The sequence below is a fragment of the Falsiroseomonas algicola genome (assembly GCF_011040385.1).
Lineage (GTDB): Bacteria > Pseudomonadota > Alphaproteobacteria > Acetobacterales > Acetobacteraceae > Falsiroseomonas > Falsiroseomonas algicola.
Genome location: NZ_JAAIKB010000012.1, coordinates 1 through 177,454, shown reverse-complemented (window position 1 = coordinate 177,454; position 177,454 = coordinate 1). Strand labels below are relative to the sequence as shown.

The window sequence follows — 177,454 nt, the reverse complement described above, 5'->3', positions numbered from 1 at the left end:
CCGGGCGTGGTCGCGCAGCCGCCGGCGCAGGTGCCGCCGGGCGCGACGGTGAATGCCGTGCCCATCGCCGTGCCGCCGCGGCCACAGCGGCCGGGCGTGGTCGCGCAGCCGCCGGGGCAGGTACCGCCGGGCGCGACGGTGAATGCCGTGCCCATTGCCGTGCCGCCGCAACCGCAGCGGCCGGGCGTGGTCGCGCAGCCGCCGGGGCAGGTACCGCCGGGCGCGACGGTGAATGCCGTGCCCATTGCCGTGCCGCCGCAGCCGCAGCGGCCGGGCGTGGTCGCGCAGCCGCCGGCGCAGGTGCCGCCGGGCGCGACGGTGAATGCCGTGCCCATCGCCGTGCCGCCGCAGCCGCAGCGGCCGGGCGTGGTCGCGCAGCCGCCCGGGCAGGTGCCGCCGGGCGCGACCGCCATGGCGGTGCCGATCGCCGTTCCGCCGCTCCAAGGTCCCCAGCAGGTGCTGGTGATGCAGGGACCGATGGTGGCGCGGCCGCGGCCGGGCTCCGGGGTCGGTGCGCCGGGCACGACGCCGACCGTGACCATCCAGCCCGCCGCGGGAACGGGGGCTGGGCTGCCCGCCGGCCCCGGCATGATCACCCGGGCACCGGGGCGGCAGGCGCTGCATGACGCGCCGCATTTCGATGGCGGCGCGGCCGGGGGAAGCTGGAACTGCTACGCCAGCGGCCACAGCCCGAGGCGGCATGTCGATGAGGAAGGCCGCCAGGTGCTGCGCGGCATCTACCCCAACATGCTCTCCGCCGGCGGGCTGCTGCGGGACGTGCCGGCGCTGCATGAGGGCCATGCGGAATGCCTGATCGCCGTCCATCGGCGGCCCGAACCGACGGCGCCCCGCTGATGGGTTCGGATGGAACCATCCGAAGGCATGGTGCCCCGGGGCGCCGGGCCCCTCACGGCGCGCGGCACTCGAAGCTCTCGGCGCGCTCCGGGTCTCCCCCGGTGTAGTGCGCCTGCTGCGGGTAGGGGCAGTGCGGCCGGGTGCGGCCGGGGAAGGACGCGCCGCGGGCGACGATGCGCGCCGGCGCCTCGCCCCGTTCGACCCAGGCTTCCAGCGCGGCCAGGGGGTCGAAATCCTCCATGGCCGGGCCGCCGCCGCAATGGGCCATGCCGGGCACCATGAACAGGCGCGCGAAGGCACCGAGCGACTCCGCCCCGCCATTGTCCCGCGCCAGGCGGTCCCAATAGGCGGTGATGTCGAGGGCCGAGAAGACCGGGTCGCTGTTGCCGTGGAAGACCAGCAGGCGCGATCCGCGATGCGCGAAGCTCGACAGCATCGTCCCCGTGGCGTCGTTGATCGCGGCGGTCTCCGCGGTCAGCGGCGTGTCGCGGTCGAAGTCGAAGGCGAGCAGGTCGAGGTCGGGCCGCGGCGGCGTCAGGAAGAAATAGCCGAGGGAGGAGGCGGCGAGCGTCGCGTTCAGCGCGTTGGGGCGCCCGGTCTGCGACGTGCCGAGCTTCCAGGCGCGCCAGCCCGGGGCGGCGATGCCGGCATCCCAGGGCCAGCTGGCATAGATGGCCTCGCCCCGGCTGTTGCGGGCGCCGCCGAAGACGGTCTGCAGCGCCTCCACCTGCGCGGGCGCCAGGCAGGTGGCGGTCTTCTCCGCCGTCGGGCAGCGGAGCGATGCCGGGTCGAAGCGGCAGGAAGCGGGGGCCTGGATCAGCCCGTCGCGGAGGCCATCGGCGCCGTCGCAGGATTCCAGCACGGCATTGGCGACCAGCGTCATGTCGGCGGGGGTGAGGGAGGCCGCCAGCACGGGCTGGCCTTCCGCGTCCCGGGGTGCCGCGCGCAGCAGCGCCTGCACGTCCCAGGCCTGGGCGACGGCGGCGCGGCTGAGACGAAAACCGGGATTGCCGGCGACGATGCCGTCGAACAGCAGCGGGTCCCGCTGCGCCGCCAGCATCCCCTGCCGGCCACCATTGGAGCAGCCCATGAAGTAGCGGCGTTCCGGCGCGCGGCCGTAGCGGCTGGCGAGGATCGAGGTCGCCTCCCGCGTCACCGCCGGGACGGCGCCCTGGGCGTAGTCGTAGCGGGCCTGCTGGTCGAGGCCGAAGGTCGCGTCCCGCGTGTCCCGCCCCTGGTGGCCGGCATCGGTGGAGACGGTGGCGTAGCCCCGCATCAGGGCGGGGGCGGCGGTGGCGCCGGCAATGGGGATGACGCCCGTCGCCTCCACCACCACGCCATCCATCCCGCCGCCGCCCTGGAAGAGCAGCCTGCCGTTCCAGTCATCGGGCAGGCGGAGCTGGAAGCCGGTGCCGAAGCTCACGCCGCCGACGCCGGTACGGGGCGCGATCATGCCTTCCACCACGCAATGCGCGGGCATGGGCGCGCGGTCGGGACCGGCGAGCGCGGCACGGCCGCGATTCTCGGTGGGCAGGGTGCCGGCGGGGATGGCCTCGGCGCGCGTGATGCGGAGGTCGGGGCGGGCGAGGCCGGTGAGGTCGGCGCAGGCGCGGGTCTGCGCGAGCGCGGCGCTGCCGAAGGCGCCGGTCAGCGCGAGCGCCGATCCCAGCAGCCTGGCGTGGCGGGACATCATGGTGGCGGGCCCTCCCCTCACGCGGCGCTTGGCGCGCCGGTCACTTGATGATTATGGTCTATAACAATCAAGCGGGCCGGCGCCAGGATTTCCTGATGCGACCGGCGAAGGGAGGGTGACGATGGACGGCAAGGTCACGCGGCGCGGGGCGCTCGGCGCGGTCGGGATGCTGGCAGCCGGGACGGCGCTGGCGCAAGGGTCGGGCCCCCTGGAACCCAACGTGCCGCTGGTGCTGCCCCGCAGCGAGTTCGTCTGGGAGGCGCTGGTGGAGCTGGCGCCGACGCTGGCCATGGGGGAGGGCCCGCTCGGCGAGCGGCGGATGGTGCCGATCACCGGCGGCGTCTTCGCCGGCCCGCGCATCCGCGGCCGCGTGCTGCCCGGCGGGGCGGACCGGCAGCTGGTGCGGCGCGACGGCGTGCGGCGGCTGGAGGCGCTCTATGAGATGCAGGCGGAGGACGGCGCCATCATCACGGTGCTGAACAAGGTGGTGGTGGCCCCGGTCCAGGGCGGGGAGGATTATCGCTTCTCGACCATCGAGGTGACGGCGCCCGACGGCCCGCATGCCTGGCTGAACCGCCTGGCCTTCGTCGGCACGCTGCACAGCCTGCGGCCGAGGATGGCGGTGCTGGTGCGGGTCTATAGCCTGGCATGAGCATTTCGTGCTGTTTCGGCATGGTTGACCGGGGCCGGTACGCGCCCCCATCCTTCCCGCATCATGCACCGCCGCATCGCCCTGCTGCCCGCCCTGCTCCTCGGACTGATCGCCGGGGGGGATGCGATGGGGCAGGGCAAGCCGCCGCCGGCCGGGGGTGGCGGGCCGCAGACGCAGTTCCCGCCATTGCCGACGACCAAGCCGCCGCCGCTGCCGCCCGGCCCGCAGGCCGGCGTTCCGGGCAAGCCGGGGGCGCCGCAGCCCGGGACGGGGCCGGGACGCATGGTGTCCTCCGGCACCGGCTTCGTCGTGGCGTCCGGGCGCGCGCTGACCAATCACCACGTCATCGAGGGATGCCGCAGCGTGCAGGTGCGGGTGCCCGGCGGCGCCGACCGTCCGGCCCGTGTCATCACCAGCGATCGCGACCGCGACCTGGCGCTGGTCGAGGTGCCGGCGGATGCGGGACCTCCCCTGCCCTTTCGCCGCGACGTGAATGTCCGCCGGGGCGAGGGCGTTGTGACCTACGGCTTCCCGCTGGCGGGGCTGCTCTCCTCCGGGCCGACGCTGACGACCGGGGAGATCTCGGCGCTGGCGGGGCTCGCGGACAACCAGCGGCAGTACCAGATCAGCGCGCCGGTGCAGCCCGGCAATTCGGGCGGGCCGCTGCTCGACATGTCGGGCCAGGTGGTGGGCGTCATCGTCTCCAAGCTCAATGCGCAGCGGATCGCGCAGCGCACGGGCGACATCCCGCAGAACGTGAACTTCGCGGTGAAGGGGACGGAGGCGCTGGCCTTCCTCCGCGCCAATGGCGTGAACCCGACGCTGGCGGAACAGCCCGTGCGCACGGCGGCGGAGGTGGGGGAGATTGCCCATCCCTCCACCCTGTTCGTGCGCTGCATGGGGTAGGCTACCCCCCGGTCGCGGCCTTGTAGCGGGCCTTGGTGGCGGCATCGGGGGGGTAGGTGCCCTCCAGCGGCGCGCCCCGCGCGATCTCCTCCAGGATCCAGGCCTCCAGCTTCTCCTTCTCCACCGCCTCGGCCGCGATCTCGGCGGCGATGGCGCGGGGGATGCAGATCACGCCGGAGGCATCGCCCACCATGATGTCGTCGGGGAAGATGGCGACGGGGCCGATCGAGACCGGCAGGTCCCGGTCCACCACCATGACCGCGGCGCCGGAGGGCACGGGGGCGGAGCCGCCGCCATGGAAGACCGGAAACTCCATGGCCGCGACGGTCGGCAGGTCGCTGACGCCGGTATCGACCACCATGCCCGCCACGCCCTTGCGGTGCATCGCCATGGCGATGATGTCGCCGAGCACGGAGGTATGGGCGGCGCCGCCGGTGGCGAAGACCACCGCCGCGCCGGGCGGCACCTCCGACAGGAAGCGGCGATGGAGGTTTGGCGCCTCGCCCTTCAGCACGGCATCGCGCAGATCCTCCCGCACCGGGATGGCGCGGATGGTGACGGCGGGGGCGATGAGGCGGGCGGCGGCCGGGTTCGCCGGCACGATGCCGTGCAGGAAGCGGGTGCGGAGGCCCCGCGCATAGAGCATGGCGGAGAGCGTCGGCACCGCGACGGCGGAAAGCTGCGCGACCAGCGCGGGATCGATCGGCGTCATCAGGGCGAAGCCATGACGATGTCGCGGCCGACCTCATCGGCCTCCCGCTCCGCCCGGGCGCGCCATTCGCGCATCAGGGGGCTTTCCATGGCGCTGGCGATGAAGTCCATGCTGTCGGGGGCCAGTTCGACCCCATAGGTGATGTAGCGGCTGCACATGGGCGCGAAGGCGGCGTCGGCGAAGCAGAACTCGTCGCCCACGATGTAGGGGCCGCCATAGCGGGCGCGGGCGTCGCGCCACATCGCCTCCATCCGGTCGGTGCCGGCGCGGACGCCGGGGCGGGCCATCAGCTTCACGTTGGAAGGCAGGCCATCGCGGATCGGCCAGCGCTTGATGAGGTTCATCGGCAGGCCGTTGCGGACATCGTCGAAATGGCTGTGGACCTCGGCGGCGACGCAGCGGGCATAGGCGCGCTTCACGGGGTCCTTCGGCCAGATGGCGCAAGTCGGATCGCGTTCCCACAGCCATTCCGCGATGGCCAGGCTGTCCCACAGCACCATGGTTCCCCCTGGCCCGTCCACATGCAGGGCGGGGACTCGGCCGGAAGGCGAGATCGCCTTCAGCTTCGGCGGCGAATCGGGGCGGGAGAGGAAGATGCGGTTCTCCGCGACCTCGAGTCCGCCGAGCCGGCAGGCCATCCATCCCACGATCGACCAGGAGGACGACCAGGCACTTCCAAGATGGAGGGTCGGCTGCATGCGTTTCTTCCGGATTGGTCCGGACATGTTGCGGGCTTCATGCTGCATCGCGCAACATGCCTTCCGGACAGAGGGAGTCTGCTGGGATGACGACGCGACGCATGCTGCTGGCGGCCGGCGCGGGGGTGCTGGCGGCGCCAGCCCTGGCGCAGGACAATTGGCCGACGCGGCCCATCCGCTTCGTCATCCCCTGGCCGCCGGGCGGCGCCACGGCCAACATCGCGCGGATCGTGGGCGATGCGATGGTGCCGCATCTCGGCCAGGCGCTGGTCTATGACCACCGCGCCGGGGCGGGTGGCGCGATCGGGACGGAGAACGTCACCAAATCGCCGCCCGATGGCTATTCCATCCTGATCGCCGGCGCGGGGTCCTTCTATCGCCCGCTGATCGAGCGCGACACGCCCTGGAACCCCGACCGCGACTTCAGCTTCATCGGCCCGATCGGCGACGGGCCCTTCGCGCTGGTCACGCGGACCGGGCTGCCGACGACGCTGCGCGGCTTCATCGACCATGCGAAGGCCAATCCCGGGAAGCTGAACTACGCCTCCTCCGGCCAGGGATCGACCAGCCACCTGACGGCGGAGGCCTTCAACAGCGCCGCCGGCATCCAGGCGACGCATGTGCCCTATCGCGGTTCGGCGCAGGCGACGGCGGATCTGGTCGGCGGGCGGCTCGACTACTACTTCGACGCCTTCTCCACGGTGCAGGAGAATGTGCGGGCCGGCCGCATCCAGGCGCTGGCGGTGACGACGGGCGTGCGCGCGGCGCAGGCGCCCGACGTGCCGACGATCGGGGAGGCCGCGCTGCCCGGCTTCACCGCCGCCCCCTGGTGGGGGATCGTCGGGCCGGCGGGGATGCCGGCGCCGGTGGTGGCCAGGCTCTCGGCCGCGCTGAAGCGGGCGACGGAGACGCCGCAGGTGGTCCAGCAGCTCAGCGACAATGGGTGCCGCGCCTTCCAGCTGGAGCCCGGGCCCTTCGGCGACTTCGTCCGCGCCGAGAATGCGAAATGGTCACGGGTGATCGAGGCGGCGGGACTGAAGGTGAGCTGAGCGCCCTTTGTTGTGGACATGGGTGCGCCATGCGCCCATGTCCCGGGCATGGATTGGCATTCGACCTTCGCCCTGCTGGGCTTCTTCGCGGTCTGCTTCGCGGCGGCCTGCACCGGCGCGATCTTCAAGCCGGGGGAGTGGTATGACCGGCTGGACCGGCCATCCTGGCTACCGCCGGACTGGGCCTTCCCGGTCGCCTGGTCGCTTCTCTACATCATGATCGCGGTGGCGGCCTGGCTGGTCTGGCGGGTGGAGGGCTTCCAGCTCGCCCTCGGCATCTGGGCGGTGCAGCTGGTGCTGAACGCGCTGTGGTCCGTGCTGTTCTTCGGCGTGCGGCGGCTGGGGCTCGCACTCGCGGAGGCGGTCGCGCTCTGGGCCTCCATCCTCGCTTGCGTCGTGACCTTCGCGCCCGTGAGCGCGACGGCGGCCTGGCTGATGGTGCCCTACCTCGCCTGGGTGACCTTCGCCTGCGTGCTGAACTGGTCGATGTGGCGGCGGAACCCGGGGCCGCATCCCGTGATCACCATGGCGGAGATGAAGGCGCCGCCGCGGCGGTATCAGCGGGGGTAGGTCGCCCCTCCCCCGCCGGGGCGCCTACCGCGCCCAGTAGAGGCGGTCGGGGTTGTCCACCGTCACGCGCTTGATCAGGCCAGCGTCGTCGGTCATGGCGCCGAGCAGGTCGACCAGGTCGCCGTCGTTGGGCATGTCGCCGGCGATGTTCGGATGCGGCCAGTCCGTGCCCCAGAGGCAGCGATCCGGCGCGGCGGCCAGCAGCGCCTGGGCGAAGGGCACGGCATCGGTGAAGGGGGCGCCGGCGGAGGACACACGCTCCGACCCGCAGATCTTCACCCAGGCCAGCGGGTTCTTCATGAGGTCCAGCAACTGGCGGAAGGCGGGCTGATCGACGCCGTCCTTCGCCTTCACGCGGCCCATATGGTCGATGACGAACGGCACGCGGATGGCGGAGATGACCGGCGCCAGCGGCACGATGTCCTGCGCATCGAGGTGCAGCACGACATGCCAGCCGAGCGGCTCCACCTGCGCCAGCACGCGCTGGAAGAAGGCCATGTCCGGCATGCCGCCGAGATGCTTCACGAAGTTGAAGCGCACGCCGCGGATGCCGCCGGCGTCCAGCCTCGCGAGTTCCGCATCCGTCACGCCGGGATCGACGACGGCCACGCCCTTCATGGCGCCGTTGGACCGCGCGATGCCGTCCAGCGTCACCGTCATGTCGCTGCCGTGGCAGGAGGCGTGGACGATGACGGCGCGGGAAACGCCGAGCTTCCGGTGCAGCGCGACCAGCCCCTCATAGGGCGCATCGGGCGGCGTATAGGCGCGGTCCGCGGCATAGGGGAAGACGTCGCCGGGGCCGAAGACGTGGCAATGGGCATCGACGGCGCCGGGCGGCAGCACCAGGCGCGGCGTGCGCGTATCGGGGTCCGGGCCCTTGCAGGTCGGGATTTGGCGCGTGCTCACTGGCGTTCGATTCCTGCCTTCTCGATCACTTCGGCCCAGCGCGCGGTGTCGGCCGCCAGCAGCTGGCCCATGGCCTGGACGGTGCCGCCGCGCGGCTCCACGCCGACCTGCGTCAGCGCCTGGCGAAGGTCGCCGCTCGACAGCGCCTCGTTCACCGCGGCGTTGATGGCGGCGATGGCCTCGGCCGGCGTGCCGGTGCGGGCGACGATGGCGTTCCAGCTGGCGACGTCATAGTCGGGCACGCCGGCCTCCGTCAGCGTCGGCACATCGGGCAGAGTCGGCGCGCGGGTCGCGGCCGTCGTCGCCAGCACGCGGATGGCGCCGGAGGCGACCTGGCCGGCGATGGGCCCCGTGATCTCGAAGGCCGCATCGACATCGCCGCGCAGCAGCGCCGTCATCAGCTGGGGCGTGGCGGGGAAGGCGATGGTCTCGAAGCGCGTATTGGTGCGGATCTTGAACAGCTCCGCCGAGAGGTTCTGCGTGCTGCCCGCGCTGATCGTGCCGATGTTGAGCCGGCCGGGATTGGCGCGGAGCCGCGCCAGCAGGGCGCCGATGCTGGCGTCCGGCGAGTTGGGCGCATTCACCACGGCGATGGGGAAGGCGCCCATGGTGACCACCGGCGCAAAGTCCCGCAGCGGATCGAAGGGCAGCTGCCGGAACAGCGCGCGGCTGATGGCGGTGCCGTTGGAGGCGACGAGCAGCGTGTGGCCATCGGCGGGCGCGCTCATCACCTGCTGGCCGGCAACGATGCCGCCGGCGCCCGGACGGTTGTCGATGACGACGGGCTGGCCGAGACGCTCCGCGATGCGGCTCGCGACCGCCCGCGCCGTGAGGTCCGCGACGCCGCCGGCGGCGAAGGGGACCACCATGCGGATGGGGCGGTCGGGCCGCCAGGCGGCCTGGGCACGCGAGGTGCCGATGGCGGGCAGCGCGAGGGCGGCGCCGAGCAGGCTGCGGCGGAGGATAGGATGCGTCATGGTGGTGGTCCCTCCCCTCAATCCGCACGCATGTTGGTGGCGCGGATCAGCTCACCCCAGCGGGTGCGCTCGCGGGCGATGAGGTCGCGATATTCCTCGGGGGTGCCAGGGGCGGCGTCGGCGCCTTCCGCTTCCAGGCGGGGGCGGAGCCGGGGCCCGTTCAGGATGCGGTTATGCGCTTCGTTGATCCGGTCGATGATCGCGCGGGGCGTGCCGGCGGGGGCGACGAGGCCGTACCATTGCGTGGCGTCGAAGCCCGCGACGCCCTGCTCCGCGATGGTCGGGATCTCGGGCGCGGAGGAGAGGCGCCGCAGCGAGGAGACGCCGAGCGCCTTCACCAGGTTGTTGCGCGCGGCAGGCAGCGCGGCGGGGCCGCCGGTCAGCGTCATGTCGATGGTGCCGGCGATGAGGTCGTTCATCATCGGGCCGGTGCCACGATAGGGGATGTGCTCCATCTCCGTCCCCGTCGCCTGGCAGAAGGCGACCATGGCGGTATGGGCGGCGGAGCCGTTGCCGCCGGAGCCGTAGGTGAAGGCGTTGGGACGCGCCTTCAGCAGCGCGATGAGTTCCTGGATGTTGTTGGCCGCGACCTTGCGCGGGTTCACGATCAGGACATTCGGCACGATGGCCATCAGGCCGATCGGTGCGAAGGCCGTGGCGGGATCGAAGCTGAGGCCGCGATAGAGCGAGGGGTTCACGGCCAGCGTGCCGATATGGCCCATCATGATGGTGTAGCCATCGGGGGCGGAGCGGGCGACGACTTCCGACCCCACGGTGCCGCCGGCGCCGCCGCGATTCTCGATCACGAAGGGCTGGCCGAAGACTTCCTGGAGTTCCGCCGCGATGGCGCGGGCCAGGATGTCCGTGCTGCCGCCCGGCGTGAAGGGCACGATGACGCGGACGGGGCGGTCCGGCCAATTGCCCTGAGCGACAGCCAGGCGCGGCGCGGCGAGCAGCGCGGTGGCGGCGGTGAGGAGCGTGCGGCGGTTCATGGTGTTTCTCCCGTTGTTGTTTTCAGCGCACCGTGCTGCGCGAGTTCCGTGATCTCATCAGCCGAGAAGCCCGCGGCTTCGAGGATGGCGGGGCCATCGGCGCCGAGGCGGGGCGCGGCCGGCAAGGGTGGCGCCATGCCGCCGGAGAGCTTGTTGGGCGCGCCGATGGCGAAGGTGGGGCCCTCGGTCGGATGCTCCTCCTCCCGCACCATGCCCGTCGCGCGCAGATGCGGATCGGTCAGCAGGCTCTCGATGGTGTTGTAGGGCATGGCCGGCACGTCGTAGCGCGTGAAGAGGTCCAGCCATTCGGCGGTGGGCCTGCCCGTTAGCGCGGTGGCGCGCAGCGCGAAGTAGTCCTTGGTGTTCGCGGTGCGCGCCGTGACGGTGGCGAAGCGCGGATCGGTCTTCAGTTCCGGCCGGCCGATGGCATCGAAGAAGCCATGCGCCTGCGCATCCGTGTTGGCGGAGACGCAGATATAGCCATCCTGCGTCTTCAGCGGCCGCGCCTCCGGGCTCAGCACGCGGAGATCGCCGGGCACGCCGAGCGCCGGGCGGAAGGACATGGCGCCCAGGTGTTCCTGCAGCACGAAGCCGGCCATGTTCTCGAACATCGGGATCTCGAGGCTTTCGCCGCGGCCCGTCTTCTCCCGCCGATACAGCGCGAAGCCGATCTGCTGCGCGGCGATCAGCCCGCAGACATGGTCGGCGACCAGCATGGGGACGTAGCGCGGTTCGCCCGTGCTGGCCTCGAAGCAGCCGGCGACGCCGGAGACGCCCTGGATGACCGTGTCGTAGGCGGGCTTGCCGGCATAGGGGCCATCCGTGCCGAAGCCCACGATGGAGCAGTGGATCAGGCGCGGCGCGGCCTCCGCCATGGTCGCCGCATCGACGCCGAGGCGCTTCTGCGCGTCGGGGCGGATGTTGGTGACCAGAATGTCGCAGCGCAGCGCGATGCGGCGCAGCACGTCCTTCGCGCGCGGGTGCTTGAGGTCGAGGCAGATCGACCGCTTGCCGCGGTTGAAGTTCAGGAACTTGCCGGCCATGCCGGGATTGCGCCCCTTGCCGCCGAGCTTGCGCAGCAGGTCGCCTTCCGGGCTTTCGAGCTTGATGATTTCCGCCCCCTGCTCCGCCAGCACGCCGGTGCAGACGGGGCCGACGACGACGGAGGAGAGGTCGAGGACGCGGAGTCCGTCGAGGGGGCCTGCCACGTTACGAAATCCTCGCCTGGATGCGCAGCGCCATGGCGCCGGTCTCGTCCTCCACCCAGAGGGTGCGGCTGCCCTGTTCGTCGGGCGCGGTGCCTGCCAGCGTCGCGGGGCGGTTGCAGGTCAAAGGCCGCATGGTGCGGACATCGGCGCTGTGGAGCGTGGCGCCGGGCGCCTGCTTCATCGCGGCATCGAGCAGCATGGTGGTGCTGAGCCCGCCATTCACGACCAGGCCGGGATAGCCTTCCGCATCGCGGGCATAGTCCACGTCGTAGTGGATGCGATGGCCGTTGTAGCAGAGCGCGGAGTAGCGGAAGAGCAGCACGGGATCAGGGTTGAACGGCACGCGCCAGGCGGCATCGGGCTTCGGCGCAGGCGCCTCCGGCTTCGTGGCCCCGCCACCGGTCGAGGCTTCGCGATAGGCGATATCCTGCTCCTCCGTCGCCACCACGCCATCGGGGCCGGTGACGGTGTGCAGGACGGTGACGAAGCAGAGTTTCCCGCTGCGGCCTTCCTTCGGCGTGATGGCGGTGATTTCGGACTTCCGTGTCAGGGGCTGGCCGATGCGGAGCGGCGAGAGGTAGCGCAGCCGCCGCCCGGCCAGCATGCGGCGCGGCAGCGGCACCGGCGGCAGGAACTCGCCCTTCTCGGGATGGCCATCGGCGCCGAGGCGCGATTGCGGCTGCGCATCGTCGAAGAGGATCGCAAGCCAGAAGGGCGGCACGGCGGCACCGGGCGAAAGATCCGGCGCCGCCTGGTCCAGCATCGCGGCCATGCGCCGCGCGGCAGGGGCGGACATCTCGTCCGCCACCTCCCGCGCGCGGCCCACCCAGCCTTGCAGTTCCTCCACGATGATTACGCCAGCTCGTCCAGGATGGAGGGGAAGAGGCGCTGATAGGCCTCCCCATAGGTCATCGCCTTGCCGGAGTTGCGGCCGCCCTGCATGCCGCGGTTCAGCGCGACGCGCTCGTAATAGGCCCAGAGATGCTTCTGCGCGGGCAGGCATTCGAAGGCCTTCCGCTTGGTGTCCCAGGCCTCGTCGATGTTGAGGATGACGTTGGGCTGGAAGCCGCATTGCTCGGGCTGGTGCGGCTCGAACAGGAAGACCGGCGGCGCGGCATAGCTGTAGCCGGGGCCGGGCTTGTGGCCCATGGCCTGCGCCACGATGCGCGCGGCCTGGGCGAAGCGCGTCGCCTCCGGGTGGTCGAGGTTGTAGGGGTCGTTGAGGGAGTGCGTCAGCACCCAGGCGGGGTTGAGTTCGCGGAACAGGTCGATGGCGCGGTCCATCATCGCCGGCGTGGTCACCAGCGGATAATCGCCGGCATCCATGAACTCGATCTCCGCGCCCAGCACGGCGGCAGCGGCCTCGGCTTCCTTCTTGCGGGCCTCCTTCACGGATTCCAGCGTCGCCGCGGGATCCTTCCAGGCGAACTGGCTCTCGCCCCGCTCCCCGAAGGAGAGGCAGAGGATCTTCACCCGCCAGCCGCGCTTCGCATGCAGGGCGATGGCGCCGCCGGCACGCCAGACGAAATCGCCGGGATGGGCGGTGACGACGAATCCGGTCTTGGGCATGCGTTTCCCCTGGGTGAGCCGATTGGCGCGCATATGAGCCAGCCGGCGTCATGCGACAAATGGAAAGAACGGTGGGATTATGCGGGGATGTGCATGAATGGGGTCAGCCGGCCCTGCGTGCCCGCGCCGGGGGCGCCGGCCTGAAGCGCTGCCTCAACAAAGCGAGCAGGGCCTCCGCGGCCGGGGAGAGCGGCACGCCGCGGCGGGAGACGACGCCGAGGCGCCGCACCACCGCGGGGTCGCGCAAGGGCACGGCGACCACACCCGCGGTGCCGGCGGCATCGACAGCCAGGCGCGGCACCACCGCCAGCGCGATGCCGGCCTCCACCATGCTGATGGCGGTGGCGAGGTGCTGGACCTCATAGCGCCAGTCCATCGCCTCCCGCCGCGCGCCCAGCGCCTCATCCAGCAAAGCACGGTTGCCGGTATGGGGCGCGACGCGGACGAGCGGCTGGCCCTCGAGGTCCGCCCAGGCGAGGTGCGGGCGCTGCGCGAAGGCATGCGCGACGGGACAGGCGAGGACGAAGGCCTCCGCCATCAGCGGCACGATATCCAGGTCCCAGCGATTGGCGGAGACGATGGTGATGCCGAACTCGGCCTCGCCCCGCGCGACACGCTCCGCGATCTCGCTCGCGGAATTGTCGAAGACCTTCACCGTGACGGCGGGATGGGCCGCGCTGAAATCAGCCAGCAGCCGCGGCACGTGATGCACCGCGATCGTCGGCAGGCAGCCGATCGTGACGGATTGCTGCGCCGCCCCGGCCCCCGCGCGCAACTCCGCCACCGCCGTGTTCAACGCCTCCACCGGCGCCCGCGCCCGCGCCACCAGGTCCAACCCCGCCGGCGTCAAGGTCACCTGCCGCGTCGTGCGCGCCAACAGACGCAGGCCCAGCCCCTCCTCGAACTTGCGGATGCGATGGGACAAGGCCGTCTGCGACAGGTTCAGATGCGCCGCCGCCTTGCGGAACGACCCCCGCTCCGCAATCGACAGGAACGCCTCCAGCCCGAGGAAATCGATCGCCATGACCGGAAGCGTGTAGCACGGCTGTGCGGGGGTGGGGCGAGGGGCGCTCCGGGGCACGTGCTGGTGGCCCGGGGAAGGGACGCTGTCCCTTCCCCGATACCCCTTCCCTGCCAAGGGCCAGCGGGCCCTTGGGAACCCATGAGATCAGTGGAGTGAGGGAGGGGCACGACGCGCGTTTCGGGCCAGCGGTCGTGCGGCGCCCCTCCCTCACTCCACTGATAGCCTCGCGGTCCAGGGGCGCGACGCCCCTGGCGGGGGAGAGGTCTGGAGAGGGGCGAGCAGCCCCTCTCCAGGAATCACAAGCGCCGCCCCGGAAAGCCCATCACCCCGCCCCGCACAGCCGCGCCACCGCTTCGATCATCGCGGTCGGGTTCGCCTGGCCGCGGCCGGCGATGTCGTGGCCGGAGCCGTGGGCGACGGAGGAGAAGAGGACGGGGGCGCCGATGGTGAGGCCGGCGGTACGGTGGGCCGCGACCATCTTGGCGGCGATGTGGCCCTGGTCGTGCAGCATGACCGTGAAGGCGTCGTAGCCGGGCTTGTGGAACATGGTGTCGGCGCCGAAGGGGCCGTCGACATCGGCCCCGGCTTCGCGGGCGGCGGCGATGGCGGGGGTGGTGATGGTGTCGTCTTCCGTGCCGAAGAGGCCGCCTTCGCCGGCGTGCGGGTTGAGGCCGCCGACGGCGATCCTCGGGCGGGGGATGCCGAGGCGCTTGAGCGCGTTGTCGGCGGCGAGGATGGCGGCGGTGATGCGATCCCGGGTCAGGAGTTGCAGGGCGCGGGCGACGGGGACGTGCAGCGTGATGTGGACGATGCGCGTGGTGTCGAAGCAGAGCATGAGGAAGACGTCCTCCTCCGCCATCCCGCATTCGCGGGCGACGAAGGTGGGGTAGCCGTCGAAGGCGATGCCGGCGGCGGCGATGGCGGTCTGGTTCATCGGCGCCGCGAGCACGGCGTGAACCTGGCCGGCGCGGGCGGCGGCGATGGCGGCACTCGCGCTGTCCAGCGCCGCGCGGCCATTCTGGGCCGTGACGCTGGACAGCGCGAATTCGCCGGGGGCGAAGTGCTGGCGGGGCAGGACATCGACCGTGCCCGGGGCGGCGGCAGCGTGCTCGGCGCTGGCGTGTTCGACCAGCCGCGCGTCGATGCCGGCGCCGGCGGCGTGGATGGCGATGACGCCGGGGTCGCCGACCAGGATCGGGCGGCAGAGGCCGCGCGTGCGCGGATGCAGCGCGGCCTTCAGCGCGAGTTCCGGGCCGATGCCGGCGGGGTCGCCCAGCGCGATCGCGAGAACAGGTAGTGTCATACGGCGTAGTGCCCGGCCTTGGGGTCGATGCAGATGTGGCCGTCCTGGATCACGACATCCCAGACTCGGACGGGATCGATGCAGGGGGCGGCGGTGGCGGCGCCGGTGCGGATGGAGAAGCGGCCCTGGTGGAAGTCGCATTCCACCTCCTCGTTCTCGACGTAGCCGTCGCCGAGGTTGCCGGGGCCATGGGTGCAGGTGTTGTCGAGGACGAAGAACTCGCCGCCGAGGTTGAAGACGGCGAAGGCGCCTTCGGGGGAATCGACGCGCTTGCCCTCGCCATCGGCGATGTCGGTGGTGGGGCAGAGGGGCAGCAGGGGCATGGGCAGGGCTTTCCTATTCGGCGCGGACGCCGGCGGCGCGGGCGATGGGGGCCCAGCGCGCGGTCTCGGTTTCGATGAAGCGGGTGTATTCGGCGGAGGTCATGGATACGGCCTCCGTCGCATCCGCTTCCAGCCTTTCGCGAATGCGGGGCAGCGCCATGGCGCGGACCGTCTCCCGGTTCAAGCGCTCCACGATCGGCGCGGGGATGCCGGCGGGGCCGGAGAGGCCGAACCAAGTCATGGCGGAGAGTTCGGGGAAACCCTGTTCGCTGAAGGTCGGCAGGTCCGGGAAGCTGCGGGGGCGGGTCGGCGTGGTCAGCGCCAGGGCGCGCACCTGGCCGCCACGGATGGCGCCGGCGGCGGAGGAGAGGGTGATGGAGCCCGCGGGCACGCTGCCGCCGATGATGTCGCCCATGGCGGCGCCGGCGCCGCGATAGGGAATGTGGTCCATCTCGATCCGCGCGGTGTTCATGAAGGCGATGCCGAAGAGGTGGCCATGGGTGCCGGCGCCGGGCGAGCCGAAGGCGAAGCGCTGCCCGCCGCGGGCGAGCGCCACGAACTCCGCGAGGGTCCGTGCGGGCACGCTGTTGTTGACGATGAAGACCGTGGGCGGGCCGCCGAGAAAGGCGATGTGGGAGAAGTCCCGCACCGGGTCGAAGCCGGCCGAGCTGTTGATGGCGGGGGCCACGACATGGCTCGCGATGCCGGAGATGACGAAGGTGTAGCCATCCGGCGCGCTGCGAGCGACGGCGAGCGAGCCGAGCACGCCGCCGGCGCCGGGGCGGTTCTCCACCACGACGGGCTGGCCGAGCGAGGTCTGCAGTTCCTGCGCGACCAGGCGGCCGAGCGTGTCCGCGCTGCCGCCGGGCGCGAAGGGCGCGATGATCCGGAGTGGGCGGCTGGGCCAAGCATCCTGCGCGCGGGCTGGGATGGCGGCGGTGGCGAGCGCGGTGGCGAGCAGCGCGCGACGGCTGGGCATGGAACGTTTCTCCTCGGGGCCGCCGCGCCCTGCATGGGGCGTGGTCTGGCCGTTGTCAGCGTAGCAGGGCGCGAAGGTCGGTGGCGGGGTCGGCGAGGCGCGCGGGATCGGGCCGCGCGCCGGCGGCGATGAGGCGGCGCGCGACGGCCATGGCCTTGCTGTCGCCGATCGTCGCGGCGCCGACCAGGCGGCCATCGGGGGCGATGTGCCAGCTGGATTCGATGGCGCTGGCGCGTAGGATCTCCCGGCCCTCGCTGGGCAGGCCTTCCACCAGCAGGCGCGTGCCATGCTGGTCGGACCAGAAGCCGGGGACCTCGTCGTAATCGGGCAGCGCGGGGTCGAGCAGCGCGGCGGCGGCGTGGCGCGCCTGGGCTTCCGCATGGCGCCAGCTTTCCTGGCGCAGCGTCACGCCGAAGCGCGGCAGGGGATGGCGGGCGACATCGCCGATGGCGAGCACGTCCGGATCATCCAGGCTGCGCGCATGGCCATCGACCAGGATGCCGTCCTGGGTGCGGAGCCCGGCGGCGGCGGCCAGGCCATCATCGGGTGCGGCGCCGATGCCGAGCACGATGCCATCGGCCTCGATGCGTTCGCCGTTGCCGAGCGTCGCCAGGATGCCCGCGCCCGCCCAGTCCACGGCGATGACGCCGGTGCCGAGATGGACTTCGACGCCGCGGTCACGGTGCAGGGCCAGCAGACGGTCCGCCATGGCAGGCGGGCAGCCGCGGGGCATCAGGCGGGGCGCCATCTCCACCACGATGGGATGCGCGCCGAGCGCGGCGGCCGTCGCCGCGACTTCCAGCCCGATGACGCCGCCGCCGACCAGCAGGATGCGGCGGCCGGGGGTGAGGATGGCGCGCAGCGCCGCGGCATCGGCCAGGCTGCGCAGCGCGAAGACCGGCAGGTCCGGGTCCGTCAGCGCGGCCAGGCGGCGCGGGCGGGCGCCCGTTGCCAGCACGAGTGTGTCGTAGGGGATGGGCGCGGCGCCACCGGCGGGCTGCACGCGCTTCGCGCTGCGGTCGATGGCTTCGGCGCGCACGCCTTCGAGGATGTCGATGCCGAGCGCCGCCCAATCGACGGGGATGCGCGTGGTGTCGGGCGCGGCCTTGCCCGCCAGCACATCCTTCGACAGCGGCGGGCGTTCATAGGGGGCGTGGGGTTCCTCCGCGAGCAGGGTGATACGCGCGTCAGAACCGCCGCGGCGCAGCGCCTCCGCGAAGCGGCCGCCGGCCTGGCCACCGCCGATGATGACGATGCGGCGGCTCACGCGCGCAGCGCCTCCAGCATCGCGCTCACATAGTCCGTGCCATCGGCCAGCACGAGCATCCCGGCATGGGGGCGGAGCGCGGCGAGGCTGCGTTCCAGCGCGGCGGGATCGGCATCGCCGCTGTCCAGCACCACGGCGGCGATCATGCGGCCCCGTGCCTGCGCGGCCTCCGCCACCACCGCCGCCGCGCGCGCATCGGCGCCGGCGGTGGCGACCAGCAGGACGAGGCTTGCGGCCTCGATCGCCTCGACCAGCGCACGGGTGCGGGCGGGCAGTTCCGCGATCCAGTCGCCGCCCTGGTCGAGCGCCACGAAGATGGCGCGCTGCCAGGGGCCGTCGCGCAATTCGGTCAGCGTCGCCGCGGCGGCGGGATCGAGCGGGACGATCGCCGTCGTGCGCGGCAGGGAGTTGGGGTTGGCGATCCGGAAGCGGGATTCCGCCGCCGTCGTCGCGCGGGCCGATTGCGATTCCATCAGACGGAGGACTGCTTCACGCCTTCGCGGACCTTCAGATCCTCCGCCGCGGCGTCCTTGAAGGCCTGGTCCGGCGGCAGGATGACGGCGGCGGAGCGGACGCGCTGATGCGCCACGTCGCGGCCGGGCGGCAACACGCCCTTCTCCGCCAACGCACGCGCGGCGCGCATCAGGCGGTGGCGGGCCATGATGATGCCGTTGTCGGTGGAGACCAGGTTCTCCTTCGTCCGGTCCACGATGGGGCCCATGCTTTCCTGGAGCGAGGCGTCCTGCATGGCGATGCCGGCAACACCCGAATAGGTATCGCCCCGCTTCTGCGCGGCGCGGTCCATCAGGTAGTCATTGTCCTTGTTGGCGGCGGGGCGATAGGTGCCGGGGACGTAGGTGACGTGGATGCCGTGGCCGTCCAGCATCGCCTGGCGTTCATGCTCCGTCAGCGCGCGGGTCGGGTGGTAGTCGAAGGACCAGGCCCAGCAATTCTCGTCGTCGATGGGAATCCAGAAATGGCCATGCACGGGGTGGTCACCGCGCGGCGGCACCATGGTGAAGCTCGGCATCACCCAGGGCGTGATGCGCCAGTAGTACTTTCCATCCTCCGCGTTGCGGCGGGCGCCGATGTAGAGGCCGCCGGGCGCTTCCACCACCTCGAAGACCGGCTTGGCGTCCTTGAGGTTGTACTGGTTGCCTTTCGCGCCCTTGAAGAGCGGGTCGGAATTCAGCGCGCCGCGGTGCAGCCAGGAGACGTGGGAGGAATCGATGCCGCCTTCCATGGCCTGCAGCCAATTGCATTCCTGCAGCCGCTTGCTGGTGAAGGTCTGCGCGGCGGGGACCTTGGCGAATTCCCATTCGGGCAGCGGCGGCTCGCTCTCCGCCGGGCCCATATAGGCCCAGAGGATGTCGCCGATCTTCACCAGCTTGTAGCCGGTGAGCTTGATCTTCTGGCAGAAGCCGTTCTCCGCCGGCTCGCTGGGCACTTCGACGCATTGCCCGGTCACGTCGTATTTCCAGCCGTGATAGGGGCAGCGGATGCCGCCTTCCTCGTTCCGGCCGAACCAGAGCGAGACGCCGCGATGGGCGCAGAATTCGTCGATCAGCCCGTAGCGGCCCTCGCTGTCCCGCACCGCCAGCAGCCGTTCGGACAGCAGCTTGATGCGCACGGGCGGGCAGCCGTCTTCCGGCAACTCCTCCGCCAGCAGCGCGGGAATCCAGTAGGAGCGGAAGAGCTTCCCCATGGGCGTGCCGGGGCCGGTGCGGGTGACGAGCTCGTTCTGCTCCTGGCGCAGCATGATGCTTATTCCTTCGAGGACTAAGCACTATCAGGGGAAGCCGCCCTGCCCTGTCAACCCGTGGCTATTCGGCGGCCAGGCGACGGCCCGGCAGCGCCAGGCCCGTGAGGTCGGCGCTGCGGGTGAAACCGCGGCGGGTACAGAAATCACGCAGGCCCTCGATCACCTGCATCATCGCCGTCGGGCTGACGAAGCTGGCGGTGCCGATCTGCACGGCAGTGGCGCCGGCCATCATGAACTCCACCGCATCCTCCGCCGTCGCGATGCCGCCCACGCCGATCAAGGGGATGCGCACGGCCTGGGCGCATTGCCAGGTGAGGCGCAGCGCGATGGGCTTGAAGGCGGGGCCGGAGAAGCCGCCCATGCCGGCGCCGAGCCTGGGGCGCGCCGTCTCGATATCGATGGCGAGGCCGAGGATGGTGTTGGCGACGACGATCGCGTCCGCGCCGGCTTCCTCCACCGCCCGCGCCACCGCGGCGATATCGCCGGTATTGGGGGAGAGCTTGGCCCAGATCGGCAGGGCGCAGCGCGCGCGCATGGCGGCGATGGCGGCGGCCGCACTTTCCGGGAACATCGCGAAGGCGCGGCCATCCTCCTCCAGATTGGGGCAGGAGATGTTGGCCTCGATCGCCGCGATGCCGGGGGTTTCGGCCAGGCGCGCGGCGGCCTCCGCGAAGGCGGCGTTGGTGCCGGCGGAGAGGGAGACGATGAGCGGCGGGCGGAAGCGGCGCCATTCGGGGATGGCGTGCGCGATGAAATGGTCCAGCCCCTTGCCCGGGATGCCGATGGAATTGAGGATTCCGGCCTCCGTCTCGCAGAGCCGCGGCAGGGGATTGCCGGCGCGGGGCTCCGGCGTGACGGATTTCGTGACCAGCGCGCCCAGTGCATCCAGGTCGAAGACCTGCGCGAGTTCCGGGCCGAAGGTGCCCGAGGCCGGCATGACGGGGTTGGCCAGCGTGATCGCGCCGATGCGGGTGGCGAGGTCTACCATCCCAGCGCCGCCTGCAGGTCGAAGACCGGGCCTTCCGCGCAGACGCGGAGGTTGACGGTGCCGCCATCCGGCGCGCGGATCGGGCGCACGCAGCAGAAGCACATGCCGAGCCCGCAGCCCATCTGCTGTTCCAGCGCCACCTGGCCGGGGATGGCGTATTCCGCCGAAAGCCGTTGCAGCAGCAGCAGCAGGCGGTTCGATCCGCAGGTGAAGACGGCGTCCGGCCGCGCGGCCTCGAACCGCGCGCGCAGCAGCGCCTCCACGGCCAGGGGATCGCTGCTGCCATCGGCATCGAGCACGGGGAAGACATGCGCGCCGGAATGGCCCGCGAATTCCTCCGCCATCAGGTCGGCGGGATCGCGCGCCGACAGCACCGCCTCCACCGCGATGCCCATCCGCGCGGCGGCCTCCGTCAGCGGCGCCAGCGTGGCGAGGCCGACGCCGCGCGCCAGGATCAGGATGCGCCGCCAGGAGGGGTGGAGCGTGAAACCCTGGCCGAGCGGGCCGACGACGGACAGCCGGTCCCCCGCCCGCAGCGCCGCCAGCGCCGCGGTGCCCCTGCCCTTCACATGGAAGAGGAAGCCGAGCGGTTCATCGGCGCCGCAGCGCCAGATGCTCATGGGCCGGCGCAGATAGGGCCCGCTGCCGGCGCCGTCGCGGCAGAGCAGGTGGAAGAACTGCCCGGGTCGGCTGAGAGCCGAGAGGTCGGGCGCATCAAGGCGCAGGCGATGGTAGCGGCGCCCCACCGGGGCACTCTCGATCACCACCGCATTGCGTTCGGCCACGGGAAAGGCGGCCGGGGCGAGGTCCATGCTGGGCCCTGCTGGTTCAAGGCCCGGATGTTCTAGCGCGGCCCGGCGAAGTCAACCCTCAGCGCAGCAGGGCACGGTTCCGGCGCGGCGTGGGGCCGCGGAGATGCGGGTTGGGCGCGGCGCCAAGGCCCACCCGGATGCCAAGCCGGCGCAGCCGCGCCTTGCGCCAGGCGAGCACCGCCAGCGCCAGGTCGCCGATCGCCATCCCCTGGATGATGGCCAGCACCTTGTCGTCGTCCTTCACACGGCCCGGCTTCATGCCGCCGACGATCTCTCCCACATCGGCATCGAGCCGCGCGGTCACCGCCTCCGCCGTCAGGGCCTTGCTGCCGATCCAGGCGCCGACATTGCCGATGGTCAGCGCGAAGACGAGGTCGTCCACCACGAAGCGGTCGGCCCAGCCCAGCAGATCCGCGTTCAACTCCACATCGCCGAGGCCGATCACCGTGGCGCCCGGCTTCACCATGGAGGCGTCGAGGAAGGCCTCGGTGGCGGAGGTGATGGTGATGACGATGTCGGCATCGCGCACCGCCTCCGCGATGGAGGGCGCGGCGTGGAGCGTGAGGGAGAGGTCCTTCGGCGCCCTGGCGACGAACTCCTCCACCGCCTCCGCGCGCCGTGCCGCGACATGGAGGTCCGTGAGGGCGGGCAGCGCGGCGGCGAGGCAGGCGGGGACATGCGCGGCGATGCGCCCGGCGCCGATCAGCGCGGCGCGCGTCGCGCCGGGGCGGGCGAGCATCCTGGCCGCCAGCGCGCCGGTGGCCGCGGTGCGCAGGCAGTGCAGCCCGTATTCGTCCATCATCGCCAGCGGCCGGCCGCTGGTGGCATCGGCCAGCCAGAACCAGTCCTGCGCGCCGGCCTGCGCATCCGCGATCATGCGGAAGCCCGCGAGCCCCGCGCCGGGCAGCACCGCGCCCTTCACCTTGAAGCGCGCATCCTGTCCCTGAAGACCGAGCGCGGGCGGGTTGGACAGCACCTGGCGATGGGTGGCGTAGTCCCGCCAGGCATCCTCGATGGCGTCCAGCGCTTCCGCCGGCGTCACCAGGCCCGTGGCTTCGCCGCTGCGGAGGATGAGGAACTCGTCGTTGTCCATGGAGCGCCCGGTTCGGTGTGACTGTGATGGTGGGCCGCCCCGGCGCCACCGCCAAGGGGTCCCCCGTTCTTGCCCAGATCGGCGTGGCGCGCCAGCATCCCGCGATGGACACCGCCCTGCCCGCCATCGCGCCCGACCTTGCCGCCCTGGCGCGCGGGCTGTTCGACGCGCTGCGGGAGGCGCATTTCGACGGCACCGGCATCACGCGGGAGACCTATGGCGCCGGCGAGACGGCGGCGATGCGGCGCATCGAGGCGATCGCGCGGGACGCCGGGCTGCGCTGCGAGTGGGATCCGGCGGCGAACCTGGTCATCACGCTGGAAGGGACGGACCCGTCCCTGCCCGCGGCGGCCTGCGGATCGCACCTCGACAGCGTGCCGCAGGGCGGCAATTTCGATGGCGCGGCGGGGGTGATCGCGGGGCTGCTGGCGCTGCTCGGGGCGCAGCGCGCGGGGCCACGGGCGCGCAGCCTGGTGCTGTTCGTGATGCGGGGCGAGGAGAGCGCCTGGTATGGCCGGCCCTATCTCGGCTCCTCCGCCCTGTTCGGGCTGTTCGAGCCCGGCTGGATGGAGCTGGCCTGCCTGCAGGACCCGTCGCTCACCTTGCGTGCGGCCATGGCGCGGGAGGGGGCGGATGTGGCGTCCGTCGCGGCCGGCAGGCGGCTGGTCGATCCCGCCTCCCTCTCCCACTTCGTGGAGCTGCATATCGAGCAGGGGCCGGTGATGGTGGCGCGCGGCGTGCCCGTGGGCCTCGTCTCCGGCATCCGCGGCAACCACCGCCACCCGCATGCGACCGCGACCGGGGAGGCCGCGCATTCCGGCGCGGTGCCGCGCTGGCTGCGGCGGGACGCGGTGCTGGCGACGGCGGATTTCGCCATGCGCCTCGACGCCACCTGGCGGAACGCGCTGGAACGCGGCGAGGATCTGGTGATGACCTTCGGCATCCTGACCACGGATCCGAGGCAGCATGCGATGACGCGCGTGCCCGGGGAGGCGCGCTTCACGCTGGAATACCGGTCCGAGAGCGAGCGGACGCTGAAGGATTTCCAGGCCCTGGCGGAAGCCGAAGCGCTGGAGATCGCGCGGGAGCGGCGCGTGCGGATCGACCTCGGCCTGCCGGTGCGGACCCCGCCCGCGGTGATGGATGCGCGGCTTCTGGCGCTGGCGAAACGCTTGTGCGATTCGGGCGGCATGGCGCATGAGGTGCTGGCGAGCGGCGCGGGGCATGATGCCGCGATCTTCGCCAATGCGGGCGTGCCTTCCGCCATGGTCTTCGTGCGCAACGAGCATGGCAGCCACAATCCGCGGGAAGCGATGGGCTTCGAGGATTTCCTGAAGGGGGCCGCGGTGCTGCAGGCCATCCTGCTGAACGGCGCGGAAGCGGTGGGGCGATAGGCATGGACCAGGACGCGATCGCCCGCCGCACGGCGCAGGCGCTGCTGGACACAAGGGCGATCCTGCTGCGGCCGGACCGGCCCTTCATGCTCTCCTCCGGCTGGGCGGCGCCGGTCTATCTCGACATCCCCCGCGCACTCTCCTTCCCGCTGGCGCGGCGCGCGCTGCTGGAGGGGGCGGAGGCGCGCATCCTAGCGGAGGTCGGCCATGCCGGCTTCGATGCGGTGGCGGCGACGGAACAGGGCGGCATCGCGCTCGGCGCCATGCTGGCGGAACGCTTTCACCAGCCCTTCGCCGTGGTGCGGCGCCGGGCGCAGGGCTTCGGCGCGGATGCGCATATCGAGGGCGCGCTGCGCCCGGGGTCGCGCGTGCTGCTCGTCAGCGACGTGACCACCGATGGGCGCAGCAAGGGTGCCTATTGCCGCGCGCTGGAACGGGCGGGGATGGAGGTGGCGCGCATCTTCGTGCTGTTCAAATGGGGCATCTTCGATCGCGTGGCCGCCGACGGCACGGGGGCGGGGCTGTTCGGGCTGGCGAATTGGGATGACGTCGTCGAGGCGGCGGAGGCGCGCGGCGCGCTGCCGGCGGATGACCTGGCGGAGCTGCGCCGCTACCTCGCCGATCCCGTGGCCTGGTCGGCGGCGCATGGCGGCATTGCCGGGCTGGACGCCACGCCGTGACGGTGCTGCTGCGTCACTACGACATGGAAGGCCCGGGCGATGCGCGGGGGCTGGCGGCGGCGCTGGCCGGGCTGCCGCCGGGGCGCATCCGGCGCATCGCAGTGCTGGGGAAGACGGAGGGGACGGCGACGCTGAACGACTTCTCCCGCGACCTCGCCATCGCGGCGACGCAGGCGGCGCTGGGCGGGCGGGAGGCCACGCTGATCTTCTCCACGGGCTGCGAGGGCGTGATCACGCCGCATGGCACGCTGATGGTGGAGATGGAGACGCCGCGCGATCCCGCGGGGCCGGCACGGCTGGCGCTGGGCGTCGCGGCGACGGCGCCGATCCCGGTGGAGGAGTATGGCGGGCGCGGCCATGCGGCTTCGGTGGCGGAGGCCGTGCGGCGCGCCATGGCGGATGCGGGGGCAAGCGCCGACCAGGTGGCGCTGGTGCTGGTGAAGAGCCCGGTGCTGCCGCGCCGGCATCTCGCGACCCTGCCGGCGGAACGCGCGGCGCGGGCGGGATCGACGCCGACATCGCGCGCCGTCGCGGCCCTCGGCGCGGGGATCGCGCTGGGGGAGGTGGCGGAGGACCGCGTGACGGATGCGGCGATCCTGCGCGATGGGTCGCTGCACAGCCGGCGCGTGATGGCCTTCTCCGGCACGGAACTCACCCATTGCGAGGTGATCCTGCTGGCGAATGTGCCGGGGGCGGGCGGCGATCTGGTGATGGCGACGGAGCCGCTTTCCGACATCATCGACGCGCCGGCGCTGATGCGGCTCGCGCGGCGCGTCGGGCTGGCGCCGGATGCGGCGGGGCTGTTCACGACGAGCGCGCCGGAGGCGCTGCTGGTGAAGGTGGGCGTCAGGCCGGGCGGCGCGGTGCGGGGCCGACGGACGACGGTGTTCGAGAGCGAGCTGGACCCCGACAAGCATATGCGTCCCGTGGCGTCCGGGATGGTCGGCGCGATCTTCGGCACGACGCGGGTCTTCATCAGCGGCGGCGCGGAACAGCAGGCGCCGCCGGGCGGCGGGCTTGCCGCGATGATCGTCAGAGCGGCGGGCTAGGCGCGGGCGGCAGCACGGCCTCAACGCGCGCGGCGAGCGCCAGCAGCGCGGCGTCCTCGCCCGGCGCGGCCAGCAGGTGCAGGCCGAAGGGCACGCGTTCCCGCTTGTAGAGCCCGGCCGGGAGCGTAATGGCCGGGGCGCCGGCGGCATTGGCGGTGCGCACGAAGATCGAGCGCGCGGGGTCGAGGGGGACGGGCGTTCCGTCGAAGTCGACCGTGTCGGCCTCGATCGGCGGCGCCGCGAAGGGCCAGGTGGGGGTGGCGATGGCGGAGGCGTCGCGCAGCGCCGCCCGCAGCGCCTGCGTGAAGGCGGCACAGGTGGCGCGGGCGTCGCGAACCACGGCGGGATCCAGCGCCCGATACGCTGCGCGGCGGGCGAGGAGGCGCGGGCCGAGGGGTGCGTCATCCGGCAGGCGGTCCAGCCAGGCGCCGCCCTCGGCGAGGGAGATCATGCCGCAGGCGGCGTCCGCCTCCCGCCAGAGCGGGATCTCGGCCTCGACGGTCTCGATCCCCGCTTCGCGGCAGCGATCCAGCGCGGCGGCGAAGAGGGCGCGCGTGGCGGCATCGGCGCTTTCTGCGACCAGGATGGACGGCACCAGCAGGCGGGGCCTCGCGCGGCCCATCGGCGTGCCCAGCACGGCGGCGCCGCGCGCCAGCGTCGCGACATCCCGCGCGATGAGGCCGAGCGTGTCGAGGCTCGGCGCGGGCTGAGTCGCGCCGCTGTAGTCCCAGGTGCCGAGGCTCGGCTTGAAGCCGACGACGCCGCAGTGAAGCGCGGGGTTGCGGACGGAGCCGCCGCTGTCGGTGCCGAGGCCGAGCATCGCCTGGCCGAGCGCGACGGCGACGCCGCTGCCGGTGGAGGAGCCGCCCGCGGTGCGGGTCACGTCGAAGGGGTTGAGGCCCATCGGCTCCGCCGCATTGTCCGGGGCGTACATCGCCATCTCCGACAGCGTCGTCATGCCGACCACGACGGCACCGGCGGCCTTCAGGCGCGCCACGCAGGCGGCGTCCTCCGTCGCGATGCGATGGGCGAAGACGGCGCTGCCCTCCGTCCAGGGCAGGCCGGCGACGGGGATGTTGCCCTTCACCGCCAGCGTGACGCCGGAAAGCGGGCCCGGGGCGGGCGCGGCGGGGTGCTCGACACGGTGGGAGAAGGCGCGGAAGCGGGCGAGGTCCATCGGGACAGCATGGGGGCGATGCCGGGATGCGGGAAGATGGACGCTGGCATGGGGATCGCTAGGCTCTGTGCCAGAACAGGCGGGAGAGTGATCATGCTGTTGCGCAGGACGCTTCTGGGGGCAGCGATGGCGCTGCCGTCCATCACGGCGCGGGCGCAAGCGCCCTGGCCATCGCGCGCTATCCGCCTGGTGGTGCCCTTCGGCGTCGGCGGCACGGCGGATATCTTCACGCGCCTGGTTGGGCAGCGGCTGCAGGAGAATCTCGGCCAGGCGGTGGTGGTGGAGAATCGCACCGGCGCGGCGGGCACCATCGGCACGGACCATGTCGCGAAGTCGCCGCCCGATGGCTATAGCTGGATCGTCTGCACCAACACCCAGACGGCGAACGAGACACTGATGCCTGGCCGGTCCTACGATCTGCTGCGGGATTTCGCGCCTTCGGCCTCGCTGAACATCATGCATCACGCGGTGGTGGTGCATCCCTCCCTGCCCGTGAATTCCATCGCGGAACTGATCGCCCATGCGAAGGCGAATCCCGGGCGGCTGGATGTGGGCTCGCCCGGCATCGGGTCCGGCCACCATCTGGCGTCGGAGGTCTTCAAGGCGCAGGCGGGCATCACCATGCAGCACGTGCCCTTCCGCAGCAGCGACCAGGTGCGGACGGCGGTGGTGGCGGGGCAGGTGCCGCTCTGCTTCGATCCGATCCCGTCGATGCTGGAGACGATCCGCACCGGCCGCGTGCGCTGCATCGGCACCACGGGCCCACGGCGCAACGCCGTGCTGCCCGATGTGGGCACGGTGGCGGAGGTGCTGCCGGGTTTCGAGCAATCCGTCTGGGTCGGGCTGCTGGCCCCGGCGCGCACGCCGCCCGCGATCCTGGAGCGGATGCAGGCGGAGGTCGGGAAGATCCTCGCCGACCCGGCGATCCAGGACCAGCAGGCGCGGACCGGCGCGCAGGTGATGCCGATGGGCGTGGCGGAGTTCACGGCCTTCGTGCGTCGCGACGTGGAGCAGCACCGGGAGTGGATCCGCGCCGCGCGGATCGAGCCCGTCTAGCCCTTGCCCCCCGCGCGGTCTGCCGTGACACTCGCGGCCAAGACATGGGGGAAACGGGATGGAGCTGGGCCTGAAGGGGCGGCGCGCCCTGGTGACGGGCGCGAGCCAGGGCATCGGCCGGGCGGTGGCCCGCGCCCTGGCGCGGGAGGGCGTGACCGTCGCGGCCGCCGCACGGCGCAGCGGCCTGGTGCGGGCGATGGCGTCGGAGGTCGCGGCCGAGGGCGGCGCGCCCATCATCCCCATCGCCATCGACCTGACGGAGAAGGACGCCGCCGCGCGTCTTGCCGACGCGGCCATGCAGGCGCTGGGCGGCATCGACATCCTGATGAACGCGGCGGGCGGCAGCCGCCCCCTGCCCTTCGATGCGCCTCGCGCCGATTGGGACGAGGGCATGGAGATCAACTTCCATCGGTTGCGGGAGCTGACCCATGCCGTGATGCCGGGGATGCGCGCGCAAGGCTGGGGGCGCGTGGTGAACTTCACGGGCACCTCGGAGCCGAAGATCATCAACGCCGCCTTCGCCGCCAAGGCCGCGGTGCATGTCTGGGCCAAGGGCCTGTCGCGCGACGTCGCGGCGGATGGCGTCACCATCAACTGCCTCCAGCCCGGCCGCATCCGCAGCGAGCAGATGGCCAGGCGCTACCCGACACCGGAGAGCGAGCGGGAGTTCGCGGAGGCCGAGATTCCCATGAAGCGCTTCGGGGAGGCGGAGGAGATGGCGGATGTCGCGATCTTCCTCGCCTCCGACCGCGCTGCCTACGTCACCGGCACCGTCATCCCCGTGGATGGCGGCATGTCGCGCTTCGCCTTCTGAGGGAGGGTTTCAGCCATGACGACGACGCGGCGATCCTTGCTGGCGGGCAGCGCGACCTTGCTGGCCGCGCCCGCCTTCGCGCAGGCCAGTTGGCCCGACAAGCCGATCCGTTTCATCGTGCCCTTCGCGCCCGGCGGCACCACGGACATCCTGGCCCGCGTGCTGGCGCCGCGCCTCACGCAGGGGCTCGGCGGTTCCGTCGTGGTGGAGAACCGGGGCGGCGCCGGCGGCACGGTGGGGCATGAGGTCGTGGTGCGATCGCCGCCCGATGGATACACCATCATGCTCGGCCATATCGGCACGCTGGGGGTGAACCCGAGCCTCTATCCGCGCCTCAGCTTCGACCCGATCGGCGGCGTCGCGCCCGTCTCCATGGTGGCGCTGGTGCCGAACATCCTGGCGGTGCATCCCTCCGTGCCGGCGCGCAACCTGCAGGAGTTGATCGCGCTGGCGCGGCGGCGGCCCGGGGAGCTGACCTATGGCAGCGCAGGCAATGGCAGTGCGGCGCATATCGCCGCCGCGGCGCTCGGCCATGCGGCGGGGGTGGAGTTCACCCATGTGCCCTATCGCGGCAGCGGGCCGATGGCGAATGACCTGATCGCGGGCCAGATCAGCTTCACCATGACGGGCGGTACCGTCGTGATGCCGCTGGTGCGGGATGGGCGGCTGCGCGCGCTCGGCGTTTCGTCGCGCACGCGGATGCAGGCCGATCCCTCCATCCCGACCATCGCGGAGCAGGGGCTGCCGGGCTTCGAGACGACGCAATGGTACTGCGTCGTCACCACCGCCGGCGTGCCCGCACCCATCATCGCGCGGCTGAACGCGGAGGTGCACAAGGCGATGAACGATCCGGAGGTGCGGAGCCGCCTGGCGACCGAGGGCGCGGAGAGCGCGCCCGGCACGCCGGAGGAACTCGGCACCTTCATGCGGGCGGAGGTCGCACGCTGGGCGGAGGTGATCCGCATCACCGGCATGAGGGCGGATTGAACGGCATGGATGAGATCGAGAAGCCCGTCGCCTCGCCCCCCGGCAGCGTCTGGGGCAGCGATGTCGTGGCGCGGCTGGTGCAGGCCATGGGCTACAGGCACATCACGCTCAATCCCGGCGCCAGCTTCCGCGGGCTGCATGACAGCCTGGTGAACGATACGGGCAACCGCGACCCGCAGATGATCCTCTGCCTGCATGAAGGCAATGCGGTCGCCATCGCGCATGGCTGGGCGAAGGTGACGGGCACGCCGATGGCCGTTGTGCTGCACAGCAATGTCGGGCTGATGCATGGCACGATGGGGCTGTTCAACGCCTGGTGCGACCGCGTGCCGATGCTGGTGCTGGGCGCGACGGGGCCGGTGGATGCGGCGGCGCGTCGGCCCTGGATCGACTGGCTCCATACCATGAGCGACCAGGCCGCGCTGGTCCGGCCCTTTCTCAAGTGGGACAACCAGCCGGCTTCGGTGCCGGCCGCGATGGAGGCGCTGCTGCGCGCCAACCTCATCACGCGCAGCGCGCCCTGCGGGCCGGTCTATGTGAACCTCGATGCCGCGTTGCAGGAGATGCGGCTGGAGGCGCTGCCGGCGCTGCCCGACGTTTACCGCTATGCGCCGCCGGCGGCATCGGTGCCGGCGCCGGCCACGATCGAGGCGGCGGTCGCGATGATCCGCGCGGCAAAGCGGCCGATGATCCTGCCGGGGCGCGGCGCGCGCAGCACGACGGATTGGGCGCGCCGCGTCGCGCTGGCGGAGGCGCTGGACGCGGTGGTGCTGACGGACTTCAAGGTCGGCGCCGCCTTCCCGACCGATCATCCGCTGCACGCCGCCGCGCCGACCACTTTCCTGACGGAGAAGGCGCAGGCGGCGCTGCGGGAGGCCGATCTGGTGCTGGCCTTCGACTGGGTGGACCTGGCGGGCACGCTGAAGCAGGCGGGCGGGTTCACGGGCCGCGTCATCCACGCGACGGTCGACCAGCAGCTGCACAACGGCTTCGGCATGGAGCATTTCGGCCTGCCGCCCGTCGATCTGCATCTCGCCTGCGAGCCCGCCATCGCGCTGCATGCCATCGCGGATGCGATGGGCGTCGGCCCCGGCACGCCGCCGGGCGAGTTGCCGGCCTGCCCGGCCCTGCCGCCGGCGGCGCCGGACGCGATGCTGGATGTGGGCACGCTGTCGGCGGCGCTGGGCGAGGGGCTGCACGGCGTGCCCGCCTGCCTGGTGCGGCTGCCGCTGGGATGGCGGGGCGAGACCTGGCATTTCCGCCATCCGCTGGACTACCTCGGCGGCGATGGCGGCGCCGGCATCGGCGCGGGGCCTGGCATGCTGATCGGCGCGGCGATGGGCCTGCAGGGCACGGGGCGGCTGCCGGTCGCGGTGCTCGGCGATGGCGACACGCTGATGAGCGCGACCGCCTTCTGGACCGCGGCGCATTACCGCGTGCCGATGCTGGCCGTCATCTGCAACAACCGCAGCTTCTACAATGACGAGGTTCACCAGGAACGCGTCGCCAAGCAGCGCAACCGGCCCGTCGAGAACAAGTGGATCGGCCAGCGCATCGCCGACCCCGACATCGACATCGCCGCGCTGGCGCGTTCGCAGGGCGCGACGGGGATCGGGCCGGTGCACACCGCGGGTGAACTGGCGGCAGCGGTGCGCGACGCGGTGGCGCGGGTGCGCGCGGGGGAGACGGTGGTGATCGATGCGCGCGTGGCGCCCGGCTACTCGGCGGCGATGACGGCAGGACTCACGAGGCACAGCTGACGGCCGGAAAGGCTGCGGCATCAGGGAGGAGAAGGACGATGCAGCGACGTTCGTTCCTGGGCGCGGCCATGGCGATGGCGGCCGCGCCCGCATGGGCGCAGGACTTCCCCGCGCCGACGCTGAAGATGGTGGTTCCCTTCACGCCCGGCGGCAGCAACGATTTGATGGGGCGGCTGATCGCGGAGAAGCTCGGCGCGCGCTGGGGCCGGCCCTTCGTGGTGGAGAACCGGCCGGGGGCCGCGGGCAATATCGGCACGGAACTCGTCGCCCGCAGCGCGCCGGATGGCGCCACCTGGCTCTTCGCGCCGAACCAGGTGCTGACGACGAATCCGCTGACCATGCGCACCAGCTTCGACCCGCTGCGCGACCTGGCGCTCGCCGCCCGCGTGGCGCGGGTGCAGACGCTGCTGGTGGTGAACCCCGCGACCAACATCCGCGACGTGCGTGGCCTGGTGGCGGCGGCGCGGGAGAGGCCGGGGCAGCTTTCCTACCCCTCTTCCGGCGTCGGCAGCTTCCAGCACATGGGCGTCGGCCGGCTGGTCGGCGACGACATGCTGCACGTGCCCTATGGCGGCGCGGCGCAGCTGATGCCGGATCTGCTGGCGGGGCGGACCCATGCCTTCTGCGGCGCGCTGAACAGCCTGCTGCCGCATGTCCGCGCCGGCGCGCTGCGGCCGCTCGCCGCCATGACGCCATCGCGCGCGACCTTGCTGCCCGATGTGCCGACCATCGCGGAAGCCGGCTTCCCGGGCGAGGAGACGGAGATCTGGGCGGGCGTGGTGCTGGCGGGCGGCACGCCGCGATCCATCGTCAACGCCGTGCATGCGGCGCTGGCAACGCTGTTCGCGGAGCCCGATGTGGTGGCGAAGCTGGCAGAACAGGGGATCGAGCCCGCGATGCAGGGCCCCGAGGAATTCGCGGGCACGGTACGCGCGGAACTCGCCGCGAATGGCGCGCTGGTGCGCCGCATGGGATTGAGACAGGGATAGAGTGATGTCGAATACGCTGCCGACGGCGCGGCTGGCCTATTTCTCCCACTGGATGGATCCGGTCGCGCTGCGCGTGCTGGGCGCGGAGCCCAGCATCGCGCTCGACCACCTGCAATTCGACATGGACCGGCCGACGCTGGACGCGGCCTTCGCGCAGGCCCACGGCTACCACGCGCTGCCGCGGGTGGAGATCAAGGAGCCCTGGTTCTGCGACGCCGCGCTGCTGGCGCGGGCGCCGAACCTGCTGGCGGCGTGTTCGTCGGGCGCGGGCTTCGACGTGATCGATGTGGAGGCCTGCACCAAAGCGGGCGTCATCGTCTGCCACCAATCCGGCACCAACAAGGAAGCGGTGGCGGAGCATGTGCTCGGCCTCATGCTGGCGCTGTCGAAGAAGATCGGCGTGGCGGACAAGATGTTGCGCCGCCAGGCGGGGCTGGACCGCTTCGCCGTCACGGGGCGCGACATCCGCGGCAAGACGATCGGCCTGGTCGGCATCGGGCAGATCGGCACGCGCGTGGCGGAGTTGTGCCGCGGGCTGTTCGGGATGGAGGTGCTGGCCTGCGATCCCTATCTCGACGCCGCAACGATCGCGGCGCGGGGTGGCGTGAAGGCCTCGATGGAGGAGGTGTTCGCGCGCGCAGACTTCGTCTCCGTCCATGTGCCGCGCAACAAGGAGACCTTCGGCATGATCGGCGCGGCGCAATACGCGCTGATGAAGCCGACGGCCTATTTCATCCAGACCTCCCGCGGCGGCATCCATGACGAGGCCGCGCTGGCGCAGGCGCTGGCGGCGGGGCAGCTGGCGGGGGCGGGGCTCGACGTCTTCCTGAAGGAACCGCCGCCGCCCGACCATCCGCTGCTGGGCTTCGACAACGTCCTCGTCACGCCGCACAACGCCGGAATCACGGAGGAAGCGCTGCACGACATGGCGGAGGGTGCGGCGCTGCAATGGATCCAGATCTTCAAGGGCGAGGTGCCGCCGCGACTGGAGAATCCGGAGGTGTGGCCGCTGTATTCGAAGCGCTTCGAGGCGGCGTTCGGGTTTGCGCCGCAGGCGTTGGGGTGAGGAGTTCCCCCCCTTACCCAACCCTCTCCCCCTGTCAGGGGGAGAGGGCTTTTCGAGTCAGCGGATCACCGGGCGGTTGCCGTGGCTTTCGGTGGGCACGCCGCGTTCAAGGGAAAGGTGGCTGTGGACGGCGATCCACGCATCGCCCTGCCGCATCAACACCAGCGTGGCGCGGCCGGGACGCGGGAAGGGCGTGCCATCGGCATGGAAGCCGGTGCTGGTGAAGGGCGCGATCGCCACCGCCATGCCGGCATCGGCGCTGGCCAGCACACGGGCCGCCGCCTCCACGAAGGCGAAATCCGCGGTGCGAGGCCAGACGCTGTCCCACTGGCGGTCACGGAAATTGACGAATCCCTCGAGCACAGCCTGGTGGGTGCCGAAGGCCAGGACCTTCGCGTGCCACATCGGCGTCGCCGTGCGGTAGTCCACGGCCCGCACCGCGGCGGCGAAGCGCGCCATCCAGGCCAGGACGCCGGCGCGGGTTGCCTCATCGGCCTCGGGCAGGTCGTGCATGGTCGTCATCCCCCGGTTTGCGCGGTCCCGGCGGGAAGGGTAACGCTGGCGGCCTGATCAGGGCCAGGAGCGGTGCATGGCGGCGAAGCGCGTTGTTCTCGTGACCGGCGCAGGGAGCGGCATCGGCGCGGCCTGCGTGCGCCGCCTAGCCGCCCCTGGCACCGCTGTCCTGCTGCACACGCGGAGGAACGCGGAGGGGCTGGAGCGCGTGGCGGAGGCCGCGCGCGCCGCCGGGGCGGAGGCCGCGACCATGCTGGGCGATATCGGCGATGCGGCGGTGCCGGCCGGGCTGGTGGCGCGGGCGGTGGAGGAATTCGGCGGGCTCGACGTGGTGGTCACGGCGGCGGGCTTCGCGGACAAGACGCCCTTCGCCCAGGCCGATGACGCCATCTTCCAGAAATCGATCGATGGCGTGCTGTGGGGGTTCCTCCGCACCGCGCGGGCCGCGCTGCCGCATCTCGCCGGCCGGCCCGCCCCGCGGATCATCGCCATCTCCTCCTTCGTCGCGCATGTCTTCCGCACGGATGTCAGCACCTTCCCCGCGAGTGCCGCCGCCAAGGGCGCGGTGGAGGCGCTGGTGCGGGCGCTGGCGGTGGAGGCGGCGAAGGGCGGCATCACCGTGAATGCCGTGGCGCCCGGCTACACGCGCAAGGACCCTGGCGCGCATGCGGCACTCAGCCAGGCGCAATGGGATGCCGTGACGGCAAAGATCCCGATGGGAAGACTCGGGACGCCGGACGACGTGGCGGAGGCGGTGGCCTATTTTGCCTCCCCTGCCGCGGGCTACGTCACCGGGCAGGTGCTGCATGTGAATGGGGGGCTGATCTAGCCCCCCATCCCGTGGTGGATCAGCGACGCATGCGGACGTGGCGGAGTTCCAGATCCTCCTGCACCCGCAGCGGCAGTTCGGCGACCGTCTCCCGCACGCCGAAGATCTGCGGTTCCTGGTGCAGCGGGATCATCGGCAGCAATTCCTTGAACCGCGCCCAGTACTGGGACGCCAGCTGCTGGCGCTTCGGCTGGTCCGTCTCCACCGCGATCTGGCGCAGCAGCTCCGCCATCCGGTCATCCTGGAAGCGGCCCCAGTTGAAGCTGCCCTCGCCCAGCAGTTCGCGCCCCGGATTGGTCATGTCGAAGTTCCCGGGCGTCCAGCCCAGCAGGTAGAACTGGTATTCGCCATTGGCGCCGCCCTGCAGGAAGCGGCCGAAGGGCACGGCATTCAGGCGGGCCTGGATGCCGACGCGCTGCAGCATGCTGACGGCGGCCTGGCAGATGGCCTCGTCATTGACGTAGCGGTTGTTCGGGCAGTTCAGCGTGGTGCGGAAGCCCTGCGGGAAGCCGGCTTCGGCCAGAAGGCGGCGCGACGCCTCCGGGTCGAAGGGCAGGCGCTCATTCGCCGCGGCGTCGAAGCCGCCGATCGCCTGGGCGATGGGAATGCCGGCCGCGACGGTGGAGTTGCGCAGGATGACGCGGGTGATCGTGTTCATGTCGATCGCCTGGTACATCGCGCGCCGCACGCGGGGATCCCGCATCGGGTTGGGCGTGCCGGGCGCGTCCATGTTCTCCGGCCGGGCCGTGTCCATGGCGAAGTAGATGCTGCGCGCCGTCGGGCCCTGGATCAGGCGGATGCCCTGCGCCTGGGAGACGCGCTGCACGTCCTGCAGCGGCACGTGGTACATCACGTCAAGCTCGCGCGACAGCAGCGCGGCCACGCGGGTCGGCGCGCTGGCGACGGGGCGGAAGACGGCGCGCGTGATGCCATGCTGCATCGCGGCCGCGTCCCAGTACTCGGCATTGGGCACCAGCACGGTGCGCTCATCCGCCAGGCGCTCCACGACGCGGAAGGGGCCGGTGCCGTTGGTGTTGAGCTGGACGAAGGTGTTGGTCGCACCCGGCTGGCCGGCGCGGGCCACGGCCATGGCGTTGTTCGTGCGGACCCAGTTCGCGTTCATGATGAAGAACAGCGAGAGGTCCTGCAGCAGGATCGGGTTCGGGCCGCGCGTTTCCATCTCCACCGTGAAGTCATCGACGGCGCGGACGGCGGTCACGCTCTGCAGCACATAGGCCATGTCGTTCTGGCGCACGCGCTCGGCCGACATCACGACGTCGGCGGCGGTGAAGGGCTCGCCGCCATGGAAGCGGACGTTGCGGCGCAGGTGGAAGCGCCAGGTGGTGGGGTTCACCTGCTCCCAGCGCTCCGCCAGCGCGGGGCGGACGCTGCCATCGGGCTGCCGCTTCACCAGCGGCTCATAGACATTCTCCTTCATCGTGTTCGTCACGCCGTGGTTGTTGGCGTGCGGATCGAGGCCGAGGATGTCGTTCGCCGTGGCCCAGGTGAAGGTGCTGGCAGCGGCCGGCGCGGCGGGGGCGGTAGCGGCGAAGACGGCACCCAGCGCCAGCGCGGAAACGGCGCCGCGCAGCAGGGTGCGGAGGGGTGAAGCCTGCATGTTCTTGTGTCTCTTCCCGGTTCGGAGGGGGCCGGAAGATGCTTGAGGCCCCAACCCCTGTCCAGGGTGGAAAAGCCTGCTAGCGCCTGGGATGCAGGTGGTGCGCCAGGGTGCTTTCCTCGACCATCGCGGCATAGCTGAGGGTGGCCCGATGGGCCCAGATGTTCTGCGGCACGTGCAGCGGCAGCACCGCCATGTCCCCCGCCATCGCCACGCGCTGGGCCTGGCGGATCAGCCCATCCCGCGCCGCGGGATCCGCCGTCCCGCGCGCCTGCTCCATCAGCCCGTCGAAGGCCGGGCTGGCATAGCGGCCGCGGTTGAGCCCGCCCAGGCCGCGCGCGGCATCGAAGCTGTGCAGCACCTGCGACAGGCCAAGCCAGGCATCGCCGGTGGAATGGCCGAAGCCGATCAGGAAGGTGCTGAATTCCCGCCGCCCGGCGCGGGTGAAGAAGACGTTGGAGGGCATGACCTCCACCCGCGCATCGAGCCCGATCCGCGCCCAGAACTGCGCGACCGCCTGGGCAGTCTTGTCATCCTCGACATAGCGGTTGTTGGGGGAATGCAGGGTGATGCGGAACCCCTCGGCATAGCCGGCCTCGGCCAGCAGGCGACGCGCCTCGGCGGGGTCGAAGGCGGGGGAGGCGAGGTCGGGATCGAAGCCGAGTTGCCCCTCGATCGCCAGTTGCCCGGAAGCCCTTGCAGCGCCCGAAAGCACGCGGTCCACGATCGCGGCGCGGTTGATCGCGAGCGAGAGGGCATGGCGCACCCGCGCATCCTTCAGCGGATTGGCGGAAAGCGGCCGCCCATCCCGCGACGTGACGAAGGGGGACGGGTCGTTCGCCTGGTCGAGCCCGATATAGATCATGCGGTTCGATGACGCGGCGGAGACCGTCACCTCCGGCCGCGCCCGCAGCCGAGCCACCTCTCCGGGCGGGACGGCATCGACCAGGTCGGCATCGCCCGCCAGCAGCGCCGCGAGCCGCGCCGCATCATTCGCCACCGGCCGCAAGGTGGCGCGGGCGAAGGCGGGCGCCTCCCCCCAATAGCCATCGTTGCGGGCCAGGCGCAGCGCGGAACCCGGCTGCCACTCCACGAAGCGCCAGGGGCCGGAACCCACCACCGCGCGCCCCGCATTGAAATCCGCCGTCGTCGCCGTCGCCGCGATGCGCGCCGGGATGATCCAGGCCGTCATGGCATTCAGCGGCACGGCGGGATCGACGCCGCGGGAGCGGATGCGGATGGTGCGGCTGTCCACCACCTCCAGCGCCGCGATACTGCCGGCCAGGCGGATATAGGGCGCGGGGCTGTTGGGCACGCGCGGCATGCGCTCGATCGAGGCGCGCACATCCTCCGCCGTCACCGGCGTGCCGTCATGGAAGCGCGCATCGGGACGGAGACGGAACTCCCAGAGATCGGGCTCGGGGTTCGAGAACTCCGCGAGGCCCGCGACAGGGCGCAGGTTGCGGTCCGACCCCACCAGCGGATCGAAGAGATGCCGCATCACGGCCTGGTTGGCGCCGACCAGCGCGAAATGCGGATCGAGCGACGAGGTCTCCGTCTGGATCGCGACCCGCGCCTCCTGCGCCGCCGCCACCACCGGCATCAGCACCGCCGCCGCCATCATCCAACCACGCATCGCCGGTCGCCCCCCAGGGTGGTGCGGGAGACAGCCTAGACCGGGGGGATTGCGTTGGGCGAGGGCGACGCATCCCGGGGAAAAGGGCTCCGCCCTCTTCCCCGGACCCCTTCACCCGCCAGGGTCCAGCGGGACCCTGGACCGCGAGGTTATTGGTCGATGGAGGGAGGGGCACGAAGCGACCGCCGGCTCCGAGCGCGCTCCATGCCCCTCCCTCCATCGACCAATCTCATGGGTTCCGAGGGCCCGCTGGCCCTCGGCGGGGGAGAGGTCCGGAGAGGGGCGAGAAGCCCCTCTCCGGGACAGCGCCGCCCTCACGCCTTACGGCGCCCCCGGGCTGAGGTTGTGGTCCCGCATCACCTGCTGGAGTGCCGGCAGGTCGCGGGTGCGGATCAGGCGGATGATGGCGAAGTGGTGGTCGGCGCCGCGGCGGAGCAGGTCCATCGTGTTGCGGCGGCGGATGACGGCGGCGGGAACGCGGGCGCGAAGGTCGAAGAGCAGGTCGACCAGTTCGCGGTTCGGGCATGGCGCCAGCATGGCGGTGTGGAAGGCGATGTTGGCGGCTTCCTGGTCCTCCACCGTGCCGGATTCGAGGGCGGTGGCGAAGGCTTCGGCGTGCTGCTGCATCGTGGCGAGGGCGGTGTCGTCGAGCCTGTCGATGACCAGCGCGGCGGCGGCAACCTCCAGCACGGCGCGGACTTCCATGACCTGGGCGACGCGGGCGGGGTCGAAATCCTCCACCTGGTAGCCGCGGCGCGCGATGTGGCGGACCAGGCGCTTTTCCACCAGCCGGTCCAGCGCCTGGCGGATATCGAGGCGCGTGGCGTTGTAGGCGGCCTCCAGGTCGATCTGGCGCAACCAGGCGCCTGGGCCGAGGCGGCCGAGATGGATGTCGGTCTCCAGCAGGCGAACGAGGTCGCGGTTGCGGGTGGGCGCGGCTTTGCCGGTTTCGCTGCCGTCCATGCCCGCCCTTCCCTGCTGCGTTTGTGCGTTGACCATCCGGCGCCGATCATGGCATCAAAATTGGCGCCAATCCAGAAGGACCTTCGCCGGCATGGCTGTCCGCCCGGTTTTCCCCTCGGCATGAGTGTGATCGCGCTGCCTGGCGGGCTTCGGATCGGCGTCGATTCCGGCGGCACCTTCACGGATGTCTGCCTGTGGGATGGCGCGGCGGGGCGGCTTTCGGTGTGGAAGGTCAGCAGCACGCCGGGCGACCCGAGCGAGGCCATCGCGACCGGCATCGGCCAGGCGCTGGCGGAAGCGGGGCGCGCGGGGACGGAGGTGGCCTATTTCGGCCATGGCACCACGGTGGCGACCAATGCACTGATCGAGGGCCGCGGCGCGCGGACCGGCATGGTGACGACGCGCGGTTTCCGCGACGTGATCGAGATCCGCCGCCAGATGCGGCCGGCCCTCTATGACCTGCAGGCCCGCAAGCCGGAGCCGCCGGCGCCGCGCGACCTGCGGCTGGAGGTGGCGGAGCGGCTGCGCTTCGATGGCAGCGTCGAGACGGCGCTGGACGAGGATGAGGCGCGTGCGGCGGTGCGGCGGCTGCGGGATGCGGGGGTGGAGGCGGTCTCCATCTGTTTCCTGTTCGGCTATCTGGCGCCGGCACATGAGGCGATGGTGGCGCGGCTGGTGGCGGAGGAGATGCCGGGCGCCTTCGTGAGCACGTCGCATGAGGTCGCGCCGGAGTTCCGGGAATATGAGCGCTTCTCCACCACCACGGTGAATGCCGCGCTGGGGCCGGTGATGCGCGGCTATCTCGGGCGCCTCGCGCCGCGGCTGGCGGCGATGGGCGTGAGCGCGACGCCGCATCTGACGCAGAGCAATGGCGGCGTGATTTCGGCCGAGGCGGCGTCGAGGTTTCCGGTGCGCACGGTGCTGTCCGGGCCGGCGGCGGGGGTGACGGGCGCGCTCGCGATCGGGCGCGCGGCGGGGGTGCCGGGGGTCATCACCTTCGACATGGGCGGCACCTCGTCGGACGTCGCGCTGATCGATGGCGGGCGGCCGCGCATGGCGGTGGATGTGGCGGTTCATGGCAATCCGCTGCGCGTGCCGATGCTGGATATCCACACGGTCGGCGCGGGCGGCGGCTCCATTGCGTTTGTCGATAGCGGCGGGCTGCTGAAGGTGGGACCGCGCAGCGCCGGCGCCTTCCCCGGGCCGGTCTGCTACGGGCTGGGGAACGAGGAGCCGACGGTCACGGACGCCAACCTCGTCCTCGGCGTGCTGAACCCGACCCATCTGCTGGGCGGACGCATGGCGATCGACCGTGCGCGGGCGGAGGCGGCGATCGCAAGGCTCGGCGCGCCGATCGGGCTGGATGCGATGCGGACGGCGCAGGGCATCATCAGCGTCGTCACCGCGAACATGGCGAAGGCGATCCGCGTCATCTCCGTCGAGCGCGGCTATGACCCTCGCGACTACGTGCTGATGGCCTTCGGCGGCGCGGGGCCGCTGCATGCGGCGCGGCTGGCGCGCGAACTCGGCATGGCGCGCGTGCTGGTGCCGCGCAATCCGGGCATCCTCTGCGCCATGGGGCTGCTGCTGAGCGATTTGCGCACGCATCTCTCGGCCGGGCGGATGCTGCCGCTGTCGCCGGACGGGCTGGCCGGCCTGCGGGAGGGCTTCGCAGGGCTGGAGGCGCAGGCGGCGTCCTGGTTCGCGCAGGAAGGGATCGCGGAGGCGGATCGCGCCACGGCGCGCGCCATCGACCTGCGCTATGAGGGCCAGGGGCATGAGCTGATGGTGGATTGCCCCGGTGGCCCGCTGGACGAGGCCGCGCTGGCCGAGGTGACGAGGCGCTTCGAGGCCGCGCACAAGCAGGTCTATGGCTATGCCTCGCCGGAGGAGCCCATCCGCGTGGTGACGCTGCGGCTGGAGGCGACCGGCCGCGTGCCGAAGGCCGACATCGCCGCGCATCCGCCGGCGGCGACGGATGTGTCGGACACCATCATCGGCACGCGCCGGGTCTGGCTGCCGGAAGCGGGCGCGGTGGTGGATTGCCCGCTGCATGACCGCCCGCGTCTCGGACCCGGGCATCGCGTGGCGGGGCCTGCGGTGATCGAACAGATGGACAGCACCACGCTGCTGCTGCCGGGCCAGGTCGCGACCGTCGATCCCTGGCTCAACCTGATGATCGAGGAGGCGGCGTGAGCACTGCCATCGATCCCATCACCGTCGAGGTGATCGGCAGCGCCCTTTCCACCATCGTGGAGGAGATGGGCAAGGCCATCATCCGCGCGGCCTATTCCGCCAACATCAAGGAACGCCGCGACTGCTCTGCCGCGCTGTTCGACACGGAAGGCCGCATCATCGCGCAGGCGGAGCAGATTCCGCTGCATCTGGGATCGCTGCTCGGCATCGCCGCACGCGTGCTGGGCAGCACCGATGTCGCGGCGATCCAGCCGGGCGACGTCTTCATCGGGAATGACGCGCATACCGGTGGCGGCACGCATCTCAACGACATCGTCTTCCTCGAGCCGGTCTTCGTGGAGGGTGCGCTGGTCGCCTGGGTGGCGAACCTGGCACACCATTCCGACTTCGTGGATCGCGGGCACGCGCATATCTTCCAGGAAGGGCTGCGCATACCGCCGATCCGGCTCTACCGCGCCGGCGTGCTGCAGCAGGATGTGATGGAGCTGGTGCTGCTGAACTGCCAGGTGCCGCGCGAGAGGGTGAACGACTTCCGCGCGCAGATGGCGGCGAACCGGCTGGGCGTGCAGCGCTACCAGGCGCTGGCCGCGCGCTACGGCGTGGCGGTGCTGCACCAGGCGACGCGCGAGCTGCTGGACTATGCCGAGCGCAAGACCCGCGCCGGCATCGCCGCCATCCCCAATGGCCGCTACGAATTCCGCGCCCCCTTCGACACCAGCCTGTGGCCCGAGCTGCTGCATCTGGCGGTCGCGATCGAGGTCGCGGGCGACGAGATCCGCTTCGATTTCGCCGGCAATCCGGCGCAGACGCGGTCCGGCCTCAACATGGTGTTCACCGCGCTGCAGGCGACGGTCTATTACGTCGTGAAGACGCTGCTGGACCAGGACACGCCGGCGAATGCGGGGTTCCACCGGCCGATCCGGATCGATGCGCCGGCGGGTTCCATCGTCAACGCGCTGCCGCCCGCTGCCGTCTACAGCCGCCACGACGTGGCGCAGCGGCTGGTGGATATGTGCTTCGCGGCGCTGGCGGAGGCGATCCCGGATCGCGTGCCTGCGGCCTCCACCGGCGTGACGGTGCTGACCATGAGCGGCACGCACCCCCGCACCGGCCGCTACTACGTCTACAACGAAAGCATGGGCGGCGGCTTCGGCGCGCGGGCGGGGCAGGACGGCATGGATGGCGTCCACGTCCACACCACCAACTCCGCCAATATCCCGGTGGAGGCGCTGGAATCCGAACAGCCAGTGATGGTCGAGGCCTACGAACTGGTGCGGGACAGCGGCGGGCCGGGTCGCTTCCGCGGCGGCATGGGCATCAGGCGCCGCGTGCGGGCGGTGGGGCATGAGGCGACGGTGAATCTCGGCGGGCCCTGCAACATCGTGCCGGCCTGGGGGCTGGAAGGCGGGCTGCCCGGCGGGCTGGCGCGCGTCGAGCTCTCTGCGGGCGTCGCCGCGCTGAAGCGGCGGGACGGGCTGATCCCGGATGGCGGATCGGGCGCGGCCGTGACCTCCGGCGGTGGCGGCCGCGGTGATCCTCGCCTGCGCGACCGCGACGCGGTGCGGCGGGACCTGCGGGAGGATCGCATCAGCGCGGAGGCCGCGCGCGACATCTACGGGCTGGAGGATTGATGGGGCGCTTCCTCCTCTCTCGTCTGGTCGACGGCATCGTGGCGATCTGGGGCGTGGTGACGATCGTCTTCGTCGTCTCCCGCCTGCTGGGCGACCCCGCGATCCTGCTGCTGCCGGTGGGGGCGACGGAGGAGCAGCTTCAGCAGTTGCGCGCCGGCTTGGGGTTGGACCAACCGATCTGGGAGCAGTACCTGACCTTCCTCGGCGGCGTGGTCCGGGGCGACTTCGGAAACTCCTTCCAGTTCATGCGCCCTGCCCTCTCCGTGGTGCTGGAACGCATGCCGGCCACGATGGCGCTGGCGGAATCGGCGCTGCTGGTCGGCGTGGTGCTGGGCGCCGTCGCGGGATCCATGGCGGCGCTGTTCCGTGGCACCATCGTGGAAGGCGTGGTGATGCTGCTGGCGCTGCTCGGCCAGGCGACACCGGTCTTCTGGCTCGGCCTGCTGCTGATCCTCCTGTTCGCCGTCGATCTCGGGCTATTGCCGACCGGCGGCTATGAGGGCCCCGCGAGCCTGATCCTTCCGGCGCTGACGCTTGGCACCTTCACCACCGCCAGCATCGCGCGGCTGCTGCGGTCCGGCATGCTGGACGTGATGAAGGACGACCATGTGCGCACGGCGCGCGCCAAGGGGCTGCTGCCGGGCACGGTCTTCCTGTGGCATGTCGCACGCAATTCGCTGATCCCCGTCGTCACCATGGTTGGCATCCTCGCGGGCGAGCTGCTCGGCGGCTCGGTGGTGACGGAGACGGTCTTCTCCTGGCCCGGCGTCGGGCGCCTGATCGTGCAGGCGATGGAGGCGAAGGACTTTCCCGTGGTGCAGGCGGGGGTGATGGTGATCGCGACCATCTTCGTCGTCATCAACCTCTTCGTCGATCTGCTCTACGGGCTGCTTGACCCGCGCATCCGGGCCCGGCGATGAGGGAGGTATGGCGGGCGCTGACGCGCCGTTCCGGATGGCTGGGCCTGCTGGGCGCCACGCTGCTGGTGGTGCTGGTGCTGCTGGCGATCTTCGGACCCTGGCTCGATTTGCCCGATCCCACGCGGACGAATCTCCGCGCGCGGATGGTGGCGCCCACATTGTCCTGGTTCAGCCTGGGTGCGCATCCGCTGGGGACGGACCAGCTGGGGCGCGACATCCTGTCCCGCATCATCGCGGGCAGCCGCGTGACCCTGATGGTGGCAGGCGCGGCGGTGCTGCTGGGGGGCGTGCTGGGTACGCTGCTGGGACTCATCTCCGGCTATTTCGGCGGCTGGGTGGATCGCATCCTCATGCGGCTGGTCGATATCCAGCTCGCGCTGCCGCTGATGCTGCTGGCGCTGATGGTGGTGGCCGCACTCGGGCCGAGCCTGCGCAACCTGGTCGGCGTGCTCGCCCTGGTCTCCTGGGTCCGCTACGCGCGCATCGTGCGCGGCCAGGTGCTGGCGGTGCGGGAACGGGAATTCGTGCAGAGCGCGCGGGCCATCGGCGCCTCCCATCCGCGGATCATCCTGCGCCACATATTGCCGAATGTGCTGACGCCGGCGCTGGTGGTGGCGACGCTGGAACTGGCGCGGGTGATCGTGCTGGAGGCGGGGCTTTCGTTCCTGGGCCTCGGCATCCAGCCGCCCGATCCTTCCTGGGGGCGGATGCTGGCGGATGGGCGGACCTACATCTCCTCCGCCTGGTGGATCATCACCTTCCCGGGCCTCGCGCTGATGCTGACGGTGCTGGCGGTGAACCTGCTGGGCGACTGGCTGCGGGACTTCTTCGACCCGCGACTGGCGGTGCGGTGATGGCGCTGCTGGCAATCGAGGACCTGTCCGTCGGCTTCGCGCGGGAAGGCCGCTTCGCCCGCGTCATCCCGGGCCTGACCTACGGCGTGGAGGCCGGCGAGACGCTCGGCATCGTCGGCGAGAGCGGCAGCGGCAAGAGCGTGCATGCGCTGGCGCTGCTGGGCCTGCTGCCGCAGCCGCCAGGGCGCATCCTGGGCGGGCGCGCGGTCTTCGACGGGCATGACCTGCTGGCGATGTCGGAGGCACGGCTGCGGGACCTCCGCGGTGGGCGCATCGGCATGATCTTCCAGGACCCGATGACGGCGCTGAACCCCGTGCTGACCATCGGGCGGCAGATCGCGGAGCCGCTGATGCGCCACAAGGCGATGTCGATGCGCCAGGCGCTCGATCGGGCCGCGGATCTGCTGGCCCTGGTCGGCATCCGGGACGGCGCGCGGCGACTTTCCCAATACCCGCATGAATTCAGCGGCGGCATGCGCCAGCGCGTGATGATCGCCATCGCCATTTCCTGTGAGCCCGCTTTGCTGATCGCGGATGAGCCGACGACCGCGCTGGACGTGACCGTGCAGGGGCAGATCCTCGATCTGATGGCGGAGCTGCGCGACCGGCTGCGCATGACCATGGTCTGGATCACGCACGACATGGGCGTGGTGGCCGGCATCGCCGACACGATTCAGGTGATGTATGCCGGCCGCATCATGGAACGCGGCCCCGTCGATGCCGTCTTCGCCAACCCGCGCAGCGCCTATACCTACGGTCTGCTGCAATCCCTGCCGCATGGCTCGCGGCCGCCCGGCGGCAGGCTGATGCAGATTCCCGGCTGCCCGCCTGACATGTTTGCGCCGCCGCCCGGAGACCCCTTCGCGCCGCGCAACCCCTTCGCCACGCCGCGCTGCCATGTTGAGGCACCGCCGCTGCGCCCCGTGCCGGACAGCGTGCCGGGCCACATGGTCGCCGCCTGGTACGACCTGCCGAGGCTGCTGGCATGACGGCGCCCCTGCTCCGCGTCGAAGGCCTGAGGCGGCACTACGCCAGCGGCGGCGGGCTGTTCGGCCGCGCGCGCTACGTGACCCGCGCGGTCGATGACGTAAGCTTCGACGTCATGCCCGGGGAGACGCTGGGCCTGGTCGGGGAGAGCGGCAGCGGCAAGAGCACCACGGGCCGCCTGGTGATGGGGCTGGAGGAGCCCGATGCCGGCCGCGTCGTCTTCGACGGCACCGATCTGACATCGCTGTCGTCGTCGCAGCGCAAGCCGTTCCGCCGGCGCATGCAGATCGTCTTCCAGGACCCCTATGCCGCGCTGAACCCGCGCATGCGCGTCGGTGACTTCGTGCAGGAACCGCTGCTGGTGCATGGGGCGGAAGCGGGGCCGGATCGGGTCGCGGCGCTGTTCCGCACCGTGGGGCTCGATCCCGCCTTCATGCAGCGCTACCCGCATGAATTCAGCGGCGGCCAGCGCCAGCGCATTGGCATCGCCCGCGCCATCGCGCTGCGGCCGCAATTCCTGGTGGCGGATGAGCCGATCACGGCGCTGGATGTCTCCATCCAGGCGCAGATCGTGAACCTGTTCCAGGATCTGCAGGAAAGCATGGGGCTGGCGCTGTTGTTCATCGCGCATGACCTGTCGATGGTGCGCTACCTCTGTTCGCGCGTCGCGGTCATGCTGCGCGGCCGCATCGTGGAGATGGGGCCGACCGAGGCGGTGTTCGGGGATGCGCGGCATCCCTACACCCAGGCGCTGCTCTCCGCCGTGCCGATCCCCGATCCCGCGCATGAACGCGGGCGGAAAAGGCTCGCCTTCGATGCGGGCGGCTATGCCTTCCCGCCGGCGGCGGCGCTGCGCGACCTTGGCGGGGGCCATTTTGTCTTGATGGGAGAAGCGGCATGACGCCGGCCGACCTGGTACGCGCGACGATCGCGGGGCAAGCCACGCCGCGCCCCGCCTTCTCCTTCTGGACGCATTTCCCCGGCATCGACCTCGACCCCGACGCCATCGCGCGGGAGACGGTGGCCTTCACCCGCGCGACCGGCGCGGATTTCGTGAAATCCATGCCGAACGGCCTCTATGTCGTGGAGGATTGGGGCGTCCGCGCGGACTATTCGGAGATCGCGGCGGGCGGCGTCGCGAAGGTGACGGCGAGCCCGATCCAGGCGCCGGAGGATTGGACGCGCGTCAAGCGCCTGGACCCCACGGCCGGCGTGCTGGGGCGGGAATTGCGGCATCTGGGGCTGCTGGTGGCGGCGCTGGGGCCGGCGGTGCCGGTGCTCGCCACCGTCTTCTCCCCCGTCACCATCGCCAAGAAGCTGATCGGCGGCAACGGCTTCGCGACCCATCTGCGCGATCATCCCGCGCTGGTGCAGGCGGCCATGGCGGAAATGGCGGAAACCACCGCCGCCTTCAGCCGTACCGCCATCGCGCTGGGCTGCGCGGGTGTCTTCTTCGCGGTGCAGGACGCGACCAGCGCGGTCGGCGAGGCGGCCTATCGCCGCAACTTCCTGGCGCATGACCTGGCGGCGCTGGAAGGCGCGAAGGCGGGCTGGTTCAACGCCGTGCACATGCATGGCGACGACATTCTCTTCGACCTGCTCAGCGAACTTCCCGTGCCCGTGCTGAACTGGCATATCGGGGAGACCGCGCCCTCCATCGCGCAATACCGCGCGGCCGGTGGCCGCAAGCCGATCCTGGGCGGGCTGCGCCGCACGCCGATCACCCAGGGCGACATGAACGCCATCGAGGACGACCTGGCCGCGATCCGCGCCAGCGGGAATGGCGTGCTGATCTCCCCGGGCTGCGTCATCCGCCACCCCGTCGATACCGCGCTGCTGGCGCGGGTCGGCGCGCGCATAAGGGGGGAAGCATGAAGCGGGTTGCGATCGCCGGCGCGGAACTTCTTGTCGAGGATATCGGCGAGGCGAAGCGCGGCACCATCATCCTGGTGCATGGCGGCCGCGGCATCGGCGACCATGCGGGGGAGATGGCGGCCTATCGCCCGCTCAGCGACGAATACCGCGTCATCGCCTATGACCAGCGCGGCTGCGGGCAATCCTCCCTCACGCCGCCCTTCACTTTCGACCGCCTGGCGGATGACCTGGAGGAACTGCGCAAGACGCTGGTCGGCGCGCCCTGCATCATCCAGGGCGGCAGCTTCGGCGGCATGATCGCGCTGACGCACACGCTGCGCCATCCCGGCAGCGCCACGCATCTGATCCTGCGCGGCACCGCGCCGAGCCACCATCACGAGGCCGAGGCGGTCGAGAACATCAAGGCGCGGCTGCATAAGGCGACCAGTGCCTCCGTCCGCATGGTGGAGAAGATGTTCTCCGACGCGGTGGTGGACGATACGGAGCTGCGGCTGATCTGGGCGGCGCTGCAGCCGCTCTACTACGAGCGATTCGATCCCGATGCCTCGATGGAGCGCACGCGGACCATGTCCTTCCACGCAAAGACGCATAACGACCTCTTCGCGGAGAAGGATTACGACCTGCGCCCCCGGCTGCCGGAGATCGCCGTTCCCACGCTGGTGGTGTGTGGCGCGGCGGACTGGATATGTCCGCCATCCCAGTCCAGGCTGATCGCGGAAGCGGTGCCGAAGGCCGAGCTGTTCATGGTCGAGGGTGCCAATCATTCGGTGCATGTCGAGGCGCGGGACGCGGTGCTGGCGCGCATCCGGCGCTTCCTGGCGGAACACGGGGCATAGGAGAGGTCATGAGAAGCATTCCCTTCGCGCGTCGTGCGGCGCTGGCAGCGCTGCTGGCCACGGGTCTCACGGGCCAGGCGCTGGCGCAGCCGCGCAACCTGACCATCGCGCTGTCCACCAACGTGAACACGCTCGATCCGCACAACACGACGACGATCGGCACCGACCTGTCGGTCATCAGCCACATCCACCTCGCGCTGCTGGTGCGTGGGCCGGACATGAAGCTGCAGCCGCAGCTCGCCACGGCCTGGCGCGCGGTGGATGACACCACCTGGCGCTTCACGCTGCGCTCTGGCGTCACCTTCTCCAACGGGGAAGCGCTGGATGCAGAAGCGGTGAAGTGGAACTTCGAGCGGGTGATGAACCCCGCCAACAATGCGCGGGTGCGGCCCTGGTTCGCGCTGGTGTCGGAGGTTTCCGTGATCTCGCCGACCGAGATCGAGGTGAAGACGCGCAGCCCCTACCCCGCGCTGGCCGACCAGCTCTCCACCTTCTTCCTGCTGCCGCCGCGCTGGACGCAGTCGAACAATCCCGCCAATGCCGCGGTCGGCGCCGGCCCCTATGAGCTGCGGCAATTCACCAGCGGTGACCGCGCGGTGCTGCAGGCGCGGGCGGGCTGGACGGGCGACCGCCCGGCCTTCGACAACGTCACCTTCCGCGTGATTCCCGAGGCCGGCGCCCGCATCGCCGCGCTGATGGCGGGCGAAGTGGACCTCATCACCGGCGTGCCGCCCAGCGAGATGCGGCGCATCGACCAGTCCGGCCGTGCGCGATCCGGCCATGTCGATTCCATCCGCAGCGTCTTCGTGAAGTACAACCTGCTGACGCCGCCCTTCCGGGACAGCCGCCCGCTGCGCCAGGCGCTGAACGCGGCGGTGGATCGGGAGGCGATCCGCGACGCGATCTGGAACGGCATCGGCAGCGTCTCAACCTGCCAGGTCCTGACCCCCGCCTATTTCGGCTACAATGAGTCGCTGCGCGCACCGGGCTACGATCCGGCCCGTGCGCGGCGCCTGCTGCAGGAAGCGGGCGTGCGGCCCGGCCAGCTGACTATCGAGTTCGAGGTGCCCGTCGGCCCCTATCTGCTGGCGCAGGAGATCACCCAGGCGGTGGCCGCGCAGCTGGAAGAAGTCGGCGTGCGCACGCGGATCGTCGAGATGGAGTTCGGCGCCTGGATGAACAAGTATCTCCGCGCGCCGACCATGGGGCAGATGGCGTACCTCTCGCAGGCCTGGCCGACGCTGGATGCGGATGGGCTGCTGGCGCTGTTCGAAAGCGGCAGCCCCTATGCCTATTGGAACGACGAGCCCTTCACCGCCCTGCTGCGCCAGGCGCGGCAGACGACGGATGCGGCCCGCCGCCGCACGCTCTATGCGCAGGCGACGCAGCGCATGTGCGAGGAGGCGCCGGTGCTCTTCCTCTTCACCCAGCCCGTGACCTACGCGACCTCCAACCGCGTCACCTGGCAGGCGCGGGGCGATGACTGGGTGCGGGCGGGCGACATCGCGCCGCGCTGATCCTCCCAGGCGCCGAGCGCGCGCTGCGCGGCCCGATCGCCGAGCAGCGCGGCGCCCAGCGCCTTCTGCCCGGCGCGCAGCGCGGCCTCGATCAGCATGCGCTCGAAAAGGTCGCGCTGCGCCTCGCTGCCACCCACTGCGCGTAGGCGATGGCGGAGCGGCAGCAGCAGCGCCACCGCCTCGGCCGGATCATCCCGCAGCAGGGCGATGGCGCGGGCGGCGGGCAGCCCGACCAGCGCCAGCACGCGCGCCTGGCTATCCACCTCCGCTGCCGCGCGACGCTGCATCGCCTCAAGCTTCATGGTCAGCGCGCCACGACGCCCGGCGGCGGCCAGCGCCAGCACATGGTGCAGGTCGATGAAGGCAAGGCCGGGTTCATCGGCGCGGCGCGCGGCGAGATCGGCCAGCGCATCCCAGCGAGCGGCACCCACCGCCACGCCCTGCGCTTCCAGGCGCCAGAGCAGCGACGCCGCATTGGCGAAGTCGCGCACATCCTCGCAGGGCAGGGCCGCGATGTCGCGGTCGAACAGCGCCAGCGCCGCATCCGCCTGGCCGAGATGCAGGTGGAACAGCGCCGCGTGCCAATGCAGGTGGCGGCCGAAGGACCCGCTTTCCGGCAGGCCGGGATGCAGCCCCGCGATCCAGGCCAGGCCCTGCCGCGCGCGGCCCTCTCGCTCCATCACATGCGCCACGGCATGCGCGCCCCAGAGGTCGTCCGGCGCCACGGCGACGGCGGCGCGGCCGGCGAGTTCCGCCGCCGCGGCGGCGCCCGTCTCCTCCAGCGCGAAGGCGTGGCAGCCCAGCACGAAACCGTAGCCGGGAATCGATCGGTCCCAGGCCGGCAGCGCGGATTCGACGGCAAGGCGCATGGCGGTGGCATCGCCCAGCATGAAGCGGATGGCATGCGCCAGCTTCAGCGCCATGGCATCCAGCGCCGCGCCGCGCAGCACGCCTTCCAGCAGCGTGGCGGCGGCCGCCATGTCCCCCGCCTCCGCCGAGGCCGACAGAGCCTGGACCAGGGCATGTTCCCGCGCCGTGCCGCCACGTGCCCGCAGCGCCGCGCGCGCGGCAAAGAGGTGATGGAGCGCATCGGGCCGGAGCTCAGCCCGTGCGGCGACCAGCGCGCCGAAGCCGGCCAGGACATGGGCCGACACCAGGCCGGGATCGAGGGCCAATGTCTGCTTCAGGCGGGCGGAGAGGTCCGCGCGATGCGCCAGTAGCGACAGCACCGCACCATCCAGCGCGGCCACCGCCTCCGGCGCCGCGCTCGTCAGTTCCAAGCCTCGGGCATCCCGCATCATCGCCGCCAGCCTCCGTTGTTGACGGGGGCTTCGCGGCGATGGATCGGAAGGTTACTCGGGCTGGTAGTTCACGCTCCGCAGCAGCTCCGTCGCGCGGCTGATCTCGTTGCGGATGAATGTCTTGGTCTGGTCGATGCTCTCCGTCACCGGCTCCAGCACCTGCGCGGTGAGGCGCGAGACGATGGCGGGGTCGCGCATGGTTTCCTGCATCAGCGCGTTCACGCGGCCGCAGATCTCCTGCGACGTGCCCTTCGGCGCCCAGGAGGCATACCAGGACTGGAATTCGTAGCCAGGCAGCCCGGCCTCCGCCATCGTCGGTACGGTGGGCGCCAACGGGGAACGCTCGCCAGCGGCGATGCCGAGGGCACGGACGCGGCCATCGCCCGTCGCCGGCAGCAGCGCGAAGGACGGGTCGATGAGGAGCTGCGCGCTGCCGCCCATCAGATCCGTCAGCGCAGGCTGCGTGCCGCGATAGGCGACCATGTCGAGATTGGCGCCGGTGCGGCGGTTGAACTCGATGGTCGCCAGGTGGCCGGCGGAGCCGAGGGAGGAGATGGCGATGTTCCAGTCCCGCGGATTGGCCTTCGCCGCGGCGACGACATCGGCGACGGTGCGCTGCGGACGGCTGCCGCTGATCACCATCACCAGCGGCGCGCGGGCGACGCGGGCCATCACCTCCAGGTCGCGCTCCGGATCGAAATTCGCGCCGCGCAGCACCAGCGGCATGACGGCGGTATTGAAGGCGGAGGCGAGCAGCGTGTAGCCGTCCGGCGCCGCGTTCAGCACTTCCCGCGTACCGACCAGGCCGGCGCCGCCGGTGCGATTTTCCGCGATGGCGGTCGCGCCCAGCTTCTCCTGCAGCTTCTGCGCCAGCAGGCGGGCGAGCGCGTCATTCGCGGCGCCGGGCGGCCAGGGGCAGACCACGCGGATGGTGCGGCCATGCGGCCAGGCGGCCTGGGCATGCACGACGGGCGCGGCCAGCAGGCCGAGGCCGCCGACGGCGGACTGGATCAGGGTGCGGCGAAGCATTTCTTTGTTCCTCCTTCTCGGGTTTCGTTCAGCCACGCACCCAGTCGAGGGGCACATGGACGTATTTGATGGCCTGGCGCCAATAGGTGTAGGCGATGTGCAGCGACCCGTCGGCGGCCTGGCGCAGCGAGGGATAGCTGAACTCGCGGTTCAGCCTCTCCTTCGAATTGTTGGTCATGCAGAAGCCGTCCCCGGTTTCGAGGTTGCGGCGATGCGGCCAGGTGAGGCCGCCATCATAGCTCACTGCCAGCGTCATCGGCGCGCGCGGCGCACCCCAGAAGGCGCTGCGCCCCTCGGCGGGCGGGGCAACCGGGGCTTCCATGTCGCTGATGTCGTCATAGAGCGAGACGCGGCGATCCGTCGCATCCTTCGCGCTGCTGTCGTTGAACAGGATGGCGATGCCGCCATCGGCCAGGCGGATCGCCTGGATGGAGGAGTTGTTGTTGGGCAGCGTGGTCGGCACCGGCGCGGTCCATGTGCGGCCGCCATCCTGCGACGTGCTGCGATAGACCCAATCGGCCCAGCGGCTGCGGTAGAAGGCGACCAGCGTGCCGTCCTGCATGTCGAGGATGCACATGTGGCAGGTGCCGGTGCTGTCGGGCACCGCGCGTTCGGTCCAGGTCTTCCCCTGGTCCGCGGAGAGCATGACGGAGGAGGTGTCGAGGTCGCCGGTCCAGGCGCCGACGGGCGGCTTGGTGCAGCGCCAGATCGGAAGCAGCCAGTTGCCTTCCGATGTCACGATGATGGGCTGGCGGATGAAGGTGCCGAAGCCCGGCTGCTCCCCGATCGTGGTCTCGATCGGGCCCCAGCTGTCGCCGCCATCGCGGCTGATGCGGCGGCGGATGAGGGCGGTGTCCTGGTTGCCGCTGATCTGCGCGGTCCAGAGCAGCCAGAGAGACCCATCCGGTGCCGGGAAGAGCAGCGGGTTCTGTTCCGACCGCGTCGGGTCATCCGACAGCGTCTGCGTCGGCGACCAGCGCGTGGCGCCAGGCTTGAGGCGGGAGAAGCGCACGGAGATGTCGGGCACCCCTTCCTGCGTGCCGCCGAACCAGACGCAGCCGAGATCGCCGCCCGGCAACTCCATCAGGAAGGCGGCATGGTTCTGCACGCAGGGCGTCGGGATGAAGCATTCCGTCCGCGCGGGATCGCCGGGCGCGGCGGCCAGCGTCTCGGGCTTCTCGATGATGCCGGTGTCCATCGCGCTTTTCCTCAGAAGGCGCGGCGGTAGATCGCGAGGATCTCCGCCGCGCTGATGTCGCGGGGGTTGTTATCCAGCAGGCGGCGGATGGCGTGGGCCTCCTGCGCCATCGATTCCAGCGAGGCTTCCGGCACGCCGAGGGCGGAGAGGCGCATCTCGATGCCGAGCTTCGCGCAGAAGGCGTGGGTCGCCTCGCGCACCACGCTCTCCTCGCTGCTGGCGGGAAGGCCGAGCGCCTGCAGCACCAGCGCGGTCTTCTCTGCCATCACCGGCGCGTTGAAGGCGAGTGTATGCGGGAAGACCAGCGCGCAGGCATGGCCATGGGCGATGTGCTGGCGCGTGCCGAGCGGATAGGCCACGGCATGGCCCGCCGTGGTGTTCACCGGGCCGAGACAGTAGCCGCCATAGAGCGAGGCGAGCATGAGGCCCGCCCGCGCTTCCGTATCGCTGCCATCGGCGACGGCGCGGGCGAGGTACCGGCCGACGAGGCGGATGCCCTCCAGCGCATAGAGGTCGATCAGCGGATGCGCGCGCTTGCTGGTGAAGGCCTCCACGCAATGCGCCATGGCATCCACGCCGGTGGCGGCGGTGACGGCGGGCGGGACGCTCATGGTGAGTTCCGCGTCCACCACGGCGAGGTCGGCCAGCATGTGGCGGCTCTGCACCGCCAGCTTCTGCTCCGTCGCGGGATCGGTGACGAGGGAGCGCGTGCCGGCCTCGCTGCCCGTGCCCGCCGTGGTCGGGACCTGGGCGAGCTTGACGCTGCGGCCCTTCACCTTCTCCGGCCCCACCACCTCATGCAGCGTCTGGCCGCTGCCGGGTAGCACGGCGACGAGCTTGGCGAGGTCGAGCGCGCTGCCGCCGCCGAAGCCGACGACGAGTTGCGGCTTGAATGCCTCCGCCATGGCCAGCGCGGCATGCAGGTTCGGCAGGTCGGGTTCCGGCTTCACCTGGCCGAAGATGGCGACTTCCCCCGGCAGGCCCAGCACATCGACGCGCTTCGCGTTGAAGCCGCCGCTGACGACGAGCGTGCGGGTGATCCCGTGCTCCCGCGCCCATTGGCCGACGATGCCGACGGTGCCGGCGCCGAATTCCAGGCGCGTCGGGCGCAGGATCTCGATGGGGCGGAGAAGGTCGGTCATCAGGCGGCTCCGGCGGCGAGTTGCTCGGCATATTCGATGGCTTCGATCAGGCTGGTCTCGCTGGCGATGCCCTTGCCGGCGATGTCGAAGGCGGTGCCGTGATCGACGGAAGTGCGGATGACGGGAAGGCCGAGCGTCACGTTCACGCCCGACAGCGCCTCCCACTTCCCGGTCTTCGGATCGACGTTGAAGCCGAGCAGCTTGACCGGGATGTGGCCCTGGTCGTGGTACATCGCGACGACGGCGTCATACTGGCCGGCGCGCAGCTTCACGAAGACGGTGTCGCCCGGGATGGGGCCCAGCACGTCCATGCCATCGGCGACGGCCTGGGCAATCGTCGGCTCCGTCACATCGATGTCCTGGCGGCCGAAGAGCCCGCCCTCCCCCGCATGCGGGTTCAGCGCGGCGACGGCGATGCGCGGCTTGGCGATGCCAAGGCGCTTCAGCGCCCCATGGGTCAGGTCCAGCACGCGGCGGATGCGCTCGGGCGTGGCGCGCTTCGGCACCTCCTCCAGCGCGCAATGCGTGGTCACATGGCTGACGCGCATGTTGCCATGCGCCAGCAGCATGACGCTGCCCTTCACGCCGGTCAGCTCCGCCAGCATCTCCGTATGCCCGGCATAGTGGTAGCCGGCATTGTTCAGCGCTTCCTTGTTGAGCGGCGCGGTGACGATGGCGCCGACGCGGCCTTCCATGGCCAGCTTCACGCCCTGCTCGATGGCGAGATAGGCGAAGCGCCCGGCCTCCGCCGCCACCTGGCCCTGGATGATGGGCGCGCGCTCCTCGCCAGCCTGCAGGAAGGCCAGCGCGGGCCAATCGTCATCGACCGGCACATGCGGGATGGGCGGCGCGCCGAGCGCGGCGCGGGCCTGTTCCAGCGCGGTGCCATGGCCGATGACGAGCAGCTTGAGGTCACCGGCGGCGAGACGTGGCGCCAACGCCGTGCAGGCCTTGACGATGATCTCCGGCCCGATGCCGGCGGGGTCGCCCATGGTGATGGCGAGGTGGCGGCTCATGCGACTTCGATTCCCGTCAGAAGACCGTTCGCCGCCAGCAGGTCGCGCCACAGCGCGTCGCCGCCGAAGGCACCGGATTTGGAGATGACCTCGACCCCGTCCCAGCGCCCGCCGAGCAGGCGGGACCGCGGCACGCCGGGGGCGAGCAGGCTGGTGGCTTCCAACGCCTTGGCACCCAGCGCCTGGCAGAGCGCGCGCAGCGTCTCCCCGCCCGCCACGATCAGCGTGCCGGGGCGCGGCAGCGCGACGACCAGCGCGCGCAGCGCCGTGGCGATGGCGAGCGCGGCGGCCGGGCGGGCCGTGCCCTCCGGCAGGGAGAAGCCGGCCAGGGCGGCGCCCTCGGCCTGCATCAGGGCGCGCAACCGCGCCGCACTCTCGGCGCCGCCATCGGGCAGGCGCAGCGCCAGCTTGCCGCAGGCGGCCAGTTGCCGCGCCGTGACGCCCTGGTCGGAGCCGAAGAGGCCGAGCACCGGGCCGCGCAGCCCCGTGTCGCGCAAGGCGGGTCGGGCGCTGGCCAGCGCGCCGGCCAGGCCGCCGCTGCCGCACCACAGCACCGGGCCATCGGCAGCGCGGAAGCGCGCGACGATGCGGGCCAGGTCGCCGTCATCTTCCGCATCGCAGAGCACGATGCCCTGCGGCAGCGGGCCGCTGGCGGGCAGCGGGCGGGGCTGCAGCCCTTCCTGCGCCAGCAGCGCGGGCAGCGCCGCGCGGGCAGTCCAGCCGGCGCCGTCGCGCGCATATTGCGTCCCGTGGCGCGTCACGCGGCCCATGGCGGGGAAGGCAGGCGCCAGCACGACATGACGGAAGCCGTCGCGGCACGCCGCGAGTTCCGCGATGGGGTGGCCGCGCAGCAGGCTGTCGACCTTCTTGAAGGCGATGGCGGCACCGCCGAGCATCGGCGCCGCCGCGCGCGTCGCGACCAGCGCGGCACCCCGCGCGGCCTCCCGCGTCCCGGTATCGATCGCGAGGTTGCCGGGCGGGCTGCCGTCCCACGCCACGCGCACGGGGCCGAAGAGGCCGGTGAATTCCGCGGCGCTGTCCAGCGCGCCGGTCAGGTCATCGGCCAGCAGGCGCAGCATCAGCCCCCGCCCCGCGTCACGGCGATGGCGCCGAGGGAAAGCCGCACACCCTCCCCCAGCTCGGCCGCGATGCGCAGCGCCTGCGGCGCGGCGTCGGCGACGAAATCCTCGATGGAGGCCCGGCCCGCCGCGATGGTCATGCTGATGCCGGCGATGGGCCGGCCACGCCCATCCAGCACCGGCGCGGCGACGGTGCGCAGGCCGTAGGCGTTCTCGCCATCCGAGACCGCGTAGCCCTGCGCCCGTACCTGCGCGAGGCGCTCCATCAAGGCATCGAGGTCGGTGATGGTGCGTTCCGACAGCATGAGGCGCGGCACGGCGGCGAGCTGCGCGTGCTGTTCCGCCAACGGCAGCCAGGCCAGCATCGCCTGGCCCAGCGCCGTCGCATAGGCGCCGATGCGCGTGCCGGCGCGACGCACCAGGCCGTGGCGTTCCAGCCCCGCCTCCACGCGCGCGAGATAGACGACCTCCCCCTGCTCCAGCATGCCAAGCGAGGCGGCATCGGCGTGCGCCGGCACGACTTCCTTCAGCAGCGGCGTGGCGTGGCCGGGAAGATCATCGGCGGAGAGCGCGGCGAAGCCGAGTTCCAGGCATTTCAGCGTCAGCCTGAAGCGTCGCGTGCCGGGCACCGCGCGGAGATGTCCGAGATCGGCCAGCGTATGGACCAGGCGATAGGCGGTGCCGCGATCGAGGCCGCTGCGCGCCGCAACCCCCGCCAGAGTCTGCTCCGGATGGTCCGCGGTGAAGCTGCGCAGCACGGCGAAGACCTTGGCGACGGACTGCACCTGGTTCTTCGGATTGTCCAGGGCACGCGTGGTGGCGCCGCGCGGCGTGGCTCCGGTGCTGTCCTGCGCGAGGCTCATCGGCCGCGGCGTCCCTTCCCCATCCATCGGAATCCGAACTTTTGTTCGGAACCGATGCCTAGCGTTACGCCCGCGGCGCAGTCCGCGTCAAGCCGGGTGATTCAGAGGGAGGCGCCGCCGCAGATCATGATCTGCTGGCCGGTGATGGCGGCTGCCTCCGGCCCCAGCAGGAAGCCGACGAGCGCCGCCACTTCCTCCGGCCGGATGAAGCGGCCGATGGGTGGCGCCTTGGGCTGCATGGAGGCGCGGGCGGGGTCGCGCAGCATGGGCGTATCGGTGACGCCGGGTGCGACGACGTTCACCGTGATGCCGCGCGGCGCGAGCTCGGCGGCGAAGGAGCGCGCGAGGCCGACCAGCGCCGCCTTGGTCGCGGCGTAATAGGCGCGGCCCGGCGCGCCGCCGGAGGTGCGCGATCCCACGAAGACGACGCGGCCGCCCGTTTCCATGCGCGGGATCAGCGCATCGGCCAGCCGCGCGGCGACATCGACATGCAGGCGCCAGAGCTGGTCGCCCGTCTCCGGCTTCATCGCGCCCAGCGCCTCCGCCCGCATCAGCCCGGCGGCATGCACCAGGGCGTGGGGCGCCAAGCCGTCGAGCGCTGGCGCCAGCGCCTCGGGATCGAGGAGATCAACGGCGCGATGCGTGTAGCCGTCGCCCGCCCAATCCGGCGCCTTGCGGCTGAGGCCGGTGACCTGCCAGCCATCGGTGATGAGGCGCTGCGCGATGGCGGCGCCGATGCCGGAGGAGGCGCCGGTGACGAGGGCGTGCCGAGTGGACATGGAGATCATCGCGCCTTGTTCAGGAATTCGCCCATGACGCGCTGCGGCTCCCCGGCATCGAAGGCCTGGCGATGCAGCAGCCGCGCGGCTTCCATCGTCTCGTCGAAGCTCGCCTGCGTCGCGGCACAGAAGCGCTGCTTGTTCAGCTTGAAGGCCAGTGGCGGCTTGGCGGCCAGTTCGGCGGCAATGGAGAGTGCCGTCGGCAGCACCGCTTCCGGCTCGACCAGATGGTGGAGGATGCCGATGCGGTAGCATTCCTCCGCGGAGGCGAGGCGGCCGGTCAGCACCATCTCGATCGCGCGGGACAGGCCCAGCATCTCCCGCATGATCCAGAAGCCGGTGGCGCTGACCATGCCGGAATTGATCTCCGGCTGGCCCATGCGCGATCCGGCATGACCCACGCGAATATCGCCGAGCAGCGCGGTCTGGAAGGCGGAGCCAGCGGCGAGGCCGTTCAGCGCGATGACCATCGGCTTCTCGAAGCGCCGCATGGCGCCGTAGAGGCGACGCCATTCCTCGATCCATTCCTCGGCGCGGGCGCCGTCGAAGGTCTTGCCTTCGTTCAGATCCTGCCCGGCGCAGAAGGCGCGCGGGCCGGTGCCGGTGAGGACGAAGGCGCGGATGGCGGGATCGCTGTTGGCGCCGTTGATGAGCGAGACGAGCCGCGCGCGCATCGGCGCGTTCCAGGCATTCAGCCGTTCCGGCCGGTTGAGCGTGACGAGCAGCGTGCCGTCCCGGTTCTCCGCCACCACCTGGCGTTCAACCTCGGCGTCGATGGTCATGCAGCGTCTCCCCGCGTCGCGGCGGATGCTTCCACCGGCGCGGCGACAGCGTCAAGCGCGGGGCCGGTCGATTGACGCGGCGCGGGGCCCGCGGGAGCATCGCGGCAGGAGGGCCATGCATGCAGCAGGGCGTGCCGCCGCCGGGCGGGTTTCTCGAGCTGTTCCGCGCAATCGCCGCGGCGGAGCCGGCGCGGATCTTCGCGCTGGTGGATGGGGCGCCGCTCGATTTCGGGACGCTGGATGCGCGCAGCGATGCCATGGCGGCGGCGCTGCGGGGCCTGGGCGCGGCGCGCGGCGATCGCGTGGCGGTGATGCTGCCGAATGGCGCAGGGGCGCTGGCACTGGTCTTCGCGCTGGCCAAGGCGGGGCTGGTCTGGGTGCCGCTGAACACGGCGCTGGTCGGGGACGGGCTGCGCTACATACTGGGCCATGCGCGGCCGCGCCTGGTGGTGGCAGATACGGCGCTGCTGGACGTGCTGGCCGGCATCGAGGGCGTGGTGACGCTGGCGGCGCTGGAAGCCGCGCCGCCCGCGCGGTTCGAGGCCGTGCTGCCCGACCCCGCCGATGACTTCGCCATCGGCTACACCAGCGGCACCACCGGCCCGCCCAAAGGCGTGCGCGTCTCCCACCGCATGCTGCGCCTGGCGGGAGAGGGCGTGCTGCTGGTGTCCGAGGCGCGGGACGGCGACGTGATGTTCATGTGGGAGCCCCTGTATCACATCGGCGGCGCGCAGATGGTGGTGGTGCCGCTGCTGCGGCGCGCCATGCTGCACCTGGTGCCGCGCTTCTCCGCGAGCCGCTTCTGGGAGGAGGTGATCGCGGCCGGCGCCACGCATATCCACTACCTCGGCGGCATATTGCAGATCCTGCTGAAGCAGGAGCCGCATCCGAAGGAACGCGCGCATCGCGTGCGCGTGGCCTGGGGTGGCGGCGCGCCGCCCGAGATCTGGGACGCGGTGCGGGCCCGCTTCGGCGTGGAGCTGCGCGAATGCTACGGGATGACGGAGGCCAGCAGCTTCAGCACGGCGAACCGCAACGGCGCGCAGGGCTCCGTCGGCACCGCGATGCCGTGGTTCACCGTCTCGCTGCTCGGCCCGCCGGGGGAGCGCGGCGAGATCGTGGTGCGCGCGCATGATCCGCTGGCGCTGACGCGGGGCTACCTCGACAATCCCGAGGCCACCGCGAAGGCGCTGCGCGACGGCGCGCTGCATACGGGCGACCAGGGGTCCTTCGATGCGGCGGGCAACCTGTTCTTCCACGGCCGCCTCTCCGACAGCGCACGGGTGCGGGGCGAGAATGTCGGGGCGTGGGAGGTGGAAAGCGTCGCGGCCCAGCATCCCGCCATCGCGGATTGCGCGATGATCGGCGTGGCGGCCGAGGTGGGGGAGCAGGAGATCAAGCTCTTCGTCCAGCCGAAGCCCGGCGTGGTGCTGGACCCGGCGGCGCTTTCCGCCTGGCTGGAGACGCGCCTCGCCCGCCACCAGCGGCCGCGCTATATCGCGGTGGTGGCGGCATTCGAGCGCACGCCGAGCCAGCGCATCATGAAGCACCGGCTTTCGCGCGCGACCGACGATGCCTGGGACCGGATGGCCTAGCCGCCCCAGACACGCTCCAGCAGCTTGAGCCAGTTGCGGCCCAGAAGCTTCAGGATCAGGTCCTCGCTCCATCCGCGCTTCACCATCGCCGCCGTGATGTGCGGCATCTCATGGATGCGCTGGATGCCGCGGGGCTTGCTGATCTTGGCGGTCGCGAATTCCGTCAGGTTGCGCGCCGTGCCTTTGTCCCGGCTGGCGTAGTTCTGGTAGGGGCCAGGGCGCGGATGGTCCAGGCTGAAATCGGCGCCGAGGCCGACATGATCCTCGCCGACCAGCGCCAGCACATGCTCCATCGCGTCGATGTAGTCCTCCACCGTCGCGTCATTGCCGCGGCGCAGCCCGGGGGCGAAGAGGCTGATGCCGATGATGCCGTCGGCCTCCGCGCAGGCTTTCAGCAGCGCATCGGTCTTGTTGCGCGGCACGTCATGCAGCGCGCGGGGCAGGACATGGCTGATGGCGCAGGGCTGCCTGGACCAGGCGATGGCATCGAAGCTCGTTTTCTCTCCGACATGGGAGAGGTCGCAGAGCACGCCGACGCGGTTCATCTCATGCACCACTTCCCGGCCGAAGCCGGTCAGGCCGGAATCGGTCAGCTCCAGGTAGCCGGCGCCGGAATAGTTCTGCGTGTTGTAGGTCAGCTGCATGATGCCGACGCCGAGATCCTTGAAGATCCCGATGTCCTGCAGCCGGTCCTCGATGGGCGATGTGTTCTGCCAGCCGATGCTGATGCCCGTCCGCCCTTCCCGCTTGGCGGCGTGGATATCGGCCACCGTCTTCACCGGCCGGAGCAAATCGGCATTCTCTGCCAGCATGCGCCGCCAGTCGCTGATGTTGTCGAGCCCGCCGCGCAGATCCTCCCACAGCACGGAGGCCGCGTTCACGGCGGTAACGCCGCCGGCCTTCATCTCCTCGAAGATGGTGCGGGACCAGTTGCAGGTGGAGAGGCCATCGAAGACGACCGCGCGCGCATGCAGCGCGCTAGCGCGTTCCATGATGGCGGGATCCTCATGCGCCAGCATCACGCGGCCTTCGCCAAAGCGCGATCGACGAAATCCAGGCGATCCTGGCCCCAGAACAGCTCGTCATTCACGACATAGGTGGGCGTGCCGAAGATGCCGCGCCGCTCGGCCTCCGCCAGATTGCCGTGCCAGGTCTCGATGTGGCGGGGCAGCGCGGGGTCGCGGACCAGCGCGGCGCCTTCCTCCCCGACCGTGCCGCGCGCCAGTTCCCGCAGCGTTTCCACATCCGCGATGTCGCGATCCTCGGCCCAGAGGGCGCGCTGCACGGCGAAGCTGAAGGCAGGCGCATCCAGCCCCGCTTCCTGCACCGCGATCACGGCCTGGGCCGCGGTCTCGATGGTGCGGCAGGGGTAGAAGCGCGGCGTCAGGTTCAGCTTCATGCCGAGATGCTCGCGCCAGCGCGAGAGTTCCAGCGCGTGGTAGTCCTGCCGCGGCTGGGCGCGGGTGCGCAGCGGGATGCCGCCATTCGCCTCGATCACGCGGATGGGGCGCAGCACGATGCGCGCGCCGTGCTTGCGCGCGATGGACCAGAGCTGCGGCGTGCCGAGATAGGCCCAGGGGGAGGAGATGCCGTAGAAGACCAGGATCTCAGGCTGCGGCATCGTCCTCACTCTCCAGGGGGCCGGTCCAGGGCGTCCATTCGTCGCCTTGCAACTCGGCGGTATCGTAGCGGTCGAACTGGTCGCGGATCAGGGCGCGATCCTCGACGAAGAGGCTGCGGGCCATCGCCTCCGCCAGGCGGCGCGCACCCTCGCTGACCGAGGGGATGCCGCTGGTGAGCTTGCCGTGCGACAGCACCGCGGGGAAGGTGAAGCAGGCGATGCGCGACAGGCCGGGACAGGCGCCGGGCAGGCGTTCCTGGAACTCGAAGCCCGGGCCGAGGTCGGGGTGCTGCGCCAGCGCCTCGTCACGTTCCTCCGGCGGGGGCGTGTAGCTGTCCGCCCAGCGGCGGATATGCGGCGCGATGGCCTGCAATTCCGGCCGCGTCTCCGGCGCGATGGCGAAGCCGGTGGCGAGGATGAGGAAATCCAGCCGCAGCACGCCGCGCGGCGTCTCCACGCGGATCGCGCCGCGATCCTCCCGCGCCGCCAGGATCGGGCAGCCGAAGAGGAAGCGCGCATTGGGGAAGGCGGAGACGCGGAGGACGGATTGGCGCGGCGCGGGCAGCTGCGCGTCATTGGCCAGGCGGAAGAAGCGCCACTTGTCCGCCATGGGCAGACCCATGAAGCCATGCGCCATGCCCTTGCTGCCGATACCCGTGAACTTGTCGATGCGCGGCATCTGCGGGCGGCGGATCAGCATGTCCACGGAAGCGGCACCGGCTTCCAGTGCCACCGCCGCATTGTCCATGGCGGAGGCGCCGGCGCCGACCACGCCGACGCGCTTGCCGGCGAGCGAGGCGATCTCGATCGCCTCCGCCGAATGGGCCCAGAAGCGGCGCGGCAGGTCGCGCAGCGCGGCGGGCACGGCGGGACCGCCGAGGCCATCGATGCCGGTGGCCAGCACCACGCGCCGCGCGTGCAGCACACCCGTCTTCGTCACGATGCGGACGGGGCCATCAGGAAGCGGCTCGATCGCCAGAACCTCGACGCCGTTGCGGACCGGCAGCGCCAAGACGCGGCGGTACCAGACCATGTAGTCCATCCACATCGGGCGCGGGATGCGGAACATAGCCGCCCAGGCCTCCGGCCCCCACTGCGCCTCGAACCAGGCGCGGAAGGTGAGCGACGGGACGCCGAGCGCCGGCCCCGCGACCTCCTTCGCCGTGCGCAGGGTGCGCATGCGCGCCGTCGTCACCCAGGGGCCTTCCGTGCCGGCCTCCGCCCGGTCCAGCACCGCGAGCCGCGTGATGCCGAGGAAGCGGAGCGCGGCGGCGGCGCAGAGGCCCGAGAGTCCCCCGCCGATGACGGCGACATCCAGCAACTCGCCCGCCGCCCAGGGCGTCTCCGGCACCCAGGCCTTGGGCGGCAGGTTGAGCAGCGCGAGGTCGCGCGCGAGGCGCGCCTCCAGCGCGGGCAGGCCTTCGGGGGTGGAAGCGGTTTGCTGCATCGCGGCAAGGGTAGGACCGGCGGGCGCGCAGCCACAACCCTGTGGCGGCGCCGCGCGGGATGTCGGATGCTTCATCTTCAGGATTGCGCCGCCGCCCGAAGCCCCGCAGATTGTGCGTCTGGCGCATCGCTGTTCGCAGTGCGAACGCGCGGGAAACCGCGACGCGAACGCCGAGGGAGGCTTGGTGCGGCGGCTGGGCGTCATTGTGAACCCCATCGCGGGCATGGGCGGCAGGGTCGGGCTGAAGGGCACCGATGGGCCGGAGGTGCTGGCGCGTGCACGGGCGCTGGGGGCGGAACCCGTCTCCGGCCTGCGCGCGGCGCGGGCGCTGGCGGAGCTGCGCGGCGTGGCGGTGCTGGCGGCGCCCGGCGCGATGGGCGCGGAGCCCTGCGCCGCGGCGGGCCTGGCCTGCGCGGTGCTGGACGGCGTGACGCCGGATGCGCAGGGCACGCGCGAGGCGGCACGGGCGATGGAGGCGGCGGGTGTCGCGCTGATCCTCTTCGCCGGCGGCGACGGCACGGCGCGGGACGTGGCGGGCGTGGTCGGCACGCGCATCCCCGTGCTCGGCATCCCGACCGGCGTGAAGATGCAATCCGCGGTCTTCGCGACCAGCCCCGCGGCTGCGGGACGACTCGCCGCGCGCGTCATGGCGGGCGAGGCGCGGTTCCGGGAGGCGGAGGTCATGGACCTCGATGAGGAGGCGCTGCGCGCCGGCCGCGTCAGTCCGCGCCTGCATGGCGTGGCGCTGGTGCCGGAGGAACGCGCGCTGATGCAGGCGGGCAAGGCCGGCGCCGCCGTGCCGGATGAGGCGGCGCTGGACGCGCTGGCCCGGCGCATCGCCGGGGAGATGCAGCGCGGCCGGCTCTATGTGCTGGGCTGCGGCACGACGATGCGGCGCATCAAGCGCGCCATCGGCTTCGAGGGCACGCTGATGGGCGTGGATGTCGCGCTGGATGGCAGGCTGCTGGCGGCGGATGTGAGCGAGGCGCAGCTGCTGCGGCTGACGGAGCAGGCGCCGGCGACGGCCATCCTCGGCGTGACGGGCGGCCAGGGCTTCCTGCTCGGCCGCGGCAACCAGCAGCTCAGCGCCGCGGTGCTGCGGCGGATCGGGCGGGAGAACCTGGTGGTGGTGGCGGGGGCGATGAAGCTCGCGGCGCTCGATCCCGCCTGCCTGCATGTGGATACCGGCGACGCGACCATGGATGCGGAACTCTCGGGCTACATCGCGGTGCGCACCGCGCCCGACCGCAGCGCCATGATCAAGGTCGCCGCCTGAAGGAGATGAGGGACGTGACAGGAGAGAGCATGACGGCGCATCCCTGGATGGCCAATTCCGTGCCCGCGATCAAGGAGGCGATGCTGAAGGAGATCGGCGCGCCTTCGATCGAGGCGCTGTTCGAGCAGATCCCCGATAGCCACCGCACGAAGCACGATTTCGCCCTGCCGCCCGCGCTGCGGTCGGAGGTGGAGCTGCGGCGCCACATGCTGCAGCTGCTGGCGAAGAACCGGTCCTGCGAGGAGAACCTGTCGTTCCTCGGCGCCGGCATCTGGCAGCATCACGTCCCGGCCATCGTGGATGAAGTGGCGGGGCGGAGCGAGTTCCTGACCTCGGTCTGGGGCACGGCCATGTCGGACCATGGCCGCAACCAGGCCTGGTTCGAATTCTGCTCCCAGCTCGGCGAGCTGGTGGCGTGTGATTTCGTGGGCCTGCCCGTCTATTCCTGGGGCTGCGCGGCGGGCAATGCCATCCGCCTGGCGTCGCGGCTGAACGGGCGGCGGCGCGTGCTGGTGCCGGCCTGGATGGACCCGGAAAGGCTGGCGGTGATCCGGCAGTATTGCGAGCCGGAGGGGATGGCGAGCCACATCGCCGTGGTGACCGTGGCGCAGGATGCGGCGACGGGCCTGCTGGACCTCGCCGACCTCCGCGCGAAGATGAGCGACGGCGTCACCGCCGTCTATTTCGAGAATCCCTCCTTCCTCGGCCTGATCGAGACGCAGGGCGAGGCGATCGCGCAGATCGCGCACCAGGCGGGCGCGCAGGTGATCGTGGGCGTCGATCCCATCAGCCTCGGCGTGCTGGCGCCCCCGCCGGACTACGGCGCGGACATCGTCGTCGGCACCACGCAGACGCTGGGCGCGCATATGAGCGCGGGCGGCGGCGCGGGCGGCTTCATCGCATCGCGCGACGAGGAACGCTACGCGCGCGAATACCCGACGCTGAACATCTCCATCACCACCACGCGCAATCCCGGCGAGCACGGCTTCGCGCTGAGCCTGGCGCATCAATCGAGCTACGGGATGCGGGAACAGGGCAAGGACTGGACGGGCAATTCCGTCTATCTCACCGCCATCGCCAATGCCGTGTACATGTCGCTGATGGGACCGGAAGGTTTTCGCGAATTGGGCGAGCTGGTGCTGGCGCGGTCGCATGCGGCGGCGAAGCGGATCGCTTCGGTGCCGGGGATTTCGGTCCGCTGGGGCGGCGGGTTCTTCCGGGAATTCGTCGTGGACTTCAACGCCACCGGCAAGACGGTGGCGGTGGTGAACAAGGCGCTGTTGGCGAAAGGCATCTTCGGCGGCAAGGACCTGTCCGCCGATATCCCGGCGCTGGGGCAGAGCGCGCTCTACGCCGTGACGGAAATCCATTCGGCCGAGGACATCGAACGGCTGGCACTGGCACTCGAGGAAATCGTGCGATGAGCGGGACGCCGAAGCTGATCCACCAGGCGCGGTGGAACGAGCCCGTCGTGATGGAGATGGGCGTGAAGGGACGGCGCGGGATCGTCTTCCCGAAGGCCGAGGGCGATGCCGCGGCCCTCGTGCCCGCCGGCATGCGCCGCCGCAGCGCCCCTGCCCTGCCGGAAATGACGGAACACGACGTGCTGCGCCACTACCTGCACCTCTCGCAGCAGGTGCTGGGCATGATGGGCGTGAGCCTCTTCGGCACCTGCACCATGAAATACAACCCGCGCGTCAGCGAGGCCCTGGGCCTGCGGCCGCAGATGGCGGAGCTTCACCCGCTGCAGGATGACAGCACCCTGCAGGGGCTGCTGGAGATCGTGCACCGCTTCGACCTGATCCTGCGCGAACTGTCCGGCATGGACCAGTTCGTCTTCCAGGCCGCGGGCGGCGCGGATGCCGCCTATACCCATACCTGCGTCACGCGCGGCTATTTCGCGGCGAAGGGGGAGCTGGAGCAGCGGAACGAGATCATCACCTCCATCCAGGCGCATCCCTGCAACCCCGCCACCGCCGCGACCGCGGGGTTCAAGGTGGTGACCCTGATGCTGGAGGAGAACGGCTATCCGTCCATCGAGGCGCTGAAGGCCGCGCTGTCCAACCGCACCGCGGCGCTGATGATCAACAACCCCGACGACATGGGCGTCTACAACCCGCAGATCGCCGAATGGGTGAAGCTGGTGAAGCAGGCGGGTGGGTTGGCGTTCTACGACCACGCCAACTTCAACGGCGTGATGGGCCGCATCCGCGCGCGCGAACTCGGCTTCGATGCCTGCATGTTCATGCTGCACAAGACCTTCGGCGGCCCGAAGGGCGGCGGCGGGCCTGCCGTCGGCGCCTATGGCTGCTCCGCCGAACTGGCACCGTTCCTGCCCAAGCCGATCGTCGTGAAGGACGAGGCGACGGGCCTCTACCGCATGGATCACGACCGGCCGGATTCCGTCGGCAAGGTGAGGGAGTTCCTGGGCAACCTCCACATCGTCATGCGCGCCTATGCCTGGGCGCGGGCGATGGGCGCGGATGGCATCAAGGAAGCCGCCGATATCGCCGTGCTGGCCAACAACTACATGGAGAAGCGGCTGCTCGCGATCCCCGGCGTCGCGCGATCCAACCCGGAGGCCAAGACTTGGCGGATGGAGATGACGCGCTACGGGCTGGGGCCGCTGAAGGAGGAAACCGGGCTCGGCGTCATCGAAGTCGGCAACCGCATGACCGACTACGGGATCGACGCGCCCTGGCTCTCCCACGAGCCCTGGGTGGTGGCGGAGCCCTTCACGCCGGAAGCGGGAGAGCTGTGGTCGAAGGAGGATATCGACCTCTGGTGCGATGTCCTCGCCAAGGTGTGTGACGAAGCGCGCAGCGATCCGGAGATGGTACGCACGGCGCCCCACAACGCGCCGATCGGCCGCGTGGATAGCGAGGCGCCGGAGGATCCCGCGCGCTGGGCCACCACCTGGCGCGCCTGGCTGCGCAAGCGGGCAGCGCTGGCGCAGCAGGCGGCGGAGTGATCCAGCAGGCCGATGTCGCCATCATCGGTGGCGGCATCGTCGGCCTCTGCCTGGCGCGCAACCTGGCGATCGCCGGGCAGGACGTGCTGCTGCTGGATGAAGGCCGGCATGGCGGCGCCAACGCCAATGCCGGCAGCCTGCACGTCCAGATGCAGAGCCGCTTCCTGCGGATGTATCCGGACCTCGTGCCGAATCTCGAAGCGTCCTTGCCGCTCTATCCCGCGGCGGCGCGGCGCTGGGGAACACTGGCGGAGGAACTCGGCGCGGATGTGGAGCTGCGGCAGTCCGGCGGGCTGATGGTCTGCGAGGATGCGACGAGCTACGACTTCCTCGCCCGGAAATGCGCGCGGGAGGAGGAGCTGGGCCTGCGCGTGGAGATGCTGGACCGCGCGGCGGTGCGGCGCATCGCCCCCTATCTCGGCGACGCCGTGGTGGGCGCGGAGCTCTGCCATGACGAGGGCAAGCTGAACCCGCTGCTGGCGAACCAGGCGCTGTCGCGGGATTTGCGCGCGCGCGGCGTGCCGCATCGGCTGAAGACCTGGGTGGAGCGGATCGAGCGCGATGGCGCCGCGCTGCGCCTGACGCTTTCCGATGGCGGCGTGGTGCGCGCGGGGCGCGTGGTGCTGGCGGCGGGCGCGGGCACGGGCAGGCTGGCGGCGCAGATCGGCGGCCATGTGCCGACGGTCGCGGAGCCGCTGCACATGAACATCACCGAATCCGCGGCGCCACTCGTGAAACACCTGGTGCAGCATGCGGAGCGGATGATCACGCTGAAGCAGCTGGCGAGCGGCCAGGTGGTGATCGGCGGCGGCTGGCCGGCGCGATTCGCGGGCCCGGACCAGGCGCCGACCGTTCGCATGGACTCGCTCGTGCAGAACCTGACATTGGCGCAGCACATCGTGCCCAGCGTGCGCGAGCTGCGGCTGCTGCGCACATGGGCCGGCGTGAACACGACGACGGATGGGCAATGCGTGCTCGGGCCACTGGCCGCGGAGCCGCGCGTGCACATCGCCGTACCGGGCGATGCTGGCTACACGCTCGGCCCGCTGGTCGCCGACATGGCGGCGGCGATCCTGCTCGGCCGCGATCCCGGCTTTCCCGTGGCGCGCTTCACGCCGGATCGCTTCAGTCGCGGAGCGAGCGGTTGATGCGGTCCGCGGCCTCCAGCAATTCCGGCAGGAAGCGGCTGTGCAGCACCTCCGCCGTGACGCGCGACGACGGGCCGCAAACGTTCAACGCCGCCAGCACCGCGCCGCCCGGCGCGCGCAGCGGCACGGAGACGGAGCGCAGGCCGACTTCCAGTTCCTCATCCACGATGGAGAAGCCGTTGCGGCGCACCTCCTCGATGATCGCGCGGAGCTTCGCCTTCGACGTCACGGTGTTCGGCGTCAGCGCCGAGGGCTTCATCGTGGCCAGCGCCTGGGCCAGCGCCTGGTCGCCGAGGCCCGCGAGCAGCACGCGGCCGACGGAGGTCGCGTATGCCGGCAGGCGACGGCCGACCGCAATGCCGACGGCCACGACGCGACCCGGGGAGGGCGCATGCGCGACATAGAGCGCATCCTCCCCATCCAGCACGGCGGCGAAGGCCGCCTCGCCGAGCCGCATGGAGAGATCCGCCATGATGGGTCGCGCGATGTCCCAGAGGCCGAGCGAGGCGACCGCGGAATGGCCGAGTTCGAGCAGCTTCGCGGTCGGGCGGAATCGCCCGCCCTCCTGCTCCATGTAGCCGGCATGGGTGAAGGTCAGCAGGAAGCGGCGCGCAGTGGCGCGACTCAGGCCCGTGCGTTCCGCCACCTGCGACAGGGTCTGCCGCGGCGTCTGCCGGTCGAAGCTCCGCAGCACGTCGAGCGCGCGAAGAACGGACTGCACGATCTCCCGGTCCTCGCGAGGCTCGGGCGCATGCAGGTCGCGCGGGATCGCATCATCCATGGTGGTCTTGCCCATCGGGTCAGGCTGTTCGCAGCGCGAACATAGGTCGCGGGATTCCGGGCGGTCAACGCGGGAAATCCTCGGAAAGCCCCTTGCGGTGTCGTCACGGCCTGTTTCACACTGCGGTCAAGCGTTCGCTGTGCGGTCGCCGCCGGCGGGTGACGGAAGCAGGGAAGGAAGGGAAGAGACATGACCGAGACCACCCGCAGCGGCCTCTCTCGCCGCAGCCTGGGCACCGCGCTGGGCGCCGGCGCCATGGCGCTGGCCGCGCCAGGCGGCGCCCGCGCGCAGACGCCGACGACGCTTCGCTGGTGGTCGCCGCAGACGGCGCCGGCGCAGCGCGAGGCCTACAACTTCCAGATCCGCACCTTCGAGGAAGCGAATCCGGGCGTGCGCGTGGTGTTCGAGGCCACGTCGGATGAGGGCTATCCCGCGCAGATGGCGGCGGCCTTCGCCTCCGGCCAGGTGCCTTCCGTGGTCACGCACCTGCCCCACTTCGCGGTGGCGACCTACTGGCAGAACGGGTTGCTGGAGCCCTTCAACGACGTGATCGACATGATCGGGACGTCGAACTTCTACGATGGCGCGAACCGCATCTACGAGATCACTCAGGGCCAGTATGCCGGCACCGGCATCGGCAACTCCGCCGCCAACATGATGTGGCTGCGCAAGGATCTCATGCAGCGCGCCAACATCGCGGAGGCGCCGCGCACCTGGGACCAGCTTCGCGATGCCTGCCGGCGCATGCAGGGCGGCGGCGTCTTCGGCGCGCCCCTCCCCTATGCGCGCAACTCCATGACGAGCCTGATCTTCATCTGCTTCGTGCATGGCGCCGGCGGCAACATCTTCTCGCCCGACCTGCAGGTGACGGTGGACAGCGACGCCTTCCGCAACGCGCTGGAATTCTACAAGTCGATGCGGGAACTCTGCCCGCCGGGTGCAACCAACTATTCCTGGGGCGAGAGCCTGACGGCCTTCGTCGCCGGCGCGACGGCGACCGGCATCTACACGGGCCGCGTGCTGGCGAATGTCGCCGCGCAGAATCCGCGGATCGCGGACCATGTCACCTGCGCGCGCTATCCGACGATCTCCACGAATGTCGCGCCCTGGACCTTCAACGACTTCCCGAGCGTGATGATCCCGAAGGTCGCGCCGAACATCGCGCTGGCCAAGCGCTTCGCGGCGCATCTGTTCCGCGCCGATGGCTATATCCGCCAGCTGCATGCGGCGCCGGGCCATGTGCTGCCGGTGCTGAAGACGATCAGCGCCATGCCGCAATACCAGGAGAATGCGCTGATCCAGAAGTACCGTGCCGAAGTGGACCTGATGAGCGAAAGCGCCGCTGCGGGCCACAATCTCGGCTGGGAATCGCCGCGGCACCGGCCGAACACCGCGGCGGGACGCATCATCGCGAGCCACGTGCTGGCGGAGGCGGTGCAGCGCTACGTCATCAACAACGAGCCGATGGCGGCCGTGGTCTCCACCACCGCGCAGCGCCTCGAAGCGCTGATGCGCGGCTGATCCAGGCGCATGACGTCCAAGGCTGGCGGGCCGGCGAGGGGCAATCCCCTCGACCGGCGGGATGCGATGCTGGGGGTGATGCTGATCGCCCCCTGCGTGCTGATCTTCTGCGCCGTCATCGTCTATCCGCTGGTCTCGGCCGTCTATCTGAGCCTGTTCAACATCTTCACCCCGACGCTGCAGGGCAACTTCGTCGGGCTGCAGAACTATGCGGAGCTGTTTGCCGGTGAGGAGTTCTGGCGCTCGCTGCTCAACACGCTGATCTGGACCGTCTGCACGCTGTTCCTGCAGGTGGTGCTGGGCGTCGCGGCCGCGCTGATGCTGCACCAGGCGATCGTCTTCCGGGCGCTCGCGCGAAGCCTGATCCTGTTTCCATACTTCGTCTCGACCGTCGTGGCGGTGCTGGTCTGGCGCTGGCTGTTCAACGACCTCTACGGCATCCTGAACCACCTGATGATGTGGTCCGGCCTGCTGCAGATGCCGCTGGACTGGCTGGGCTCCATGCCGAATGCGATGGTCAGCATCGTGCTCGTCGGCGCATGGAAGTACTTCCCCTTCGTCGTCATCGCGATCCTCGCGCGGCTGCAGACCATCCCCGACCAGCTCTATGAGGCCGCGACCATCGACGGCGCCGGCGCCTGGTCGCGCTTCACGGATGTGACGCTGCCGCAGCTGAAGGACGTGCTGATGGTGGTGGTGCTGCTGCGCGCCATCTGGGACTTCAAGGAATTCGACCTGATCTACCTGATGACCGGCGGCGGGCCGCTGATCGCGACGCAGACGCTGCCGCTGATGGTCTACAAGGAAGCCTTCGGGCTGGATGCGATGGGCCGCGCAACCGCCGTCGCGGTCGCGATGATGGCGGTGATGCTGGTCTTCATGGTGCTGTATCTCCGCCGCATGGGGAAGGAGGAAGCGCGATGAAGCGCGTCGCCTTCAACCTCATGGCCTGGACCATCGTGCTGGTCACGGCGTTTCCGCTCATCTGGATGGTCATCACCTCGGTCAAGCCGCAATTCGAACTGTTCCGCATCCCCCCGACCTTCTGGCCGGAGGAGATCACCTTCGAGCACTACCGGCGCCTGCTGTGGGAGACGCCGTTCCTCACCTTCATGCGGAACTCGCTGATCCTGTCCTTCTCGACCACGGTGCTGGTGGTGGCCGTCGCGACGCTCGGCGCGCATAGCCTGGTGCGCTTCCGCTATCCGGGGCGGGAGAGGCTGGCGCAGCTGGTGCTCTTCACCTACCTGCTGCCCTCCGTCGTGCTGATCCTGCCGCTCTACCTCATGATGGTGTGGCTCGGCGTGGCGAATTCGCTGCTGAGCCTGGTCATCGCCTATACGAGCTTCGCCCTGCCCTATGCGCTGTGGCTGTTGCGGAGCTTCATGCAGGGCATCCCGGATGACCTGGAATCGGCGGCGCTGGTGGATGGCGCGACGCGGATGGAGGCCTTCTTCGACGTGATCCTGCCGCAGGCGCTGCCGGGCATCATCTCGACCTCCTTGTTCACCTTCATCCTGTCCTGGAACGAGTATCTCTACGCGCTGGTCCTGGTGAACACGGATAGCGCGCGGCCGCTGACGACGGGTGTCATGAGCATGCTCGTCTCCTCCTTCAACATCGAATGGTCGCTGCTGATGGCGGCCTCCGTCATGATGAGTGTGCCCTTGATCATCATCTTCGCCGTCCTGCAGAAATACCTGACGCGCGGCTTCGGCGCCGGGGGCGTGAAGGGATGAGCGCCGCCGGAGTCACCTTCACCCGCGTCCGCAAGGCCTTCGGGGAGGCCGTCGCGGTCAAGGGGCTGGACCTCGCGATCAGGCCCGGCGAGTTCGTGTCGCTCCTCGGCCCCTCGGGCTGCGGGAAGACGACGACGCTGCGCATGCTGGCGGGGCTGGAATTCCCGACGAGCGGGGAGATCATGATCGGCGACCGCGTCGTGAACGACGTCGCGCCGGGCAAGCGGGACATCGCCATGGTGTTCCAGTCCTATGCGCTCTACCCGCACATGACGGTCGGCGAGAACATCGCCTATCCCCTGAAGAAGCAGGGCATGGCGAAGGCGGAGCGGGCCACGCAGGTGGCCCGCATCGCCGCCATGCTGAAGCTGGAGGCGTTGCTGGACCGCAAGCCGCGGCAGCTCTCCGGCGGGCAGCAGCAGCGCGTGGCGCTGGGCCGTGCGCTGGTGCGCAGCCCCAAGGTCTTCCTGCTGGATGAGCCGCTGTCGAACCTCGACGCCAAGCTGCGCGCGCATATGCGGGCGGAACTGATCGAGTTGCATCGCACGCTGGGCCGCACCTTCGTCTACGTCACGCATGACCAGCTGGAAGCGATGACGATGTCGGATCGGATCGCGGTGATGGAGGGCGGGGAGCTGCGGCAATTCGCGCCGCCGCGGGAGGTCTATGACCGGCCCGCCAACCTCTTCGTTGCGGGCTTCATCGGCACGCCGCCCATGAACACCCTGCCCGGCGGTTTCACCGATGGCACCTTCAGCCATCCCGCCATCACGGCGCGCTTCACGGTGACGGGCGCACCCGCCAGGGTCGTGCTCGGCGTGCGGCCGGAGGATGTGCTGATCGGCCAGGGGCCGCATCGCGCGACCGTGCGCGTCGTGGAGCCGACCGGGCATGAGACGATCGTCATGCTCGATGCCGGCGGGTCGCCGCTGACCGCCCGCGCCCCGGCCGAGGCCAGCCTGAACCCTGGCGATGCCGTCTCCTTCGCGCTACGGGCTGAGAAGCTGCACCTGTTCGATGCCGAAAGCCAGGCGCGCCTGGATGCGCGTGCCGTGACCCTTGGGGAGAGTGAGTGATGAACCGCGACGACGTCGACTGGACCGGCCCGATGCCGGCGCTGACGACGCCCTTCGATGCGGCGGGGCGGGTGGACAATGCGGGCTTCCGCGCGAATGTCACGCGCATGCTGGATGCCGGCGCCACGGGCATCGTCGCCTGCGGCTGCACCGGCGAGTTCTGGGCGCTGGCCATGGACGAACGCAAGGCGCTCTATGCCGAAGCCGTCGCCGCCACGGCCGGGCGCGGCACCGTCATCGTCGGCACGGGCTGCGTCGGTGAAGCCGATACGATCGAGCTGGCGAAGCACGCGAAGCAGGTCGGCGCCGATGCGGTGCTGGTGCTGCCGCCCTATTTCGTGAAGCTGACCGATGACGAGATCTTCGCCCACTACAAGGCGGTGTCGGATGCGGTCGAACTGCCGATCGTCGTCTACAACATCCCGGGCAATGCGGTGAACGCCATCTCGCCTGCCCTGGCCGATCGCCTGGCGGATCTCGAGAAGGTCGTCGCCATCAAGGAATCCTCCGGCGACTGGAACAACTTCTACGCCACGATGCTGGCGGTGAAGGACCGGCTGCGCGTCTTCTGCGGCCCCTCCTCCGTCTTCGGCGTGCCGGCCGTGGCGCTCGGCGCGGATGGGACGGTGGACTGCTTCCCGAATGTCTGGACCGGCTGCCTCGACCTCTACTACGCCGCGCGCGATGGCCGCAGCGATGCCGCCGCCCTGCAGGAGACGGGGCGCAGGCTGACGGACCTGTTCACCAGTGGCGGCCGCACACTCTATCCCGCCACCAAGGCGGCGATGGACATGATGGGCTTTGCTGGCGGCGGCACGCCGCGCCCGCCGCTGCGCGCGCTGACGGGCGCGCCGCTGGAGGGGCTGCGCAAGGGTCTCACGGATATGGGGCTGCTCTGAGATGGATCTCGGCATCAGGGGGCGCCACGCCATCGTCTGCGGCGGCAGCCGCGGCCTCGGCGAGGCCTGCGCGCGATCGCTGGCGCAGGAGGGCGTGAATCTCACCATCGTTGCGCGCGGCCAGGAAGCGCTGGAGGAGGCCGCGGAAAGCCTGCGGCGCGATACCGGCGTCACCGTGCAGACCGTGGCCGCGGATGTGAACACGCCGGAGGGGCGCGACGCCATCCTGGCCGCCTGCCCGGCGCCGGACATCCTGGTCTGCAATCCCGGCGTCCGCCAGGTGCCCGGCGATTTCCGCGGCTGGGAACGCGACGAATGGCTGCGCTGGTGGGACGTGCATTTCTACTCCTCGATGGAGCTGATCCGCCGCGTCACGCCGGGCATGTGCGATCGGAAGTTCGGTCGCGTGGTCAGCATCTCCGTCAGCTTCATCAAGTTCCCGCAGGTGGGCTTTGCGCATTCGCACGCCGCGCGCGTCGCGCTGTCGGGCGCCATCGCCTCCATCGCGCGCGAATTGCTGCCGCACAACGTGACGGTGAACACGGTCTGCCCGGGCCTTTTCGACACGGATGCGCTGCGCACCAACCTGCACGGCCACGCCGCGCGGCGCGGGACGACCTATGAGGCGATGGTCGAGGACCGCATCAACGGCTGCCCCGCGGGCCGCTTCGCGCATCCCTCCGAATGCGGCGATCTGGTCGCCTATCTCTGCAGCGCGCAGGCCGGCTTCATGTCGGCGCAGAACATCGTCAATGATGGCGGCGTCTATCAGGGCCTGTTCTGAGCATGCGTGACGCGGAGCTGATTCCCACCGCGGGCCGCGTCATCGCCATCTCCGGCGGCGGGCGCGGGCTCGGCGCCGCCATCGCGCGCAGGCTGCATGGGGAAGGCTACACGCTGGCGCTCGGCGTGCGGGATCCCGGCGCGGCGCGGGCGCGGCTCGGCTTCGCGGAACGCGCCAGCTTCCATGGCTATGACGCGACGAAGCCCGCGACGGCGGAGGCGTGGATCGAGGGTGCGGTCGCCACCCATGGCCGCCTCGACGGCCTCATCAACAATGCCGGCATCCTGCGCCGCGTGACCTGGGACGAGGGCGGCGAGGAGGAGCTGGACGAGCTCTGGACCGTCAACGTCAAGTCGCCCTTCCGCGCCACCAAGGCGGCGCTGCCGCATCTGCGGGCGGCGGGGCATGGGCGCGTGGTGAACATCGCCTCCACCGACGGCAAGCGCATCCGCGATGCCTCCGTCTCCATCGGCTATGCCATGAGCAAGCATGCGCTCGTGGCCCTCAGCCAGGCGACGAAGCTGGCGGGGTGGGAGGAAGGCGTGCGCGTCACCGCGCTCTGCCCCGGCGCCATCGATACCGAACTGCTGGCAGGCCTGCCCGGCATTTCCGCCAACCGCCTCTCGCCGGCCACGATCGCGGAGATCGTCTCGCTGCTGCTGCGGCTGCCCGATACCGCGACCATCGCCGAACTCGTCGTGAACACGCGATCCGAACACAGCTATTGAGGAGACAAGCCATGGCCGATCTGCGCGTTGCCGCCTCCACCTTCCCCTTCCTCTACTCGCATGACGGTCTCGGCGCGCTGAAGCACCTGCATGCGCAGGGCTATCGCGCCTTCGAGATGATGATCTTCCCGCCGCATTGCTGGCCCTCCGAACTCACCCCCGCGAAGCGGCGGGAGTACAAGTCCTGGCTCGGCGACAGCGGTTCGGCCATCACCTCCTTCTGCTATCCGCTGCTCGACAACAACCCGAACAGCGTCTGCGCGAAGATGCGGCGCTACACGCTGGACCGGTACAAGGAAGCCATCGATCTCGCCGCCGATTGGGGCTGCCCCTATGTCTGCGCCATCCCCGGCCCGGTGAATTCCCTGATCGATCCGCCCGTTCCCTGGATGCGCGCCTGGTTCATCGAAGGCATGCGCGAACTCGTCGATTTTTCGAAGGGCTCCGGCGTCGAGATCATCCTGGAGAACGTGCCCTTCACCTTCCTGCCCAAGGCCGCCGACATGCTGGCGGTGGCGGAGGAGATCGGACCCGAAGTCGGGATCAACTTCGACGTCTGCAACAGCGCCTACATCAAGGAGGATGTGCCCGCCGCGATCCGCCTGCTTGGCAAGCGGATCAAGAATGTCCACATCTCCGACAGCGGCTATGCGGTCTTCAAGCATGAACGGCTCGGCACCGGCATCGTGGAACCGGGCCCGGCGGCCGCGGCGCTGAAGGAGATCGGATACAGCGGCATGACGGTGCTTGAGATCATCACCGACGCCCTGACGCCGGGCGCCGATCCGGATGGCGACATCAAGGCCAGCCACGACATCCTGGCGGCCTCCGGCTGGGCAGCCCGCTGAGGGCGGCGGCGCTTCGGCGCCGCCTTTCCGGCGCCACTTGCATACATCTTGTGTGGCTGCAACCGATCCTCTAGCTTCGGGCGAGAGGAACAACCGGATACAGTCGCATGAAGCCCTGGGATGGAATCATCTCCGAGGAAGAGCAACGCGCCTATGGCGCCGCCGGGTTCGGGCGGCGCTCGGGGCTGGGCCGCCGGCCCGCGCTGCTGATCATCGATGTGCAGTACCGTACCGTCGGCACCAGGCCCATGCCGTTCTGGGAGGCGATCAAGGAATATCCGACCAGCTGCGGCGAGGTCGGCTGGGCCGCCGTGGCGCGCATCCAGGAACTGCTCGCGCTGTTCCGGGAGAAGGGCTGGCCGGTGCTCTACCCCCATGTGTCGCCCAAGGAGAGCTTCGATACGGGGCGCCTGGCCGCGAAGGTGCCGGCCCTGATGACGGTGCCGCGGGACAGCTACGGCTTCGTGGCGGAGGTCGCGCCGCGGGATGGCGACATCCTGCTGCCGAAGAAGCACCCCAGCGCCTTCTTCGGCACGCCGCTGGCGAGCTACCTGGTCGATCTCGGCGTCGATACGCTGGTGGTGACGGGCTGCACGACCAGCGGCTGCGTGCGCGGATCGGTCGTCGATGCCTTCGCCTATAACTGGCGCGTCGTCGTGCCGCAGGACGCGGTCTATGACCGCAGCGCCACCAGCCACGCCGTGAACCTCTTCGACATGGCCTCGAAATATGCCGATGTGATGACGACCGGGGAGGCCATGGCGGCGCTCGGCCAACTGGCGCCGCGGGACGCCGCCTGATGCGCTACGACCTGCTGCTGCGCGGTGGCAGCGCCGTGCTGCCGGGCCTCGGCCCCACTACCTGCGAGATCGCGGTGAAGGATGGCCGCATCGCCGCCATCCTGGCGCGCGGCGCGGCGGCGGAAGCGGAGGAGGTCTGGAACGTCTCGGGCCTCGTCACCATGCCGGGCGCGGTGGACGTGCACCTCCATCTCGGCCACGGCAAGGATATCTCGCGGCCGCGCGTACCGGGCGATGCGGCGCAGGAAAGCGCGGCGGCGGCCGCGGGCGGCATCACCTGCTTCATCCCCTACCTCATGGCGACCGATCCTTTCGAGGATTTCTGGGACGAGGTCATCGCCGTCACGGAAGCGGGATCGCGCATCGACTTCGGCTACCACCCCATCATCTCGACCGAGGCGCAGCTCGCGGGCATCAGGCGCTATGTCGAGGAGTTCGGCGCGCCCAGCTTCAAGATCTTCATGAACAACCGCGGCGGCGAGGGCAAGCGCCTCGGCCTGCCGGATATCGATGACGGCTTCCTGCTGCGGCTCTGCGAGACGGTTGCCGCGCATGGCGGCATGGTCTGCCCGCATCCCGAGACGATCGAACTCGCCTGGGTACGCCGCAAGCAGATCATGGCGCAGGATCCCGAGGGCCACGGCGGACTCGCCAGCTGGAACGCGTCCCGCCCCCCCTTCGTGGAAGCCGATGCCGTGCAGCGCGCGGCGCTGGTGGCGAAGGAGGCGCGGGCACCGCTCTACATCGTCCACACCTCCTCCGCCGAGGCGCTGGAGGCGGCGAAGCGCGGTCGCCAGGCCGGCGGCAAGGTCTGGGTGGAGACCTGCCCGCACTACCTGACGCATGACGTCACCTGGGAAGGAGGCGTCACCGGCAAGATCAACCCGCCGCTTCGCGAAGCCGCGGACCGGGAGGCACTGTGGCGCGGGCTGTTCGATGGCAGCATCGACACCGTCGCGACGGACCATGTGCACCGTGATCTGAGTGGCAAGGAGGGCGGCATCTGGGCCGCCTCCCCGGGCTGCCCGGGGATGGAGACGATGCTGCCCGTGCTGCTGAGCGAGGGGCATATGAAGCGCGGGCTGAGCCTGGCGCGGATCGTGGAGTTGGTCTCGACCAATCCGGCGAAGGCGATGGGCCTGCATCGCAAGGGGGCGATTGCGCCCGGCATGGATGCCGATTTCGCCATCGTCGATCCCGGCCGCCGCTGGACCGTGACGCGCGATGGCGTGCTCTCCTCCGCCGGCTACTCGATCTACGAAGGCTGGACGCTGACGGGCCAGGTCGTCCACACCATCGTGCGGGGCCGCGCCGTCATGCGCGATGGCGCGCTGGACGACACGGCCGTGGGCAGCGGGCGCTACGTACCGCGCTCACTCCTCTGAAAGCGGCAGCTTCAGCCCATACAGCCTGATCGCGTTGTCGCGGAGCACCTTGCGCTTCGCGACCTCGCGCAGGCCCAGCGCCTCGAACTCCACGCGCGCGCGTTCGAGGTCGATGACGGGATAGTCGGTGCCGAAGATCACCTTGTCCTGCCCGAAGCTGTTCATGTAGCGGACGAACTTCTCGTCCCAGTGCTTCGGCGCATAGGCGTCCGTTCCGATATAGACATTCGGATGCTTGTAGGCGACGGCGATCATCTCCTCCGTCCAGGGCCAGCCGATATGGATGCCGACGAGCTTCAGCTCCGGGAAATCGCAGGCGATCGTGTCCAGCGTGATGGGGCGGCCGACGCTCTTCAGCGGGCGCTCCTCGCTGTAGCGCAGGCAGTGGCCGATCTGCATCTGGATCGGGATGTCGAGCTCGCAGCACTTCGCATAGATCGGGTAGTAGCGCGCATGGTCGGGCGCCATCTCGAACCAGTGGGGATAGAGGTGCGCGCCAATGAAGCCGAGTTCCTTCACCGCGTATTCGAGTTCCCTCAGGCCGCGCATGCCCTCCGTGGGATCGACGCCGGCCAGCGCGCTGAAGCGCGTGGGGTAGCGGCGCACCATCTCCGCCACCTTCTCATAGGGGACCCGGCGATTGATGGTGTTGAGCGCGCTGCCGGCCTTGATGGCCAGCAGGAAGCAGTGTTCGACGCCGGCGCGGTCCATCTTCTCGATGAAGGCCTCGGGTGTCAGTCCCTTGATGCGGGATTCCTCGGCGCCGATCTTTCCGCGAATGAAGGTTTCCTGCCAGCCCTTCCGCTCCAGTTCAGGATCGGCGAATTCGTAGTTGGTGACGGCATCGATGGCGGCGATGGGATAGGCCATGCGTCAGTTCCTCCGTGGCGCGGTGCCTGGGATGGTATTGGGATACAAGTGCGACCGGCAAGGCCAGGCGCCCCATGCTCCCTCATTTGCGGCCGATCCTTATCTGGCATACAGATTGACTCATGGGATCGGCCATGGATGACGGACGGGCGATGACACGGGGCAAGGGCACCGGCGGGGAAGCACCGCGGAGCCTGCGGGAGCAGGCCTATGACGCGATCAAGCAGGGCATCCTGGACAGCCGCTATGCGCCCGGCGCGCTGCTGAGCGAGAACCAGCTGGCCGATGAACTCGCGATCAGCCGCACGCCGATCCGGGAGGCGCTGCGAGAACTGGCGAGCGGCGGCCTGGTGCGCATCCTGCCCCAGCGCGGCATCATCGTCTCCGAGCTGTCGGTCCAGGACATCGTCGAGGTCTACCAGCTACGCGAACAGCTGGAGGGCTTCGCGGTCCGCGTCGCGGCCGAACGCATGGGCCCCGCGGATGCGGAGGCGCTGCGCGCGGATCATCGGGAGGCCGTGTCCCACATGCAGGCGGGGCGTCTCCGTGCCGCCTACGACTTCTCCGTGCTGATGCACAGCCGGATCATCGGGCTGGCCAGCAATTCGCGGCTTTCGCAATTCATGGGGCAGCTCGGCGACCAGGTGCACCGCTTCGGCCTGCTGACGCTGCGCCACGGCCGTGTCGAACGCGCGCTGCTGGAACACGGGCACATCATCGATGCGCTGGTCGCGGGCAAGGCGGAGGAGGCGGAGCAGCTGATGCGCCTGCATCTGCGGGCGGATCGCGACGTGGCGCTGCGGGTGGTGCTGCCCGCCGGCGTGATGCAGCCAGAACCGGCTTCCTGATTAGCCGCGGTCGTAGAAGGCCTGGAAGGCGCCGATCGTCTCCGCGAAGGCCTTCGGGTTGCCGGTGCCGTTGGTGACCAGCGGCTCCGCCTGCGGCATCAGCGCGCGGACGCGGTCGAAGTATTCGAACAGCATGTCGCTGCGCGCGCAGGCCAGCAGGGTCGGCACCGTGACCAGCTTGAGCCGCGGTTCCTTGTCGTAGCCGATGGCGGCGTTGTAGCTGAGGTGATAGGTCCGCGCGGATTTCAGCACCTCCACCACCTTGTCGTGCAGCTCCTCCGCGGAGGGCAGGCCGAGCGGCCTTCGATGCGCGGCATCCCGCTTGTACCAGGGCCAGAACAGGTAGGCGTCGCGCACGAAGTTCCAGATCCAGGACAGCTGCGATCCGTTCTGGTCCAGCGTCACGCCCGGCGCGTAATGCACCAGCATGTCGGCCCGCTCCGCCGGCGCATAGAGCGAGACACCGTCCAGCACCAGGCGGCGAACGCGATGCGGCGCGGCGATCGCGATCTCGACCGCGATGTTGGCGCCGGTGTGGCTGCCGTAGAGGTCGAAGCGATCGAGGCCCAGCGCATCCAGCGCCCGCAGATGGGCATCGGCAAAATAGGCGATGGTGGTGTCCTTCGTGCCGGGCACGCAGGAATCGCCATTGCCGAGCGTGTCGCAGGCGATGGTGCGGCGGCGCTGCCCGAAGGCGCCGATCAGCGGTTCCAGCAGCTTCGCCGACCCCGGCGAGGCATGCATCATCACCAGCGGCACGCCGCCCTGCCCGGCCGTGCGGTAATGCACCTGGCCTTCCGCGATCTCCGTGAAGCCGCGGCGGATCATTCGGCGCGCAGCCCCGTGGCGCGCTGCAGTTCCTGCATGCGGAGCAGGTCCGCGGCGATCTTCTGCGCGAATTGCGCGGGGCTCGTGCCCTCGATCTCCAGCCCGGCCTCGACCAGGCGCGCGCTGACATCGGGGGCGCGCAAAGCGGCCACGAATTCCGTGTGCAGGCGGTCGATGATGGGCTGTGGCGTGCCGGCCGGCATGTGGACGCCGTACCAGGAATTCATCTCGAAGCCCGGATAGGTCTCCGCCATCGCCGGCACATCCGGCAGGCGGCTGCTGCGGCCGAGCGTGGTCACCGCCAGCGGCCGGAGCTGGCCCGACTGGATGAAGCCCATGACGGCGCCGATGTTCCAGAAGCCCATGTCGATGCGGCCCGCGAGCATGTCCGTGATGGGCTGGGTGGAGCCGGTATAGGGCACGTGCAGCAGGTTGATGTTCGCGGCGCGCATGAACATCTCCCCTGCCAGATGCGTGGTGCTGGCAGGCCCGATGGAGCCGAAGTTCAGGCCGGGGTTCGAGGACCGCGCGACGTTCACCAGCTCCGCCACGTTGGTCGCCGCGATGCCGGGCCGGATGACGAAGACGAGGCCGGAGGAAACCAGCTGCGTGACCGGGATGAAGTCCTTGATGGGATCGTAGGGCACGCTGCGGAAGGCCGGCGTGATGGCATTGGGGCCGGCCTGGGAGAAGAGCACCGTGTAGCCATCCGGCGCCGCGCGCGCGACGGAGGCGACGGCCAGCGTGCCGCCCGCGCCGGGCCGCGTTTCCAGCACCACGGGTTGGCCAAGCGCCTGGCTCACCTTCTCGATGATCGGGCGCGCGATCAGGTCCGCGGGGCCACCGGGCGGCCAGGGGCTGATGAAGCGGATGGGGCGCGCCGGCCAGGCGCCCTGCGCCAGCGCAGGCGTCGCGAGGGAAGCGAGCGAGGCGCCGAGCAGCAGGCGGCGCGGGATGGCCTGGGTCATGATCGGGCTCCTGGGTTCAGCAGCGTCAGCAGTTCCGCCTTCACCACCTTGCCGCCGGCGTTGCGCGGCAACTCGGCCAGGCGATGGATGATGCTCGGCACCTTGTAGGGCGCCAGCGCGGCGCGGCAGTGGGCGCGCAGATCCTCGTCGCTGACACCGGAGTCGGCGACGATGAAGGCGGCGACCTCCTCCCCCATCTCGCGGGACGGTGCGCCAGTGACGGCGGCGTCGCGGATGCCGGGATGCTCGCGCAGCACACGCTCGATGTCCTGCGGATAGATGTTCACGCCGCCGCGGATGATCATGTCCTTGGCGCGGCCATGGAGATAGAGGAACCCCTCCTCGTCGAGCCGCGCCAGGTCGCCGGGGTAGAACCACCCGTCGCGGAAGGCGTCGCCATCCTCCGCGCGCCAGTAGCCGCGGGCGGAGGCGGGGCTGCGGTAGCGCAGGCGGCCGATGGTGCCGGGGGGCTGCGGGGCGTGATGCTCATCCACGATCTCGACCTCGACGCGGAAGCCGGGGCGGCCGACGCTGTCGGGATGGCGTTCGCAATCAGCGGGGGTGAGGATGGAGACGCCGCCGCCTTCGGTCGAGGAATAGAACTCGAAGAGGTTGGGCGTGAGCTGCGTGCGGATGGCGATCCGTTCCTCCGGATGCAGGGCGGAGCCGGAGGAGATGAGGACGCGCAGCGTCGGGAAGGCGAGCGATGCCGGCTTCTCGTCCAGCAGGCGCCGGATCATGGTCGGCACCAGGAACAGCACCGTGCCGCCGATCGCGGCGAGATGCGCGGAAAGCGCGCTGACCTTCGTGCGCGGCGAGAGGACGGAGATGGTGGCGCCGGCGAAGAGCGTGGCGAGGTTGAAGGCGCGGCCGCCGCCGAAATAGAGCGGCGTGACGGAAACATACACGTCCTGCGCGTTCAGGCCCATGTTCAGCCAGTAGACCATGAAGCGCGCCTCGAACTGCCGATGCGTCGCGCGCGGGCCCTTGGGGAGACCCGTGGTACCGGAGGAAAGCGAGAGCACCAGCGGGCTGTCATCGGTGATGGCAGCGTCGTGGTAGGGCGTGTCGGATGGCGCGATCCAGCCGGGTTGCATGCCGTGCCAACCCGCCATGGGCAGCGCAGCGTCCTCGGCTTCCAGCAGTACGATGTCGGGCTGGAAGGCCTCCGCGAAGCGGTGCTTCTCCTCCGTCTGCCAGCGGCAATCCATCGGCAGGATCACGGCGCCAAGCCGCGCCAGCGCGATCATCGCGACCACATGCTCCGCATGGTCGCCAAGGCCGAGGCCGACCAGCATCTCCCGCCGCACGCCGCGCGCGTGGAGCGCGTGGCAGGCGCCATCGATCATCCGGTCGAGCGTCGCATAGTCGATGCGCCGGTCGCCATCGATGATGGCGGTCTTGTCCGGCCGCGTGCGGCGATGCAGGCGGAAGATCGCGTCGAAGGGCATCTAGCGGGACAGGGCCGAGCGGATCGCCGCGGCGCGTTCCGCCACCGTCTCGCCGTAGCGGTGGACCGCTGCCTCCGGACGCACCGCGGCGGCATCGGCCAGGCACTGCACGAAGAGATCCGATTCCGCCGCCAGCAGCGCGATGCGATGCGGCAGCGCGGCCAGGCGTTCCGGCAGCGGCCAGGCGATGGCGGCGCGCCAGGCGGGGGCGAAGCTGCGCGGGTTCTTGGCCTGCTCGCGGATCTCCATCTGCAGGCGCTCTGGCTCGATGCGCGGCTCCACGGCACGCGCGTTCGCCAGGCGCCGATCCCACCAGGGGAACCAGAGCCCCATGTCGCGACGCATGTGCCACATCTTCAGCAGATGCGATCCGTCCCAGCTCGGCGTGACATCCGGCGCCCAGCGATCGGCCCATGCGGCGCGCAGCCTGGCGGGCAGCGCGATGGGCGCATCGAGCAGCACGGACAGCGCGCGATCCGGTCTTGCGCCGGCGGCCGCGACCACGGTGGCGGCGCCGCTGTTGTGGCCGAGCAGATGCACCTGCGCGACGCCGAGCGCATCGCAGACCTGCCACAGCGTCGCGGCCCAGGCTTCGGGCGACTGCACCGCGCCGTCGTCGCTCTCGCCATGGCCCGGCGGATCGAAGCTGATGGCGGGGATATCGAGGGCCCGCAGCAGATCCTCATACAGCGCAGAGGATCCCGGCACATGCGGCGCGATGACCAGCGGCGGCGCCGCGTGAATGTCCCCCATCACGCGCACCAGCACCTGGGCATCGCCGATGGTCAGGTAGTTGGTAGTGCTTCGGCCCGCGATGGGCGTCGCCATCGGCGGTGGCGGCGGCTCGCCCCGCGCGGGATGACGCAACAGGATCTGGCGCTCCACGGCCGCGGCGGCCAGCGGGTCGCGCGGCATTTCCTCCTGCCACGCCGTCGCAGGATACTGCGCCATGGTGCGGTGCTGGCTGTCACCGGGGCGGTTGCCGAAGCAGACGGGCACGCGGAGTTCCGGCAGCACCTCCAGCCCCCGATGCCGGAAGGCGGCGCTGTAGCCGATGCGGTAGCCATCGCCGGCTTCCAGCAATTCCAGCACGCCGCGATGGTTGAACTCCGTGTCGGGCGCATCGGTATCCGCGCGGAAGGCGAGAGTCTGGTTATGCCAGGGCCAGAAGACGTGCTGGTCGCGGTAGCGGTACCAGAGCCAGACGAGGTGGCTGCCATCCCAGGACGGCACGATGGGCAGGAGATACTTCGACAGCCGCTCCTGCGCCGCCTTCACGGAGAACACCGGAAAGCCATCGGTCAGCGCCATCGAACAGCGATCGGGATGGCGGAGCGCGTATTCGACGGCGATGGAAGCGCCGGTGTGGCGGCCATAGGTCGCGGCCTGCTCCACGCCCATCACGGTCAGCGCCTCCGCGAGGCCATCGGCGAAGTCCTCGATCTCCGGCTGTTCCAGCGGCAGCAGGTCGGAAAGGCCGAAGCCGGGCGTGTCGAAGGCAAAGGCGGTGAAGGAACCCGCGAAGACGGATTGCGGATCGCGCAGCACCTTGGCCGAGCAGGGCGAGGCATGCAGCAGGCAGACGGCCGGGCCCGCGCCGGCGCGGGTGTAATGGACGCGGCGCTGGCCCACGGTCAGGAAGTGCTTCGTGATCCTCATGGCGTGTCCCCCCGCAGCAGCGCGCCCGGATTCATTCGGCGATCCGGGTCCAGCATGGCCTTCACCTGGCGCAGCAGCGCCGCGCCCTCCGGCGTCATGCGCTCCGCCAGCGCGTAGTGGCGGCCGATCTGCGCGTGCACCGCGCCATGCGCATCCATCACCGCGGCGAGCGCCTTGCGCGCATCGCGCACCACGGCGCGGGCCGCCGGATTGGCGGGGAAGGCGCCGAAGCGGGCGCGGTTCTTCTCGCTGAGGTGCTGAAGGTGCAGCGGGTCCAGCGCATCGCGCCAGTAGAACATCGGCTCGATCGTCACATAGGCGCCGAGCGAGGAGATGATGTGGCTGACGCTGATACCGTGCTCCGCGAGGTGCAGCGATGGCAGGCGCGCCTCCAGCGCTGCGAGGCAGGCCTGCGCGGTGCCGAGCGGCAGCATGCCATGCACGGGCACCCAGCGCTCTCCATCGGGGCCCACGAAGCCGCGGATGGAATAGGGGCGGGCGCGCAGCGCGCGGGGGATGGCGGCGTCTGTCTCGCGACCGCCAGCGGCCAGCGCGATGGAACGCGCGGCCGTGATGCCCGCTTCCGCCGCGGTGGTGGTCACGCCCTCCGCGGTCAGGTGCAGCGTCCAGGCGGGATCGGCCAGCTTCGCGCGCGCCAGGCCCGCGACGTCGCGCATGGCCTGCATGACGGAGCCCGCGCGGGCGGCTACGGCGGCGGCGGTGCGCAGCGCCTCGCCCGCTTCGACCTTCGTCGCGGATCGGCCGCGCACCGGGTCCATGGCCAGCGCCCGCGCGACCAGGCCCTTCTGCGCGATGCTGACAAGCGCGCCCATCATTGCGGCGCCATCCTCGAAGGCGAAGGAAGCGAAGGCGGCCTCACGTTCCGGCGCCAGGCGCAGGGCAATCTCCGTCTTCACGCCGAAGGCGCCGCAATCCCCGAGGAACAGGCCGGTGAGGTCCGGCCCCATGTTCCGCCAGAAGCGCGGCTCCTCCCGCATCGCCAGCGCGCCGGTGCGCGCGACGCTGCCATCGGCGAGCACGACCGCAAGCCCGACGATGCCGTCCATGCTGCCCGGCAGGTTCTGCGCGGCGACGCCGCCGATGGTGCTGGCGGCGCCCGAAATGGGCGAGGCCTGGGCGGAGCGCAGGCCATGCGGCGCCAGCGCCTCTGCCAGCTTCTGCCAGGTGGTGCCGGCGCCGACGATGGCGGTGAGGTTGGCGGCATCGATGCGGATGGCATCGAGCCGTGCCGTATCCACCACCACCGCGGGCGCGGCCGGCACGACGCCCGCGGTGTAGGAGAGCCCCGCGCCGCGCGGCACGACGGGCGCGCCATGCTGCGCCACGATCCGCAGCGCGGCGGCGCATTCCTCCGTGCTGCCAGGGCGGATCACCAGCAGCGCCGGCACGGCATCGGGCCATTCGAAGAGGTCGGAGGCGGCGAGCGCGCAGGCGGCCTCGTCGGTCGCGACATGCGCCTCCCCGAGTAGGTCGCGCAGCGCCGCCGCCAGGTCGCTCATGCCGGCTTGTCGGCCAGCTTGAAGATGTTGATGGCGTTGTTGCGCAGGATCTTCTTCAGCGGCTCCGGCCGGAAGTTCAACTCATGCATCTCCTTCATCGCGCGTTCCGGGTCGATCACCGCCCAGTCCGTGCCGAAGAGGAATTTGTCCTGCCCATAGGTGTTGGCGTAGTGCACGGCCTGCGGCGGCCAGTGCTTCGGCGCATAGGCATCGCCCGCCATGTAGACGTTGGGATGCTTGGTGCAGCAGGAGATCATCTCATCCGTCCAGGGATAGCCGAGATGGATGCCGATGATGGTCAGCTCCGGGAAATGGATCGCGACCTTGTCGAGCGTCATCGGGCGGCCGACGGAAGGCAGGCGGCGATCCTGCTGGTAGACCAGGCAGTGGCCGACCTGCATCATGATCGGCACCTCCAGCTCCGCGCAGCGGGCGTAGTAGGGGTAGTAGATCGCGCTGTCCGGCGCCTCCCCGAACCAGTGCGGATAGAGGTGACCGCCGACGAAGCCGTATTCCTTGATGGCGACGTCGAGTTCCTTCAGGCCCTTGATGCCGCGCGTGGGATCGATGCCCGCGAGCCCACTGAAGCGGTCCGGATACTTCGCGCAGATGTCGCGCACCCATTCATAGGGGATCTCGACGGAGCCTTTCACGCGGAGGTCGCCGCAGCGCACGGCGATGAGGAAGGAACGCTCGATGCCCGCCGCATCCATCTTGCGGAGGTAATCCTCGATCGAGACGCCGCGGCGATCCTCCGCCTTGGTGCGAACCTGTTCGCGGAAGCGGCCATCGGTGGGGATGCGGCCCTCGGCGAAGGCTTCGGGGGTGAAGACGTTCACCACGATGTCGATGGCGCCGTAGCCCGTTTTCGTGGCGGCGGGGTTGAAGACGGTCATGCGCGTTCCTCGACAGGATCGATGATGTTGGTGCCATCGGCGATGCGGAGGCAGGCGGCGCTATGGCCGGCCTCCAGCGCGATGGCGGGTGGCGGCGCGGCCGTGCAGGCAGGCAACGCCACGGGGCAGCGTCCGGCGAAGAAGCAGCCGGGCGGCAGGTTGATGGGGGACGGAATCTCGCCCGTCACCTCATGCCGCCGCAGCCGCATGGCGGGATCGGGCGGCAGATGCGCGGAGAGCAGGACCTGCGTGTAGGGATGCGCGGGGTTGTCGAACAGCGTCGCGGCGGGTGCCTGTTCCACGATGCGGCCGAGATAGAGCACGATGACGCGGTGGGAGACGAGGCGCACCGTCTCCAGGTCGTGGCTGATGAACAGCATCGCGATCCCCGTCTCCCGCTGCAGCTCATCCAGCAATTGCAGGATGCCCGCGCGGACGGAGAGGTCGAGCGAGGAGGTCGGCTCATCCAGCACGACCAGCTTCGGGCGATTGGCGATCGCGCGGGCGATGGAGACGCGCTGCAGCTGGCCGCCCGAGAGTTCATGCGGATAGCGCGAGAGCGACGCCGCCGGCAGGCGCACGCGATCCGCCAGGCGTCGCGCCTCCGCGATGCGTGCCGCGCTGTCCAGCGTGGTGTGCAGCGCCAGCGGTTCCTCCAGCAGGCGGCCGATGGTCATGCGCGGATTGAGCGATCCCCAAGGGTCCTGGAAGACGATCTGCAACCGCGCGCGCAGCTTCCGCAGCGCGGCGGGCGGCAGGCGCGTGATGTCCTCGCCTTCGAACAGGATGGTGCCGCCCGTCGGCGCCAGCAGCCGGGTGACGAGCAGCCCGATGGTGGATTTGCCGGAGCCGGATTCGCCGACAAGGCCCAGCGTCTCCCCGGCCGCGATGGAGAAGGAGACGTCGTTCACCGCGTTCACGCCGCCGGGGAAGCGATGCACGAGGTTCTGGACATCGAGCATCATGCGGCCTCCCACGCATAGTGGCAGGCGGCACCATGCGTCGCGTCCAGCGCGATCCGTGGCGGTGGCGCGAGGCAGGCCGTGGTCGCGCGCGGGCAGCGGTCGCGATAGAGGCAGCCGCTCGGCAGGTCATAGAGGTCGGGCGGCGTGCCTCCCGTGACGGTGTAGCCGAGTTGCGCGATGCGGCCCGGCGTGCTGGCGATCAGCGCCTGGGTGTAGGGATGGGCTGGGCGCGCGAAGACCTCCGCGACCGGGCCATCCTCCACGATGCGGCCGGCGAACATCACCGCGACGCGCTGGCAGTAATGCGCGACCACGCCGAGGTCATGCGTGATGACCAGCGCGCCCAGGTTGCGCGCCCGCACCAGGTCCCGCAGCGTATCCAGCACCTGCGCCTGCACCGTGACGTCGAGGCCCGTGGTGGGTTCGTCCGCGATGACCAGCGCCGGTTCATTCACCAGCGCCATCGCGATCAGCACGCGCTGCGCCATGCCGCCGGAAAGTTCATGCGGCCAGGCCTGCATGCGGCGCGCGGGGTCGGGGATGCGCACGGCGGCGAGCATCGCTTCCGCCCGCGCGCGCGCCTCGGCCCCGCGCGCCGTGCCGTGGACGCGCTGCATGCGCACCAGCTGGTCACCGATGCGCTTCAGCGGATCGAGCGAGGTGAGCGGCGACTGCACCACCATCGCCATCCGCCGTCCCCGGATCTTCTCCAGTTCGCGATCGGACATGGCCAGGATGTCCTGGCCCTCGAAGCGGATGGAGCCCTGCGGGATGCGGGCGGGGGCGCGCAGCAGGCCCATGGCGGCGAGGGCGGTCAGCGACTTGCCCGCGCCGGTCTCACCGACCAGGCCCACCACCTCACCGGCATCGACGGTGAAGGAGACGCCGTTGAGCGCGCGGGCGACGCGGACGCGGTTGTCGAGGCCTCGGGCCGCGAATTCCACATGCAGGTCCTCGACCTCCAGCAGCCTCACTTGCCCGTCGCCCGGCGCTTGGGGTCGAGGAGGTCGGAGAGCCCATCGCCGGCCAGGTTGAGCCCGAGCACCATCGCGATGAGTGCCAGGCCCGGGAAGAGCGCGACCCACCATTCGCCGGAGATCACGTATTCCGCGCCCTGGCGGATCATGGCGCCCCATTCCGGCGCCGGCGCCTGCACGCCGATGCCGATGAAGGCGAGGGTGGCGGAGATGCGCACCGCCCAGGCCATGCGCAGCGGCAGCTGCGCCGTGGCGCCGAGGATGGCGTTGGGCAGGATATGCACCAGCAGCACGCGCCATTCCGGATTGCCGGCCGCGACCGCGGCACGAACGAAGGTGGCGTTGCGCAAGGCAAGCACCTCCGCCCGCACAATGCGGGCGAAGATCGGGCTGTCGAGAAACCCCACGACCAGGATGACATTGAGAAAACCCTGGCCGGTGGCGGCGACGATGGCGAGTGCGAGGATGATGGTCGGGAAGGCGCGCAGCACGTCCAGCACGCGCAGCAGCACCTCATCCACCCATCCCCCGCGCCAGCCCGCGATAAGGCCAAGCGGGATGCCGACCACCGCCATGATGGCACCCGCGGGCAGCGCGATGCCGAAAGCGTAGCGCGCGCCATGGATGACGCGGGACAGCACATCCATCCCGTTGCCATCGGTGCCGAGAAGGAAGGGCCCGGAGCCGGGCGGCTTCAGCGTCTCATAGGGATGAGACAGCGTCGGTGGCATCGGCGCGAGGATGTCGGCGAAGGCGGCCAGCAGCGCGAAAACCAGGATGATGCCGAAGCCCACCGCGAAGGTGGGGCTGCGGCGCGCGGTGCCGACGACGCGGTCCAGCGTGGTGGCACTCATGCCCGCGCCCGCGGCTCGAGCAGCAGGACAATGAGATCGACCAGCGCGAAGATGATGACGGAGGCGATGGCGAGGGTCAGCACATAGCCCTGCACCGCCGCGAAATCGCCCAGCAGGATGGCGTTCAGCCCCCAATGGCCAAGCCCGCCCCAGGCAAAGACGAATTCGATCAGGCTTGCCGCCGCGAGTAGCGAGGTGAACTCCGACCCCACGAAGGTGATGACGGGGACGAGGGCCGCGCGCAGCGCGATGCGGCGGATGACGCGGCGGGGGAAGCCGCAGGCGCGGGCGTAGCGGATGTAGTCGCTGCCCATCACCTCGATCGCGATGGCGCGGGTGTGCTTGATGATGGGCGCGGTCGCGACGATGGCGAAGCAGCCGACGGGCAGGACGAGTTGCGAGGCTGCGGACCACGCAGCCTCCCCGTTGCCGGCCAGGATGCTGTCGATCAGCACCGATCCCGTGACGACGGGCGGTGGCGTCACCATCATGGAAACGCGACCCATCGGCGCCGGCGCCCAGCCCAGCAGGAAGAAGAAGACGAAGATCGCCATCAGGCCGAGCCAGTAGGTCGGCAGCGAGAAGCCGAAGAGCGAGCCGAAGCGCGACAGCTGGTCGAACCACCCATTCGGGCGTTCCGCCGCATGCAGGCCGAGCGGCACGCCGACCAGCGCGCCGATGCCGACGGCGAGTGTCACCAGTTCCAGCGTGGCGGGCAGGTGCGTCGCGATCTCCTTCGTCACCGCCGCATTGCCCTGCCAGGACATGCCGAGGTCGCCCTGCACAAGCCTTGTGAGGTAGCCCCAGAACTGCGTCAGCAGCGGCTGGTCCAGCATCAGCTCCGCCCGGATGCGCGCCAGCATCGGCGCATCCGCCATCGGCCCCGCCAGCATCGCCACCGGGTCCTGGTCCCCGATGCGGACCAGCATGAAGGTCAGGAAGAGGATGCCGAGCAGGACCGGCACCGCCACCAGCAGGCGGCGCAGCAGGAAGCGGGTGATGCTCACCGGCGGCAGGCCAAATCCTTCCAGACCAGGCGGTTATGGGGCCGCCACATGAAGCCCTCCATGCAGGCGGCAAAGACCTCATGCGTGCCGGGCAGGAAGGTCTCGACGAAGGTGGCGCTTTCCGCCTGGCTGCGCTGCGCGCGGGCGACAATGTCGAGCCAGCGCGCATCGTCACGTTCGCTGACGGAGGCGTCGATGAGGCCGTCGAGTTCCGCGTTGTTGTTGCCGTTCACGTTGGAGCCGCCGCGCGAATGCGCCGTGAGGAACATGTTGTAGGAGGGATCAGGCACGAAGGAGGAGGTGAGGTGCGTCATGAAGGGCAGCGACCAGACATTCACGGCGCGGCGCGCGGTGATCTCGGTGGCCGGGATGCGGCGCGGCGTCACGCGGATGCCGGCGCGCGCCAGGCTCGCCTGCATCTGCAGCGCCAGCGGCTCCTCCCACCACCAGTTCGTGCTGTATTCCAGCGTGACGTCGAGGCCGTTGGGGTGCCCGGCCTCCGCCAGCAGCGTCTTGGCGCGATCATAGTCGGTCTCGTAGGTATAGGCGTCGATCGCGCCGGGGATCGGCGGGTTCAGCATGGAGCGGCTGCGCGTGCCGAGGCCGAGGAACACGGCCTCCCCGATCGCGCGATAGTCGGTGGCATAGGCGACGGCCTGGCGGACGCGCACATCGGTGAAGGGCGCAATGCGCGGGTTCATCCGCACGGTGGCGCTGCCCGGTGCCGCGACGCTCTCCACGCGCACGTTGCGGTCACGCCGCAGGTCGGCGATCTGCTGCAGCGGGATCTGCTCCGCGTATTGCACCTGGCCGGTACGCACCAGCGCGACGCGCGTCGCCGGGGACGGCACCTCCCGCCACACGATCCGGCTGTAGAAGGGGCGGTCGAACTGGTAGCCGCGGTTGAGGACGAAGATCGCCTGCTGTCCCGCCGTCACGCTCTCCACGTGATAGGGGCCGAAGCCCGCGGTGTTGGAACCGAGCCAGCGCGCGGCGAAGGGATCCTCCGGCGTCGCGTGCTTCTTCGCCTCCGTGCTGTCGAACAGCGCGGGGATGTGCAGCGTCAGCACGCTGAGGAAGATGCGGTTCGCCTCCTTCAGCCGGAAGCGGACCTCGAAGCGGGAGACTTCCTCCACGCTCTCGATCAGCGCGACGTTGCGGATGAAGAGGCCGGTGCGGCGCTGCGCGTTCGATTTCTCGAAGGTCCAGACGACATCGGCGGCGGTCAGCTCATTGCCGAAATGGCTGCGCATGCCGGGGCGGATGCGGAAGACGTATTCCTTCCCGTCCTCCGACACCGTCCAGGATTCCGCGAGATGCGGCTCCACGCGGCCGGGATCGACTTCCGTGCGGCCATTGGCGCCGGGGCGCGTGGCGAAGCGTGTCAGCCCCTCATAGACGTTGACCGAGGCCTCGATCTGGCCGGGCACCCAGATATCGGGATCGAAGCCGCGCGGCGTGGAGACCATGGCCATGACCATGGTGCGATCCTGCGCCGTTGCAGGCGGCGCGAGGCCGATCAGCGCGGCAAGCGCGGCGGTGGCGACCAGCAGGCGGCGGGGGCTCGGCATGACGTGGTCTCGCCCATCTCGGTTGTACGGACGACGCTAACGTCCAGCTTGCATCCCAGTCAACGCTTGAATGCCGCGCAACGCGCGGCGGGGCCTCAATAGCGACTGGGCCGCGGCCAGGGCTTCGCCATCAGCGGCGCGAGGTCGGGCGGCAGCACCGGCTTGTGTTCGGGCTTCCAGGTGAAGGGCTGGTCTGGGTCTTCCCAATCCGTGGTCTGCGGGCCGCCGATGCTGCGGAACAGCAGCAGCGTGCCGGTCGGCGATCCGTAGGGCGCGTGCTTGAAGAAGGGCGGGCGCCAGCAATAGGCGCCGGCCTGCATGGTGCCGAGATCGCCGGCGAGTTCGCCGGCGATCAGGAAGAACTCCTGCACCACCGGATGGCGTTCGCTGCGCTCGCCCTGGCGGAAGGCGATGGTCGCGGTGAGGTAGGTGATCTCGCCCGTGTCGGGATCCGTGCGCAGGCGGCGCATGCGCGCGGTGCTGGCCATGGATTGCAGGCCCATCGACGCGAAATCGCCATCCCAGATGTTGTCGGCGGCGGCGAGGCGCCGCACCAGGCGGCGTTCGTCGAAGGCACGTCCCTCCCCGCCCGCTGTCGCGACCGGCGTGGCGGAGAAGAAGGTCAGCACGGCGGCGCCATGCTCCGACGAAAGACCGCTGCGCGGCATGTCCTTCGGAAGGTGCGCATAGGTGTGTTCGCCGTATTCGACACCATCGATCACGATGCTGCCGTCCAGCACCCAGAACTCCTCATCCGCCGCCAGCCATTCCGGCCCGCGCGCATAGCCGGCGGGGTAGCGGATGATGCAGGAGAGCGCGCCGGTCTCGTCATCACGCGAGAGAATCTTCGCATCGGCGCCTTCGCGCGCTGCGATCGCATCGCGCTGCCACGGCAGGGCCTGCGCCTGGATCCATTCGATATGCGGACGTGCCATGCGTGGCATCGCGCACTGCTGCGCCCAGACTGTCAAGCTGCGACGGATTGACAGCGCCCGCGCGCGGCCACGATCCTCCGCGCCATGCCCGATTTCACGCGACGCGGCGCCGCGCGCCACATGCTCATCTCCGACGGCATCCGTGCCTCCGCGGGGCGCACGCCGGACAAGGTGGCCATGCGGGAGAGCGGGCGTTCGCTGACCTATGCGCGGCTGGTCGATCGCATCGCGCGCGTGGCCAACCTGGTGCATGCGGGGCTCGGCCTGCGGCATGGGGAACGCGCGGCGGTGTTCTCGGCGAACTGCCTCGAATACATGGAGATCGTCTGCGGCATGGCGGAAGCGGGCGTCGCCGCCGCCACCATCGGCCCCGCCGCCGCACCGCCCGAGATCCGCTTCATCGTGGAGGATAGCGGTGCCCGCGTGATGTTCGTCTCGGCGGCGCTGGAGGAGGTGGCGCGCGCCGCCGCGCCCTCCGTCGAGCGCTTCATCGTCATCGGCCCGGCCTATGAGGCGCTGCTGGCAGAGGCCTCGGCGGGCCCCTGCCCCGTGGAGGTCACGGAGCACGACATCTTCTCCGTCCCCTATACCTCCGGCGCCACGGGCCGGCCGAAGGGCGTGCAGCTGTCGCATCGCGGGCGCGTGCTGTCGGGCTATGCGATGGCGGCCGAGCATCGCTGCTACACGCCGGAGGATCGCGCCGTCGCGACGACGCCGATGTTCCACGGCGCGGGTTTCCTGATGGCGCTGACGCCGATCTGGTTCGGCGGCCAGGTGGAGATCCTGCCGCGCTTCGACATCGACAGCCTGATGGGCACCATCACCAGCTTCCAGGCGACCAGCGCCTATATCGTGCCGGCGCATTTCGCCGCGCTCTTCGCGCTGCCGGAGGCGAAGCGGGCGCAGTGGGACATGCGGTCGATGAAGGCCGCCATCAGCGGCACGGCGCCACTGCCCCAGGCCACCAAGGAACGCATCGTCGCCTATTTCGGCGAGGGCAAGCTGTTCGAGCGCTACGGCACGACGGAGACCTCCATCGCCACCTCGCTCGGGCCGAAGGACCAGCTGCGCAAGCAGGCCTGCGTCGGCCTTCCCTATCCCGCGACGCAGATCCGCATCTGCGACGGTGATGGCCAGGAAGTGCCGCAGGGCGAGGTCGGCGAACTCTGGGTCTGCTCGCCCTACATGTTCTCGGGCTACCTCAACATGCCGGAGGCGACGGCGGCCGGCACGCGGGGCGACTGGTTCGTCACCGGCGATCTGGCGCGACAGGATGAGGAAGGCTTCGTCTACCTGGTCGACCGCAAGAACGACATGGTCATCAGCGGCGGCGAGAACATCTATCCGCGGGAGGTGGAGGAGGTGATCCTGGCGCATCCCGCCGCGGCCGAATGCGGCGTCACCGGCGCCCCGCACCCCTATTTCGGGGAAGCCGTGACCGCCTTCGTCGTGCTGCGCCCCGGCATGCATGTCGATGCCGCGACCCTGACGGCGCTGTGCCGGGAGAAGCTGTCCCGCTACAAGGTGCCGAAGGAGATTCGCTTCGTGGAGAACCTGCCGCGCAACAGCATGGGCAAGGTGCTGCGGCGCGAATTGCGCGCACGTCTGATCGCGGAGTCTAAGGCCTGACCGCGGGAGTCTCGATGGCCATCCCCGCGGCGCGGTCATTGAGGAAAATCTCCAGCGCGACATATTCGGCCGCGCCATAGGCGAAGGGCTCCGACCGCACGCCCGTCATGCAGCCGCGCAGCCGCCGCTGCAGCGACCCCAGCCCCTGCCATTCCAGGCGATAGAGCGGATAGCCCGTGGGATGCGCCTGCGGGATCACGCTGCCCGCCAGCCGCCGCCCCGCATTGTCGTCATGGCACTGGACGCAGGAGAGGTCGAGCTGGCCGCGACGCTCCCCATACAACGCGCGCCCCTGCGCCAGCGCCGGCGCCAGGCGCGGATCGGTCGGGCGGCTGATCGGCAATCCGCGCGACTGGTGCGCGACATAGGCTGTCAGCGCCAGCAGCGCCTGGCTCTCCCGCGCCGGCGGCGTCGCGCGCTGGTGGCGCTCCACGCAGGCGCTGATGCGGCCGGCGAGGTCGATCGGCGCGCCCGTCGCCTCGTCCCAGGCGGGGTAGCGCGCGGCGACGCCGCGCATCGAGGCCTCGGTGTGGCAGGACGTGCAGTCGCGGTTGAAGCGCTCCTCGCCTTCCGCCACCCAGAGCATGCCGGGGTTCTGCATGTCGTCGCGCTGCATGGCCTGCGTCTCCCGCGCCATGTCCTCGAAGCCCGATCGGCGATCCTGCGCGGAAGCGGGCAGCGCCAGCAGCAGCAGCGCCAGGGTGCGCCTCATGTCACCTCGATCGGGCGCGTCTCCGTCTGCGCGAAGCCGTTGTCGCCTTCCCAGGTCATCGTCACCGTGCCGGAGCGCGTGGCGACGGTGGTGAAGGACAGGAACGGATTGGCGGCGATCGCTGGCGACAGTTCGGCGCTGAAGATGACCGCGCCGTCATAGCTGCAGGTGAAGCGGCGGATGATGTCGCGGGGCACGACCTCCCCCTGCGCATTGGGGCGGTAGCCCGTTTCCATCGTGTGCTGGATCAGGGTGCGGATGGTGATGATGTCGCCGCGCTTCGCGCTGCGCGGCACGTTGATCAGGACGCGGGCCATGGGCTCAACCCTCGATGCAGGCGGCGAGGGTCACGACGACCTGCGCGCGGTCCGACCAGAAGCTGCCATCGGACAGCGCGGCCACCGCCAGCAGCGTCTGCGACGTCGCCAGCCGGATATGGGTGGAGAGCAGCGCGCGACCGGCGCGCGGGCCGAGCTGCGCGGTGATGACATGCGGCTGCGGGTTGCGTTCGTTGAAGACGGCGATGGCGCGGACGTGGTCCTCCTCCGTCATCGGGCTTTCGACGATGACGGAGAGCGGCACGGTGTTGCCGTTCTCCACCAGCGGCGAGATGTCGAGCGCGACGCGGCCCGGCGTGACGGGCGCGCCGCCGGTGAAGCCGCGCACGGCCTCCGCCATGGCTTCGGGCGTGGCATCGGCCTGGCGGGGCAGCAGCAGCAGGGCGGGGGCCGCGAGCAGCAGGCGGCGTGTCGGCACGATCATCGTGGCGGCTCCTCACGCAGGGTCAGCAGATAGGCGATCACGTCCTCGATCTCCTGCGCCGCCAGGATGGGGCGGCCGCGCTGGGCGGGGGCGACGCGGTGCAGGCCCTCGGTCCGGTAGTAGGAAGGCATGATGCTGTCCGGGTTCAAGCGCTTGCCATCCACCAGGCGCAGCCGGAGTTCGGCAGCGGTCCAGCGAAGGCCCGCGCCATCGAGGGGCGGCGCCAGGTTGCCCTGGAAGCGCTCCTCCGGGATCGGGCCGGAGTGGCAGAGCAGACAGAGGCCACGTGTGCGGTCGGCGACGATGGCGCGGCCGCGGGTGGCGTCGCCGGGCGTGGCGGTCAGGGGTGCTTCATCCGCACGCGCGGAGGGGATGAGGAGGAGGAGGGCCAGGATGGCCATGACAAGCCCTCTCGCCCCACAGAGGGGAGAGGGTTGCAGTTCGCTTGCCCTAGCCGAAAACATCAGCCGTGATCGTCGCGAACCAATCCTCCGCGTAGCGCGCCTCCGCCGCCCGCACGCCGGCAGGCGCCTCCAGCGGGCTGGTGCCGCCCGCGCCCGACACATCCGTCAGCAGGCCGTTCGCGGGCTGGTACACGCCCGCGACGGAGATGCCGTATTCCGGCGCCACCAGGCTGTAGCAGGTGTTCAGCAGCTTGGGCGCCTGCACCGCGCGCCCGGCCAGCAGCGCCACCATCGCCGCGGCGGCGACCCGGGCCTGCGCATTCGCGGCGAAGGCGGATTTCGGCATGGCGCCGGCGATGATGGCGTCGCCGATCACATGCACGCCCGGCACCAGCCGGCTCTCGAAGCTGGCGGGATCGACGGGGCACCAGCCGGAGCGGTCAGCGACGCCGGCAAGCTGCGCGATGGCGCCCGCGCGCTGGGGCGGAATGACGTTCACCACCGCGCCGTCCTGCGTGCCGAAATCGGTGGTGACGCGGCGCGACTTCGGATCGACCTCCGTCACGCGGCCGCCCATGGCGAGGGGCACGTATTCGAGGGTGTCCGGATAGAGGCTGGCCCAGGCGGCTTCGAACAACCGCTGCTTGCTGAAGACGTCCTTCGCATCCAGCACCAGCAGCTTCGACCGCGGTTTTCTCGATTTCAGGAAATGCGCGATGAGGGAGGCCCGCTCGTAGGGCCCGGGCGGACAGCGATAGGGGTTGGGGGGCACGACCATGACGACGGTGCCGCCATCCGGCATGTCCCGCAGTTGCGCGGCCAGCAGTTCCGTCTGCGGGCCGGCCTGCCAGGCATGGGGCATGACCTCGGCGGCCGCTTCGTCATAGCCGGGCAACCCATCGAAGCGGATCTCGATGCCGGGCGAGAGCAAGGCGCGGTCGAAGGGCAGCGTGGTGCCATCGACCAGGGTCACGCGCCGGGCCGTGGCATCCACGCCCGTGGCGCGCTGGTGCACGACAGTGATCCCCTCTGCCCGCAGCGCATCATAGCCGAAGCGCTGCGCCGCCATCCCGCGCAGCCCGGCGATGACGGCGTTGCTGAAGGGGCAGGCGGTGTAGGTGGCGCTGGCCTCGACCAGCGTCGTCGCGATGCCGGCGCGGTGGAGCGACCGCGCGGCGGTGGCGCCGCCGAAGCCGCCACCGACCACCACGACGCGCGGGCGAGCCTGCGCGAAGACCGGCGCCGGCAGCAGCAGCGCGGCCAGGGCGCGTCGCGTGGCCTTCATCGCACGATCCAGGCGGCGATGGCCTGGCTCTCTTCCTCGGTGAAGCCGCGCGCCAGGCGGTCCATCAGCGTTGCGGGGCGCGTCCCTTCCCGGAACTCCCGCATCGCCGCCGCGACCGCCGCCGCATCCCGCCCGCGCAGCGGGGGGATGGCGGCATCGGCGCGCACCGGCGAATGGCAGCCGAGGCAGGTGGAGGCGCCGGGTGGCGCCTCCTCTGCCGCGAAGGCTGGCGCCGCCATCAGCAGCGCCAGCGCGAAGGCCCTCACGTCCGGCGCAGATCCGCCTGCTGCAGCGGAAGCTGGCGGATGCGCTTGCCGGTGGCGGCGAAGATCGCGTTCAGCACGGCAGGCGCGGCGACGGCGATGGTCGGCTCCCCGACGCCGCCCCAGAAGCCGCCCGTCGGCAGTACGATCGTCTCCACCTTCGGCATGTCGATCATGCGCATGACCGGGTAGCTGTCGAAGTTGGTCTGCTCGATCCTGCCGTCCTTGACCGTGCATTCGCCATAGAGCGCGGCCGACAGCCCATAGACGAAGCTGCCTTCCACCTGGGCGGCGATCTGCTGCGGGTTCACGGCATGGCCCGGGTCCGTCGCGGCGATGATGCGATGCACCTTCACCTCCCCGGCATCACTGACGGAAACCTCCGCACAGGCCGCGACATAGGCGCCGAAGCCATGGGTGACGCAGAGGCCGCGATGCACGGCCTGGCCGTTGACGGCGGCAGCCGGCGTGCCCCAGCCCGCGCGTTCCGCGACGGCGTTCAGCACGGCCAGGTGCTTCGGGTGGTTGGCCATCAGGGACCGGCGGAATTCCAGCGGATCCTTCCCCGCCGCATGCGCCACCTCATCCAGGAAGCATTCGAGGTAGATCGCGTTCTGGTTCAGGTTCACGCCGCGCCAGAAGCCCGGCGGCACATGCGGGTTGCGCATGGCGTGGTCGATCAGCAGGTTCGGGAAGCTGTAGCCGATATCGGCCTCGCCGCCGCCCGCATTCAGCCCCTGGAAGACTACGGGGTCGCGGCCATCCCGGATGTTCTGCGGGAAGATGCCGGCGACGATGGACTGGCCGCTGATGCGCATCTGAAGGCCGGTCAGGTTGCCCTGCGCGTCCAGCCCCGCGGTCAGCTTGCACATGGTCACGGGGTGGAAGCGGCCCTGGAGCATGTCCTCCTCCCGCGTCCAGATCAGCTTGATCGGCGTGCCGGGCATCTCCTTCGCGATGGCGACGACCTGGCGCACCCAGTCATGCACCGCGCCGCGACGTCCGAAACCGCCGCCGAGGTGGATCTTGTGCACCTCGCAGCGCGCGGGCGGCAGGCCGGAGGCCTCGGCGGTGGCGGCGTGCGCCGCTTCGCCATTCTGGGTCGGGGTCCAGACCTCGCAGCGCTCCGGCGTCCAGACGGCGGTGGCGTTCATCACCTCCATGCAGGCGTGGTTCTGGTGGGGATAGCCGTAGATGGCCTCCACCTTGCGCGCGGCGCCCGCGATGGCGGCGGCCGCATCGCCGTTGCGGTTGCCGACCGCTGCCTGGGGCGCGTCGAAGGCCTGCATCATCACGTCGCGGAAGGCGGCGGAGGAAGCGTTGGCGTGCTCCCCGTTGTTCCAGGTGATCTTCACCGCCTCCAGCGCCTTATGGGCGCGCCACCACGTATCGGCGACGACGGCGACGGCATTGTCGCCCACGCGCAGCACGCGCTTCACGCCGGGCATGCGCTCGGCCTCCGCGCTGTCCACCGCGGCGACGGTGCCGCCGAAGACCGGGCAGGCGTGGATGGCGGCGTTCAGCATCCCCGGCAGCTTCAGGTCCATGCCATAGACCTGGCTGCCATTCAGCTTGGCGCGGGTGTCGAGCCGCGCGACGGGCTGGCCGATGAGCTTCCAGTCGCGCGGGTCCTTCAGCGGCACATCGGCGGCGGCCGGCGCCGTGAGGCGCATGGCGGCCTCGGCGACGGCGCCGAAGGTGGTGGTGCGGCCGGTGGGCGTATGGGTGATGACGCTGTTGGCCGCACGGCATTCGCCGGGCGCGACGCCCCAGCCATTGGCGGCGGCCTGGACCAGCATCATGCGCGCCGCGGCGCCGCCCTTGCGGACGTATTCGTGGCTGTCACGGATACCGCGGCTGCCGCCCGTGGACATGTTCCCCCAGATCCGGCCGCGCGCCAGGTTCTGGCCCGGTGTCGGGTATTCCGTCGTGACCTTGGCCCAGTCGCATTCCAGCTCCTCGGCCACCATCTGGGCGAGGCCGGTCAGCGTGCCCTGCCCCATCTCCGACCGCGCGATGCGGATGATGACGGTGTCGTCGGGCTTCACGACGACCCAGGCATTGATCTCCGGCGAGGCCGGTGCGGCCGCCCCTTGCGCCAGCGCCTTGGAGGGCGCGGGGAAGCGGAAGCCGAAGGTGAAGGCGCCGGCCGCGGCGACGGCGGTGCCGAGGACACCCCGGCGCGAGGGCTTGGTGATCGCGTTCATGATGCGCACCCCCCTCAGCCGGCCGCGCCGGCGGTGCCGGCGGCGCGCTGGATGCCGGCCAGCACGCGGTTGTAGGTGCCGCAGCGGCAGATGTTGGTGACTTCCTCCCGGATCTGCTGCTCCGTCGGGCGGGGGGTATTCGCCAGCAGGGCGGCAGCGGCCATGATCATGCCGGACTGGCAGAAGCCGCATTGCGGCACGTCCAGCGCCAGCCAGGCCTGCTGGATGGGGTGGCTGCTGTCCGGCGACAGGCCCTCGATCGTCACGATCTTCTGGTTCTCGTCGAAGGCGGAGACGGGCATGGCGCAGGACCGCGTGGCCACGCCATCCACATGCACGGTGCAGGCGCCGCATTGCGCGATGCCGCAGCCATATTTTGTCCCGGTGAGTTCGAGCTGTTCGCGGAGCACCCAGAGCAGGGGGGTGTCGTCCTCCACCTGCACCTCGATCACGCGCCCGTTCACGTTGAGCTTGGCCATCCCGTCTCTCCCGCCTTGCCGGGAACATGTCCCGGCTGCCGGGAGGTATCCCGGCGTGTTGGAAGAATCCGTATCAGCGGGCGGGACGCGCGACAACAACTTCCGGCTGTGGGAGGGGTGTCAAGAAAGCTTGTTCCGAGGGATCAGAACGGCACCGCCAGCGCCGCCTCCGCATAGCCGATGCGCCGGGCGGGCGAGAGGGCGTAGCGGCCGGCCGCGCGTTCCAGGGCAAGCCGCGTATCCTCCGCGCTGCCCGCCTTCATGGCAGCGTCGAGGAAGAGCTGTTCCAGCACGTCCTGCTGCGCGTGGCTGCCACCGAGGCGATGCAGCGCGCCCAGCGCCGGGCGCAGCACCGCCACGGCCTCGGCGAAGCGGCCCTCCCCATGCAGCATCACCGCCTGGCAGGCGGGCAGCGCGGCCTCCCGCAGGATGGCGGCGTGGTGGGTATTCGCGCGGCCCGCTTCCCCCAGCGCTTCCAGCAGGCGCGTCGCGGCGGCGCGGCGGCCGGTCGCCACCAGCGCCATCATCCAGTGCGGCTGGGTGAAGGCGGAGAGCGTGTCGCCGATCCGCGCCTCGGCCTTCTCCGCCAGCTCCGTCCAGCGGTCGCCGGGATCGAGGCCGCGGAGTTGCAGCCGGAACAGCATGGAGGCCGCGTTCTGCATGTCGATGTAGAGGTCGGGCTGCGCCTGGGTGACCGGGGAGGAAAGGTTGCGGAAGCGCGTGTCGTAGAGGTCGAGCACCGCGCCGTATTCGCGACGTTCCATGTGAAACATGGCCTGGTGCCACCAGAGATGGTGCATCAGATTGTTGCCGCCGTCCCAGTTCGGCTCGAGCGCCCGGATCCAGTCCAGGCCCTCCGTGCGCCTCCCTTGCATCTCCAGCACATGCGCCACGCCATGGGCGGCCCAGAGGTCGCCGCGGTCCATCGCCACGGCCTGGCGGCCGGCCTGTTCGGCGATCAGGTAGTCGCCGCATTCCTCATGCGCGAAGCAGCGGCAGGCGAGGACGCTGCCATAGCCCGGGATCGCCTCCGACCAGCGGTGCATCACCCGCTCCACCGCCGCGCGCATGCGGCCGGGCTCGCCCATCCAGAAGGCGGAGAAATGGTGCAGGCGGAAGGCGAGGAGGTCGTGGGGGTGGTCGGCGATGATCCGCTCCCAGGCCGAGAGCGCGCCTTCGGGCCGGCCTTCCGCCCATTCGCGCAGCGCGGCCATGTGGGCGCGTTCGCGGGGGTTGGCGGGCATCGCCTCCGCGGCCGCGACGGCGGCCAGTGCGCGGGGCGCCATGCCGCGGTCATAGGCCATGAGGGCGAAGTAGCCGGAGAGAAGCTGGCCCAGCGGCGCCGTGGGGTCGAGCGTGCGGAAGGCCTTGAGGCGCAGGCCGGTGTCGAAGCGGTAGTTGAGAAAGCCGGCGATGACGTGGTCGAAGGCGCGGGCGGCTTCCTCCGACTCGACGGTCAGCGCATTGCCCTGGGCGTCCTGCATGGGTGGCGTCCTTGCTGGTGCCGGAAAGGCTAGCGAAGTTGTCAGAAGGTCTCCACCCACGGGCGAAGCTCGATCTCGGCGGACCAGGCGCTGCGGGGCTGGCGGATGGCGTGCAGCGCGGCCTCCGCGATCGCGTCGGGGTCGATCAGCGTATCGGCGCCGGGGTCGGGGCGACGTTCGCTGCGGATGCCGCCATCGACGACGATGTGGACGACATGGATGCCCTGCGGGTGCAGTTCCCGCGCCAGCGCCTGGCCCAGCCCGCGCAGCGCGAACTTCCCCATCGCGAAGGGGGCCGACCGCGCGAAGCCCTTCACCCCGGCGGAGGCACCGGTCAGCAGGATGGTGCCCCGGCCGCGCGGCAGCATGTGACGCGCGGCCTGCTGCGCGACGAGGAAGGCGCCGAAGGCGCAGACCTCCATCGTGCGGCGGACATCCTCGGGATCGAGATCGATGGTCGGGCCGCGGACGCGGAAGCTGGCGTTGTAGAGCACCACCTCCGCCTCGGCGGCCTCCGGCTTCCCGAACAGCGCGGCGACCGCCGCGGGGTCGCTGGCGTCGCAGGCATGGAGGGTCGCGCCGGTCTCGGCGGCCAGCGCCGCAAGCTTGTCCGTGTTCCGGGCGGCAAGGGCGACGCTGTATCCCTCCCCCGCCAGCTTGCGGGCGAGGCTGGCGGAGAAGCCGGGGCCGGTGCCGACGATCAGGGCGCGGGGGGTTGGCATGGCGGTATTCCTCAGCCGGTGGGGCGTGGCGCGGGCAGGATGATGCCGGCGCCGGCCAGGCAGAAGGCAAGGCCGATCAGGTCCCAGCGATCCGGCCGCGCCCCCTCCACCACCCACATCCAGCCGAGCGAGGCCGCGATGTAGATGCCGCCATAGGCGGCGAAGGCGCGGCCGGCGAAGGCGGCGTCGATGCGCGTCAGCAGCCAGGCGAAGAGCGCGAGGGACAGCAGCCCCGGCAGCAGCCACCAGGCGCTGCGCCCTTCCCGCAGCACCGCCCAGGCGGCGAAGCAGCCGGCGATCTCCGCCAGCGCCGCCAGGGCGTAGAGCGCGATCGCGCTCAGTCGATCGTCTCCAGCAGGCCACACAAGGTCGCGCAGCGCGGCGCCAGGTCGCGCCAGAGGATGTGCTCATGCGGCGCATGGGCGCCGGCGCCGGTGCAGCCGAGGCCATCCAGCGTCGGGATGCCGAGTGCCGCGGTGAAGTTGCCATCCGAGCCGCCGCCGCGATGCTGCGTCGGCAGCGCATAGCCATGCTGCTGCGCGAAGGCGGCCGCGCGGTTGTAGAGCTCGACGATCGCGTCCGTCTCCGCGAAGGGCGGGCGGTTCATGCCGCCGGTGACGGTGATGGCGATGCCGTCGCTCTCCCCGGCCAGGCCCAGGATCATCGCCTCCATCCGCCCGCCCTCCGCGATGGTCGGCACGCGCAGGTCGATCTCGCAGCCCGCCTCGGGCGGGATCACGTTCGGGCGCGTGCCGCCGAAGATCGGCGCGACATTCGTCGTGATGCCGGCATCGAGGTCCGTCATCCCATGCACCTTGAGGATCAGCCGCGCCAGCGCGACGACGGCGCTGCGCCCCTCCGCCCAGTTGCCGCCGGCATGGGCGGAGACGCCGCGGATATCGACCACGAAGCGGCCCACGCCCTTGCGGGCCGTGACGCAGGCGCCGCCGGCACCGGCGGGTTCCGGGATCAGCACGGCGCGGGCGCCGCGGCTGGCTTCCTCGATGGGCTCGCGGCTGGTCGGGCTGCCGACTTCCTCATCGGGCGTCAGCAGCAGGGTGATGGGGCGCTTCGTCGCGACCTTCTGGCGCAGGATCTCCCGCACCGAATGGAAGGCCATGAAGGAGCCTGCCTTCATGTCGTAGATCCCCGGCCCATAGGCACGCTCGCCATCGATCCGGAAGGGCATCGGCCCGGCCAGCGTCCCATGGTCCCAGACCGTGTCCAGGTGGCCGGCCACGACGACCGGCGCGCCGGTGCCGGGGGTGCGGCAGATCAGCGTGTCGCCGAAGCCGTCGCGGCCGGGCAGCCGGGTGATGGCGCCGCCCACGGCACGGAGCTCGGCCTCGCAGCGGTCCATCAGGCCGTTGACGGCGGCGGCGTCGGTGGTCGGCGTCTCATGCTCCACCCAGCCCCGGAGTTCGGCGAGAAGCTGCTCCGCGGTGCCAAGCTGGGTCTGGGGCATCTGGTCCTGTCCGTCTGCTGGTGGGGGCAGGTTTCTCGCAAGCGGGCGGGGGGTTGTCCATGCTTGCCCACCCCTGTCCCCGGGGCTAACGGGAGCGCGCTGCAACCAGGGACGGCGCGGATGGAGGAAGGCTGCTTCTTCGAGGATCTGGCCGTCGGCCAGAAGGCCTCCTTCGGCAAGACGATCACGGAAGCCGACATCGTGCTCTTCGCCGCGGTGACGGGCGACACGAACCCGATGCACCTGAACGCCGAATACGCGAAGGATTCGATCTTCGGCGAACGGATCGCCCATGGGATGCTGGCGGCGGGGCTGATCACCAAGGTCATGGGCACGCAATTGCCGGGGCCGGGGACGATCTACATGTCCCAGTCATTGCGCTTCCGCGCCCCCGTGCGGATCGGCGATACCGTCACCGCCATCGTGGAGATCACCGCCCTGAACACCGAGAAGCATCGCGCCACCCTGCGCACCGTCTGCCTGGTGAAGGGCAACCCGGTGCTGGAGGGGGAGGCGCTGGTCGCCGTGCCGTCCCGCGCCGCCATCGCCGCGAGGAAGGAGCGGCAGGCATGAGCGGATCCTTCAAGCGCGTCTGTGTCTTCTGCGGCTCCATGCCCGGCGTGCGGCCGGCCTATGCGGAAGCCGCGCGTGAACTCGGGCGTGTCGTGGCGAAGCGCGGCCTAGGCCTGGTCTATGGCGGCGGCGCGGTCGGGCTGATGGGCATCGCCGCCGATGCCGCGCTGCAGGCGGGGGCGGAGGTGATCGGCGTGATCCCGCACGGCCTGCTGAAGCGGGAGGTCGGCCATGGCGGCGGGGTCGAGATGCATGTCGTCGACACCATGCATGAACGCAAGGCGATGATGGCCGACCTCTCGGACGGCTTCATCGTGCTGCCCGGCGGCTTCGGCACGCTGGAGGAGGCGGTGGAGGCGCTGACCTGGGCGCAGCTCGGCATCCAGGCCAAGGGCGTGGTGTTCCTGGACACCGAGGGCTTCTGGCAGCCCTTCCTCAAGACGCTCGACTTCATGCAGCAGGAGGGCTTCGTCCGCCCCGGCCAGCGGCCGCTCGCCATGCAGGCGGCGACGGTGGAGGAGGCGCTCGACAAGCTCGCCGCCTTCCGCCCGCCGCCGGAGGTGCTGCCCTGGCTGCGGCCGCACCAGGCATGACCATCATCCAGGACTGGCACGGCGTGCCGGAGGCGGCGCGCGGCGCCACCGTCGCGCTTGGCAATTTCGATGGCGTGCATCTCGGCCATGCGGCGGTGCTGCGGGCGGCGCATGGGGCGCGGCCCGACCTGCCGCTGGCGGCGCTGACCTTCGAGCCGCATCCGCGGGAGCATTTCCGCCCCGACGACCCGCCCTTCCGCCTGACCGTGTTGGCGGCCAAGGCGGAGGCGCTCGGCGCACTCGGCGCGCGGACCGTCTTCGCCATCCCGTTCGGCGAAAAACTGGCCGCCATGTCCGCGGAATCCTTCGTGGAGGAGGTGCTGCACCAGGGCATCGGCGCGAAGCACCTGGCCTGCGGCGCCGACTTCGCCTTCGGCCATCGCCGCGGCGGCGATGTCGCCTTCCTGGCGCGGGAAGCGGAGAAGCGCGGCATCGGCCTGACCGTGGTGCCGGCCGTGACGGACGCCGCCGGCCCCGTCTCCTCCACCCGCATCCGCCGCGTGCTGCAGGACGGCTATCCGGACCTCGCGGCCGCCATGCTGGGCCGGGACTGGGAATTGCGCGGCGAGGTCTTCCACGGCGACAAGCTCGGCCGCGAGCTCGGCTGGCCGACGGCCAACATCCTGCTCGGCCGGCAGCTGGAACCGGCGCGCGGCGTCTATGCCGTGACGGTGCGGCTCGCGGATGGCAGGCTGGTGCCCGGGGTCGCCAATGTCGGCCGCCGGCCGACGCTGGGCGGCGATCCGGTGACGCGGCTGGAGGTTCACCTCTTCGACTTCTCGGGCGACCTCTACGGCCAGGAGATCGGCGTGCGGATCCGCGCCTTCCTGCGGGCGGATGCGAAGTTCGATGGCCTGCAGGCGCTGCAGGACGCGATCGCGGCCGATGCGCGGAATGCCCGCCGCGTGCTCGGGATCAGCTGAGGCCGAGGGCCTGGTAGAGCCTGGCGGAGGCCGGCCAGGCCTCCATGATCTCCCCCCGGAAGGCGAAGCCGGCATAGGTGCCGAGCGCCACCACCACCAGCGTCATGATCCAGCCCGCCAGCGCCAGCCGGTCCGGCGGGCTGGCCGGCGCATCGCTGAGGCGCGGCAGGGGCGGATCGATCGGCATGGACTGCGTCGGGCCGCGGGAGGGCGGCGGCCGGTCCGCGGATGGGGCCGGCGGGGGTGGGGCTGCCTCGGGTGGTGCGGGATCAGGCGCCGGGGCGGGTGACGGCGCCATGGCCGGCTCGGGCGCCGCGGCTTCGGGCAGCGCGGCCTGGAACTGGTGACCGCAGCGGGCGCATTTCAGCAGCCGGGGGCCGGCGGCCAGGGCGGCGTCGGGGACCTCGTATTCGGCGGCGCAGCTCGGGCAGGCGATTCGCATCGGTGCGGCAGAGTGACGTTACCTGAGGGCTCTCGTCCAGCAGGCTTGTCGCGCCGCGTGATACACCCCCGCGTGAGCAATAGGCGCGTGATCAAGCCCGCGATGATCATTTGGCGTCACCGCGCGCCCATGGCAGACATCGCCCATGGTTCGCTTCGAAGCCGTCGGCCTTCGCTACCCCGGCGGCGGCCCGCATACCGGATCCTGGGGGCCGGAGGCGCTGGTCGACGTCACCTTCGCCCTGCCGCCCGGGTCCTTCACCTGGCTGCTCGGCCCCTCCGGGGCGGGCAAATCCTCCGTGCTGCGCCTGATGCACCTCGCCCTGCGACCCACGCGGGGGGAGGTGGAGGTGCTGGGGCTCCGATCCTCCCGCGCCGCGCGCGCCGCACTGGCGCCGGTGCGGCGGCGGATCGGCGTGGTGTTCCAGGATTTCCGGCTGCTGCCCTACCTCTCCGCCTTCGACAACGTGGCCCTGCCGCTGCGGCTCGCGGGACGGCCGGAGGCATCGCTGCGCGCCGATGTGAACGAGATCCTGAAATGGGTCGGCCTGGACGGGAAGGCGGGGAGCCTGCCGCCGGAACTTTCGGGCGGCGAACAGCAGCGCGTCGCCATCGCCCGCGCCGTGGTCCACCGCCCGGCGCTGCTGGTGGCGGATGAACCGACGGGCAACCTCGACAACCGGCAGGCCCGCCGCCTGCTGGCCCTGCTGCGGGAGATGAACCGCCTGGGCGCCACGGTGGTGGTGGCGACGCATGACGAGGACCTGGTGGCGCGCTTCCCCGCCCCCGCGCTGGTGCTGCGGGATGGCAGGCTGCATGACCCCGATGGCGCGCGCGGCATCGATGCGGACCTGACCGTGGATCGCTTTGCGGCGCCGGAGGAGGAGGACGCGGTGCCGGAGGCGCCCTCCCCGCCCCCACCACCCCGGCGGGATCCCGACCTTGGCTAGGCGCCGGCGCTATTCGCGCGATCCGCTCGGCCTGCGCCGGGCGCTGTCGGGGCTGCTGCTGCCGGGGCTGGTGGCGGCGATGGCGCTGCTGGCCGCGCTGGCCCTGGCCGGCGCGCAAGGGGCGGCGGCGCTGGCGGATCGCTGGCAGCGCGGCGCCGCGGCGGCCGTCACGGTGCAGATCCCCGATGCCGACCAGGCCCGCGTGCAGCGGGCGCTGGCCACGCTCCGGGCCATGCCGGAGGTCGATGACGCCCAGGCGATGGACCCGGAACGGCTGGCGGGGCTGCTCCGCCCCTGGCTCGGCGCCGCTCCCTCCATCCCCGTCCCCGGCGTGCTGGAACTGCGGCTGCGAGACACGCGCGTCGATCCGGTCCTGATCGGGGACCGGCTGGCGGAGGCCGTGCCCGGCGCGCTGGTGGAGGCGCATGGCCTCTGGGTCCAGCGGCTGGCGGCGCTGGCGCGCAGCCTGCAGGCGCTGGCGCTGGTGGTGCTGGTGCTGGTCGGGCTGGTGGCGGCGGCCGTCGTGGCCGTCGGCACCCGGGCCGGCCTGGCGGCGCGGCGGGACGCGATCGAGGTGCTGCACGGGCTTGGCGCGCGGGATGGCGACATCGCCGGCCGCTTCGCCCGGCGGCTGGGGCTGCTGGCCGCCGGCGGCGCGCTGGTCGGCACCGCGGCCGCCGTGCCGGCGCTGGCATTGCTGATCGACCTGGCGGGGCCCTGGCTCGGCAGCGCCGGCGCCATGGACAGCCTGGCCGGGCTGCCCTGGCCGGGGCTGGTGGCGCTGCCGCCCGTGGCCTTCCTGGTGGGATGGGCGACGGCCCAGGCGACGGTGCGCCGCTGGCTGCACCGGCTGCCCTGATGCGCCGCCGGCTGCTCCGCCTGGGCGTGGCGGGGCTGGTGGCCCTGCTGGCGCTGGGCCTCGGCTTCCAGGCCTTCCTCGGTGCCGTGCGCGCCCTGCCCGACCCCGCCGCCGCACCCGCCGACGCCATCGTCGTGCTGACCGGTGGCGCCGAACGGGTGGAGACCGCGCTGCGACTGCTGGATGCCGGCGCGGCGCCGCTGCTGCTGGTCTCCGGCGCGCATGCCACGCTGACGCTGCCCGAGTTGGCGCGCGTGCATGGCAGGGCACCCGGCAGCCTGGCCGGGCGGGTCATGCTGGGGCATGCGGCGGCCACCACCATCGGCAATGCGGCGGAGGCAGCGGCCTTCGCGCAGGCGCGGGGCATCCGGTCCATCCGCCTGGTCACGGCGGCCTACCACATGCCGCGCGCGATGCTGGAGTTCCGCCGCGCCCTGCCCGGTGTGGACCTCCAGCCGCATCCCGTCCGCCCGGCTTCCTTCGCGGCGCTGCCGCGCGGACGCCGATGGGCCCTGATGCTCGGCGAATTTGTGAAGTATGGGACGGCCGCCGCCGGCCTCACTCGCTACCTGCCGGCCAGGGAGTCCGCCCGTCGATGAGATCCTACCCCGTGGTCTGGCTGCGATCGCTGCTGTTCAACATCCTGTTCTTCGGCATCACCATCGTCATGGTGCTGGTGGCGATCCCGACGCTGTTCATGTCGCGCGAAGCCGCCATGCGCACGGCCAACCTCTGGTCCTGGCTGGTGATCCAGGCGCTGCGATACGTGGTCGGGGTGAAGATCGACATCAGGGGTTGGGAGAACATCCCGCCCGGCGGCGTGGTGATCGCGGCCAAGCACCAATCGGCCTTCGACACCATCGTCTGGCTCGGCCTGCTCAAGCAGCCGGCCTATGTGATGAAGAAGGAACTGCTGAGCATCCCGCTCTACGGCCATTACGCCAGGCGGGCGGGCATGATCCCGGTGGACCGCGAAGGCGGCGGACCCGCGCTGCGGGCCATGCTGCGCGCCGCGACCGCGTCGGTGGAGGAAGGCCGGCAGGTCGTGATCTTCCCCGAGGGAACGCGGACCGCGGTGGGGGAGCGCGTGCCCTATCAGCCCGGCGTCGTCGCCATCGCCGCGGCCACGGGCGCGGGGGTCGTGCCGGTCGCCACCGATAGCGGTCGTGTCTGGGGCCGTCGGGCCTTCCTGAAGCATCCCGGCACCATCCGCATCTCCGTCCTGCCGCCGCTGCCGCCGGGCCTCAACCGCGCGAAGCTGCTGGCGGCGCTGGAGGAGCAAATCGAGACGGAGACGGATCGATTGATGGCGGAGCCGCAGGGATAAGCCTGTGGATAAGTCTGTGGGTCTTCCATTCGCGCCCAGCGCCAGCCTCGGGCTCCAAGCGCCTGCGGCAGCCCGCTATTCTGCAATGCACTGTTACCGCGGGGTCGATGACCCTGCATCAGCCAGGGTGTAACCCGTTGAATTCAAAAAGCAAATCACCGCGACCTGCAACCATCGCTGATCCGGCCGTTCATCTTTGCTCCACCAACCCGAGGTTGTAACGACCACACCTCGGCGCGGTGGATGAATGCTAGTCGCTCAGGCTTCGGGCAGTAGCGCCGCAATCCGCGCCAACCCTGCATCCCGCACGCCCATGGCCTGCAGATGGGCCAGGGTATTGAGCAGGTAGTCCCGGTTCGGCCCCATCCGCCCGACCCCGCGTGCGATGGTCGCGGCTGCCTGTTCCGGCGCCAGGTGGCGGACATAGAGGCGGCAGGCGCGGTTCGCGACATAGGTCACGGCCGGCACGGTGCTGCCCTGCCCCACCAGGCGCACCGGCACCACGCGACGGTGATAGACCACCTCCGCCCCATCCGGCAGTTCCCGGTCATCGAGGTAGCGCAGCACCGCCGCCGCCGCCGCGCCCGGCACGCGGAAGGCGACGCCCCGGCAGGCGCCGCCGCGATCAAGCCCCAGCACCAGGCCCGGCGCCTCCGGCGTGCCGCGGTAGTGATGGGACCAGAGGCAGAAGCGCCGATGGAAGCCCTGCAGCAGCGCCGCCTGGCTGCCCGCATGATCGAAACCAGGCCGCCAGATCAGCGAACCATAGGCGAAGACCCACATGTGCCCGCATGGGGCGATGGGCGGCGCTTCGGCGGCGGGAGGGGCGGATGAGGTCTGCACGGTGGGGCGGGGGCGGGCTATACCGCCTGCCACGATGGAAATGAAGCCACCCGGCCGCCGGCGGCCCCTCGCCCCCCGAATCGCCCTCGGCGCCCTGGTGGCGCTGGTCGCGCTCGGGGCCGGGCATGCGCTGCTGTGGCGCGCGATGGCGACGGAGATCGAGCAGGGCTTCGCCACCTGGGTGCAGATCCGCCGCGCCCAGGGCTGGCGCGTGGAGCATGCGGCGCCCATGCGCGCGGGCTATCCGCTCTCCGCCGCGCTGATCCTGCCGAACCTGCGGATCGAGGGCGGGGATGCCACCCTGCCCGGCGGCTTCGTCCTGCAGGCGGAGCGCGCGGTGCTGCGCGTGGTGCTGCCGCGGGTGGACCGGCTGCGGGTGGAGATGCCGGGCGCGCAGCGGCTGCGCCTCGGCGATGACGAGTTCCGTTTCGCCGCCGACACGCTGGTGGCGCTGCTGCCGCTGGAGGTCGGCACCCCGCCCCGCGGCGGAGAGGTGCTGGCGGAGCGGCTCCGGCTATCGACCCCGGCGGGGCCGATGGAGGTCGGCGCCGCGCGGGTGACGCTCGACACCTCCTCCACCGCGACGGAGGGCGAGGCGGCGCTTGAGGTGAATGCCTCGGCCGAGGAGATCGACCTGCCCGCCGCACCTGGCGGCCGCGCGGCCGCCTTCGGGCGCCGCATCAACGCGCTGGCGGCGGAGATGGCCCTGAGCGGGCCGGTGCCGCCCGGCCGCTTCCCGGTGGTGCGCGCCGAAAGCTGGCGGGATGCGGGCGGCACGCTGGAGGTGAAGAGCCTGACCCTGCGCTGGGGGCCGGTGGAGGCCGCGGCCTCCGCCACCCTGGCGCTGGATGAGGGGTTGCAGCCGATGGGCGCCGGGTCGCTCCGCGTCATGGGGGCCGGCCCGGCGCTGGACGCGCTGGCGGAGGCGGGGCTGGTGGGCCGCCGCGCCGCCGCCACGGCGCGGGCGATCCTGCCGCTGATGAGCCGTCCCAACGCCGCGGGGCAGCCGGAGGTGGAACTGCCGCTGACGATCCAGGACCGGACGCTGGCGGTGGCTCGCATCCCTGTGATGCGCTTCGACGCCCTCGCCTGGCCCGCGCCGGACCGGGAGCGCTGAGCGGCGCTTGCGCCGCCCCCCGGCCGCTGCGGTATCCTCCGCCCGCCACGAACGGAGGAAGCCCATGCGTCGCCGTGACCTGCTGGCCTTCGGGGGTGCCGCCATCGGCGCCGCCACCCTGCCCCGCCCCGCCGCCGCCAATACCCCTCCCGGTTTCCGCGTGACCTATTTCGACGCGGCGACCCCGGGCTCGGGTCGCGTCGGGTCGCGCGACATCACCGCCGCCGGGGACGGCACCTTCTGGTTCTGCGGCCAGCGCAACGGCACGCTGAACCGGCTGGACCCGAAGACCGGCGCCATCCGCGTGGTCCGCCTGGCGCAGGGCGAGGCGCGGGCCGCGCCGCATGGCGTCATCCGCGGGCCGGACGGGGCGGCCTGGGTGACGGAGGGCGGGCAGAACGCCATCGCCCGCGTCGATCCCGCCGACCATCGCGTGCAGCTCTGGAAGCTGCCGGAGCGCTTCGCCAATGGGAACCTCAACACCGGCGTCTTCGACCCCGCCGGCACGCTGTGGTTCACCGGGCAGAACGGGATCTATGGCCGCTTCACCCCCGCCAGCGAACGGATGGAGGTGTGGGAGGCGCCGCGCGGCCGCGGGCCCTATGGCATCACGCGCACGCCGCAGGGCGGCATCTGGTACGTCTCCCTGGCCGGCAACCACCTGGCGCAGATCGACGACCTCGCCACCGGCCATGTGCGGATCGTGGAGCCGCCGACGCCGAACCAGGGCGCGCGGCGCGTCTGGTCCGACAGCCAGGGCCGCCTCTGGATCAGCGAATGGAACAGCGGCAACGTCTCCGTCCATGACCCGCGCGACGGGTCCTGGCGGCAATGGCGCCTGCCGGGCGATCGGCCGCGGGCCTATTCGGTCTGGGTCGATCCGACGGACAAGGTCTGGCTGACCGACTTCCCGGCCAACGCCATCGTCCGCTTCGACCCCGCCAATGAGACCTTCCTGTCCTTTCCCTCGGACAAGGCCAACGCCAATGTCCGGCAGATGGATGGCGTGGCCGGGGAGGCCTGGGGCGGCGAATCCGGCACGGACCGGATCGTGCGGATCGAATACGGGCTGTGAGGCTTGCCCTGGCGCTGCTGCTGGCCGCGCTGCCGGCGGCGGCGCAGGAGGGGCGGCGCGCCTTCGAGGATCACTGCGCCAGTTGCCACGCCGTCGATCGCGGGGCGCCGCCCGGGCCGGGGCCGAACCTGGCGGGCGTCATCGGGCGGGTGGTCGGCGGCGCGGAGGGCTTCGACTACTCCCCGGTGCTGGAAGCCGCCCGCGCCGCCGGGGACCGCTGGGATGCCGCGCGCCTCGGCCGCTTCCTGGAAGACCCGGAGGAGATGTATCCGGGCCTCTGGATGGGCGGGAACGGCGCGCGGGACGCGGCGGACCGCGCCGCGATCGTCGCCTTCCTTCAATCCACGAGGTAGCGGGCCGAGAGATGCGCGGTGAAGTCGGCGGGGTCCAGCGACTTGCCGGTGGCGTGCCGCAGCAGGTCCTGGAAGCCGAGCCGCGCGCCCTGCGCATGCACCGCCTGGTTCAGCCAGCGCATCATCGGCGCCATGTCGCCGGCGGCGAGTTGCGCGTCGAGATCGGGCTCCGCCCGCCGCAGCGCCGCCATCAGCTGCGCGGCCGCCATGGCGCCCAGCGTGTAGCTCGGGAAGTAGCCGAAGGCGCCGTCATGCCAGTGGATGTCCTGCAGGCAGCCCAGCGCATCGTCCGGGGGCGTGATGCCGAGCAGCCCCTGCAGGCCCTCGTTCCAGGCGGCGGGGAGGTCCGCGACCTCCAGCCCGCCCTCGATCAGCGCGCGTTCGAGCCGGAAGCGCAGGATGACATGGGCAGGGTAGGTCATCTCATCCGCGTCGACGCGGATGAAGCCTCGCTCCACCTTGCGCCATAGCCTGGCCAGGTTGGCAGCCTGATAGGGAGTGGGATCGCCGCCGAAGGCCGCGTGCAGCTTCCGGCCGAGGAATTCGAGAAAGGCGTTTGAGCGGCAGGCCTGCATCTCGACGATGAGCGACTGCGATTCATGCGCCGCCATCCCCGCGGCCTCCCCCACCGGCTGGCGGGCGAAGCCGGCGGGCAGGCCGCGCTCATACATCGCGTGGCCCGTCTCATGCAGCACGCCGAGCAGTGCCTTGGCGACGTTCTGCTCGTCATAGAAGGTCGTGATGCGAACGTCGCTCGGGTTGCCGCCGCAGAAGGGGTGGAGGCTTTCATCGAGGCGGGCATGGGCGAAGTCGAGCCCGACCGTCGCCGCCATCGCCGCGCAGAGATCCCTCTGCTTCGCCACCGGGAAGGGCCCGGTGAGCGGCATGGCGGGGCCGCGCGCGGCCTGGATCGCCTCCGCCTTCGGCAGCGCCTCCGCCAGCCAGGATTCATAGGCCGCGAAGACGGGATCGACATCGGCGGCGGTGACGCCGGGCTGGTAGCCATCCATCAGCGCGTCATAGGGCGAGAGGCCGAGGGCCGCGCCATAGGCCTGCGCCTCCTCCCGCGCCAGGCGGACGACCTCCTCCAGCAGGGGCCTCACCTTGGCGAAGTCGGCGTCGCGCTTGGCGATGCGCCAGACCTTCTCGCAGTTCGAATTGGCCCGCGCGATGGCCTCGACCAGGCTGGTCGGGAGGGCGGTGGCGCGGCGATGGGCGTGGCGCATGAGGCGGAGGTTCGCGGCCTCCCACGCCCCCTCGGCGCTGGCGGCGGCCAGGTCCTCCGCCACCTCCGGCGCCACCAGCAAATCGTGCCGGATGCCGGCCAGCGCGGCCAGCTGCTCGCCCCGTGCGGCGCCGCCACCCGGCGGCATCATGGCGGAGGCGTCCCAGGAGAGGATGCCGGCGGCTTCCCCGATGGCGCCGATGCGGCCGAAGCGGGCCACCAGGCGGTCATAGGCGGCGTTGGTGCTGCTCGGGGGGGTGCTCATGCGGGCTCCTTCAGGCGGCGGCGCAGCCAGGCGGCGAAGACGCCGAGCAGGGACAAGGCCAGCCCGTACCAGGTGACGGCATAGCCGAGATGGCTGTTGGTGGGGCGCGGCAGAGTCCGCGCGGGGTCCGGCAGGCCAGGGCCGGTGCCGAGCGCGACCAGCCCGAAGGGCTCCGGCGCCGGCAGGCCGAGGCTGCGGGCGATCAGCGGCGGATCGAAGGTGTAGAAGCGCCGGCCGGCCGGGTCGTCGGTGGCGGAGAACATCCCCGCCGTCTCCCCGGGCCGCGCATAGGCTTCCAGCGTCACCGGCCCCGCCGGCCGCGCGATGACCCCGGATTTGTCCGCCGGCACCCAGCCGCGATCGACCAGCACGGGCGGCGCGCCGTCCCGGATCAACGGCGTGACCAGCCGGGCACCCAGCACGGGGCCGCGGACCTCGAGCCCGAGCAGCACCTCCCGTTCATGATCGAATCGGCCGGTCACGGCGACCTTGGTCCAGGCGGCGGGCGGCGTGGCGCCGAGCGGCCGGGCGGGCGCGGCCTCCCCGGCCGCGATCTCCGCCAGCAGGGCGTTCTTGGCGCCGAGGCGCTGGACCTGCCAGGTGCCGAGGCCGAGCAGCACGGCCAGCACGGGCAGCATGACGAGGACGGGGATCAGGACTCGGCGCAGGGACATGCGCAGGCTTCTACACGCCCTCGCCGCGCCTGTGGCGCCATTGCAGCCAGATCAGCGCGGCCTTGGCGCCCCGCATCATCACGATGGCGGCGGGGATCAGCAGCACTGGCCAGATCACCGCATGGACCCAGAGCGGCGGCGCCAGGCGGAACTCCACGAGGAAGGCGCCGACCATGGCGATGGCGCCGAGCACGAAGATGCCGAGCACCGCCGGGCCATCGCCCGAATCCTGACCGGAGAGGTCGAGCCCGCAGGCGGTGCAGGCGGGCGCCACATCCAGCAGGCCGCGGAACAGCCGCCCCTCTCCGCAGCGCGGGCATCGGCACAGGATGGCGGCCTTCCAGAACGGAGCGACCCCGCCCGTGGTGACGGGCGGGGTCGTGTCGTGGCTCATCGGGGATCCCGGGATCAGTGGTGGGCGATCTCGCCCGCGCCCCACCAGTAGATCACGACGAAGAGGAACAGCCACACCACGTCCACGAAGTGCCAGTACCAGGCCGCGGCCTCGAAGCCGAAATGCTTCTCCGGCGTGAAGTGGCCGCGGATGGCGCGCACCAGGCACACCGCCAGGAAGATGGTGCCGACCAGGACGTGGAAGCCGTGGAAGCCGGTGGCGAGGAAGAAGGTGGAGGGATAGACGCCGCCGGTGAAGGCGAAGGGGGCCACCGCGTATTCCCACACCTGGAAGAAGGTGAAGAACATGCCGAGGAACACCGTCAGCGCCAGGCCGGTCACCAGGCCCTTGCGGTCACCCTCGAGCAGGGAGTGGTGCGCCCAGGTGACCGTGCAGCCGGACAGCAGCAGGATCATCGTGTTGAGCAGCGGCAGGTGGAACGGGTCGAAGGTCAGGATGCCAGCCGGCGGCCAGGACGGCGTGGCGGCGCCGGAGACGTGGTCCGGGTAGATGGCGAAGTGGAAGAAGGCCCAGAAGAAGGCGACGAAGAACATCACCTCGGAGGCGATGAACAGCACCATGCCGTAGCGCAGGCCAAGGCGGACGACGGGCGAATGCAGCCCGGCCGTGCGGCTTTCCTTGAGCACGTCGCGCCACCAGCCGAACATCGTCGCCAGCACGCCGAGCAGGCCGATCGCGGCCAGCCAGTAGGTGCCGAAATGGGCGATGAAGACGATGCCGGTGACCAGCGCACCGCCGGCGAAGGCGCCCAGCAGGGGCCAGGGCGACGGATCGACCAGGTGGTAGGGGTGCTTGTAGGGGCTGTGGCCCGTCTCGCTGGTGCTCGCCATCGCTCGTCCTGGTGGTCATTGGGGCGCCGGGGCGCCCGATCAAGCCTTCCGGGGTGCCCGCGCACCCCGGATTTCGCGCTGCATCAATCCCCAAAAGCCCCGCCGGATCAAGGGTGGCGGTGGGCTTTCGGGCCCTGTCTCAGCGTCAATTCATGCGCCCGTTCAGGGTCTGGTGGTTCAAGGTGTCGCCTGCTGGGGCGCGTCCCGCCGGCCGACATGCGGGCCGGCATTGGCCAGCGCGCCCGACCGTTCCGCATCCGCCAGCGTACGGAAGAAGGTGTAGCTGATGGTGATGGTGCGGATGTTCCGGGTGTTCGGGTCATCCGCGATCCTGGGGTCGATCCAGAAGGCGAGCGGCATGTCCACCTCCTGCCCCGGGGTCAGGGTCTGCTCCTCGAAGCAGAAGCAGGCGGTCTTGTGGAAGTAGCGGCCGACCGTCTCGGGCGTGACGTTGTAGGTGGAGACGCCGGTGGCGGGGCCGCTGCCGGTGTTGCGCGCGCGGTAGAAGGCGATGCCTTCCTCGCCGACATGCAGCGTCTGGCTGGCCTGCACCGCCTCGAACCGCCAGGGCAGGTTGGGCTGGGTATTGGCGTTGAAGCGGACCGTGATGGTCTGCTGCCCGGCGCCGGGCGCGGGGGCGCCACCGATCATCGGCGTGCCGCCGAAGCCCGTGACGCGGCAGAAGAGCTGGTAGAGCGGCACGGCCGCGAAGCTGACGCCGACCATGGTCGCGACCACCCCGAAGGCGGCGAGGGCCGTGCGGCGGTTGCGGCGGGCGAGGGTCTGTTGCCGATCTGGTTCCATGGCCATCAGGTGGGCGCCCGGGCGCGGTCTCTCAACCGCGCAGCAGGCGTGCTGTGGAGATGAAATAGAACAGGATGACGAGCGCGATCAGCACCGAGAGCAGCGCCCAGTTCCGGGCGCGGCGCCGACGCTCGAACTCCGCCTTCTCCTCGGGGGTCATCAGCCGAACACCAGCTTGTCGACGGCGAGCGCGCCGAAGAGCAGGAAGAGGTAGAGCAGGGAGAAGCTGAAGGTCCGCCGTGCCGCGGCATCATTCGCCAGGCTCCGCCCCTGCTCGTCCTGCGGCTCCCGCAGCGTGCGCACGGCGTGCATCAGGAACATCCCGCCCAAGCCTGCGGCCACCAGCGCATAGGCGGGGCTGGAGAAGCCGACGAACCACGGCGACAGGCCGAGGGGCGCCAGGATGATGGTGTAGTAGAGGATCTGGCGCCGCGTCTCCTTCGCCCCCGCCACCACCGGCAGCATGGGCACGCCCGCGCGGGCGTAGTCGCCATGGGCCCAGAGGCTGAGCGCCCAGAAATGCGGCGGCGTCCAGGCGAAGATGATGGCGAAGAGCAGCCAGGGCACCAGCGTGACGTCGCCCGTCGCGGCCGCCCAGCCGATGATCGGTGGGAAGGCGCCGGCGGCGCCGCCGATGACGATGTTCTGGCTCGTCCGGCGCTTCAGCCACATGGTGTAGATGAAGACGTAGAACAGGATCGACACCGCGAGCCAGCCCGCCGCCACCCAGTTGGTGGCGAGGCCCATCAGCATGGTGGAGGCGACGGCCAGCGTGATGCCGAAGCCGAGCGCGGCACCCGGCTCGATCCGCCCGGCCGGGATGGGCCGGCGCGCCGTGCGGCGCATCAGCGCGTCGATGTCCCGGTCGTACCACATGTTGATGGCGCCGGCCGCGCCGGCCGCCACCGCGATGCAGAGGATGGCGGCGAAGCCCAGCGCCGGCGGGATGGAGACCGGCGCCACGAGCAGCCCGACCAGGCCGCTGAAGACGACCAGCGACATCACCCGCGGCTTGAGCAGGGCGATCCAGTCGCGGACCTCGGACAGGTCCGCCCCGGATGTGGAGAAGGGGGCTTGCGCCCCCTTCGGCTCGATCGTGGCTCCGCTCATCACCGTTACCGGATGCGGGGGAGTTCGTCGAAGGTATGGAAGGGCGGCGGCGAGGAGACCTGCCATTCCAGCGTCGTCGCACCCTCGCCCCACGGATTGGCGGCGGCTTTCGCGCCCTTCGTCAGCGTGTGGTAGATCACGTAGAAGAAGAACAGGAAGGCGGCGACGGAGATGTAGGAGCCGACCGACGCGACCAGGTTCCAGCCCCAGAAGGCATCGGGGTAGTCCGGGTAGCGGCGCGGCATGCCCTGGTTGCCCAGGAAGTGCATCGGGAAGAAGGTCAGGTTCACGCCGACGAAGGTCAGCCAGAAGTGGATCTTGCCGAGCTTCTCGTCGTACTGGCGGCCCGACATCTTCCCCATCCAGTAGTAGATGCCGCAGTAGATGCCGAAGACGGCGCCCAGCGACAGCACGTAGTGGAAGTGGCCGACCACGTAGTAGGTGTTGTGCAGGATCTGGGTGATGCCGGCATTGGCCAGCACGACGCCCGTCACGCCGCCCACGGTGAACAGGAAGATGAAGCCGATGGCGAAGAGCATCGGCGTGTTCAGCGTCAGGCTGCCGCCCCACATCGTGGCGATCCAGGAGAAGATCTTGATGCCCGTCGGCACGGCGATGACCATCGTCGCGGCCATGAAGTAGGCGCGCGTATCGACGTCCATGCCCGAGGTGTACATGTGGTGGGCCCAGACGATGAAGCCCACGACGCCGATCGCCACCATGGCGTAGGCCATGCCGAGGTAGCCGAAGACCGGCTTGCGGCTGAAGGTGGAGATGACGTGGCTGATGATGCCGAAGGCCGGCAGGATCATGATGTAGACTTCGGGGTGGCCGAAGAACCAGAACAGGTGCTGGAACAGCACGGGGTCGCCGCCGCCGGCCGGGTCGAAGAAGGCCGTGCCGAAGTTGCGGTCCGTGATCAGCATGGTGATGGCGCCGGCCAGCACGGGCACGGACAGCAGCAGCAGGAAGGCGGTGACCAGCATCGACCACACGAAGAGCGGCATCTTGTGCAGCGTCATGCCGGGGGCGCGCATGTTGAAGATGGTGGTGATGAAGTTCGCCGCGCCGAGGATGGAGCTGGCGCCCGCCAGGTGCAGGCCGAACAGCGCCATGTCCATGGCCGGGCCGGTCTGGTAGGTGTCATCCGACAGCGGCGGGTAGATCGTCCAGCCCGCGCCGGCGCCGCCACCGATGAAGAGGCTGCTGCCCAGCATCAGGAAGGCCGGCACCAGCAGCCAGAAGCTGATGTTGTTCATGCGCGGGAAGGCCATGTCCGGCGCGCCGATCATGATCGGCACGAACCAGTTGCCGAAGCCGCCGATCAGCGCCGGCATGATCACGAAGAACACCATGATCAGGCCGTGGGCGGAGACATAGGCATTCCACATCTGGCCATCGGCGAAGATCTGCATGCCGGGCTGCTGCAGCTCCATGCGCATCAGCAGCGACAGGCCGATGCCGACGATCGCGGCGATCAGCGAGAAGCCGATGTAGAGCGTGCCGATGTCCTTGTGGTTGGTGGAGAACAGCCACCGGTTCACGAAGGAGGGCGTGTGGTCGTGGTGGTCATGGTGAGCGTCGTGCGCCGCGGTCGCCATCGGGGGTTTGTCCGCTTCTCGTGTTGGCTCTGGAGCCCCGCCTTACCGGCGGGCCTCCGCGACATTCATGGTGGGGGTGGCCGGGGCCGCGGCAAGGGCGGGCACCGGGCCGGGCGGCAGGCCTTCGGCGAAGCGGGTCTTCGCCTGCTCGGCCCAGGCCTGGAACTCGGCCGGCGGCACGGCGCGCACCACGATCGGCATGAACCAGTGGTTGACGCCGCAGATCTGGTTGCACTGGCCGTAGAAGGTGCCGGCGCGGTCGGCGCGCAGCCAGGTTTCCATCGTGCGACCCGGGATCGTGTACTTCTGCACGCCGAGCGAGGGCACGAAGAAGCTGTGGATCACGTCCTGGCCGGTGGTCAGGATGCGGACCGTGGCGCCGACCGGAATGACCAGCGGGTTGTCGACGTCGAGGTTGCGGATCTGGCCGGGCTGCAGGTCGGCGGTCTGTACCGGGTAGCTGTCGAAGGTGAAGTTGCCGTGGTCGGGGTAGCCGTAATGCCAGTACCACTGGCGGCCCTGCACGTTGATCGTCAGGTCGGCGTCGACCGCGCGGTCCTGGTAGTAGATCAGGCGGAAGGATGGGATGGCGATCACCACCAGGATCAGCACCGGGATGACCGTCCATGCCACTTCCAGCAGCGTGTTGTGGCTGGTGCGGGAGGGGTTCGGGTTCACCTCCGCCCGGAACTTCCACACGACGTAGCACAGCAGCAGGAAGACGAAGATCGTGATGACCACGATGATCCAGAAGACCAGCGAATTGAAGGACGAGATCGCGTCCTTGATCGGCCCGCCGGAGGCCTGAAGCCCCATGCCCCAGGGCTGCGGCGCGCCGACCATGCCTTGGGCCGCCCCTTGGGCAAGGGCCTCGCCGCCGGCGACCATCATCGCCAGCAAAGCCCAGGCGAAAGCGGCCAGGCGGCCGCCCGCGAATCCTCGAAACGCACTGATCACGTGCCGCATCCTGTCGTCCCGTAGGCGCGCATGGCGCGCCCGAATTCCGCTCCCCAACCGCCGGGCGACCCGCCCCCCGGCAGCCGTGCTGGCAGCCCTTCGCCCGCATAAGCGGGCAAGGCCTGCCGCGGGGCGACCATAGTTGTCGCTGCCGCACCGCACAAGTGAGCGCCCTGCCCGTCATCGCAAGATGACGGCATCCAGTGTCATGCCGGAAAGGTTAAGGAAACAGCCGCTTTGCGGCTGGACGGCGCAGGGAGGCTAGCCGCCTGGCGCCTGTTCCGCCTCGACCTCGCCTTCCGCCACGTGGTCCAGCATGTCGGTCAGCATGGAGCGGATGTGGCTGTCCCCCACCACGTAGAAGACCTGCCGCCCCCGCCGTTCCGCCATCAGCAGCCGCGCGGCGCGCAGCAGGCGCAGGTGGTGCGAGACGAGCGAGGCGGAGATGCCGAGCCCATCCGCCATGTCGCCGACCGAGACCGGCGCATCCAGGCAAGCGAGGATGATCCGCAGCCGCGTCGGGTCGCTCATCATCTGGAACATCTCGGCCAGTTCGACGACCTGGTCTTCGGGAATGCGCGCGCCGCGTACCGCCATGCCTGCCTGGACCCCCGTTGGGCGGTGAACCCGCCACGCAGCCTCGCGCCACCTTGCCGAAAGGTAAAGCGGCGCTTGACGGCAGCATCGCGTCATTCCATGTGGATGACAACGCCAAGCTATTGAAAAAGCTTGGATATGTGAAGAGTTGAAGAGCCCAAGACATCAACAGGAGTACACGTGAATACACGTTCATACGTCCGGGCTTCCTCCGGCACCCCGATCGGCCCCGCCCGCCGCTCCCTGTTGGCGGCCGCGCTTGGCGCCGCCATGCCCCTTCCTGCCCTCGCCCAGGCCACCCCGCGCGCCCCGCGCAACGTGCTGGCCACCGTCGCCATGGTGGGCGACGTGGTGCGGGAGGTCTCGGGCGGGCGCATCCGGGCGGAAACACTGATCGGCGAGGGCGTCGATCCCCATCTCTTCCGCCCGACGCGGTCCGACATCGCGCGCCTGCTCTCCGCCGATGCCGTCTTCGCCAATGGCCATCGGCTGGAAGGGCGGATGGGGGATGTGCTGGACCGCGTCCGCGCAGCCGGCAAGCCGGTGGTGCTGATCGGGGAAAGCGTGCCGCGGGACCGGCTGCGCGCCAATCCGGACTATCCGGACGCGGCCGACCCGCATCTCTGGATGGACCCCTCGCTGTGGTCCCTCGCCGCCGTCGCGGCCGGGGAGGCGCTGGGACGCCTGGCCCCCGATTCGCGGGAGGCCTTCGCCGACAACCTCGCCCGCTTCCAGGCCCGCCTCGCCCGGCTCGACGCCTATGCGAAGGAGGCGATCGCGACGATCCCCGCCAATGCCCGGGTCCTGGTCACCGCCCATGACGCCTTCGCCTATTTCGGCGCCCGCTACGGGCTGGAGGTGGAGAGCATCCAGGGCCTCTCCACCGAGGCGGAGGCCAACCTCGCCGCCATCGAGGGCCTGGTGCGCAAGCTGGTGGAGCGCCGGGTTCCCGCCGTTTTCGCCGAGACCTCCGTGCCCGATCGCGCGGTCCGCGCGTTGATCGAGGGCGCAGGCGCGCGCGGGCAGCGTGTGGCGCTGGGGGGGAACCTCTTCTCCGACGCCATGGGCCGGCCCGGCACCTATGAAGGGACCTATGAGGGCATGATCGACCACAACGTGACGATCATCGTGCGGGCACTCGGCGGCCAGGCGCCGGCCCGCGGCCTGAATGGGCGGCTGGCGGCATGAGCGTGGCGCCCCCGCTCTCCGTCCGGCACCTGACGGTCGCCTATGGGGAGCGGCCGGCCGTCTGGGACGTGACCTGGGATGCGCCCACGGGCCTGACGGCCATCGTCGGCCCCAACGGCGCGGGCAAGTCCACCCTGCTGAAGGCGACGCTCGGCCTGGTGCCGGCGCTCTCCGGGGAGGTCCGCTTCTTCGGCCGGCCGCTGGAGGAAGTGCGCGACCGCGTCGGCTACCTGCCGCAGCGCGCCAGCGTCGATTGGGATTTCCCGGCCACCGCCCTCGATGTCGTCTGCATGGCCCGCTACCCGCGCATGCGCTGGTGGGGCCCGGTCCCGAAGCGGCACCGGGAAGCCGCGCGCGCGGCCCTCGCCCAGGTCGGCATGGAAGGCTTCGCGGAGCGGCAGATCGGCAAGCTCTCCGGCGGCCAGCAGCAGCGCGTCTTCCTGGCGCGGGCGCTCGCGCAGGATGCCGACCTGGTGCTGATGGACGAGCCTTTCGCCGCGGTGGATGCGGCGACGGAACAGGCCATCGTCACCGTGCTGCGGGACCTCGTGGCGAAGGGGCGCCACGTGGTCGCGGTGCACCACGACCTCGGCACCGTGCCCGACTATTTCTCGAATGTCCTGCTGATCAACGCGCGGGTCTTCGCGGCCGGGAAGGTGGCGGAGGCGTTCACCCCCGCCACCATCGGCGCGACCTATGGCGCGCGCCTCGCCCTGCTCGACCAGGCGAATGTGCGGGCGGCGGAGGCCCGCGCCTTATGATCGCCTACAACACCGCGGTCGTCCTGCTGGGCTGCGCGCTGCTGGGGCTCGCCGCGGGCACGGTCGGCACCTTCTCCCTGCTGCGCGGCCGGGCGCTGGTCGCGGATGCGGTGGGGCATGCGGCGCTGCCCGGTGTCGCCATCGCGGCGCTGATCGTGGCGACGCTGGGCGGCGATCCGCGCGCCCTGCCGCCGCTGCTGGCGGGCGCCGCCACGGCCGGGGTGCTCGGCGTGCTGGCGGTGCAGGCCCTGGCGCGCACGGGCCGGATCCGGGAGGACGCGGCCATCGCCATCGTCCTCTCCTCCTTCTACGCGCTCGGCGTCGCCATCCTCTCCTGGCTGCAGACCCAGCCCGGGGCGGCGCAGGCGGGGCTGTCGAAATTCATCCTGGGCCAGGCGGCGGCGATGCGGGCGGAGGATGCGCTGGTCGCGGCCTCCGTCGCCGGCATCTGCCTGCTGGTGTGCCTGGTGGCCTTCCAGCGGCTGCGCGCCGTCTGCTTCGATCCGGATTTCTGCCGGATGCAGGGGCTGCGCGTGCAGGCGGTGGACCTGCTGCTGCTCGGCCTGCTGGTGCTGGTCTGCGTGGCGGGGCTGCAGGCCGTCGGGCTGATCCTGGTGGTGGCGCTGCTGGTGCTGCCGGCGGCGACGGCGCGCCTCATGACCTTCCGGCTGCCTCGGATGCTGGCGATCTCCGCCCTGATCGGCGCGGTCTGCGGCGCGGCCGGCGCCTGGGTCTCCGCCCTGCGGCCGGAGGTGCCGACGGGCGCGGCGGTGGTGCTGGCGCTGGCCGCGGTCTTCACCGTGGCGCTGCTGCTGGCGCCGGAACGCGGGCTGCTCGCCCAGCTCTACACCCATCTCCGCCGGCGCCTCGCCGCCGATACCGAGCATTTCCTGCGCGCGACGTGGGAGGCGCAGGAGGCCGCGGGCGCCGGCCCCGGCACCGCCGGGGATCGCTGGGCACCGATCGCCGCCGTCGCCGATGCGCGGGGCTGGCGTATCGGGCGCGCGCGTTGGCTGGCCTTCTGGCTGGCGCAGCGCGGACTCGTGGCCCGCGCGGAAGACCATGTGCACCTGACGCCGCGCGGCGCCGCCGCGGCGCGCCGTGCCGTCCGGGCGCACCGCGCGGTGGAGCATCATCTGCTGGCCGCCGGGGCGACGGACATCGCCTCCGCCGACCGGCTGGCGGACCTGGTCGAGCACGGCCTGCCGCCGGAGGTGGCGGCGCGGCTGCTGCCCGAACCCTCCGCCCTGCCGGCCAGCCCGCATGTCCTGGGGGGGAAGCGCCCGTGACGATCCGCGATTTCCTGATGCTGGACCTGCCGCCGCTGCTGGCGGCGCTGATGGCGGGGGCGACCTGCGGGCTGCTCGGCAGCTTCCTGGTGCTGCGGCGCGAATCGCTGGTGGGGGATGCGCTGTCCCATGCCGTGCTGCCGGGCATCGTGCTGGGCTTCGCCATCACCGGGGCGCGCAGCGGGCTGCCGATGCTGGCGGGCGCCATGGTGGCGGGGCTGCTGGCGGTGGTGCTGATCTCCGTCGTGCAGCGCGCCGCGCGACTCGACCCCGGTGCCGCCATCGGCGCGATCTTCACCACCTTCTTCGCCGTCGGCCTGGTGCTGATGGAGACGACGGGCGCGCGCAGCGTCGATCTCGACCTCGACTGCGTGCTGTTCGGCCAGCTGGAGACGCTGGTCTGGGCCCAGGCCGAGGGGCTGCATTCCCTGGTCGATCCCGCGGCGCTGGAGGGGCTGCCCCGGCAGCTCGGCCTGCTGGCCGGCGTCGGTATCGTGGTGGCGGTGGTCGTTGCGGTGCTGTGGCGGCCGCTGAAGCTGATCTGCTTCGATCCCGGCTATGCCGCGGCGCTCGGCATGCCGTCCCGCGCGCTGGAATTCGGGCTGGCGCTGCTGGTCGCGGCGGCGGCGGTGGCGGCCTTCGAATCCGTGGGCTCGATCCTGGTCGTCGCCATGCTGGTCTGCCCGGCGGCGGCGCTGCGGCTGATGACGGACCGCTACGGCGCGCAGGTCCTGGGCGGCGCGGCGCTGGGCGCGGCGCTGGGCGGCGTGGGCTATGCCCTGGCCGGCCCGGTGCCGGCCGCGCTCGGCCTGGAATTGTCCCTGAACGCGGCAGGGGTCATCGGCACGCTGGGCGGCCTGATGGTGGCGGCCGCCGCCCTGGTGCGGGCCGGCGTCACGCGCGGCCGGCAGGGCCGCGCGGCGGTGGCCTGACCCGCGCCGGAGGCGGGGCGCTCAGGCCGCGACGGCCAGCGCCTCGCCCGGCGCGTTCCGCACGCTGACCAGCGTGAACAGACCGGCCGGCTGGCAGGGCTCCATCAGTTCGACCTGGACCGTGGCCGGGTCCAGCAGGTCCCGCAGCGCGAAGTCGGGGTGCCAGCCCAGCAGGCGCGACAGCGGCGCCATGGCGCGCTCCACCCACCAGCGGGGCCCGTCCTCGGCCGCGAAGTGGTTCACGAAAAGAAGGTGCCCACCCGGCCGGACCACGCGCGACATCTCCGCGAACAGATCCTTGGCGTTCGGCACGACGCTCGCGGTGAACATCGCGACCGCGATGTCGAAGGAGCCATCGGCGAAGGCCATGTGCTCCGCATCCATCTCCGCCAGGCCGACGACATGGCCGAGGCGTTCGTCCCGCACCCGCTCGGCGGCCTTCTCCAGCATCTCCCGCGACAGGTCGATGCCGACCACGCGCTTGTCGCCGCGATAGCGCGGCAGCGCGAGGCCGGTGCCCACGCCGACCTCCAGCACCCTGGTGCCGGGCAGGCGGTTCACCTCCGCCACCGCGCGACGGCGGCCATAGGCGGAAACCCCGCCGAAGACCGCGTCATAGACGCCCGCCCAGCGCCTGTAGGCGTCGCGGACGCCATCGGCATCCAGCGCGGCACGGGGGTGGTCTCGGTCGGGAGCGTCGGTGCGGATGGTCATGCCTGGCCAGTCTGCGAATTGCACCCCGGGCTAGTCCCTTCTGGCAGGGTCGCGCAAGCCCGAAGATGCCACGGTGTTGTCATCAGGGCCTTCAAGACGATGAGCGCGGCTGTTTTGTGGCAGGCCCCGGGGGCGCGGAGGGCATGGCGACGAGGATTCCGCCCGCCGCGATGATGCCAGCACCCAGCAGCGTCCAGCCATCCGGCCAATCCCCGAAGACCAGCACCCCGGCCAGCCCCGCCCAGACCAGCTGGGTATAGGACATGGGCGCCAGCACGCTGGCCGGCGCGCGGGCGAAGGCCAGCACCAGCAGGCAATGGCCGAGTCCCCCCAGCAGGCCGAGCGCCGCGAACAAGGGCCAGTCCCAGGCCGCCGGCTCCACCCAGACGAAGGGCTGCGCGAGGGCGGAGACGCAGGCGGCCGCGATGCCCGTATGCAGGAAGGTGGTGTGCGGGTCATCGAGCCCCGCCAGCTTGCGCGTCAGGAGCTGGTAGGCGGTGTTCGCCGCGGCCGTCACCAGGGGCAGCAGCATGGCCCAGTGCAGCGGCTCCCCGGTCAGGAAGGGGGGGCGCAGCGCCACCAGCACGCCGGCCATGCCGAGCGCGACGCCCACCCACTTCACCCGTCCCACCTGTTCCCCCAGCAGCAGCGCCGCCAGCGCCACGGTGAAGACCGGCGCGGCGAAGGACACCGCCGTGGCATCCGCCAGCGAGATGTGGATCAGCGAGAGGGAGAAGAAGAAATTCGCCACCGCGAGCGTGATGCTTCGCGCCACCTGCAGCAGCGGCGCCCGGCTGCGGAAGGGCAGCCGCCCGGTCAGCAGCCGGACCGCGGCGAAGACCAGGATGGTGTGGAAGACGAAACGGACGAACATCAGCTGCGGCACGGCGTAGCGCGCGACCAGCAGCTTCAGCAGCGCATCCATGGTGACGAAGAGGGCGAGCGCCGCGATCTGGATCAGCACGCCTTGGAGCGGGCGGGACATGCGGCCTCGGGTTTGTCGTTCCGTCATCCTGCCAGGGCACGGCCGGCCGACCAACCGGTGTGCAAGCGGGGCGGCCCTGCGCGGAGGGCGGGCGCGAAACACCCGAAACAGGGCGCCCGTCGCCCTGCCCCGCCACCGGGAATAGCCTGCGCGTCCCGACGCGGAAGGTGCCGCCATGAAATGGAATGCGCTGCAGAACGCGGCCAAGGCCAAGGGCACGCTGGTCTTCGCCATGAACCAGGCGCAGACGCCGGCCATGACGGAGCCCGGGCCCTGGGGCACCTCCACCGATGGCTACTGCATCGGGCTCGCGGCCACCTGGATCTCCTGGCAGTACCAGGGGAAGAACTTCCCCTTCGACGGGACCAAGGCCTGCGACAACCCGCCCTGGCAATCCACCATGGCACAGACGCTGTCGGACACGACGAATGCCGCGAAATGGCTGGACTACTGGACCGCGGCCTGCGGCCCCTTCCAGATGACGCTGTCGGATGGGCTGCGCGCGACGCGCGCGACGATGCTGACCGGCGCCTTCATCCGCTCCATCGCCGCCAAGGCCTACGGCTGCTACGGCATCACCGTGACAGGCACGGGCGGCACCCATGCGGTGGCGGTGCGCCACGCGAAGGACAACCGCTTCCACTTCTTCGATGCCAATAACGGGCATTTCGTGGTGCGGGACCACACGCTGATCGCCGGCTTCCTGGACAAGTACTGGCAGGACAGCGGCTATGCGGCCAATTTCCTGGAGTCCACCGCCGCCATCGTCGGCATCCGCCCGCCGATCAGCGCCTGACGCCCGGCCATGAAAAAGGCCGGGCCCTCTCGGACCCGGCCTTTGGACGGCGATCCCGCCAGGGTCAGGCGGCGTCCTCGCGCCGGTCGCGCGCCTTCACATAGGCCACGGCCGCATGCTGGGTGCAGTAGGGCTTGCCGGGCATCGCCTCGGCCGAGCAGAAGCGGAAATCCGCCTTGCCGGGCTCCCCGATCGGCCAGCAGCAGGACCGGGCGGAGCCGAGACGCGGGAAGGCACGGACCACGGCCGTGGCGGCGGCCGGGGCGGTCATGGCTGCCGCGGCGACGGGGGTGGGCGCCGGCACAGGCGAGGCCGCCGCGGGCATCGGACCCGGCGCCAGCGTGCTGCGCGGTGCGGGGGCCGCGGGGCGCGTGCTTCGCACCGGCGCCGCGGCGGCCTTCTCGGCCACCGCTTCACGGCGGATCGGGCTCGGGCGGGCCGGCAGGTTCAGGCGATGCGCCTTCCCCACGACGGCGTTCTTGGACACGCCCATGCGGCGCCCGATCTCGGCCGTCGAATGGCCTTCAGCCCAGAGCGCCCGAAGCCGCTCGATCGCTTCCGCAGACCAATCCATCGAAGTCTCCCGCTGCGCCCCAGACACAAGATAGGGTAGTGCAACGCGGGGGTGGACCACAAGTTGTGGCGTGGTCAACGCGCCATGAATCCTGTGGACAGAGCGGGACGAATCTCCCGCCCTGCCCTCGGACTGAGCAGAATCTCAGAACAGAAGACCCTTCCTTAGCAACCCATGAACACCCTTCTCCCCGTTCACGGTTTGCGTCACCCGGAAATCCACGGCCAGGCTGCAAAGCTGGTAGGCGTCGGCGGCGGAGACGTTCATCCGCGCCACGATGAAGGCGATCATCTCCCTGAGCGCCTGCTTCATGGCGAGGTCGAGGTCCTCATGCAGCCCCATCGAGACGTAGTGCGTCTTCGTCTCCGCCTTGGGGAACTTCAGCACCGGGTCCTTGGCCCCGCCGCCCTTCTCCAGCGTCAGGCGGAAATGGCCGGTCAGGCACATCTCCAGCGCGTTGATGCAGACCTCGCCATCGCCCTGCACGCCATGGCCGTCACCGGCCGAGAAATTGGCGCCGGCGACATGGACGGGCAGCCACAGCGTGGTGCCGGCCGTCAGTTCCTTGTTGTCGAGGTTGCCGCCATGGGCGCGCGGCTCCTTCGTGCTGATCGTCCCCCATTCCGGCGGGGGTGCGACGCCCATGACGCCGAAGAAGGGGCTGAGCGGCAGGGTCACGCCGGGGCCGACCGGCACCTTGCCGGTCATGCTCGCCTTATCCACCGGGATGTGCAGCATGCGGTGATAGGGGAAGTCCTCGGGCAGCGTCCCCCCCAGCGGGCGGAAGCCGCAGAAGCCCCAGTCGCAGCCGAGGTCGATCTTCTCGATATCGATGCGGAGCGCGTCGCCGGGCTCGGCACCCGCCACGGCCACCGGGCCGGTCAGGATGTGCGGGCCGAGGCGCGGCGGCTTGCTGGCATGGATGGCGGCCAGCGCCGCGGGCGGCACCAGGCCGGAGGAGGCGGGCGGCATCACCTCGGGCGCGCCGGAGACGCATTCCAGGACAACGAGGTCGCCCGACTGCACCGTCGCCACCGGGGCGAAGCTGGCATCGAAGGCGCCCCAGCGGATGGTTTCCGGCTTGGCGGGAATGCAATGCGTAGCAGGTGGGGGGGTTTCGGGCATGGACGGACCTCTGGCGGTGTCGGCCCCCGCACTTCCCACCGCGCGGCCCCGCCGGTCAATCCGGGGGCGGGCGGGGTTTCACCAAGGCTGGGTCGTTCCTGCCCAAGTCGCAGGCAACAGGCCCCTCAATGCGCCCCGAAGGTGAAGCGCATGCGCCGCTGGTCGCCGGGGCAGACGCGGCCCAGGCGGCGGTATTCTTCCGGCGTGTCGATCTGCGCGTGCTGCGCGGCGCGGGACTGGCGGAGCCTCTCCAGCACCGGCTCCACCGCCGCGGCCAGCTGGTCCTGCAGCATCAGGGCGGCGGCGCCGACATCCGGCGCCCGTGCCTCCGCCCGCGCGGCCCAGGCGCGCGCCACGCTGCGCAGCCCCTCCGCCGCCTCCCGCAGCGTGCGGCGGTTCACCTCGGCATGGCGGCGCTCATGCGCCAGCACCTCCCCCGCCAGGCAGCCGCCGCGGGGGATCTCCCGCGCCAGGCGGATGATGTGCTCGGCATGGACCAGGGTCAGACGGATTTCGGAAGGCACCGCGCATACGCCGGCCGCGGAGGCGCCGCCGCTGCGGGCCGTGATCTCGCTCCGCCATTCCACCCGCGACAGCGTCAGGCCGAGGTGGTGCAGCGGCGGCCCCACCTCCGTCTCCTCCCCTTCCGCCATCTGGCGGAGTTGCCAGGCCGGCAGCGGCGGCAGCACCCGCGGCTCGGGGTCGGAGAGGCTGACATTCAGCGCGGGCGTGCCTCGTGGCGGGCAGGCCGGCTGCGCCATGGCGGCCCCGGCCGACAGCAGCAGGATCGCCGCGAAAAGGGCCAGCAGAAGGTTCAGAGCCAGCCCTTCCGCTTGAAATAGAGGATGGGCAGGGCCGCGGAGAACACCATCAGCAGCAGCGCGGCGGGATAGCCGAAGGTCCATTCCAGTTCCGGCATGCGCTGGAAGTTCATGCCGTAGATGCTGGCGATCAGGGTCGGCGGCATCAGCGCGACGGAGGCCACGGTGAAGGTCTTGATGATCGCGTTCTGCTCGACATTCAGGATGCCGAGCACCGCGTCCAGCAGGAAGTTCGCCTTGCTGTTGAGGAAGCCGGCGTGGTCCACCAGGCTGCGGACGTCCCGCACCAGGGTCTTGAGCAGGCTCTGATTCTCCTTCCGCACCGCCGTCGCCTTCTCGGCGCCCACGAAGGACAGGATGCGCGTCAGGCCGAGCAGCGTCTCGTTCGCGCGTGTCGTCACCTCTCCGACCTGTCCGAGGGTGATCAGCGCTTCCCGCAAATCATGGTCGCGCGTCGTCGCCTTCACCTTGCTGCGCGCGGAACGGAAGGAGGCGGAGGAGGCGCGATCCATGTCGCTGCCAACCCGTTCCAGGATGTCGGCGAGCCGGTCCACGATCTGCTCGAACAGGTGCAGCATCACCGCATCGGGGGAGGCCAGCAGGCCCGGCGTGCGCTGGCAGCGCAGCGCGAAGACGCTGAAGGCCTTGGGGGTGGCGTAGCGCACCGTCACCAGCGCGTTGTTCGACAGCACGAAGGTGATCGGCGTCGAGCCGTATTCGCCGCCCTCCACGCCGTAGAGGAAATTGGCGGTGAGGAAGAGGGCGTCATCCTCCCGGTAGAGGCGGGAGGAGCTTTCGATCTCCTGCATCTCCTCGCGCGTCGGGATCTCGAGCCTGAGCGCGTCCTTGACGGCGCGGCCTTCCTCCGGCGTCGGGTTGAGCAGGTCGATCCAGATGGCGCCAGCGACGTCAGGCAGGGGCAGGATGCCGTCCCGGAGCGTCAGGCGGCCTTCCGCGACGGTGTAGGTCGTCATCATGTCGCGCACTCCCGCCCGGGGCTCGCGGCATCTAGCGCGCCCGGGCGGGGAATGTCACCCGGGCGGATGCTGCGTTGCGATAAAGGGTGTCAGGGCGTGGCCGGAAGGCCGCACAGCCGGCTGACCGCGGGAAAATCAGGGGCTTCCCGGTGCCGGCCGGCGGGGGCGGTGCCATCGGCCGGGCGCACCAGCTGACAGGTGGCGAGGCCGCTCGCCGCCGCCGCATCCAGCTCCTCCACCACGTCGGAGAGGAACAGGATCTCCCCGGGCGGGGTGCCGAGCGCCTGCGCGATGGCGGCGTAGGAGGTCGCTTCCCGCTTGTGGCCGACCCGCGTGTCGAAGAAGCCGCTGAACAGCGGCAGCAGGTCGCCCGCCTCGCTATGGCCGAAGAGCAGCTTCTGCGCCGCGACGGAGCCCGAGGAATAGACGGCCAGCCGCAGCCCGGCCGCATGCCAGGCGCGCAGGCAGGGCGCGACATCGGGCCAGAGATGGCCACGCAGCCGTCCGTCCCGGAAGCCGGCCTCCCAGATCATGCCCTGCAGCGTCTTGAGCGGCGTCGCCTTCACGTCCTCCGCCATCCAGCCGCGGAGCGTCGCGACGGGATCGGGTCCCGGCACCTCCGCCAGGATGGCGGCAACCTCCGGGTCATCGCGCCGGGCTTCGAGGAAACCGGCCAGCGCCTGCTCCGCGAAGGGGAACAGCGTCTCCTTCACGAAGGCGATGGCGCTGGTGGTGCCCTCGATGTCCGTCAGGACCGTCGAGATCATGGCAGGCGGCCCGCGTCGCGTGCCGAGGCCGCGAATGCGGCCCGCGCACAACCCGGCAGCGCATCCAGGCGCACCAGTCGCCTGCGCGAAAGCCAAGTGCTCGGAGCGCACGCCGGCGTCTGAGGCATCAGATGGTCTTCGCCGGGAAACGCTCTGCCATGTCGGTGCCGGTGTAGTGCGGCGTCCAGCCGGTGGTGTCGGTGAAGACGCGGACGACGGCGAAATTGGGCTCCGTCCCGGCATCGAACCAGTGCTTGCTGTTCGCGGGCACGCTGATCAGGTCGCCCGGGCCGCAATGCGCGTCGAAGACCCTTGGCCCCTCTGGGCCCTCCATATGCAGCACGAAATTGCCCGTGCCGGCATGGAAGAAGCGCACCTCGTCTTCCGTGTGCGTGTGCTCCGACAGGAACTTGGCCCGCATCGCATCCTTCATCGGGTGGTCCGGCGTCAGCTTGATGACATCGGCCGTGCCCGCGCCCGTGGAGGCCAGGAAGGCGTCGAGATGGGGGCGATAGGCCGCCAGGATGGCATCCGCATCCGCATCCGCCGGCAGGTCGGCGCGCGGCCACTGCTCGAACCGCACGCCGATCGCCTTGAGCTTCGTGGCGATCTCGGCGGGGTCCTCGGTGACCAGCAGCTGGTCGTTGGACGAGGCGTCCCAGATGGTCAGGCGGCTCATCGCATCCTCCTTTCCTGCATCTCGCAGGCGAGCATGAATTCCAGGGCTTCGAGGCGCGCCAGCGCCCCCGGCATGTCGGCGGCCCAGACATAGGACCCGTGGCCGCGGATCAAGTAGCCGGGCGGGGGCTCTGCCATGCCATCCCACAGCAGGTCCAGGCCCCGCTGCATGCGGGGAATATCCTGGTCGTTCTCCACCACCGGGACGGCGATTTCCGCCTCATGCGTCGGCAATCCGGGAAAGGCCTTCAGCAGCTCATAGCCCGAGAGCGTGATGGACTCGCCCTCCGCCGCCCGGGACATGACGGTGTTGGCGATGGAATGGCCGTGCAGCACGGCGCCGGCCTCGGGGAATTTCCGGTAGATGCCGCAATGCAGCAGCGTCTCGGCGGAGCTCCGCTTGCCCGCCGTCAGCGGCCTGCCATCGATGTCCACCACCATGACGTCGCCCGGCCGCAGCATGCCCTTGTGGCGGCCGGAGACGGTGACGGCCAGCGTCCGGGCATCGAGGCGGATCGAGAAGTTGCCGGCCGTCGCCGGCACCAGCCCCTGGCGGTCCAGGCGGCGGCCGACCTCGATGATGGCGACCTCGACATGGTCCGGGATCATGCAAGCCTTTCCGTCGGGAAGCTGCGGCGTTGCCAGAAGACGAGCCCCGCGGCAACCGCCAGGCCGAAGAGGTCCGTCGCCAGTTCCGGCACCATCAGCGCCAGCCCCGCGGCGCCGGACAGCAGGCGGAGCGGCAGGGCCAGGCGCCCGTTCAGCATCCAGCCCTCGGTCGAGCAGGCCAGCAGCCAGACGCCGAGGGAGGCGGTGGCGAAGACCTGGAGGATGGCAATCAGCTCCCCCTGCGCCAGCAGCGCCGGGGAGAGCCAGAACATGTAGGGCACGATGAAGGTGGCCAGCCCCAGCTTCACCGCGATGACGCTGGTCCGCCACATGTCGCCCCCGGCCATGGAGGCCGCGGCGAAGCTCGCCAGCGCCACCGGCGGCGTGATGGCCGAAAGGATGGCGAAGTAGAAGATGAACATGTGCGCCACCAGCGGATCGACGCCGATGCGGATCAGCCCCGGCGCCACCACCGCGGCGGCGATCGCATAGGCGGCCGTGGTCGGCACGCCCATGCCGAGGATGATCGCCACCACCATCGCGAAGACCATGGCGAGGAAGGAGGAGGCGCCGGCGATGTCGAGCAGCATGGTGGCGAAGCGGCCGCCGACGCCGGTCAGGCCGATGACGCCGGCGACGATCCCGGCCGCGGCGCAGACGGCGATGATCTGCATCGCCTCCTTCGCCGAACTGCCGAGCGCCTGGTAGATGGCGCCGACGGTCTCCATGGCCGCACCCGGCAGCGCCGCCCCGACCCCCTGCCCCCGCAGCGCCATGCGATGCGCCAGCGCCGTGCCCAGCATGATCACGAGGGTGGCGGCGATGCCGATGGCCGCCGCGCGGAAGGGCGAATAGCCCATCAGCAGGATCGCGATCAGCAGCACGAGCGGGGAGGCCATGTAGGCGCGGCGGGCCAGGTCGACCCAGCGCGGCAACTCCTCCCGCGGCAGGCCGCGGATGCCGGCCTTGCGGGCGTTCAGGTCGCAATGGATGTAGTTGGCGATGTAGAAGAGCAGCGCGGGAATCAGGCCCGCCAGCGCGATGTCGGTGTAGGGGCGGCCCAGCACCTCCGCCATGATGAAGGCGCCCGCCCCCATGACGGGCGGCGTGATCTGCCCGCCGGTCGAGCTCGTCGCCTCCACCGCCGCCGCCGTCTCCCGGTCATAGCCGACGCGCCGCATCATCGGGATGGTGAAGGCGCCGGAAGCGACGACATTGGCGACCGCGCTGCCGGAGATGGTGCCGAAGAGGATGCCGGAGACGACGGTGACCTTGGCCGGCCCGCCCCGCGCGCGGCCGACCAGGGCGAGGGCGAAGTCGTTGAAGTACTCGCCGGCGCGCGACGCCTGCAGGAAGGCCGCGAAGGTGATGAAGACGATGATGAAGGTGGCGGAGACCTGCACGATGGTGCCGAGCACGCCGTTGTTGCCGAACAGCTCCACCAGCACCTGGTCCCAGGCGACGCCGCGGTGGAACAGGATGCCCGGCATCCAGGGCCCGACGAAGCAATAGGCGATGAAGACGATGGCGATCAGCGGCATCACCGCCCCCGCCGTGCGTCGCGCGAATTCGAGCACCAGCAGCATGCCGAGCCCGGCCACCGCCAGGTCCTGCCAGTTGGGGCCCATGAAGGACCGCATCTCGATCCCGTCCGCGTCCAGGATGTAGTGGGCCGGGATCAGGAAGCAGGGGATGATCAGCGCCAAGTCATACCAGGGGATGCGCGTCTCCGCCGCGCCGGCGGCCAGGCTGCGGGGCGCGAAGGCGGCGAAGCCGAGGGCCGCGCCAAGGAACACATGCACGGCGCGGGCGATGGTGGGGTCGAGCGGCGCGACCAGCAGCACCCAGAGGTGCCAGGCCACGAAAGCCGCCGCCGCTGCCCGCCAGGCCTGCCCCTGCCAGCCCGCGAGTTCGCGGCGCGGGGAGGCGAACTCCATGTCGTCGATCTCGGCCACGCCCTCGGGCGCGTCGGGCATGCGCTGCCCGCTGCCGTTCATTGCCGGCGGATTGACCATGGAAGCCCCCCAAATGCGACGCGCCGGCCCCGGCGACGGGGTCGGCGCGCGGCCCCGCCATGGGGCGGGGCTCGTCCTTCTGGCGGCACCCTAGGGCCGCCGGCGGATCGCATCAACCGGCCCCGGAACCTGCCGCAAGGCTGGCCGGGGCGGGCAGCGTCAGGCGGCGGGGCGGGACGGGTTGGCGGCCTGCGCCGTGCCGGTGGTCTGGGCGCCATGGGGGGCGCCCGGGGCGGCGATCGTGCCGGCAGGCTGCGCCGGGGTCTGCGCCGCGGGATCGGCCGCCATGGAGGCGTCCTTCACCTCATCCTCCTTCATGTTCTGCTTGAAGGACTTGATGCCCTTGGCCAGGTCGCCCATCAGGCCGCTGATCTTGCCGCTGCCGAACAGCAGCAGGATGACCAGCAGCACCACGAGCCAGTGCCAGATGCTGAAGGAACCCATCGTGACGCCTCGATCCCATAGGGGCCCACCCCCCAAGGTGAACCCCTGAGGCGGACCGGACAATTTCCAGGCAGCAGACTAATGCGCGTCCCCGCCCGGCGCAAACCGACACATGGCGTGTCCGTCATCTTGAGACAACGGGGGGTGCGGCATTTTGCCGCCCTCCCCCGCGCCATCCCGGTTACAGGTTGAGGAAATCGCTGGACGAGAGGCTGGTGACCCCGGTCATCGCGATCGACATGTCCGGCGCGCTGCCGAAATCGAGGTTCAGGTGCAGCACGCCACCGCTGAAGCGGGCCTGGCCGATGGCGAAGAAATTGGACCCGCCGATGAAGGTGAAGGCCTGGTCGCCCAACAGGAAGGGGTTGGCATCGATCCCGGCCAGGGAGATCAGGTCCTGCCCCCGCACGAAATCCAGGATCGTATCCGCGCGCGTGCCCGCGCCGGCATCGCCGTCGCCGAAGACGAAGACGTCGCGCCCGGCGCCGCCGGACAGGGTATCCGCCCCCGCCCCGCCGAGGATGGTGTCGCCGCCGCCGCCGCCAGCAAGGACGTTGGCGGCGCCATTGCCGGTGATGCGGTTGTCACCCTCATTGCCCGTGCCGCTGATGGCACGGGTGCCGGTCAGGACCAGGTTCTCGACATTGGCGCCAAGGACATAGGCGACGGCTGACTGCACCAGATCGGCGCCGCCACCCGCCTCCTCCACCACCAGGTCGAGGGCGTTGTCCACGACATAGGTGTCGTTGCCCGCGCCGCCGACCAGCGTATCCGCGCCCGTCCCGCCATCCAGCAGGTTGTTGCCGGCATTGCCGCGGATCAGGTTGCCCTCCGCGTTGCCGATGCCGGCGATGTTGCCGCTGCCGGCCAGGATCAGTTCGTTGATGGAGGCGGACATGGTCGAGCTGGCGGCGCTGGAGATGACGGTATCCGACCCGCCACCGGCCAGTTCCACCACCACATCGCCATTGTTGTCGACGTAGAACAGGTCCCCGCTGGTGCCGCCCAGCATGGTGTCGGCGCCGGCCCCGCCATCGATGGTATCGGCCCCCGCCCAGCCCTGGATCAGGTTGTTGCCGGCATTGCCGAGGATGACATTGGCGAGGTCGTTGCCCTCGGCACTCGTATTGCCGGTGCCGGTCAGCACCAGCGTCTCCACCCCGTCCCACAGGATGAAGCTGCCGGAGGAGGAGACGGTGTCGGCCCCCTGCCCCGGCAGTTCGATCACCACATCCGTGATGCCCTGGACCAGGTAGAGGTCGCTGCCCCGCCCGCCGATCAGCGTATCAGCGCCGGCCAGGCCATCGAGCGTATTGGCGCCCGCATTGCCGGTGATGGTGTTGGCCAGCGCGTTGCCCGTGCCGGTCAGGTCCGCGCTGCCGGTCAGCAGCAGCGCCTCCAGCCCCGCGCCCAGGGTGTAGCTGACGGAGGCGCTGACGGTATCCGCCCCGCCCGGCGCCACGCCTTCGGAGACGCGGTCCATCAGGTCATCCACCACATAGAGGGTGTTGCCCGCGCCGCCCGTCATGGTGTCGGCGCCCAGCCCGCCATCCAGCGTATCGGCGCCCGCGCCACCGGTGACGACGTCGTTCCCCGCCATGCCGCGCAGCCAGTTGCCGGCCACCAGCCCGCCGGAATTGCCGATCAGCGTATCGGCGAAGCCGGAGCCGATCGCGCCCTCCACGTCGATATAGGTGTCGGGGGCATTGCCGCCGGGTGGCGGGGCCGGCACGGCATCCAGGTTCAGGTCCACGAGGACGCGATAGACCGCCTTCTCATAGGACACGATGTCGAAGCCGAGGCCGCCATCGATGACGTTGTTGAAGCCGATGTCGCCGGGCAGCAGCAGGTCGTCGCCATCCAGGCCGTTCAGGTCGTCCGGCCCGGCGCCGCCGACAAGCGTGTCGTTGCCGGCATCGCCGTCCAGCCCATCCGCGCCGATCCCGCCATCCAGGTAGTCGTTGCCGTCGCCACCCGTCATCACGTCGTCATTGCCGTCGCCGAACAGGCGGTCATTCCCCGCCTCCCCGTTCAGGTCGTCGATGCCGCTGCCGCCGCGCACCGTGTCGTTGCCATCACCGGCAAAGGCAACGTCATCGCCGAGGCCAAGCGAGATGCTGTCATTGCCAGCGCCGCCACGGGCGAAGTCATCGCCATCCTGGTCCACGATGGTGTCGTTGCCCTCCCCGCCATCGAGGAAGTCGTTGCCCGCGCTGCCATCGATGCGGTCATCGCCGCCGAGGCCCGAGACGTCGTCATTGCCGCCATTGGCCACGATGGTGTCGTTGCCGGCGCGGCCGATGATCACCTCGCTCATCGCGCCGGCGCGGAAGATGCCGCGGCCATCGAAGCGCGCGCCGGGGCTGGCGGAGAAGCCGGAGGGATCGTCCAGGCTCAGCACCGCATCGGGCGCCGAGAAGATGTCGGCATAGAGGGTGGTGAGGCCGGTGTTGCGCTCGATGATGTCGCTGAAGCGCTGACCCTCGATCTGCACCAGCAGGTTGGTGCCGGCCAGGCGGTCCAGGTAGTAGAAGCGGTCGCCATTCTGCAGGTCCACCATCTGCTGGGCGAAGATGAAGTCGAAGGTGGCGCCGAGCCGGCCGGTGATGCCGCCGGTGACGACCTTCTTCTCCGCCAGGCCACCCAGCCACAGGTCGATGTCGTTGAAGGCATTGGCGGCGGCGGCCAGCGGATCCCCCGCCGCCAGCGTATTCTCCCGGAACGCCTGGCTGGCCAACGCATCCCGCGCCGCCTGGCGCGGATCGGCGGCGTTGCGGAAGGCATAGGCAGCGACGAAGTTCACCAGGCTTTCGGGATGCAGCAGGTTGTCGCCGAAATCGGCCCAGCTCTCATAGGGCTTGAGGGAGGCGAGACCGGTCTGGGCATGGAGTTCGGCCCGCACCTGGTTGAGGCTGCCGATCCCCATCTCCCGGCCCCGGGTGATGTTGATGGCAGGCAGGTCGAGCGGCAGGCCGAGCAGGGAGTTGCGCAGCGCATTGGTGGTGAATTCGTCGATCATGTTGCCGACCTGGCGCGACATGCCGAGGATGATGGCCGCCGCCGCGGCATCGCCATTGCCGCCCGCGGCCGCGATCTTCGCGGCATAGGCGGTCGGGTTGAGGAAGGCGGAGATCAGGCTGACCTCCGACTTCGCGCCCGTCGCCGGGTCGATCAGGTCCAGCGTCTCGCCCATCATCGAATGGCCGAAGCGGTAGACCGCATGGGCGAATTCGATGGAGATGTTCGGGTTCAGCTCGATGTCATAGGTCGCGAATTCATCGACATTCGGGCTGACGCGGCGGGCGAACTCGTCGAAGACGAGATGCTGGTACTGCATCTCCGTCACGATCTTGGCCGCCTGGAACAGCATCTCCCCGCTCCAGGGGGCAAAGGTGGGGTCGGCGGCGGTGCGGGCGGCGACAAGGGCCTTGATCTCCTCCACCACCCGGTTGTGCTCGCCATGGAAGACGTGGTGGATGGCGGTCAGGCCGAAATTCTCGTTCACCCGCCCGTCGCCGGCGATGTAGTGCTTGTCCAGCAACGCGGCGTCATAGGTGCCGGCCGCATTCGGCGTGGCGCCACGGGCGATGTCGTCCAGGAAGGCCTGCCCGGTGCGCAGCACGGCGCCCGTCGCGGGGTTGGTGACCACGGTCGCCACCATGCGCCCGCCCGGCCCCGGCGTCAGCGCCACCGTGCCATCCAGGTTGAGCGCGAGCTGGGGGATGTCCAGCACATCCATGTCGGTCAGCGTGATGCCGATTCGCGCGGCATTGGCCTTCACATCGGCCCAGGTGGCCATGCCGCCGCCCGCGCCGCTCACCAGGCGGCCGGTCGCCACGCCATTGGCATCGTATTCCCGCAGCAGCGCGGTGGTGACGGGGTGCGACCCGTAGGTCTGGTTCTGGTCGATGAAGGGGGAGACAGTGTTGACGTAGACCCGCTCCCCGGTCGCGGGATCGATCGTGAAGTTGGCGCGGGAGACGACCATGAAGTTGGCGTTGCCGCCGGGGACGTAGAGGGGGTCGTTCGGCGCAAGGGGCACGAAGACCACGCCGTTGGCGCCCTTATGGACCAGGTCGAGCCCATGGTCGAAGAACTGGCCGAAGAAGCCGAAGACCGCGCTGTCCGGCAGCGGGTTGATGGCGCGGTCATAGACCGGCGCCAGGTTCGCCTTGAAGCCCAGCGGGTCGGACGGGTCGGTGCTGAGCTGCGCCTGGTCCGCCACCAGGTTGCTGATCTGCCGCGGCGCGGCATCGACGATCACGGCGTTCGGCGCATTGCTGGAATAGGTCGTGGTCGCGGGCATGCCCGGGCCGAGCTGCCCGGCCGCCAGGCTCTGCACCTCGACATAGGTGGGCGTCGTCAGCCGGTCGAAGGGCTGGCCGGACGCACCGAACAGGCCCTGGCCCGGGATCAGGTTGTTGTTGGCGCCGGAGGGGTCCCGCACCCCCGCATTGTCCAAGGGCGAATCGGGGAAGCGGGGGGCGCGCAGCTGGGCGAGCAGGAAGTCGATATCGGTCTGGTCGAGTTGCATCCGGGGCGGCCTTCATTCTGAGGGCGGCCGCGGCAGGGGCAGTGGCCAGCCCGGCAGCATGTCTGCATGAAAAAATCGTGAGCACCAGACACGTTGGTTTATTTTCTGGAACGAACTCTCGTTCCTGGACGGCTCTTTTTTAACGTTTCGCTGCCATCATCGATGAAGGGTGCGTGTCAGGCAGCCGGATGCCAGCGATCGGCTCCGAAATTTTGTGGATGGGGGATTGCATATACGTAACGCATTCCCTAGATCGGCCGCTGATCCGGGCCCCTCTGGCGTCTGGGCGTGCCGTGCCGCGAGGCAGGGCCGCGCCCGCCGCGATGTCGGATCGTCAGAGAGACCACACACGACCCGGCCCGGATCGTGTCCGTGCCGGGACACCCCAACCATGCCCTGCGTCCGCCCCTGGCGGGCCCGGGTGGCCCGGAGCAACCTTGTATGGAATTCCTCTTCGCCGAATGGATCGGAAAACCGGTCTGGATGTGGGCCGGCTTCTTCTCGATCGTCTTCCTGCTGCTCGCCTTCGACCTCGGCGTGCTGCACAAGGAGGACAAGGAGATGGGGATCTCGGAAAGCCTCTGGCTTTCCGCCTTCTACATCGGCTTCGCCATGCTCTACGGCGCCGCCATCTGGTGGGCCTATGACAACGGCACCATCACGACCGAGGATGGCAGCCACGCCGGCATCACCTACTTCACCGGCTTCTTCATCGAGAAGGCGCTGTCCATCGACAACGTCTTCGTCATCAGCCTGATCTTCGGCTTCTTCGCCATCCCGCGGAAGTACCAGTACCGCGCCCTGGTCTGGGGCATCATCGCGGTCATCGTGCTGCGCGGTGTCATGATCGGCGTCGGCGCGGCGCTGGTGCAGGAATACAGCTGGATCCTCTACGTCTTCGGCCTCTTCCTGATCGGAACCGGCATCAAGATGCTGGTGGTGCCGGAAGGCGACACGGACGTGTCCAAGAACCCGGTGGTGCGCTTCTTCAAGAAGCACATGCGGGTGACGGACGAGCTGCATGGCGAGAAGTTCTTCGTCCGCAAGCCGGACGCCACGAAGGGCGGCAAGGTGGTGGTGTGGGCGACGCCGCTGTTCCTGGCGCTGGTCGTCATCAACATTGCCGACCTGATCTTCGCGGTGGACAGCGTGCCGGCGATCTTCGCCATCACCACCGACACCTTCGTGGTCTATACCGCGAACATCATGGCGATCCTCGGCCTCCGCGCGCTATACTTCGCGCTGGCCGCCATGGTGCACCGCTTCCACTACCTGAAGTATGCGCTGGCACTGGTCCTGGTCTTCATCGGCGGGAAGATCTTCTGGAACCAGCTCGTGGGCAAGCTCGACCCGGCCATCTCGCTCGGCGTCACCATGGCGCTGATCGCGGGCGGCATCTTTTACAGCCTGTGGAAGACCCGGGGCGAACCGCCGGCCACCGCCGCCTGACCGCGGCCCGCCCGGGACACGTCCCGGTGGCTTGAGGGGGGCTGGCCGGCAGTGATGCCGGCCAGCCCTTCGGCGTTCCAGGCGCCCCCGCGCTTAAGCGAATGGTCACCCGTCCCGCCGTATCCCCGCCGGGCCAGGAAGGCGCGGTGGACGAGGACGGAGGGACCATGAGCGATGCGATCGACACGACGGCCGGGGCCGCCCCGACGGACGCGTCGCCCACCGCCTTCGACCCCGACCTGTTCGACTGGCTGGAAACGGCCGCCCCGGCGGCCATCGATGCCCTGCCCTTCGGCGTCATCACCCTCTCCGCCGACGGGCGGGTGGTGCATTACGGCGCGACCGAATCGCGCCTCAGCGGGCTGAGCCAGGACCGCGTGCTCGGCCGGGACTTCTTCGACACCGTCGCGCCCTGCATGAACAACTTCATGGTCGCCCACCGCTACGCGACGGAGCCCGACCTCGACGCCGTCGTGGACTATGTCCTCACGCTGCGCATGGCGCCGCGCAAGGTGAAGCTCCGCCTGCTCCGCCGGGCAGACCGGCCCCGCATGTACCTGGCCATCGAGAGGCGCGTCTGAGCATGCAGGCGCCCCTCGAGCCGGCAGACGCCAGCTATGAGACCCTGATCGAGTTCCTCTATCTGGTGCCGATCGGCATCGTGAAGTTCGGCCCGGACGGCACGATCGAGATGGCGAACCCCGCCGCCGCGACGCTGCTGATGCCGCTGTCGCGCGATGGCGGGATGACCAATCTCTTCGCGCTGCTGGGCAGCGCGGCGCCCGATCTGCGCGACCATGTGCGGCGCTTTGGCGAACCCGCGGGCCGCATCCTGGACCAGGTGACGATCAGCGTGGACGCGGCACGCGCGACCCTGATGCTCGACGTCAGCAAGATCAACGCCGCCACCTTCATGGCAGTGCTGCAGAATGTCAGCGAACTGACCGAGGCGCGGCGCGAGGTGATGCGCAGGACGGAAGCGCAGCGCATGCTCGCCTCCGTCTTCATGCATCTCAGCCTGCCCGTCGTGGTGGTGCGGCAGGACGGCTTCATCCTGCTGGCCAACGCCGCCTTCCAGAAAGCGCTGGGCTACGGCGCCGCCAACCTCCAGGGCCTGCACATCGACGCCCTGCTGCCGCCCGACCCCGCCGGCGCGGTGAAGGCGGCCCGCGCGCAGCAGATGCTGGATGGCAAGCCCTTCCAGATGGAAATCACCGCCATCGCGAAGGACGGCACGCGCTTCACCGCCATCAAGCACGCGGCGATCCTGAACGGCGCCAGCGACCGCCAGGTGCGGGTCCTGACGCTGACGCCGGTCAGCGGCGCCCGCCGCAGCACGGCGGAAGCGACGGCGGCGCAGGTGCGCACCATCAGCCTGCATCGCTACCGCGACGCCCTGCCGGATGACTGGCCCCGCATCGCCCAGCGCGCGACCACGCTGGTGGAGGATGCGCTGCGGCCGCTGCTCGGACCTGCCGACATCCTGAAGCGCGGCCGCGACGACAGCTTCATCGTCTGGTTCGCCGATGACGACGAGACGCGGCACAATACCGTCCTGGTGCGCGCCGCGCAGGCCATCCGCCGCGTCTTCGTCACCGAATTCGGCCGTCGCGTGGCGGAGACCATCGCAACGGCCATGGCGGCCTGAGCCCCCTAACATGGATGTTATTTCATTTAATCGCGCGAAACGATTAAGCGCACGTCATGCCACCGGCACCGATCCTGCTCGTCACCCAGAACTTCCCCCCGGATACCGGCGGCATCCAGAACCTGATGGGATCCTTCGCCCAGGCGCTGGTCGCGGCCGGGCACCGGATCGAGGTGTTTGCCGATCGCATCCGCGGTGACGGCCCGGAGGTCGCCGATGGCGACTTCGCGCTCCATCGCTTCGGCGGCCCTCGGCCGCTCCGCCGCATCGTCAAGCGCCTGGCCATCGCACGCGCCATGCGGCGCCAGCCACCGCTCGCCATCCTCTGCGACAGCTGGAAGAGCATCGAAACATTACCGGACAGCAAGGCGCCGGTCCTGGCGCTGGCGCATGGCATGGAGTTTCCGGCCGCACCCACGGCCCGCAAGGCCAGCCGCATCCGCGCGGCGCTGGCCCGCGCCACCGCGGTTGCCCCCAATTCCCGCTACACCGCGGACCGGGTCCGGCCCTTCCTGGCGCAGCCCGATGCCTGCGTGCCCGTCGGCCTGCCGATCCCGCCGCAACCCATGCCCGGGCACGCCGATCTCGCCCGCGTGCAGGGCGCGATCGAGGGCACTGGCCCCGTCCTGCTGACGATCGGGCGCCTGGAACCACGCAAGGGCGTCGATGCGGTGCTGCGCTCCCTGCCCGGCCTCGCGGCCCGGCATCCCGGCCTCCGCTACCTCATCGCCGGCGACGGCTCGGACCTCCCGCGCCTGCAGACGCTGGCCGGCGAACTTGGCGTGGCCGAGCGGGTCCAGTGGCTCGGCCGGATCGATGAGGCGATGAAGGCCGCGTTGTTCCACGCCGCCGACCTCTTCGTCATGCCGACGCGGCGAGAGGGCAACTCGGTGGAGGGCTTCGGCCTCGTCTATCTCGAAGCCGCCTGGCACGGCCTGCCATCCCTGGCGGGAATCGAGGGCGGCGCCGCGGATGCCATCGAGGATGGCGTGACCGGGTCACTCTGCGATGGTGCCGACCCCGCCGCGGTGGAAGCCGCGATCGCCGCCCTGCTGGCGGCACCGGACAGGCTGAAGGCGATGGGCGCGGCCGCCGCGGTGCGGGTGCGGTCCGACTTCACCTGGGACCGCGCCCTGCCGCGCTACCTGCACCTGATGGGGCTGTAGTGGCGCCATAGGCGTGCAGGCGAACGCAGCCTGGAAGGCGTCATACCGATTTGCAGAAATGCTGACGCATTTCCGCCCTCAAGCGCCGGCGCGGCCCTCCGGCCGCTTGGCTTCGCCGCATAAGCGGCGGGCCGCATTCGCGGCCTCGGCCGACAGTGTCGGCCGCAGGTCACGACATGTGCGCGGCGGTATCAGCTCTCCGGCCGCACGCCGAGCCGGCGGATCAGCCCGCCCCAGCGCTCGATTTCCGCCTTCTGCAGCGCGGCGAAATCGGCCGGGCTGCTGCCCACGGGCTCGAACCCCGCCGCTTCCAGGATGCGGCGCTGCTCGGGGTTCTGCAGCGCGACGCGGGCTTCGGTCGCGAGGCGCGCGATGCGGTCGGCGGGCATGCCGGCCGGGCCGAACAGGCCGATCCAGGCCACCACCGGCTCCCCGGGCGCGCCGGCCTCGCGCAGCGTCGGCACCTCCGGCAGCTGGGGGATGCGGGCGGGGCCGGTGACCGCGAGCGCCCGCAGCGTTCCCTCCCGCACCTGGCCCGCCACGCCGGCGAGCGGCGCCATGAAGACCTGGATGCGGCCCGCCACCAGGTCCAGCACCGCCTGCGCCACGCCGCGGTAGGAGACATGCACCGCCTGGAACCGCTCCGCCGCCGCCAGGTCCTCCGTCGCGAGGTGGGAGAGCGTGCCGGGGCCGGTGGAGCCGTAGTTCAGCACGCCCGGATTGGCGCGGGCATGGTCGAACAGCTCCTTCACCGTGCGCGCCGGGACGGAGGGATGCACCACCAGCACGAAGGGCAGCCGCGCGAGCAGCGAGATGGGGGCGAGGTCGGTCGCGGGGTCGTAGCCCAGCGCGGGGTTGAGCACCTTGGCCGTGCTGCCCGGCCCGCCGATGGTGACGCCGATGGTGTGGCCATCCGTCGCGCGGGCCACCGCCTCCGTCCCGATCGCGCCGCCGCCGCCGGCGCGGTTGTCCACCACGAAGGGCTGGCCGAAGGCGGTCGCGAAATGGCCGGTGACGGCGCGCGCCGCCATGTCCGGCGTGGAGCCCCCGGGGAAGGAGACGATGACGCGCACCGGCCGGTCCGGCCAGGCGGCCTGGGCGGCCGACCATCGCGGCGCGGCGGCCAGGGCGGCAGTGGTGGCGACGAGGCCGCGGCGGGTCAGGCGCATGAGGAATCCTCCCTGGACATTGCGGCGGAGAATGCCTTGCCGCGCGCGCGCTGTCAGCGCCCCGCCGCGGAGCGGCCTCAGCGACCCGCCGCGGAGCGGCCTCATCGACCCGCCATCGCCATCCGCGAATGCACGAAGCCGCGCGCCGGGAAGGCGGTGGTGCCAAGGTCGTTGATCCGGGGATACCAGACGCGGACCAGCGACCAGTCATTGCGCGGCGAGACATCGACCACGCGCTGGTCGGTCGCGATGCGCCCGCGCGCGGCACCCGACGCCCAGTTGGCATGGTCCACCAGCACCTCCCGGCTGTTCAGCACGCGGGAGACGACGGCGACATGGCCCGATGGCATGCGGGCGGTGCGGTTGATGACGAGCACGCTGCCCGGCTGGGGCGCCCGTCCGCGCTCATACCGCCCGGCCGCCGCGTCCCACCACTGCCAGGCATCGCCAGCCAGGCTGATGCCGGACCGGGCGCGGGCATAGGGCACGCAGGAGATGGGCTCCCCGAGGTCGGCGCGATGCGGCGCCAGCGGCGGCTGGCCGGCCTGGCGGGTGGACCCGCAGGCGGCCAGGCCGAGCAGCAGCAGCATGGCAAGGACGGCGCGCATGCGCTTGTTCTAGCGCCGCAATCACGGCGGCGCCACGGCGATGTCAGGTCGGCCAGGCGGCGGCAAGCACCTCGGCCGCCGGAACGTCCACCAGCGCCCGCGCATCCGCCGCGGGGGTGGCCGCCAGCCACTCCGCCACGATGGCGTAGCCCATCGTGTAGCCCAGCCAGCGCGGCCGCTGACCGCCGCGGCCGAAGAACCAGCTGGCGTGGTCATAGCCGGGATCGGCGAGCATGGCGTCGTCGGGGCGATGGGCGCGCAGCACCTCGGGCGGCACCGCGCATTCCCAGGGTTCCGGCGGGTTGCGGCAGAGGCGGGCGGTGAAATGGCCGGCCAGGCCCTCGCTCACCAGCGCCTCCCCCAATGTCCGGCCATAGCCAGGGCCGCCCATGCGCAGGCAGTGGTTCACCTCATGCACCACGGTCCGGCACAGGGCCCCCGTAGCCAGCGCATCGCTGAAAGCCGCATTCTCCGGATCCAGCGTCACCGAGCAGAGGTCCTTGCGGTAGGCCTGCCCGACCATGCCGATCTCCGGGATCACCGCGCCTTTTACGCGCTGCACCAGGATGTCGAGGGGCCGGAGGGGCAGCACGCCGGCCACGGCTGCCTTCGCCGCCTCCACCTCCCGCTCAATGGCCAGGCGCCAATCGCCGAGATCCCCGGCAGCGGTCAGCCAGTGCAGCGTCCAGGCCATGGCCAGGGCGCCATTACGCCGCGCGCGCCGCCGGCACCGCCCGCATCCGCCCGCCCGGCAGCGCGCCCGGGATGGCGGCGGCATAGTCCGCGGCCTGCAGCAGCTTCGCCCAGTCGATCCCCGTGGCGACACCCATGCGCCGCATCAGCCAGGCCACGTCCTCCGTCGCCACATTGCCCGTCGCCCCCGGCGCGAAGGGGCAGCCGCCCAGGCCCCCCGCCGCGCTGTCGATCACCCGGCACCCCGCCTCCCACGCCGCCGCGCAGTTCGCCACCCCCATGCCGTAGGTGTCGTGGCCATGAAAGGCCATGCGCGGCTTGCCGTCTGCGCCGGGCCAGGACCGGATCGCATGGTCGAAGACGCGCCCCACTTGGTCCGGCGCCGCATTGCCGGTGGTGTCGCAGATCGCGATCTCGATGGTGGGGTCGAGCGCCACCACGCGCTCCACCCAGTCCAGCGCATCGCGCTCCGGCACCACGCCCTCGAAGGGGCAATGGAAGGCGCAGGAGAGGTTGAACCGCACCTTCATGCCGGACGCGACCGCATCCCGCACGATGCCGGAGAGGTCGGCGAAACTCTCCTCCCGCGTCCGGTTCACATTCGCCTTGTTGTGGCTTTCCGTGACGGACATGAAGACGCCGACGCGATGCGCCCCCGCGTCCCGCGCCATCTCGAAGCCCTTGCGGTTCGGCGCCAGCACCGTGCTCTCCAGCCCCGGCAGTTCGAGTGCCGCCTTCAGCACGGCCGCGGTATCCGCCATCTGCGGCACGGCCTTCGGGTTGACGAAGCTGCCGACCTCCATCCGCCGAAGCCCGGCGGCGTGGAGCTTCCGCACCAGCTCGATCTTGGTCTCGGTCGCCACGAAGGGGCCGATGGATTGCAGCCCGTCGCGCGGCGCGACCTCGGAAATCACGGCGTCCATGGCGTCATCCCTCTCCCAGCAATTCGCGGAATACATGGTCGTTGTGCGCGCCCACTTCCGGCCCCGTCCAGCGCACCATCTCGCGCGGCGCGATGCCATCGAAGCGGAAGGGCGCGGCGGGGTGCAGCAGCGTCTCCCCCACCACCGGGTCCGCCACCTCCATCACCGTCTGCCGGGCGCGGAAATGCGGGTCCTCCGCGCAGTCGCGCATGTCGTAGAGGCGGGAGCACGGTACATCCACCGCCTCCAGCCTCTCCTGCGCCTCCGCCGCCGGCAGGGTCCGGGTCCAGGCGCCGATGGCGGCATCGAGTTCCTTCGCATTCGCGCAGCGGCCGCGATTGTCGGCCATGCGCGGATCGTCGCGCAGATCCTCCCGCCCGATCAGCGTCATCAGCCGGTGGTAGATCAGGTCCGAATTGCCCGCCACGCAGAGCCATTTCCCGTCCGCGCAGAGATAGGTGTTGGTCGGCGCCGCGGTCAGGATCGCCGATCCCGCGGGCTGCCTTATCGCCCCCGTCAGCCCGTATTCCGGCAGCATCCCCTCCATCAGCGAGAAGACGGAGGAGACGAGATCGACATCGATCACCCGCCCCTTCGCCGCCGGATCGCCCTTCACGCCCCAGCAGGCCGAGGCCACCGCCAGCGCCGCATACATCCCGGCGAGGTCGTCGCTGATCGAAACCCCGCAGCGCGGCGGCGCATGCTCCGTGACACCCGGCGTCGCCGTCAGGTGCCGCAGGCCGCCCATCGCCTCCCCGATCGCGCCGAAGGCGGGCTTGTCGCGATAGGGACCGTCCTGCCCGTAGCCGGAGACGCGGGCGATGATCAGCCGCGGATTCGCCTGGTGCAGCACCTCCGGCCCCAGCCCGATGCGCTCCAGGTAGCCGGGCCGGAAATTCTCCACCAGCGCATCGGCGCGCGCACACAGCTTCCGCAGGCGCTCCCGCCCCTCCGGCTTCTTCAGGTCGAGCGTGACGGAGAGCTTGTTGCGGCCGTGGATGCTGAACCAGACGGGATGGCCATTGTGCCGGCTGCCCCAGCCGCGGATCGGGTCGCCCTCCGGCGGCTCCACCTTGATGACCTCCGCACCGAGGTCGGCCAGCAGCCGGGTCGCGAAGGGCCCGGCAATGTAGTGGCCGAGTTCCACCACCTTGAGCCCCTCGAGCGGCAGGTTCCGCGGCGTCGTCATGCTGTGTCCCGTCCCGGCGTGGTCCGATCCTCCCTTACCCCAAAGCCGGCGTTCCGCCAGCTTCCCCCTCCTCACGCGGATTCGATGGCCGGAAGCGAAAAGTTGGGCGCCCGGAAAGGATCGGGAAACCTCGTCGCGCGATAACACCCTCGGGTTGCCGATCTTGCAGCCCGTCTCTCCCTCCCGGGTGCCGGCCGCTTCCCCCCGATCTTGCCGGCGCCCATCAACTGGCCGGAGCTTCCCCTGGAAGCTCCGGCTTCTTTTTGTCAGCCTGCCCGGCCATGCCAGGCCACGACCAGCGCGGCCGCCGACAGGGCGAGGCCCGCGGCGAAGACGGCGGCATGGCTGTCGCCCGTGGCCGCGAAGACCGCCGCCAGCGCGAAGGCCGTGCCGGCCTGGGCGATCGCATAGCCCGCCGTCGCCCGCACCCACACCACGGAAGCCTGCACGCCCGCCACCTCCCGCGCCGCCACCAGCGTCACCGCCGTGGCGCCGACGCCGGCGAAGCCGCCGAGCGGCGCGGCCAGCAGCAGCGCCGGCCACCACGGCACCAGCGCGGCCGACAGCGCCGCCACCTGCACCACCATCCAGGCCGGCAGCGCGCGGCGCCCGCCGATACGCCCCGCGATCCGGCCGCCCAGCAGGGTGCCGGCCATGGCCCCCGCGCCGAACAGCACCCAGACCAGGCTGCCCGCCGTGACGGCCAGCCCCCGCCCCCGCACGGCGAGGTCCGCCAGATAGACCATCGGCGCCACCATCCCGGCGCCGGAGAGGCCATAGGCCAGCAGCAGGCGCAGCGCCCGCGGCACCGCCTCCCCCTCCGCCGGCGCGGGCACGGCGGCGGGATCGGGCCACCAGGGCCGGACCACCAGCCAGATCGCCAGCACCGCGAGCGACAGGCCAAGCCACGCCAGCGCCAGCCCGCCGCCCAGCAGCAGTGGCACCAGCAGCCCCGCCAGCATCACCCCCGTGCCGGCCCCGGCCATCACCACGCCGCCCGCCAGGCCCCTCGCCTCCGGCGGCACGCTGGCCTGGACCGAGGGACCGGACAGGGCCATCAGGAAGCCCCCCGCCACTCCCGCCAGCGCCCGCCAGAGGCAGAACCAGGCGAGCCCGCCCTGGAAGGCACAGGCGGCGAAGGACAGGGCCGCCAGCGCCATGCCGGCATCCAGCGGCCGCGGCACGCCGAGGCGCCGTGCCAGCCCCCGCCCCGCCATGACGCCGCCGAGATAGCCCGCGAGATTGGCCGCGCCGAGCAGCCCGCCGCCGCCGCCATCCACCCAGCCGGCCGCGACCATGGCCGGGAACAGCGGCACATAGGCGAAGCGCGCGAGCCCGATGCTGGCGCAGATCGCCCCCCAGCCCGCGACCGCGGGGCGCCACCACATCATGCGGTGAGCCCCGCCCTATCCCCCCGGGGGATGGGCAGCGCGGATCGCGCGCCGCAGCTTGGCGATGCCGGTGCGGAAATGGCCGCTGTCGCAAAGCCGCAGCCCCTCCGCCGCCAGCGCCATGGCCTGGGCATCCGCCGCCGGCTGCGCCGTGAGCCGGGCGGCGAGAAGCCCGCAATATTCGGGGCTGTCGGTGGTGACGCGCAGCGGCTGGTCGGCGATGGCCGGGGCGGCAAGGGCGACACCAAAGAGAAGCGACGGCAGGCGCATGGCCGCATGATGCCAAACCCCACCCGCCCCACGCCGTGGCCTGCCCGTGAAAGCGGCGTCATGCGGTAGACCATGGATGCTGGAGGTCGGATGGCCTCACGCCGGCAGGCGTAGCCGCACGGTCAGCCCCGGCGGGTCGCGCCCCGGCGCCGTATCCTCCAGCAGCACATCGCCCCCATGCAACGCCACCACCGCCCGCACCAGCGACAGGCCGAGCCCCGAACCCGGCGTGTTGCGGGAGGTGTCGGCCCGGAAGAATCGCTCCCCGGCCCGCGCGCGATCCTCCGGCGCCAGGCCGGGCCCGTCATCCGCCACGGCGATCTCCACCATCCCCTCCATGACGCGGGCGGAGAGCGCGACGCGGCCGCCATCCGGCGTGAACTTCAAGGCATTGTCGAGCAGGTTGGCCACGGCCTGCAGCAGCAGGTCGCGGTCGCCCACCAGGTTCAGCGCCTCCGGCAACTCGACCGCCAGCACCTGCTCCCGCGCCTCCGCCGCCGCGCCGTAGAGATCGGCGGCATCGGCCAGGCTCGGCGCCATGTCCACCGGCGCGAAGGCGGCGCGCCGGGCGCCGGCCTCGACCTCCGCGATGCGCAGCACCGCCTTGAAGACGCGCGCGATGCCATCGAGGTCCGCGATCCCCTGCTCCACCGCGGCGCGCAGCGCCTCCTCATCCGTCGCGTCGCCCAGCGCCTCCTCCAGCTTCGCCCGTGCCCGGGCGATGGGGGTGCGGAGGTCATGCGCGATGGCGTCGGAGACGCCCCGGACGCCCTCCATCAGCGTCGCGATGCGGTCCAGCATGGCATTCATCGTCATGCCCAGCCGGTCGAACTCGTCCTGCCGGTCGGAAAGCGGCACGCGGCGGGACAGGTCGCCGGCCGCGATCGCCGCCGCCGTGCCATAGACCGGCATCAAGCGCCGCTCGAGCGACCGCCGCAGCAGCCAGGCGCCCAGCAGCGCGATGGCGGCGGAGGAGGAAGCCGCCCAGGCGATGCCCTCGCTCAGCAGGCCCCGCAGCCGCAGCTTCTCCGCCACATCGCGGCCGACCAGCAGCCGGTGCTGGTCCGGCAGGTCCACGCGCAGCATGCGCGCCTCGCTCTCCGTCCCGTCGCGCAGCAGCGGCATGCGGATCCAGGGGGGATCGGCATTCGCCTCCGCCGGCCAGACCGCAAGGTTGCCGGCCAGCACGCGCCGATCGGGCGAAAGCAGGAGGTAGAGGCTTTCATTCTGCACATCGAGGGCGAGGCGATCCTCGATGGCGCCGACCAGCCCCGGCAGGCCGGCATCCCGCTGGCGTTCCACCAGCGCGGTCGAATCGGCGCGGATCGCGGCATCGGTCTGCCGGTCCAGCGCGCCGGCGGTGTTCCACCACAGCACCACGGCCGCCGCCGTGGCGGCCGCGGCGAACATGGCGGTGAAGAGCAGCGCGAAGCGGCCCGATGCGCTGCGCAGCAGCCCGATCAGCGGCAGGTTGGCGGGGCTGCCTGGCGTCACCTCACCGGCCCTCGCGCGGTGCCGGTCAGCCCTCGGCCCGGATCATGTAGCCGGCGTTGCGCACGGTGTGGATCAGCGGCTTGTCGAAGCCCTTGTCCAGCTTGTGGCGCAGGCGGCTGACATGCACGTCGATCACGTTGGTCTGCGGGTCGAAATGGTAGTCCCAGACCTTCTCCAGCAGCATGGTGCGCGTCACCACCTGGCCGGCATGGCGCATCAGGTGCTCCAGCAGGCGGAATTCCCGCGGCTGCACATCCACCTTGCGGCCCCCGCGTGTGACGGTGCGGGACAGCAGGTCGAGCTCGAGGTCCGCGACCTTCAGCCGCGTGGTCGGCACCTCCGCCGCCGGGCGGCGGCCCAGCGCCTCCACCCGCGCCAGCAGCTCGGCAAAGGCGAAGGGCTTCGTGAGATAGTCGTCGCCGCCGGCCTTGAGGCCCTTCACCCGCTCATCGACCGCGTTGAGGGCGGAGAGGAACAGCACGGGGGTGCGGTTGCCCTGGCCGCGCAGCGTCTCCACCAGGCGCACGCCATCGACGCCGCCGGGCAGCATCCGGTCCAGGACGAGCACGTCGAAGCTCTCGGAGGCCGCCATGAACAGCCCGTCCCGGCCATTCGGCGCATGTTCCACCGTATGCCCCGCCTCCTGCAGCCCCTTCTTCACGAAGCGGGCCACCTCGGCGTCGTCCTCCACCAGAAGGATTCTCATGGCAATCGCACCAATCCACAGAGAATCGGGACACTAGTCCCGGGCCGGACAGGCGGCAACGCCCCCGAAAGCAGGGGGTTAACAGCCCTGTCACCCCGTCTTGGAACGTCGCGGCGCCGGGGGCGCGGGGCTGGACGCGCCCGGCATCGGCGGCAGCGCCAGCGCCCTCATCGCGGCGCCGAGATGGGCGGCGGGCTCTGACGGGGGCGAGACGCGGCGCCGCGTCTCCTCTGCGCTGACGCAGGCCCGCGTGCGCTCCCGGATGCCCAGCATGGGCCCGCCCTGCTCCAGCGATTGCAACAGGCAGTCATCGAACACCGTCAGCTCGAACCCCGCCCCGCAGCCGAAGGAGGACCGGTCCGGCCGCGCGGCCGTCAGCACCACGCGGTTGTCCCGCGCCATGTTCCCCGTGGCGAAGTCGCCGGTGAAGCAGCCGGAGGCGACGACCAGCGTCGGCGCGGCCCCGCAGCCGAGTTGCAGCACCTTGTCGAGCAGGTTCGGCGTCAGCACCTGGTTGCCCGGCACGAAGACCAGCCCCGCATTCTGCGCGCCATGCATGGTGAGGAAGACGAGGCATCCCTCGCCGGCCGCCGGGCGCATGCCCTGGATGGCCTCGATCGCGGCCTGAAGCCCGCCCGGCCGGGCGCCGGTCCCCGCTTCCTGCGGGCGGGCGGATAGCCGCGTCACCTGGCCCGGGACCACGATGTTCGCCGCCGTCAGCCGCTCCGCCATGGCCCGCGTCGCATTGTCCCAGACGGGCAGGCTGGGATCGCCCGCGACCAGGACCGCCCGCCAGCGGATCGCGGTCTGCGCGGCAGCGGGCAGGCTGAGGGTGACCAGCGCGGCCAGGGCAACAAGCAGGCGGGGGATTCTCATGCGGCACCTCTCATCCCGGCGATGGTAGCCTGCCAGGGACGCGGGCCGCGTTCAAATCATCCCGTCGACTCACCCCTGGGGCTGGGCCGGACGCCTTCCGACCTGCACGGGCAGTTCGCTCGGCCGCCCCTCCCGCAGGATGGACAGCCGCACGGTCTGCCCCGGCGCGATGGCGGCGATGCCGCGCACCAGGGCGCGGGACGTCTCCACCTTGTCGCCGTTGATCGCCAGCACCTGGTCGCCCGGCCGCAGCCCCGCCCGGGCCGCCGGGCTGCCGCGCTCCACGCCGGCCACCAGCACGCCGCGCGATGCGGCGGGGGCGGCGCCGGGCCCGCGCCGCGGCCCTTCCTCCGGCCCGCCCATGTCCTGGACGGAGACGCCGAGCCAGCCGCGTTCCACCCGGCCGCTGCTCCGCAGCTGGTCGATCACGCCCCGGGCCAGGTCGGAGGGCACCGCGAAGCCGATGCCGGCGGAGGCGCCGGAGGGCGAGTAGATGGCCGTGTTGATGCCGATCACCTCGCCTGCCGTGTTGAACAGCGGGCCGCCGGAATTACCGGGGTTGATCGGCGCATCGGTCTGGATGAAGTCGTCGAACGGCCCCGCCCCGATCTCCCGACCCCGGGCCGAGACGATGCCGGAGGTGATGGAGCCGCCGAGCCCGAAGGGATTGCCGGCCGCCAGCACCCAGTTGCCGACCCGCAGCGACGCCGAACTGCCCCAGGGCACGGCGGGCAGCGCGCCACGGGCCTCGACGCGCAGCAAGGCGAGATCCGTCAGGTCGTCCACTCCCACCAGCCGCGCCTGGTATTCCTGCCCGTTCTGCAGCGCGACGACGACGCGCGTCGCGTTGCCGATGACGTGGTTGTTGGTGACCACCAGCCCGCTCGGGTCGATGATGAAGCCCGATCCGGCGCCGGACACCGGCTGGCCACGGCCCCGGAAGCGGTCGCGGAAATAGCGCTCGAAGGGCGTGCCGCGCAGCTCCGGCGGGATCTCGCCCCGCTGCTCCGACGTGACCGCGATGTTCACCACCGCCGGCAGCACGCGCTCCGCGAGGTCCGCGAAATCCGGCAGCGCGGCCAGTGCGCCGCGCTGCGCCTGCGCCGGCGGGCTGGCGCAGCCGACGACGGGAACCAGGGCAAGGCCGGCCAGGGCACGACGGCTGAGCATCGGGGACATGCGGGCTCCGGGATCAGGGAAGGAGGGCGGCAATTGTCACGGATATAGTCCCTCCGCCCCGCCGCGCCACGTCCTCAGCGCGGCTCCCGCGGTGGCGGGGGCGCCGCCGCCCAGGGCTCCTCCGGCCAGGGATGCTTCGGATAGCGGCCGCGCATGTCCTTGCGCACATCCGCCCAGCCGCCCCGCCAGAACCCCGCCAGATCCGCCGTCACCGCCACCGGCCGCCCGGCCGGCGACAGCAGCGCGACGTTGAGCTTCACCCGCCCCTCCGCCAGCGGCCGCAGCGACGCCACCCCGAACAGATGCTGCGCCCGCGCCTCCAGCGTGGGCGTTTCCCGGTCATAGTCGATGGCCGCGCTGCGGCCGGCGGGCAGGTCGAGCCGCGCGGGCAGCGCCGCCTCCAGCCGCCTGGCCTGCGCATGCGGGACCATGCCCCGCAGGATGGAGACCAGGTCCAGCGCCTTGGCCTCGCTGAGCCTGGTGCGGCCATGCAGATGCGGCGCCAGCCACTCCGCCGCCGTCGCCGCCAGCGCGGCGTCCGAGAGATCCGGCCATTCGGCCGGCTCCACCCGCGCCATCCAGCCGATCCGGGCGCGCCACTGCTTCGCGGCCTCGGTCCAGTCGAGGTCCCGGAAGCCGCGCTCGGCAATGGCGGCGGCCAGCGCCTTCGCCACGGCTTCCGCGTCCGGGCTCGCAAGGATGTGTTCCTCCAGCACCAGCGGGCCGAAGGTCAGGCGACGCCGGGCCAGCACGGCGCCGGCGCGGGCGTCGAAGGCCGCCTCCTCCCGCCAGCGCAGCCGGTCGGGGAAGCGCGCTTCCAGTGCCGCGCGATCGAGCGGCGCCGCCATGCGGATGCGCGCCTCCGTGCCCTGCAATTCCAGGTCGGCCACCGCGAGCAGGGGCGCGCGGCCGAGCCGATCCGTCGCCGGCAGCCGCGCGCCCTGGCCGGAGGCCAGCCGGAACGCGCCCTCCATCGTGCCGCGCCTGGCCGCGATGCGGTCCGGGAAGCCGGCGGCCAGCAACGGCCCGGCCTCGCCGCCGGGCAGGGCATTGCCATGCAGGCGAAGGCGGCGCCGGTGCAGCGCGGCGGCGCGGGCGATGCGGTGGATGGTGGCGCGGTCGGCATCCCGGTGGTCGCCGCCATGCAGCAATTCGAGGCGCAGGTTGATGTCGGCCGGCGCCTCCCGCCCCCGGATCGGGTCGCGTTCCTCCAGCAGCGCGGCGAGGTCCGCGGCCAGCGCCTTCTCCCCCTCATCCGCCGCGGCCAGCAGCATGCGCGCGAGGCGCGGATGCGTGCCCATGCGCGCCATGGCGCGGCCCATGGCGGTGATGCGGCCTTCCTCGTCCAGCGCGTCGAGGTCCCGCAGCAGCGCCCGCCCCGCCGCCAGCGCGCCCGCCGGCGGCGGGTCCGGGAAGGAAAGCTGCGCCGGCTCCGCCCCCCAGGCCGCGCAATCCAGCGCCAGGCCGGACAGCTCCGCCTCCAGGATCTCCGGCCGGTCCTGCAGGGGAAGGCCGCGATGCAGCGCCTCCGTCCACAGCCGGATCGCCACCCCCGGCGCCGTGCGCCCCGCGCGGCCGGCGCGCTGGTCCGCCGCCGCACGGCTGATCCGCGTGGTGACGAGCCGCGCCAGGCCCGAGGCCGGGTCGAGCCGCGGCGTGCGCCGGAACCCCCCATCCACCACGATCCGCACCCCCGGCACGGTCAGCGAGGTTTCCGCGATCGAGGTCGCCAGCACCACCTTGCGGCGGTCGGAGGGGTTCAGCGCCCGGTCCTGCTCGGCCGGCGGCATCTCCCCATGCAGGGGCAGCACCTCCGCCGCGATGCCGGAAAGCCGCTCCGCCGTGCGGCGGATCTCTCCCCAGCCCGGCAGGAAGGCCAGCACGTCGCCCGGATGGTCCGCCAGCGCGGCCCGGATGGCGCTCGCCATGGCCTCCGGCAGATCGCGCGGGTCCTGGAAGTCCCGAATCCGGTGCTCGACCGTCACGGGGAAGGCGCGGCCGAGGCTCTCCACCACGGGGCACTCGCCCAGCAGCGCCGCGAATCGCCCGACATCGAGCGTCGCCGACATCGCCAGCAGCCGCAGTTCCGGCCTTAATTCCCGTTGCAGGTCGAGGCAGAAGGCCAGTGCCAGGTCGGTATCCAGGTTCCGCTCATGCGCCTCGTCGAACAGCACCGCGGCCACGCCATCGAGGCCCGGGTCGGATTGCAGGCGCCGCACCAGCAGCCCTTCAGTCACCACCTCCACCCGCGTGCGGTCCGAGACCAGCCGGTCGAGCCGGGTCGCGAGCCCGATGGTGCCGCCGGGCTGGCCTTCCCCCATCAGGTCCGCCATGCGGCGCGCGGCGGCGCGGGCGGCGACGCGGCGGGGTTCCAGCACCAGGATCTTCCCGCCCTCGGCCCAGGGCTCCGCCATCAGCGCGATCGGCACCAGCGTCGTCTTGCCCGCGCCCGGCGGCGCGACGAGGACGGCGTTGCTGCCGGCGCGCAGCGCCTCGGCCAGGCGGGGCAGGGCCTCGGTGACGGGGAGGTCAGGAAGGGTCATGGCGGCGTGGCGTAACGCCCCGCGAAACAGAAGTCACATTCACCGCGCCACGCGAAACGAAACGGCGATGCGCGAAGCAGGGGCGCAACCCTGAAGCACGCGATGAAGTCCTGCTGGCGCGGCGATGGGGCACAAGGGCGCCCGACAAGGCGGCCCCGCCGCGCCCCAAGGACCAGCCCCGATGCGTATCGCCTCTCTCGCCGCCGCCCTCTGCCTGATGGCCCTGCCCGCCCTGGCTTCCCAGCAATCCAGCCGGACGCCGGGACCGCATCGCGACACCGCCGCGCTCTGCCGCGCCGAATGCCTGGCGACCGCCGCGTCCCGCCCCGGTGGCGCGGCGGCGAATGCGCCGCAGGCCTGTGCGGTGCGGTGCGATGCGGCGGTCTCCTACCTCCGCAGCCAGCAGGCCCCGGGTACGGCGGAGGCGACAGGTCGCGGGGCCGTCATGCAGCCTGTGGCGATCGCTCGGCCGGCCCGCCCCGCCGCGACCCATGGGGTGATCTACGGTGCCCGCACGCCTTCCGCGGCCTTCGGGATGGTGGTGGGGGAGGCGGACCGCCTGGCCGCGCATCGCAGCGCGGAGCGGGCCTGCACCACCGCCGGCCCGGGCTGCCGCGTGCTGGCCGAGTTCACGGAGGCCTGCGGCGCGGTGGCGCAGGGCTACAAACGCAGCCAATGGGCGCTCTTCATCAGCAGCGACCCCAATTCCTATGTCATCACCAGCCTCTCCGCCGGCGCCGGCCCGCGGCAGGACCAGGCGGAGCGCCAGGCGCTGGCGGAATGCCGCTCCCGCGACCCCCAGGCCAACTGCCGCGTGGTCGCCGCCGCCTGCGCCGGCCAGCGCGGCTGACTGCCGACGGTCCAGGGGCGTCTCGCCCCTGGCGGGGGGTTTCGGGGGGCAGCGCCCCCCGATCTCCCAACACGGTTACATCCCGCAATCCGCGGATGCGCTGCACGTCGCCCCGTCCGTGCTACATCTCCCGCATGTCGCGCCTCCCGGCCCTCCTCCTCGGCCTGACCCTTGCTGCCCTGCCCTTGGCCGCGCAGGCGGTGGAAAGCGCGCCCGTGCGTTCCCCCCGCGCCACCGTCAGCCTCGCCGCCGATGTCGCCGCCGTGGCGCCGGGCGAGTCCTTCCGGCTCGGCCTGCGGCTTCGCCTGGCGGAGGGCTGGCACAGCTACTGGCGCAATGCCGGCGATGCGGGCGCGCCGCCCGAGGTGACGCTGACGCTGCCGGAGGGCGTTGCCGCGGGGCCCATCCAGTGGCCGGTGCCGGACCGCATCCCCTACGGCCCGCTCGTGAATTACGGCTACAAGAACGAGGTCCTGCTGCCGCTGCCCGTCAGCGTCCCCGCGGGCTTCACGGGCGACTCGCTGGCGATCCGCGCGGAGGCGACCTGGCTGGTCTGCGCCGATGTCTGCATCCCGGAGGACGGGGTCTTCACCCTCACCCTGCCGGTCGCGCCCCGCGCCGTGCCCTCCCCCATCGCGGCGCCGTGGTTCGAGGCGACGGAGGCCCGCCTTTCCCGCCCCTCTCCCTGGCAGGCGCGGGCCGGGGCCGGCGCCGGCCGGGCGAGCCTGACACTCACCGGCGCCGGCATCGGCCCCGCCGCCGTGAAGGACGCCTTCTTCTTCCCGGCGGAACCCGGCGTGCTGGACAACACCGCCCCCCAGCCCGTGACGGTGCGGGACGGGTCGCTGACCATCGGCCTCACCCTGGCCCAGGGGGTCGCGACTCCGGCGGCGCTGGAGGGCACGGTGGTGCTGCGCGATGGCGGCGGGCAGCGCGCGGGCTTCGATGTCGGGGCGGGCGTGGGCGGGCCGGCGGAGGCCGCGGGCGGTCTCGCGCTGTGGCACGCCATGCTGCTGGCGCTGGCCGGCGGGCTGATCCTCAACCTGATGCCCTGCGTCTTCCCCGTGCTGGCCATGAAGGCCATCGGCCTGGCGCGGCTGTCCGGCGGCGCGGCGCGGGAGGTGCGGCTGCATGCCGCCAGCTACACCGCCGGCGTCCTGACCTGCTTTGCCCTGGTCGGGGGCGCGCTGATCGCGCTCCGGGCCGGCGGCAGCGCCGCGGGCTGGGGCTTCCAGTTCACCGAACCCGCCTTCGTCGCCGCCATGGCCTGGCTGATGCTGGCGGTCGGGCTGAACCTGTCGGGCGTCTTCGCCATGGGTGGCGCGGTCGGCGCGGGGCAGGCGGTGGCCGGGCGCGGCGGGCATCTCGGGGCCTTCGCGACCGGCGGTCTGGCGGTGCTGCTCGCCACGCCCTGCACCGCGCCCTTCATGGCCGCGGCGCTGGGGGCCGCGCTGGTGATGCCGCCCGAGCAGACCATGGCGGTCTTCCTGGCGCTCGGCCTTGGCCTGGCGCTGCCCTATGCGCTGCTCGGGGTCTTCCCGGGGCTGGCGCGGCTGCTGCCCCGGCCCGGCGCCTGGATGGAGCGGCTGCGCCAGGGCCTGGCCTTCCCGATGTATGGCGCGGCGGCCTGGCTGGTCTGGGTGCTGGCGCAGCAGGCGGGGCCGGATGGCGTGCTGTTCGGCCTGGGCGGCGCCGTGGTGCTGGCCGCCGGCCTCTGGGGCCTCGGCATTGCGCAGCGCGCCGGCGCCGGGCGCGGGCGGATCGCGGGCGCCATCGGCATGGGGCTCGCCGTCGTGGTCGCCATCGCCCTGCTGCCGCGCCTGTCCGCCGCCCCCGCCGCGGCCGCCGCCGCCGATCCGGGCGCCGAATCCTGGTCCGCCGCCCGGGTCGAGCAACTCCGCGCCGAGGGCCGCCCCGTCTTCGTCAACGCCACCGCCGCCTGGTGCATCACCTGCCAGGTGAATGAACGCGTGGCGCTGCGCGGCCCCGCGGTGCGGGAGGCCTTCGCCGCGCGGAACGTCGCCTACCTCAAGGCCGACTGGACCCGCGGCGACCCCGCCATCACCGCCCTGCTGCGCGACCAGGGGCGGGACGGCGTGCCGCTCTATCTGTTCTGGGCGCCCGGCGCCGCCGCGCCGGCGGTGCTGCCGCAGATCCTGACCGAGGGCCTAGTCATCGACGCGCTGCGCGGGCCGTAAACACTCCGGTCACGCCTGCGGCCCAGATTCGGTCCATGATCCGGTCCCTGCCCGTCCTGCTGGTCCTCCTCGCCATGTCCCTGCCAGCGGCGGCGCAGCAGCCGCCCGCCTGCACGGCACAGCGGGCCGGCACCGTCGCCTGCATGTCCGGCAAGCTCTGCGAATGCCGCTATGAGCGCGGCGGCACCATCACCGGCGTGCCCACCGGCCATCGCTGGGATTGCGGGATCCTCCGGCCTTCCTGCGGCGAGGCGCTGGCCGCGCCGACAATCCCGAACCAGGGCATGTCCCCCATGCCCTTCCAGCCGCAGATCCTGATCGACCCGCGCCAGCCGCGGGGCGGCTACCCGTACCGCTGAATTGCACGCCGCGCCGGGGTGCCCGTAGCATCCCCGCCGATGCATCCCCCCGCCCCGCGCGACCGGCCGACGAACCACGCGTGGATCATGCTGGGGGGCGCCTTCCTGGCCTTCAGCATCGGCGCCAGCCTGATGCATGCCTACACCGTCTTCCTGCTGGCCTTCATAGCGGAATTCGGCTGGACGCGGGCGGAGGCCTCCCTCGCCTATTCCGTCGCACAGCTGGTCGCCGGGCTGAGTTCGCCGCTGGTCGGCTACCTCGTGGACCGGATCGGGCCGTCCCGCATGGTGCTGCTGGGATCGGGCCTGCTGCTGACCGGGCTCATAGGCACCTCCCAGGCCGGCGCGCTGTGGCAGGTGGTGCTGCTGTATGGCGTGGTGATGACGGTGGGCGCCAATTGCCTCGGCCTGCTGGTCTTCGTGCCGCTGGTGGCGGGGCTCTTCCCGGGGCGGCGGGGCATGTCGATCTCCGTCCTGCAATCCGCCAATGCCTTCGGCCGCGCCGTCTCCGCCCCGGTCGCGCAGATGCTGATCAGCGGCGTCGGCTGGCGGATGGCCACCCTGGTGGAGGCCGCGGCGCTGGCCGCCGTCACCCTGCCGCTGGCCGCCCTGTTCCGCCGCAAGCCGCCCGCTGCTTCGGGCGCCACGCCAGCGCCGGTGGCCGCGACCGGCCCGCACTGGACGCTGGCGGCGGCGGTGCGCACAAGCCGCTTCTGGGTGCTGTTCCTGGTCTACATGCTGACCAGCGTCGGCAGCTTCCTCGTCTCCCTCCACCAGATCGCCTTCGCGGTCGATGCGGGGTTCGACCCGCTCTACGCCGCGGGGGTGCTGGGGGCGGGGAGCTTCCTGGCCCTGCCAGGCGTGATCCTGACCGGCACGCTGTCCGACCATATCGGGCGGGAGAGGTCTGCGATCCTGGCCTATGGCATCTCGATCATCGGATGCGCCTGCGCGCTGGCCATCACCGGGCCGGGCGACCATGTGCTGCTCTGGCTGCACGGCATCCTGTTCGGCCTGACCTGGGGGGCGCGCGGCCCCGCTATCACGGCCAAGACGGCCGACCTGTTCCCCGGGCCGAGGCTCGGCACCATCCTCGGCGTGATCACCGTGGGGTCGGGGCTGGGGGCGGCGCTGGGGTCCTGGGGCGCCGGCCTGGTCTTCGACCTGTCCGGCAGCTACCGCCTGGCCTTCCTGCTCTCCATCGCCGCCTATGCGACGGGTGCGGCCTGCTTCTGGTCGCTGCGGCGGTGGCCGGAACGCGCCACCGCCTGAACCCCCTACTTCCGCCCGCGCGGCGCGGGCGCGGCGGCGGGGGCCGGGGGAAGGTCCTCTTCCAGCACGCTGAGCGTGACGGCGTAGGAAACCTCGCCCTCCTCATCGTCGCGATGGACGGTGCCGATCACCTCGCCCTCCACCGCGACCTCCACCGTCAGGCCCGGCCGGGGCGGCGCGATCAGCGTGATCCGGTCGGAGCCCAGGATGCGGCGCAGATAGGCCTGCACGCGTGCGATCTCGGTCGGCTTCATCCCGGCTACTCTCCCATGACAGCGGTGGGGCGCCCCTATGCACCGCCACCGCCCGCCGGTCGAGGCGGGAAGGCCCCGGCAAAGATTAAGCAGCGTTTAGAATCAGGGCTTGCCGGTCAATCTGGAGAAAACCTGCCGGTCCCGATTCTCCTGCATCAGCATGGTGAAGCCGGTGATGGTATCGAGGCCGAGGCCCCGCGGCAGGCCCGTATCGGGGTCCGGCTGGACGTCGCCATAGGCGGCGCCCGTCATCTTCTCCCACTTCCCCGCGGGCTTCTTCACCTCGACATGGACGACGGTCGCCTTCAGCACCAGGCGCACGATCGCCTCCTTCGGCGCGCGGGGCTTGGTCAGGCTCGGCATGCCGCCGATCATGGTCCAGCCATGGGAAAGCGCCCAGGCCGTGAGTTCTTCCTTGGTCATGCCGCGCCGCCCCCGAGATGAGCCGCCGCTATGGGCCGGGCCGCAGCGCGGCGCAACCGCGGGGCCTCACTCCGCCCGGATGTTCCCCTGCCGGACCACGTCCCGCCAGCGGGTGCGCTCCGCGCTGACCAGCGCGGCATAGTCGGCCGGCGGGCCACCCCGGGCCTGGGTGCCGCGCTCCGCCAGCTGGCGGACGAAGCCCGGATCGGCCAGCGCGGCGCGGGCGGCATCGGCCATGCGATCGACCACCGCATCCGGCGCGCTGCGATGCGCATGCAGGCCGAACCAGGCCTCGGCCTCGAAACCCGCCAGGCCGAATTCGGCGCCGAGTTCCGACAGCGCCGGCACATCCGGAAGGTCCGGCAGCCTGGCCTTGGACGTGACCGCCAGCGGCACCACCGTGCCGGCGCGGATCTGCGGGATCGCGGTCGGCAGGTTGTCGATGAAGGTATCGACCTCGCCCCCCATCACCGCCGCCATGCCGGGCCCAGCACCGCGATAGGGCACGTGCTGCATCGGCGCGCGGGCGAGCTGCGCGATCAGCTCCCCCGTCAGATGCGTGGAGGTGCCGTTGCCGGCGGAGGCGAAGGTGCGGATCATCGGCCGCGCGCGCGCATCGCGCAGGAAGGCGCGGACATCGCCGCCCGGCACGTTGCGCGCATGCGCCACCCAGACATTCGGCACCGTCACCACCAGCGTCACCGCGCGGAAATCACGCTCCGGGTCATAGGGCAGGTTGGGATAGAGCGCGGGGCCGATGGCGTGGGATGCGATCTGCGACAGGAACAGCGCATGGTCATCGGCTTCCCGCGCGAAGCGGCCCGCCGCCGTGGTGCTGCCCGCGCCGGGCTGGTTCTCCACCACCACGGCGCGGCCGATGCGGTCGCGCATCGCGGCGGCCAGCATCCGTGCCACGACATCCGTGGTGCCGCCGGGCGGAAAGGGCACGACCAGGCGCAAATCCCTTTGCGGCCAGGACTGGGCAAGGGCCGGCAGGGCGAGCAAAGCGGGGGCGGCGAGCAGCGCGCGGCGAAGCATGGTTCGTTCTCCCGTTATCGTTGCGCGGATCGTCGCTTGCGCGGCACGCGCTGTCGAGACTTCCGATGATGCGACAGCGTCGATAGCCTGCCGCCAAACCCGAGGAGCGTCCGCATGCACGACCTGCCCCCCACGCACCCGCCCCATGATGCCGGCGGCCGCTACGACGGCCCCCTCATCCGGGAGGAGCATGAGGCCGCGCATTGGGAGCGCGAGGCGGATGCCATCCGCATGCTGCTGGCCGATGGCAAGCGGCGGCTCTTCACCACCGATGAGAGCCGGCGCGTGCAGGAACAGCTGGACGACGCGACCTACTGGGCGATGCCCTATTACGAGCGCTGGATCCTCGCCTTCTCATCGCTGCTGCTGGAGAAGGGCACGCTGACGATCGGCGAGCTGGAGGCGGAGGAGGCGCGGCTGCGCGCGGAGGGCCTCGACCGCGTGGAGGGCGAGGCCGCGGGCCATCACCACCACGACCACGACGCCCATGATCACGACCACGACCATGATCATGACGACGACCATCCCTACCAGGAGGATCACGATGCCGGGGAGACGGTGCTCTCGCCGCTCCGCCTCCGCGGCCTGGCCGTGCGCAACCTGCTGCTTGCGAAAGGCGTGCTGACACCAGAGGAAATCCGGGCGGAGATCGAGCGGATGGATGCGCGCAGCCCGCATCACGGGGCCGCGGTCGTGGCGCGCGCCTGGGTCGATCCGGCCTTCGCCGCCCGGCTCGCGGCGGATGCGCCGGCGGCGGTGAAGGAACTCGGCCTGGATGCGGCGGGGACGAAGCTGGCGGCGCTGTTCAACACGGAATCGCGCCATCACCTCGTCGTCTGCACGCTCTGCTCCTGTTACCCGCGCACGATCATCGGCAGGCCCCCCGCCTGGTACAAGAGCCGCGCCTATCGCGCCCGCGCCGTGCGCGACCCCCGCGGGATCCTGCGGGAATTCGGCACGGAGCTGCCGTCAGGCGTGGAGTTGCGCGTGCACGACAGCAATGCGGAGCTCCGCTACCTCGTCATCCCCGCCCGGCCGACAGGCACGGAGGGTTGGGACGAGTCGCGGCTCGCCACGCTGGTGACGCGGGATTCGATGATCGGCGTGACGACGGCGCGCAGCCCCTGACGATCAGGGGAAGGGCCGGAGATTCGCCTCCATGGCGGCGGAGATGACCTGCGCCTGATGCGCGATGCTGCCGCGGCCGAGCCGTTCCATCAGCCGGTGCTCCACCGCGGCGCCGGCCAGGATCCCCGGCGCCAATTCCCCGGAAAAGGCCATGGACCAGCCGGCGAACCGGCGGCAGGCGATGGGCACGAATTCCAGCAGCCGCACGTCGCGGTGGCGCGGATCGGCCAGGATGCGATCGAAGGTATCGAGCACCGCGGCACCCGGCCCCTCCAGCACCTGCGCGAAGCAGCCATCGCCCAGGCAGAGCGCGCCGGTGATGGAGGCAACGGCGTTGCGCCAGGTGGCGTTGGTCGCCACATCCCGCGCCACCCGGTGCAGGCTTTCGGCATCGTTTTCCACCGCGCGGCTGACATAGGACAGCGCGAAAAGCCCGCACCGCCCGCCGCCACCCCCGTCGGGCGCCATCAGCGCCGCCGTGGCCCGATCAGGCGCAACGCCGTCACTCCGCCGCGCGGGGCAGCGCGAAGCGCGCCGTCAGCTCCCGCTCCACATAGTCCAGGCTCTCCACATCCGCGAACTTCATGTCGAGGTCGAAGAGGTTGGCGCGATGCGCGCTGGGGCTGCGGTCCCCGCAGGCATCCTCCACCAGCACGGTGCGGAAATTGTGGGAGAAGGCGTCCATGGCGCCGGCGCGGACACAGCCGGAGGTGCTGATGCCGCAGATGATGACGGTATCGACCTCGTCGTAGCGGAGGAAGGCCTCGAGCGGCGTCGCGAAGAAGCAGGAGGGCTTGTTCTTCATCACCACGCGGTCCTGTTCCCGCGGCGCATAGGCCTCCGGCCATTCATCGGCACGGGGATCGCGGCTGTACTGGTAGTCCCCGGCGGTGCCGAGCTTCAGGTTCCAGATGCCGCGATAGCTCGGATGGGTGCGGTCGTCGCGCCGGGAGTAGTAGATCGGCAGGTCGAGCCGGCGGAACAGCGCGGTCAGCCGCGTCAGCGCCGCCAGCAGTTGCGGCATCTCCCGCCCGCATTGCGAATAGGCGGGATCGACGAACATGTAGGTGGTGTCGATGTTCAGCAGCGCCGGGCGCCGCCCGATGCCGATGCGCCGCGCGAAGCCGCCCTTGCGGTAGGTCTCCAGCTCCTCATCCGGCACGAAGCCCCGCCATTTCGCGAGCTTCTGCAGGTCATCTGCCATGGCACGTCCCTCTTGTTCATTGTGATGAAGCATAACAAATCACCACCGCCGATGGGAATGGCGCGATGGGACCACCGCCCGCGCGGTTCAGAAGGCGCGCCGGAGCCCCACCATGCGCTCGATCGCCACCACGCCGATGACGGCGAACAGGACCGACAGCGTCGCGGCCGCGGCCGCGGTGGGATCGAAATCGTAGGTCAGGAAATCGAACAGCGCGAGCGGCAGGGTATTGCCCCCGACCGGCTTGAGCAGAAGTGAAATCGTGAACATGTCGAAGCTGACGATGAAGGCGAAGAGCCCGCCCGTCAGCATCCCCGGCCTTGCCAGCGGCAGCAGCACGCGCCGGAAGGTCTCGAAGCCCCCCGCGCCGAGGCTGGCGGAGGCCTCCTCCATCGCCGGGTCCACCTGCTCCAGCGCCGCCACGATGGCCAGGAAGGCGAAGGGGAAGGCGATGACGACATGCGCGACCTGCAACCCCGTCAGCGTCTTGCCGAGGCCGATGGAGTTCAGGAAGAACAGCAGCCCGATCGCCGTCAGCAGTTCCGGCAGCAGCAGCGGCAGGGTCATAGCCAGGCGGAAGCTGGCGGCGAGCCGGCGCGACAGCGCGCGGTGGCAGAGCGCCGCCAGCGTCGCCAGCACCACCGTCACCACCACCGTGGTCAGCGCGACCTGGAGGGAGAGCAGCAGCGCTTCCCGGAAGGTCTCGCTGGCCAGGAAGCGCTGGAACCACTTGAGCGAGAGGCCCTCCGGCGGCACGCGCATCAATTCGCCAGCCGTCAGCGAGGCCGCCACCACCGCCACCAGCGGCAGCAGCAGGAAGGCATAGATCACGCCGAGCACGGCGGCGGAAAGCGCCCGGCTCATGCGCGCGTGCGCTCCGCCAGGCGGTGCGTCGCCAGGGTGAAGACCGTGACGACCGCCAGCGTGGAGGCCGCCATGATGACGGCCAGCGCCGCGCCGAAGGGCCAGGCGAAGGACCCGATCAATTCCCGCACCACCACGGCCGGCATGTAGGCGATGCCCTGCCCGCCCAGCAGCGCCGGCGTGACATAGGCGGCGACCGACAGCACGAAGACCAACGTGACCCCCGCCTGCACCCCGGGGAAGGACAGCGGCAGCGTCACCCGCCGGAAGGTCTCGAAGGCGCCGGCGCCGAGCGAGGCGGAAGCTTCGCGCAACTCCGGCCGCACATTGCGCAGCGCGGTTGCGATGGGCAGCACCATGAAGGGCGTGAAGACATGCACCAGCGCCATCACCACGATGCCCTGGGTGAACAGCACGCGCACCGGCCGCTCGATCAGCCCCGCCGCCATCGCCCAGCGGTTGAAGGGGCCATCCACCGCCACCAGCACCATCCAGCCGAAATTCCGCACCAGCACGCCGATCAGCAGGGGGGAGACGATGCAGGCATAGAACACCACATGCCAGCGCCCCTGCAGGCGGGACAGGTGCAGCGCCAGCGGGAAGGACACCAGCAGGCAGAGCGCCGTGATCAGCGCCCCCGTCAGCAGGCTGCGCACCAGCGCGCCGGTATAGAGCGGATCGCCGAGCGCGCGCCCGTAATGCATCAGCGTGTGGCCGCTGCCGAAGGGCTGGCCGAAGGCCGGCGCCCGGAAGCTCATCGCCACCATCTCGACATAGGGCAGCACGAAGAACAGCGTGAGCAGCGCCACCGCCGGCAGGCCCAGGAGAAGTCGCGGCAGGAGCCGCTTCACTGGGGGATATCCGGCATCAGCCAGGCATGGGCGGTATCCACCGCCAGCCCCACCGTCATGCCGGGCTGCACCGTGCCATGGGGGCTCGCCTGCAAGCGCAGCCGCATGCCATCGGCCAGCGAGACCTCGCAGGCCAGCGCGGCGCCGAGGAAGGCGGCCCCCAGCACCAGGGCGGGAATGGCGTCGGGCGCGCCGGGATCGGTGATGGACAGCGCCTCCGGCCGCAGCATCAGCATGGCGGCGTCGCCGGGGCGGATGCCCTCCACCCCCGACACCGGCAGCACCACGCCGCCGAAGGGCACGTGGAAGCCGCCCCCCGCCGTGCGGTCGCGCGGCCGGACGGGGATGATGTTGGCCTCCCCGGTGAAGCGCGCCACATAGGCCTCCGCCGGGCGCTGGTAGATCTCCCGTGGCGTCGCGAATTGCGCCACGCGCCCGGCCTTCATGACGGCGATGCGGTCGGACAGCGCCATCGCCTCCGCCTGGTCATGCGTGACGTAGAAGGCGGTGATGCGGGCGCGCTGCTGCACGTCCCGGATCAGCCAACGCACCTCCTCCCGCAGCCTTGCATCGAGGTTGGCCAGTGGCTCATCCAGCAGCAGCAGCCGCGGGCGGATCACCAGCGCGCGGGCCAGCGCGACCCGCTGCTGCTGCCCGCCCGACAGGGCGCGGGGCAGCCGATCCTCCAGCCCCTGGAGGCGGACCATCGCCAGCGCCTCCGCCACGCGGGTCCGCTGTTCCGCCTTCGGCACCCGCCGCACGCCGAGGCCATAGGCCACGTTCTCGAACACCGTCAGGTGCGGGAACAGCGCGTAGTTCTGGAACACCACGCCGAAGTCGCGCCTCTGCGGCGGCAGGTCGGTGACGCTGGCGCCATCGGCCAGGATGTCCCCGCCATCCGGATCCATGAAGCCCGCGATGCAGCGCAGCGTCGTCGTCTTGCCGCAGCCCGACGGGCCGAGCAGGGAGACCAGCTCTCCCTCCCGCGCCTGCAGGGTCACGCCATCCAGCGCCAGCGTCGTGCCGTAGCGCTTGGTCAGGCCGATGATGTCGATCTGGGTCACGCCGGCGCCCCCCGCGCCGCGCCGCCTTCAGATCGCCCGTGCCCAGCGCTCATTCATCTGCGTCGCCATCCGCGCGGCCAGCGCCCAGTCGAAGGTCAGGGTCTTCCGCAACGCCTCCTGCGTGATGGGCAGGGCATCGGCCAGATCCTGCGGGATGGCGACGGTGGTGTTGACGGGTGCGACGAAGAACTCCCGTGCCAGCTGCAGCTGCAGATCGGGCGACAGCATCAGGTCGATGTACTTCGCCATCGCCTCCTGGTCCGCGGCATTGGCGCTGGCGGCGATGGCGAAGGTCTGGTCGAACATCATCAGCCCGTCCTCGGGCTGCACGATCTCGATCGGCACGCCGCGGCGCTTCAGGGGAATGACCTCCCCATAGTCCAGCGGCGCGATCGCCACCTGGCCCTGCGCCAGCAGCGGCGCGATCTGGCCGGAGAAGGCGACCTGCGGGAAGGGCTTCAGTTCCGCCATCTTGGCGATGCCCGTGTCCAGGTCGTCCGGGCCGCGCCCGAACATCGTGCCCGCCTGCATCAGCAGCATGATCGCCGCCGAATTGGTGATGGAATAGAGGCCGAGCTGCCCGCGATAGCGGGGATCCCACAGCTCCCGCCAGCTCTTCGGCGGCACGCGCACCATGTCGGTGCGGTAGGCGATCCCGATCGGCGAGATCATGCCGATCACGCCCTTGTCGCCGGCGCTGCGCGCCACCGGCAGCAAATTCGCGAGGTTCGGGATGCGCGCTTCCGGCAGGGGGGCGAAGAAATCCTCCTGCCGCAGCAGCACGGAGAAGCGTTCATTGGTCATCAGCCCCGGGAAGGGGGAAGCGCCCCGGCCGGCTGCGCGGAAATTCGTCACCCAGCCGCTGCCGACGCCGATGTCGAGCCGCACGGGCCGCCCGATGGCCTGGCTCAGCTTCGGCACGATGGCGCTGCGCCAGAACTGCTCCCACCGCCCGCCATAGGTGTTGATGACGAAGGGCGCGCCGGACTGCGCCTCGGCGCGCGTCGCGGCGGCAAGGGCGGCGGCACCGGCCAAGGCGGCGCGGCGGGTCATCATCATGGCAGGCAATCCTTCGGCGGCGTGGCGGGGCAGGTCGGCATGGTCAGGCGGCTGGCTGGCGATAGGCGTAGTTCTTGTTCAGCCTCTCCAGCAGGTAGTCGCCATAGAGCACGGGCGGGAAGCGCGGCGGGTTGGCGGCATCGGTGCAGGTGGGCAGGCATTCCACCCGCGCATCCATGTCCATGTCGAAGAAATAGGGGCAGGAATAGCGGTCCCCGCCTGAGAGGTTCTTCACGCGGTGCGGCGTCGATTGCCAGCGGCCATTGGTCCAGCGCGCCAGCATGTCCGCCACGTTCACCACATAGGTGCCGCGGATCGGCGTCGCCTTCAGCCAGGCACCATCCTTCCGCCGCACCTCCAGCCCGCCCGACATGTCCTGCAGCAGGATGGTCAGGAAGCCGTAGTCGGTGTGGGGCGCCGATCCGAATTCGTCATCCGCGCTGTCCGGCGGCTGCGGCGGGTAGTGCAGCATCCGCAGGAAAGTCGTCGGCTTCTCGAAGAAGGGCAGCAGCGTGTCGGGGGCGAGGCCGAGCGCGATGGCGACCGGGCGCAGCAGCAGGCGGCAGAAATCCTCCATCGCGGCCTGGTAGGCCAGGACCTCCGTGCGAAAGGAAGGCAGTTCCGCCGGCCACTGGTTCGGCCCCTGCAGCGGCAGGCCGAATCGCGGGTCATCCGCCGGCACCTCATGCATGAACATGAAGCTCTCGGAGTAGTTGGGCTTCGTCACCTTCGCCACGGACGACGTCTGGATGACGGAGGTCTTGGGCGCCATGTAGCCGCGGTGGAACTCGTTCATGTCGATGGCGCGCTTGGCGGCATCGGGCAGGGCGTGGAAGGCGCGGGACGCCGCGAAGATGGCGTCCTGCTGCGCCAGGCTGATCGGGGTGTTGGCGAAATAGGCGAAGCCGATGCCGCCGAAGGCCGCATCCAGTTCCTTCGCGATGGCGGCGTCGCCCTCCGGCGTGCCGAGGCCCGCCAGGTCCACCAGGGGGAGTCTGTCCGGAAGCAGGGCAGCCTCTGCCGTCGTCATGTGCAACCCCTTCCGTCGACTGAACCGCGAAACACGGTGCGCAGCATGCATCCCAGGGGATCACGCCTCAAGACGGCCCGGCGGCAGCAATTGCCGTGCCGTCAAGCAATGGTTGACCAAAAGGGAAGGTGTGGCAGCCGATGGGCATTGAACCCCGCTTCGCCAGCCCGGTCGCCGCTCATCCCTGGCGCAACCAGGGGCCGCCTTCCGCAACCCCAGGGGACAGTGATAGACAGCAGCGGCAACGGCCTGGGCGAGCCCTGATGCGACCTCTCCGCGATCACGCCGGTGACCTCCATGAGCTTGAGCGACGGCAAGGAAGCGGCACCGCCCCGCCCGATCCGGCATCGCCTGGCCCTGCCACGGATCGCGGCCAGCCGACAGACCTCGATACCGGCGCCCCCGCACGGCACGGCACGGCACCGGGTCCGGGCCGGTTCCGCGACGTGTCCCTGGCGGAGCTGGACGGGCACGCGGCGCAGCCACCCGAAGGGAGCTTCGATTCCCTCCTCCTCGCCCATGCCGGCGCACGTGCCCTGGCCGACATCGAGCAGGCCTCGGCGCCGGCCCTGGCCCGGCTCGCGGGCGCGGGAGACCAGGCCGCCATGCTCGACGCCATGCGCCAGGTGATCGAGGTGCAGAACCGGAAGATCGCCACCCTCACGGGCCTCGTCTATCTCCTCGACCGGCAGCTCAACGCCCATCACCGCCCCCTGCACGAGGTCCTGCGCATCGATCCCCTGCCGACCGCACACCTGCCGGCGGAGGAGAAGGCGGCGCGGCCGGAGCCTCTCGTCGTGCTCTTCGCATCCGACCGGCAGTTCATCGGTCGCAACTGGCACCCGCGGGAGCAGCAGGGCGCGGTGACGCTGCGCTGGTCCGGGCCCGGGCCGGTCTCCACCGTGCTGGTGCCGAATCTCCGCGGCGGACGGCTGCGGTTCACCTTCCAGATGTGGTCGCCGCCCTGGATAGATATCCGCTTCCATCTCGCCATCCGCATGGGCCGCGTCGCGCTCGACCTGGCACGGGGGCAGGAGGACGGGCTGTGGGAAGCGGTGGTCGACCTGCCGGAGACCGCCGACGAGGAATACGATGTCCTGTCCTTCGCCCTGAAGATGATGGAATCCCCGTCCTCCATGGGCACGGGCGCCGATACGCGGAAGCTCGGCATCGCGATGTCCAGGATCGAGATCGCGAGGGCCTGACCGCCGTGGATGTGGTCTTCGTCACGGATGTCGCCTTCTGGGAACGCTCGCTGGGCAGCGAGGAGCGGATCCACCAGCTCGTCACCGCCCTCGCCCCTTCGGCCAGGGTCGGGGTCTTCTTCATCAACAGGACGCAGCGCGAGGTGCCCAAGGCCACGCCCGTTCCTGTCTATTCCTCCACCGCGATCGAGGTCCCGCCCGGCCAGAAGCCGGAACAGCCCAAGGGGATCGAATTCGGCTTCGATGCGGCCACCGCGGCCGCCTTCGCGGCGTTCTGCCAGCAGCACCGCCCGCAGCTCGGCATCTACGAATACGTCACGACCGCCTATCTCGCGCTCTGCGCCGGCGCGCCGCCCTTCAAGGTGCTGGACACGCATGACGTGATGTCCCAGCGCGCCAGGACCTTCGCGCGCTTCGGCAGGAAGCACCATATCGACATCACCGCCCAGGACGAGCTCCGCATCCTGCACCGCTTCGACTGCATCCTGGCCATCCAGGGCGAGGATCTGGAGCATCTCGGCCGGGCGCTGGGGCGGGCGCGCGTCCTCTACCTGCCCCTCATGGTGGCGCCGCCACCGCCGCGCCGCTATCGCAGCCGCCCGGTCTCCGTCCTGTTCGTCGGCGGCAACAGCCCGATGAATGCGGATGGCATGCGGTGGTTCTGCCGCGAGGTCTGGCCCCTCGTCCGGCAGGGCGACCTGCGGCTCGACGTCGTCGGCGCCGTCGGCGCCTCCATCCCCGCGGAGGTCCAGGGCGTGGTGCGGCACGGCCGGCTGCAGCGGGAAGCGCTGGAAGCCGCCTATCTCGATGCCGACATCGCCATCAACCCCGTCTATTACGGCGGCGGGCTCAAGGTGAAGACGATCGAATACGCCGGCTTCGGCATCCCTTCCGTCGTCACCGGCGAAGCCCTGCGCGGTGTGCCCCACGATCCCGCCACGGCGCCCTTCCTGCTGGCCCGGACGCGAGAGGAGTTCGTGCTGCACCTGCGGCACCTCCTGCACGACCCCGCCGCGCGGCTGGAACTGGCGGAACGCGCGCCCGCCTTCATCGAGGCGCGCTACAGCACCCGCCACGCCGCGACCATCCAGCGCCTCGCCGCCTGCGTCACCGGCATCGCGGCATGAGGATCGCGATTTCCGGCGACGTGCTCCGCCCCTATGACCATGGCGGGAACGCCGCCAAGCAGAACGGCAACATCCGCTGGCTGCACACCATCCTGGGCTGGGCGATCGCGGAGGCCGTGGGCGCGCCGGTCGAGCCCATCCTCGGCCAGCCCGAGCATTTCTCCCTGTGGGACGCCTATTCCCGCTTCGACCGCGAATGCAGCGTGCGAAGCTGGGCCGCGCTCTACCACGCGGAACCGACGCCCGCCTTTCTCGACTACGTGCAGGCGATCTACGGCGATGCGGATTGCGTCGTGCTGTTCGAGGGCAACCAGCTGCTGCTGCGCAGCCTCGAGATCCTCGGCATCCGCTTCATCGACGTGGTGCTGCATCCCGTGCGCTTCCTCGATGACGTGGTGCTCGGCTTCCGCAGTTCCGATCCGGATGTGCAGCATCGCCTGACGGAGTTCGGTATCGCGGAGGAGGTGTTCTTCCGCGAGGCGGCGCTGCTGCGTGGCGGCTTGATGAAGGACACGATCGGCATCCCGAAGGATGTGCGGGTGGTCTTCTTCGGGCAGACAGCCGACGACAAGGTGCTGATCCATGACGGAGAGCTGGTCGATTTCGCGACCGCGCCCCTGCCCTACGACACCAGGCGCTTCCAGACCGTCGAGCGTGCGGGCTTCAAGCCCCACCCCTTCAACCGCGACGATTTCGGCATCTTCGCCAGGGTGCCCTTCCATCGCGTCGTGCCGGTCGAGGAGAATTTCTACCGGGTGGCGTCGAGCGAACAGATCGCCGAGATCGTCTCCATCACCTCCAGCGTCTCCGTCGAGGCGCGCTATTTCGGCAAGCGCGGCACCCATCTCGGGCGCTTTCCCTACGCCTTCTGGCCGGAGTCGCAGGGGACCGGCGCCTATGTGCCCCTCGCGCACGAATACCTGCATGTCGCCTTCTGGCAGCGGCTGTTCGCCGGCCACCTGCCCGCCGCGCCCATCCACCGCGGCTTCCTGGGCCCCAGCAAGATCCGGCTGTCGCTGCGCAGCTTCTGGGGGTTCAACGAGGTCACCCAGCGGATCGCCGCCGGCATCGCCTGAAGGTCGGCGACCGGGCGACGCGATGGCAGGAAGGGGGGGGTGGAGCGGGCGATGGGAATCGAACCCACGACATTCAGCTTGGGAAGCTGACGTTCTACCTCTGAACTACGCCCGCAGCACGAGGTGCGTCTTTGTATCCGGCCCGGCCGTCGC

The 177,454-nt window shown here is 71.0% G+C and carries 175 protein-coding genes, 1 tRNA gene and 1 pseudogene; 68 read left to right on the top strand and 109 right to left on the bottom strand.

What is annotated here, in order from left to right; all coding sequences use genetic code 11:
- Positions 1-855: pseudogene (locus G3576_RS24035) on the top strand (hypothetical protein); the annotation flags it as partial.
- A 52-nt stretch (positions 856-907) separates the two neighbouring features.
- Here G3576_RS24035 and G3576_RS24030 read toward each other — a convergent pair.
- On the bottom strand, positions 908-2,548 hold the full coding sequence (locus G3576_RS24030; protein ID WP_164697010.1) for a tannase/feruloyl esterase family alpha/beta hydrolase: 1,641 nt from the start codon (positions 2,546-2,548) through the stop codon (positions 908-910).
- A gap of 121 nt (positions 2,549-2,669) precedes the next feature.
- Here G3576_RS24030 and G3576_RS24025 point away from each other — a divergent pair, with 121 nt between their 5' ends.
- Together G3576_RS24025 and G3576_RS24020 are read left to right on the top strand one after the other, a co-directional pair.
- The gene (locus G3576_RS24025) at positions 2,670-3,200 is read left to right on the top strand and encodes a DUF3237 domain-containing protein (RefSeq protein WP_164697009.1); all 531 of its coding nucleotides are present in this window, start codon (positions 2,670-2,672) and stop codon (positions 3,198-3,200) included.
- A 63-nt stretch (positions 3,201-3,263) separates the two neighbouring features.
- Entirely contained in the window at positions 3,264-4,106 is an 843-nt protein-coding gene (locus tag G3576_RS24020; protein ID WP_164697008.1) for a S1C family serine protease, read from the top strand.
- A gap of 1 nt (position 4,107) precedes the next feature.
- Here the strand turns inward: G3576_RS24020 and G3576_RS24015 are convergent, their stop codons facing one another.
- Both G3576_RS24015 and G3576_RS24010 read right to left on the bottom strand, forming a co-directional pair.
- The gene (locus tag G3576_RS24015) at positions 4,108-4,818 is read right to left on the bottom strand and encodes an RraA family protein (RefSeq protein WP_164697007.1); all 711 of its coding nucleotides are present in this window, start codon (positions 4,816-4,818) and stop codon (positions 4,108-4,110) included.
- Entirely contained in the window at positions 4,818-5,516 is a 699-nt protein-coding gene (locus G3576_RS24010; RefSeq protein ID WP_164697006.1) for a glutathione S-transferase family protein, read from the bottom strand. The genes G3576_RS24015 and G3576_RS24010 overlap by 1 nt, the downstream gene beginning before the upstream one ends.
- A gap of 86 nt (positions 5,517-5,602) precedes the next feature.
- On the opposite strand from G3576_RS24010, the gene G3576_RS24005 reads away from it, so the two are divergent.
- Together G3576_RS24005 and G3576_RS24000 are read left to right on the top strand one after the other, a co-directional pair.
- Positions 5,603-6,565, top strand: a complete 963-nt coding sequence (locus tag G3576_RS24005; protein ID WP_164697005.1) for a Bug family tripartite tricarboxylate transporter substrate binding protein — start codon at positions 5,603-5,605, stop codon at positions 6,563-6,565.
- Positions 6,566-6,613: 48 nt separating this feature from the next.
- The gene (locus tag G3576_RS24000) at positions 6,614-7,135 is read left to right on the top strand and encodes a TspO/MBR family protein (RefSeq protein WP_164697004.1); all 522 of its coding nucleotides are present in this window, start codon (positions 6,614-6,616) and stop codon (positions 7,133-7,135) included.
- Positions 7,136-7,159: 24 nt separating this feature from the next.
- Here the strand turns inward: G3576_RS24000 and G3576_RS23995 are convergent, their stop codons facing one another.
- The 16 genes from G3576_RS23995 to G3576_RS23920 all read right to left on the bottom strand — a co-directional run bounded on the left by G3576_RS23995 (position 7,160) and on the right by G3576_RS23920 (position 22,338).
- Entirely contained in the window at positions 7,160-8,041 is an 882-nt protein-coding gene (locus G3576_RS23995; RefSeq protein ID WP_328729706.1) for an amidohydrolase family protein, read from the bottom strand.
- Positions 8,038-9,018, bottom strand: a complete 981-nt coding sequence (locus G3576_RS23990) for a Bug family tripartite tricarboxylate transporter substrate binding protein (RefSeq protein ID WP_164697003.1) — start codon at positions 9,016-9,018, stop codon at positions 8,038-8,040. Before G3576_RS23990 ends, G3576_RS23995 begins: the two co-directional genes overlap by 4 nt.
- A gap of 17 nt (positions 9,019-9,035) precedes the next feature.
- Positions 9,036-10,010 (bottom strand): Bug family tripartite tricarboxylate transporter substrate binding protein, encoded by a 975-nt coding sequence (locus tag G3576_RS23985; RefSeq protein ID WP_164697002.1) that lies wholly within the window; start codon positions 10,008-10,010, stop codon positions 9,036-9,038.
- The gene (locus G3576_RS23980) at positions 10,007-11,218 is read right to left on the bottom strand and encodes a CaiB/BaiF CoA transferase family protein (protein WP_164697001.1); all 1,212 of its coding nucleotides are present in this window, start codon (positions 11,216-11,218) and stop codon (positions 10,007-10,009) included. Before G3576_RS23980 ends, G3576_RS23985 begins: the two co-directional genes overlap by 4 nt.
- A 1-nt stretch (position 11,219) precedes the next feature.
- A complete protein-coding gene (locus G3576_RS23975; protein ID WP_164697000.1) occupies positions 11,220-12,065 on the bottom strand; it encodes an FAS1-like dehydratase domain-containing protein in 846 nt (281 codons plus the stop codon).
- Positions 12,066-12,070: 5 nt separating this feature from the next.
- Positions 12,071-12,787, bottom strand: coding sequence for a PIG-L deacetylase family protein (locus G3576_RS23970; RefSeq protein WP_164696999.1), 717 nt, complete (start codon positions 12,785-12,787; stop codon positions 12,071-12,073).
- Positions 12,788-12,890: 103 nt separating this feature from the next.
- Positions 12,891-13,811, bottom strand: coding sequence for a LysR family transcriptional regulator (locus tag G3576_RS23965; RefSeq protein WP_164696998.1), 921 nt, complete (start codon positions 13,809-13,811; stop codon positions 12,891-12,893).
- A 322-nt stretch (positions 13,812-14,133) separates the two neighbouring features.
- Positions 14,134-15,114 (bottom strand): PdxA family dehydrogenase, encoded by a 981-nt coding sequence (locus tag G3576_RS23960; RefSeq protein ID WP_164696997.1) that lies wholly within the window; start codon positions 15,112-15,114, stop codon positions 14,134-14,136.
- Positions 15,111-15,437 (bottom strand): non-heme iron oxygenase ferredoxin subunit, encoded by a 327-nt coding sequence (locus G3576_RS23955; protein ID WP_164696996.1) that lies wholly within the window; start codon positions 15,435-15,437, stop codon positions 15,111-15,113. Before G3576_RS23955 ends, G3576_RS23960 begins: the two co-directional genes overlap by 4 nt.
- 13 nt (positions 15,438-15,450) lie before the next feature.
- Positions 15,451-16,416, bottom strand: a complete 966-nt coding sequence (locus tag G3576_RS23950; RefSeq protein ID WP_164696995.1) for a Bug family tripartite tricarboxylate transporter substrate binding protein — start codon at positions 16,414-16,416, stop codon at positions 15,451-15,453.
- Between the two features lie 55 nt (positions 16,417-16,471).
- The gene (locus G3576_RS23945) at positions 16,472-17,683 is read right to left on the bottom strand and encodes an NAD(P)/FAD-dependent oxidoreductase (RefSeq protein WP_164696994.1); all 1,212 of its coding nucleotides are present in this window, start codon (positions 17,681-17,683) and stop codon (positions 16,472-16,474) included.
- Complete coding sequence (locus tag G3576_RS23940) at positions 17,680-18,156, bottom strand: hypothetical protein (protein WP_164696993.1); 477 nt, start codon at positions 18,154-18,156, stop codon at positions 17,680-17,682. The genes G3576_RS23945 and G3576_RS23940 overlap by 4 nt, the downstream gene beginning before the upstream one ends.
- Positions 18,156-19,442 (bottom strand): aromatic ring-hydroxylating dioxygenase subunit alpha, encoded by a 1,287-nt coding sequence (locus tag G3576_RS23935; RefSeq protein ID WP_164696992.1) that lies wholly within the window; start codon positions 19,440-19,442, stop codon positions 18,156-18,158. The genes G3576_RS23940 and G3576_RS23935 overlap by 1 nt, the downstream gene beginning before the upstream one ends.
- A 64-nt stretch (positions 19,443-19,506) precedes the next feature.
- On the bottom strand, positions 19,507-20,433 hold the full coding sequence (locus G3576_RS23930) for a dihydroorotate dehydrogenase (RefSeq protein WP_164696991.1): 927 nt from the start codon (positions 20,431-20,433) through the stop codon (positions 19,507-19,509).
- Positions 20,427-21,245, bottom strand: coding sequence for a dihydroorotate dehydrogenase electron transfer subunit (locus tag G3576_RS23925; RefSeq protein WP_164696990.1), 819 nt, complete (start codon positions 21,243-21,245; stop codon positions 20,427-20,429). The genes G3576_RS23930 and G3576_RS23925 overlap by 7 nt, the downstream gene beginning before the upstream one ends.
- A gap of 58 nt (positions 21,246-21,303) precedes the next feature.
- Positions 21,304-22,338, bottom strand: coding sequence for an ornithine cyclodeaminase family protein (locus tag G3576_RS23920; RefSeq protein WP_164696989.1), 1,035 nt, complete (start codon positions 22,336-22,338; stop codon positions 21,304-21,306).
- Between the two features lie 26 nt (positions 22,339-22,364).
- Here G3576_RS23920 and G3576_RS23915 point away from each other — a divergent pair, with 26 nt between their 5' ends.
- Genes G3576_RS23915 through G3576_RS23905 form a run of 3 tightly spaced genes read left to right on the top strand, consistent with a single transcriptional unit; the run spans position 22,365 to position 25,461 of the window.
- Positions 22,365-23,732, top strand: a complete 1,368-nt coding sequence (locus G3576_RS23915; protein ID WP_235952394.1) for a Zn-dependent hydrolase — start codon at positions 22,365-22,367, stop codon at positions 23,730-23,732.
- A gap of 2 nt (positions 23,733-23,734) precedes the next feature.
- Positions 23,735-24,412, top strand: coding sequence for an orotate phosphoribosyltransferase (locus G3576_RS23910; RefSeq protein WP_164696988.1), 678 nt, complete (start codon positions 23,735-23,737; stop codon positions 24,410-24,412).
- Positions 24,409-25,461, top strand: a complete 1,053-nt coding sequence (locus G3576_RS23905; protein ID WP_164696987.1) for a ring-opening amidohydrolase — start codon at positions 24,409-24,411, stop codon at positions 25,459-25,461. Before G3576_RS23910 ends, G3576_RS23905 begins: the two co-directional genes overlap by 4 nt.
- Here G3576_RS23905 and G3576_RS23900 read toward each other — a convergent pair.
- Positions 25,445-26,638: an amidase gene (locus tag G3576_RS23900; protein WP_164696986.1), complete on the bottom strand. Its 1,194-nt coding sequence runs from the start codon at positions 26,636-26,638 to the stop codon at positions 25,445-25,447. The genes G3576_RS23905 and G3576_RS23900 overlap by 17 nt on opposite strands.
- A 93-nt stretch (positions 26,639-26,731) precedes the next feature.
- Here G3576_RS23900 and G3576_RS23895 point away from each other — a divergent pair, with 93 nt between their 5' ends.
- From G3576_RS23895 to G3576_RS23870, 6 genes are read left to right on the top strand one after another with little or no spacing between them, the layout of a single operon-like run.
- On the top strand, positions 26,732-27,694 hold the full coding sequence (locus tag G3576_RS23895) for a Bug family tripartite tricarboxylate transporter substrate binding protein (RefSeq protein ID WP_164696985.1): 963 nt from the start codon (positions 26,732-26,734) through the stop codon (positions 27,692-27,694).
- Between the two features lie 58 nt (positions 27,695-27,752).
- Positions 27,753-28,508 carry an SDR family NAD(P)-dependent oxidoreductase gene (locus G3576_RS23890; RefSeq protein WP_164696984.1) on the top strand — a complete coding sequence of 252 codons (756 nt, stop codon included), beginning with the start codon at positions 27,753-27,755 and terminating at the stop codon, positions 28,506-28,508.
- A gap of 15 nt (positions 28,509-28,523) precedes the next feature.
- On the top strand, positions 28,524-29,495 hold the full coding sequence (locus G3576_RS23885; RefSeq protein ID WP_164696983.1) for a Bug family tripartite tricarboxylate transporter substrate binding protein: 972 nt from the start codon (positions 28,524-28,526) through the stop codon (positions 29,493-29,495).
- A 5-nt stretch (positions 29,496-29,500) separates the two neighbouring features.
- Complete coding sequence (locus G3576_RS23880; RefSeq protein WP_164696982.1) at positions 29,501-31,255, top strand: thiamine pyrophosphate-binding protein; 1,755 nt, start codon at positions 29,501-29,503, stop codon at positions 31,253-31,255.
- Between the two features lie 38 nt (positions 31,256-31,293).
- Positions 31,294-32,244 (top strand): Bug family tripartite tricarboxylate transporter substrate binding protein, encoded by a 951-nt coding sequence (locus G3576_RS23875; protein WP_164696981.1) that lies wholly within the window; start codon positions 31,294-31,296, stop codon positions 32,242-32,244.
- Between the two features lie 4 nt (positions 32,245-32,248).
- Positions 32,249-33,310 carry an NAD(P)-dependent oxidoreductase gene (locus G3576_RS23870; protein ID WP_164696980.1) on the top strand — a complete coding sequence of 354 codons (1,062 nt, stop codon included), beginning with the start codon at positions 32,249-32,251 and terminating at the stop codon, positions 33,308-33,310.
- A 57-nt stretch (positions 33,311-33,367) separates the two neighbouring features.
- Here the strand turns inward: G3576_RS23870 and G3576_RS23865 are convergent, their stop codons facing one another.
- Positions 33,368-33,823, bottom strand: a complete 456-nt coding sequence (locus G3576_RS23865) for a nuclear transport factor 2 family protein (RefSeq protein ID WP_164696979.1) — start codon at positions 33,821-33,823, stop codon at positions 33,368-33,370.
- Positions 33,824-33,899: 76 nt separating this feature from the next.
- On the opposite strand from G3576_RS23865, the gene G3576_RS23860 reads away from it, so the two are divergent.
- Positions 33,900-34,652 (top strand): SDR family NAD(P)-dependent oxidoreductase, encoded by a 753-nt coding sequence (locus tag G3576_RS23860; protein WP_164696978.1) that lies wholly within the window; start codon positions 33,900-33,902, stop codon positions 34,650-34,652.
- 19 nt (positions 34,653-34,671) lie between these two features.
- On the opposite strand, the gene G3576_RS23855 is transcribed toward G3576_RS23860, so the two are convergent.
- The 3 genes from G3576_RS23855 to G3576_RS23845 form a co-directional block, all read right to left on the bottom strand.
- A complete protein-coding gene (locus tag G3576_RS23855) occupies positions 34,672-36,270 on the bottom strand; it encodes an ABC transporter substrate-binding protein (RefSeq protein ID WP_164696977.1) in 1,599 nt (532 codons plus the stop codon).
- Between the two features lie 79 nt (positions 36,271-36,349).
- Complete coding sequence (locus G3576_RS23850) at positions 36,350-37,906, bottom strand: ABC transporter substrate-binding protein (RefSeq protein ID WP_164696976.1); 1,557 nt, start codon at positions 37,904-37,906, stop codon at positions 36,350-36,352.
- 321 nt (positions 37,907-38,227) lie between these two features.
- The gene (locus tag G3576_RS23845; RefSeq protein ID WP_164696975.1) at positions 38,228-38,869 is read right to left on the bottom strand and encodes a GntR family transcriptional regulator; all 642 of its coding nucleotides are present in this window, start codon (positions 38,867-38,869) and stop codon (positions 38,228-38,230) included.
- A 120-nt stretch (positions 38,870-38,989) separates the two neighbouring features.
- Here G3576_RS23845 and G3576_RS23840 point away from each other — a divergent pair, with 120 nt between their 5' ends.
- Genes G3576_RS23840 through G3576_RS23800 form a run of 9 tightly spaced genes read left to right on the top strand, consistent with a single transcriptional unit; the run spans position 38,990 to position 49,685 of the window.
- Positions 38,990-41,065 (top strand): hydantoinase/oxoprolinase family protein, encoded by a 2,076-nt coding sequence (locus G3576_RS23840; protein WP_164696974.1) that lies wholly within the window; start codon positions 38,990-38,992, stop codon positions 41,063-41,065.
- Positions 41,062-42,696 (top strand): hydantoinase B/oxoprolinase family protein, encoded by a 1,635-nt coding sequence (locus G3576_RS23835; RefSeq protein WP_164696973.1) that lies wholly within the window; start codon positions 41,062-41,064, stop codon positions 42,694-42,696. The genes G3576_RS23840 and G3576_RS23835 overlap by 4 nt, the downstream gene beginning before the upstream one ends.
- Positions 42,696-43,616, top strand: a complete 921-nt coding sequence (locus G3576_RS23830) for an ABC transporter permease (protein WP_164696972.1) — start codon at positions 42,696-42,698, stop codon at positions 43,614-43,616. Before G3576_RS23835 ends, G3576_RS23830 begins: the two co-directional genes overlap by 1 nt.
- On the top strand, positions 43,613-44,470 hold the full coding sequence (locus G3576_RS23825) for an ABC transporter permease (protein WP_164696971.1): 858 nt from the start codon (positions 43,613-43,615) through the stop codon (positions 44,468-44,470). Before G3576_RS23830 ends, G3576_RS23825 begins: the two co-directional genes overlap by 4 nt.
- Positions 44,470-45,459 carry an ABC transporter ATP-binding protein gene (locus G3576_RS23820; protein ID WP_164696970.1) on the top strand — a complete coding sequence of 330 codons (990 nt, stop codon included), beginning with the start codon at positions 44,470-44,472 and terminating at the stop codon, positions 45,457-45,459. The genes G3576_RS23825 and G3576_RS23820 overlap by 1 nt, the downstream gene beginning before the upstream one ends.
- Positions 45,456-46,358, top strand: coding sequence for an ABC transporter ATP-binding protein (locus G3576_RS23815; protein ID WP_164696969.1), 903 nt, complete (start codon positions 45,456-45,458; stop codon positions 46,356-46,358). Before G3576_RS23820 ends, G3576_RS23815 begins: the two co-directional genes overlap by 4 nt.
- Positions 46,355-47,332, top strand: coding sequence for a uroporphyrinogen decarboxylase family protein (locus tag G3576_RS23810; RefSeq protein WP_164696968.1), 978 nt, complete (start codon positions 46,355-46,357; stop codon positions 47,330-47,332). Before G3576_RS23815 ends, G3576_RS23810 begins: the two co-directional genes overlap by 4 nt.
- Positions 47,329-48,168 carry an alpha/beta fold hydrolase gene (locus G3576_RS23805; protein ID WP_164696967.1) on the top strand — a complete coding sequence of 280 codons (840 nt, stop codon included), beginning with the start codon at positions 47,329-47,331 and terminating at the stop codon, positions 48,166-48,168. Before G3576_RS23810 ends, G3576_RS23805 begins: the two co-directional genes overlap by 4 nt.
- An 8-nt stretch (positions 48,169-48,176) precedes the next feature.
- On the top strand, positions 48,177-49,685 hold the full coding sequence (locus G3576_RS23800) for an ABC transporter substrate-binding protein (RefSeq protein ID WP_164696966.1): 1,509 nt from the start codon (positions 48,177-48,179) through the stop codon (positions 49,683-49,685).
- On the opposite strand, the gene G3576_RS23795 is transcribed toward G3576_RS23800, so the two are convergent.
- From G3576_RS23795 to G3576_RS23755, 9 genes are all read right to left on the bottom strand, one after another.
- Positions 49,607-50,965 (bottom strand): tetratricopeptide repeat protein, encoded by a 1,359-nt coding sequence (locus tag G3576_RS23795; RefSeq protein ID WP_164696965.1) that lies wholly within the window; start codon positions 50,963-50,965, stop codon positions 49,607-49,609. The genes G3576_RS23800 and G3576_RS23795 overlap by 79 nt on opposite strands.
- Before the next feature lie 72 nt (positions 50,966-51,037).
- Entirely contained in the window at positions 51,038-52,015 is a 978-nt protein-coding gene (locus G3576_RS23790; RefSeq protein WP_164696964.1) for a Bug family tripartite tricarboxylate transporter substrate binding protein, read from the bottom strand.
- A gap of 28 nt (positions 52,016-52,043) precedes the next feature.
- A complete protein-coding gene (locus G3576_RS23785) occupies positions 52,044-53,213 on the bottom strand; it encodes a sialidase family protein (protein ID WP_164696963.1) in 1,170 nt (389 codons plus the stop codon).
- Between the two features lie 11 nt (positions 53,214-53,224).
- Complete coding sequence (locus G3576_RS23780; protein WP_164696962.1) at positions 53,225-54,355, bottom strand: iron-containing alcohol dehydrogenase; 1,131 nt, start codon at positions 54,353-54,355, stop codon at positions 53,225-53,227.
- Positions 54,355-55,371 (bottom strand): 4-hydroxythreonine-4-phosphate dehydrogenase PdxA, encoded by a 1,017-nt coding sequence (gene pdxA, locus G3576_RS23775; RefSeq protein WP_164696961.1) that lies wholly within the window; start codon positions 55,369-55,371, stop codon positions 54,355-54,357. The genes G3576_RS23780 and pdxA overlap by 1 nt, the downstream gene beginning before the upstream one ends.
- A complete protein-coding gene (locus G3576_RS23770) occupies positions 55,368-56,450 on the bottom strand; it encodes a four-carbon acid sugar kinase family protein (protein ID WP_164696960.1) in 1,083 nt (360 codons plus the stop codon). Before G3576_RS23770 ends, pdxA begins: the two co-directional genes overlap by 4 nt.
- On the bottom strand, positions 56,450-57,313 hold the full coding sequence (locus tag G3576_RS23765) for an IclR family transcriptional regulator (protein WP_164696959.1): 864 nt from the start codon (positions 57,311-57,313) through the stop codon (positions 56,450-56,452). Before G3576_RS23765 ends, G3576_RS23770 begins: the two co-directional genes overlap by 1 nt.
- Before the next feature lie 101 nt (positions 57,314-57,414).
- Entirely contained in the window at positions 57,415-58,092 is a 678-nt protein-coding gene (locus G3576_RS23760; protein ID WP_235952393.1) for an SDR family NAD(P)-dependent oxidoreductase, read from the bottom strand.
- Between the two features lie 5 nt (positions 58,093-58,097).
- Positions 58,098-58,874 (bottom strand): enoyl-CoA hydratase/isomerase family protein, encoded by a 777-nt coding sequence (locus G3576_RS23755; protein ID WP_164696957.1) that lies wholly within the window; start codon positions 58,872-58,874, stop codon positions 58,098-58,100.
- 119 nt (positions 58,875-58,993) lie between these two features.
- Here G3576_RS23755 and G3576_RS23750 point away from each other — a divergent pair, with 119 nt between their 5' ends.
- The gene (locus tag G3576_RS23750) at positions 58,994-60,469 is read left to right on the top strand and encodes an AMP-binding protein (RefSeq protein ID WP_164696956.1); all 1,476 of its coding nucleotides are present in this window, start codon (positions 58,994-58,996) and stop codon (positions 60,467-60,469) included.
- Here the strand turns inward: G3576_RS23750 and G3576_RS23745 are convergent.
- From G3576_RS23745 to G3576_RS23735, 3 genes are read right to left on the bottom strand one after another with little or no spacing between them, the layout of a single operon-like run.
- Complete coding sequence (locus tag G3576_RS23745; protein WP_164696955.1) at positions 60,466-61,461, bottom strand: membrane dipeptidase; 996 nt, start codon at positions 61,459-61,461, stop codon at positions 60,466-60,468. The two genes, G3576_RS23750 and G3576_RS23745, sit on opposite strands and share 4 nt — an antisense overlap.
- A 26-nt stretch (positions 61,462-61,487) precedes the next feature.
- Positions 61,488-62,090 carry a 2-hydroxychromene-2-carboxylate isomerase gene (locus G3576_RS23740; RefSeq protein ID WP_164696954.1) on the bottom strand — a complete coding sequence of 201 codons (603 nt, stop codon included), beginning with the start codon at positions 62,088-62,090 and terminating at the stop codon, positions 61,488-61,490.
- Positions 62,077-63,537 carry an NAD(P)-binding domain-containing protein gene (locus G3576_RS23735; RefSeq protein WP_164696953.1) on the bottom strand — a complete coding sequence of 487 codons (1,461 nt, stop codon included), beginning with the start codon at positions 63,535-63,537 and terminating at the stop codon, positions 62,077-62,079. Before G3576_RS23735 ends, G3576_RS23740 begins: the two co-directional genes overlap by 14 nt.
- A gap of 184 nt (positions 63,538-63,721) precedes the next feature.
- Here G3576_RS23735 and G3576_RS23730 point away from each other — a divergent pair, with 184 nt between their 5' ends.
- The 4 genes from G3576_RS23730 to G3576_RS23715 are packed head-to-tail and all read left to right on the top strand — an operon-like array spanning position 63,722 to position 68,932.
- On the top strand, positions 63,722-64,813 hold the full coding sequence (locus tag G3576_RS23730) for an ATP-NAD kinase family protein (protein WP_207623011.1): 1,092 nt from the start codon (positions 63,722-63,724) through the stop codon (positions 64,811-64,813).
- 29 nt (positions 64,814-64,842) lie between these two features.
- Positions 64,843-66,237 (top strand): aminomethyl-transferring glycine dehydrogenase subunit GcvPA, encoded by a 1,395-nt coding sequence (gene gcvPA / locus G3576_RS23725; protein ID WP_207623010.1) that lies wholly within the window; start codon positions 64,843-64,845, stop codon positions 66,235-66,237.
- Positions 66,234-67,784 (top strand): aminomethyl-transferring glycine dehydrogenase subunit GcvPB, encoded by a 1,551-nt coding sequence (gene gcvPB, locus G3576_RS23720; RefSeq protein WP_164696952.1) that lies wholly within the window; start codon positions 66,234-66,236, stop codon positions 67,782-67,784. The genes gcvPA and gcvPB overlap by 4 nt, the downstream gene beginning before the upstream one ends.
- Entirely contained in the window at positions 67,781-68,932 is a 1,152-nt protein-coding gene (locus G3576_RS23715; RefSeq protein ID WP_164696951.1) for an NAD(P)/FAD-dependent oxidoreductase, read from the top strand. Before gcvPB ends, G3576_RS23715 begins: the two co-directional genes overlap by 4 nt.
- On the opposite strand, the gene G3576_RS23710 is transcribed toward G3576_RS23715, so the two are convergent.
- The gene (locus tag G3576_RS23710) at positions 68,910-69,713 is read right to left on the bottom strand and encodes an IclR family transcriptional regulator domain-containing protein (RefSeq protein WP_164696950.1); all 804 of its coding nucleotides are present in this window, start codon (positions 69,711-69,713) and stop codon (positions 68,910-68,912) included. The two genes, G3576_RS23715 and G3576_RS23710, sit on opposite strands and share 23 nt — an antisense overlap.
- A gap of 189 nt (positions 69,714-69,902) precedes the next feature.
- Between G3576_RS23710 and G3576_RS23705 the strand changes: the two genes are divergently transcribed.
- From G3576_RS23705 to G3576_RS23660, 10 genes are all read left to right on the top strand, one after another.
- On the top strand, positions 69,903-71,234 hold the full coding sequence (locus G3576_RS23705) for an ABC transporter substrate-binding protein (RefSeq protein ID WP_164696949.1): 1,332 nt from the start codon (positions 69,903-69,905) through the stop codon (positions 71,232-71,234).
- 9 nt (positions 71,235-71,243) lie between these two features.
- Positions 71,244-72,158: a carbohydrate ABC transporter permease gene (locus G3576_RS23700; RefSeq protein ID WP_164696948.1), complete on the top strand. Its 915-nt coding sequence runs from the start codon at positions 71,244-71,246 to the stop codon at positions 72,156-72,158.
- The gene (locus G3576_RS23695) at positions 72,155-72,973 is read left to right on the top strand and encodes a carbohydrate ABC transporter permease (protein ID WP_164696947.1); all 819 of its coding nucleotides are present in this window, start codon (positions 72,155-72,157) and stop codon (positions 72,971-72,973) included. Before G3576_RS23700 ends, G3576_RS23695 begins: the two co-directional genes overlap by 4 nt.
- Positions 72,970-74,049, top strand: coding sequence for an ABC transporter ATP-binding protein (locus G3576_RS23690; protein ID WP_164696946.1), 1,080 nt, complete (start codon positions 72,970-72,972; stop codon positions 74,047-74,049). Before G3576_RS23695 ends, G3576_RS23690 begins: the two co-directional genes overlap by 4 nt.
- Positions 74,049-74,948 (top strand): dihydrodipicolinate synthase family protein, encoded by a 900-nt coding sequence (locus G3576_RS23685; protein ID WP_164696945.1) that lies wholly within the window; start codon positions 74,049-74,051, stop codon positions 74,946-74,948. Before G3576_RS23690 ends, G3576_RS23685 begins: the two co-directional genes overlap by 1 nt.
- 1 nt (position 74,949) lies before the next feature.
- Positions 74,950-75,732: an SDR family oxidoreductase gene (locus G3576_RS23680; RefSeq protein ID WP_164696944.1), complete on the top strand. Its 783-nt coding sequence runs from the start codon at positions 74,950-74,952 to the stop codon at positions 75,730-75,732.
- A gap of 2 nt (positions 75,733-75,734) precedes the next feature.
- Positions 75,735-76,460, top strand: a complete 726-nt coding sequence (locus G3576_RS23675) for an SDR family NAD(P)-dependent oxidoreductase (protein ID WP_164696943.1) — start codon at positions 75,735-75,737, stop codon at positions 76,458-76,460.
- An 11-nt stretch (positions 76,461-76,471) separates the two neighbouring features.
- Positions 76,472-77,308: a sugar phosphate isomerase/epimerase family protein gene (locus G3576_RS23670; RefSeq protein WP_164696942.1), complete on the top strand. Its 837-nt coding sequence runs from the start codon at positions 76,472-76,474 to the stop codon at positions 77,306-77,308.
- Between the two features lie 107 nt (positions 77,309-77,415).
- Positions 77,416-78,108 (top strand): isochorismatase family protein, encoded by a 693-nt coding sequence (locus G3576_RS23665; protein WP_164696941.1) that lies wholly within the window; start codon positions 77,416-77,418, stop codon positions 78,106-78,108.
- The gene (locus G3576_RS23660) at positions 78,108-79,493 is read left to right on the top strand and encodes a dihydroorotase (RefSeq protein WP_164696940.1); all 1,386 of its coding nucleotides are present in this window, start codon (positions 78,108-78,110) and stop codon (positions 79,491-79,493) included. Before G3576_RS23665 ends, G3576_RS23660 begins: the two co-directional genes overlap by 1 nt.
- Here G3576_RS23660 and G3576_RS23655 read toward each other — a convergent pair.
- Positions 79,482-80,363, bottom strand: coding sequence for an amidohydrolase family protein (locus G3576_RS23655; protein WP_164696939.1), 882 nt, complete (start codon positions 80,361-80,363; stop codon positions 79,482-79,484). The genes G3576_RS23660 and G3576_RS23655 overlap by 12 nt on opposite strands.
- Before the next feature lie 134 nt (positions 80,364-80,497).
- Here G3576_RS23655 and G3576_RS23650 point away from each other — a divergent pair, with 134 nt between their 5' ends.
- Positions 80,498-81,211: a GntR family transcriptional regulator gene (locus G3576_RS23650; RefSeq protein ID WP_164696938.1), complete on the top strand. Its 714-nt coding sequence runs from the start codon at positions 80,498-80,500 to the stop codon at positions 81,209-81,211.
- Here the strand turns inward: G3576_RS23650 and G3576_RS23645 are convergent, their stop codons facing one another.
- The 12 genes from G3576_RS23645 to G3576_RS23590 form a co-directional block, all read right to left on the bottom strand.
- Complete coding sequence (locus tag G3576_RS23645; RefSeq protein ID WP_164696937.1) at positions 81,212-82,039, bottom strand: alpha/beta fold hydrolase; 828 nt, start codon at positions 82,037-82,039, stop codon at positions 81,212-81,214. It abuts the gene before it with no gap.
- Positions 82,036-83,007, bottom strand: a complete 972-nt coding sequence (locus tag G3576_RS23640; protein WP_164696936.1) for a Bug family tripartite tricarboxylate transporter substrate binding protein — start codon at positions 83,005-83,007, stop codon at positions 82,036-82,038. Before G3576_RS23640 ends, G3576_RS23645 begins: the two co-directional genes overlap by 4 nt.
- Positions 83,004-84,458, bottom strand: a complete 1,455-nt coding sequence (locus G3576_RS23635) for a class I adenylate-forming enzyme family protein (protein WP_164696935.1) — start codon at positions 84,456-84,458, stop codon at positions 83,004-83,006. Before G3576_RS23635 ends, G3576_RS23640 begins: the two co-directional genes overlap by 4 nt.
- Positions 84,459-86,117, bottom strand: a complete 1,659-nt coding sequence (locus G3576_RS23630; RefSeq protein ID WP_164696934.1) for an alpha/beta fold hydrolase — start codon at positions 86,115-86,117, stop codon at positions 84,459-84,461. It lies immediately after the preceding gene.
- Positions 86,114-87,637, bottom strand: a complete 1,524-nt coding sequence (locus tag G3576_RS23625; RefSeq protein ID WP_164696933.1) for an FAD-binding oxidoreductase — start codon at positions 87,635-87,637, stop codon at positions 86,114-86,116. The genes G3576_RS23630 and G3576_RS23625 overlap by 4 nt, the downstream gene beginning before the upstream one ends.
- Complete coding sequence (locus G3576_RS23620; protein WP_164696932.1) at positions 87,634-88,533, bottom strand: amidohydrolase family protein; 900 nt, start codon at positions 88,531-88,533, stop codon at positions 87,634-87,636. Before G3576_RS23620 ends, G3576_RS23625 begins: the two co-directional genes overlap by 4 nt.
- Complete coding sequence (locus G3576_RS23615) at positions 88,530-89,498, bottom strand: ABC transporter ATP-binding protein (RefSeq protein ID WP_164696931.1); 969 nt, start codon at positions 89,496-89,498, stop codon at positions 88,530-88,532. The genes G3576_RS23620 and G3576_RS23615 overlap by 4 nt, the downstream gene beginning before the upstream one ends.
- Entirely contained in the window at positions 89,495-90,472 is a 978-nt protein-coding gene (locus tag G3576_RS23610) for an ABC transporter ATP-binding protein (RefSeq protein WP_164696930.1), read from the bottom strand. The genes G3576_RS23615 and G3576_RS23610 overlap by 4 nt, the downstream gene beginning before the upstream one ends.
- Complete coding sequence (locus G3576_RS23605; RefSeq protein ID WP_164696929.1) at positions 90,469-91,329, bottom strand: ABC transporter permease; 861 nt, start codon at positions 91,327-91,329, stop codon at positions 90,469-90,471. The genes G3576_RS23610 and G3576_RS23605 overlap by 4 nt, the downstream gene beginning before the upstream one ends.
- Positions 91,326-92,336, bottom strand: coding sequence for an ABC transporter permease (locus tag G3576_RS23600; RefSeq protein WP_164696928.1), 1,011 nt, complete (start codon positions 92,334-92,336; stop codon positions 91,326-91,328). The genes G3576_RS23605 and G3576_RS23600 overlap by 4 nt, the downstream gene beginning before the upstream one ends.
- Positions 92,333-93,907 (bottom strand): ABC transporter substrate-binding protein, encoded by a 1,575-nt coding sequence (locus tag G3576_RS23595; protein ID WP_164696927.1) that lies wholly within the window; start codon positions 93,905-93,907, stop codon positions 92,333-92,335. The genes G3576_RS23600 and G3576_RS23595 overlap by 4 nt, the downstream gene beginning before the upstream one ends.
- A gap of 95 nt (positions 93,908-94,002) precedes the next feature.
- A complete protein-coding gene (locus G3576_RS23590) occupies positions 94,003-94,842 on the bottom strand; it encodes a cupin domain-containing protein (RefSeq protein ID WP_164696926.1) in 840 nt (279 codons plus the stop codon).
- Positions 94,843-94,926: 84 nt separating this feature from the next.
- On the opposite strand from G3576_RS23590, the gene G3576_RS23585 reads away from it, so the two are divergent.
- On the top strand, positions 94,927-96,471 hold the full coding sequence (locus G3576_RS23585) for a class I adenylate-forming enzyme family protein (RefSeq protein ID WP_164696925.1): 1,545 nt from the start codon (positions 94,927-94,929) through the stop codon (positions 96,469-96,471).
- On the opposite strand, the gene soxA is transcribed toward G3576_RS23585, so the two are convergent.
- The 12 genes from soxA to G3576_RS23525 all read right to left on the bottom strand — a co-directional run bounded on the left by soxA (position 96,461) and on the right by G3576_RS23525 (position 106,254).
- Positions 96,461-97,183, bottom strand: coding sequence for a sulfur oxidation c-type cytochrome SoxA (soxA, locus tag G3576_RS23580; RefSeq protein WP_164696924.1), 723 nt, complete (start codon positions 97,181-97,183; stop codon positions 96,461-96,463). The genes G3576_RS23585 and soxA overlap by 11 nt on opposite strands.
- The gene (gene soxZ, locus G3576_RS23575) at positions 97,180-97,500 is read right to left on the bottom strand and encodes a thiosulfate oxidation carrier complex protein SoxZ (protein WP_164696923.1); all 321 of its coding nucleotides are present in this window, start codon (positions 97,498-97,500) and stop codon (positions 97,180-97,182) included. Before soxZ ends, soxA begins: the two co-directional genes overlap by 4 nt.
- Positions 97,501-97,504: 4 nt before the next feature.
- Positions 97,505-97,945: a SoxY-related AACIE arm protein gene (locus G3576_RS23570; protein ID WP_164696922.1), complete on the bottom strand. Its 441-nt coding sequence runs from the start codon at positions 97,943-97,945 to the stop codon at positions 97,505-97,507.
- Entirely contained in the window at positions 97,942-98,346 is a 405-nt protein-coding gene (gene soxX / locus G3576_RS23565) for a sulfur oxidation c-type cytochrome SoxX (protein ID WP_207623009.1), read from the bottom strand. The genes G3576_RS23570 and soxX overlap by 4 nt, the downstream gene beginning before the upstream one ends.
- A 49-nt stretch (positions 98,347-98,395) precedes the next feature.
- The gene (locus tag G3576_RS23560) at positions 98,396-99,634 is read right to left on the bottom strand and encodes an NAD(P)/FAD-dependent oxidoreductase (RefSeq protein ID WP_164696920.1); all 1,239 of its coding nucleotides are present in this window, start codon (positions 99,632-99,634) and stop codon (positions 98,396-98,398) included.
- Positions 99,631-99,900, bottom strand: coding sequence for a c-type cytochrome (locus tag G3576_RS23555; protein WP_207623008.1), 270 nt, complete (start codon positions 99,898-99,900; stop codon positions 99,631-99,633). The genes G3576_RS23560 and G3576_RS23555 overlap by 4 nt, the downstream gene beginning before the upstream one ends.
- Complete coding sequence (locus G3576_RS23550; protein ID WP_164696919.1) at positions 99,897-102,104, bottom strand: xanthine dehydrogenase family protein molybdopterin-binding subunit; 2,208 nt, start codon at positions 102,102-102,104, stop codon at positions 99,897-99,899. The genes G3576_RS23555 and G3576_RS23550 overlap by 4 nt, the downstream gene beginning before the upstream one ends.
- Before the next feature lie 14 nt (positions 102,105-102,118).
- Entirely contained in the window at positions 102,119-102,583 is a 465-nt protein-coding gene (locus G3576_RS23545) for a (2Fe-2S)-binding protein (protein ID WP_164696918.1), read from the bottom strand.
- A 143-nt stretch (positions 102,584-102,726) separates the two neighbouring features.
- On the bottom strand, positions 102,727-104,067 hold the full coding sequence (locus G3576_RS23540; protein WP_164696917.1) for a tetratricopeptide repeat protein: 1,341 nt from the start codon (positions 104,065-104,067) through the stop codon (positions 102,727-102,729).
- Positions 104,068-104,108: 41 nt separating this feature from the next.
- Positions 104,109-104,789 carry an SDR family NAD(P)-dependent oxidoreductase gene (locus G3576_RS23535; protein WP_164696916.1) on the bottom strand — a complete coding sequence of 227 codons (681 nt, stop codon included), beginning with the start codon at positions 104,787-104,789 and terminating at the stop codon, positions 104,109-104,111.
- An 11-nt stretch (positions 104,790-104,800) separates the two neighbouring features.
- Entirely contained in the window at positions 104,801-105,154 is a 354-nt protein-coding gene (locus tag G3576_RS23530) for a YnfA family protein (protein ID WP_456237354.1), read from the bottom strand.
- Positions 105,127-106,254, bottom strand: coding sequence for a M20 family metallopeptidase (locus G3576_RS23525; RefSeq protein WP_164696915.1), 1,128 nt, complete (start codon positions 106,252-106,254; stop codon positions 105,127-105,129). The genes G3576_RS23530 and G3576_RS23525 overlap by 28 nt, the downstream gene beginning before the upstream one ends.
- Positions 106,255-106,374: 120 nt before the next feature.
- Between G3576_RS23525 and G3576_RS23520 the strand changes: the two genes are divergently transcribed.
- From G3576_RS23520 to G3576_RS23510, 3 genes are read left to right on the top strand one after another with little or no spacing between them, the layout of a single operon-like run.
- The gene (locus G3576_RS23520; RefSeq protein ID WP_164696914.1) at positions 106,375-106,827 is read left to right on the top strand and encodes a MaoC family dehydratase; all 453 of its coding nucleotides are present in this window, start codon (positions 106,375-106,377) and stop codon (positions 106,825-106,827) included.
- Positions 106,824-107,420, top strand: coding sequence for an LOG family protein (locus tag G3576_RS23515; RefSeq protein WP_164696913.1), 597 nt, complete (start codon positions 106,824-106,826; stop codon positions 107,418-107,420). The genes G3576_RS23520 and G3576_RS23515 overlap by 4 nt, the downstream gene beginning before the upstream one ends.
- A complete protein-coding gene (locus G3576_RS23510; RefSeq protein ID WP_164696912.1) occupies positions 107,417-108,343 on the top strand; it encodes a bifunctional riboflavin kinase/FAD synthetase in 927 nt (308 codons plus the stop codon). Before G3576_RS23515 ends, G3576_RS23510 begins: the two co-directional genes overlap by 4 nt.
- On the opposite strand, the gene G3576_RS23505 is transcribed toward G3576_RS23510, so the two are convergent.
- The gene (locus G3576_RS23505; RefSeq protein ID WP_164696911.1) at positions 108,336-108,785 is read right to left on the bottom strand and encodes a zinc-ribbon domain-containing protein; all 450 of its coding nucleotides are present in this window, start codon (positions 108,783-108,785) and stop codon (positions 108,336-108,338) included. The genes G3576_RS23510 and G3576_RS23505 overlap by 8 nt on opposite strands.
- Before the next feature lie 145 nt (positions 108,786-108,930).
- Here G3576_RS23505 and G3576_RS23500 point away from each other — a divergent pair, with 145 nt between their 5' ends.
- The 4 genes from G3576_RS23500 to G3576_RS23485 are packed head-to-tail and all read left to right on the top strand — an operon-like array spanning position 108,931 to position 111,920.
- Entirely contained in the window at positions 108,931-109,734 is an 804-nt protein-coding gene (locus G3576_RS23500) for a cell division ATP-binding protein FtsE (protein ID WP_164696910.1), read from the top strand.
- Complete coding sequence (locus tag G3576_RS23495) at positions 109,727-110,593, top strand: cell division protein FtsX (RefSeq protein WP_164696909.1); 867 nt, start codon at positions 109,727-109,729, stop codon at positions 110,591-110,593. Before G3576_RS23500 ends, G3576_RS23495 begins: the two co-directional genes overlap by 8 nt.
- The gene (locus G3576_RS23490; protein WP_164696908.1) at positions 110,593-111,192 is read left to right on the top strand and encodes a YdcF family protein; all 600 of its coding nucleotides are present in this window, start codon (positions 110,593-110,595) and stop codon (positions 111,190-111,192) included. Before G3576_RS23495 ends, G3576_RS23490 begins: the two co-directional genes overlap by 1 nt.
- Positions 111,189-111,920, top strand: a complete 732-nt coding sequence (locus G3576_RS23485) for a lysophospholipid acyltransferase family protein (protein ID WP_207623007.1) — start codon at positions 111,189-111,191, stop codon at positions 111,918-111,920. The genes G3576_RS23490 and G3576_RS23485 overlap by 4 nt, the downstream gene beginning before the upstream one ends.
- 258 nt (positions 111,921-112,178) lie before the next feature.
- Here G3576_RS23485 and G3576_RS23480 read toward each other — a convergent pair whose 3' ends face one another.
- Positions 112,179-112,703 (bottom strand): gamma-glutamylcyclotransferase, encoded by a 525-nt coding sequence (locus G3576_RS23480; RefSeq protein ID WP_164696907.1) that lies wholly within the window; start codon positions 112,701-112,703, stop codon positions 112,179-112,181.
- Positions 112,704-112,803: 100 nt separating this feature from the next.
- Between G3576_RS23480 and G3576_RS23475 the strand changes: the two genes are divergently transcribed.
- From G3576_RS23475 to G3576_RS23465, 3 genes are all read left to right on the top strand, one after another.
- A complete protein-coding gene (locus G3576_RS23475; RefSeq protein ID WP_164696906.1) occupies positions 112,804-113,880 on the top strand; it encodes a DUF2125 domain-containing protein in 1,077 nt (358 codons plus the stop codon).
- 64 nt (positions 113,881-113,944) lie between these two features.
- A complete protein-coding gene (locus G3576_RS23470; RefSeq protein WP_164696905.1) occupies positions 113,945-114,955 on the top strand; it encodes a Vgb family protein in 1,011 nt (336 codons plus the stop codon).
- A complete protein-coding gene (locus G3576_RS23465; RefSeq protein ID WP_207623006.1) occupies positions 114,952-115,308 on the top strand; it encodes a c-type cytochrome in 357 nt (118 codons plus the stop codon). The genes G3576_RS23470 and G3576_RS23465 overlap by 4 nt, the downstream gene beginning before the upstream one ends.
- On the opposite strand, the gene G3576_RS23460 is transcribed toward G3576_RS23465, so the two are convergent.
- The 10 genes from G3576_RS23460 to G3576_RS23420 all read right to left on the bottom strand — a co-directional run bounded on the left by G3576_RS23460 (position 115,293) and on the right by G3576_RS23420 (position 123,786).
- A complete protein-coding gene (locus tag G3576_RS23460) occupies positions 115,293-116,798 on the bottom strand; it encodes a carboxypeptidase M32 (RefSeq protein ID WP_164696904.1) in 1,506 nt (501 codons plus the stop codon). The two genes, G3576_RS23465 and G3576_RS23460, sit on opposite strands and share 16 nt — an antisense overlap.
- On the bottom strand, positions 116,795-117,472 hold the full coding sequence (locus G3576_RS23455) for an SURF1 family protein (RefSeq protein ID WP_164696903.1): 678 nt from the start codon (positions 117,470-117,472) through the stop codon (positions 116,795-116,797). The genes G3576_RS23460 and G3576_RS23455 overlap by 4 nt, the downstream gene beginning before the upstream one ends.
- A 10-nt stretch (positions 117,473-117,482) precedes the next feature.
- Complete coding sequence (locus tag G3576_RS23450) at positions 117,483-117,866, bottom strand: DUF983 domain-containing protein (RefSeq protein WP_164696902.1); 384 nt, start codon at positions 117,864-117,866, stop codon at positions 117,483-117,485.
- 14 nt (positions 117,867-117,880) lie between these two features.
- Positions 117,881-118,717, bottom strand: a complete 837-nt coding sequence (locus tag G3576_RS23445; RefSeq protein ID WP_164696901.1) for a cytochrome c oxidase subunit 3 — start codon at positions 118,715-118,717, stop codon at positions 117,881-117,883.
- 177 nt (positions 118,718-118,894) lie between these two features.
- Positions 118,895-119,527, bottom strand: a complete 633-nt coding sequence (locus tag G3576_RS23440; RefSeq protein WP_164696900.1) for a cytochrome c oxidase assembly protein — start codon at positions 119,525-119,527, stop codon at positions 118,895-118,897.
- A gap of 25 nt (positions 119,528-119,552) precedes the next feature.
- Positions 119,553-119,681 carry a hypothetical protein gene (locus tag G3576_RS32395; protein ID WP_264177167.1) on the bottom strand — a complete coding sequence of 43 codons (129 nt, stop codon included), beginning with the start codon at positions 119,679-119,681 and terminating at the stop codon, positions 119,553-119,555.
- Positions 119,681-120,631, bottom strand: a complete 951-nt coding sequence (locus G3576_RS23435; protein WP_164696899.1) for a heme o synthase — start codon at positions 120,629-120,631, stop codon at positions 119,681-119,683. The genes G3576_RS32395 and G3576_RS23435 overlap by 1 nt, the downstream gene beginning before the upstream one ends.
- A 5-nt stretch (positions 120,632-120,636) precedes the next feature.
- Positions 120,637-122,232, bottom strand: a complete 1,596-nt coding sequence (gene ctaD, locus G3576_RS23430; RefSeq protein WP_164696898.1) for a cytochrome c oxidase subunit I — start codon at positions 122,230-122,232, stop codon at positions 120,637-120,639.
- A 42-nt stretch (positions 122,233-122,274) separates the two neighbouring features.
- On the bottom strand, positions 122,275-123,198 hold the full coding sequence (gene coxB, locus G3576_RS23425; protein ID WP_407926134.1) for a cytochrome c oxidase subunit II: 924 nt from the start codon (positions 123,196-123,198) through the stop codon (positions 122,275-122,277).
- A 252-nt stretch (positions 123,199-123,450) separates the two neighbouring features.
- A complete protein-coding gene (locus tag G3576_RS23420) occupies positions 123,451-123,786 on the bottom strand; it encodes an ArsR/SmtB family transcription factor (RefSeq protein WP_164696897.1) in 336 nt (111 codons plus the stop codon).
- 180 nt (positions 123,787-123,966) lie between these two features.
- Here G3576_RS23420 and G3576_RS23415 point away from each other — a divergent pair, with 180 nt between their 5' ends.
- From G3576_RS23415 to G3576_RS23400, 4 genes are read left to right on the top strand one after another with little or no spacing between them, the layout of a single operon-like run.
- Positions 123,967-124,974 (top strand): metal ABC transporter solute-binding protein, Zn/Mn family, encoded by a 1,008-nt coding sequence (locus G3576_RS23415; RefSeq protein WP_328729664.1) that lies wholly within the window; start codon positions 123,967-123,969, stop codon positions 124,972-124,974.
- Positions 124,971-125,735, top strand: coding sequence for a metal ABC transporter ATP-binding protein (locus tag G3576_RS23410; RefSeq protein WP_164696896.1), 765 nt, complete (start codon positions 124,971-124,973; stop codon positions 125,733-125,735). The genes G3576_RS23415 and G3576_RS23410 overlap by 4 nt, the downstream gene beginning before the upstream one ends.
- Positions 125,732-127,024: a metal ABC transporter permease gene (locus G3576_RS23405; protein ID WP_235952392.1), complete on the top strand. Its 1,293-nt coding sequence runs from the start codon at positions 125,732-125,734 to the stop codon at positions 127,022-127,024. The genes G3576_RS23410 and G3576_RS23405 overlap by 4 nt, the downstream gene beginning before the upstream one ends.
- Complete coding sequence (locus G3576_RS23400) at positions 127,021-127,956, top strand: metal ABC transporter permease (RefSeq protein WP_328729662.1); 936 nt, start codon at positions 127,021-127,023, stop codon at positions 127,954-127,956. Before G3576_RS23405 ends, G3576_RS23400 begins: the two co-directional genes overlap by 4 nt.
- 21 nt (positions 127,957-127,977) lie before the next feature.
- On the opposite strand, the gene G3576_RS23395 is transcribed toward G3576_RS23400, so the two are convergent.
- Both G3576_RS23395 and G3576_RS23390 read right to left on the bottom strand, forming a co-directional pair.
- The gene (locus G3576_RS23395; protein ID WP_164696895.1) at positions 127,978-128,670 is read right to left on the bottom strand and encodes a class I SAM-dependent methyltransferase; all 693 of its coding nucleotides are present in this window, start codon (positions 128,668-128,670) and stop codon (positions 127,978-127,980) included.
- A gap of 91 nt (positions 128,671-128,761) precedes the next feature.
- A complete protein-coding gene (locus G3576_RS23390; protein WP_164696894.1) occupies positions 128,762-129,655 on the bottom strand; it encodes a DMT family transporter in 894 nt (297 codons plus the stop codon).
- A gap of 175 nt (positions 129,656-129,830) precedes the next feature.
- Here G3576_RS23390 and G3576_RS23385 point away from each other — a divergent pair, with 175 nt between their 5' ends.
- Positions 129,831-130,451 carry a YopT-type cysteine protease domain-containing protein gene (locus G3576_RS23385; protein WP_164696893.1) on the top strand — a complete coding sequence of 207 codons (621 nt, stop codon included), beginning with the start codon at positions 129,831-129,833 and terminating at the stop codon, positions 130,449-130,451.
- A 64-nt stretch (positions 130,452-130,515) separates the two neighbouring features.
- On the opposite strand, the gene G3576_RS23380 is transcribed toward G3576_RS23385, so the two are convergent.
- The 10 genes from G3576_RS23380 to G3576_RS23335 form a co-directional block, all read right to left on the bottom strand.
- A complete protein-coding gene (locus G3576_RS23380; RefSeq protein ID WP_164696892.1) occupies positions 130,516-131,025 on the bottom strand; it encodes a GcrA family cell cycle regulator in 510 nt (169 codons plus the stop codon).
- Positions 131,026-131,169: 144 nt separating this feature from the next.
- A complete protein-coding gene (locus G3576_RS23375; protein ID WP_164696891.1) occupies positions 131,170-132,150 on the bottom strand; it encodes an acetamidase/formamidase family protein in 981 nt (326 codons plus the stop codon).
- Between the two features lie 125 nt (positions 132,151-132,275).
- Positions 132,276-132,911 (bottom strand): hypothetical protein, encoded by a 636-nt coding sequence (locus G3576_RS23370; RefSeq protein WP_164696890.1) that lies wholly within the window; start codon positions 132,909-132,911, stop codon positions 132,276-132,278.
- A 53-nt stretch (positions 132,912-132,964) separates the two neighbouring features.
- A complete protein-coding gene (gene corA, locus G3576_RS23365) occupies positions 132,965-133,948 on the bottom strand; it encodes a magnesium/cobalt transporter CorA (protein WP_164696889.1) in 984 nt (327 codons plus the stop codon).
- Between the two features lie 89 nt (positions 133,949-134,037).
- Positions 134,038-134,715, bottom strand: coding sequence for an acireductone synthase (mtnC, locus tag G3576_RS23360; RefSeq protein WP_164696888.1), 678 nt, complete (start codon positions 134,713-134,715; stop codon positions 134,038-134,040).
- A 127-nt stretch (positions 134,716-134,842) separates the two neighbouring features.
- Positions 134,843-135,394 (bottom strand): 1,2-dihydroxy-3-keto-5-methylthiopentene dioxygenase, encoded by a 552-nt coding sequence (locus G3576_RS23355; RefSeq protein WP_164696887.1) that lies wholly within the window; start codon positions 135,392-135,394, stop codon positions 134,843-134,845.
- Positions 135,391-136,002, bottom strand: coding sequence for a methylthioribulose 1-phosphate dehydratase (locus G3576_RS23350; protein ID WP_164696886.1), 612 nt, complete (start codon positions 136,000-136,002; stop codon positions 135,391-135,393). Before G3576_RS23350 ends, G3576_RS23355 begins: the two co-directional genes overlap by 4 nt.
- On the bottom strand, positions 135,999-137,978 hold the full coding sequence (locus G3576_RS23345; protein ID WP_164696885.1) for a TRAP transporter permease: 1,980 nt from the start codon (positions 137,976-137,978) through the stop codon (positions 135,999-136,001). The genes G3576_RS23350 and G3576_RS23345 overlap by 4 nt, the downstream gene beginning before the upstream one ends.
- 198 nt (positions 137,979-138,176) lie before the next feature.
- Positions 138,177-138,461: a twin-arginine translocase TatA/TatE family subunit gene (locus G3576_RS23340; protein WP_164696884.1), complete on the bottom strand. Its 285-nt coding sequence runs from the start codon at positions 138,459-138,461 to the stop codon at positions 138,177-138,179.
- A 181-nt stretch (positions 138,462-138,642) separates the two neighbouring features.
- Positions 138,643-142,995, bottom strand: a complete 4,353-nt coding sequence (locus G3576_RS23335; RefSeq protein ID WP_164696883.1) for a peroxidase family protein — start codon at positions 142,993-142,995, stop codon at positions 138,643-138,645.
- A gap of 441 nt (positions 142,996-143,436) precedes the next feature.
- Here G3576_RS23335 and G3576_RS23330 point away from each other — a divergent pair, with 441 nt between their 5' ends.
- The 4 genes from G3576_RS23330 (at position 143,437) to G3576_RS23315 (ending at position 147,258) form a co-directional block, all read left to right on the top strand.
- Positions 143,437-144,444, top strand: a complete 1,008-nt coding sequence (locus tag G3576_RS23330; RefSeq protein WP_164696882.1) for a TerC family protein — start codon at positions 143,437-143,439, stop codon at positions 144,442-144,444.
- 167 nt (positions 144,445-144,611) lie between these two features.
- Positions 144,612-145,025, top strand: a complete 414-nt coding sequence (locus G3576_RS23325) for a PAS domain-containing protein (protein WP_164696881.1) — start codon at positions 144,612-144,614, stop codon at positions 145,023-145,025.
- Between the two features lie 2 nt (positions 145,026-145,027).
- On the top strand, positions 145,028-146,092 hold the full coding sequence (locus G3576_RS23320; protein WP_164696880.1) for a PAS domain-containing protein: 1,065 nt from the start codon (positions 145,028-145,030) through the stop codon (positions 146,090-146,092).
- 56 nt (positions 146,093-146,148) lie between these two features.
- Positions 146,149-147,258: a glycosyltransferase family 4 protein gene (locus G3576_RS23315; RefSeq protein ID WP_164696879.1), complete on the top strand. Its 1,110-nt coding sequence runs from the start codon at positions 146,149-146,151 to the stop codon at positions 147,256-147,258.
- Positions 147,259-147,449: 191 nt separating this feature from the next.
- Here G3576_RS23315 and G3576_RS23310 read toward each other — a convergent pair whose 3' ends face one another.
- The 12 genes from G3576_RS23310 to hrpB all read right to left on the bottom strand — a co-directional run bounded on the left by G3576_RS23310 (position 147,450) and on the right by hrpB (position 160,299).
- A complete protein-coding gene (locus tag G3576_RS23310; RefSeq protein ID WP_164696878.1) occupies positions 147,450-148,427 on the bottom strand; it encodes a Bug family tripartite tricarboxylate transporter substrate binding protein in 978 nt (325 codons plus the stop codon).
- A gap of 101 nt (positions 148,428-148,528) precedes the next feature.
- On the bottom strand, positions 148,529-149,035 hold the full coding sequence (locus G3576_RS23305; RefSeq protein ID WP_164696877.1) for a CHAP domain-containing protein: 507 nt from the start codon (positions 149,033-149,035) through the stop codon (positions 148,529-148,531).
- 43 nt (positions 149,036-149,078) lie between these two features.
- Positions 149,079-149,729: a DUF2268 domain-containing putative Zn-dependent protease gene (locus G3576_RS23300; protein ID WP_164696876.1), complete on the bottom strand. Its 651-nt coding sequence runs from the start codon at positions 149,727-149,729 to the stop codon at positions 149,079-149,081.
- A gap of 13 nt (positions 149,730-149,742) precedes the next feature.
- Positions 149,743-150,651 (bottom strand): hydroxymethylglutaryl-CoA lyase, encoded by a 909-nt coding sequence (locus G3576_RS23295; RefSeq protein WP_164696875.1) that lies wholly within the window; start codon positions 150,649-150,651, stop codon positions 149,743-149,745.
- Positions 150,652-150,655: 4 nt separating this feature from the next.
- Entirely contained in the window at positions 150,656-151,840 is a 1,185-nt protein-coding gene (locus G3576_RS23290) for a CaiB/BaiF CoA transferase family protein (protein WP_164696874.1), read from the bottom strand.
- A gap of 266 nt (positions 151,841-152,106) precedes the next feature.
- Positions 152,107-153,231, bottom strand: a complete 1,125-nt coding sequence (locus G3576_RS23285; protein WP_164696873.1) for a YbfB/YjiJ family MFS transporter — start codon at positions 153,229-153,231, stop codon at positions 152,107-152,109.
- A 15-nt stretch (positions 153,232-153,246) separates the two neighbouring features.
- Entirely contained in the window at positions 153,247-153,501 is a 255-nt protein-coding gene (locus G3576_RS23280; RefSeq protein ID WP_164696872.1) for a hypothetical protein, read from the bottom strand.
- 96 nt (positions 153,502-153,597) lie between these two features.
- On the bottom strand, positions 153,598-154,995 hold the full coding sequence (locus G3576_RS23275; RefSeq protein WP_328729659.1) for a sensor histidine kinase: 1,398 nt from the start codon (positions 154,993-154,995) through the stop codon (positions 153,598-153,600).
- Positions 154,996-155,020: 25 nt separating this feature from the next.
- Complete coding sequence (locus tag G3576_RS23270; RefSeq protein WP_164696871.1) at positions 155,021-155,701, bottom strand: winged helix-turn-helix domain-containing protein; 681 nt, start codon at positions 155,699-155,701, stop codon at positions 155,021-155,023.
- A gap of 90 nt (positions 155,702-155,791) precedes the next feature.
- Positions 155,792-156,577, bottom strand: a complete 786-nt coding sequence (locus G3576_RS23265; RefSeq protein WP_164696870.1) for a C13 family peptidase — start codon at positions 156,575-156,577, stop codon at positions 155,792-155,794.
- Between the two features lie 69 nt (positions 156,578-156,646).
- Positions 156,647-157,756, bottom strand: coding sequence for a trypsin-like peptidase domain-containing protein (locus G3576_RS23260; protein ID WP_164696869.1), 1,110 nt, complete (start codon positions 157,754-157,756; stop codon positions 156,647-156,649).
- A 74-nt stretch (positions 157,757-157,830) separates the two neighbouring features.
- Positions 157,831-160,299, bottom strand: a complete 2,469-nt coding sequence (hrpB, locus tag G3576_RS23255; RefSeq protein ID WP_164696868.1) for an ATP-dependent helicase HrpB — start codon at positions 160,297-160,299, stop codon at positions 157,831-157,833.
- Positions 160,300-160,480: 181 nt separating this feature from the next.
- On the opposite strand from hrpB, the gene G3576_RS23250 reads away from it, so the two are divergent.
- The 4 genes from G3576_RS23250 (at position 160,481) to G3576_RS23235 (ending at position 164,978) form a co-directional block, all read left to right on the top strand.
- Positions 160,481-161,149, top strand: a complete 669-nt coding sequence (locus G3576_RS23250; protein WP_164696867.1) for a DUF4189 domain-containing protein — start codon at positions 160,481-160,483, stop codon at positions 161,147-161,149.
- 134 nt (positions 161,150-161,283) lie between these two features.
- Positions 161,284-163,347 (top strand): protein-disulfide reductase DsbD family protein, encoded by a 2,064-nt coding sequence (locus G3576_RS23245; protein ID WP_164696866.1) that lies wholly within the window; start codon positions 161,284-161,286, stop codon positions 163,345-163,347.
- A gap of 35 nt (positions 163,348-163,382) precedes the next feature.
- Positions 163,383-163,706 (top strand): hypothetical protein, encoded by a 324-nt coding sequence (locus G3576_RS23240; RefSeq protein WP_164696865.1) that lies wholly within the window; start codon positions 163,383-163,385, stop codon positions 163,704-163,706.
- Between the two features lie 39 nt (positions 163,707-163,745).
- Positions 163,746-164,978 carry an MFS transporter gene (locus tag G3576_RS23235; RefSeq protein ID WP_164696864.1) on the top strand — a complete coding sequence of 411 codons (1,233 nt, stop codon included), beginning with the start codon at positions 163,746-163,748 and terminating at the stop codon, positions 164,976-164,978.
- Positions 164,979-164,983: 5 nt separating this feature from the next.
- Here G3576_RS23235 and G3576_RS23230 read toward each other — a convergent pair whose 3' ends face one another.
- The 3 genes from G3576_RS23230 to G3576_RS23220 form a co-directional block, all read right to left on the bottom strand.
- On the bottom strand, positions 164,984-165,232 hold the full coding sequence (locus G3576_RS23230; RefSeq protein ID WP_164696863.1) for a DUF3126 family protein: 249 nt from the start codon (positions 165,230-165,232) through the stop codon (positions 164,984-164,986).
- Between the two features lie 102 nt (positions 165,233-165,334).
- The gene (locus G3576_RS23225) at positions 165,335-165,655 is read right to left on the bottom strand and encodes a hypothetical protein (RefSeq protein WP_164696862.1); all 321 of its coding nucleotides are present in this window, start codon (positions 165,653-165,655) and stop codon (positions 165,335-165,337) included.
- A gap of 66 nt (positions 165,656-165,721) precedes the next feature.
- On the bottom strand, positions 165,722-166,693 hold the full coding sequence (locus tag G3576_RS23220; RefSeq protein WP_164696861.1) for a Bug family tripartite tricarboxylate transporter substrate binding protein: 972 nt from the start codon (positions 166,691-166,693) through the stop codon (positions 165,722-165,724).
- Between the two features lie 114 nt (positions 166,694-166,807).
- Between G3576_RS23220 and G3576_RS23215 the strand changes: the two genes are divergently transcribed.
- Positions 166,808-167,821 carry a nitrile hydratase subunit alpha gene (locus G3576_RS23215; protein WP_164696860.1) on the top strand — a complete coding sequence of 338 codons (1,014 nt, stop codon included), beginning with the start codon at positions 166,808-166,810 and terminating at the stop codon, positions 167,819-167,821.
- A gap of 3 nt (positions 167,822-167,824) precedes the next feature.
- Here the strand turns inward: G3576_RS23215 and G3576_RS23210 are convergent, their stop codons facing one another.
- The 7 genes from G3576_RS23210 to G3576_RS23180 form a co-directional block, all read right to left on the bottom strand.
- Positions 167,825-168,289, bottom strand: a complete 465-nt coding sequence (locus G3576_RS23210; protein ID WP_164696859.1) for a BLUF domain-containing protein — start codon at positions 168,287-168,289, stop codon at positions 167,825-167,827.
- A gap of 34 nt (positions 168,290-168,323) precedes the next feature.
- Positions 168,324-169,025 (bottom strand): isochorismatase family protein, encoded by a 702-nt coding sequence (locus G3576_RS23205; protein ID WP_164696858.1) that lies wholly within the window; start codon positions 169,023-169,025, stop codon positions 168,324-168,326.
- Positions 169,026-169,112: 87 nt separating this feature from the next.
- A complete protein-coding gene (locus G3576_RS23200; protein ID WP_164696857.1) occupies positions 169,113-169,889 on the bottom strand; it encodes an ABC transporter permease in 777 nt (258 codons plus the stop codon).
- Positions 169,886-170,740 (bottom strand): ABC transporter permease, encoded by an 855-nt coding sequence (locus tag G3576_RS32640; protein ID WP_207623005.1) that lies wholly within the window; start codon positions 170,738-170,740, stop codon positions 169,886-169,888. Before G3576_RS32640 ends, G3576_RS23200 begins: the two co-directional genes overlap by 4 nt.
- On the bottom strand, positions 170,737-171,804 hold the full coding sequence (locus G3576_RS23190; protein WP_164696856.1) for an ABC transporter ATP-binding protein: 1,068 nt from the start codon (positions 171,802-171,804) through the stop codon (positions 170,737-170,739). Before G3576_RS23190 ends, G3576_RS32640 begins: the two co-directional genes overlap by 4 nt.
- Positions 171,805-171,831: 27 nt before the next feature.
- Complete coding sequence (locus tag G3576_RS23185; protein WP_164696855.1) at positions 171,832-172,863, bottom strand: extracellular solute-binding protein; 1,032 nt, start codon at positions 172,861-172,863, stop codon at positions 171,832-171,834.
- A gap of 43 nt (positions 172,864-172,906) precedes the next feature.
- Positions 172,907-173,893: an isopenicillin N synthase family dioxygenase gene (locus G3576_RS23180; RefSeq protein ID WP_164696854.1), complete on the bottom strand. Its 987-nt coding sequence runs from the start codon at positions 173,891-173,893 to the stop codon at positions 172,907-172,909.
- A 263-nt stretch (positions 173,894-174,156) separates the two neighbouring features.
- Between G3576_RS23180 and G3576_RS23175 the strand changes: the two genes are divergently transcribed.
- From G3576_RS23175 to G3576_RS23165, 3 genes are read left to right on the top strand one after another with little or no spacing between them, the layout of a single operon-like run.
- Positions 174,157-175,098, top strand: a complete 942-nt coding sequence (locus tag G3576_RS23175) for a hypothetical protein (RefSeq protein ID WP_164696853.1) — start codon at positions 174,157-174,159, stop codon at positions 175,096-175,098.
- A 5-nt stretch (positions 175,099-175,103) separates the two neighbouring features.
- Positions 175,104-176,225, top strand: coding sequence for a glycosyltransferase family 4 protein (locus G3576_RS32635; RefSeq protein ID WP_164696852.1), 1,122 nt, complete (start codon positions 175,104-175,106; stop codon positions 176,223-176,225).
- Positions 176,222-177,301 (top strand): hypothetical protein, encoded by a 1,080-nt coding sequence (locus G3576_RS23165; protein ID WP_164696851.1) that lies wholly within the window; start codon positions 176,222-176,224, stop codon positions 177,299-177,301. The genes G3576_RS32635 and G3576_RS23165 overlap by 4 nt, the downstream gene beginning before the upstream one ends.
- A gap of 40 nt (positions 177,302-177,341) precedes the next feature.
- Here the strand turns inward: G3576_RS23165 and G3576_RS23160 are convergent.
- Positions 177,342-177,416 (bottom strand) — tRNA-Gly (locus tag G3576_RS23160).
- Positions 177,417-177,454: the final 38 nt, after the last annotated feature.

Excerpts from the sequence above, each read along its gene's own strand:
- G3576_RS23375 (WP_164696891.1), bottom strand. The coding sequence starts at position 132,150 with ATGCCCGAAACCCCCCCACCTGCTACGCATTGCATTCCCGCCAAGCCG.
- G3576_RS23380 (WP_164696892.1), bottom strand. The coding sequence starts at position 131,025 with ATGGATTGGTCTGCGGAAGCGATCGAGCGGCTTCGGGCGCTCTGGGCT.
- G3576_RS23790 (WP_164696964.1), bottom strand. The coding sequence starts at position 52,015 with ATGCTTCGCCGCACCCTGATCCAGTCCGCCGTCGGCGGCCTCGGCCTG.
- G3576_RS23785 (WP_164696963.1), bottom strand. The coding sequence starts at position 53,213 with ATGGACACCGGCATCATCGAGAAGCCCGAGACGCTGGCCGCCGCGCCC.
- G3576_RS23805 (WP_164696967.1), top strand. The coding sequence starts at position 47,329 with ATGAAGCGGGTTGCGATCGCCGGCGCGGAACTTCTTGTCGAGGATATC.
- G3576_RS23570 (WP_164696922.1), bottom strand. The coding sequence starts at position 97,945 with ATGATCGTGCCGACACGCCGCCTGCTGCTCGCGGCCCCCGCCCTGCTG.
- G3576_RS23605 (WP_164696929.1), bottom strand. The coding sequence starts at position 91,329 with ATGAGTGCCACCACGCTGGACCGCGTCGTCGGCACCGCGCGCCGCAGC.
- G3576_RS23460 (WP_164696904.1), bottom strand. The coding sequence starts at position 116,798 with ATGAGCACCCCCCCGAGCAGCACCAACGCCGCCTATGACCGCCTGGTG.
- G3576_RS23535 (WP_164696916.1), bottom strand. The coding sequence starts at position 104,789 with ATGCCAACCCCCCGCGCCCTGATCGTCGGCACCGGCCCCGGCTTCTCC.
- G3576_RS23770 (WP_164696960.1), bottom strand. The coding sequence starts at position 56,450 with ATGCTGCGCCTGCTGGCCGATGACCTGACCGGCGCGCTGGACAGCGCC.
- G3576_RS24020 (WP_164697008.1), top strand. The coding sequence starts at position 3,264 with ATGCACCGCCGCATCGCCCTGCTGCCCGCCCTGCTCCTCGGACTGATC.
- G3576_RS23300 (WP_164696876.1), bottom strand. The coding sequence starts at position 149,729 with ATGGCCTGGACGCTGCACTGGCTGACCGCTGCCGGGGATCTCGGCGAT.
- G3576_RS23485 (WP_207623007.1), top strand. The coding sequence starts at position 111,189 with ATGAGATCCTACCCCGTGGTCTGGCTGCGATCGCTGCTGTTCAACATC.
- G3576_RS23265 (WP_164696870.1), bottom strand. The coding sequence starts at position 156,577 with ATGAGAATCCCCCGCCTGCTTGTTGCCCTGGCCGCGCTGGTCACCCTC.
- G3576_RS23245 (WP_164696866.1), top strand. The coding sequence starts at position 161,284 with ATGTCGCGCCTCCCGGCCCTCCTCCTCGGCCTGACCCTTGCTGCCCTG.
- G3576_RS32395 (WP_264177167.1), bottom strand. The coding sequence starts at position 119,681 with ATGACCCCCGAGGAGAAGGCGGAGTTCGAGCGTCGGCGCCGCGCCCGG.
- G3576_RS23310 (WP_164696878.1), bottom strand. The coding sequence starts at position 148,427 with ATGCGCCTGACCCGCCGCGGCCTCGTCGCCACCACTGCCGCCCTGGCC.
- G3576_RS23815 (WP_164696969.1), top strand. The coding sequence starts at position 45,456 with ATGACGGCGCCCCTGCTCCGCGTCGAAGGCCTGAGGCGGCACTACGCC.
- G3576_RS23860 (WP_164696978.1), top strand. The coding sequence starts at position 33,900 with ATGGCGGCGAAGCGCGTTGTTCTCGTGACCGGCGCAGGGAGCGGCATC.
- G3576_RS23185 (WP_164696855.1), bottom strand. The coding sequence starts at position 172,863 with ATGATGATGACCCGCCGCGCCGCCTTGGCCGGTGCCGCCGCCCTTGCC.
- G3576_RS23390 (WP_164696894.1), bottom strand. The coding sequence starts at position 129,655 with ATGTCCCGCCCGCTCCAAGGCGTGCTGATCCAGATCGCGGCGCTCGCC.
- corA (WP_164696889.1), bottom strand. The coding sequence starts at position 133,948 with ATGATGACGACCTACACCGTCGCGGAAGGCCGCCTGACGCTCCGGGAC.
- G3576_RS23680 (WP_164696944.1), top strand. The coding sequence starts at position 74,950 with ATGGATCTCGGCATCAGGGGGCGCCACGCCATCGTCTGCGGCGGCAGC.
- G3576_RS23355 (WP_164696887.1), bottom strand. The coding sequence starts at position 135,394 with ATGAGCCGCCTGACCATCTGGGACGCCTCGTCCAACGACCAGCTGCTG.
- hrpB (WP_164696868.1), bottom strand. The coding sequence starts at position 160,299 with ATGACCCTTCCTGACCTCCCCGTCACCGAGGCCCTGCCCCGCCTGGCC.
- G3576_RS23525 (WP_164696915.1), bottom strand. The coding sequence starts at position 106,254 with ATGCCCCAGACCCAGCTTGGCACCGCGGAGCAGCTTCTCGCCGAACTC.
- G3576_RS23780 (WP_164696962.1), bottom strand. The coding sequence starts at position 54,355 with ATGACCGACCTTCTCCGCCCCATCGAGATCCTGCGCCCGACGCGCCTG.
- G3576_RS23800 (WP_164696966.1), top strand. The coding sequence starts at position 48,177 with ATGAGAAGCATTCCCTTCGCGCGTCGTGCGGCGCTGGCAGCGCTGCTG.
- G3576_RS23985 (WP_164697002.1), bottom strand. The coding sequence starts at position 10,010 with ATGAACCGCCGCACGCTCCTCACCGCCGCCACCGCGCTGCTCGCCGCG.
- G3576_RS23875 (WP_164696981.1), top strand. The coding sequence starts at position 31,294 with ATGCAGCGACGTTCGTTCCTGGGCGCGGCCATGGCGATGGCGGCCGCG.
- G3576_RS23395 (WP_164696895.1), bottom strand. The coding sequence starts at position 128,670 with ATGACCATCCGCACCGACGCTCCCGACCGAGACCACCCCCGTGCCGCG.
- G3576_RS23765 (WP_164696959.1), bottom strand. The coding sequence starts at position 57,313 with ATGAGCCTCGCGCAGGACAGCACCGGAGCCACGCCGCGCGGCGCCACC.
- G3576_RS23810 (WP_164696968.1), top strand. The coding sequence starts at position 46,355 with ATGACGCCGGCCGACCTGGTACGCGCGACGATCGCGGGGCAAGCCACG.
- G3576_RS23615 (WP_164696931.1), bottom strand. The coding sequence starts at position 89,498 with ATGATGCTCGATGTCCAGAACCTCGTGCATCGCTTCCCCGGCGGCGTG.
- G3576_RS23520 (WP_164696914.1), top strand. The coding sequence starts at position 106,375 with ATGGAGGAAGGCTGCTTCTTCGAGGATCTGGCCGTCGGCCAGAAGGCC.
- G3576_RS23710 (WP_164696950.1), bottom strand. The coding sequence starts at position 69,713 with ATGGATGATGCGATCCCGCGCGACCTGCATGCGCCCGAGCCTCGCGAG.
- G3576_RS23210 (WP_164696859.1), bottom strand. The coding sequence starts at position 168,289 with ATGGCGCCCGACGGGGGTGGCGGCGGGCGGTGCGGGCTTTTCGCGCTG.
- G3576_RS23410 (WP_164696896.1), top strand. The coding sequence starts at position 124,971 with ATGAGCGTGGCGCCCCCGCTCTCCGTCCGGCACCTGACGGTCGCCTAT.
- G3576_RS23920 (WP_164696989.1), bottom strand. The coding sequence starts at position 22,338 with ATGGACAACGACGAGTTCCTCATCCTCCGCAGCGGCGAAGCCACGGGC.
- G3576_RS23750 (WP_164696956.1), top strand. The coding sequence starts at position 58,994 with ATGCAGCAGGGCGTGCCGCCGCCGGGCGGGTTTCTCGAGCTGTTCCGC.
- G3576_RS23205 (WP_164696858.1), bottom strand. The coding sequence starts at position 169,025 with ATGGCAGATGACCTGCAGAAGCTCGCGAAATGGCGGGGCTTCGTGCCG.
- G3576_RS23590 (WP_164696926.1), bottom strand. The coding sequence starts at position 94,842 with ATGGCACGTCCGCATATCGAATGGATCCAGGCGCAGGCCCTGCCGTGG.
- G3576_RS23475 (WP_164696906.1), top strand. The coding sequence starts at position 112,804 with ATGAAGCCACCCGGCCGCCGGCGGCCCCTCGCCCCCCGAATCGCCCTC.
- G3576_RS23675 (WP_164696943.1), top strand. The coding sequence starts at position 75,735 with ATGCGTGACGCGGAGCTGATTCCCACCGCGGGCCGCGTCATCGCCATC.
- G3576_RS23890 (WP_164696984.1), top strand. The coding sequence starts at position 27,753 with ATGGAGCTGGGCCTGAAGGGGCGGCGCGCCCTGGTGACGGGCGCGAGC.
- G3576_RS23970 (WP_164696999.1), bottom strand. The coding sequence starts at position 12,787 with ATGCCCAAGACCGGATTCGTCGTCACCGCCCATCCCGGCGATTTCGTC.
- G3576_RS23335 (WP_164696883.1), bottom strand. The coding sequence starts at position 142,995 with ATGCAACTCGACCAGACCGATATCGACTTCCTGCTCGCCCAGCTGCGC.
- G3576_RS23340 (WP_164696884.1), bottom strand. The coding sequence starts at position 138,461 with ATGGGTTCCTTCAGCATCTGGCACTGGCTCGTGGTGCTGCTGGTCATC.
- G3576_RS23820 (WP_164696970.1), top strand. The coding sequence starts at position 44,470 with ATGGCGCTGCTGGCAATCGAGGACCTGTCCGTCGGCTTCGCGCGGGAA.
- gcvPB (WP_164696952.1), top strand. The coding sequence starts at position 66,234 with ATGAGCGGGACGCCGAAGCTGATCCACCAGGCGCGGTGGAACGAGCCC.
- G3576_RS23325 (WP_164696881.1), top strand. The coding sequence starts at position 144,612 with ATGAGCGATGCGATCGACACGACGGCCGGGGCCGCCCCGACGGACGCG.
- G3576_RS23345 (WP_164696885.1), bottom strand. The coding sequence starts at position 137,978 with ATGCCCGACGCGCCCGAGGGCGTGGCCGAGATCGACGACATGGAGTTC.
- G3576_RS24015 (WP_164697007.1), bottom strand. The coding sequence starts at position 4,818 with ATGACGCCGATCGATCCCGCGCTGGTCGCGCAGCTTTCCGCCGTCGCG.
- G3576_RS23435 (WP_164696899.1), bottom strand. The coding sequence starts at position 120,631 with ATGAGCGGAGCCACGATCGAGCCGAAGGGGGCGCAAGCCCCCTTCTCC.
- G3576_RS23865 (WP_164696979.1), bottom strand. The coding sequence starts at position 33,823 with ATGCACGACCTGCCCGAGGCCGATGAGGCAACCCGCGCCGGCGTCCTG.
- G3576_RS23175 (WP_164696853.1), top strand. The coding sequence starts at position 174,157 with ATGCGACCTCTCCGCGATCACGCCGGTGACCTCCATGAGCTTGAGCGA.
- G3576_RS23250 (WP_164696867.1), top strand. The coding sequence starts at position 160,481 with ATGCGTATCGCCTCTCTCGCCGCCGCCCTCTGCCTGATGGCCCTGCCC.
- G3576_RS23620 (WP_164696932.1), bottom strand. The coding sequence starts at position 88,533 with ATGACCGTCTTCAACCCCGCCGCCACGAAAACGGGCTACGGCGCCATC.
- mtnC (WP_164696888.1), bottom strand. The coding sequence starts at position 134,715 with ATGATCTCGACGGTCCTGACGGACATCGAGGGCACCACCAGCGCCATC.
- G3576_RS23695 (WP_164696947.1), top strand. The coding sequence starts at position 72,155 with ATGAAGCGCGTCGCCTTCAACCTCATGGCCTGGACCATCGTGCTGGTC.
- G3576_RS23215 (WP_164696860.1), top strand. The coding sequence starts at position 166,808 with ATGCACGACCTGCCCCCCACGCACCCGCCCCATGATGCCGGCGGCCGC.
- G3576_RS23940 (WP_164696993.1), bottom strand. The coding sequence starts at position 18,156 with ATGGAATCGCAATCGGCCCGCGCGACGACGGCGGCGGAATCCCGCTTC.
- G3576_RS23480 (WP_164696907.1), bottom strand. The coding sequence starts at position 112,703 with ATGTGGGTCTTCGCCTATGGTTCGCTGATCTGGCGGCCTGGTTTCGAT.
- G3576_RS23670 (WP_164696942.1), top strand. The coding sequence starts at position 76,472 with ATGGCCGATCTGCGCGTTGCCGCCTCCACCTTCCCCTTCCTCTACTCG.
- G3576_RS23690 (WP_164696946.1), top strand. The coding sequence starts at position 72,970 with ATGAGCGCCGCCGGAGTCACCTTCACCCGCGTCCGCAAGGCCTTCGGG.
- G3576_RS24010 (WP_164697006.1), bottom strand. The coding sequence starts at position 5,516 with ATGCAGCCGACCCTCCATCTTGGAAGTGCCTGGTCGTCCTCCTGGTCG.
- G3576_RS23655 (WP_164696939.1), bottom strand. The coding sequence starts at position 80,363 with ATGGCCTATCCCATCGCCGCCATCGATGCCGTCACCAACTACGAATTC.
- G3576_RS23320 (WP_164696880.1), top strand. The coding sequence starts at position 145,028 with ATGCAGGCGCCCCTCGAGCCGGCAGACGCCAGCTATGAGACCCTGATC.
- G3576_RS23700 (WP_164696948.1), top strand. The coding sequence starts at position 71,244 with ATGACGTCCAAGGCTGGCGGGCCGGCGAGGGGCAATCCCCTCGACCGG.
- gcvPA (WP_207623010.1), top strand. The coding sequence starts at position 64,843 with ATGACGGCGCATCCCTGGATGGCCAATTCCGTGCCCGCGATCAAGGAG.
- G3576_RS23405 (WP_235952392.1), top strand. The coding sequence starts at position 125,732 with ATGATCGCCTACAACACCGCGGTCGTCCTGCTGGGCTGCGCGCTGCTG.
- G3576_RS23165 (WP_164696851.1), top strand. The coding sequence starts at position 176,222 with ATGAGGATCGCGATTTCCGGCGACGTGCTCCGCCCCTATGACCATGGC.
- G3576_RS23910 (WP_164696988.1), top strand. The coding sequence starts at position 23,735 with ATGGACCAGGACGCGATCGCCCGCCGCACGGCGCAGGCGCTGCTGGAC.
- G3576_RS23445 (WP_164696901.1), bottom strand. The coding sequence starts at position 118,717 with ATGGCGAGCACCAGCGAGACGGGCCACAGCCCCTACAAGCACCCCTAC.
- G3576_RS23240 (WP_164696865.1), top strand. The coding sequence starts at position 163,383 with ATGATCCGGTCCCTGCCCGTCCTGCTGGTCCTCCTCGCCATGTCCCTG.
- G3576_RS23350 (WP_164696886.1), bottom strand. The coding sequence starts at position 136,002 with ATGATCCCGGACCATGTCGAGGTCGCCATCATCGAGGTCGGCCGCCGC.
- G3576_RS24000 (WP_164697004.1), top strand. The coding sequence starts at position 6,614 with ATGGATTGGCATTCGACCTTCGCCCTGCTGGGCTTCTTCGCGGTCTGC.
- G3576_RS23965 (WP_164696998.1), bottom strand. The coding sequence starts at position 13,811 with ATGGCGATCGATTTCCTCGGGCTGGAGGCGTTCCTGTCGATTGCGGAG.
- G3576_RS23825 (WP_164696971.1), top strand. The coding sequence starts at position 43,613 with ATGAGGGAGGTATGGCGGGCGCTGACGCGCCGTTCCGGATGGCTGGGC.
- G3576_RS23840 (WP_164696974.1), top strand. The coding sequence starts at position 38,990 with ATGAGTGTGATCGCGCTGCCTGGCGGGCTTCGGATCGGCGTCGATTCC.
- G3576_RS23660 (WP_164696940.1), top strand. The coding sequence starts at position 78,108 with ATGCGCTACGACCTGCTGCTGCGCGGTGGCAGCGCCGTGCTGCCGGGC.
- G3576_RS23585 (WP_164696925.1), top strand. The coding sequence starts at position 94,927 with ATGCCCGATTTCACGCGACGCGGCGCCGCGCGCCACATGCTCATCTCC.
- G3576_RS24005 (WP_164697005.1), top strand. The coding sequence starts at position 5,603 with ATGACGACGCGACGCATGCTGCTGGCGGCCGGCGCGGGGGTGCTGGCG.
- G3576_RS23450 (WP_164696902.1), bottom strand. The coding sequence starts at position 117,866 with ATGAGCCACGACACGACCCCGCCCGTCACCACGGGCGGGGTCGCTCCG.
- G3576_RS23850 (WP_164696976.1), bottom strand. The coding sequence starts at position 37,906 with ATGCGTGGTTGGATGATGGCGGCGGCGGTGCTGATGCCGGTGGTGGCG.
- pdxA (WP_164696961.1), bottom strand. The coding sequence starts at position 55,371 with ATGAGCCGCCACCTCGCCATCACCATGGGCGACCCCGCCGGCATCGGG.
- soxZ (WP_164696923.1), bottom strand. The coding sequence starts at position 97,500 with ATGGCCCGCGTCCTGATCAACGTGCCGCGCAGCGCGAAGCGCGGCGAC.
- G3576_RS23420 (WP_164696897.1), bottom strand. The coding sequence starts at position 123,786 with ATGGCGGTACGCGGCGCGCGCATTCCCGAAGACCAGGTCGTCGAACTG.
- G3576_RS23955 (WP_164696996.1), bottom strand. The coding sequence starts at position 15,437 with ATGCCCCTGCTGCCCCTCTGCCCCACCACCGACATCGCCGATGGCGAG.
- G3576_RS23180 (WP_164696854.1), bottom strand. The coding sequence starts at position 173,893 with ATGACGACGGCAGAGGCTGCCCTGCTTCCGGACAGACTCCCCCTGGTG.
- G3576_RS23925 (WP_164696990.1), bottom strand. The coding sequence starts at position 21,245 with ATGGACCTCGCCCCGGCCGCCTTTCCCGTGGCCGAACGCAATGCGGTG.
- G3576_RS23635 (WP_164696935.1), bottom strand. The coding sequence starts at position 84,458 with ATGCCCTTCGACGCGATCTTCCGCCTGCATCGCCGCACGCGGCCGGAC.
- G3576_RS23200 (WP_164696857.1), bottom strand. The coding sequence starts at position 169,889 with ATGAGCCGGGCGCTTTCCGCCGCCGTGCTCGGCGTGATCTATGCCTTC.
- G3576_RS23230 (WP_164696863.1), bottom strand. The coding sequence starts at position 165,232 with ATGAAGCCGACCGAGATCGCACGCGTGCAGGCCTATCTGCGCCGCATC.
- G3576_RS23990 (WP_164697003.1), bottom strand. The coding sequence starts at position 9,018 with ATGACGCATCCTATCCTCCGCCGCAGCCTGCTCGGCGCCGCCCTCGCG.
- soxX (WP_207623009.1), bottom strand. The coding sequence starts at position 98,346 with ATGGCCATCCTGGCCCTCCTCCTCCTCATCCCCTCCGCGCGTGCGGAT.
- G3576_RS23880 (WP_164696982.1), top strand. The coding sequence starts at position 29,501 with ATGGATGAGATCGAGAAGCCCGTCGCCTCGCCCCCCGGCAGCGTCTGG.
- G3576_RS23900 (WP_164696986.1), bottom strand. The coding sequence starts at position 26,638 with ATGGACCTCGCCCGCTTCCGCGCCTTCTCCCACCGTGTCGAGCACCCC.
- G3576_RS23315 (WP_164696879.1), top strand. The coding sequence starts at position 146,149 with ATGCCACCGGCACCGATCCTGCTCGTCACCCAGAACTTCCCCCCGGAT.
- G3576_RS23280 (WP_164696872.1), bottom strand. The coding sequence starts at position 153,501 with ATGCGCCTGCCGTCGCTTCTCTTTGGTGTCGCCCTTGCCGCCCCGGCC.
- G3576_RS23845 (WP_164696975.1), bottom strand. The coding sequence starts at position 38,869 with ATGGACGGCAGCGAAACCGGCAAAGCCGCGCCCACCCGCAACCGCGAC.
- G3576_RS23330 (WP_164696882.1), top strand. The coding sequence starts at position 143,437 with ATGGAATTCCTCTTCGCCGAATGGATCGGAAAACCGGTCTGGATGTGG.
- G3576_RS23950 (WP_164696995.1), bottom strand. The coding sequence starts at position 16,416 with ATGCCCAGCCGTCGCGCGCTGCTCGCCACCGCGCTCGCCACCGCCGCC.
- G3576_RS23385 (WP_164696893.1), top strand. The coding sequence starts at position 129,831 with ATGAAATGGAATGCGCTGCAGAACGCGGCCAAGGCCAAGGGCACGCTG.
- G3576_RS23705 (WP_164696949.1), top strand. The coding sequence starts at position 69,903 with ATGACCGAGACCACCCGCAGCGGCCTCTCTCGCCGCAGCCTGGGCACC.
- G3576_RS23685 (WP_164696945.1), top strand. The coding sequence starts at position 74,049 with ATGAACCGCGACGACGTCGACTGGACCGGCCCGATGCCGGCGCTGACG.
- G3576_RS23735 (WP_164696953.1), bottom strand. The coding sequence starts at position 63,537 with ATGCAGCAAACCGCTTCCACCCCCGAAGGCCTGCCCGCGCTGGAGGCG.
- ctaD (WP_164696898.1), bottom strand. The coding sequence starts at position 122,232 with ATGGCGACCGCGGCGCACGACGCTCACCATGACCACCACGACCACACG.
- G3576_RS24030 (WP_164697010.1), bottom strand. The coding sequence starts at position 2,548 with ATGATGTCCCGCCACGCCAGGCTGCTGGGATCGGCGCTCGCGCTGACC.
- G3576_RS23760 (WP_235952393.1), bottom strand. The coding sequence starts at position 58,092 with ATGTCCACTCGGCACGCCCTCGTCACCGGCGCCTCCTCCGGCATCGGC.
- G3576_RS23545 (WP_164696918.1), bottom strand. The coding sequence starts at position 102,583 with ATGGCCAAGCTCAACGTGAACGGGCGCGTGATCGAGGTGCAGGTGGAG.
- G3576_RS23665 (WP_164696941.1), top strand. The coding sequence starts at position 77,416 with ATGAAGCCCTGGGATGGAATCATCTCCGAGGAAGAGCAACGCGCCTAT.
- G3576_RS23855 (WP_164696977.1), bottom strand. The coding sequence starts at position 36,270 with ATGCAGGCTTCACCCCTCCGCACCCTGCTGCGCGGCGCCGTTTCCGCG.
- G3576_RS23220 (WP_164696861.1), bottom strand. The coding sequence starts at position 166,693 with ATGCTTCGCCGCGCGCTGCTCGCCGCCCCCGCTTTGCTCGCCCTGCCG.
- G3576_RS23755 (WP_164696957.1), bottom strand. The coding sequence starts at position 58,874 with ATGACCATCGACGCCGAGGTTGAACGCCAGGTGGTGGCGGAGAACCGG.
- G3576_RS23260 (WP_164696869.1), bottom strand. The coding sequence starts at position 157,756 with ATGTCCCCGATGCTCAGCCGTCGTGCCCTGGCCGGCCTTGCCCTGGTT.
- G3576_RS23505 (WP_164696911.1), bottom strand. The coding sequence starts at position 108,785 with ATGCGAATCGCCTGCCCGAGCTGCGCCGCCGAATACGAGGTCCCCGAC.
- G3576_RS23630 (WP_164696934.1), bottom strand. The coding sequence starts at position 86,117 with ATGAGGATCACGAAGCACTTCCTGACCGTGGGCCAGCGCCGCGTCCAT.
- G3576_RS23235 (WP_164696864.1), top strand. The coding sequence starts at position 163,746 with ATGCATCCCCCCGCCCCGCGCGACCGGCCGACGAACCACGCGTGGATC.
- G3576_RS23285 (WP_164696873.1), bottom strand. The coding sequence starts at position 153,231 with ATGATGTGGTGGCGCCCCGCGGTCGCGGGCTGGGGGGCGATCTGCGCC.
- G3576_RS24025 (WP_164697009.1), top strand. The coding sequence starts at position 2,670 with ATGGACGGCAAGGTCACGCGGCGCGGGGCGCTCGGCGCGGTCGGGATG.
- G3576_RS23740 (WP_164696954.1), bottom strand. The coding sequence starts at position 62,090 with ATGCCGCAGCCTGAGATCCTGGTCTTCTACGGCATCTCCTCCCCCTGG.
- G3576_RS23295 (WP_164696875.1), bottom strand. The coding sequence starts at position 150,651 with ATGGACGCCGTGATTTCCGAGGTCGCGCCGCGCGACGGGCTGCAATCC.
- coxB (WP_407926134.1), bottom strand. The coding sequence starts at position 123,198 with ATGCGGCACGTGATCAGTGCGTTTCGAGGATTCGCGGGCGGCCGCCTG.
- G3576_RS23595 (WP_164696927.1), bottom strand. The coding sequence starts at position 93,907 with ATGCCGAGCCCCCGCCGCCTGCTGGTCGCCACCGCCGCGCTTGCCGCG.
- G3576_RS23960 (WP_164696997.1), bottom strand. The coding sequence starts at position 15,114 with ATGACACTACCTGTTCTCGCGATCGCGCTGGGCGACCCCGCCGGCATC.
- G3576_RS23870 (WP_164696980.1), top strand. The coding sequence starts at position 32,249 with ATGTCGAATACGCTGCCGACGGCGCGGCTGGCCTATTTCTCCCACTGG.
- G3576_RS23270 (WP_164696871.1), bottom strand. The coding sequence starts at position 155,701 with ATGAGAATCCTTCTGGTGGAGGACGACGCCGAGGTGGCCCGCTTCGTG.
- G3576_RS23515 (WP_164696913.1), top strand. The coding sequence starts at position 106,824 with ATGAGCGGATCCTTCAAGCGCGTCTGTGTCTTCTGCGGCTCCATGCCC.
- G3576_RS23470 (WP_164696905.1), top strand. The coding sequence starts at position 113,945 with ATGCGTCGCCGTGACCTGCTGGCCTTCGGGGGTGCCGCCATCGGCGCC.
- G3576_RS23915 (WP_235952394.1), top strand. The coding sequence starts at position 22,365 with ATGGTGGGCCGCCCCGGCGCCACCGCCAAGGGGTCCCCCGTTCTTGCC.
- G3576_RS23455 (WP_164696903.1), bottom strand. The coding sequence starts at position 117,472 with ATGTCCCTGCGCCGAGTCCTGATCCCCGTCCTCGTCATGCTGCCCGTG.
- soxA (WP_164696924.1), bottom strand. The coding sequence starts at position 97,183 with ATGAGGCGCACCCTGGCGCTGCTGCTGCTGGCGCTGCCCGCTTCCGCG.
- G3576_RS23305 (WP_164696877.1), bottom strand. The coding sequence starts at position 149,035 with ATGCGCGCCGTCCTTGCCATGCTGCTGCTGCTCGGCCTGGCCGCCTGC.
- G3576_RS23645 (WP_164696937.1), bottom strand. The coding sequence starts at position 82,039 with ATGATCCGCCGCGGCTTCACGGAGATCGCGGAAGGCCAGGTGCATTAC.
- G3576_RS23540 (WP_164696917.1), bottom strand. The coding sequence starts at position 104,067 with ATGCAGGACGCCCAGGGCAATGCGCTGACCGTCGAGTCGGAGGAAGCC.
- G3576_RS23830 (WP_164696972.1), top strand. The coding sequence starts at position 42,696 with ATGGGGCGCTTCCTCCTCTCTCGTCTGGTCGACGGCATCGTGGCGATC.
- G3576_RS23550 (WP_164696919.1), bottom strand. The coding sequence starts at position 102,104 with ATGAACGCGATCACCAAGCCCTCGCGCCGGGGTGTCCTCGGCACCGCC.
- G3576_RS23225 (WP_164696862.1), bottom strand. The coding sequence starts at position 165,655 with ATGACCAAGGAAGAACTCACGGCCTGGGCGCTTTCCCATGGCTGGACC.
- G3576_RS23500 (WP_164696910.1), top strand. The coding sequence starts at position 108,931 with ATGGTTCGCTTCGAAGCCGTCGGCCTTCGCTACCCCGGCGGCGGCCCG.
- G3576_RS23490 (WP_164696908.1), top strand. The coding sequence starts at position 110,593 with ATGCGCCGCCGGCTGCTCCGCCTGGGCGTGGCGGGGCTGGTGGCCCTG.
- G3576_RS23370 (WP_164696890.1), bottom strand. The coding sequence starts at position 132,911 with ATGGCGCAGCCGGCCTGCCCGCCACGAGGCACGCCCGCGCTGAATGTC.
- G3576_RS23625 (WP_164696933.1), bottom strand. The coding sequence starts at position 87,637 with ATGAGCGACCTGGCGGCGGCGCTGCGCGACCTACTCGGGGAGGCGCAT.
- G3576_RS23650 (WP_164696938.1), top strand. The coding sequence starts at position 80,498 with ATGGATGACGGACGGGCGATGACACGGGGCAAGGGCACCGGCGGGGAA.
- G3576_RS23440 (WP_164696900.1), bottom strand. The coding sequence starts at position 119,527 with ATGGCCATGGAACCAGATCGGCAACAGACCCTCGCCCGCCGCAACCGC.
- G3576_RS23745 (WP_164696955.1), bottom strand. The coding sequence starts at position 61,461 with ATGGAACGCGCTAGCGCGCTGCATGCGCGCGCGGTCGTCTTCGATGGC.
- G3576_RS23935 (WP_164696992.1), bottom strand. The coding sequence starts at position 19,442 with ATGCTGCGCCAGGAGCAGAACGAGCTCGTCACCCGCACCGGCCCCGGC.
- G3576_RS23885 (WP_164696983.1), top strand. The coding sequence starts at position 28,524 with ATGACGACGACGCGGCGATCCTTGCTGGCGGGCAGCGCGACCTTGCTG.
- G3576_RS23510 (WP_164696912.1), top strand. The coding sequence starts at position 107,417 with ATGACCATCATCCAGGACTGGCACGGCGTGCCGGAGGCGGCGCGCGGC.
- G3576_RS23640 (WP_164696936.1), bottom strand. The coding sequence starts at position 83,007 with ATGACCCAGGCCATCCCGCGCCGCCTGCTGCTCGGCGCCTCGCTCGCT.
- G3576_RS23290 (WP_164696874.1), bottom strand. The coding sequence starts at position 151,840 with ATGACGACGCCGCGGAACCTGCCGCTCGAGGGGCTCAAGGTGGTGGAA.
- G3576_RS23930 (WP_164696991.1), bottom strand. The coding sequence starts at position 20,433 with ATGGTAGACCTCGCCACCCGCATCGGCGCGATCACGCTGGCCAACCCC.
- G3576_RS23895 (WP_164696985.1), top strand. The coding sequence starts at position 26,732 with ATGCTGTTGCGCAGGACGCTTCTGGGGGCAGCGATGGCGCTGCCGTCC.
- G3576_RS23560 (WP_164696920.1), bottom strand. The coding sequence starts at position 99,634 with ATGAAGGCCACGCGACGCGCCCTGGCCGCGCTGCTGCTGCCGGCGCCG.